Annotated in this window: 152 protein-coding genes, 1 pseudogene and 1 riboswitch (1 of these 154 cut by a window edge); of the genes and pseudogenes, 62 read left to right on the forward strand and 91 right to left on the reverse strand. The window is 61.8% G+C overall.

Features of this window, described 5'->3' with window-relative positions:
• From AC0L18_RS07845 to AC0L18_RS07875, 7 genes are all read left to right on the forward strand, one after another.
• Nucleotides 1–778, forward strand: partial view of a DUF3182 family protein gene (locus AC0L18_RS07845; RefSeq protein ID WP_473491451.1) — the 3' portion only. Its footprint begins 377 nt before the window's first position; the window shows 778 of its 1,155 coding nt (coding positions 378–1,155); its start codon lies off the left edge, out of view; its stop codon occupies nucleotides 776–778.
• A 55-nt stretch (nucleotides 779–833) separates the two neighbouring features.
• Complete coding sequence (locus AC0L18_RS07850; protein WP_473491452.1) at nucleotides 834–1,238, forward strand: SpoIIAA family protein; 405 nt, start codon at nucleotides 834–836, stop codon at nucleotides 1,236–1,238.
• Between the two features lie 20 nt (nucleotides 1,239–1,258).
• Nucleotides 1,259–1,480 carry a hypothetical protein gene (locus AC0L18_RS07855; RefSeq protein ID WP_023799490.1) on the forward strand — a complete coding sequence of 74 codons (222 nt, stop codon included), beginning with the start codon at nucleotides 1,259–1,261 and terminating at the stop codon, nucleotides 1,478–1,480.
• A gap of 118 nt (nucleotides 1,481–1,598) precedes the next feature.
• Nucleotides 1,599–1,772 carry a hypothetical protein gene (locus AC0L18_RS07860; protein WP_473491453.1) on the forward strand — a complete coding sequence of 58 codons (174 nt, stop codon included), beginning with the start codon at nucleotides 1,599–1,601 and terminating at the stop codon, nucleotides 1,770–1,772.
• Between the two features lie 188 nt (nucleotides 1,773–1,960).
• On the forward strand, nucleotides 1,961–2,488 hold the full coding sequence (locus AC0L18_RS07865) for a YciE/YciF ferroxidase family protein (RefSeq protein ID WP_023799488.1): 528 nt from the start codon (nucleotides 1,961–1,963) through the stop codon (nucleotides 2,486–2,488).
• A 269-nt stretch (nucleotides 2,489–2,757) separates the two neighbouring features.
• Nucleotides 2,758–3,309, forward strand: coding sequence for a hypothetical protein (locus AC0L18_RS07870; protein ID WP_473491454.1), 552 nt, complete (start codon nucleotides 2,758–2,760; stop codon nucleotides 3,307–3,309).
• A 142-nt stretch (nucleotides 3,310–3,451) separates the two neighbouring features.
• Complete coding sequence (locus AC0L18_RS07875; protein ID WP_128245339.1) at nucleotides 3,452–4,015, forward strand: sigma-70 family RNA polymerase sigma factor; 564 nt, start codon at nucleotides 3,452–3,454, stop codon at nucleotides 4,013–4,015.
• Here the strand turns inward: AC0L18_RS07875 and AC0L18_RS07880 are convergent, their stop codons facing one another.
• Nucleotides 4,016–4,198 carry a hypothetical protein gene (locus tag AC0L18_RS07880; protein ID WP_023801247.1) on the reverse strand — a complete coding sequence of 61 codons (183 nt, stop codon included), beginning with the start codon at nucleotides 4,196–4,198 and terminating at the stop codon, nucleotides 4,016–4,018.
• A gap of 272 nt (nucleotides 4,199–4,470) precedes the next feature.
• Here AC0L18_RS07880 and AC0L18_RS07885 point away from each other — a divergent pair, with 272 nt between their 5' ends.
• Entirely contained in the window at nucleotides 4,471–4,686 is a 216-nt protein-coding gene (locus AC0L18_RS07885; RefSeq protein ID WP_473491455.1) for a hypothetical protein, read from the forward strand.
• On the opposite strand, the gene AC0L18_RS07890 is transcribed toward AC0L18_RS07885, so the two are convergent.
• The 19 genes from AC0L18_RS07890 to AC0L18_RS07980 form a co-directional block, all read right to left on the reverse strand.
• Nucleotides 4,683–5,717, reverse strand: a complete 1,035-nt coding sequence (locus AC0L18_RS07890) for a class I SAM-dependent methyltransferase (RefSeq protein ID WP_473491457.1) — start codon at nucleotides 5,715–5,717, stop codon at nucleotides 4,683–4,685. The two genes, AC0L18_RS07885 and AC0L18_RS07890, sit on opposite strands and share 4 nt — an antisense overlap.
• Nucleotides 5,714–6,703 carry a GNAT family N-acetyltransferase gene (locus AC0L18_RS07895; protein WP_128172221.1) on the reverse strand — a complete coding sequence of 330 codons (990 nt, stop codon included), beginning with the start codon at nucleotides 6,701–6,703 and terminating at the stop codon, nucleotides 5,714–5,716. The genes AC0L18_RS07890 and AC0L18_RS07895 overlap by 4 nt, the downstream gene beginning before the upstream one ends.
• 9 nt (nucleotides 6,704–6,712) lie before the next feature.
• Entirely contained in the window at nucleotides 6,713–7,777 is a 1,065-nt protein-coding gene (locus tag AC0L18_RS07900; protein ID WP_036262374.1) for a glycosyltransferase, read from the reverse strand.
• Nucleotides 7,774–8,625, reverse strand: coding sequence for a PIG-L deacetylase family protein (locus AC0L18_RS07905; protein ID WP_473491458.1), 852 nt, complete (start codon nucleotides 8,623–8,625; stop codon nucleotides 7,774–7,776). Before AC0L18_RS07905 ends, AC0L18_RS07900 begins: the two co-directional genes overlap by 4 nt.
• 7 nt (nucleotides 8,626–8,632) lie before the next feature.
• Complete coding sequence (locus tag AC0L18_RS07910; protein ID WP_023801253.1) at nucleotides 8,633–9,565, reverse strand: glycoside hydrolase 5 family protein; 933 nt, start codon at nucleotides 9,563–9,565, stop codon at nucleotides 8,633–8,635.
• Nucleotides 9,558–10,319, reverse strand: coding sequence for a TIGR04290 family methyltransferase (locus tag AC0L18_RS07915; protein ID WP_473491460.1), 762 nt, complete (start codon nucleotides 10,317–10,319; stop codon nucleotides 9,558–9,560). Before AC0L18_RS07915 ends, AC0L18_RS07910 begins: the two co-directional genes overlap by 8 nt.
• Before the next feature lie 2 nt (nucleotides 10,320–10,321).
• Entirely contained in the window at nucleotides 10,322–11,128 is an 807-nt protein-coding gene (locus tag AC0L18_RS07920; protein WP_473491461.1) for a sugar phosphate nucleotidyltransferase, read from the reverse strand.
• Nucleotides 11,128–12,243 (reverse strand): CgeB family protein, encoded by a 1,116-nt coding sequence (locus AC0L18_RS07925; RefSeq protein ID WP_473491463.1) that lies wholly within the window; start codon nucleotides 12,241–12,243, stop codon nucleotides 11,128–11,130. Before AC0L18_RS07925 ends, AC0L18_RS07920 begins: the two co-directional genes overlap by 1 nt.
• A gap of 13 nt (nucleotides 12,244–12,256) precedes the next feature.
• Complete coding sequence (locus AC0L18_RS07930; RefSeq protein WP_473491464.1) at nucleotides 12,257–12,853, reverse strand: histidine phosphatase family protein; 597 nt, start codon at nucleotides 12,851–12,853, stop codon at nucleotides 12,257–12,259.
• A complete protein-coding gene (locus AC0L18_RS07935) occupies nucleotides 12,850–13,953 on the reverse strand; it encodes an inositol-3-phosphate synthase (protein ID WP_473491610.1) in 1,104 nt (367 codons plus the stop codon). Before AC0L18_RS07935 ends, AC0L18_RS07930 begins: the two co-directional genes overlap by 4 nt.
• Nucleotides 13,954–14,114: 161 nt before the next feature.
• Nucleotides 14,115–14,264 carry a hypothetical protein gene (locus tag AC0L18_RS07940; RefSeq protein ID WP_202363653.1) on the reverse strand — a complete coding sequence of 50 codons (150 nt, stop codon included), beginning with the start codon at nucleotides 14,262–14,264 and terminating at the stop codon, nucleotides 14,115–14,117.
• A 159-nt stretch (nucleotides 14,265–14,423) separates the two neighbouring features.
• Nucleotides 14,424–15,470, reverse strand: coding sequence for a UDP-glucuronic acid decarboxylase family protein (locus AC0L18_RS07945; protein ID WP_473491466.1), 1,047 nt, complete (start codon nucleotides 15,468–15,470; stop codon nucleotides 14,424–14,426).
• Between the two features lie 23 nt (nucleotides 15,471–15,493).
• The gene (locus tag AC0L18_RS07950; protein WP_473491467.1) at nucleotides 15,494–16,603 is read right to left on the reverse strand and encodes a CgeB family protein; all 1,110 of its coding nucleotides are present in this window, start codon (nucleotides 16,601–16,603) and stop codon (nucleotides 15,494–15,496) included.
• A complete protein-coding gene (locus tag AC0L18_RS07955) occupies nucleotides 16,600–17,694 on the reverse strand; it encodes a CgeB family protein (protein ID WP_473491468.1) in 1,095 nt (364 codons plus the stop codon). Before AC0L18_RS07955 ends, AC0L18_RS07950 begins: the two co-directional genes overlap by 4 nt.
• Complete coding sequence (locus AC0L18_RS07960; protein WP_473491469.1) at nucleotides 17,691–18,821, reverse strand: CgeB family protein; 1,131 nt, start codon at nucleotides 18,819–18,821, stop codon at nucleotides 17,691–17,693. Before AC0L18_RS07960 ends, AC0L18_RS07955 begins: the two co-directional genes overlap by 4 nt.
• A 2-nt stretch (nucleotides 18,822–18,823) precedes the next feature.
• Nucleotides 18,824–19,924 (reverse strand): glycosyltransferase family 4 protein, encoded by a 1,101-nt coding sequence (locus tag AC0L18_RS07965; RefSeq protein ID WP_473491470.1) that lies wholly within the window; start codon nucleotides 19,922–19,924, stop codon nucleotides 18,824–18,826.
• The gene (locus tag AC0L18_RS07970) at nucleotides 19,909–21,201 is read right to left on the reverse strand and encodes a TIGR04295 family B12-binding domain-containing radical SAM protein (RefSeq protein ID WP_473491471.1); all 1,293 of its coding nucleotides are present in this window, start codon (nucleotides 21,199–21,201) and stop codon (nucleotides 19,909–19,911) included. The genes AC0L18_RS07965 and AC0L18_RS07970 overlap by 16 nt, the downstream gene beginning before the upstream one ends.
• Complete coding sequence (locus tag AC0L18_RS07975) at nucleotides 21,198–22,265, reverse strand: NAD-dependent epimerase/dehydratase family protein (protein WP_473491472.1); 1,068 nt, start codon at nucleotides 22,263–22,265, stop codon at nucleotides 21,198–21,200. Before AC0L18_RS07975 ends, AC0L18_RS07970 begins: the two co-directional genes overlap by 4 nt.
• On the reverse strand, nucleotides 22,262–23,368 hold the full coding sequence (locus AC0L18_RS07980; protein ID WP_473491473.1) for an NAD-dependent epimerase/dehydratase family protein: 1,107 nt from the start codon (nucleotides 23,366–23,368) through the stop codon (nucleotides 22,262–22,264). The genes AC0L18_RS07975 and AC0L18_RS07980 overlap by 4 nt, the downstream gene beginning before the upstream one ends.
• Nucleotides 23,369–23,616: 248 nt before the next feature.
• On the opposite strand from AC0L18_RS07980, the gene AC0L18_RS07985 reads away from it, so the two are divergent.
• Nucleotides 23,617–23,886 (forward strand): hypothetical protein, encoded by a 270-nt coding sequence (locus AC0L18_RS07985; protein WP_027153502.1) that lies wholly within the window; start codon nucleotides 23,617–23,619, stop codon nucleotides 23,884–23,886.
• Nucleotides 23,887–23,998: 112 nt separating this feature from the next.
• Here the strand turns inward: AC0L18_RS07985 and AC0L18_RS07990 are convergent, their stop codons facing one another.
• Nucleotides 23,999–24,595 (reverse strand): response regulator, encoded by a 597-nt coding sequence (locus AC0L18_RS07990; protein WP_473491474.1) that lies wholly within the window; start codon nucleotides 24,593–24,595, stop codon nucleotides 23,999–24,001.
• 1 nt (nucleotide 24,596) lies between these two features.
• A complete protein-coding gene (locus AC0L18_RS07995; RefSeq protein ID WP_473491475.1) occupies nucleotides 24,597–24,794 on the reverse strand; it encodes a hypothetical protein in 198 nt (65 codons plus the stop codon).
• A 167-nt stretch (nucleotides 24,795–24,961) separates the two neighbouring features.
• Between AC0L18_RS07995 and AC0L18_RS08000 the strand changes: the two genes are divergently transcribed.
• Complete coding sequence (locus AC0L18_RS08000; protein WP_473491477.1) at nucleotides 24,962–28,060, forward strand: CheR family methyltransferase; 3,099 nt, start codon at nucleotides 24,962–24,964, stop codon at nucleotides 28,058–28,060.
• Nucleotides 28,057–28,416, forward strand: coding sequence for a response regulator (locus tag AC0L18_RS08005; RefSeq protein ID WP_473491478.1), 360 nt, complete (start codon nucleotides 28,057–28,059; stop codon nucleotides 28,414–28,416). The genes AC0L18_RS08000 and AC0L18_RS08005 overlap by 4 nt, the downstream gene beginning before the upstream one ends.
• Before the next feature lie 12 nt (nucleotides 28,417–28,428).
• Here the strand turns inward: AC0L18_RS08005 and AC0L18_RS08010 are convergent, their stop codons facing one another.
• On the reverse strand, nucleotides 28,429–28,668 hold the full coding sequence (locus AC0L18_RS08010; RefSeq protein ID WP_473491480.1) for a hypothetical protein: 240 nt from the start codon (nucleotides 28,666–28,668) through the stop codon (nucleotides 28,429–28,431).
• Between the two features lie 157 nt (nucleotides 28,669–28,825).
• On the opposite strand from AC0L18_RS08010, the gene AC0L18_RS08015 reads away from it, so the two are divergent.
• Together AC0L18_RS08015 and AC0L18_RS08020 are read left to right on the forward strand one after the other, a co-directional pair.
• Nucleotides 28,826–29,044, forward strand: coding sequence for a hypothetical protein (locus AC0L18_RS08015; protein ID WP_023801274.1), 219 nt, complete (start codon nucleotides 28,826–28,828; stop codon nucleotides 29,042–29,044).
• 1,062 nt (nucleotides 29,045–30,106) lie between these two features.
• Nucleotides 30,107–32,659 carry a caspase family protein gene (locus tag AC0L18_RS08020; protein ID WP_473491481.1) on the forward strand — a complete coding sequence of 851 codons (2,553 nt, stop codon included), beginning with the start codon at nucleotides 30,107–30,109 and terminating at the stop codon, nucleotides 32,657–32,659.
• Between the two features lie 501 nt (nucleotides 32,660–33,160).
• Here the strand turns inward: AC0L18_RS08020 and AC0L18_RS08025 are convergent.
• The 4 genes from AC0L18_RS08025 to AC0L18_RS08040 form a co-directional block, all read right to left on the reverse strand.
• On the reverse strand, nucleotides 33,161–33,733 hold the full coding sequence (locus AC0L18_RS08025; protein WP_473491482.1) for a DUF6931 family protein: 573 nt from the start codon (nucleotides 33,731–33,733) through the stop codon (nucleotides 33,161–33,163).
• A gap of 280 nt (nucleotides 33,734–34,013) precedes the next feature.
• Nucleotides 34,014–34,814 (reverse strand): alpha/beta fold hydrolase, encoded by an 801-nt coding sequence (locus AC0L18_RS08030; protein ID WP_473491483.1) that lies wholly within the window; start codon nucleotides 34,812–34,814, stop codon nucleotides 34,014–34,016.
• A gap of 495 nt (nucleotides 34,815–35,309) precedes the next feature.
• Nucleotides 35,310–37,091, reverse strand: coding sequence for a tetratricopeptide repeat protein (locus AC0L18_RS08035; protein ID WP_473491484.1), 1,782 nt, complete (start codon nucleotides 37,089–37,091; stop codon nucleotides 35,310–35,312).
• Between the two features lie 488 nt (nucleotides 37,092–37,579).
• A complete protein-coding gene (locus AC0L18_RS08040; RefSeq protein ID WP_473491485.1) occupies nucleotides 37,580–37,711 on the reverse strand; it encodes a hypothetical protein in 132 nt (43 codons plus the stop codon).
• A gap of 312 nt (nucleotides 37,712–38,023) precedes the next feature.
• Between AC0L18_RS08040 and AC0L18_RS08045 the strand changes: the two genes are divergently transcribed.
• A complete protein-coding gene (locus AC0L18_RS08045) occupies nucleotides 38,024–38,554 on the forward strand; it encodes an OmpA family protein (protein WP_473491611.1) in 531 nt (176 codons plus the stop codon).
• A gap of 54 nt (nucleotides 38,555–38,608) precedes the next feature.
• Here AC0L18_RS08045 and AC0L18_RS08050 read toward each other — a convergent pair whose 3' ends face one another.
• From AC0L18_RS08050 to tagH (AC0L18_RS08085), 8 genes are all read right to left on the reverse strand, one after another.
• Entirely contained in the window at nucleotides 38,609–40,228 is a 1,620-nt protein-coding gene (locus AC0L18_RS08050) for a caspase family protein (protein WP_473491487.1), read from the reverse strand.
• A 186-nt stretch (nucleotides 40,229–40,414) separates the two neighbouring features.
• Nucleotides 40,415–42,748, reverse strand: coding sequence for a M23 family metallopeptidase (locus AC0L18_RS08055; protein WP_473491488.1), 2,334 nt, complete (start codon nucleotides 42,746–42,748; stop codon nucleotides 40,415–40,417).
• On the reverse strand, nucleotides 42,745–43,251 hold the full coding sequence (locus tag AC0L18_RS08060; RefSeq protein WP_287244496.1) for a DUF1036 domain-containing protein: 507 nt from the start codon (nucleotides 43,249–43,251) through the stop codon (nucleotides 42,745–42,747). Before AC0L18_RS08060 ends, AC0L18_RS08055 begins: the two co-directional genes overlap by 4 nt.
• Nucleotides 43,252–43,262: 11 nt before the next feature.
• Entirely contained in the window at nucleotides 43,263–45,851 is a 2,589-nt protein-coding gene (locus AC0L18_RS08065) for a serine/threonine-protein kinase (RefSeq protein WP_473491489.1), read from the reverse strand.
• A 5-nt stretch (nucleotides 45,852–45,856) separates the two neighbouring features.
• Nucleotides 45,857–46,624 carry a PP2C family protein-serine/threonine phosphatase gene (locus AC0L18_RS08070; RefSeq protein ID WP_027154129.1) on the reverse strand — a complete coding sequence of 256 codons (768 nt, stop codon included), beginning with the start codon at nucleotides 46,622–46,624 and terminating at the stop codon, nucleotides 45,857–45,859.
• 159 nt (nucleotides 46,625–46,783) lie between these two features.
• Complete coding sequence (gene tssM / locus AC0L18_RS08075) at nucleotides 46,784–50,341, reverse strand: type VI secretion system membrane subunit TssM (RefSeq protein ID WP_473491490.1); 3,558 nt, start codon at nucleotides 50,339–50,341, stop codon at nucleotides 46,784–46,786.
• Nucleotides 50,342–50,363: 22 nt separating this feature from the next.
• Nucleotides 50,364–51,875, reverse strand: coding sequence for a type VI secretion system protein TssL, long form (gene tssL, locus AC0L18_RS08080; RefSeq protein WP_473491491.1), 1,512 nt, complete (start codon nucleotides 51,873–51,875; stop codon nucleotides 50,364–50,366).
• A gap of 1,024 nt (nucleotides 51,876–52,899) precedes the next feature.
• Nucleotides 52,900–53,973: a type VI secretion system-associated FHA domain protein TagH gene (gene tagH / locus AC0L18_RS08085; protein WP_473491493.1), complete on the reverse strand. Its 1,074-nt coding sequence runs from the start codon at nucleotides 53,971–53,973 to the stop codon at nucleotides 52,900–52,902.
• 200 nt (nucleotides 53,974–54,173) lie between these two features.
• Between tagH (AC0L18_RS08085) and AC0L18_RS08090 the strand changes: the two genes are divergently transcribed.
• Nucleotides 54,174–56,501 carry a type VI secretion system Vgr family protein gene (locus AC0L18_RS08090; RefSeq protein ID WP_473491494.1) on the forward strand — a complete coding sequence of 776 codons (2,328 nt, stop codon included), beginning with the start codon at nucleotides 54,174–54,176 and terminating at the stop codon, nucleotides 56,499–56,501.
• A 79-nt stretch (nucleotides 56,502–56,580) separates the two neighbouring features.
• Nucleotides 56,581–57,627, forward strand: coding sequence for a HEAT repeat domain-containing protein (locus tag AC0L18_RS08095; RefSeq protein WP_473491496.1), 1,047 nt, complete (start codon nucleotides 56,581–56,583; stop codon nucleotides 57,625–57,627).
• Between the two features lie 28 nt (nucleotides 57,628–57,655).
• Here the strand turns inward: AC0L18_RS08095 and AC0L18_RS08100 are convergent, their stop codons facing one another.
• The 21 genes from AC0L18_RS08100 to tssA form a co-directional block, all read right to left on the reverse strand.
• Entirely contained in the window at nucleotides 57,656–58,888 is a 1,233-nt protein-coding gene (locus AC0L18_RS08100; protein WP_473491498.1) for a TIGR02270 family protein, read from the reverse strand.
• An 8-nt stretch (nucleotides 58,889–58,896) separates the two neighbouring features.
• Nucleotides 58,897–59,349, reverse strand: coding sequence for a DUF6484 domain-containing protein (locus tag AC0L18_RS08105; RefSeq protein ID WP_473491500.1), 453 nt, complete (start codon nucleotides 59,347–59,349; stop codon nucleotides 58,897–58,899).
• Between the two features lie 74 nt (nucleotides 59,350–59,423).
• Nucleotides 59,424–60,398: a hypothetical protein gene (locus AC0L18_RS08110; protein ID WP_287355562.1), complete on the reverse strand. Its 975-nt coding sequence runs from the start codon at nucleotides 60,396–60,398 to the stop codon at nucleotides 59,424–59,426.
• Nucleotides 60,399–60,417: 19 nt separating this feature from the next.
• Nucleotides 60,418–60,852 (reverse strand): hypothetical protein, encoded by a 435-nt coding sequence (locus AC0L18_RS08115; protein WP_287355563.1) that lies wholly within the window; start codon nucleotides 60,850–60,852, stop codon nucleotides 60,418–60,420.
• 25 nt (nucleotides 60,853–60,877) lie between these two features.
• Nucleotides 60,878–61,132: a hypothetical protein gene (locus tag AC0L18_RS08120; protein WP_287355564.1), complete on the reverse strand. Its 255-nt coding sequence runs from the start codon at nucleotides 61,130–61,132 to the stop codon at nucleotides 60,878–60,880.
• Nucleotides 61,133–61,379: 247 nt separating this feature from the next.
• Nucleotides 61,380–61,769: a PAAR-like domain-containing protein gene (locus tag AC0L18_RS08125; protein ID WP_065006582.1), complete on the reverse strand. Its 390-nt coding sequence runs from the start codon at nucleotides 61,767–61,769 to the stop codon at nucleotides 61,380–61,382.
• The gene (locus tag AC0L18_RS08130) at nucleotides 61,769–62,698 is read right to left on the reverse strand and encodes a beta-ketoacyl synthase N-terminal-like domain-containing protein (protein WP_473491501.1); all 930 of its coding nucleotides are present in this window, start codon (nucleotides 62,696–62,698) and stop codon (nucleotides 61,769–61,771) included. The genes AC0L18_RS08125 and AC0L18_RS08130 overlap by 1 nt, the downstream gene beginning before the upstream one ends.
• Nucleotides 62,699–62,879: 181 nt before the next feature.
• Nucleotides 62,880–63,899, reverse strand: a complete 1,020-nt coding sequence (locus AC0L18_RS08135) for a DUF2169 family type VI secretion system accessory protein (protein WP_473491503.1) — start codon at nucleotides 63,897–63,899, stop codon at nucleotides 62,880–62,882.
• 113 nt (nucleotides 63,900–64,012) lie between these two features.
• The gene (gene tagF, locus AC0L18_RS08140; RefSeq protein ID WP_473491504.1) at nucleotides 64,013–64,546 is read right to left on the reverse strand and encodes a type VI secretion system-associated protein TagF; all 534 of its coding nucleotides are present in this window, start codon (nucleotides 64,544–64,546) and stop codon (nucleotides 64,013–64,015) included.
• Entirely contained in the window at nucleotides 64,543–68,082 is a 3,540-nt protein-coding gene (gene tssM / locus AC0L18_RS08145) for a type VI secretion system membrane subunit TssM (protein ID WP_473491506.1), read from the reverse strand. Before tssM (AC0L18_RS08145) ends, tagF begins: the two co-directional genes overlap by 4 nt.
• A 1-nt stretch (nucleotide 68,083) precedes the next feature.
• Nucleotides 68,084–69,406: a type IVB secretion system protein IcmH/DotU gene (icmH, locus tag AC0L18_RS08150; RefSeq protein ID WP_473491508.1), complete on the reverse strand. Its 1,323-nt coding sequence runs from the start codon at nucleotides 69,404–69,406 to the stop codon at nucleotides 68,084–68,086.
• A 4-nt stretch (nucleotides 69,407–69,410) separates the two neighbouring features.
• The gene (tssK, locus tag AC0L18_RS08155; protein ID WP_023801305.1) at nucleotides 69,411–70,745 is read right to left on the reverse strand and encodes a type VI secretion system baseplate subunit TssK; all 1,335 of its coding nucleotides are present in this window, start codon (nucleotides 70,743–70,745) and stop codon (nucleotides 69,411–69,413) included.
• Between the two features lie 39 nt (nucleotides 70,746–70,784).
• On the reverse strand, nucleotides 70,785–71,237 hold the full coding sequence (gene tssJ / locus AC0L18_RS08160) for a type VI secretion system lipoprotein TssJ (protein ID WP_023801306.1): 453 nt from the start codon (nucleotides 71,235–71,237) through the stop codon (nucleotides 70,785–70,787).
• A 3-nt stretch (nucleotides 71,238–71,240) separates the two neighbouring features.
• A complete protein-coding gene (tagH, locus tag AC0L18_RS08165; RefSeq protein WP_473491509.1) occupies nucleotides 71,241–72,701 on the reverse strand; it encodes a type VI secretion system-associated FHA domain protein TagH in 1,461 nt (486 codons plus the stop codon).
• On the reverse strand, nucleotides 72,698–73,783 hold the full coding sequence (tssG, locus tag AC0L18_RS08170; RefSeq protein WP_473491510.1) for a type VI secretion system baseplate subunit TssG: 1,086 nt from the start codon (nucleotides 73,781–73,783) through the stop codon (nucleotides 72,698–72,700). Before tssG ends, tagH (AC0L18_RS08165) begins: the two co-directional genes overlap by 4 nt.
• Complete coding sequence (tssF, locus tag AC0L18_RS08175) at nucleotides 73,747–75,621, reverse strand: type VI secretion system baseplate subunit TssF (protein ID WP_473491511.1); 1,875 nt, start codon at nucleotides 75,619–75,621, stop codon at nucleotides 73,747–73,749. Before tssF ends, tssG begins: the two co-directional genes overlap by 37 nt.
• A 1-nt stretch (nucleotide 75,622) precedes the next feature.
• The gene (gene tssE / locus AC0L18_RS08180) at nucleotides 75,623–76,378 is read right to left on the reverse strand and encodes a type VI secretion system baseplate subunit TssE (RefSeq protein WP_473491612.1); all 756 of its coding nucleotides are present in this window, start codon (nucleotides 76,376–76,378) and stop codon (nucleotides 75,623–75,625) included.
• Nucleotides 76,365–76,820, reverse strand: coding sequence for an Hcp family type VI secretion system effector (locus AC0L18_RS08185; RefSeq protein WP_023801311.1), 456 nt, complete (start codon nucleotides 76,818–76,820; stop codon nucleotides 76,365–76,367). Before AC0L18_RS08185 ends, tssE begins: the two co-directional genes overlap by 14 nt.
• A 50-nt stretch (nucleotides 76,821–76,870) precedes the next feature.
• Nucleotides 76,871–78,376, reverse strand: coding sequence for a type VI secretion system contractile sheath large subunit (gene tssC, locus AC0L18_RS08190; protein WP_473491512.1), 1,506 nt, complete (start codon nucleotides 78,374–78,376; stop codon nucleotides 76,871–76,873).
• Nucleotides 78,377–78,378: 2 nt separating this feature from the next.
• Nucleotides 78,379–78,918 carry a type VI secretion system contractile sheath small subunit gene (tssB, locus tag AC0L18_RS08195; protein ID WP_027154109.1) on the reverse strand — a complete coding sequence of 180 codons (540 nt, stop codon included), beginning with the start codon at nucleotides 78,916–78,918 and terminating at the stop codon, nucleotides 78,379–78,381.
• Nucleotides 78,919–78,924: 6 nt separating this feature from the next.
• On the reverse strand, nucleotides 78,925–80,118 hold the full coding sequence (tssA, locus tag AC0L18_RS08200; RefSeq protein WP_473491613.1) for a type VI secretion system protein TssA: 1,194 nt from the start codon (nucleotides 80,116–80,118) through the stop codon (nucleotides 78,925–78,927).
• A 332-nt stretch (nucleotides 80,119–80,450) separates the two neighbouring features.
• Between tssA and tssH the strand changes: the two genes are divergently transcribed.
• Nucleotides 80,451–83,216 (forward strand): type VI secretion system ATPase TssH, encoded by a 2,766-nt coding sequence (tssH, locus tag AC0L18_RS08205; RefSeq protein WP_473491514.1) that lies wholly within the window; start codon nucleotides 80,451–80,453, stop codon nucleotides 83,214–83,216.
• Between the two features lie 166 nt (nucleotides 83,217–83,382).
• Nucleotides 83,383–83,622: a hypothetical protein gene (locus AC0L18_RS08210; protein WP_023801316.1), complete on the forward strand. Its 240-nt coding sequence runs from the start codon at nucleotides 83,383–83,385 to the stop codon at nucleotides 83,620–83,622.
• Nucleotides 83,623–83,985: 363 nt separating this feature from the next.
• On the opposite strand, the gene AC0L18_RS08215 is transcribed toward AC0L18_RS08210, so the two are convergent.
• A complete protein-coding gene (locus tag AC0L18_RS08215; RefSeq protein ID WP_473491516.1) occupies nucleotides 83,986–84,909 on the reverse strand; it encodes a glycoside hydrolase family protein in 924 nt (307 codons plus the stop codon).
• Between the two features lie 408 nt (nucleotides 84,910–85,317).
• On the opposite strand from AC0L18_RS08215, the gene AC0L18_RS08220 reads away from it, so the two are divergent.
• A complete protein-coding gene (locus AC0L18_RS08220) occupies nucleotides 85,318–86,490 on the forward strand; it encodes a glycosyltransferase (RefSeq protein ID WP_473491517.1) in 1,173 nt (390 codons plus the stop codon).
• Between the two features lie 2 nt (nucleotides 86,491–86,492).
• Nucleotides 86,493–87,668, forward strand: coding sequence for a UDP-galactopyranose mutase (gene glf / locus AC0L18_RS08225; protein ID WP_473491519.1), 1,176 nt, complete (start codon nucleotides 86,493–86,495; stop codon nucleotides 87,666–87,668).
• Between the two features lie 88 nt (nucleotides 87,669–87,756).
• On the opposite strand, the gene AC0L18_RS08230 is transcribed toward glf, so the two are convergent.
• Nucleotides 87,757–88,899 carry a glycoside hydrolase family 1 protein gene (locus tag AC0L18_RS08230; RefSeq protein ID WP_473491521.1) on the reverse strand — a complete coding sequence of 381 codons (1,143 nt, stop codon included), beginning with the start codon at nucleotides 88,897–88,899 and terminating at the stop codon, nucleotides 87,757–87,759.
• Between the two features lie 257 nt (nucleotides 88,900–89,156).
• On the opposite strand from AC0L18_RS08230, the gene AC0L18_RS08235 reads away from it, so the two are divergent.
• Nucleotides 89,157–91,064, forward strand: a complete 1,908-nt coding sequence (locus tag AC0L18_RS08235; protein ID WP_473491523.1) for a glycoside hydrolase 5 family protein — start codon at nucleotides 89,157–89,159, stop codon at nucleotides 91,062–91,064.
• 1,396 nt (nucleotides 91,065–92,460) lie between these two features.
• Here AC0L18_RS08235 and AC0L18_RS08240 read toward each other — a convergent pair.
• Nucleotides 92,461–92,613, reverse strand: a complete 153-nt coding sequence (locus AC0L18_RS08240; protein ID WP_287216975.1) for a hypothetical protein — start codon at nucleotides 92,611–92,613, stop codon at nucleotides 92,461–92,463.
• A gap of 113 nt (nucleotides 92,614–92,726) precedes the next feature.
• Here AC0L18_RS08240 and AC0L18_RS08245 point away from each other — a divergent pair, with 113 nt between their 5' ends.
• The 5 genes from AC0L18_RS08245 to AC0L18_RS08265 all read left to right on the forward strand — a co-directional run bounded on the left by AC0L18_RS08245 (nucleotide 92,727) and on the right by AC0L18_RS08265 (nucleotide 96,703).
• The gene (locus tag AC0L18_RS08245; RefSeq protein ID WP_473491524.1) at nucleotides 92,727–92,903 is read left to right on the forward strand and encodes a hypothetical protein; all 177 of its coding nucleotides are present in this window, start codon (nucleotides 92,727–92,729) and stop codon (nucleotides 92,901–92,903) included.
• A 466-nt stretch (nucleotides 92,904–93,369) separates the two neighbouring features.
• Nucleotides 93,370–93,873, forward strand: a complete 504-nt coding sequence (locus tag AC0L18_RS08250; RefSeq protein ID WP_473491525.1) for a DUF2243 domain-containing protein — start codon at nucleotides 93,370–93,372, stop codon at nucleotides 93,871–93,873.
• Nucleotides 93,874–93,987: 114 nt separating this feature from the next.
• Nucleotides 93,988–95,385 carry a cytochrome B6 gene (locus tag AC0L18_RS08255; RefSeq protein ID WP_473491526.1) on the forward strand — a complete coding sequence of 466 codons (1,398 nt, stop codon included), beginning with the start codon at nucleotides 93,988–93,990 and terminating at the stop codon, nucleotides 95,383–95,385.
• Between the two features lie 46 nt (nucleotides 95,386–95,431).
• A complete protein-coding gene (locus AC0L18_RS08260; protein WP_473491528.1) occupies nucleotides 95,432–96,052 on the forward strand; it encodes a DUF4142 domain-containing protein in 621 nt (206 codons plus the stop codon).
• A gap of 156 nt (nucleotides 96,053–96,208) precedes the next feature.
• Nucleotides 96,209–96,703, forward strand: coding sequence for a hypothetical protein (locus tag AC0L18_RS08265; RefSeq protein ID WP_473491530.1), 495 nt, complete (start codon nucleotides 96,209–96,211; stop codon nucleotides 96,701–96,703).
• A 71-nt stretch (nucleotides 96,704–96,774) separates the two neighbouring features.
• On the opposite strand, the gene AC0L18_RS08270 is transcribed toward AC0L18_RS08265, so the two are convergent.
• On the reverse strand, nucleotides 96,775–97,467 hold the full coding sequence (locus tag AC0L18_RS08270; protein WP_473491531.1) for a DUF899 domain-containing protein: 693 nt from the start codon (nucleotides 97,465–97,467) through the stop codon (nucleotides 96,775–96,777).
• 2 nt (nucleotides 97,468–97,469) lie between these two features.
• A complete protein-coding gene (locus tag AC0L18_RS08275) occupies nucleotides 97,470–97,760 on the reverse strand; it encodes a hypothetical protein (protein ID WP_473491532.1) in 291 nt (96 codons plus the stop codon).
• 856 nt (nucleotides 97,761–98,616) lie between these two features.
• Here AC0L18_RS08275 and AC0L18_RS08280 point away from each other — a divergent pair.
• The 4 genes from AC0L18_RS08280 (at nucleotide 98,617) to AC0L18_RS08295 (ending at nucleotide 101,753) form a co-directional block, all read left to right on the forward strand.
• The gene (locus AC0L18_RS08280) at nucleotides 98,617–98,835 is read left to right on the forward strand and encodes a hypothetical protein (RefSeq protein ID WP_473491534.1); all 219 of its coding nucleotides are present in this window, start codon (nucleotides 98,617–98,619) and stop codon (nucleotides 98,833–98,835) included.
• Nucleotides 98,836–98,983: 148 nt separating this feature from the next.
• A complete protein-coding gene (locus tag AC0L18_RS08285) occupies nucleotides 98,984–100,270 on the forward strand; it encodes an SDR family oxidoreductase (protein ID WP_473491535.1) in 1,287 nt (428 codons plus the stop codon).
• Complete coding sequence (locus AC0L18_RS08290; protein ID WP_236388320.1) at nucleotides 100,270–100,743, forward strand: DUF2269 family protein; 474 nt, start codon at nucleotides 100,270–100,272, stop codon at nucleotides 100,741–100,743. The genes AC0L18_RS08285 and AC0L18_RS08290 overlap by 1 nt, the downstream gene beginning before the upstream one ends.
• A 59-nt stretch (nucleotides 100,744–100,802) precedes the next feature.
• Entirely contained in the window at nucleotides 100,803–101,753 is a 951-nt protein-coding gene (locus AC0L18_RS08295; protein ID WP_473491536.1) for an NAD(P)/FAD-dependent oxidoreductase, read from the forward strand.
• 71 nt (nucleotides 101,754–101,824) lie between these two features.
• Here AC0L18_RS08295 and AC0L18_RS08300 read toward each other — a convergent pair whose 3' ends face one another.
• Nucleotides 101,825–102,436, reverse strand: coding sequence for a TetR/AcrR family transcriptional regulator (locus tag AC0L18_RS08300; protein ID WP_473491537.1), 612 nt, complete (start codon nucleotides 102,434–102,436; stop codon nucleotides 101,825–101,827).
• A 258-nt stretch (nucleotides 102,437–102,694) separates the two neighbouring features.
• Here AC0L18_RS08300 and AC0L18_RS08305 point away from each other — a divergent pair, with 258 nt between their 5' ends.
• From AC0L18_RS08305 to AC0L18_RS08315, 3 genes are all read left to right on the forward strand, one after another.
• Entirely contained in the window at nucleotides 102,695–103,156 is a 462-nt protein-coding gene (locus tag AC0L18_RS08305) for a GFA family protein (protein WP_473491538.1), read from the forward strand.
• Nucleotides 103,157–103,174: 18 nt separating this feature from the next.
• Nucleotides 103,175–103,312, forward strand: a complete 138-nt coding sequence (locus AC0L18_RS08310) for a hypothetical protein (RefSeq protein ID WP_473491539.1) — start codon at nucleotides 103,175–103,177, stop codon at nucleotides 103,310–103,312.
• Between the two features lie 316 nt (nucleotides 103,313–103,628).
• The gene (locus AC0L18_RS08315; protein ID WP_473491540.1) at nucleotides 103,629–103,916 is read left to right on the forward strand and encodes a GIY-YIG nuclease family protein; all 288 of its coding nucleotides are present in this window, start codon (nucleotides 103,629–103,631) and stop codon (nucleotides 103,914–103,916) included.
• A gap of 205 nt (nucleotides 103,917–104,121) precedes the next feature.
• Here AC0L18_RS08315 and AC0L18_RS08320 read toward each other — a convergent pair whose 3' ends face one another.
• Nucleotides 104,122–104,439 (reverse strand): hypothetical protein, encoded by a 318-nt coding sequence (locus AC0L18_RS08320; RefSeq protein ID WP_473491541.1) that lies wholly within the window; start codon nucleotides 104,437–104,439, stop codon nucleotides 104,122–104,124.
• Nucleotides 104,440–104,642: 203 nt separating this feature from the next.
• On the opposite strand from AC0L18_RS08320, the gene AC0L18_RS08325 reads away from it, so the two are divergent.
• From AC0L18_RS08325 to AC0L18_RS08335, 3 genes are all read left to right on the forward strand, one after another.
• Nucleotides 104,643–105,464 (forward strand): SIR2 family NAD-dependent protein deacylase, encoded by an 822-nt coding sequence (locus tag AC0L18_RS08325; protein ID WP_473491542.1) that lies wholly within the window; start codon nucleotides 104,643–104,645, stop codon nucleotides 105,462–105,464.
• A gap of 85 nt (nucleotides 105,465–105,549) precedes the next feature.
• Nucleotides 105,550–105,798 carry a hypothetical protein gene (locus AC0L18_RS08330; protein WP_023801331.1) on the forward strand — a complete coding sequence of 83 codons (249 nt, stop codon included), beginning with the start codon at nucleotides 105,550–105,552 and terminating at the stop codon, nucleotides 105,796–105,798.
• Between the two features lie 145 nt (nucleotides 105,799–105,943).
• A complete protein-coding gene (locus tag AC0L18_RS08335) occupies nucleotides 105,944–106,258 on the forward strand; it encodes a hypothetical protein (protein ID WP_091590276.1) in 315 nt (104 codons plus the stop codon).
• 13 nt (nucleotides 106,259–106,271) lie between these two features.
• Here AC0L18_RS08335 and AC0L18_RS08340 read toward each other — a convergent pair.
• A pseudogene (locus tag AC0L18_RS08340) lies at nucleotides 106,272–106,556 on the reverse strand (thiamine pyrophosphate-dependent enzyme); the annotation flags it as partial.
• Nucleotides 106,557–107,185: 629 nt separating this feature from the next.
• Nucleotides 107,186–108,508 carry an NAD(P)/FAD-dependent oxidoreductase gene (locus AC0L18_RS08345; protein WP_473491543.1) on the reverse strand — a complete coding sequence of 441 codons (1,323 nt, stop codon included), beginning with the start codon at nucleotides 108,506–108,508 and terminating at the stop codon, nucleotides 107,186–107,188.
• A 697-nt stretch (nucleotides 108,509–109,205) separates the two neighbouring features.
• On the opposite strand from AC0L18_RS08345, the gene AC0L18_RS08350 reads away from it, so the two are divergent.
• Both AC0L18_RS08350 and AC0L18_RS08355 read left to right on the forward strand, forming a co-directional pair.
• Nucleotides 109,206–109,451, forward strand: coding sequence for a hypothetical protein (locus AC0L18_RS08350; protein ID WP_473491545.1), 246 nt, complete (start codon nucleotides 109,206–109,208; stop codon nucleotides 109,449–109,451).
• 16 nt (nucleotides 109,452–109,467) lie between these two features.
• The gene (locus AC0L18_RS08355; protein ID WP_027154083.1) at nucleotides 109,468–109,683 is read left to right on the forward strand and encodes a hypothetical protein; all 216 of its coding nucleotides are present in this window, start codon (nucleotides 109,468–109,470) and stop codon (nucleotides 109,681–109,683) included.
• A gap of 204 nt (nucleotides 109,684–109,887) precedes the next feature.
• Here AC0L18_RS08355 and AC0L18_RS08360 read toward each other — a convergent pair whose 3' ends face one another.
• Entirely contained in the window at nucleotides 109,888–110,592 is a 705-nt protein-coding gene (locus tag AC0L18_RS08360; protein WP_473491546.1) for a phosphoribosyltransferase, read from the reverse strand.
• Nucleotides 110,593–110,815: 223 nt separating this feature from the next.
• On the opposite strand from AC0L18_RS08360, the gene ku (AC0L18_RS08365) reads away from it, so the two are divergent.
• Nucleotides 110,816–111,619 carry a non-homologous end joining protein Ku gene (ku, locus tag AC0L18_RS08365; RefSeq protein ID WP_473491548.1) on the forward strand — a complete coding sequence of 268 codons (804 nt, stop codon included), beginning with the start codon at nucleotides 110,816–110,818 and terminating at the stop codon, nucleotides 111,617–111,619.
• A 40-nt stretch (nucleotides 111,620–111,659) separates the two neighbouring features.
• Complete coding sequence (locus AC0L18_RS08370) at nucleotides 111,660–112,700, forward strand: ATP-dependent DNA ligase (protein WP_473491550.1); 1,041 nt, start codon at nucleotides 111,660–111,662, stop codon at nucleotides 112,698–112,700.
• Between the two features lie 26 nt (nucleotides 112,701–112,726).
• Here the strand turns inward: AC0L18_RS08370 and ligD are convergent, their stop codons facing one another.
• The gene (gene ligD, locus AC0L18_RS08375) at nucleotides 112,727–115,276 is read right to left on the reverse strand and encodes a DNA ligase D (protein WP_473491552.1); all 2,550 of its coding nucleotides are present in this window, start codon (nucleotides 115,274–115,276) and stop codon (nucleotides 112,727–112,729) included.
• Between the two features lie 3 nt (nucleotides 115,277–115,279).
• Nucleotides 115,280–116,149 carry a non-homologous end joining protein Ku gene (ku, locus tag AC0L18_RS08380; protein ID WP_473491554.1) on the reverse strand — a complete coding sequence of 290 codons (870 nt, stop codon included), beginning with the start codon at nucleotides 116,147–116,149 and terminating at the stop codon, nucleotides 115,280–115,282.
• A gap of 177 nt (nucleotides 116,150–116,326) precedes the next feature.
• On the opposite strand from ku (AC0L18_RS08380), the gene AC0L18_RS08385 reads away from it, so the two are divergent.
• A complete protein-coding gene (locus AC0L18_RS08385; protein WP_473491555.1) occupies nucleotides 116,327–116,554 on the forward strand; it encodes a hypothetical protein in 228 nt (75 codons plus the stop codon).
• A gap of 79 nt (nucleotides 116,555–116,633) precedes the next feature.
• On the opposite strand, the gene AC0L18_RS08390 is transcribed toward AC0L18_RS08385, so the two are convergent.
• A complete protein-coding gene (locus tag AC0L18_RS08390) occupies nucleotides 116,634–116,969 on the reverse strand; it encodes a KTSC domain-containing protein (RefSeq protein WP_473491614.1) in 336 nt (111 codons plus the stop codon).
• 12 nt (nucleotides 116,970–116,981) lie between these two features.
• Between AC0L18_RS08390 and AC0L18_RS08395 the strand changes: the two genes are divergently transcribed.
• From AC0L18_RS08395 to AC0L18_RS08425, 7 genes are all read left to right on the forward strand, one after another.
• Complete coding sequence (locus AC0L18_RS08395) at nucleotides 116,982–117,644, forward strand: alpha-ketoglutarate-dependent dioxygenase AlkB (protein ID WP_473491557.1); 663 nt, start codon at nucleotides 116,982–116,984, stop codon at nucleotides 117,642–117,644.
• Between the two features lie 35 nt (nucleotides 117,645–117,679).
• Complete coding sequence (locus AC0L18_RS08400; protein WP_473491616.1) at nucleotides 117,680–118,078, forward strand: GFA family protein; 399 nt, start codon at nucleotides 117,680–117,682, stop codon at nucleotides 118,076–118,078.
• A gap of 150 nt (nucleotides 118,079–118,228) precedes the next feature.
• Entirely contained in the window at nucleotides 118,229–119,503 is a 1,275-nt protein-coding gene (locus AC0L18_RS08405) for a DUF763 domain-containing protein (RefSeq protein WP_473491559.1), read from the forward strand.
• Nucleotides 119,504–120,682: 1,179 nt separating this feature from the next.
• Nucleotides 120,683–121,444 (forward strand): Tll0287-like domain-containing protein, encoded by a 762-nt coding sequence (locus tag AC0L18_RS08410; RefSeq protein WP_473491560.1) that lies wholly within the window; start codon nucleotides 120,683–120,685, stop codon nucleotides 121,442–121,444.
• Nucleotides 121,441–124,173: a hybrid sensor histidine kinase/response regulator gene (locus tag AC0L18_RS08415; protein WP_473491562.1), complete on the forward strand. Its 2,733-nt coding sequence runs from the start codon at nucleotides 121,441–121,443 to the stop codon at nucleotides 124,171–124,173. The genes AC0L18_RS08410 and AC0L18_RS08415 overlap by 4 nt, the downstream gene beginning before the upstream one ends.
• Nucleotides 124,174–124,222: 49 nt before the next feature.
• Nucleotides 124,223–124,594, forward strand: a complete 372-nt coding sequence (locus AC0L18_RS08420) for a response regulator (RefSeq protein WP_031255744.1) — start codon at nucleotides 124,223–124,225, stop codon at nucleotides 124,592–124,594.
• A gap of 25 nt (nucleotides 124,595–124,619) precedes the next feature.
• The gene (locus AC0L18_RS08425; protein ID WP_473491564.1) at nucleotides 124,620–126,182 is read left to right on the forward strand and encodes an adenylate/guanylate cyclase domain-containing protein; all 1,563 of its coding nucleotides are present in this window, start codon (nucleotides 124,620–124,622) and stop codon (nucleotides 126,180–126,182) included.
• 511 nt (nucleotides 126,183–126,693) lie between these two features.
• On the opposite strand, the gene AC0L18_RS08430 is transcribed toward AC0L18_RS08425, so the two are convergent.
• Nucleotides 126,694–127,137, reverse strand: a complete 444-nt coding sequence (locus AC0L18_RS08430) for a PPC domain-containing DNA-binding protein (RefSeq protein ID WP_473491566.1) — start codon at nucleotides 127,135–127,137, stop codon at nucleotides 126,694–126,696.
• Between the two features lie 282 nt (nucleotides 127,138–127,419).
• On the opposite strand from AC0L18_RS08430, the gene AC0L18_RS08435 reads away from it, so the two are divergent.
• Nucleotides 127,420–128,178: a TIGR02587 family membrane protein gene (locus AC0L18_RS08435; protein WP_473491567.1), complete on the forward strand. Its 759-nt coding sequence runs from the start codon at nucleotides 127,420–127,422 to the stop codon at nucleotides 128,176–128,178.
• Complete coding sequence (locus AC0L18_RS08440; protein WP_473491568.1) at nucleotides 128,175–128,615, forward strand: TIGR02588 family protein; 441 nt, start codon at nucleotides 128,175–128,177, stop codon at nucleotides 128,613–128,615. The genes AC0L18_RS08435 and AC0L18_RS08440 overlap by 4 nt, the downstream gene beginning before the upstream one ends.
• A gap of 162 nt (nucleotides 128,616–128,777) precedes the next feature.
• Here AC0L18_RS08440 and AC0L18_RS08445 read toward each other — a convergent pair whose 3' ends face one another.
• Both AC0L18_RS08445 and AC0L18_RS08450 read right to left on the reverse strand, forming a co-directional pair.
• Entirely contained in the window at nucleotides 128,778–130,490 is a 1,713-nt protein-coding gene (locus tag AC0L18_RS08445) for an HAD family hydrolase (RefSeq protein ID WP_473491570.1), read from the reverse strand.
• 88 nt (nucleotides 130,491–130,578) lie between these two features.
• Nucleotides 130,579–131,550, reverse strand: a complete 972-nt coding sequence (locus AC0L18_RS08450; RefSeq protein ID WP_473491571.1) for an SDR family oxidoreductase — start codon at nucleotides 131,548–131,550, stop codon at nucleotides 130,579–130,581.
• A gap of 279 nt (nucleotides 131,551–131,829) precedes the next feature.
• On the opposite strand from AC0L18_RS08450, the gene AC0L18_RS08455 reads away from it, so the two are divergent.
• Nucleotides 131,830–133,362, forward strand: coding sequence for an FAD-dependent oxidoreductase (locus AC0L18_RS08455; RefSeq protein WP_473491573.1), 1,533 nt, complete (start codon nucleotides 131,830–131,832; stop codon nucleotides 133,360–133,362).
• A 39-nt stretch (nucleotides 133,363–133,401) separates the two neighbouring features.
• Here the strand turns inward: AC0L18_RS08455 and AC0L18_RS08460 are convergent, their stop codons facing one another.
• The 4 genes from AC0L18_RS08460 to AC0L18_RS08475 all read right to left on the reverse strand — a co-directional run bounded on the left by AC0L18_RS08460 (nucleotide 133,402) and on the right by AC0L18_RS08475 (nucleotide 137,176).
• Nucleotides 133,402–134,172 carry a TIGR01458 family HAD-type hydrolase gene (locus AC0L18_RS08460; protein WP_473491575.1) on the reverse strand — a complete coding sequence of 257 codons (771 nt, stop codon included), beginning with the start codon at nucleotides 134,170–134,172 and terminating at the stop codon, nucleotides 133,402–133,404.
• A gap of 97 nt (nucleotides 134,173–134,269) precedes the next feature.
• Nucleotides 134,270–135,223 (reverse strand): dihydrodipicolinate synthase family protein, encoded by a 954-nt coding sequence (locus tag AC0L18_RS08465; protein WP_473491576.1) that lies wholly within the window; start codon nucleotides 135,221–135,223, stop codon nucleotides 134,270–134,272.
• Nucleotides 135,213–136,208, reverse strand: coding sequence for a Gfo/Idh/MocA family protein (locus AC0L18_RS08470; RefSeq protein ID WP_473491577.1), 996 nt, complete (start codon nucleotides 136,206–136,208; stop codon nucleotides 135,213–135,215). Before AC0L18_RS08470 ends, AC0L18_RS08465 begins: the two co-directional genes overlap by 11 nt.
• Nucleotides 136,205–137,176: a Gfo/Idh/MocA family protein gene (locus AC0L18_RS08475; RefSeq protein ID WP_473491579.1), complete on the reverse strand. Its 972-nt coding sequence runs from the start codon at nucleotides 137,174–137,176 to the stop codon at nucleotides 136,205–136,207. The genes AC0L18_RS08470 and AC0L18_RS08475 overlap by 4 nt, the downstream gene beginning before the upstream one ends.
• A gap of 110 nt (nucleotides 137,177–137,286) precedes the next feature.
• On the opposite strand from AC0L18_RS08475, the gene AC0L18_RS08480 reads away from it, so the two are divergent.
• From AC0L18_RS08480 to AC0L18_RS08510, 7 genes are all read left to right on the forward strand, one after another.
• Complete coding sequence (locus AC0L18_RS08480; protein WP_473491581.1) at nucleotides 137,287–138,036, forward strand: FadR/GntR family transcriptional regulator; 750 nt, start codon at nucleotides 137,287–137,289, stop codon at nucleotides 138,034–138,036.
• 40 nt (nucleotides 138,037–138,076) lie between these two features.
• Nucleotides 138,077–139,663: an ABC transporter substrate-binding protein gene (locus AC0L18_RS08485; RefSeq protein WP_236371914.1), complete on the forward strand. Its 1,587-nt coding sequence runs from the start codon at nucleotides 138,077–138,079 to the stop codon at nucleotides 139,661–139,663.
• An 82-nt stretch (nucleotides 139,664–139,745) separates the two neighbouring features.
• Nucleotides 139,746–140,705 (forward strand): ABC transporter permease, encoded by a 960-nt coding sequence (locus tag AC0L18_RS08490; protein WP_473491582.1) that lies wholly within the window; start codon nucleotides 139,746–139,748, stop codon nucleotides 140,703–140,705.
• Nucleotides 140,705–141,607: an ABC transporter permease gene (locus AC0L18_RS08495; protein WP_473491584.1), complete on the forward strand. Its 903-nt coding sequence runs from the start codon at nucleotides 140,705–140,707 to the stop codon at nucleotides 141,605–141,607. Before AC0L18_RS08490 ends, AC0L18_RS08495 begins: the two co-directional genes overlap by 1 nt.
• Nucleotides 141,608–141,626: 19 nt before the next feature.
• Nucleotides 141,627–142,544 carry a dihydrodipicolinate synthase family protein gene (locus AC0L18_RS08500; protein WP_236371909.1) on the forward strand — a complete coding sequence of 306 codons (918 nt, stop codon included), beginning with the start codon at nucleotides 141,627–141,629 and terminating at the stop codon, nucleotides 142,542–142,544.
• Nucleotides 142,545–142,546: 2 nt separating this feature from the next.
• Nucleotides 142,547–143,554, forward strand: coding sequence for an ABC transporter ATP-binding protein (locus tag AC0L18_RS08505; protein WP_473491585.1), 1,008 nt, complete (start codon nucleotides 142,547–142,549; stop codon nucleotides 143,552–143,554).
• Nucleotides 143,555–143,556: 2 nt separating this feature from the next.
• Complete coding sequence (locus AC0L18_RS08510) at nucleotides 143,557–144,525, forward strand: ABC transporter ATP-binding protein (RefSeq protein ID WP_473491587.1); 969 nt, start codon at nucleotides 143,557–143,559, stop codon at nucleotides 144,523–144,525.
• Between the two features lie 91 nt (nucleotides 144,526–144,616).
• Here AC0L18_RS08510 and AC0L18_RS08515 read toward each other — a convergent pair whose 3' ends face one another.
• The 14 genes from AC0L18_RS08515 to AC0L18_RS08580 form a co-directional block, all read right to left on the reverse strand.
• Nucleotides 144,617–145,381, reverse strand: coding sequence for a hydroxymethylpyrimidine/phosphomethylpyrimidine kinase (locus AC0L18_RS08515; RefSeq protein WP_473491588.1), 765 nt, complete (start codon nucleotides 145,379–145,381; stop codon nucleotides 144,617–144,619).
• Nucleotides 145,372–145,977 carry a thiamine phosphate synthase gene (locus tag AC0L18_RS08520; RefSeq protein ID WP_473491590.1) on the reverse strand — a complete coding sequence of 202 codons (606 nt, stop codon included), beginning with the start codon at nucleotides 145,975–145,977 and terminating at the stop codon, nucleotides 145,372–145,374. Before AC0L18_RS08520 ends, AC0L18_RS08515 begins: the two co-directional genes overlap by 10 nt.
• Nucleotides 145,974–146,747, reverse strand: coding sequence for a thiazole synthase (locus AC0L18_RS08525; RefSeq protein ID WP_473491591.1), 774 nt, complete (start codon nucleotides 146,745–146,747; stop codon nucleotides 145,974–145,976). The genes AC0L18_RS08520 and AC0L18_RS08525 overlap by 4 nt, the downstream gene beginning before the upstream one ends.
• 4 nt (nucleotides 146,748–146,751) lie before the next feature.
• Nucleotides 146,752–146,949, reverse strand: a complete 198-nt coding sequence (thiS, locus tag AC0L18_RS08530; RefSeq protein ID WP_023801373.1) for a sulfur carrier protein ThiS — start codon at nucleotides 146,947–146,949, stop codon at nucleotides 146,752–146,754.
• Nucleotides 146,918–147,919, reverse strand: a complete 1,002-nt coding sequence (thiO, locus tag AC0L18_RS08535) for a glycine oxidase ThiO (protein WP_473491592.1) — start codon at nucleotides 147,917–147,919, stop codon at nucleotides 146,918–146,920. The genes thiS and thiO overlap by 32 nt, the downstream gene beginning before the upstream one ends.
• Nucleotides 147,916–149,745 (reverse strand): phosphomethylpyrimidine synthase ThiC, encoded by a 1,830-nt coding sequence (thiC, locus tag AC0L18_RS08540; protein ID WP_473491594.1) that lies wholly within the window; start codon nucleotides 149,743–149,745, stop codon nucleotides 147,916–147,918. The genes thiO and thiC overlap by 4 nt, the downstream gene beginning before the upstream one ends.
• A 101-nt stretch (nucleotides 149,746–149,846) precedes the next feature.
• Nucleotides 149,847–149,963: riboswitch (TPP riboswitch) on the reverse strand.
• A 101-nt stretch (nucleotides 149,964–150,064) separates the two neighbouring features.
• Nucleotides 150,065–151,705 (reverse strand): ABC transporter ATP-binding protein, encoded by a 1,641-nt coding sequence (locus AC0L18_RS08545; RefSeq protein ID WP_473491595.1) that lies wholly within the window; start codon nucleotides 151,703–151,705, stop codon nucleotides 150,065–150,067.
• Nucleotides 151,702–152,625, reverse strand: coding sequence for an ABC transporter permease (locus tag AC0L18_RS08550; RefSeq protein ID WP_473491597.1), 924 nt, complete (start codon nucleotides 152,623–152,625; stop codon nucleotides 151,702–151,704). Before AC0L18_RS08550 ends, AC0L18_RS08545 begins: the two co-directional genes overlap by 4 nt.
• Nucleotides 152,626–152,628: 3 nt before the next feature.
• Nucleotides 152,629–153,543: an ABC transporter permease gene (locus tag AC0L18_RS08555; protein ID WP_023801378.1), complete on the reverse strand. Its 915-nt coding sequence runs from the start codon at nucleotides 153,541–153,543 to the stop codon at nucleotides 152,629–152,631.
• A gap of 81 nt (nucleotides 153,544–153,624) precedes the next feature.
• A complete protein-coding gene (locus AC0L18_RS08560; protein WP_473491598.1) occupies nucleotides 153,625–155,133 on the reverse strand; it encodes an ABC transporter substrate-binding protein in 1,509 nt (502 codons plus the stop codon).
• Nucleotides 155,134–155,239: 106 nt separating this feature from the next.
• Nucleotides 155,240–156,145 (reverse strand): 5-dehydro-4-deoxyglucarate dehydratase, encoded by a 906-nt coding sequence (kdgD, locus tag AC0L18_RS08565; protein ID WP_473491600.1) that lies wholly within the window; start codon nucleotides 156,143–156,145, stop codon nucleotides 155,240–155,242.
• Between the two features lie 63 nt (nucleotides 156,146–156,208).
• Nucleotides 156,209–156,961, reverse strand: coding sequence for a FadR/GntR family transcriptional regulator (locus tag AC0L18_RS08570; protein WP_473491601.1), 753 nt, complete (start codon nucleotides 156,959–156,961; stop codon nucleotides 156,209–156,211).
• A 197-nt stretch (nucleotides 156,962–157,158) separates the two neighbouring features.
• Nucleotides 157,159–157,605: a thioredoxin TrxC gene (gene trxC, locus AC0L18_RS08575; protein WP_473491603.1), complete on the reverse strand. Its 447-nt coding sequence runs from the start codon at nucleotides 157,603–157,605 to the stop codon at nucleotides 157,159–157,161.
• A 38-nt stretch (nucleotides 157,606–157,643) separates the two neighbouring features.
• Nucleotides 157,644–159,206 carry a bifunctional aminoglycoside phosphotransferase/ATP-binding protein gene (locus AC0L18_RS08580; protein WP_473491604.1) on the reverse strand — a complete coding sequence of 521 codons (1,563 nt, stop codon included), beginning with the start codon at nucleotides 159,204–159,206 and terminating at the stop codon, nucleotides 157,644–157,646.
• Between the two features lie 326 nt (nucleotides 159,207–159,532).
• Here AC0L18_RS08580 and AC0L18_RS08585 point away from each other — a divergent pair, with 326 nt between their 5' ends.
• Together AC0L18_RS08585 and AC0L18_RS08590 are read left to right on the forward strand one after the other, a co-directional pair.
• The gene (locus AC0L18_RS08585; protein ID WP_473491605.1) at nucleotides 159,533–160,279 is read left to right on the forward strand and encodes a universal stress protein; all 747 of its coding nucleotides are present in this window, start codon (nucleotides 159,533–159,535) and stop codon (nucleotides 160,277–160,279) included.
• Nucleotides 160,280–160,504: 225 nt separating this feature from the next.
• Nucleotides 160,505–160,738, forward strand: a complete 234-nt coding sequence (locus tag AC0L18_RS08590) for a hypothetical protein (RefSeq protein ID WP_023801385.1) — start codon at nucleotides 160,505–160,507, stop codon at nucleotides 160,736–160,738.
• Nucleotides 160,739–160,903: 165 nt separating this feature from the next.
• Here AC0L18_RS08590 and AC0L18_RS08595 read toward each other — a convergent pair whose 3' ends face one another.
• Nucleotides 160,904–162,052, reverse strand: a complete 1,149-nt coding sequence (locus tag AC0L18_RS08595) for an aminopeptidase (RefSeq protein WP_473491607.1) — start codon at nucleotides 162,050–162,052, stop codon at nucleotides 160,904–160,906.
• A gap of 1,011 nt (nucleotides 162,053–163,063) precedes the next feature.
• On the opposite strand from AC0L18_RS08595, the gene AC0L18_RS08600 reads away from it, so the two are divergent.
• Both AC0L18_RS08600 and AC0L18_RS08605 read left to right on the forward strand, forming a co-directional pair.
• Complete coding sequence (locus AC0L18_RS08600) at nucleotides 163,064–163,510, forward strand: SRPBCC family protein (protein ID WP_128247485.1); 447 nt, start codon at nucleotides 163,064–163,066, stop codon at nucleotides 163,508–163,510.
• Between the two features lie 269 nt (nucleotides 163,511–163,779).
• Nucleotides 163,780–164,838 (forward strand): adenylate/guanylate cyclase domain-containing protein, encoded by a 1,059-nt coding sequence (locus AC0L18_RS08605; RefSeq protein WP_473491608.1) that lies wholly within the window; start codon nucleotides 163,780–163,782, stop codon nucleotides 164,836–164,838.
• Nucleotides 164,839–165,261: the final 423 nt, after the last annotated feature.

A 165,261-nucleotide genomic window follows, 5' to 3' on the forward strand; every position in this document is an offset into this window, starting at 1 on the left:
CGCCGCCGCAGTATTGCCTGGCTACACCGTGTTTTCGCGGCACGATGCGCTGCGAGCAGCGCAACGCCTGCTGAGGCATGGGCTGGCCCGGCTCAAGCCACCGCTTGCCTCGCGAGGCCAGGACCAGCACATCGTTCGCACGGTCGCTGACGTCGAGAGACTGCTCGAGCGATACCGCTCCCCCGACTTGGACGAGTACGGTCTGGTGCTCGAAGCTGACCTTCGTGACGTCGTCACTTTGAGTGTTGGCAGAACCGAGATCGACGAAATCATGGTCGCCTACTACGGCACTCAAACGACGACGACCGATAATGCGGGACAATCCGTTTATGGCGGGTCGGACCTCATTGTCGTGCGCGGCGGATGGGAAGCTCTCGAAGACCTTCAGCTTCCCCGCGCACTGGCTTCGGCAATTGCGCAGGCGAGAGCCTATGACGCGGCGATGGCTGAGTGTGCTGGATTTTTCGCCTCGCGGCGCAACTACGATATCGGCCAGGGTGTCGATTCGTCGGGTATCTGGCGATCCGGTGTGCTCGAGGCCAGCTGGCGCATTGGCGGCAGCAGCACGGCCGAGCTTGCGGCAATAAAGATCATGAAGCAGGACCCGGACATCCAACTGGTGCGTGCGTCCGCGGTCAAGACGTTCGGCAATACCAGCCGGTTGCCTGACAACGCTGACGTTCACTTTCAGGGAGAAGACCCCGATGAGGGTCCGATCACGCGCTATACCGTCGTCACGAATGCGTCCCGGGAGCCGCCAAGGAAAGCGGTGGGTTAGTGTCTAAGAACGCTTAGGACCAGGGAACATCCGTCGGCGGCTTGAGTTGTTCGGCATGATCCCGAAAACCAATCCGAAGGAGGAAAAAGTGATCGAGGTTATTTCTGCTCCTGAGAATGTCGCCGCATTTCGCGTTGCCGGTACCGTGACCGCGGAGGACTACGACAAGATCATCCCGACCATCGAAGAGAAACTGAGCGAACATGAAGGGATCGGCATTCTGGCCGACCTTACCGATCTGGAGGACATGACGGGCAACGCGTTGCGCCGCGATCTGCAGTACGGCTTGAGCAAACTTGGCGAACTTCACCGCTTCCAGCGTGCCGCAGTGGTGTCCGAAAAACAGTGGATCAAGGCAGCTACCGAAATGACGGGCGCACTGTTCCCGCAGATCGAGGCGCGGGTGTTCCCGGCGGACGAAAAGACCCAGGCTCTGGAGTGGGTAGCACGCGTTCAATAGCGGTATCGAGGGGAGCGGCCATGCCAACCATCTACAACAAACGACAGAATTCGGACGGCCTGTGGGAAGTCTATGACGACGAGAGCGAGGAAGCCGTCGTGGTTGACGGCATGCCGCTTTCTGGCCTCGATGAACTCGAAGCCAATGAGGCCATTCGAAAACTCAAGCGGGGTGAGGTGACTTCCGACAACATTCCGCCGACTGCCCAGTCTGGCTGGCCTCCGACCAAAGACGGCATATAATCAATGCAAGCGTCCTGCCCCGGCGCGAACAGGTTGCAGGGGCGACGTTTCCAGTGCATTCTTGCTGTCGTCGATGACCACACAGTATCTAAACCACCAGTTGGAATGCCCTTATTGCTTGACGATAAGGCTGAGGATTCCGGCCGACGCCGGTCCTGACGACCGGGTCTTTTGCGACGACTGTGGCGAATTCCTCGGGACCTGGGACGATCTGCTTACCGATTTTGAGAGGCAGGGCGGCCAGGATGGAGTGTTCCGTCTCGACAAGGGCCGTATCAAGCGGATCGATTGAGCCGATTGCTGGCGAAGCCATTTGCTCGCACCGCCGTCTCGCCATCGTAAGCCTTGCAGCACCTGCGCGGTCTGAGGCGAAAAATTTCCAGCGGCTCGAATCATCAGGGAACTTGTTGCCGGCCGGCGGGGTTATCGGTCGCCTTCCCAGTTAGGGAGGCTAGCTCCAAACCTCAGCGGGAGACGACCATGGCAACTGCGAAAAAAGCTGCGAAAGCGACAACCAAGGGCCTTGAGGACCTGTTCCTCGACGGGCTGAAAGATCTTTACTACGCCGAAAAGAAAATACTGAGGGCGCTGCCGAAAATGGCCAAAAGCGCGGAGTCGGAAAAAGTGACTGCTGCCTTCGAAAAACACCGCATGGAGACGGAAGTTCACGTCGACCGGCTCGAGGAGGTGTTCGAGAAATTTGGCAAGGCGGCACGCGGCAAGACCTGCCCGGCGATCGACGGCATCATTGAAGAAGGCTCCGAGATCCTCGAAGACTATGACGGTGCTCCTGCGCTCGATGCCGGACTGGTCGCAGCGGCGCAAGCCGTCGAACATTACGAGATCGCCCGGTACGGCACTCTTGTCGCCTGGGCGGAACAGATGGGAAAGGCCGATGTCGCCGCCCTTCTCAAGGCAACGCTCAAGGAAGAGGTCGCGACAGACGAAGCGCTGACCGGGTTAGGCGAGGGTGGTGTCAACCAACGTGCCCTCCAAGCCGCCGCCTGATTCCTGGTGGTGACAGGCTTGCGGAGCCCAGGCGAAGATCGCCAGGCTCCGCTCGCAGATGCAGGTAGTGCCTTGCCGTCCGGGATTCTTGAACCGGCGTGGCCGACTGGCCATTGCCAGGCTTGAATTAGCTTGAACCGGGATCTTCAAGAAGACCAATGGGTTCAAAGACATTGCGCAGATGTCAGGTGAGAGAGCCCGCTATCGTTGGCGTTCGGCATGGCGTTGAGTGGCCGAGCGACCCGTTTAGCGAGCCTGGTCGCGGGTAATTGGAACATCTGCCGACCAAAGCCGTTTATATGCTCGGCAGGCGAAAGGGGCTGCATATGTCAAAACTTCAGGCGGTGACTCCAGAGCATCTGCAGCGGCTCAAGCTTGAGGCGTCTGCTTATTTTGGTCCGAAAGTGCTCCACGAAGCATTGTTGCGTCTTTGCCAGGCTTGCGGACGCGATAGCCTTGACCGGTTCGAGAAGACCATGGTCGATAAGATCGAGGCAATGCGCGATGAGAGGGCCGATTTCGAGACAATGAAGGAATTTGCCATCGAACAGCTTTACGCCTGCGTTCGCGAGGTCAGTAGTTCGCCTGACATGAAACAGCCGCTGGAGGGAGCAGAAGCCCGAAGGACGCCTGGTCGGTCGGAAGAGCCGAAGACCCTGGAAGACCAGTTGCAGGCCGGGCTTGAGGATTCTTTTCCCGCGAGCGACCCGCCGGCGGTGGTGTCCACAGCGATATCCGGCGGGGCGAAAAAGCTGGTCGGGACTGACGAAGTCCTGAAAAAGCAGCGGGAAGAGGCGGCCAAGAACAACGACCGGTCATAGACGGCCGCCCGCCCAATCCGAGATTTTCCAGAACCTTATTTCGATGTCCGGAACGATCCAAACCTTCATGCATTTAGCTAGGTCTGCGTTCATCAACTCTTTCTTGCTGGGAGCTGGACCATTGTCCTCCAGGGGCTACCCCTTGGCCAACCAGGAAACGGATGACGTTTCCATCGTTGACCTGATACCTGCCTTGCGCGCCTTCGCCCGCACCTTCTGCCGGGTTCCCGACGATGCCGACGACCTGGTCCAGGAGACATTGACCAAAGGGCTCGCCAACATCGACAAGTTCGAGCCCGGAACGCGTATGAAGTCATGGCTCTTCACCATCATGCGCAATAGCTATTATACGCGCATCAAGGCCGCCGACAGGGAAAAGCCGGGCCTGCTTGACTGCGCCTCCGCAATCCCGATTACGGAAGCGACGCAGGAGTGGTCCGTTCAGAGCAAGGAAGTCGCCAACGCGGTCCAGAGGTTGCCGGAGCATCAGCGCGAGGTCCTGATGCTGATCGGGGTCCTTGGCGTCAGCTATGAAGAAACTGCCGAAATATGCGGTTGCGCGGTTGGAACGGTGAAAAGCCGCCTTAACCGAGCGCGTGCCAGCGTGCTGGAATACCTCGGCGAAAGTTCCTTGCAGACATTGGTGGAACGACGCAATCACCTGTCAGCAGCACAGGGAAACTTCGCAGTCGACAGGCGCCGATAGCTAGTCCTGTTTCTTTGCTTTGCATCGACGCTTCTCGACAAGCGCATTCTGCAATTGAACCGCAAGGTCGGTCAGCTGGTCGGGGACCTTTTCCTGCTCGATAGCAGTCAGCAGAGATGCAATCTTCCGGTCTATTGCCAGCCGGAGTTTCGGGCTGATGCTATCGTCGCTCGAGCGAGACATAGTGTTCTCTTAACGAATCAGTCCCTTCACCAGTGTGGTGACGGCAATCAGAGTTTGCAAGGATTCGCGCGTCCTCACAGTCAGCGCCGTCCCCTTGCACAGCCCGTCCCTTGCACAGCATTGTGTATCGAAGCTGCTGGTCTCGTCGGGGAAGCCTATGCTTTCCCCTCGGGTCCTCCCGGCGCTGTTGCCGGGTGCGCTCGACATTTCGACTCTCGTGACCTCGACTGGCCACTGGTCATGATTGGCGTTTGCGGTTGCAGCAGTCAGTCTTGGGAGAGACGATCTGCGGCGTGATACTGATCGGAGTTGATCCGATTGCCATCGAGCCGGCGTTGCTCGGTGAGCTGCTTCCCAGGCTCTGCTGGACAAAGCAAAGCCGCGTTTCCTTGACCTTGTCCTTGGCCAAATCGGTCATCGCGCCGACCGCCGGAGCCTTTATCTTGACGGCAGAGGTGATGTCTATCTTGCCGCCGGATGCCTTCTAGTCCTCCTTCGGATTGTCGGCACTCACAGGTGCCCTGTCTGTTTGGTGCGCCTGTCTCTTTGACGCCCTCGTCTCTTTGACGCCCGAACAATCATTGCGCCGTAATGTTCCCTCGGATGCCACAAGAAGAAAGGCATTGCCGTCCCACAGCCGGAACGGCTTCGCGCCGTCAGCCACGACCTGCATGCCATGGGCTTCGGCGAGGCGGTGAACATCGGCACGATCCAGCGCCGTCGATCCGCGATAGGAGTAATTCAGAAGTGCTGCCGCGCCTGACGGTTTCAGAACACGCGCAATTTCCTCGAAATACCGCTCCGCCAGGCCAGCCAGCACCAGGTAGGGGAAGCTGTCGACAGCCAGCACGCAATCGAAGCTTGCGTTGGTAAAATCGGCGAGATCGAGACCAAAGGTCGGCCGCAGATCCACATTGCGCAGCCCGGCACATCGCCGACGAGCGACCGAAATCATCTCCAGGGATATGTCGATGCCGACGATCCGGTGCGCGGCATCCGAGAGCGCGCTTTCGAAGCGGCCGATGCCACAACCAATGTCCAGTATGTCCTGGTCGGGGCCGGTGAAGCCTTGCCGCTGCAACCATGCGACGATCTCGTCGGTGGCGGCGGTGAGTTTCTCCTCGTCTCCCAGCGAAGACAGTTGAACGCTCGCCGCCTGGGAAATCGTCGCCGCGGCATCAAAGCCGGCGGCCAGCCGCCTGACGACCGCGGCGTCAGTTTCCCATTCATCGCGTTCGTGGCGGACGGCGGCACCTGTTTGGCGCAGCGTGGTGAAGATGTCAGGCCTGTGACGAAGCAGATCGGCGATCCGCTCCAGTCTGTCGCGTTTTCGCAGGTCGGCTGAACGCATCTCCAGCGCCACATCGGCCAATTCTGCGGCATCGACCCCGGTCTCGAAGCGCAGCGCCAGTCTGGCAATGATGGCGTCGACGCAGGCGCCGTCGGCCATGCACTCCTCGATCAGCATTTTTGCGGTCGATGCCGCCTGGGGCGATGGCTTTCGTCCGGTGGCGCTCATCGAGCCATGCTCCGCGTCCAGACCTTTCGCATTGTCCATTGGTCGACGGCCCCCCAGCCATACTTGTAGCTCTCCTGGCCGCGCAGAAAATCGAACTCCCGCGCCCCTTCACGAGCCGCTTCGGCAATCGCGTGACCGATCAGGATTGCGCCGGGACTTTCCTCGGCATAGGCCGGATCAAAACCGCCAAGGTAGGCGTAGGCGCGGTGGCGATGATGAAATCCGTAATAGGCGCCGACGACCGCATCGTCGATGGCAACAAGCCAGCATCGGACAAGACCCTGTGCGGCAAGCATGGGAAGCGCCTGCCGATGGAATTCTTCTGCAGCCGGATCGGCCAGGACGCCGTCGCCGCGCCCGGCCCAACGCGCGCCGTGAAGGCGGATCAGGTGATCGAAAAACGCTTTGAGATCGGCCTGCGCCGGTATGATGGAGACGCAGCCGCGCCGGCGTGCGGCATTGTGCGCGCGGCGCAACTGGCGTCTTCGCCGCGCCGGAATGCAGACCGCGAGCGCATCGTCGCCAGCGATCGGCAGCACGGGACAAGCGGCGTGGTCGACCGGTTGATCCGCCTCCAGCGCAGGGTGCGCGATAGTGAGACCGGCAGCACCGGCCGGCAGGTCCGGTAAGATCCATTGCGACCAATTGATCGCCAGAACCCGGTCGGCGATGACGGCGGCGACAGCCGCTTCGATGCCGGGGCAACACAGGACATCCAGGTAGTCGCTCAACGAAATCCCAACCGGAAGCAGTCTCGACCCGCAAGTTGCGTGTTCCAGGTAAAGCGGTGCCAATCCCACCAGATCGTCGCCTCGCCAGACGGCGATCGTCGCCAGCTCTCCGGGCGCGAATGCGCGCCACCACGGCACCAGCCAGGCGGGGCTTTGGAACGGCGTCGCTGTCCGGCTATGCGCCCACAGCTCCCGCCAGCGCGGCGCCAGCGCCTCAAAGGCGGCCGGATCGTCGATGATCTCGGAGCGGAGCATGAAAGCCGCTCACTGCACCGCCGCCAGGCGCCTGCGGCCGGCACCAAGCCCTGCCAGCGCCTGGTAGGCGTCCATGTAAGACGAAATCATTTGGTCGAGCGAAAAGCGCCGCCGCGCCTCGGCCCGGCATGTCTCGGCATTCAGGCCGGAGGCTGCGACGATGGCCTCCGCCATCTCATGGATGTCGTTGACCAGAAAGCCCGTCTTGCCGTGTTCGACCACATCCGGCAGCGCACCGTTTGGAAAGGCGACGACCGGCGTGCCGCAGGCGAGAGCCTCCATCGCGACAAGCGAGCTGGTTTCCGCGGCAAGGCTGGGAATGACCAGGCAGCGGGCGGCGTTGAGAAAGTGCCGCTTCGCGACGAAGCCGAGCGGACCGAGGAAGCGGCGGCGCTGGTCGAGGCGCGGCTGGACTTCGTCACGAAAGTACAGCGTGTGCGTTTCGTAAGGGTAGACCTTGCCGCCGATGATCAGCCGCACGCCAGCCTGTTTGGCCGCGTCCAGTGCCAGGTGGATGCCCTTTTCCGGGCAAATGCGGCTGAGCACCAGCGCGAAGTTGCGCTTGAACTGCCGACCGCTCAGCGCATCGATATCCACGCCGTTTGGAATGGGTGCCAGCAGCCTGGCACCCGGCGGCGCGGTCCTCTGTTGGGCCATCGAGACGGCGTGAAGCCATAGATCGTCGCGGACCGTGCGCAAGGCATCGGCGGGATACCAGTCGAGCGGCAGGTGCAGGCTTACCAGGGTCGGGCCATCATCAGGCAGATAGGCATCAAAATCGATGCCGTGCAGATGAACCACGTCGATCGGCCAACGGGCGCGTGCGACTTCTATCGCGGTGCGGTGAGAGCGCTGTGCGCGTTTCTTCGCCGCATCGTCGAGCACACCTGGTTCAGCAGGCGTCTCGATGAGCACGCCCGCCGCTTTCGAGCCCTGGCAACCGATCACGATGGAAGCGTGTCCCGCGCGCACGAGTGCCTGGTCGAGCATCGACAGCACCTGCTCGGCACCGCCAACCGCATCCGGGCCGACTGGCGCGAGAGGGTAGGCGACGTTCAGGACGGTGAGGGTCATGGCCGGTCGAGCCCAAGCTCCTCATGCGCAGCGGCCGCGGCGTGAAGCCAAACCGCCGGCTCGAAGCCGAGCGGCAGCGCCTCGTAATAAAGCCTGCCGCTGTTCGGCAGCGCCAGGAAATCATAGGCAGGCGCCACCCGGAAACGTTCGATGCGCGCCGTGAACGGCGCCAGCGTCCGTTGCTGTGTCCGGTGGCAGGCCAGCATGCACTGCTTCCGTTCGAAAGCCGCTTCCGTAAGGTGCAATTCGATGCGCTCGCTGCCGGAATGACTGTTGAAATCCTGAAGGACCGCACCCTCAGGCCCGGCCGAATAGAACGCCATTTCGACGATGGCCGGTGCCTGGCGTCCGTCGCGGCGCAGCAAATGGCAGGCCGCATGGACGGCAAAGGCGGTCGCGTCATGATCGGGGTGACCACCTTCATAAGGATGCGTGCAAACGAAGCTGACATCGCGCTCGGCCAAAAGGCCGGTCAGTTCCCGTGCGAGCGAGCCAAGATTTCCGGCGGCCTGCTTGTCGGGATAACCGAGGCTGATCAGGGCCGTCGACGGCAATCCCGCTGCCGCTAGCACCGCCTCCAACTCCCGATGGCGGGCCTCGGCATAGTCCTGCCACGTCTCGAAGCCGTATGCTCGCGCGTCTTCAAGGTCTCGCGGCGCGCCATCGGTGACATGAACGATGCGAGATCCGCGCAAGCCGGCAAGATGCCCGCCGATGCCGATGGTTTCGTCGTCCGGATGCGCGACAACGATCATGATCTCAGCACCGTCTGAACGGTGCGGAGCAGCACCCAGCAACAAGGCCGCGAATTCGGCAAGCGGTCCGGATCTGCCAGCTGCGTGTTGCATGACACACTCATGCTGCCGAAGCCCGCACCGCTCTGACCGGCGAGGCAGCCATGGCGGGAGCATAGCGGCGGGTCATCGTCGCGCAAAACTCCGCAAATTCCTCCGGCACCAGCGGCGGACTGGTGTGATGCGGCATCACTCCGCGGTGCTCCGGCGTGAAGCAGAAGGTGATGGTCACGTCGAAATCGGCAAGTGCTTCCATCTGCCGGTCGTACCAATCCAGCGCATTCGGCCTGAAACTGTCGGCCCAGGAAAGCCCGGTGCGCAGATTGGTGACGCCCAGCCGTTTCATCCAGGCGACGGCGTCGTCCAGCCGCGGATCTTCAAAGTGGAACCATTGCACCAGCCCCATCCCGGGTAAGTAACGCAGGAATTCTTCGAGCGCGGGTTTGGGCGTGCCATCTTCGCGGAGCAGGCCCATGTAGAAGTGGCGGTAGTAGGAGGAGCCTTCGGCCTCGCGATGACGCGTCGTTGCCCCCCATTCGCGCGGAAGATCGTAGAGGCTGTACCATTGCACGCGCGAGGCATTGCCGAGCAGCAGTTCGGCGCTCCGACGCAAACCCCAGAGCTGCACCTCCTCCGCCCCGAAGCTCGACACGCCAACTTCGCTGACCCATACGGGAAGATCGGTAACGGTCGAAATCTCGCCGATCTTCTGCGGCCATTCCTGAATCTGCCAGAGATTCCAGTCGAGTGGGAAACCATGCACACCGACGGCATCGACATGATCGAGCACCCCGTATTGCTTCATGAGCGCCATGAAATCGGCATCGATCGGCGAAATGCCGCCCAGTATCCTGGTCACGGCCGGGTTTGCCGATGCGATCGCATCGGCGGCCAGTATTGCCATGTTGGCGAAGCGACTCCAGTCGGGGTCGAGTTCGGGATCCCAATGGGATTTGTTGTTCGGCTCGTTCCAGATCATCGCAGCTTCAATCATGAAGTGGTCCTTTCGACGGGTAGACGGCGCCGCCGCAGGCCGGCTCACCGGCGGCGCCGCAGAAATAAACCTCTTGCTCCGGGTGCAGCACGATCTCGAAGCCGGCGCTGCGCAGCATCGCCTCTGTGCAGGCGCGATTGGGAATCCACCAGTTGGTCGGGTCGTCGGCATAGCGATGCTCGATGAAATGCAGCTTCGGAAACTCCGGCCGGTCGAACAGATCGTGGGTCCAGAAAGGATAATTCTCATCGAGTGCAGGCAGTTCGATGCTGCCGCGCTGCATGGACTGGAAGATCATCAGGTCGCCCGCAACGTGCTCCCGGATCAGATCGAGAGCGAGCAGCGGGTGGCGCAGGTGATAAAGCACGCCCATGAACAGGACGATGTCGAATTTCTCCCGCAGGGCGCCAACGTCGTAGACCGAAAGCTGCTGGAATTCGATGTCGCAGTCAGCGATTTCGGCGGCGAAGCGCGCCTGCGCCAGATAGGCTTCATCGAAGTCGATGCCGAGGACGCGGCCGGCGCCGCGTCGCTTCATTTCGATCGAGTAGAAGCCGGCGTTGCAGCCTATGTCGAGCACGGCCTTGCCGGACAGATCGGCAGGAATGGCGTCGGCGAACTTGCGCCATTTGATCAGCGGATAATTGCCGAGGAAATGGTCGGGGGCGGTTTCGACGCCCGCCAGTTCCATGTTGTGGAACCACGGGCCAAGGGCATCGATGCGGCGGCGGATTTCGGCGTTCGAATGCAGCATGGCTAGCCTCCTTCGCCTGGATGGCTTGGTATCTGCGCTTGCCCCGGCAGCACGAACATGAGGTTTTTCGTGTCCTCCAACGGAGTGTCGTTGTTCTCGAGCAGCCGAAGTGCGGTGCGGTAGCCGTTGAACGTGCCGACGTCGACATAGGCGGTGCCTGCCTTGACGCCGCAAGCCTCACCGCCGGCCGCCAGATAGGCGTTGATAAGGGTGCCGACATATTCGTCGCTTTGATCCCGCTCGCGCCAAAGCGCGGCAAGCTGGTGAAGTATGCGGCCCGGCATCTTGAAGGCCCCCCAGATCCAGTTCGATGCAGCGCCTTGTTGCTTGACCTGGATCTCCTTCACCCGGTCATCCCCGTCGAGAACGACGGCATCGAAGAGTTCCGGGTGATCCACCGGGAAGAGCAAAAACGACAGCCGGTCGTCCGGCAGGCGGCAAAAGCCATCTTCCGGAAACCAGATCGTGTCGGGCAGGCCGACCAGAACCGTCTCGTCCGGCGCGACCAGCGGCGCGGCGCGGAAGATCGCGTCGCAAAGACCGACGGGGTTGGGCTGCACGACAAACAATGCGGCGGCGTCGCCGTAGCCGGCGGCGTAGTATTCGAGAATGTCTGATTTTCCCGATCCGATGACGAAGCAGATCTTGTCGACACCGTTGCGCACCATGCGACGCACCAGATACTCGCTCACCGCGCAAGGACGCTCGGTCTGGCCGTCGATGCGGCTGCCGACCGGCAGGAGCTCCTTTGAGAAGCCGAGCGGTTGAATGCGGCTGCCGCGGCCGGCGGCGGGCACGATGCCCAACATCAGATTGCTTCCTTCAACGGCTCGCCCGCCGCCAAGCCCTGTCCCAAGCCCGGCAATGAATCGGACAGGAGGCGGTCCAGTTCCCTGGCGCGCTGCGCAGAGGTGTGTTCGTCCAACACCCGCTCGCGCGCCCGGCGCCGGATGGCGTCGACTTCGCTGTCAGGCAAGCCGACTGCCGCGACCACGTCGTCGGTGCTGTCCGCCAGGATGATCTCGCTGCCGGGCTGGAAAAAACTGCTCAGCCCGGGCCAGGTGTCGCTCACGATCGCCGCGCCGCAGGCTGCCGCCTCGAACAGCCTGCCCGAAGGACACCAGCCCCTCTTGGCCATCGCCTCGCGCGTCACGTTCAGCGTCAGGCGCGATGAGCAGAAGAAGGCCGGATGATCCGCAGGCGGAAGGTGCCTGACAAAGAAGATGTTTTCGCCCCACGGAAATTCATGCGGATATTGGGCGCCGCCGATGACGAAACGGCGGTCCGGCAGGCGCGCTGCCGTGCGGACCAGCAGCTTTTCGACGCCGGCCTGGCGATCGGCCGCATACGTTCCGAGATAGGACAAATCCCCGGCGAATTCAGCCCGGGGCTGGGCCGGCCGGTGTCGGTCGGGATCGACATGGCCGTAGAGAGGCAAGACTCGGCGGGCGCCCAGCAGCGTTTTCAGCGCATCGATTGCGGTTCCCCCCGTATAACTGAGGGCGAGGTCGAAATCGTGAAGGCCATCGGGCCCGTAATAGGCCGGTCGTAGACCTTGTTCTATCCGGGCGAGCGTGACGGGGGTGTCGAGATCGTAGAAAACCTTCAGCCCGCGACAGGCCTGCTGCGCCAGGCGCGATGCCTCCACGGCGTCGGGGCAATAGGACGTGACGATGACGACGTCGGATTCCCCGATAGCCTGTTCCGCGACATGGCGAATGTCCTCCCAGTCCGGATAGAGAACGACATTGCCGCCATCGAGATGGTCAAGATCGCGTGCGCCGGCATAGTACGGGGTATTGCGTTCGAAAAAGCTGACCGACCAGCCCAGGCGACCGAGCGCACGGATCAGCCCGCGCCACAGCGTCGCGTGTCCGTTTCCCCACGAGGAGGTGACGGTGAGACCGAAAATGACCATACGCATCCGGCAGTCCTCGTCAGGCGGCTTCGTTCAGTCGGATCAGCTTGGAGCCCCAGTCACCGGACACGACCGTGGTGATCGAAGCGGGGTCGATATCGAAGCGAAAACAGTCTCCCAGCGGCAAGCCGAGCACCTTGCAGACGGCGGCTTTGATCACGTCGGCATGGCTGACCAGTGCCACGGACTGGTTCTGGTAGAGTTTGCGAAGCTGCTGCATCAGCGAGACGACACGTTGCTGGACGTCCAGCATTGTCTCGCCGCCGGGCGTCCTCGCCTGCTGGCGTTGACTGTTCCACGTCAGCCAGTCGGCGTCCTGGCTCAACTCTTCGAAGGTCTTGCCCGACCACGCGCCGAAGTCGATCTCATCGAGTTCCTCGCGGATTGTAATCTTCTCGCGATTGCAGGCGATTGCGATCGGTTTTGCGGTTTCCAGTGTTCGTTCGCGCGGGCTGCAACAGATGGCCGCCAGCGGCCGCGCCGCCACGTGGCTGGCAAGGCGCGATGCTTGTGCCCTGCCGGTTTCGCCGAGGCAAACTCCAGCCATGCGTCCGGCAAGATAGTCGCCGACATTGTCGTGCGCCGCATGGCGGATCAAGAAGAACGTCGTCGTCATTCCGCGGCATCAAGCATCGGCTCGTCCCTCCCGGCGATGAAAGACAGCGTGCGCAGGCGTGCCTCGGCATCGGTGAACTGCTCGGGCGGCGACTTCATGAAATAGCTGCAAGGGCCGGTCAGCGCCCCCGCGATGCCGCGGTCAAGCGCCAGTTTGGCGCAGCGGACAGCGTCGATAACGACTCCGGCCGAGTTGGGCGAATCCCATACTTCCAGTTTGAGTTCTGCATTCAGCGGCACGCCGCCGAACGTCGTGCCTTCAACGCGGATGTAGGCCCATTTTCGATCGGTGAGCCAGGGCACATGGTCGCTGGGGCCGACATGGATGTTGCCGGCCTCCAGGGGGACGTCGAACTGGCTGGCTACGGATTGTGTCTTGGAGATTTTCTTCGATTCCAGCCGCTCGCGTTCCAGCATGTTGAGGAAATCGGTGTTGCCGCCGAAATTCAGCTGGTAGGTGCGGTCGATGCGGACGCCGCGCTCGCGGAACAGATTGGCAAGCAAGCGGTGGACGATCGTCGCGCCGACCTGGCTTTTGATATCGTCGCCGACCAGCGGCAGACCGCGCTGTTCAAAGCGCCGGCGCCATTCCGGCCGCGATGCGATAAAGACCGGTATGCAGTTGACGAAGGCGCAGCCGGCCTCGAGCGCGCACTCTGCATAAAAACGCGTGGCTTCTTCGGAGCCGACCGGCAGATATGAGACCAGTACGTCGGCGCCGCTTTCCCGAAGCAGCGCGCTGACATTCGCGACCGGCTCTTCTGCCTCCTCGATCGCATCGCGCAGATATTTGCCGATGCCGTCAAGCGTCGGTCCGCGCTCGACGCGAACGCCGGTTGCCGAAACATCGGCAAAGCGGAAGGTATTGTTGGGCGCATTGTATATGGCTTCGGCCACATCACGCCCAACTTTGCCCTTGGCGACGTCGAAAGCACAAACCACCTCGATATCGGCGACATGATAGCCGCCAAGATCAGCATGCATCAGGCCCGGTATCGGCTCATTGCCTCTGGCGTCCCGATAATATGAGAGGCCCTGGACAAGGGAGGATGCGCAATTGCCGACGCCGGCTATTCCAATCCGTACTTTTTTTGATCCCACGAAACTGCCGCCATCGCTGTTGAAGGTAAGTTCCTCGCGCCGAACTGTCAGCTGCCAGGAATGTTCCTTGCGACCTGGAAAAATCACCAACCTCTTCGGATCAAAGCTGCGCCCTGTATTTTGCGTTGCCTGGGCCGATCGAAGCCTGAGCGACGCGAGCCTCAATCGAGCGTTCGCAGCATATCCGCTTCTTTTTCCAGGATGGAGGCCACTTCCTCGCGCTCAAGATGCGTCATCATCAGGCTCACACAGCATTCGAGATAGGTGATCGAGGCACGTCTCAGAAAGGCAGCCGCTTCCCGTTCTGCCATTTGCTCGATGTCCCTGGCGGATCGTTTTCGATGCACGGGTCCGTTCTCCCTGCCGATATTCGCCCAACGGTGAGCTAGACCGGATGTTCCCACAATGAGAAAAAGTGAAGACGCCTGTCGGGAGTCTCACCATGCCCGAGGGCATAGCTCTCCCCGACTTCAGGCCGGCAGGTTTTGCAGTCGGCTTGAAACGGACCTCACGCTTGTCGCAATTGGGGAGATTCGATCCTCGTTACGGCTGGCCTCGAGCTCCATGAAATAGCTGATCGTCTGCATCAGGCCTTGCTTGAGTGGCACCTTTGGCGACCAGTCGAGAAGGGCTTTTGCACGGGAAATGTCCGGTTGCCTCCGGCGAGGATCGTCTTGCGGCAGTGGCAGGAATTTGAAGGCCGAGTTGCTGTGGGTCATATCCCTCACCAATCCGGCCAGTTGAAGAACGGTGAATTCCCCGGGATTGCCCAAATTGACCGGTTGACTCGGATTGGGATCAACATCCATGAGGCGGACCAGACCCTCGACCAGATCGGAGACGTAGCAGAACGACCTGGTCTGCAGCCCGTCGCCGAAAATCGTCAGCGGTTTCTTCTCGAGCGCCTGCATCACCAGGTTCGAGACGATCCGGCCGTCGGCAGGATCCATCCGCGGACCATAGGTGTTGAAGATGCGCGCGACCCGGATGTCGGCCGTTTCGGTTCTCAAATAGTCGAAGCACAAGGTTTCGGCGGTTCGCTTGCCCTCGTCATAGCAGGCACGAGGACCAGTGCAGTTCACGTGACCTACATAGTCTTCCGTTTGCGGGTGCTGTTCCGGATCGCCATACACTTCGCTTGTCGATGCCTGCAGGAGGCGCGCATTGTTTCGGGCGGCAAGCTCAAGCAGATTGAGGGTTCCGATCACGCAGGTCCGCGTGGTGTGAATCGGGTCAGCCTGGTAGCGCGGCGGCGATGCGGCGCACGCCAGGTTGAAAATGCGGTCGACCGGCTCAGCAAGGTCCAATGGTCGGCAAATATCCTGCTCGATCAGCCGGAAACGAGGACTGTCCAGCATCGAGACGATGTTTTCCATCCGACCGGTAAGAAAATTGTCGACACAGATCACACGGCACCCGGCCTGAAGCAGTGTCTCGCAAAGATGCGAACCGAGGAAACCCGCGCCGCCGGCGACAAGCGCCGTTCTGGTCCGTTGTGTCCTTCTTGATTGCCGCATCTCTATTTTCTCCTGTCTGCCAGTCATGCTGCACTTTCGATGTTCAGATCGAGCGCTGGACGTGCCGATCTTGGCCGCGCCAGCAGCGAAACGAATTCGCGGGCTCTCGCGGCGCTTGTATGTGCCGCCAGGATCGTTGCACGCGCTCGCTTGGCCAAAGCAAGCCTGACGCGGTCGGATTGGCTGGACAGGATATCGATCACGTCTTCGGCTTGGCCCGCCGTGTTGATCGTGGCTGTCGGAAAGAAGCTGTCCAGACCGGTCCAGCGATCGCTGATGATCGCTGTGCCACAGGCAGCCGCCTCGAAGAGGCGTACGCTGGGAGACCACCCAGCCGCTATCATGGAGCTGCGCGTGACGTTCAACGTATAGCGCTGGCGGCTGTAGAACGAGGCGTGGTCCGCCGGCGGCAGGTGCTCGATGCGATCGACGTTGCTTGGCCAGACGGTCTCGGACGGGAATTGCGAGCCGGCCACGACGAAGCGACGGTCCGGCATGCGTCTTGCCGGTTCGAGCAGGAGAGCATCCAGCGTCGCCTGCCGGTCCGAGCTGTAAGTGCCGAGATAGCCAAGGTCCCAGCAGATCGGATCGGTCGTTCTGCGATGCCGCTCCGGGTCGACGGAGCAGTAGAGCGGCTCGGCGCACCGTGCACCGAAGTCCGCCGCCAATCGGGCGAGTGTTGGCCCGCCGGTGAACGAGAAATAGACGTCGAAATACGGGATCTGCCGCCGGCATAGGTAGTCGCAATCATCCGCGGCGAACTTGGCCAGCGTGACCGGCGTGTCGATGTCGTAGAAGCAGAACTGGCCCGTGCACAGGGACGCGACGATGTCGATGACGGCTCGCCCCTCCGGAACGAACGACCCGACCACTACGACATCGGCCTGTTGCAGACAGCCGGCATAGGTCCGACGAAGATCGTTCGTCGTTTCGTAGTAGCGCAACGTGCAGAAATCCGGGTCGCGCAGATCGCGATGGTTCGCATACCACGGCACGTCGCGCTCCAGGAAGGTGACGCGATGGCCGAGCTCGTGCAGGCCCTTCAGCAACCCCCTAAAGGTCGTGGCATGGCCGTTTCCCCATGAAGAGGACAACGACAGGCCAAGAAAGACGATGTCGAGCCGCTGGGTCATTCCGCTGCCTCCACGGTGGGGCGCTCGAAATGACGCCTGAAGACAGCGTCGGCGACAGCGGCCCTTAACGCATAGGTATGCTCGGCGAGAACACGCCGAAGCGCAGATGCGCCGATCGCCCTTGCCCGCTGGGGGGTGAGGGTGCGCAAGATCTCAGTGACATCATTACCATCGCGCGCCACCAGGATCTCTTCCCCGGGGGCCAGGAACAATTCGACGCCGAGCCAGGCATCGGTGATGAGGCATGCGCCGGCACCGGCAGCCTCGAAGACGCGCGTGGCAGGCGAAAAGCCGTTGGCGGCCATGCTGTCGCGGCTGATGTTCAGCACCGCCTTGGGGGTGACGTTGAACGCATTGTGGTCCCGCGTCCCGACGTGGCCGAGCCATGCGACATTTGCCGGCAGCTGCTTGTCACCCCAACCAGATCCGCCGAGCAGGAAACGCTGATCGCCCGAACGGTTGGCCGGATCGAGGAAGAAGGCTTCGACGCGTGCTTCACGGTCCGGCAGTCGGTTGCCGAGAAAGGCGAGGTCGCAGGCGAAACGCTTGTCCTTCGCGACCGGATGGTGCGTTTCGGGATCGAGCGCGTTATAGATCGGCACGCATTCGGCAGCCCCCAGCGCACGATAGGCCCAGACGACCGGATCGCCGCCGCCATAGGTGAGGACCAGGTCGATCTCCCGCAACGCGCGGTGCAGGGGGTGATCCGGCTCGTCGCGCAATTGGCCCAGAGTGGCCGGTGCGTCGACATCCCAGAACACTGTCAGCGCATCCGTCCGGGCGTGGTCGAGTACGGTGCGCAGCAGCGCCTCGTCTTCGAAGCCGACTCCGCTGGCCTTGACGACGATATCAGCTTCGCCTGCGCTTGCTGCCACCTGCATCAGCGCATGCGGGGTCGCCTCGTAGATGACGACGTTGCACCAATCCGGTGCCTCGATATCGCGGTTCTTCTGCCGGTCGTAGACGTCCGGTTCATAGAACGTGATCTCGTAGCCAAGTTGAGAAAGAGCCTTCAGCAATCCACGGTAATAAGTCGCCGCGCCGTTCCAATAGGACGACAGCAGGCTCGATCCATAAAATGCAATCTTCATGCGACTGTCTCCTCTTTGGCGATGCGATCGATGGCTTGGCGGTTGCCGCATTCGGCGAGCACGTCGAACAGCTCGTCCGCCCGGTGCCGGCAAGTGTGTCGCCTCCCGATGGTTTCGAGGCCGGATCTCACCAGGGAGGCGGCCAGGTCAGCATCGTCCAGCACGTCGCGAAGATGGCGGCACATCTCGGAACCGTCGCGCGCGAAAAGAAAGTCGATGCCTGGCCTGAAGAGTTGTTCGACATCGGCCCAAGTCGCCGAAACGAGCGGGATGCCACAGGCGAGCGCCTCGAACATGCGGATCGTCGGGATGCCGGGCAGGGTCTCCCGATATGGGCGCCGCGGGATGTGAACGGTAACGCGGTGGGCCGCGAATGCCTTGGGCACGTCGGCATTGGCAATCCAGCCTTCGTAACTCAGGCCGGCGGCGGCAAGATCGGCGAGCGCTTCGCGTGGATAGCGCACGCCATGAACAGTGCCACGCAGGCCAAGTTCTTCGACTGGATCGATCAGGAATTCCTTGATTTCGGCACTGCGCTCGTCATCGCCCCAGTTGCCGATCCAGATCAGGTCGGCTGTCGGGTCGATCCCCGGGTGCGGCCTGAACAGGCGCTCATCCGCCGCCTCGTGCCAGGTGAAAGCACGTTTGCCCCAGCCGGCGCGCAAATAGCTTTGCCGCAACGCCTCGCCGAAAGCCAGCACGCCGTCATATTGCTCCAGCCGCAGAGCCGAGATCGCCTGCGTCGCCGAGACGGCGCGATGGTGGGTGTCATGGAACAGAAGCGTGAAACCGCCTCCATTCGCCCTGGCCCTGCCGATGCGCGCGACAAGGTCCGGGTCGGTCCATTCGTGGACGATCACCACATCGGCGTCGGCAATCCAGCCTTCATGGTCGAAGGACGCGTCGTAGGTCACCGACATCAGCTCCGGAAAATCTTTTCTGAAGCGCTCGACCGCGTAGGGCCCTTTCTCTGCCAGCAGGTTCGAACGGCTCCAGCCGTCTGCTGGCTCCAGCGCGATCGCCTGGTGCCCGCGTGCAACAAGCTCCCGCATGATGCCGCGCAGGAAATGTGCGTTGCCGTGGTTCCAGTCGGAAACGGCCGAATGAGTATAGAACAGGAACCGCATTGTCAGCGTTCCGCAACGGCCAGGGCGGCCCGATCGTAGATGTCGTGCATGGCCGCCGCTTGCCTTGCTGGTGAAAACCTGCGGGCTCGGCGTGCGGCGGCTTCGCCGAGCCGGTGCCTGTGTTGGGCGTCGTCAGAGAGACAATCGATACACCTGGCGAGATCGCCTGGATCACGGACGTCGTAGAACATGGCCGCGCCATTCCACAATTCGCGATAGGTCGGGATGTCGGCAAGCACCAGGGGTGTTGCTGATGTGGCTGCCTCCAGTGCGGCAAGGCCAAATGGTTCATAAATGGAGGGCGATACGAAGATGCCGGCCCGCGCCATCAAGCGACGCACCTCGTCGTGGCAGACCGAGCCCAGAGCAACGACATTGCTGAAATTGACGCGTTGGCCATCGCCGCCCTCGATCGGCCCGGCAGCGAAGACTGGCCATTTCGTCAGCGCTGCTGCCTGGTCCAGCGTAGCTGCGTTCTTTCCTTCGTCCCACCAGCGCGCGGCGGCGAGAACCACCGGTTCGCGTCGCTCTGCCTTTGGACCCGGCCGTGTGCCGTTGCTGACAACGCTCAGGCGGGCGATCGGCCCGTAGCAGGCCTCGAGCATGTCGGCATGGCTGCGGCTGGGCGCGATTACCGCATTGGCCCCATCGAAACCGCGTCTGTTACGGTCCTTCTGCCAGGCCCATTCGCCGTCCACAGCCTGTCCCCTGACGGCGTGGAGCCAGGTCACGACGCATGAGTGCGAGACCGTCACGACCGGGCAGGGCAGATCAAGTCCAACGGCCTGTGTCGGCGCATTGAGATGGACGAGGTCGATCGCGTGATCGCCAACGAGCGCGCGCAGTTCCTGCGGCAACATTTCCAGATCGTTCTCATTGCGGGTCATCCAGTCCGGCGGTGTCTTGAGCCACGCCAAATCAGCGAAAGCCTGTGCCTCCTTCGCCTGCTCTTCGGACGGTTCCGGACCTAGCCCGGCGAGCACGATGCTGTCGCCGCCATGAGCCAACTCCCGCGCCAGATCGAGCGCGTAGCGCCAGACGCCGCCGACGGCATCGACGGTCATCAGGATTCGCCGCGGGCGGCGGATCAGTGACTGCAACATGTCGCCTCCAAATCGGCCAGCGCTCGCGGGCGCTTCTCCTGGATGTCGCTGAAGGTCCGGAACGAGGCTAGATAATGTTCGTGGGCGCGCTCCCAGGCGAGATCGTCGGGCTCGCCCCAAAGCTCGCGATAGCTGGGCGAACTGGGATAGGGATAGAGCGGCACCGGCTCGTTAGCCCAAACGCCGCGGTCAATGAGGTGCTTGCGCCAGTGGTCGACCAGAGCCGGATCGTCCTCGACGACGCCGATCAGATTGGCTTGGACGAACGGAACGTGACGTCGTGCATCGACCAGCAAAGCGGCCAGTTCCTCGGTGTCCAGCCGGCAACGCTTTGCCAGCATGGCCCGGCCTTCCACCGTCAGGCTTTCAAGGCCGGCTTCGATCGAAACGCAGCCGGCCGCACCAAGCAATTCCAGGAGCTCCGGCTTCCAAAGATCGATGCGGGTCTGCACGCCGAACTTGACGTCGCGATCGACCAGTGCCTCCAGCAGCGCCTTCTGCGGCAGGAATATCTCGTCGATAAAATAGATGTAGCCGACGCCTTGCCCGATCAGCAGATCGATTTCAGCGATGATCGCATCGTGGCTCCTGCGGCGGTAGGCGTCGCGGAAATCCATCTTGGCGCAGAAGCTGCAATTGTAGGGGCAGCCGCGAGATGCCTCGACCTCCGCGCCGAAACCCAGCTGATTATCATCGAATCGGTGGTGATGGTGCGAATGCGCGGCTATCCAATCGGACGGCCAGCTGAGCGGCGGATGATCGACAAACGAACTGGCGTGAACGCCGCCATTGCCGACAAGTTCTCCCTGGTCGAGATGAGCGGTGTGGGGCACGGCGCTCCAATCGTGACGGCGGGCGAGTTCTGCGACGACCTCTTCGCATTCGCCGCGCACGACGACATCGACGCCCAGCTTGCGCAGCGTCGGCGCCGGCGTCGCCGAGCCGTGCGGCCCGACAGCCACTGTGCGGCCGCCCCGCCGGGCGAGGCGGTTGAGGAAGTCGGCTGGTACACGCAGCTCGGGCGGCGCGCAGCGCCAAAACAAATAGGTCGGCGCCGTGCTGACGACGGTCATGGCCGGTGCGAAAGCGGCGACGCCATCGGCAAGTGCCGCGTTGTCGAGCTTCTGGATTTGCCCGTCCAGCATCAGCACCTGATGGCCGTCGGCCTCCAGCGAGGCTTTCGAGTAGCCCAATTCCAGCGGCAGATGTGGCTGGCGGCAGCCGAAATAGATGCTGTCCTCGTAGGTCCAGAACGGATTGACCAGGGCGACTTTCATGCCACGTACCTCGCTGGTTCAGGTTCGAGGCGATGACGCCGGAGCCAGTCGGCGAGATCGCGGACGCCGTCGCGCCAGGAGACATGCGCTTTCCAGTCGAGCGTCGCTTCTAACTTGCGGGTATCGGCGACAAAGAAAGGTTGGTCGCCGGTGCGTTCCCGGTCGTAGCGGATCGCGAGGCTCCGCCCGGTCAGCTCGCCGATCTCTTCGATCAGCATGCGCAGGCTGACGGCGTTGTCCGGTCCGCCACCGAGATTGAATGCCTGGCCCTTGATGTCGTCGATCCGGGCAAGTACCCCGCGATAGGCCGCAACGGCGTCGCTGACATGAAGGATATCGCGCACCTGCTTGCCGTTGCCGTAGATCGTGATCGGCCGGCCGGAAAGCGCGCTGAGCAGAAAATGGGCGACCCAGCCTTGGTCCTCCGTGCCGAACTGGCGCGGCCCGTAAATGCAGCTCATGCGCAGGACCGCGGTCGGCAGATCGTACGACTTGGCATAATCGAGCACATATTGGTCGGCCGCGCCTTTGGAGCAGCCATAGGGGGTGCAGAAATCCAGGCCGCAGGCCTCGTCTATGCCGTTGGCGCGGATGCCGGCATCGCAGGGCACGCACCGATCGTCCTCTTCGCGCACTGTGACATCGGGCAGGCCGCCATAGACCTTGTTGGTGCTGGCGAAGATCACGGGAATGCGTCTGCCGCTGCGGCGAGCCGCTTCCAAAACGTTGAAGGTCCCGCGCAGATTGATGTCGAAATCTTCGCTTGGCTGGGCCAGGCTCGTGGTGACGGCGGTTTGCGCGGCGAGATGGAATATCGCCCTGGCATGCGCCAAAAGCGGCGCCAGCACGTCTTCGTCCCGGACATCAGCGGTTTCCACGGCAAGTTGATTGCCGTGCTTCTGCGTCAGCCAAGCCAGGTTCTGGTCGACGCCCGGGCGGCTGAGATTGTCGATGACCAGCACCGGCACCCCATCCGACAACAGGCTGTCGGCGAGGTTCGAGCCGATGAAGCCGCTCCCGCCGACGATGGCAACCGGCGCTTCACGAAAACCGTCCGGCCTCATGATACCAGTCCCCGCTCTTCGAGTTCCCGTTTCATGTCGGCGCCGCGGTCGATGGCGACCGTGTTGCGCACCCATGCGACGAACTCGTCGAGTGAATCCTCCAGCCGGTGCTGCGGCTCGAAACCGAGCAGTTCGCGCGCCTTCGAGATGTCGGCGAAGCAATTGCGGATATCGCCGGCGCGCGCCTTGCCGAGAATTTCAGGCCGATGGTCCGGCACACCCATGGCGTCGGCGAGCAGCCGGGCGACCTCGCTGATCGCATAGGCCCGTCCGCTGCCGATGTTGATGACGTGGCCGCGCGCCTGGCGTTGTTCCAGCGCCAGGCGGAACGCGCGGGCGACGTCGCGCACATGCACGAAATCGCGTTTCTGCTCGCCATCTTCGAAAATCATCGGCCGCTGGCCGTTGGCGAGGCGTGAAGCGAAATTCGCCAGAACGCCGGTGTAAGGATTTGACAGCGCCTGTCCGGCGCCGAACACGTTGAACAGGCGCAGCGCCACCGCATCGACGCCATAGGCATCGCCGAAGATCAGCACGGCGCGCTCCTGGGCATATTTCGTCAGCGCATAGATCGAGGCGAGGTCGACCGGCTTTTCCTCGTCTGTCGGCAGCGGCGACAGGCTTTCATCCGCCGCCGACAGCGGATTCCATTGGCCGCTCTTGACGTCGCTGGCCTGCCGCCGTGCATTGTCGACGCGCCGACCGCCTGGCGTGGCATAGAGACCCTCGCCGTAGACGCTCATCGACGAGGCGACGACGATCCTCTCGACCGGATGCTTGATCAGTGCCTCGAGCAGGGTGGCGGTGCCGAGGTCGTTGGCGCCGACATAGCGGGCGATCTCGTACATGGACTGGCCGACGCCGACCTCGGCGGCGAGATGAACGGTGGCGTCGACGCCCTGCAGCGCCTCGGCGACGGCGGCGCGATCGCGAACGTCGCCTGTGATCAGGTCGGCTCCTGCCGGCAGGCTGATCGCCTCGCTGCCGTGCACCTGTTCCAGCAGCGCATCGAGAATGCAGACGGCATAACCATGTTCGACGAGTTCCTGGACGACGTGGCGGCCGATGAAACCGCACCCTCCTGTAACCAGTATGCGTTTCACGACAACTCCTTACGCAGTTGGCCTTGGCGCCCCGAACTGTTTGGCAAAAGGTTTGTTCCCTCTGCTTCAACAAAGATGGTTTGGCGAGGCTGCAACCTGAGGTGAACGCATGGCGAACGAGCCTTGGGCGATGCGCTGGAACATTGCAGCTTCTTTGGTGTTAGGGGCGGTCATCCGGTCCGTGGGCGGCCCGTGGGCGCAAGCCAGGAAGCCACACGCCTGCAAGGTCTGGATCAAAGGAGGTTCCAATGTCTGAATCGAAGACAACCACCAATCATGACGAGATCCGCCAATGGGCCGAAGATCGCGGTGGCCGACCGGCGGTTGTACGAACCAGGGGCGAGGGCGGCATCTTGCGGATCGATTTTGGCGAGCCCGAGGAGAAGCTCGAACCCATCGAATGGGATGAGTTCTTCCGGATTTTCGACGAGAACGATCTGACTTTCCTTTACCAGGACGAAACCGGCTCCGGAAAAAACAGCCGGTTCAACAAATTCATCGACCGCAAGAACGGCTGAGGAAGCTGCTACTCGGCGCTGTCGGGTAGCTCTTAGGCGCGCCTCGCGTTCTGATAGAGGACTTAACTATAGATGGCTGTTTTCGCCTACTTTTCGGATTAGAAAACCAATCTCAGTGCAGCAGGCTGGTTCCGCCCGATCCGGCAATGTTTCGCATGATGCCGTTCAGCCAGTCTTCGGTCGATACACCGGGCCGCCGCCTGTCGATCTCGCCGATGGCGCGCTCCAGTGTTCGCTCGACCAGCCGATCGGAAGCACCGACGTCGCCCAGAATCAGCCGCGCCGCGAGCCTGAGCTTCGGCAGAAGTGAAAACACGTTGTCCGACAAGTTCACGGCAGGGCGACCGGCAAGGGCGGATTTTTCCGGAGGGAACAAGGCGTCGAAGACGGCGTAGCTATCCGACGATTTTCGAAGATTGCTGGCGTGGCGGAGACGTTCGGGAATGACGATGTCCTCGTCACCGCTGAAAAAGACGAAGGGAACGCCGCGGCGCATCAGTTCGTCGGCGATCGGAAACACCCGCCGGCCGTTGAGATTGACGTCGAGGATCGCGGCCTCAGCCACCTCGGTATGCATGGAGGCGTGTTCGACCGTCGCCGCAGGGCCAAGCACGACCGCGCCCATATTGCCGAAATATCGTGCAAGATCGCCGGCCAATACCCAATCGTCTTCGACAATCAGGATGCGCACTCCTCGGAGATCGCGCACCTCATCGCCCTTTCTTCGAGCGGGATTTGCAAGTGTCCGCACGGGCCTGTTCGGAATGTTCCTGCAAGGCTGCCTGCAATCGCTTCGCCAAAACAAGCATGCGCGGCGGAATGGATTCGTTTCCCGGCAAACTCAGCAGATCCTCGAAGCGCAACGACGCTTGTCTTGTCAGCTTCAGCTCAGGTGTGCGCTTTGACATTGGAGTTCCACAATAATCCCGACTTTAACGCCGTCTGCACGGACTTGTTCCGGCCCTCGCGCACGTTATATGCTGGGCGTTGCGTTCAGCCCGGACGTGGGCTTTGGGTCGATTTGGCGGCCTTGTCGTCTAGGCTGTTCAACCGAGGGCTTGCGGTGACATCTCAGGTGAAGAGATTTCCAATTGTGGGCGTCGGCGCGTCGGCCGGCGGCATTCCTGCAATGGAGGGCCTGTTCAAAGGCATCACCGGCCAGCCCGGCATGGCGTTCGTCATCGTCACCCATCTCAGCCCCGAGCGCGAAAGCCTGCTTCATGAGGTCGTCGGACGTTACACGCAACTCCCGGTTGTTGTCGTCGAGGACAGCACCACTGTCCTGTCCGACCACGTCTATGTTATGCCGCAAAACGTCGTTCTCACGATCGAGCGGGGAGTGCTGCACTTGCGGCCATCCAACGTGCTCAGCCGCGAGCGCAAGCCGATCGATATCTTTTTTAGCGCGTTGGCGGAGGATCAGGGCGAATATGCGGTTGGCGTCATTTTGTCGGGCGGCGATTCCGATGGCACGCTTGGCGCCAAGGCGATCAAGGAGCGTGGCGGACTGACGGTCGCCCAGGCTCCCGACGGCTACGGTCCGCGCAACCCGGACATGCCGAAAAGTGCGATCTCCAGCGGGCTGATCGACATTGCGGCGCCGGCGGAGGAGATCGGCGCGAAGCTCGAGGGGTTCGCCCGCAGCTTCGATATGCTGAACGGCGTTGCCGGAGACGGCGAGCACGAGACGGCAGAACTGGGTCGGCTCCGCGACGAGATCTACGGCATTCTGCAGGGCCAATCCGGCCACGATTTCTCAGGCTATAAGACCAAGACATTCCTGCGGCGCATCAAGCGGCGCATGCAAATCGGACAGCTTGATTCCATTGAAGAGTATGTTGAATGGCTGAAGAAGGACCCTCGCGAGGTGGCGAACCTTTTTCGTGACCTTTTGATCAACGTCACCGATTTTTTCCGTGATCCCGACGCGTTCAAGCTGCTCGAGGAGAAGGTCGTACCGCAGCTGTTCGAGGGCAAGACCGCCAGCGACGCCGTCAGGATCTGGGTGCCTGGCTGCGCCACCGGCGAGGAGGTGTTCTCGATCGGCATGCTGTTGCGCGAACACATGGAGACGCTTTCGGTTGTGCCACGCGTCCAGATATTTGCGACCGACATCGATGAGCCCGCGCTTGCGGTGGCGCGCGCGGCGCGTTACCCGGCGGCATTGCTGCAGGGCGTCTCGCCCGAGCGCAGGCAGCGTTTTTTCAGCAGCGACGGCGAGAGCCACGTGCTTGCCAACGAGGTCCGGGAGCTGTGCGTCTTTTCCCCCCACAGCGTCGTCCGCGACCCGCCGTTTTCACGCATGGACATGGTTTCATGCCGCAACCTGCTGATCTATTTCGGCTCGGACATCCAGAACCGGGTGATTCCGATCTTCCACTACGCGCTGAAGCCGGGCGGTTATCTTTTCCTCGGCACGTCCGAAAGCGTCGGCCAGCACGACAACCTCTTCGCCACCGTCGACAAGAAGCAGCGCATTTTTCAGGCGCGGGAACATGCCTCGCCACACATTAGGCTGCCGATGCTGATCGGCGATGGCCGTTCAGGCGCCTTCCTGCCTGAAGGAACGGGGCCGAACAAGCGAACCGCCAGCTATCCGCTTCGACAGGCGGTCGAGGCACAAGTGCTGGAGCGTTTCGCGCCGCCGCATGTCGTGGTGAATGGCGACGGTGACGTCGTCTACTATTCGGCGCGGACGGGCCGATATCTCGAAGCGCCGCAAGGCATTCCGAGCCGGCAGGTGCTGACTTTGGCCCGCTCCGGGCTAAGGCTCGACCTGCGCGCGGCATTGCGGGAAGCCGCCACGACGCGCCGCACCGTCGTGCGGGAAAATGTCGTCGTTGACGAGGACGACGAACAGGCCCTGTCGATCAAACTCACTGTCGAGCCCCTGGCGGAACGCGGCAAGGGCGAACGGCTTTATCTCGTCCTGTTCGAACCGACGGGGCCGGTGCAGGCGCGGTCCGATGTTGGGCCCGAAAACCGTAGCAGCGAAGGCACTGCCGATCTCGAGCGGGAGCTGCGCGAAACCCGGGAGCGACTGCAATCAACGATCGAGGAGTACGAAACCGCACTGGAAGAAGTGAAATCCTCGAACGAGGAACTGGTCTCCGTCAACGAGGAGGCGCAGTCGACCAATGAGGAGCTTGAGGCCTCGAAGGAGGAGATGCAGTCGCTCAACGAGGAGCTCAACACCATCAATTCGGAACTGACCAACAAGATAGAGGAGCTCGACCGCGCCAACAGCGATTTGCGGAATCTGTTCGAGAGCACGAAGATCGCAACCATTTTCCTCGATCGCAATCTGGTGGTGCGGACCTTTACTCCGCCGGCCTCGTCCTTCTTCAGCCTGCGTCCCTCCGACGTCGGCCGGCCGCTGACCGAGCTTTCGAGCCAGCTCGACTATCCCGAGCTGAAACAGCACATCGATGCTGTCTTCGAAACCGGAGAGACCCTGAACCATCATCTGGCGCGCGACAACCAGGGCCGGTTTTATATGGTTCGCATCAATCCCTATCGCGACAAGGACGACAGGATCCAGGGCGTCGTGGTCACGCTGGTCGATGTCACCATATTGGCCGAGACGGAAGAGCAAAACCGGGTGCTCATTTCGGAGCTGAACCACCGCGTCAAGAACATGCTGGCGGTGGTCGCCAGCATCGCCAACCGCACCCGTGAAAGTTCGGAATCGAAGGAAGAGTTCGCCGAAGCGCTGATCGGTCGCCTGCACGCCATGTCGCGGGCTTACGGTCTGCTGTCGAAGGAGCGCTGGAAAGAAGCTTCGATCAACGAACTGCTGCATCAGGAGCTCGAAGCTTTCAGCATTGACCGGTTCGAACTTGACGGCGCTGAAGTGAAGCTTAGCCCGCAACAGGGCCTTTCCCTCAGCATGGCCATTCATGAACTGGCGACCAACGCCGCCAAATATGGCGCGCTGTCGAAGCCCGAGGGCAGGATCGTGCTGAAATGGTCTGGCGAGGGCGATATGTTCACGCTCGCCTGGCGCGAGAGACACGGGCCGCCGGTCAGAAAACCTGAAGTTAGCGGATTCGGACTTTCCCTGCTGCAGGGTGAGATCGGCTACCGGCTTGGCGGAAACGTCGAGACCACCTTCAACCGTGACGGTCTTGAGGTCCAGATCACATTCCCGATGCTGCGCAAGGAGACGCCGTGACCGACCCGCTGCGCGTTCTGGTGGTCGAGGATGAATGGCTTATCGCCGAGGACGTCGCTGCTTGTCTGCGCGATTCGGGACATCAGGTGATCGGCCCGGCCCCTTCGGTGGCGGCGGCCCTTCGTCTTATCGGCGAAAATCCTGTCGACGTGGCGCTGCTGGATGTTCAACTGCATGGCGAAACGAGCCTGGCGATCGCAGAAGAACTAAAAATCCGCCATATTCCGTTCGCGTGCCTGACCGGCTTTGGGCCGCGCGATGTTCCATCCGCGTTCGCCAACGCTAGATTTGTTCGCAAGCCGGCAGATCAGGCGGCCATTCTCACAGCCTTGGCGGAATTGGTCCCGACGTCCTAGCTCGTTTGCCCTTCAGTCCAGCGGCTTTTCGGTCGGTCGCGGCGTGGCGCCTTGCTGGCGCGGCCGGCCGGCATTGCGGTTGGCCACCGGATTGTCCAGCGGAGCGGTCGAGGGGTTCGATGTTCCCGCGCTTTTCGGCGTTGGTGGCTTCGCTCCCGCATCCGTATCGTCAGCGTCCCGGCTTGGACGTCGCAAGCCGGCGGCATCTGCCTGCCGGATGGCCGGCTTCGATGTGGTATTCCTGTTGGTCATGGTGTCTCCTTCCTGCTGCGACGGAAACAACGGAGGCTTCGTTCACCGCTCGCAGCCCTGCGTGTCAACCGCCGGCACGGTGCGAAGTTCCACGACCTGCCGCTGGATGGGAACCATTTTCGATACTGGCTGTTCGGCTCGCAGGAAGGAGCCGGACATGGAGCGACGTAACGCCATACTTTCGCTGGTGATAGCAGCGATCATCATCGTCGGCTTTCTCATCGGCTTTTTGTATGCCGATATGGGCTGGCGCACCTCGCCACTCGAAAGAGCCCAGGAGCAAAACCAGGGTGGGAACGCCCCGGCCGACACCTCGCCTGCCGCGGGCATCGAAAAGAACCCCCAAGAGAATACCGAGATGCCGGATCAGCAATAACCGCGATCCTTCCGGCAGGAACCGGGCAAGCTGGATGGTCTTGCCAGAACCAATGGCTGTATCGCTGGTGATATCGTACTTACGGTGGCTGCTGGTACCCGGCTGCCAACGCAGCGGCCTCTTCGTCCGTCGTTGAAATCTCTCCTGCTGACGTAAGCGATTTCTGGCATTTGCGTATGGGAAGCACGGCGTGCTCAGTCTCCGGAGACGAGAGCCGGCCGATCCTGCTGCTTCTTGCCAACGCATCTTGATTGGCCCTTGCTGCGAGCCACTCCGCCCGCTCCCGCGGCAAGCCGATAAGGCAAATACCAGCGAAGTGCGCCGGCACATCCACGGTCGTATCGAACACGGCCCATGTGTTGGTCGGTTCCTGAACGGGCAAAAACCTCATAACAGCTCCTGCTAATATATAGCACGAACTTACGGACGGAGCACTGTTCAGGCATCAACCAAACGAAGGAGAGTTTGTCGTTTCGCCGCGGGGCCTCGGCAAAACCCTCAAAGTGTCAACTGGCCTTGGGAGCGCTGCTCGGGACCAGGAATCCACCCTTTAGCAACTCCAGGGCGTCGAGCGCCTCCTCATCCAGCAAATCTGTCAGAGCCACCCCCTCCGCGAAGACAACCCTGTCGTCGTCTATATCGTAGACCTCCCAAAGCCCTTCCTTGTTCCGTCGAATGGCGTGCCGATGCTCCATAAGCAGACGCTAATCGAGTCGCGGAAATGGTGGGTAGAGAAAATCAGCGGCAGGCGGACATTAGCAGTGGAAAACCTCAGCGCTCTGACCCGTGATGCATGCGCAAGTCAAGGCTATGCCGGCCACGCTCGATCCGAGGGGACCGTATCGACCACGAGCAAATAGCCAGGTTGAGAATCCGTTTGACGCTCATTGCGGACAGTCGGGCTCTGATGTAATTTAGGGATCGATCAAGTGAGGAATATACCGCTGTCGCGACGGCTTTTCTCTCTTTTCTGTCTCGGCAGATAGCATGCTCTCTAACGGACCTTGGCACTGCAAGCTGTGTTCTTGTGGTCGCCAGGTAACGACGGTTAAGGGATTTGCCATGCTCCGACGTTGCGGCTTCGTTGCGGCCTTGATGCTCGCAAGCGTCACGACTTTCGACGCTTCTGCAGTCGAACGAAGGGTCGCCTTTGTAATCGGCAACTCCGATTACCAGGAAATCTCGGCCCTCAAGAACCCGGCCAAAGATGTGGTGGACGTGTCCAACACGTTTCGAGCGGCTGGTTTTGATGTTTTCGTCGCGAGCAATCTTACAAAGCTGCAATTTGAAGATCAGTTCCGCAACTATCTTGCCGCCGTGGACGGCGCGGATGTGGCTGTCGTCTACTATTCCGGCCACGGCTTTCAGATCGGCGGCGAAAATTTCCTGATCCCTGTCGATGCCTCGTTGAAAGATGCGGCGGACGTCGAGGTCCAGGCAATCAAGCTGAACGATGTGCTGCAGCAGATGCGTTCGAAATCGAAGATCCAGGTGATCATCCTCGATGCCTGCCGCAACAATCCATTCCCTCGCAAGGACTATTGGCTCAGGGACCAGCTTCTTACTGCCAGCGGCACCGGACTTGCGCAAGTAAGAAGCTCACTGAATACGCTGATTGCTTTCGCCACCGAACCCGGCGCGGTCGCCTATGACGGCGCCGGCGACCTCAGTCCTTTCTCATCGGCGTTTTCTCGTCGCGCGCTCGCCCCGAACCAGGAGATCCGCACGGTCATGTCGGCCGTCCGCCGGGATGTGGTTGAGGTTACCAAGGGCCTGCAGGTTCCCTGGGAGAACTCGTCGCTGATCGACGAAGTCGTTCTGATGCGTCGCATCAGCCGCCCATCGCTGCCGCCGGTATTGGAGAAAGTCGTGCTGTCCGGGGCAGGCCCCATCGATCTGGACCTCCCGGAACCGGTCCAGGTCGATGGCGGGACAATAACCGTCAGCATCGAAAGACCACCCGCCTTGGGACGCCTGATGCTGGACGGCAAGGTCATCGAGGCGGGAGACCTGATCCAGGGCAAGGATCTGCCGCGTTTGCAGTTGGATGTCCCCAAGGGAACTGGCGAGCCGGAAGAGATGGATATGCTGGCCTACGCCGCACGCGACAGTTGGGGCGGCGAAGCCAAGGGCATGCTGGTGTTCCGGGTCAAGAGTGGCGAAGGAGCCGAGGGCGAACAGGTGATGGCCTCGCTCGAAGCCGAGCAGAAGCAGCAGGTGCTGCAGCGCGGCATTCATGTCACCGGTGCGGCCGAGGCGATCGAGAACCGGGACGTCGACGCCCCGGTCGGCGTCGGCGCCGTTGCCCTGAACCTCGACGTCCCGACAGACGATGCGGCGGTCAGCCTGAAAGTCACAAACTATCCGGCAACGGGGACGCTCTCCCTGCCGGATCGGACCCTGTCGCCCGAATCGAGCTTGACGGTCGGCGAAGTCGAGGGGCTGCGCTATGAACCCCAGATCGGAGCCAGCGCACCGGTCGAGATCGCCTTCGAAATTCGGGCGGACAGCGGCGCAGCCAAACCCGCCAGTATGAAACTGTCGCCAAGCGTCGATCCGTGCGACCTGGCTGCCGGCGAACCTCTCGACCTTCAAGGCGTCGTCCCCGGCCTGCTGCCAAATGAAATCGGCGCCGACGCGGTAAAGCTCTGCGAGGCTGCGGTGAAGGCGTATCCCGATGTCGCCCGCTTCCGTTATGAACTGGGACGCGCGCTGCTTGCAGCCGGCAAGGTCGACCAGGCCAGGAAAGCCATACAACAGGCCGCCGACAGGGGGCATGTGCGCGCGGTGTTCGAACTCGGCTACCTCTACGCGACGGGAACGGGCCAGGCTGTCGACCGCAAGCAGGCCAACACCTTCTACGCCGCTGCGGCCGACAAGGGCGATCCCTACGGGATGACGTCGTGGGGTCGTGCCCTGTTCCATGGCTACGGCGTCGAGCGCGACACCGGCAAGGGGCTGGATCTGCTGCTCAAGGCGGCATCGATGGGGCACACCTATGCCATGAACGATCTCGCGGCGATCTTCACCGAAGGCCGCAACGGCGTGCCCGCCGATCAGGCCCGCGCGGTTGCCTTCCTGGAGGCCGGCGTCCAGCGCCAGGACATGTATTCGATGAACTTGCTCGGTCGCAATTACCTCAGCGGCAGGGGCGTCGAAAAGGATCCGAAGGCTGCGCTGGCGCTTTTTCAGAAGGCCATCGACCTCGGCCAGCCCTATGCGCCGGGCAGTCTTGCGCGCATGTACCGTGATGGCGTTGGCGTCGAGCAGAACCTTGATGAAGCCCAACGCCTGTTTGAACTGGCAACCTCGCGCGGTGATCAGTCCGGCGCCTATGATCGCGCGGCCCTCGAGATGCAAAAGGGCGACAAGGCTGACCAGGCCGTCGCCGTGCGTTTCCTGGCATTCACAGTTGCGCTCGATCTTCGCAATGAGCTGCCTGACGCCCGGGCGACGTTGGCGCAATTCGGGGCCAAGCCGAAAGCGGCGGCGTTGAAGCAGCTGCGTGGGGAACTCAAGTCGAAGATTCCGTTGAGCGGTTCTGTCGACAAGCAACTCGTCAAGGTGGCCAGGGCGGTCTGGGAACAAGCCAATCCGCGTCGGGATTTGTTCTGATCAACAAGGAGGCAATGGTGGGCAGAAATCTGAAGCAGGCAACAATCGGGATAACTCTGTCCATCGCCTTGGCCGGGGTCATGGGCTGCACATCCTGGCCACCCCTTCAACCGACGCCGCTGGTGGCGACGCCCGAGCCGGCGCCGAAGGTCGTTCGCAGAGCCGCGGCGCCGCGGAAGGTCGTCAACCCCGCTCCCAAACAGGTGGCCGCCAGGAAAGTGGTTAGTCCGGCCGCGGACGAGCCTGCTGCCGCACGTCCCGTAATCATTCCTTCTTCGGGAGGAGGCGGGGGTGCCGGAAGTGGCGGGAGTGGCGGGAGCAGCGGAGGCGGCGGCGGCTGGGGAGGATAGCGTTGAATGGCTGCTGCAAGTAAGCCAAACAACTAGAGCATTCTGCAGCCACGTGGGGTCACTTGGCGTCGCACAATGCAGCTAAATCAGATAGCTAGAGCCTGATTCTCGTTCAATTTGGACGTATCCCGTTCGCGGACACGGCTACGGTCTAACTCGCATCCGCTGACTGGCGCAGTGCCTCTGTCTCTGCCATCTGGATACCCATTTCGACAAACGCGGAAAGAACTGAAAAGCGGTCCTCCAACGCCACACGTGCCAGTCCGGCCAAAACCCCCGCGCTCACAGCGCTGGCGGCTGGCGGCAAGGCCGATGGCGCTGGCGCCTCCATAGCTGACCCGTTGCCATGCCGTCCTACAGCCAGGGCAATCCACGCGGCCGGCGTTGTTGGCGGCATTGCCGCAGCCTCGCTCACTTCCGGGCCATGGTGAGGGCTCTCCGGTTGGCTGACCCAGTCACGAACAACCGCGAGCAATTCCTGATCCCTGCTGTCGAGCAGAACGGTGAGATGGCTCAGGCATTCATGGGCCCACCACACCGCAGCCCGCTCGGGAAGCAGATAGGCACAGAACGTAATCGCCTCCTCTGGCACCCGCCCGGCCAGCAGGGCGCGGCAAAATTCGATTGAAGGCTGTTCGGTCGGAAGTGCCACCATGTCCCTGGAAACAGCGGGGCAGGCCATGAAAAGGTCCCGTGCCGTTTTGAATCGAAGCTCATTGGCCATGGCGACACGCTCTCCCCAGGGAACAATCGACACTGAAGCCCTGGATACGGGGCGGGTCAAGTCTCCAGTCCCTAGTGGTGAAAATCTGACGGTTGATACCCAAATCGAATTGCAGCAATGGGTGGGAAGTTGCCCCACAACAGGTTTAACCTGAACGACAGGATTGCGCGCCAGGAGCCGACATTCCAGCTGAACTACTGGGCACTGGAGACGTCTCTCACCGACTGGCCGTAGGTAACCGAGAACATGCACAGGGCGCGCCCCGTGCCTGAAGTGCTTGTCAACTCTGGTCTATAAAGGTCTCGAGATCGGCTGCGACGCGTTGGGGCCGTTCCCAATTCGGACAATGTCCGGTCTCCGGGTAGCTGAGCAGTTTGGATCCTCGGATCGCGGTCACGAGGCGATCCTGATCGTTTCTGGAAAAGAGCACGTCGCGTTCGCCCCACATGAGGAGCGTCGGTGTGACACTCCGAGAAAGTTGCTCCGTGTCATCGTAAGCGAGCAAACCGTCGAGCACGCCGCGCCAACGCCAAGCCGCCAGCTTCAGGCTTTCGGCAACGATCCGTTCGAAGAACGATTCGGGCAGGGGTACGTGCGCGGTGCTCGCCTGAAAATCGCGGGCGAACTCCACCGGCACCGGGTCTGGTAGCTCCATCAGTGTGGCCTGGACCTCCCGCGTGACCGGAGTGGCGGCCGACACACCAGTGCCGATCAAGACCAAGCGTGCGACTCGTTCGGGATTTGTGATCGCGACGTGTCGCGCGACGAAACTTCCGAAAGAGTGTCCGACGATGGTGGCGCGCTCGATGGAAACAGCGTCGAGAAACGCGACGGCATCAGCGGCGAATTCGTCGATCCCGTAACCGGCATCCAGCGCTTCCGAGTCACCGAAACCTCGCTGATCCAGGACAAATGCATGAACCCGATGCGACAGCAACGGCAGAATACTGCTGAACGAGAACCAAGAGTCCGGCCACCCGTGCAGAAAGAGGATCGGATCGCCGTCAGCATTGCCCTGTTCCGCGTAGTGAATCTGTGGACCCGTCGCCAGTCGAACAGTTGCGAATCGCAGGTCTCCCATCAACCAAACTCCGCTTTCTGAGTTGAAATTGCCTGCCGGCCACACATCTTCGGGGCGTTTGCCATGTCGCTCTTTCAGCCGAGCGCAACCCGCTTACCAGCGGCAGCGCCTTCTTGAATATCTGTCACACCTTGGACCGTGCTGCTCCCATTTCGCAACATTCGCACCACTCCAACGGTTGGAAGCTGCTGCGGTCGGCAGTTCCGTCTGACGTAATCCGTTCTTGTCTCGGCAGTTTCTCTGGATCGACGCCAGAGTGTTTCGTTCGTTTCAGCAGGACACAGAGCTCGCATGTCGCGCTACCGTCGCGCAGCGGACGCGTGGTCCCTCGGCCTAACAGTCGCTCACAATCTTTGGCGTGGAGGCCGAGTATCGTATTGACTTGATGAACGGCCGCGCGCCTCGACCGGATTTTTGGCCGGCAGCCCTGCGGGAAGTGAAATCCCCCTCCGGCCGTTGACCGGAGGGAGAGAAATCCCCTGCGGGAAAGGCCCGTCACAGCCGCTCCAGCGTCAGCGTGGCGGGGTCGCCACGCCAGGCTTTGGCGAGTTCATCGGCGGCCTTGGCCTCGGCGGCGGTGTCGCGCCTGGCCTTTGCCGTTTCCTTGAGGCCGAACAGCGCCCAGGCGCTGCCGCGCGCCTTGTCGAGCGCGGCCCGGAACTCCTTCTCGGCCTCTTCCGGATGGCCGGTACGCAGCAGGGCAGCGCCCAGCGACTGCCTCACCGGATAATACCAGTAGGGCGGCTCCATGTAGGGGATCGTTTCCTCGACCTCGGCGGCCTTCCTCCAGATCGCCACGGCGCCCTCCAGGTTACCGTCGGCCTCGGCCGCGCGTGCCCGCACCGTTGCCTCAGCTACCTGCAGCACGGCCAGCGCCGGGATTCCCCAGGCGTCATGGGTCGACCAGTCGGTCTCCGCCGCGATGCGGTGAATGGCGTCGGCCTCGCCGCGCGCGGCGGCAATATCCTTCTTTGCCGCCAAGGCGGCGCCGCGCATATAATGCTGGACTGCCTTCACATAGGCTGGCGCGTCCGCCTGCACCGGCTTGGCTAGGACCATGTCTGGGTCGCCGTATTGCGCCCAGGCGAAATAAGGCGCCGCCTTGACCGGCTGCACGATCGGGATCGCAGCGGCGATCTCGTTGGTGAGCAGCGTGTCCAGCTTCTCGGCCTGGTCTAAGACCGTCGGCGCGTCACCCAGAAGCTGCGCCGAGACCATCACGAAGTGGACATTGTGAGAATAATAGCCGATCGGGTAGACACCGACCGCACCGGTATCGGCAATGTAGGTCTCGTCGACCTTTGCGGCGGCGACGTTAGATGCGAGCGAGTCGGCGTAGCGGCCGACCCGATGGTAGATGTGGCTCGGCATGTGGACGATGTGCCCGGCACCCGGCATCAGCGCGGCGAGTCGCTCGGCATAGGGCTCGGCCCGCTCCGGGCGGTCGGAAGCCTCCACCAGATGTATGTAGAGGTGAATCGCCCAGGCATGGTCGGGCTTTTTCGTCAGCACGGCTTCCAGCCGCTTCTGAGCGTCAGCTGTGCGGCCCTTCGGCTCCTTGCCGCCGGGCTGCCAATAGTCCCATGGCTGGGTGTCCATGGCCGCTTCCGCCGCGATCATGGCGAGTTCCAGATCGTGGGGATATTTGTCGGACAGGGCGGCCATGGCATCGGCGAAGGCCGCATCGAGCGCTTTGCGATCCGCGTTGGGATCGTCCGAGTAGCGGGCGGCGACGGCATCGATGAGGCCACGCTCCTTGTCGGTCGCCGCTGAGGCGAGCGACTGTGCTTTTTTCAGCGCGGCGACGGCCGGTGCGTTCGCGGCAGGGTCCATCGGCACGTTGATGTTGGGTCCGAGTACAAGTGCTTCGCCGAGGAAGCACATCGCGCAACCCGGATCGAGACGCTGCGCCTTGCGGAAGGCGCGACGCGCCTCGGCGTGGTTGAAGTTGGCGGCCTGCCTCAGGCCCTGGTCGAAAAATTTCTGCGCGTCCGGGTTCTTCGTGCTGATCGGCCAGGTGAGCGTGCCGAGGTTGTCCCAAAGCGGCGGCTCGGCATCCTCGTAGGCCTTGACCGCCTCGGCGATGGGCGATTCGAGCGGTAGCGTCGCGGCGACGCAGTGCGACATGGACAAGTCCTTCGGGAGCGGCACTCGCGTGGCGGCGGCAAGCTGAATACTGGCCGGGCCGCCGGCCGCATACGCGATGGCGCCGGCGCCGAAACCTATGACTAAGAGTGTGGTCCATCCCGCGCCAGGCAGGAACTTGCGCAATTTCATGTGAGCCTCCCATTGATTGCGGGCCGCGCCGGCGTCACGTTCTGGCGGCGCGCTCCCGCTTGCCTGGAATCTACGCCCCGGATGTTTCAGTCGTTGTTCTTGAGCGGTGCTGAAATGTTTCGATTGTATCACAATGCTCATTCCCCCTTGGGCTAGAAACCGTGCGACGTCGTGTCGGCGAGACTCTATCTTTCATGGGCGCCTCCGAGATGGACGTCCGGGCCAATACCTCTCATGTAAGTGCCTCGGTCGAGGTCTGCCTTGCCCGCGCCGGGCGCGTCACGTCCACCATCGTGCGGCAGCTCGCGCATTTCGATCGAGCCTCAGCCGGCTTTGTGCATCAACTCCTCGGCCTTATCGAGGCGCCACTTGCGGGCCCGCCTAAGGAAGGACTGGTTTACGGGGCTGTGGGGCTTCAGCGCCAACCGCTCGTTGGCGAGGGCTTCCGTCAGGCGGGTCAGGCCCGCGCGCAGCGGCCTCAGCCAGCGTCAGTCGATGACGTCGCGCTGGGCGTGGCTGCCGCCGAAGCTATTGGCGATGAACCGTGTGCTATGGAGGCGATCGGCGGCCCTCTCGTAGTCGCCACGCCAGAATGCCGCGAATCCTTCGATCAGAGGCACTGCGGTCCGTCGCCCCCATTCGGCGATATCGGATCCCTCGGCAACGCTCCGGTAAGCCGAAACAAGCCGATCGACATCGCTGTCTCGGCCGGCACCCAGACAAAATCCGCATTCGGCCGATTTGCGGTCATAGCTTGTTCTATCCTGAAGGGCAGGAAAGGGTCGTCTCGCGTCCTTTTACATGGGTACCAAGCGTCAGGTCTTCACGACTAGCAAGATGCAACTGCCCTCGACGTTTTGACAGACAACCGCTTCGCAATTTGGTATTGTCCGCAGTCGATGAAATCGATGCTCAAGACAGGAGTAACCGTTATGCGGTCGGGCAGTTTAGCCTTCGTGTTTACGGTCGCGTTTTATTCGACCCACGCTTTTGCTGATCCACTTCAGAAATCAGAAGACATCGTGAAGTTTTTTGACGCGGCGAGCGAGCTCGGCCCGCCGCGTGGAATTTGCGTCGGCACCGAAGAAGAGTGCAACAGCAAGAACAAGGCAGCGCCTGCCGAAAAAACCAGCCTCGACATGCTGATCAATTTCGGCCTTGATTCTGCGGAACTCGATGCGACTGCCCGCGCTGAACTGGACGAGTTCGCCAAGGCACTGAAGGACCGCCGACTGAGCACTTTGAACTTCGTTGTCGAGGGTCATACCGATGCAACCGGCTCGGAGCGCTACAACGAGGGGCTGTCGGAACGCAGAGCCAGATCGGTAACAACCTTCCTGACCTCCAACGGCATCGATCCTGCCCGCATCAAAGCGACAGGCCTGGGCGAAGCCAGTCCGCGCAACCCCAATCCATTCGATCCGGTAAACCGCCGGGTGGAAATGCGGATAAGGACCGAGTAGGGCCGCTCCGACCACCGAGGCACGGCCCGCGTCGACACGCCTGAAACTGGCTCGTCAGTTGTTGTTGAGCACGCCACCCACGGCCACACCGGTGCCGAAAATCAGCGCCTTGGTCAGGAAGTCGTTGTTGTCCGGCGGCGGAACATCCCGTCGAACCTCGACCTGCTGCCTGCGGGGCTTCTGTGCCACCACCGGCTTTTGTGTGCGGGCCTTCTGTGCCACCGGCTTCTTTGTGCGGGCCTGCTGCACCTGTTTCTTCGGCTGTGCTCGAGCCAGATCGGCAGCGTAGCTGGCGCGCACCGAATCCATCATTGGATCCGTCTGGATCACCAGGAACGTCAGTTGCTCGCGTGTCAAAAAGGTCGTCTGCGGCAGGCCGTTTTTCGCTTGCCAGATGCCGATTGCTTGGCGGGTTTTTGGGCCTATGTTTCCGTCAATACGGCCAAGCTCGTTGCCCAAGGCTTCGATGCGCAACTGCAGATCGATACGGCCCTGGCGATCGAGACCGATCGCGCTCTCCGTCAACTCGGTGCCCGGGGCCCGCTTCACCTCGTCCGAGACCCCAACCGAGGTGCGAACGGCTGAGCCGGAAATTGCGTTGGCCTCGTCCTCATCGACTGCCGGGAGCTGCCGATCTTCGGCCTTCGGTTCGTTCAACTGGTCAATGTTCAGCCGTGCCACCGTGGCGAAGCGGCCGCTCGGAAACTGTTCAAGATAGGCTTCGTAGAACGGAATGGAATTGCGCTTGGAAGCTTCGTCCCACAGACGCTGCTCAACCTCCCAGGAAGGAGGCTCGTTGGTCACCGGGGCAGGCGCCGGTGTCATCGCGCCGGACGCACCAGCGATCGGTTTTGTGGCAGGCGCTGCTTCCGCTTTGGACTGTCCCAGGAAGACCTCGCGTCCCAGTGATGCGTTGTGCCAAGGTCTTTGGCGACCTTGTGTCGTTTCGGTCACCTGGCCGCGCACACGCGTCAGCGCGCTCTGGATTTCAACGCCAGGTTCAGTCAGGTGTCTGGCGAGCGCCGCGGAGTAGGGACTGTTTACGCCGTTGCCGTCGAAAGCGATGGCGCCGGGGTCGGTTGCATACGCAATCAAGACTCCGCCGGTTCCCACGCCGTCCGATCTTGCTTCAATCGGCGCCAGTCCGGAGCCAAACGAGGCGGAACGGCTCTTCGGCATCGAGGCGGCCAGCGTCCTGGCCAATGGATTGTCGCGGCAGGCATCGAGGATGATGACGCCGATCGCCGGCTCGGCTGGTAACGCTGCCATGAAGTCGTCGATCTGAACGGTGCGGGTCTTGAGATGAGCGGGCGATGTCAGTTCGGCGTCTATCGGAATCAAGAAATTCTTGCCGTCGACCTGCATGCCGTGGCCGGCATAGAAAATGACGGCGAGCTCGGCATCGTAGGATTGCTCGGTAAACCGACTGATGAGGCTGTGCATGCCTGCATTGTCTTGATCGAGCCCCTCGATCACCTGGAAGCCGGCATTGCGTAGCGTGGATGCGATGAGGTGCGCATCGTTGGCGGGATTGGGCAAGGCAACGGCATGGACATATTCACTGTTGCCGATGACCAGTGCCACGCGTTTGGCATCAGGCGCGGCAGCCTCGGCTCCAAGCGACGTGATGACAAACAGGACAAACCCGCTCAGAAAGACGGCAAATGCTTTCATGGTCCAGCCCTCCGCCCCACCGGGGCGCACTATCGATGTCTGCGCATGCCAAAATGGCTCCTGGGCGTATGTGATCTCGACCACAGTTTTGGTTCACAAAGGCCCGAAAAAAGTTGGCTATAGTAGCACTTGGCAGCAGGAACGCCAATGGACTAACGGCAAACTCGCGCGCCTCGAGAAGCAGGTTCAAAGGGTATTCTGCATCGAGCCTATGAGAGCCGTGATCGCCTGCTTGTATTTTTCGAACTCGGGCGATGTCTGCCGGACTTCCGTCGTTGTCGTTGTTTGTTGGCTCACTTCAACCATCGCCGGGCTCAGCTTCCGCCCCATTTTCCTTTCGGCCCAGCTCACGACATAGCTGGCGGACTTGCCGGTGAGAAACGGGTTGGCTTGAATGACGGCCGATCCGAGCACGGCGCTCAATTGCGCCGAGCCCGGCGACGACAACACTTGATGGGCGCCTTCCATCCCCAGGAAATGACAGAGATAAAGCCGGCCGGCTGTGATCTGGTGGCCGCGTGCCCGAAGATAGGCTTCGCCTTCGCGCGCCAGATTGCTGACCATCTCGCGCGAGATGGTGGCGTCAAAACGCAGAGCGAGCAGGTCGGCGGTTGACAGTGTCCGCGCCAGCTCGGGGCGGTAGGTGTTCATCATCCGGATCCACGTCTTGGTTATGAACTGACCGGCGCCGGTCGCCGAAGAAAGTGGGTTCTTGGCGCGGGCTTTGCCGCCGCTTTCGACTTGAACGATACGCTCGGTCAGCGTTTCGACAGCGGAAGCGTCCGTCGCGATTGCCGTAACCGTGCCCAACGGATCGATCGCCTGCCCATTGCGATAGAGCTCGAAATGCAGGTGCGGCCCGGTCGAAAGACCGGTGGTGCCGATATAGCCAATGATATCGCCTGCCTTCACCTTCGCGCCGACACCACCCTTGTCCGCGAATTTCTGCATATGCGCATAGCGCGTCTCGCTGCCGTCCCCATGCGAGATCTTCACCAGGTTGCCGTAACCACTTCCATCGCCCTGAAAGACGATTTCGCCGTCGAAGGCGGCGGCTATCGGCGTGCCCAGAGGCGCCGCCCAATCCACGCCCTTGTGGATACGAACGGTTCCGAGGATTGGGTGCTTGCGTGGGCCGAAAGTCGAGGTCATGACCCCGTTGACCGGGGTGACCATGCCGTTCGCCACTGTCAACGAGCGAACCTGATCGTCGCCGCTGACGCATGCAAACTGGCGGTCGGTCTGCTGGAACACGAAACAGTCGAGGCTTTTTTCGCTACCCTGGACGCCAACATACAGCACCCGTCCGGCCGTCTCTTCCTTGCCACGCGGTTTTTGCGAATAGATCAGGACCAGACGCTGGTCTTCGCTGGCGAAGGCATCCAGATCCTGTCCTCGCGACAGATACATGATCGCTTCTCCGATCACGCCGGTCGGAACCTTGTTGCGCGCTGCTGTCGAGTAGATCGCGTCGAGCAGCCGGTATTGCCTTTTATGCGTGCCTTGCGCCTGTGCGCCCGAGTAGTTGAACAAATCTTCGCGGACCCACGGGTCGACACCGGACACAAACACACCGGCGGCATTGCGCGTCAGCGTACCGACAAATACGTTCCTGGCGTAGATCGAGACCTGCATGAGGGACATGGTTGTCGTCTCGCGCGTCGGTCTGAAACCGCGCATGGCGACGACATGACCTGGCTCAAGGCTTTCCCGATTGAAAAGCGCCTTCAGCGCCTCGCCTGCCAGCCTGGCATCCTCGGCGGAGAAATGCGCATCGAGCGCAACGCTGTCCAGGCTGCGGTCGTTGAGGATCTTTACGAAAATGTCCTCGGTAGCCTCGTATCGTTGATGTTCACTGATGACATTTGCAACGCTTGTGTTGTTTTCGATCTGGGTTTTCTGGAACGCGGGAAGGGCTGCCTCGCCTGAATCGATTGTTTCGCCCCAACCTGCTTCGGCATCATCGACACCCCCCTGCGGGTCCGAAGCAACCGGAGCCTCGTTTGGAACGGGCGGTGGCTGAACGTCGTTTTGCAACTCGTTGGATGGCGCCGGCGCGGTCTGTCGCTGCGCCTGGAAGAATGCGAAATCTTCTTGCGTGGACGGTATCGTCGTCATGAACTTTTCGCTGGCGCTAAGCATCACGTCGGACAGAATCTCGATCTGCGGAGAAACGCCGGCCTGGTCGAGTTCTGCCGGGCGCGGGATGACTTGGCTTTTTGTTGCGCCGCCGGTGTCGGGCGCAAGCGTGATCCACATCGGGTCGCCTGCGAGATCGATGATGGCAGGCACATAGACAGATGCGTCGGCCGGCACATCGTCGGTTCCCTCGACGGCATGCAACTCCTCATCCTCGTCGCCAAACGACCAATAATCCGCGGTTAGATAGAAGCCGGCAGCGATCGACAACAGGGCAACCACAGCAAGCCCGGCAAGCAGCCTGCGCCAGAGCCTGCGCCTGCGCAGGGCGGCGCGGGCCTGCTTTTTCAACTTGAAGCTTGTGTCGATACTGTGCGTCACGGATTGCTTCCGGTCAGAAAGAAGGTCCACCGCGCCTGTTCAAGCGTATCGACTTCGAGAAATCGTGCGGCGATATGGCCGCGCTGCCAGCATTCATCGATGCCGCGTATCGAGAAACGCCGCCGGTCGATGCACATTTCGGTCGACCCGGTCAGGGTCGCATGGCCAAAGACGTCCGTTGCATAGATGTAGATGTAGCGGTTCGAAAGTTCCTCGCGGATGACGTTGACGCACTGATTTGCGCCGATGGTCCACCAGCCATCGGTCTGGTCGGCATTGTCGACTTTTTGGCCGACAGCGAGATTGACGACGTCGAGCGTCTGATTGCAGACGGTGAATTCGGCGCGCGCTTCGTGAGGCGACAGGAGAGCCAGCAATGTCGCGCCCAATATGACCGCAAGTCTGATACGGCCGCTCGGGACAAGCAGGCCGCGAAGCCGGTCACGCTGATTGTTGGGCGGCACAGCGGGCAGGAAGGAAAAGCGCGAGCGGCGGTGGGCCATCGGCGTCCATGCTACCCGCCGAGCCGAAAATACTTTGCCGTTGCGGAGTACTCAGCTCGGTTGGCGTCGATCTCGTCGAGAATTTTGGGCAACAGCAGCGCGGCTGGTGTCGGCGCGGAGAACGCCGCAGCGTGAATATCCTGTGGACCCGTGATTACCATTATGATCTGCGGCACGACCTTGCCGGCCGCCTTGTCGGCTGCGCCAAGATCAATCGGAATGTTGAAGGTCGCCTTGTCCGCTTGCGCCAGGATAAGATCGTCGAGGCTGAATGCCATGCCCCTGTGGTCGATCAGCAGCACGCTGGAAATAAGGCCGCGATGCGTCACCAGCGAGCCGCCGATCGGCGAGCCGCTCGGCACCGTCGTTCGATCGAGAACAAGCTGCGGCTTGTCAGCCGGCATTTGGTCCAGAAAGCGCAGAAAGTTGGTGACTTCGCATTGAGCCGGCTCAATGAGGCGGACGCTGATGTCCGGTTCGACACGGAATCTTGCCTGGAAATCGGACAGCATTCGTTCGAACGGCTGGATCTCCGTGCCCAATCCTTCGATGGCGACGGCGGCCTCGGTTACCGACGTCAACGTCGCATAGAAACAGTCGCCGCCGTTGAAGTCCCGCACCCAGGAGACCCGTTGCACAGCGGGGTCGAGGGCATTTTTCGGCGGCAGTTTTAGGTCCGGTTTCGGCACGTTCAAGGCAACAGTGGCTTCGCCCGGCTGTTTGCCTGCCGCCGTCTCGTCCTGCTGCCGTTTTTCGTTCGCATCATCCGTCTGGCTTTCGGCCCGCGCGTGCTGGCTGGCCGGCTGATCGGGCCTCCGGCTCTCCATAATTTCGGGCCGGACCGCTGCGGGCGGCGAGGCCTTGTCGGCCGGTGGCATTGGCGCGACCTGGATGCGCGGCGGGACCGGGCTTTCCTCGGCTGGCGAAAGGACTTCGGCTGGCCGTGTCGGCTCCAACTTTTGATCCGCCGCGGCATCTGCCCGATTTTCAGCTGGCGATGGCGCCTCGGCTGCCGCCGGCTCCGAAATGTCCTCGGTTGCCGCCGGCTCCGGGGTTTCCTCGGTTGGCGAGAGGACTTCGGCGGGCCGCGTCGGCTCCAGCCTTTGATCCGCGCCGGCATCTGCCTGACTTTCAGCTGGCGGCTGCGCCTCGGCTGCCGTCGGCTCCGGGGTTGCCTCGGATGGTGAGAGGACTTCGGCGGGCCGTGCCGGCTCCAATTTATGATCCGCCGCCGCACCTGCCTGACTTTCGGCTGGCGGCGCAGTGGCTTCTGTTTGTGACTGATCGGGTGGAACTGCCTTTGCCGGCTCATCGCCCGGCGAATTTGCAGCGCTGTCCGTCGGGGCCGGTTTGGATGCATTTGGCGACAAAAACGATGTGTCGCCGGCTGTCGGCGTGGAAGGCGTCATTACGCCGCCCAGGTAAACGCCTGCACCCGACGCGACAGCCAATATCGCCAGGGCAGCGATTGTGATCGATCGGGTCTTGGTGGACTTTGCCGGGACCTTTGGCAAAACCGCCCGAGCAGGACCGGCAACTGGCGAAGGCCTTGGCTCGGACAGAAGTGCGGGCCGGACATGCGGAACGAAGCGCTGCTCACCGGCAGCCGCCGGAGGCTGACTTGCCATCTTGGGACCAGCAAGCTTGGGGCCGGGAAGCTTGGGGCCAGGCGCGGCGGTTCCCCCGGTTCGCGGCGTCCGGTCGCGCGGTGTGATCGACGTTGGCGGCCTTGTCTCCTCGTCCGTGTCGTCACGTGTCGCCCTGGCGATATCGGCCATGCTGATCGGCCGGTCTTGTGGATCCGGCTGCAGCATGGCCTCGACAATTCCACGAAAATCGGCGTCGATGTCGGAGAGGTCCGGAACGGTTCGGCGTTTTTCCACGATCTCCAACTGGGAGCCGCTCATGTCGATCGGTTTCCCGCGCAGAGCAGCGGCCAGCACCAGGCCCAGGCTGTAGATGTCGGATTGCTCGCTGACATCGCCGCTGTACAGCCCGAGTTGCTCGGGAGAAACGTAGTTGTACTTTCCCGCGAACTTTCCGCCGATCAGCGTCTCGCCGCCGACGGTCGCCGATCGCGCGATGCCAAAATCGATGATCTTTGCGCGATCGACCCGGCCTCCCGGCAGGATGATGTTATCCGGGGAGAGGTCACGGTGTATTGCTCCCGCCTGGTGCACGGCGTTCAAGCCGGAAGCCAGGCGATGGCAGAGCTTGCGCACGTCTTCCGTCGGCATCGGGCCATTTCGCATGATATCGAACAGCGATTGGCCGTCGACGAATTCCATGGCAAGGTAGGGGCGGCCGATACCGGGGTCGATCGTGAAGACGTGATATCGCACGACCGCGTCGTGTGACAAATGATTGAGGATCGTCGCTTCCTTGCGGAACAGCGACAGGATCGTCTGGTCACGGGCGAACTCGGGCAATACGATCTTGATGGCGACATGGTCGCCGGTCTGGATGTTGTGGCCACGGTAGACTTCGCCCATGCCACCGAATGCGATCCGCTCGTCCAGTTCATAGATGCCGCTGAGTTGCGTGCCTACGGCTGTGCTGGCCACGTCAGGCGATATCCGCGTCTTGTCGTCGGCGCTCATCAGCCTCAGCCTTCCGCTCTGGAAGGACCGGGATAGGCCCCATTGCGCCCGTCTCCGATCTTGACGAGCACGATCGTGACATTGTCCGTTCCCCCGCGCGCCAGCACCATCTGCAGCAGGTTTTCGCATGCCGCCTGAGGTGTCGCCGACACCGCCGCCGCCTCGATCTCGGCGTCTGTGACATGCGCTGTCAGCCCGTCGGTGCTCAACACGAATATGTCGCCCGGCATGATTTCGCCTTGCTGGAAATCAATGACGATCTCGTCGCTGACGCCGACCGCATGCGTGATGACGTTGCGGCGCGGCCAGGCGAGCGCTTCGGCTGCGCTGATCATGCCCTTGTCGAGAAGTTCCTGGACTTCGGTATGGTCCTTCGAAATCTGCGAGATCGAGCCGTTGCGGATCAGGTAGACGCGACTGTCGCCTGCCCACAGGCAGGCAAACCGCCCATCCATTGCCAGCAGGGCGGCGACAGTGGAGCCAATGGTTACTCCGCGGGATTGCGATATCCTGCGGATTTCGGCATTGGCCCGGCTCAGCCGGTCCTCGAAGCGCGCGCGCAGATCCGGTGCAGAGCTTGCAATGCCGATCGTTGCCAGATGATCGACGATGCTGGCCGAAGCGACTTCCCCGGCATCATGTCCACCCATTCCATCGGCCACCACCCACAGGCCGGTGTCCGGCTCGACCAGATAGCTGTCTTCGTTGAGCTCACGGACACAGCCTCTGTGGCTAACGCCGAAGCTTTCAAAGGGAAGGGCGACATTGTTCACTTTGCCACCAAGCGCTTCTCAAGCGTCCTCTGCGGCGCACCGTCAGGCGCTCGCTCGCGCCAGTTTGCCACAGGCTTGAACGTTAGAGTATCGAAATCAACGTCCGCCCATCTGTTGCCGATGGGCAGCCGCACCGTATTGGAAAAGCTAGAGGTCATCTCAAAACGCCTTTGGACAGCTGAACCCGGAAAGCGCAGGAAGAAAGAGCGGGATTTGGTCCGAACTGGCCTGGACCGTATAGGCGACATCGCGTCCGCCGATCACGAAGCGGGCTTGCGTGTTGCCGCCGGTGCCGGTGATATCGGCCTTGTCCAGCAGGCGCTTCAGTGCCCACGGACCGTCGAACTTGATCGCGGACTCACGGCCCGGCATTTCCGGAATGAGGCTCAGGCTCGCCGACGCGGAGGCCATGCCGCTCGGCCAGGTCACCGTGCTTGGCGCGTTGCCGGCCTGGTTGCTTTGGACGATCTGGCCATCGACGTCGAGTATCGCCGTATCGGCATCGCCATGCAGTGAAAACGGCGTAAAGGTGATACTGACCGACGGCACCGAACCACCTGAAGGAAAAAAGGCGTTGCGGATTTCCGCCGCCAGTTGGAAGCTTTTCAAGGTCGACTTCGACAGGTCGCGCCCGAAACGCGCATCCTGCTTCCAGTTCCAGTCCTGGCCGGTCATGTCGATCAGCGATGCGAGATTCTGTGCGAAGAACCGGTCCATCAGGCCGCCTGGAGCGAACAGTTTCGCGAAATCCGCCATCGCAATATCCTCCGGGCCATCGCTGGCGAAGGGATAACGGCCCTCGACCATTTCCTCGCAGGCGCGCGTCACCGTCTGGTCGAGCAGCTGGTTCAAATTGGTCTGCGAGGTTTCTGCGACGTTGCCGTCAAGCTCGTCGGCGGTCGCAGTAACCATTCGGGCGAGTTGCTTGGGCAGCCGCGAGACATTGGCGCGAAGCGTGGAAATCTGCAGCTGCAGATTCATGTTGGCGCGTTCCGTTTGCGAAGGGACATCGGCCGCCAATTGCAGACTTTGATGGATGTCGCGGAAATTCTGGGTCAGTGCATCGATGGGGCGGCGCCCAGTGGGACCGTTCACCAAAGCCTGAAATGATCTGAATTGCGCTTCGATGTTCGCCCCGGGGTTCTGGTTTTGCGCGCGAGCGGACCCCGTGCCGGCCCGGCTTTGCGATTTGCCGCTGGCGATTTGAATGCCGATGCGGGCCAATCCGCTGGCGACATCTGCAGCGTTTTGCGGCTGGGTTTGAAGCATGCCGGCTTCGGCCTCGGAGCCTGACTCTTCGCTGGAACCAGCTTCTCGCGTCAGCGCTGTTTCGTCGGCTATTGCCGTAAAAAGCTGGTCGATTGGCGAGCTTGGTGACGCGGCGGCGGAGAGCGCGATATAGTTGTCTTCCAGCATTGCCTTGAACTTCAGCCTGTCGAGAACGCCGTTCCACGCAGCGGCGAACTCCCTGCCATAGCGCTCGACAAGTTCGGGACCGAGTTTTGGCAATTCCTGGTCGATGCCGCCTTGCTCGGCGCCGCCGCCGAGAACCCACTGGTCATCGACAAGCATCTGCGCAATGCGCGAGAGTTGCCCGAGATAGAAGTCGTTGAAGCCGCCATAGGTATAGATACCGGGAACGCGAAGGCCTGACAGATCGCCACCATCGACACGTTCGAACAACAGCTGCGCTTCCGGGCCGCCTTTGACGGAGACGGAAAAATCGTCCAGCGCCGCGGCGTATACCGCCGACTTGACCAAGGCAGAGGCACGATCGGCAAGGCTCATGCGTCCGAGCGAGCGTTGGGCGGCTTCGACAAGCGGCTGGTTGAGTTCGAAAACCGGATCATAGGCGTCGTCCAGTTCAAGCATGGCCCGCAGATGCTTTTCGAGTTGCGCCCGTCCCTCGCGGTTGTTTTCACCCGGATACCGGTTCTGCTCCCAGTCCTGCTTCATCCAGGACACGATCAACTCGTCGTCGACCTTGGGCGCCTTGCCGCCAAGCATCATGTAGATCTTCAGCGGTTCGTAGAGCGCGGTGGGATCAGTTATCCTGGCCTGGATCGTCCGTTCGGCCTGAAGCAGCAGGCGCGAGCGGAACATGCGCTCCAGGGCTTGCCGGTAAGCTGTCTTTGATGCCGAAAGCAGTCTTTGCCGCTGACTGAGGCCGAATGTCTCCTGGATCGGGGTCGGCAAGTCACCGGTGTCGAACCCGGCCGGCAGTTCGCGCAACTGGTCGAGCGGGCCGATGACGTTTTCGAGGTCGACATCGGCGACCTCAGTGCTTTTGAGGAGCGGGTCCGCCGTCTCGCGATACTGGCCTGCAGCTTGCGTGGTCGAAGCGATCAGCGACCTGTTGGCTGAAAAGCTCAGGGCCAGGGTGCCGAGAGCCGCGGCAGCCATCAATGCTATTGCGCCAAGGCCGCCATACCTGGCGATCGCTGCACGCCTTTCAGCCGATTTGTCGTATGAGACCCAGCCGGATTCCGCGAAAATGACGGCGGTCAGAAGATCATGCAGGAAGAAGCTCTTGCCGGTGCCGGAAAGATGGGCGCGAGAGGCGCTGCCGAAACTGCGGCCGATTGCGCCCAGCACCTGGTCGATCGGCGTGCCCTCCTGCGTGCCTGACGAAAAATAGAGACCACGCAGGCTGACATTCACCTGGCCGCGGGCCGGATCGAAGATGCCGGCGACGAAACCGGCAATACGGCTTTTTAGTGCGTCAAATTGAGCTGGAAAGCCAAAGATGGCTATGCGCGCGACCGGATCGGCCTCTTCCTGCAGGCGGTCGGGCATTTCCTCTGCCAAGCGCTTTGCCAGTGCGTCGAATTCGGCCGGTGCCTCACCGGCCATGTTCTTGCTGCGATCGGCGGTCTGGAATGTCGCGCCCCACACTTTGCGGCGGCGCTGCTCGTCGAAGCCGCCAAAATAATCCATGAAACCCGAGACAAGGTCGGCCTTGGTGAAGAGCAGGTACACCGGGAACTGGATTTTCAGTGTTTCGTGAATTTCGCGCAGACGGCTGCGTATTTCGACGACATGGGCGTCAAGCTGCCGATCATCGAGGCTGATGAGATCGGCAAGGCTGATGGCCAGAATAACCCCGTTTATCGGTTGCCGGGTGCGGTATCCCTTGAGCAGCGACAAGAAGGCGAGCCAGCTCTTCTTGTCGCTCTGCGCATTGGAATCCTGCGTGGTGTAGCGCCCGGCGGTGTCGATCAGCACCGCCTGGTCGGTGAACCACCAGTCGCAGGATCGTGTGCCGCCAACGCCGGCCACTGGCAGGGCGTCCCCCGAACCGGCAAGCGGAAAATTCAGGCCCGAATTGACCAACGCCGTTGTCTTGCCGGCACCAGGCGGGCCGATGACGACGTACCAGGGAACCTCGTAGAGGAAATTGCGCTTGCCGCTCGACCGCTTGAGCGCAGCGATGGCTTCATTCATCCGAGTCTCGAGCACCTGCGAGTCGTCGTCCCTGTCGTCATTGCGGGCGACTATCGTCTCGAGCGCCTTTTGCGCCTTTCGCTTTTGCCAGAAACGCACTCCGTAAAACAGCGTCGCGATCGCAACGATCACGCCGATGATCGTCACGCGCAGCCAGACGGGCGCCAGCGGATGCGTGTCGGCAAAGCGGATCAATGGTCCGGCAAACCAGACGGCTGCCGCGAAACCGGCCAACGCGATCGCGCTGAATATCCGCAGCAGCCAGCGCGTCATGGGCGCTTCCAGGTGGCCGTACTCACAGCGTTTCCTCCTTGGGGATCATCAAGTCGACACGGCGATTCTGGGCGCGGCCTTCCGGCGTCGCATTGTCGGCGATCGGTTCGTCTTCACCTTTGCCGTCGACGGTGATCCGGGAAGGCTTGCTGAACCGTGGCGCCATGACAGCTGCGACGGCCTTCGCCCGGGCGATGGAAAGGTCGAAGTTGGATTTGAACTCGCTCGATTTCCGCGGCTTCACATTGTCTGTGTGGCCGACGATCATGATCGGTCCAGGCTCCGGTTCCAGCGCGGCGGCGATGTCCGCGGCGATTGGTCCAAACTCCGGTTTTATCTCGGCCCTGCCGGACGGGAACAGCAGGACATTGTTGATCTCCACGATGATGAACCTGCCCTGCGTGCCGACGCTCAGCCCACCGCGCGCGATAGTCTTGGCCAGTGCCGCATGGATGCGATCGATCTGGGAACGGGTAGGGGCGACAGGCGGAGCGACTTTCACCGGCGCAGCCGACGGCACCACGCTGGCGCGTTCGATGGCGATCGGCGTCGACGGATCGAGCGCCAGCAACCTGCCGGCAAGGGCATCGCCCTCGTTGGTAATGAAGACCCGCAAGGCGAAGAATGCCGCCGTCAGCAGCGCCGACGCAGCCGCCGCAATCACCCAGAGCGGCAACCGGGCCGACGACTGTGGGCTGGAAACTGCCAGGCTTTGCCAGTGGGGCGAGATTTCGTCGTCGGCGCGCGCCCTGAAGTAACGAAGCGTCTCGTAGACGTCGCGTCGAACGCGTTCGAGATTGTTGTCCTCGCGCGCCAGGCCTCGATACTGGCCTTCGAACCCCAGCGACAGGCAGGCGTGCATCAGTTCAAGCAAATCGTAGTGTGCCTCCGGCGCAGCCAGTATCTTGTTCAGCGCTTGGTAGAAGCCCGAGCCGGTGGGCACGACTTGAAAGAACTGTGACAGCATGCTGTGCTGCGCCCAGGCGTCTGTCTGGGGCCAAGGCAGGTTGCCGATGAGGTCGTCAGCGGTTTCGCAGAGAGCAAATTTTGCGATCCGTGCATCTTCCTCGGGAACACCGGCTTTCCCCATTGTCCGGTCGAATTTTTCGATCGCCTCGGCGACATGTTCCGCCAGCTGCTCCGCCTGCCTTTCGACAGCCATAAGCCTGAGCTGGCCAAACAGCACCAGCAAAGGAGCGGCCGCGGCGAGGATCTGATTTGCTGCGGAAAATCTGACGCTGTCCGTGGCATTCAGCAGGATGTCCTGCTGAATGCCCGGCGCCGCCGCAACGGAACCGGTTGCCGCCGCTGCGCCGGGGTCTGCCCCCTGATAAATCACGGTTCCGGATGTCCAGCCCGGCGGTGCATGCCGAGCGACTGGATCGAAAACCGTTGAATCCTTGACCGGCGAGGGACCGGGGCGCCCGCCGTCGGGAACGGGCTCCTGGGGATCGGGCGCTGATTTCTCAGCCCGGCGCGGTGCGCGAAAAACGGTCTTGCCCGCTGGGCCGAAAGGATCGTCCTTCGAGCTCATCGCCAAACGCCCGTCCACGCGGGGGTGCCGCGTGTGCGCCACATCAGGGCAAGACGGTCCCCGGCCGGGCGCAGGGACGGCAGGCGCAGGACCTGCAGGCGCTGCTGACGAGGGCAGTGTCTGGAGGAAGATCGACTATATCTTTCTAACCCGCCGTAACATGACATGTGCCGCAGACCCCCAGGTCAATCAGCCTTACCCGCTGGCGAACTGTCGAAAATGATCGTAAGCTTAGAAACGGTCGATTGGAACCGGATGCAGCGCTGCGAAGGGATTTTTCTTCGCCAACGACAGCGCCGTATCTTTGGGCTCGCCAAGGACGCCCTAGTTCCTCTGCACAGAGGACTTGGTTGAGAGCGAGCCTGAAAGGGATTGTCGACGGTCCAACTGCACAATCTCCAACGTCTGCGATTAGCCGTAGGCCACCACACCTTCGTCATCCCAAGGCGGAGCAGGAGCGAAGCGACGTCGCGGAGACCCTGGGATCCATGCCGTTACCTCGGAACGCTGCTGCGGTGCAGAACCTTTGATCGCGGAGCGAGGCGCCCCCCTCTGTCCTGCCGGACATCTCCCCCACAAGGAGGGAGATTGGCCTTCATCACTGATTTCGCCAACTGCTAGCCTTGCAAAAAGGACGCCGTCCGCGAAGCTGCCGATCTTCCCCCAAGTGGGGGAGATGTCCGGCAGGACAGAGGGGGGCGCGAAGGATCACTACAGATCAGCTTTTATCCTGGGTCCGCTGCATTCCTCGGCTGAGGTAACGGCATGGATCCCAGGGTCTGCGCGCGTCGCTTCGCTCCTTGCTTGCCCTGGGATGACGAAGTGGAGGAGTGTTTCGGCCAATCTTCCACGCTTGCGATCTGCCACTGAGATTTGCCACCGATGGAATTATTGACGTTCGCTGCCGATCGGCTCGACCTGTCAAAACTACTGTGTCGAGGAACGAGTACTTTCCAACTCTCCGCAGCCGAAGCTCAGCGCAGCAAACAGATTCGATTTCCGGGGCATCTGCCAGGTTTCCGGTCTACTTTTGCTTGTCGGCTTTGGCATAGGCTTCGCTGAAATAGGCCAGGAATATGTCCAGCATTCCGTTTTCGTGTGCTTCCTCCATGGTCCGCCATTTGGCGACGAAGGCGTCCCAGGCCAGGCCCTTCTTCGATGTGAACGACGTCGGTGGGAGTTTTTTGCTGATCGCCTCAGGCGACAAATCGTCAAGCAGCCGGGAGAGCGCAGCTTGCATGGCTGCATAGGTGGCAAATTCGTGCGTCTTGAGATCGCGGAACGCGTCCTCGACACTGTGCCTGGCATCAAGGTAGCCGGATCTGCGCCGCGCAAACATGATTTCGAGGATGTCGTCGGTTCCCGGGACGAACTTCAGGGGATTGTTGTCGGCAGCGCTGATCATCGTCCGGTGCGTGCTCCTGGCCAGTATTTTCGCAGCCGCACGAGCCTTCAGCAGCTGTGCCAGTTCCTCGACAACCGTCCGCAGCACCGCGCCGATTTCGGCGCCCACTTCATGCGGATCACGCGATTGAAGCAATTCCGGCGCGATGCCGGCTGCGATCGCGATGTCCCGCAGCACCTCGTCTTTCGTCGAAGGGAGAGGCGCGGGCGTCGAAGCGAGAGGCGCGGGCGGCGAAGCCACCGGTGCTCTCTGCCCGGGCCGTTGCTCCACCGGATCGAAGAAAGGCTGGTCTCCGAAATCCTGCGGCCGGCCGGTTGCGACAGGCATTTGTCGCTGCGTCGAACCGTGGCTGCTTCGAGGATCACTTGTCGCGGCGCGCTCGTCATCAATCGACACCAGGACGACATAGCGGCCGATCAGCAATCGGTCGCCCTGACCGAGCCGGTGAGGGCCGGCCATGCGCTGGGTCGAGCCGTTGATGAATGTGCCGTTGCGCGAGATGTCGTGCAGCCAGAACGCGCCTGCCTGGTAACGCACTTCGCAGTGTCGGGCGGAGATGAACTTGTCGGGATCGGGCAAGGTCCAGTCACAGGCTTCGCGGCCGATTTCAAAGCTGCGATCACGAGCGGAGTAGCCGGTCGACATACCGGCGGGCAGGGAGACGACATTGTTGATCTGCAGCCTGATGAACATTCAAAATCGCCGTCGATCCTGTCGGGAAACTCGCCCAGGACACCCCATTATACCAGCAATTTCTGAGCGCGGCGGCACAGAAGCGTTCAAGTCGATGATTCCACAGACGACCAGGCTGCAGCCGCCAAGGGTCCCCTTTGGTCGGTGCAAGACATGTGCTAGGCTCAGGCAGAAACGAGCGGCGGGAGGGGGCACGACCCATGCCGAACGAACGTGCTACGGTTGTGCAGACGCCGGTTGGCGCTGAGCTGTTGACCTTCACGCATCTTGTCGGGCGCGATGAGATCAGTCGTTGTTTGGCCTATACGGTCGGGTTCGTCAGCAACAGCCCCGAAATCGATCCGCTGAAGATGCTGGGCGGCGCGGTTTCGGTCGAAGGTGAATCCGATCCCAAACGCTGGTTCAGCGGCCTTGTCTCCGAGTTTCGGCTGACCCGAATCGAGGACCGTCTGGCATACTACGAAGCCGTCGTCAGGCCATGGCTCTGGTTTCTCGGCAATACCACCGACTGCCGTATTTTCCAGAACATGAGCGTCATCGAAATCGTCGAGGAGGTTTTCTCGAAGTACAGCACGGCAAAATTCGAGAAGCGCCTGCAAGGATCTTATCCGCCGCGCGAATACTGCGTCCAGTACGACGAGAGCGATCTCGATTTCGTGCAGCGGCTGCTCGAGCACGAAGGCATCCTGTATTTCTTCGAGCACGACGAGGGCAAGCACACGCTTGTGCTGGCCGATGCCATGAGCAAGCTCAAGCCGGCGCCGGGCTATGAAAAGGTGCCCTATCACTTTGAAGGGCAGGGCTCCCGGCGCGATGTCGAATACATCACCGAATGGATTCCGGGCAGCTCGGTGCGGCCGGGCGCCTATGTCCATACCGACTATGATTTCGAGAAGCCGGGCGCCGACCTGATGGCCAAATCCGCCCAGCCGTTCAGTCACAAGCTGGCCGCGGGCGAGAACTACCGCCAGCCGGGCGCGCATCTCGACGTCGGCCGCGGCGACAGCCTGGCCGCGATCCGGCGCGAGGAAATCCAGGCCGTGCACCAGCGCATTGCTGCAGTCGGCACCGTGCGCGGCCTGTATTCCGGCTGCACGTTCAAGCTGGACGGCTTCCCAAGGGAAGACCAGAACCAGGAATATCTGGTGGTCAGCGCCGAATACAGGCTGTTCGATCCGGGCTACAGAGCCCTTGCCGACGTCGAAAGCGAGAACTTCAAGGTGATCCTCGGCGTGGCGCCGACCGCCTTGGCCTATCGCCCGCCGCGAGTCACGACACGGCCGATCATGCGCGGTCCGCAGACGGCGACGGTGGTCGGCCCGTCCGGCGAGGAAATTTTTACTGACAAATATGCCAGAGTGAAGGTGCAGTTCCACTGGGACCGTCTCGGCAAGAAGGACCAGAACAGTTCCTGCTTCGTGCGGGTTTCACAGACCTGGGCCGGCAGCGGCTGGGGTTTCATCCAGATACCGCGCATCGGCCAAGAGGTGATCGTCGATTTCATCGAAGGCGACCCGGATCTGCCAATCATCACCGGCCGCGTCTACAACGCCTCGCAGATGCCGCCCTACGGACTGCCGGGCAACGCCACGCAATCCGGCTGGAAATCGGACTCCTCGAAAGGCGGCGGCGGCTACAACGAGCTGATGTTCGAGGACAAGGCCGGCTCCGAACTCGTCAATTTCCAGGCGCAGAAGGACCACAACCTTCTGATCAAGAACGACCGCACCAAGCTGGTGCAGCACGACCAGTCCGACCGCATCGACCACGACGCCAAGCACTCCGTCGGCCACAACCTCGACGAGGACGTCGGCAACAACAAGACGGTCAAGGTCGGCGTCGACCAGACCACGGATATCGGCAACAACGACACCGAGACGGTGGGGGTGAACAGGTCGCTGACGGTGGGGTCGAACGAGACGATCGGTATTGGAGCGAACTCGACGGAGACAATCGGGTCCAATCACACGCAGACCGTTGCGCTGATCCAGACCATCACGGTTGGCGCCGCGCGCATCGACAGCGTCGGCGCCGCCGAGACCAGGACCGTGGGTGCGGTGCAGACCAACACCATCGGCGCCTCGCGTTCAGTGACGGTGGGCATCGGTCAAAGCCACGATATCGGCGCGTCAGATACATGGAAGATTGGCGCAAGCCAAAATATCAGCATCGCTGCGGACCAGAATAAGAAGGTCGGCGGTGGCCAAAATTTTGAAATCGGTAAAGGCCGCAAGTTGAAGATCGGCGCGGACGACTCGACCGACGTCGGCGGCGGGCACGCCCTGAAGGTCGGCAAGGCTAGTGCCGTGGATGTTGCCGACGACGGCAGTTTCAAGATCGGCAAGGACTTTGCGATCGACGCCGGGGATTCGATTTCGCTGACGTGTGGCAGCGCCTCGATCACCATGAAGAAGGATGGAAATATCATCATCAAGGGCAAAGACATTACCGTCAACGGATCCGGCAAGATCAATATCAAGGCATCGAGCGACATCACCATGAAGGGTTCCAAAATCCACGAAAACTAGAGGAGCCTTGTTGTCGTTGATGGCCGGGTAGCGCCTTGACAACATCGTGTACCGTAAGAGAACGGCTTCTTTGCCCCAAATGATCATCCTAGAGAATATTGTAGGGCAGCATGCAGAGCAGGCGGCATCGTTGTGGGCACAAAGGGACAGTTTAGCCCTTGACGATCCTCCAGATCTGGACGCCGCAGCGGCCATAGACGACAGATTGGAAATAAGTCTCGATGGCATACGGGTCGCCAGCCGGGCGGCTTGGCCCTGTGTCCTCGCCCTCCATGAGGCGTCGCCCGGCAAGGGCGAACTCTTCGTCGTGTCTTGGACGGCTCTCGAATTCGAGAGCGCCGATCATGTTGCGCAGGCAGTTGAAATTGGTCGCAACGCGATCAACGGCCCAGGTGGCCTGCTCGGGGCGCTGGCATGGCATGCGCCTCGCCTAATTGCGCCATGGGTGCGAGCGTGGATTAATGACGCGCGTGACCCGTTCAAGCGATTCCTGGGCGTGTCGGCCTGCCTCGAACACCGGGTCGATCCAAAACAGATGCTGTCGTTGCGACTGCGCGATCCCGACACGTCAGTACGTGCGGCGAGCCTTCGGCTGGTCGCGAAGCTCGGTCGCGCCGATCTGGCGGGCGAAGTCAGGAATGCGGGTTCCGATGAGGACCAGCAGGTGCGTTTCTGGGCAGCCTGGGCTTTGAGCGAACTTGGCTCGGGCGACCTCGCTGTTCCTGAACTGAGGAGGGTAGCAGTGCGAGGCGACGGCAACGCGCTGAGCGCGCTTCGAGCTGCGGTGAAGGCGACGCCGATGAAGGAAGCGCGAAGCTGGGTAGGCTCGCTATATACCTCGCCGCAGAGCGCCTCCCTCGGGGTGAGGGCGGCGGGCATGCTTGGCGATCGATCGCTTCTCCCGTGGTTGATTGAACAGATGGGCAATCCCGCCCTTGCCGTGACCGCAGGCGCGTCGTTTCTTGAGCTGTTTCCCGAGGCGCGGCAGGAGAGCGATCTCTTTACGAATAACCCTGGCGCGGCAGGGCTTCGCTTCGAGGAATATTTTGGTGATCAGGCCGTAAGTGTCCCGCTTGCCGGCAAGGTCCTGGAATGGGGACAGCGCCAAGGACACATCAAGAATTGAGCGGCGTGCGCCAGGCGGGCCGCTTGGATCAACCAGTTGGCGCGAGCCGCTTGAGCGAACGTGCCGAACTGTTGGCCAGTGGGGCGTCCGGCGCACTTAACGCTAACTCAAGAGCAGCGCATCGCCTCTGACGCAGCGTTCCGTTTGCAAAGATCTCCGCCAGACTCGCCGCCGCCAGAGGCTTGCCCTGCAGATACCTTTTCCCCTGACCGAAGTCCGTCTGGTTGCGCCGCCACCATTCGCGAATCTTGCGGACATCGGGCCAGACCAGATCCTGGTCGCGAGCGAAATAGTCGGCTGGTGACGCATTCTCGAAATCCACGTCGGCTGGCGCCTTGATATGCATCCCTTCGCGCTCGATTGACATTCCGGTTATGGTCTCAAAACTCTCGCCGGCCAGCCGTGCGAGCTTCGGGTCGCGCATTCGTGTGGTCAGCCACGGCACGAAGATGGGGTCCCCCAGGATGCCCGACCCGGCAGCAATCAGACGTTCCTTCGAACGATCCCCACGCAGACTAAGCAGCCATTGCACGGCGCTTTGGTGATCCGTGGCGCGCAACAGAAGTTGCACGCCCTTCCAACCAATCCCGTCGACGCTGGCGTGCCTCCGCAAGATTTCCAGTGCCTCATGCCTGTCTCCCAGCAGCACGCAGGACCATGCGGCCCAAAATCGACAAGTTTCCTGTGGGTCATTTAGGGCCGCCTTGATGTCGGAGAGCAGATCGACGCGCCCAACTTCCCCGGCCAGGCGCAAGGCTCTGGCGCGCACCGCTGGACTATCGTTAAGCAACTCTGAAAGGCGCCTCGCGGGGTCGATCCGCCGGACCGAACACGCGGCCAAACCAAGCAGGCGCCGGATGGGGCGCGGATCCTCCAAAAGGGAGCGTACCCATTCCTGAATTCGATACGGCTCGACCCAACCCAGGGCCGATACGGAAGCTCGGAATAAATCTGGAGATGCCTCGGCGAGATTCAGAACGTAGCCAATCCTGTTCTCGGACAGGCTCTCGAAGGCAAGGACGGCAGCCACGAAAGTCTCGCCCGGCTCCTGATAGTGGTCGAAGGCCTTCTCGGCTACCTGCCAGCCCCACTCGCCCGCAACACGAAGACCGTCGATATGTGCCTCCAGACGGTCGTCCAGTCGGCTTAAATTCTTGAGGTACTGATCGGGAGCATCGACCGCCCTATCACGCTGCAGCCAAAGGAACGCCGCGTCTTCGGCATGTTGCTCGACGATATGCTCGATAACGCGGCGCGACATTCGAGGCTCTAGTTAAGCTGGATCGAGCCCCCCTTGATCTTGTTGGGGCCCGAGGAGCGGCTGAGGATATAGGTGCCGCGCAGAATGATTTTGCCGGTACGGGTCAGCGTTATGCTGGCCTTGCCGCAGCGAAGCACGATCTCACGTTCGGCGGAAAGATCCAGGCGCTCCCCGTCCAGTGTCACGGCGAGATCCTCTGCGGCAACCGGCTTCGGACGCAGCAGGCGGCCCAAAATGACGGCGCGGTCGGGATCGCCACCGTCGAACATCACGACCACGTCGGTCCCGAAATCCGACGCCTCGAGCATGGTTGCAGCGCGGGCAGCAACCATCCTGCTCTCGATTCCGTCCGGTACGGAGACGATCGGCTCGCCTGACTTGTTGCGTCCTATGAAGGTGCCGATGACAAGGCCATCGCTGAGACCGCTGCCTACGCGCGCGAAGTCGGGGCGATCGTTCACAGGTGCTTACCTTGTGATTACAATGATGTCTTTGACGCATGATAGCCGTGATCTGCATGCGGCGCAATTCGTCGCTATGCTATGGGGAGAACTCCAGGCGCACTGGCCTGCACCCGCAGGATGTAATTCCTCATGGTGCTATACAAAACTTGCAACGTATACTCAGGGAATTTCCAGGTTGCGTCTCCTGTGAATTCCTCGTCATAATGCTTGATCGGCTCTGCTGGGATCTTTCGAAATACAACTTCGGGCGAATCGTCGAAATGCAATCCATTCGGAAGCGCACCGGGCCAACGCGCTCCGTCGGCTTCGTATTCTCGATAGAACAGCACATGCGTCAGCGCCAGATCGCGCCCTCCCTTCATGTACCGGAAGTGGAGGAAAAGACCCAAGTGTTTTTCGAATCTTCCAACCAAGCCGCCATCGTCGACCTCCAGATTTTGTTCCAATCGCAGAGGCGAAAACAAAAGCCGGAGTCCGGGATCGGACAACTTCTTGCCAAGCGCGGCCATGATACTTGGGGTTGACGGTACCAGAGCTGCATCGTCGTAGTCGGCAGGCATTGGCGGCGGTCGAAGTTGACAAGAAACGAAACCAATGTTCGTGCCGCCATTTGCATAACCAATGATGAGCTGAAACTGTGGAAGCTCCCACGTGTCCCTGGTGTAGGAACGCCGGGTGCTCTCGTAGGCGGCCAGCCTGTCTCGCGCGGAAATCCTGCTGTCCGAAGCCACGAGGCCGGCAGGCAAAGATCCTTGGTACGGGCCGACATCATAGTGCTCGCAGTAAAAGTAGATCTGAGTGAGCAGCATCGGCTCGTTCTTGGGATCCTCTATTTCCTGCCCGAGCAGGTGCGCTCTCGCCTCGAATCCCAGTTCCACCCCAAGCTTCTTGTTCAGAAGCCAATCCTGAGCATTCAGGACTGAGCCGTCGTTTTCGTCGAGCACGAGTTCCGGCTGCCGCAAAATGGCCAGCCGCGACATCAAGGCCTGAACCTCGGTATCCGTTGACGATCTCCCAAGAAGGCTTACAGCTCCGCTGAAGTCCATGCTAGGCCGTATCCGTCCACTATTTCGGTTCATCCATGCTTAAGGTAACCTTCATGAGAGCGTCACCATCGATTTTGTAGCGAGCTTTCAGAAGAAGTTTGTCGGACACTCTCCATTGGTCCCAAGCTTCCTCCTGCTCGACCGGAGTTCCAAATCTTTCCCTCAGGCTCGGCCGAGTTGCATCTTTTGGGATATCATAAGGAGACGGCCAGGGTTCCCTTTTCACATGCATGGTCACACTGGTGAGCACGCATGTGCCGGCGCCCCCCGGAACATCCTTGAAGAGCTCGACATCCTCAAATTGAAGAGTCATTCCATCTACATCGACAGAGAGGTAGATCTCATCCCTCGGCATAACCACACGTTTTGTGACACCTGCCCGTTTTAAATTTTCGGTTAAATGCGGATCGTTATTCGTCCTTCCAAACAGGTCGACCCATTTTTGATAATCCATTACTGCCTCCATCCTGGCTCGACGGTCAGCCCTCGCACTCCTTGACCGCCTCTTTGATCATGTCTTCGAAAGGAAACTCTTTAAGTTCCTTAACCGCCGCGGCATATGCGGGTCCGCACTCGGTGTCGTCCAACGCTGCTTGTATTGCGTCGGTGTCTCGTTTTATGGCATCTTTCATGCTTTGCTTGGTTTCCGCGTCCGGCTTCATCAGCGGTTTGTTTAAACTCCCGCATGTTTCACTGTCCGCCCGGTGAACTTTGCGTGGGATTACGATGGCCATGCCCCTGCTTTCCACTTTGCCCTTTACGCACTTTGCCACGTCTGGGTCGAAAGGGCCGAAGCGTTTTACGGCGCGTGCATATAAAGTTCCCTTCGCCGGAACGTGGTCGCGCTCCCATACCCGCGACCCGTCTGCTCGACTCGCCTTGCCGCTGTTACAAAGACTTCCATAGCTGCCAACCTCGCCGCATTTGTGCATCGGCTTGTTGTCCGGACCCTGCTTATTACCGGTCGAGGTGGCGGAGTTCTTAGCTCCCATTGTTCGTCATCTGATCGCCGAGCAGTTGGATGTTCTTGCCTTCTGCTTTCACGTCCATCGAGCCGGGCGCGACGAACTCGGTCTTTCCTTGTGTAGCCGACGACACCACGCCGCCGCCGGTGCCCTGGCTCGCCACATCAGGCGACGGCGCGCTCATGTAGTAGCTTCCCTTGATGGCTATCTTCTTCCCTTCAATCTTGACCGTCGAGGTGGCATCCGACAGCCTGTCGGCGGAGCGTCCGAAATTCGGCAGCGGAACGGGCACGAACGGAGCCGGCGGTCCCGGCATCTTGCACACATTGGGCACGTCCGCCGGCGCCATGTCTATGCTGCCCTCGGTCACCGGCGTCTTGGGCGGGTTGACTCCAACGGAAACCATCAGGCAGCCTTTCTTGGCGGGTTGGCAGAAAAGTCCAGCAGCGTCACCGCGCGCTGGCCGCCTTCGGAACTGGCCCAGAGCGCCGCTCGCGAACCGTGGCTGTAGCCCTTGCTGGCGGCGGCGTGAGCCAGCGCCGCGAACAGTGGACCTGACGCTGCGCCGACATCGCCCCAGCAATCAGCAGGATGCAGATAGTGGGTCGCCTCATCTGAAAGGTGCTGAACTCGCAGGATTGTGTAGACCAACTCCTCGCTGCGGTAGCGCTGTCCATTGAGATCGCAGTAGGTGTCGGTGATCTTGCGCCGATCTGTGCCAATGACCGGCTCGAGTCCGAGGAAGGCGGAGCTCAGCCCTTCGCCCACGCAAACCTCGTCCTCGCCGTGTCGCTTGATGGTGATCGGCTCGGGCGCGGTGCTGACTGCGCTCAGCTGCGCCAGGGCCTCCAGGCCCAGTTCTGATATCAGATTGCGGCGTGCCAGCAGGCACGCGCCCGCTCCCTCTCCCGGGAAGAAGCCGTCTCGGTTCACCTCGGATTTGAGTTGCCCCGTTTCATCCATCCATTCCAGCGTTTGATAGTCGTGATAGGAATCCACGCCTGCGACCACCGCCAGATCCGTCTTGCCTTCATCGATCGCCTTGGCGGCCATACCGAACGCAAACATTCCGGCAGCATGTCCGTTGGTCAGGCATTGCACGCGCAGGGTCGCCGGGCCGAATCGTCCCATTACGGCACGACCGAGCACTTCGGCGATGCCGTCCGGTAACCCGGGCCGCGGCTCCGGCGCACAGATGATCAGGAGCGTTCTCAGGCCGTTGGCCGACAGCGCCGCGTCCTGCGGCAGTTGCAGCAGCGTCGACAACAGCAGTTCCTTCATGCGCTCTGCCAGCGGCACCTCGGGGCCGATGACCGCATCCTGCGCTAGGCGCATGGGCTCGCCATTACGGTCGACGAAGAACGGATGCTCGGAAATTGCTGAGATCCCCGCCCGCACCGCTGCGGCAGCGCTTTCGGGACGCAGGCCAACCGGAGTCCGCGCTGCAAGGCCGGCCAGCCAGACTGGCGTCCGAGGGACATATGCTGCGACGCTTGGCGTAGGCTTCGTCATTCCATCACATCAGCTTTTTCAGGCGGACAGAGGTTTGATCGAGATAGTCGATGTCCTTATTGCATACGAGCGAGCTTTGCCAAACCATAATCACGCGCGAAGTATCCGGCTCCAGGATCACGGTCGCCAGCGTGCCTTTGGTGTGAATCGTCTCGCGTTTGATGCGCGTTGAGAAGCCGAAAACGAGGCGCGGAAGATGGAAGCGTATCGGGCCGTTCGGCGAGAGATTGATGAGTTGCACCGGCTCGCCGCCCCGCAGATAGCCGGCGACCTGTTGATCCTGCGGGGCGCAGCAATAGTAGTGGGAATCGAGATCTTTCGCCCAGAGCGGGAAGCGCGTCTTCTGCCAGATCTCGTCATAAGTGCCGGCGAGTTCCCGGCGCGGCGACCAATGACAGGCCACCGCGCTGAAGCCGGCCGGCGCGGGGCGGCTAACGACCGATGAAATCAGGTTTGCCGGATACTCGATATTGGGAAGCGGCCGCCCGAGACAGCCATTCGGGTTGGAGATGAAGCCCCGCCCGGCCGGATTCCTCGCCTCCAAGCGATGATCCTTCGGATTGCTGGCAGTGCGATCCCAGCCGCCGAATGCCGCTTCATACCGGATCGGCATCTTGAGAAACGGGTCGGGGCTCGCGATGACACGTTGTCCGGCAAGGTTCACTGTCCACCAGCGATTGCCGAATACGCTCAGGCGCTTTTGAACCGAACCAACCTGGAATCCTACGTCGAGCTCTGTGATCGGTTTGCCGTTCGGTGACCAGGCGGTGCCGTTGACGAGCACGTCCGTGCAGGGTTTCACCCCGAAAAAATCGCCCTCATAGATCAAGCTTTTCTCGTAGTCGCCGTCGAGGGGCTGTCCCTGTATGAACGGCGGCACCTGGTTCTCCGAGGGCCGCGTGCTTCCGTCGGCCAGTATGTCGAAGGTAGCCTTCACGCAGACCAGCCAGATCTTGTTCGCGGCCTTGTCCTGAACCCAGCTCCCCATCGCTGGAAACCCGGTGCTGCTGCTGACTTCCCACATGGCGGCGGCGGACCCTCAAGCGGTAAATCGTTGGCTTAGGAAATTCTCGGAAACAGGATGCCGGAGCATCCGGGCGGGTTCATTCAGGGAACATTGTTCGTCATTTGATCCGGTCATATCAGCCTAGTCTCCCAACTTCCTAAGAACACCTGCTCCAGCGTCGCTTGCGGCGATTGCGGATCAACATCGAATATGTCGGAGTGCGCCGTCCACATCACCATATCGCTGATGACCTCGTCGCCTGCCTCGACAGGCGGTACCGGCAATGCGGTTAGTGCGCTATCCAGTTCGTCCGGCGTCAGCTCGCCCTGTTGAGCAGCGACCGCTTTCTCCTCGATCGTGGCGAACCATGCATCGGCGCGAGCCAGCTGAATGGACGCGTCAGGAAGCTGCGCGACGACGCTGAGAGGGAACTGCCTGCCGACCCTGTCGGCGCTCTGCAGAACAATGCCTGCCGATGCGCCGAAAGCAGCCGGGCCGGCCAGGAAGCGCAGCGCGGTGGTGCGCGGCCAGGTTTCCGAGCCGATCAGCGGAACGATGTGCTGCGCCAGCCAGCGGTCCCAGACGCGCACAAAATCCCCCGGCAGCCGCCGCGTGACGAAATCGCCGGTGGCGGGCATTTTGCCGTAAAAGCCGGGCAGGATCATATCTGCGGCGGACATGAGAATTTCTTGAACATTTGCAAATTATAGGGATTTTCGACGCTTGCCGCCTTGAGCTCGAAATCGGCGTACATGCCTTGCGTGCCCAGCCGCAGGCTGTAGACGTCGGACAGCGAGGTGCCGGTGAAGCGGCCGCTGCGCAGCAGCCTCAGCCAGGCCCAGCTGCCGGTTTCGTTCAACATGACTTCGGGCGAGCCGTCGATCGGCTGGAAGGCGAGCGAGATGACGCCGGTGCCGTCCTTGCCGGGCCAGGTCATCGGCTGCGGCCGCGTCGCGTTGTTGTAATAGACGAGGTTCTGGCCATCGAGATTGAGCGTCACGCGCGTGACGTTGGGCGACAGGTCCTTCGGTTGCAGCGTAAAACTCATCACCGGGCCGGTACCGCCTGGAAACAGATCGTCGCGGATCCGCCTGGCCTGTTCGAACGCCGCCAGGGCCGCCGCGTCGAGGCCGAAATCGGCGCGCCATTTCCATGGCTGGCTGGCGGTGTCGACATAGCTGATCAAATGGTCGTTGATGAAGGTGTCGATCATCCCGGCCGGCCCGAACAGGCGGGCGAAATCGCGGACATTGACGTCGACCGCGCTTTCGGGGCTGAACGGATAGCGGTCGTTCAGCGCCGCCTGGCAGAACGGCAGGATGTCGGCGCGCCAGATGGCGTTGAGCTCCGAGGTGACCGCCTTCTGCGTCAGGCCGCTGGTGTCGCCGGCAATGCCGCCGAGCCAGTCGTCGACCGGATCGGGCAGGATCTGGGCTTGCCTGGCGACCGCTCCCGTCAGTTCGGCCAGCCCACCCTGCTTCTTGATGGCGTCCTGCGGGTCGGGATTGGCCGTGACCGTCTGCAGCACGTTCGAAAGTGCGGTCAGCGCCACCACCGCGGCGTCGAGTGCCGGCGGCTGGCCATCGACCTCGGCGATCGCCCCCTTGAGCGGCTTGAAATGTTCGGCCACCAGAGTGCCGGTAAGGTCCACCTCGTTGGCGGACCCTGCGCGCGGCAGCAGTTTTGCCCCTGTTTTTACGATCTTTCCCAGCTTCCCCAGCTTGCCGAGCAGTTTCGAGGTGCCCTTGGCTGCCGCCTTGTTGTCGGCCGGCGCTGCTTCATCGGATCGGGTCAGCTCGGTCTCCTGAACCACCGCCGTAAGCAGGCGCTTCAGCGCGGAGTCGGCGCTCGAAAGGTCCTTGAGGTTCTCGCTGGCGACATTCAGGTCGGCCAATGGCGCGAGCCTGATATCGCGCAGGATGCTGTCCCATTGCGCGATGTAGTCTTCGTAATAGAGTTTCAGGATATCCTCGGACAGCGCCGAGACCGAGGTTTCGGAATTTTCCGAACAGCCTCCGGCAAACACCGCCCGATCGAGTGCGGCCTGGGCTGCGACATCCTCGACCCGTTCGAGAATGGCATCGTGGAAGCCAGCATAGGTGAACGCGCCCGAAATGCCGACGCGCAGCGTTTTGTCGGAACGCCGCGCAAAAACCTTGGCGCCGTTGGGACCGGCGAAATTCGCCGGGATCCATTCCTTGAGGCCGGCCACCGCCGGGTCGGCCAGCAACTGCCTGTAGGCACGCGCCGGCAGCGAAATCGTGCAAACCGTCTTCAGCGCCTCGGCGACCAACGCCTGATCCGCTGATATGTAGCTGTCGTCGACCGTCATGCGACGGATCGCGGCAAGCTGGTGCTCTTCCGCGTCGGCGGTCGGAAACGGCGCCGCCGGTGCGAATTCCGGCAAGTCGTTGACCCACCAGCTCTGGACGTAATCGGCGTCCATCTGCGACAGGCCGGTCATCATGCGATAGGTCTTTAGCGCCCCCAGCATGAAATCCGGATCGCGGATCTGCCGCCACATGGTCGCCTCGAGCAGGGCGACCATGTGCGGCTCGAGGACGTTGCGCAAAGCGTGGTCGTAAGTGTCGGCCTGCGCCCGCAGCAGCTCTGCCGACGCCGACGGCCCGAGCAGGTCCTGGGCGCTGCTCGGCGGTGCGGTACGGGCGTTTGCGACCTCGGCCATCGCATAGAGCGCGCTGTCGATGGCGGGCTGCTCCACCGATGCCGGGCTCGCGGCTGCCGCGGTCAGCGGCGCCTGCAGCGCTTCGAACTGGCCCGCCTGCGCTGCGATTGCATTGCGGTTGTCATAGTAGGACCAGGTGAACATCGCACCGGCCAGCAGGGCGGCGGCGGCACAGGCGGCCGCGGCGCCACGCCAGATCCAGGCGCGGCGGCGCTGTGCCAGCGGATCGAACGTCCCCAGGCCGGCTTCCCTGAAAATGACCTCGGTCAGCAGGTTCTTCAGGAAAAAGCTGCGTTTTTCAACACGCGGCGCCGGCATCGCCCGCCGCGGCGGAAGACCGAAGGATGACGACAGCGCCGCGGTCAGCCGGTCGATGGGCGCCCCTTCCTGGGTCGCCGACGTCAGATAGAGGCCGCGCAGCCAGGCGGCTTCCTCGTAGCGGCTTTCGCCGAACATCGCCTCGACCAGCACCTGGATCGGCTCGGACAGGCTTGTGAGCTGGGCGGGAAACCTGAAAATCTCGGCGCGGGCGGCGAGTTTGTCCTCGTCCTCCAGGCGCGGCACCAGCCGCCGCTCGAGTTGCGTCGCAAGGGTGGCGATTTCCCGTTCTATGGTCTTTGCGTCGACACGCGCATCCAGCGCGAAGGTCGTGCCCCAGACCTGCTCGCGCGAGGCCGTCGACAGGCCGCCGAAGAAAGCCTCGAAACCCTTGATCAGATCGGCCTTGGTCAGCATCAGATAGACCGGAAGGCGGATTTCGAGCCGGTCGTTGAGCTCTGCCAGGCGACGACGGATCTTGCGGCCATGCGCCTTGATGGCTTCGTCGCCCTCTGAAAGCACGTCGATCGACAGCGCGACGATCACGCCGTTTAGCGCCCGGCGGCCGCGATGCTTTTTCAAGAGGTCGAGGAAGCCCAGCCATTCCGCCGCATCGACGTCGGGCTGGCTCTCCTGCTGCACGTAGCGGCCCGCCGTGTCGATCAGAACCGCGTTTTCGGAGAAAAACCAGTCGCAGTTGCGGGTGCCGCCAACCCCCTGCAGGTCGTCGGTGAGGTCGATGGGAAAGTTCAGGCCGGACTGGCGCAAGGCCGTGGTCTTGCCGGTCGCCGGCGGCCCGACGATCACGTACCAGGGCATCTCGCGCAGGAACTTGCGTCCGCCCAGCTTGCGGCGCTTCAATTCGACCATCACCTCGGCGAACTTGGCGCCGACGGCGGCGACGTTCTCTTCGCCGGGGCTCAGCGGTTTTTCCACCACTGGCGCAGCGATTTCGGCGACGAACATGCGGTTGGCCCGGATCGCCCGGCGCTGCGCGACGATCAGCCAGATCAGCCAAAAAATGACCAGCAGCGCAATGATGACGATGCGGACATTTTCCGAGGCGAAGGGTTCGTAAGCACCGACCCTGACGATCGGGCCGAACACCCAGATAACCAGAGAAAGCAGCGCGATGCCGATCAGCGTCCACAGCCAGCGCGATGTCAGAACCGCCCAGAGGAAGCGCAGGATGAACATCTCACAGCCTCTTTTCGACCAGCACCTCGACGCGGCGGTTCAAGGCCCGTCCCGCGCGGGTGCTGTCGTCGGCCACTGGATCGGTAGCTGCACGTCCTTCGAAGCGAATGCGGTCCTGCGGCACACCGTTCTGGACCAGCATCTCGGTAATGGTTGCTGCGCGCGCTTCCGACAGCCGCTGGTTGGTGGAAAGCGGATTGGACCGTTGCAAGGGAATACTATCGGTATGGCCGACCACGGTGATGTTTCCGATGAGTTCCTGATTGGCGAGGATCACTTTGGCGATTGACCCGATCAGCGGTTCGAAGCCTTCCGTCAGTGTCGGCCGCGACGACTGGAACAGTTCGGGGTTGGAGGCTTGGATGATCAGCCTGGCCAGCGAAACGCTCTCGGTGCCGCTGAGCGCGGCTCTGAGATTGGCCGGCGCTCCGGCCTGAAACTCCGGCACCAGCGCGAAATCCACTGCCTCCGGCAGCGGCGCGTCGACCTGTGGCGATGTCCGGCTGATTTCGCCGCGCTCCGGCGGCGGCAAGGCACGAACCAGCGTCGAAAGCTCGACCGCCTGACTGCTCAGTCCCATCGACAGCCCGAGATAGATTGCAGTGGCGAGAACCGCCGCGCCGAGCCCCATCACCCAGATCGGCACGATGAAGCGTTGCGGCTCGTCGGATGCGATCACGCCTTTCCAGTTCGGCGACAGCGGCGCGCCGTCGGCATCGGCATCGCGCAGAAAGCGCGCCGCAGCAACGCGAACCGCATTGAGCGAGCGGTCGCCCGACCGGCCTGGCACACGATATTTGCCGCGGAAGCCGAGCGCCAGGCAATGATATTGCAGTTCGAGCAATTCGCGATCCCGGTTCGGGTGCCGCTCCAGTTCATCGAGACGCGTGAAGAACTGCGTGCCGGCATCGACATCGCCTCGCAGCATCACCACAAGCGGCTGGCGCGGCCATGCGCTGGCGCCGCCCCATGGCGTGTTCAGGGCCAGATCGTCGAGCAATGCCGCCACCACCCAGGCTGCCTGGTCGGCGCGCTCCAGGGAGGACCCCGCCGCCATTGCCGCGTCACGTGCCCGAACCAGCTCATCGAGCAACCGGGTGCGCAACGCTTCCGGGTTCTCCGGCGGCAGCGCGCTTTCAAGCTCGGGCGCGAACTCGAGCAGCGGCGCGAATGCGTTGACCAGCGTGTTCGGATGGGTGCGCGAGCGTTTGATTGGCACACCCGGCAGCAGTGGCGTCATCGGTCGCGGCATCGGCGCGCCGGTCAGTCGTATACGCGTGCGTTCGCGATCCTCCGACAGTCCGAAAGGATCATCCCGGCTCATCATCTCACCTGTTTACCGAATAGCAGTCGACCTGCGGCTCGCTCGGCAGCACGCCCGACACGCCGATGACGAAGCCGGGGGCATCGAGCAGCGAGGCCCAGTGCTCGCTTTTCTGATCGAGCTCAAGGCACAGCCGATCGCCATCGTAGGGGATTTCGCGCGGCTGGGAATGCAGCGGTTTCAGTGGAATGCCGGGTAGACGGGATTTCCACAGGCCCTCGAACTGATCGGCCGAACCGACGGTCGCCTGGTTGACGAAAATCTTGCGCAACGCATCTTCCGACAGCTCGGAGCCGACCCGGATGACGATCCGGCTGGCCACCAGCAGCTTCGGGTTGTCGATGCGGATTTTCCAGACGTTGGTCGAATGCCGCATGACCGGCAGTGCGCGTGATTTAGGCTCAATGTAGCGCAGGCTCAGGATGAGCGAGCGCAAGGCGTCGGCCAGCGCCGAATAGGCGGGGCCGGGGGCCATGTGATCGTAGGCCGGCAACTCGCTCAGCCGCCGCGCGCTCGACCCATAGGTCGCCATTGAACCGGCAAGACCGGCAAGCTCCAGGTAAAGCTCGGCCGGATGGAAAACATCCTGAGCCAGCATGTGCGCCAGCCGCGGACGCGCCGCATTGGCGAGATTGAGCATCAGCAGGTCTTCGACGCTGCGCCCTGGCCCGCCCATGACCATTTTGCCATGTGCCTCGGCGATCTGGTCGAGGCCGGTGACAACTTCCAGAAGCAGCTGCCGGTACCAGGCCACCGCCCCGGTGACCAGTGTCGGCGGCAGGAACGTCTCGTCCAGCGAGACGCCGCCGTCGGCTCGAACCCCTTTGATGTCGGCTATCGGCAGGGCGGTGTAGCCGCCAACCGATTTTCCCGGTGCAATCAGCAGCGCCTGCGGGCGGGCGATTTCGATTTCTTCAGGATCCGACCCGCCCTGGACGGCGTCACGCACCGAAACGATCCGCCCATGATAGCGTGCGCCCGTCGATGCGGCGTGCGCCGGATCGAAGCCGACACCGCCGGCAGGCTCGAGCGGCAGGGCGACCAGCACCGGTCCGGCGCCGGTATCGGCGGTGACCGGCAGCGGTCGCGGCGCGTCCATCAGGTCCGGGATGGAGAACGGGGTTCCATCCGGAAAGATGCCGCGTGCCGACAGGATCGAGACCTGGCCGGCATCGAGCATTGCCTGGTCCAGCGTCAGCTGCTGAAAGCCGAACGTATGCAGCTGCCCGGCCTGCAACGCGCCGCGCACGGTCGCCTCGAAAAAGCGATCCTGCTGCTGAAAATGCTGGGTCCGGAGAAACAGGCCTTCGGACCACAGCACCCTGTTTGCATCGCTCATGCCGCTACTTCCTGCATCGAGCACCCCTTGCCCTGGCCGCTAGGCGGAAATGCCGCCGCTGCCAAGCGTGACGTTGACGGTAACTGTTGATCCCGACGACACCGACTTGGTTGTACGCCAGGTCCGGCCGCCGGGCTCGCGAACGAGGGCAACGAAGCCCAGCGCAGCCGCGTCCGGCTCGACCGTGATGGTTTTGGATGCGGTCTTTCCAGGCCCGACGGAGATCTGGTCGGATCCGATGAGATCGCCTGCGAGTGCGGAGCCGGCATCCCCCTGCAGCGCGAAATAATCGGCCGAATTGAATTTACCGGTGCTGCGCAGCCGCATCACCAGGACTGTCACCGGCCGGTCGCCGCCGCCTGGTCCCGGGTTCATGCCGGCCGCGCCGGTCAGGTTGACGGTCACCGCGGATGGTTTCGGCGGACCGCTCTGGCAAGCAGCAAGCAGCCCGGTTGCGCCCAGGGCAACGATGAATTCGCGGCGATCGATCATGTTTCACTCCTCCTCATATGCATCCCGAAAATCAGCGCCGATTTCGCCCAAAAAGCTCGATTCCGCACTCTGGGCGATGTCACGATGGCGTTTCTGGTAAAGCTCCCACAGTTTTGCGCGGCGCCCGCCCGAAAGCACGGTGCCGATCGCGGAACTCGATTTGAGCTCTTTCTCGATCGCGGCCGGGTCAAAACGGTCTATCATTCGCCGCAAGGCGGACTGCACGCCTCGCCAGGCGCGCACATGATGTTGCGCGAGGTCGCGGACGGCGTCGGCGATTGCCGCTTCACCGGCCAGAAATCCGGGGCTGCGCTCCGCGATGAGGGTCACGATGGCGTCGTCAACCGTCGGCAGAAACTTGAGCGGATTGACTTCAGAGGCCCCAACCACCGTCTGGGCGACGCGAGCGTTTCCCTTTTCCTCGGCCCGCTTGCGCAGCAGCTGCATCAGGCCTTCCATCATCAGCCGATACTCGCGACCGAATTTTTCCATTTCTGCGACGCTGTCGCGTCCGGGAAAATCGGCTTCCTCGACACCCATGCCTCGCAAGAACGCGCTGCGAAGCGCCATGTTCGCCGGTTGCGCCGGGGAGGGGGTGGGTCTGGGGGCAACGGCAGCCCGTGGCGGAGCAGGGGTAGCTGCCGCGTGGCCAGGCAAATCCCAGGGATTGGCCGGCTGCGGCTCTGGGATGACGTGTTTGCGTTGACCGGCCGAGCCGTTTCTCAGATCGGGCGACGCGGCCGGCCCGAAACCGAAACCGTCGTCGAATTCGGAGGACTTTCTTGAAACGGACTGGCTTGAAACGGGCTCGCTTGCACCGGAAGGCACCGGATCGAAGCTGAATGGGTCTGCGGTGTCCGGCGCACGACGTGGTTCGGAATAGCCGGCGCCATTCGGCGCGGGTGTCGATACCGGGTCGAGGCTGAACGGGTCGTCGAAGGCAGGCGAACTGCGCTGGTTGGCGCGCTCGAACGCTCCTGGAACGGGTTGCTCGAACGGGTTCGGCAGATCGGCGGGACGCGGCCGGCGCGGCTCTTCTTCGACCGTGGCTGAAAAGAAGTCATCGCGGCCGATGCTTACCGGCGCTCGCGATGCCGGCGGTGACGGTTCGGCGAACGATTGGCTGGCCGCTGGTGCCTGAGCGACCGGCGTCTGCAGATCGACGCATACGATGTAGTCGCCCAGCCTCAGCCGCATGCCGTTCTGAAGACGGGCCGAGGTGCCAGTGCCGAGCGGGCTGTCGGAATCATTTATGAACAAACCGCTGCTTGATGTGTCGGTGACGAAATATCCATCCGGCCCGCCGGTGATCCTGCAATGGGCGCGTGAAACGAACATGTCGGGATCGTCGATCTGCCAGTCCGCGTCCGCGCTACGGCCGATCACCAGTTCACCCTCGTCCAGCCGGGTCTGCCGTACCGCCTGGGCGCGTGGCCCGTGCTCCAGCGTCAGCAGCAGACTCATGCCGCGACCTCCGCCATTTCCGGCCGCCATCCGACGATCGTCCGCAGCCGCATATCGTCAGCATCGCCCCTTTCGGCGGGCCGCGCAAGCCAGGTGGTTCGGCCGAGCTGTACCGCTCCGATACGCGGCGGCGGCACAGCTTCGCGCGCCAGCACGATCCGCAGATCGACGTCGAGCGATTCCCCGACCATGTCGCGAACCGCCTGCTTGAACATTTTCAGACGTTGGCCGCCCGGCAGGAACGTCTTGAACTCCTCATAGCCGAGTGGGCCGACGCGCAGCTCGATCCTGCTTTGGCGGCTGAAAACGCGCGGGCCGATCGTCGCTCCGCGGCCCAGCACTGCGTAAGCCTGGGTAAGCCGGGTCTGCAGCGCCGCCGGTATGGTCATCCAGGTGGCGACGAACTCCTTGATCGCGACCGGCACCTTGAACGCTTCCGCCAGGAACAGCGTCAGCCGCTCCGGGCCGTCGACCTGGCTGGCGAGCGACGCGGCCTGGCGAAGTTTTACGGCGTCGAGATCGGAATTTTGGGTGCCGGGAAGTCCGGTTCCCGCCATGGCTTCAAGCATGGCCCTGACCCGGCCGCCGACCGCACGTTCGACCTGTACCGCCGGATGCGCGTCCGCCCAGGCCCGATAGTACAGGGCGATCATCCGGTGTTGGAGAATATTGACGAAATCCACGAACGTCGTGTCGACGGTCTGTCGAGCGTCAGCGCCGGTGAACCAGCGCTGCGACAGACGATCGAGCACCCAGCGTGTCAAATGAAGCGGCATCGGGCCTTCCGGTCCCATCAGCCCAAGATTTGCAACGGTGACCCGGGCCGGTGTCCCGTCCGTCCCCGGCGTCTTGTCCTTCGCTTCGCGGAATTCAACCACGTCCTTGGCGGAAAAGCTGAGACGCACATGCTGCCCGAGCCTTGCCGGCTCGCGATCGGCGCGGCCGGAATAGCCGAACAGCCCGCCGCGTTGTTCGAGCCGGCGCAACAGTTCGAAAAAGTCGAACGTATCATCCAGCGCTTCGGCCCGGCCCGGGTCGAGCTTGCCTAGATCAGGTAGCGATTGCCGGGCGTCATCGGCCATGGCACATCCTCCTGCCTCTGCAGCAGCCGCGTGCGGGTCCGCACAAAGCCGTTTATTCCGGCGTGACGGGCAAACAGCCGTGCAAGCAAGGCCGAAAGCAGCAATGTGCTTTGCCCGGCCAGGACCGATTGGTCCACATGCAATGTCACTTCCGTGCCTCGTCCGAAGCACATCGGCCCATCGATCTGCAGCCGTTCGATGACGGAGCGCGAGTCGATGCGAACGATCGAGTGGACGTTGCGAGCCAGGCTCGGATCTCCCCGGTCGGCATAAAGATCGAGCAGTGCATGCAGCGGATCGACACCACGGCCTTCCTTGGCGAGGCTGAGGAAGTTGAGGGCCAACTGCGCCACCAGCCGCCATGCGAGATTGTCGGCTCGGGATTCGCCTTCGGCGCCGGCGGGCAGCGCCGCCGGGATAGCCGGCTGCGGCGGGCGCAAAGCACCGGTAAGCCGGACCGTTTCGACCGGATCGCCCGTCTCCAGCGTCAGGGTAGGGTTATCGTCGAGGATCGGCAGATCGCGGTTGGTGCAAAGCGCCATGATGTCGAGACGTTTCAGCGGCCGGTTCGCCGGGCTTCCGGCCGGCCGTGAAACCGAAAGGAAAACGTCGTCTCCGGTGTAAGAAGTCCGGGTCAGTCCGTCGCGCCGTTCATCTTCGGTGGCCCGGCGAGGGCGCCGTTCGGTCGAATAGACCCAGCCATTGCTGCGGTTTTGCCCCAGGCTGAAGAGTTCTGGAATTTCGGCGTCAGGACCCTCGGCATCGGCGTCCTCGACGCGGGTCACCCGATAGATTTCGAAGTCGCGCGCCCGCGTGCGGTCGGCATGCAGCACTTGCCGCGTTCTGCGCGGATCGAGCTCGATGACGTTGCAGTCACGCTCGAACAGGTTGATGATCGGCGTCGCGAAAAGTTCGAAATCCGCCGGCGTCACATCGGCAAGCTCGGGCACCGGACGCCGGAACATGAAGATGATCTCGACCCCGGCCTCGCATCGGCGCACGACCGGTTGCAGTCCTGAAACCCGCACGTAGTGAAAGCGCTCGGGCATCATGAAATATTCACGCAGCAGGCGGTAGCCTTCGAATGTCGGCCGGGTACGAGGCATCAACGCCTCGTCGTCGCTGATGCCGACCATTTCGGGATCCGGCAACCGCGACAGCGGATTGGCCTTGCCCTCGGCGCGGGCGCCAACCGCCGAGCAGGCGCCGAAAATCGCGTCGAACAGCAATGGCGCCTTGGTGCGCCCGGCAAAATGGAAATCAAGCCGGTCGAGCGCCAGTTCGCCGAGCTTGCCTTTTCCGGTCCGACCCAGCGTGATGCGCAGCGCCGCCTCGCCGCCTGCGCCGCCGATCGGTGTTATGCCGGCCGCCGCCAACCCGCTGCGATCCTGGAAATAGCTGACCGAATTGATGGTTATCGGCCATAGCGTGATTTCCTGCGCGGTGGTGAATGTGCAGCGCGTCGACAGGCCGGGTTGCAGACTGGACACCAGCCGCGTGTTCCGCTTGATGACATGGCCGGCAATCATCGACTGGACCTGCTGGCCCGGTTTCAGCACTGCCATCGCCGTTGCCGGCGCCGGGGTAACCAGATCGGGATAAAGCACATCCAGCACGCTGCGTGAAAACCGCGAACGCTCGGCGTCGACTTTCAATCGGGTGCGTGCAGCGAGGAAAGCGACGCCGTCAAGCAGCCGCTCGACATACGGATCCGGGCAGGGGACGGTATCGAGAGATAGATTGCGTGCCACCGCCGGATGCATGTCGGCAAATTCCGCCGCTAGGCCGCGGATATGGGTCAGTTCCTCCTCGTAATATTCTACGAAGACCCGATCCATCTCAGCTTTCCCTGAATTCGGTCCGCGCCAAACCGTTGTCGAGGTTGACTGTAGTGCGCAGGCGCATGCGTTCCGGCGTCGGCGTCATGATCAGCACAGCGTCTATCTCGATCTTCAGGCCCGCACTCTTGTCGCCAAGGGTCACCGCTACCTTGGTTGCGCTTTCCTTGAGACGCGGCTCGAACGTGGCAAGAACCGAGCGGATCTCGCGCGCCAGGGTATCGCGATCAAAGTCGCGCGACGAACGGCCCGAAAACGACGGCACGCCGTAGTTGACCACGCTTCGGCGCACTTCGGGAAAATCAGCCAGCGACGGCGGATTGTCTGCGGCCTGTTCGCTTTCGAAATCGGAAAGAAGCGGAACAGCTTCAAAACGCTCGGTGTTGAACAAGGCCTCGATGTCGCGCCGCACGGCCTCCCTGAGGACGCGGGCCGATACAACCACGCCACGGCTTTCGATCTCGGCGCGGTGTTGGGTCTGAAAGGCCAGGCGGTGCAGACGCCGCTTCTGATCGGGAGTCAGCTCCGCGTCGGCGTCGATCAGCCGCGCGCTGCCCGCCAGCAGCGTGTCCAGCCGGTCGGCGCCCAACTCGTCCTGCAGGGTATGGCGCAGCCCGTCGATCTCGGAGGTGACGCCCGGCAGGTCGTTGACGAGGCGGTCCCAAAGAGAGGGCTGGACCGCCTCGCGTTTTGCTCGCGAACTGCCGGTTACCTGCAGCTTGTCGGCGCCGGGCCGCCGCGCCTCACTTGCCGACATAGACATCCATTTCGATTTCGTCATCCTTGTCATAGACGAACTTGATCTTCTTGTAGGCGAAGCTGACCTCCTCCTCGATCAGGTCTTCCTCGTCCTCGGCCTGCGACATGTCGTATTCCATGATCGAAGCGTCGGTCAGGGTGACGACCAGATAATCGCTGGTCTCGCCATCGATGGTCCGGCGGGCGGAGAACACAACTTCGTCCAGCGCCTTGTTGTCGAACAGCGCCTTTTTCAGATAGGGCGATGACTTGTCATAATGCTTGGTGAACTTGATCATCCCCAGCGACACGCGACCGCGGCGTGAGAGCGAATTCGGATCGTATGGCGCGATGATCTTGTAATCGACCCCGTGGACTTCGATTTCGTCCTCATGGCCGTCTCGAACGCTTGGCCCTTTGATATCCGGAACTTTTAGAAAACCATCAATTTTCACGGGCATTGTCTTCCTCCAGCGTTTTCAAAACAAAACGGGATTATGTTGCTGCAAAATCAAGCCTTTACGGACGGAAGTTCCGACACCAGTCGAAGCGAGGCGTTGATGCCCTCCAACTGGTAATGTGGGCGCAGATAGAAGCGGGCGTTGTAGTAGCCCGGCCGCCCCTCGACGCTGTCCACCTGGACTTCGGCGGCGGCAAGCGGGCGCTTGGCGCGCGCCTTGTCGTCGGCAAAGGCCGGGTTGGCCAGCACGTATCGGTTGATCCACTCGGTCAACCAGATCTGCATGTCCGACCGCTCCTTGAACGACCCTATCTTGTCGCGCGCGATGGCTTTGAGGTAATGCGCAAACCGGGAAACCGGGAACAGATAGGGCAGGTTGGCGCTCAGCCGCTCGTTCGACTGCGCGTCGGGATCGACCAGCCGGCCGGCGCGGGTCTCGTCGTCCTGCAGCGAATGCGCACCGATAAAGGCTGCGAGATCGGTGTTCTTGCGGTGCAGGATGGGCATCAGGCCGAGCTTGGCCAGCTCCGCCTCGCGGCGGTCGTCGATGGCGACTTCCGTCGGACATTTCATCGCGATCGATCCGTCGTCGGTGGGGAAGGAGTGCACCGGCAGGTTGATGACCGTGCCGCCATTCTCGACGCCGCGGATCTGTGTGCCCCAGCCGTAGAGCTTGTGGCTGCGGTTTATGTTCACGCCCATCGGGAAGGCGGCGTTCATCCAGACATATTTGTTGTGGTCGCCCTGGACCTCCTCCTCGAAGGTGAAACCCTTCACCGGAACGGTATCCGTGCCGTAGGGCAGCCGTGCCAGGACCCGCGGCATGGTCAGGCCGATATAGCGCGAATCCTCGCTCTCGCGCAGCGATTGCCACGAGGCATAGGCCGGGTTGGAGACGATCATCTGCAGGTCCTGCGGGTTCGGCAGTTCCTGCCAGCTGTCCATGCGGAACAGCCGCGGGTCGGCGGCTGCGATGAACGGCGTGTGCGCCGAGGCGCAGACGCCCGAGATGTTGCGCAACAGGCCGACGTCACGCGGATGGTTCGAGAATTCGTAGGCGCCGATCAGGCAGCCGATCGGCTCGCCACCCAGCATCGAATACTCGTCCGTATAGACCTTCTTGAAGATCGGGCTCTGGTCCCACATCTGGCCTTCGTAGTCTTCAAGCGTGTCGGCAAGCTGAACCTTGGAAATGTTCATCACCCGGATCTTCAGCTTCTGATCCGTCTCGGTGTTGTTGACGAGATACCATAGGCCGCGCCATGTACCTTCCATTTCGCGCACTTCCGGCGCGTGCAGGATCTCGTTGACCTGCTCCGACAGCATCTTGTCGATGCCCGCGATCAGCGACTTGATCGACTTGATCGCGTTGGACGAGATGGTCGTGGTGTCGGATCGCGACTGTGCCGCCAGCGCGAGATTGCGAACGAGCTGCTGCAGCTTCTCGCTGTCGTCCTTCTTGACCTTGAAATCCTTTTCCAGGAGCCCGCTGAATTCTCCGAGATCGATGGTCTCCGCCTCGGCGGCGACGGCTGCGGTCTTTTGCTGTTCGGCCATGACTACACCTCAACCTTGTCTTCGTCCGACAATGCCTGGCTGGCGATCTTGCCAAGAAGCGGCTCGTTGTTCAGAAGCTGCGCTATGCGCTTTTCGGCGTCGACGCGGCCATCCATGAAGCCGAGCAGTTCTTCGAGCTGGCGACGCATCTTGAGGATCTCGGCCAGTTGCGGGACTTGTTCGGCAATCTTGTCCGGGGCGAAGTCGCCCATCTTGGTGAAGGTAAGATCGAGCGCCAGCTCTTCATCCCGCTCGGCGCCCTCCGCCTGGGGCAGCGTGTTCTTCACGCGGGCTTTGACGCGCGGTCCAAGCGCCTCCATGAAACGCGGGAAGCGGTTCGCGTCGGTCTCGACAAAGGAGCGGTCCAGCACCGACTTCATCGCTTCCTTGGTCTGTGAAGCGCCGGAAAGATCGGCCATCACTCCCATGACGAACGGCAATTCGATCGTCGTCGGGCTGCCATAGGTTTCCACGTCATAGGCGATCTGCACGCGCGGAGCGCGGTTCCGTTCGATGACTTTCGCTTTGCTTTCAGCTGCCATGGCTCGTTACCTTTCATCCTTCTGGGCCGTCTTCTTGGCATCGGGAACGCCGGCAAGCAGCCGGAATTCCTTCAGCCCCGACGGGGCGAGATCTTCCATCAGTTCAACGAAATCCATATGCACCATCCGGCGCACCCGGCGGGCCAGGTGCGGGATCGGGCTCGACGGTTCGGTGCGGTCATAAAAGGCGACGACGAGGTCGAGGCATTTCACGACGTCGTCGCGCGAGGAAATCCGCTCCGGCAGCCCCGTGCCCGGGTCCGCGTAACTCGCCATACTTGCCATGGTATCGGCTCCATGACCCTTTGCAGGCATTTGACCGTTTCGAGCAGGCATTTCCGGATCTGCAGTCGTGTGGGCTGGCTCGGCTGCGCCGTTCGTCGCGGTCTCGATTGCCGAATTCCGTTCGAGGGTCGACAGCAAACGCTGCAGGAACCGTTTCAATTCCGGAACAGCGGCGCCACCGCCCTGCAGACGGCCGTTGAGAGCCGTCTCGACCGCATCAAGAGCCGTGATCGCCGCATGAGCATCGGCAATCAGCGACATCATCTCCGCATTGGCTTGATCGGCCTGCGCCTTGCACCCGCCATGAACCCGGTTCAGCAGTTGACCGTGCGCGCTGGCCAGCGTTGCCTTTTCCGCCGCATTCAATCCCGAAGCCGCTTCCAGAAGCATGACCCGCTCATCGAGTGCGGCTTGTTCCAGATCGCGTCCGCTGATCGGTCCCATCGGGCGCGGCGCGAAGAAAATCATTCGCCGCAAGTCCGCCAGCAGCCCGTCCTGGCCGTTCTGGAGGTCGAGCAGGGCGTTGATGCGACGCAAGGCGGCGTCGCGTGGTGAAGCGCTCGGCCGCAGGGCCGGGTGCATGGTCTCCCAATGCTGATCGAAGCTCCGCGCAACAAGGGTCAGGCCATGCGCGAGCCCGGCGAGCCGCTGCTCATTGGCCAGCGCGCGCGTGACAATGACGAGCAGGCGCAGATCCCGGCCATGCGCACGCAATTCCTCCGCCTTGTCGAGGACGGCAGGCCAGTCGACCGGAATGGTGCTTTGCGACGAGGGCTGGTTGTGGCCGCCATGGACGACCTTGACCTGCGGCTCGGTGAGACGCTCCAGCTCATGAAAGGCTGGATCGTTGCGCAAATCCTCCCCTGACGGATTTTCACCGTCCAGCGGATTCAGCCAGAGTGCGAGATCGATCACACCATCCCCCGCGCGCGGCTCTTGGGCCGTGCCTGACCCAACGTTACCACACTGCGACACTTTACCACAATTTAGTTGATGCTCAATCTCAATACTCGCCTGCAACCGGCGCGCTGGGCTCGAAAGCGCTGGCTCGATTGTCGAACCCTGTCGGTGAATGCATCGCCGACAGGCGGGGCGTTCGATGGCGTTGCAGCCGATGGCGCCGGCGCCTGCCGGGACGGAAGAAATCGACTGAATCGAACACCCGGACGGCCCGCTCATAAACGCTCTTTGTCAAGTCGCTGCTTATGTGGCAGTTTGTTGGCTGGCAGATTGGAGGGGCAAGTTCGATGGAACAGCGCCGGTCGTCGCAGAGCTTTAAACGCAAGGAACTGGTCGGCAAGCTCAATCCCATCTGTTTGCGCGCCTTCAAGGCTGCGGCCGACACCGCCAAGCTGCGCGGCAATCCTTATGTCGAGCTCGTTCACTTCATCGAGCAGCTGGTGCTTTCAGAGCGCTCGGATGTGCAGCTGATACTGGCAGACGCCGGGGTGGATGCGAGCCGGCTCACGGCCGATATGACACGCGCCGTCGACAAGCTGCCTTACGGCGCCACTTCGATCGAGGAATTTTCCGATCATATCTTTCACGCCATCCAGGAGGCCTGGGGCTTGGCGGGGCTGGAATTCAGCGTCGACGAAGTGCGCAGTTCGCATATTCTGCTCGCCTGCCTGAAGACGCCGGTGCTGGAAGGCCTGCTGTCGAAGATCAGTGGCGAATTCGACAAGATCGATGCGCAGGCCGTCATTGCGCGGTTCGCGGACGTCATGGAGGGTTCGCTCGAAGCCGGCGCCGCGACTGCGGTTGCCGCCGCCGAGACGCCGCGGCGGGCTCCGGGCGGGGATTCGGCGCTGGCCAAATATGCCACCGACCTGACCCAGCGCGCCCGCGACGGCAAGATCGATCCGGTGGTCGGGCGCGATCCCGAGATCAGGCAGATCGTCGATATCCTGATGCGGCGCCGGCAAAACAATCCGATCCTGACCGGCGAGGCGGGGGTCGGCAAAACCGCGGTCGTCGAGGGCTTTGCCTTGCGCATTGCCGAGGGCGACGTGCCGCCGACGCTGCAGGGCGTCAGCGTGCGCATGCTCGATGTCGGCCTGATGCAGGCGGGCGCCAGCGTAAAGGGTGAATTCGAAAAACGGCTGAAGGCGGTCATTGACGAGGTGCAATCCTCGGAAACGCCGGTCATCCTCTTCATCGACGAAGCGCACACCTTGATCGGCGCCGGCGGCGCGGCAGGAACCGGTGATGCGGCCAATCTGCTGAAGCCGGCGCTGGCGCGCGGCGAGCTTCGCACGATCGCAGCAACGACCTGGGCCGAATACAAGCAGCACATCGAGAAGGACCCGGCGCTTACCCGTCGCTTCCAGGTCGTCAAGATAGAGGAGCCGTCGGAAGCGGTCGCCGTTCTCATGCTGCGTGGCGTCGCCGGTGTTCTTGAGCAGCATCACAAGGTGCAGATACTCGATGAGGCGATCGAGGCGGCGGTCAGCCTCTCCCACCGCTACATCCCGGCGCGGCAACTGCCCGACAAGGCGGTGAGCCTTCTCGACACCGCCTGCGCCCGTGTCGCCATTTCGCAGCATGCCACCCCGGCCGAGGTCGAGGACATCATGCGCCGCCGCCAGGCGCTGGAGGTCGAGCGCGCCATCATCGGCCGCGAGGCAGCGATCGGCATCGACGTGGCCGACCGGCAGGCTCGGGTCGAATCCGGGCTTGCCGAGACCGAACTCACGCTTGCTGCCGCGCAGCAACGCTGGGATCGGGAAAAGGCGCTGGTTGGCGAGATACTGGAACTGCGCGCCAGGCTGCGCGGCGAGGGTGTGCCGCTCGACGCCGTGGAGCCTTCGGGGGCGGTGGCCGAAACCGCAGGCGCCGATGTATCTGAGATCAAAGCGCCCGAACCCGATACGCCCGAACCCGATACGGAAGCAACGGCCGCTGCCGGTCCTTCTCCACCCGACCCGGCTGCCGATCTCGCGCGGCTGCGCGAGCTGATGGCCGAACTCGCAGAAGCGCAGGGCGAGACGCCGCTGATCCTGCCGTCGGTCGACCGCAACGCCGTGGCGGCGGTGGTGCAGGACTGGACCGGCATCCCGACTGGCCGGATGCTGTCGAGCCAGACCGAAAAGGCGCTGCGGCTCGCCGTCACGCTGTCCGAGCGCGTGGTCGGTCAGGATCACGCCATGGAGATGATTGCCAAGCGCGTGCAGACCAGCCGCGCCGGGCTCGGCGCGCCCGAAAAGCCGGTGGGGGTGTTTTTGCTCTGCGGTCCCTCGGGCGTCGGCAAGACCGAAACCGCGCTGGCCCTGGCCGAGACGCTCTATGGCGGCGAGCAGAACCTCATTTCGATCAACATGTCCGAGTTCCAGGAGGCGCATACGGTCTCAACCTTGAAGGGCGCGCCACCCGGATATGTCGGCTACGGCAAGGGCGGCATCCTCACCGAGGCGGTCCGGCGCAAGCCCTATTCGGTGATCCTGCTTGACGAGGTCGAGAAGGCGCATCCGGACGTGCACGAAATCTTCTTCCAGGTCTTCGACAAGGGAATGATGGACGACAGTGAAGGCCGGCGGATCGATTTCAAGAACACGCTGATCCTGCTCACCTCGAACGTTGGTTCCGAAGTCATCATGGACCGGACCAGCAGCGGCACGGTGCGGGCGGGGCTCGACGATCTCGACACAGCACTGCGCGCCCCGCTGCTGAAGGTTTTCCCAGCGGCCTTTCTTGGCCGGGTGGTGACCATCCCTTATTACCCGCTCTCGGACATGATGATCGAAGCGATCACCCGCCATCAGTTCGCCAAGATCGCCCGCCGCCTGCGCTCGAGCAACGATGCCGAGTTGGTGATCGGTGACGGTGTCATGGATCTGGTCAAAGCCCGCTGCACCGAGATCGAATCCGGCGGGCGAATGATCGACGCCATTTTGACTAACACGCTTCTGCCGGAGTTGAGCCGTGGCGTTCTGAACCGGTCGCTCGAGGGCGAAAAGATGACGAAGGTGACGGTCGGAGCCTCCGAAGGAGGTTTCACCTATTCCTTCGAATAGCTGAGCAGCAATCTGTGGTTAACCGGCGCCGTAGCACCGCTCAGGGTTGATCCGCCGCATTTTGCGCCCGAGCACCAGAGCCAATTTGGCGTGGTTTCGCGCGTCGGTTGCATCCTGGCCCCAGACACGCTACTATACCCTCTCGCGTTCCCGGGGGGGAAGGTGGATGAGCATCGTCCATAGGGTCGGTCCAGTTCTAGATCAGGCGATTGCCGCAGTCCTCAACAGGGCCGGCTATGGCGACACCGTCTCGGTCAAAGCGGCATTAAACCAGGTTCGGCAAGCTGCACCTGGTTTGGTCGCATCCAATGACGATCTGACCGAAGCTATCCTCGAAGTCGCTGCTGCTTTGGGCCTGTTGGTGGCTTTCGATGAGCACGAGCAGTATCCGCTCAATCCCGCTTAGTAATCCGATCACCGCTCGGAAGGTCTAGCGAAATAATCCGCCCCCTAAGGGAACCCTTTAGCAATCGGCGAGTTGCGTTCAGAGCTAAAGGTAACCGTCATGGCAACTCGAGAGAGCGAACGCGGCTTCCGAGAGCTGGTCCGTTCGGAAGACAATCGTCGCAGACTACGCAAGCGATTAGGACTGGACGGAGATGAAACCCTGTCGCCGAGGCTTGCCGCACTAGCTTTGAAGCTTCAGAAGGAGCTTGAGCGGCGAGAGCAAGAGCTGGCCGACGAGAACCCCCAATCGCCCTGAAGTTCGTCATGGCACCTCGTCCTCTGGACCATGATGGCAAAGCGCGACAGAGCGCGGTCGTTTCTGCTAGGCCACTCGCGAAACCGCTTGCTGATCCAGGTCGCATCTAGCCAGTCCGAAACGCCAGCGATGGTTCGTTGCCTCACGTCTGCTCTGGTAGAACAAGGTCAGTTTCCCGCCCTCGATCATCACCGTCGAATGGCCGTTTTCCCCAGGCTCACCAGGATCGAGCACGGGGCCGATCGAGACGTAGGGACCCTGGACGTCCTCGGCTATGGCGAAGAATACGCGCTGACGACTTCCGCGCGGACCGTCGGGAAGGAAGCAGGTGGCGTTGAGAAGCACGCGACCGTCAGGCAATTCGACCAGTTGGGCGCCCTCGATCCCCCATTCGTAGTCCGGATGCTCGCGCGCATTGTGATGGGGAACGTCGAGATGATCCAATATCTTGCCGAGACGTTTCCATGGCCCGAACCAGGAATCGGATTGGCTGCGCGCCAGATAGACGTCAGGCTGCGGCACCCTGGTGAATTTAGGCATGCCTGAATAGACGATGTAGCGCCTGCCGCCGATAACCGCCGGATGGGGATCGTAGATACCGTCCTCATCGGTGTCCGGCAGCGACAATATCGCCGGATTCAGCACCACCCAGTTGAAGCCATCATTGGAAACCGCATGTTCGCAACGTCCGCCCGACTTCATGAATTCGGTCTGGATAAACATATGGAAGACGCCGCATTCATGAATGACGCCGGGTGCCGCTATGCCCGATCCGGTTACGGCCAAGTCGAGCGCCTCATGCTCAGTCCACGGCCCATAAAGGTCCGGAGCCGTGGCATGTAGTATTTTCCAGCTCTCGGTCGTGACGGTGCCGCTCGAGCCGAAGACGTGCCAAAGCGTGCCGTCGAACACCGGACAAGGATCCTTCAGATCATCCACGGCCTGCGGGTGAAACAGCGGAAAGACGTCGGTTTCGAAGTTGAATTTCATCTCTTGGCTCGCTCACGGCGTGTTTGGTCGGCGGTCGCGGGCCCGTGCGCCACTCGGCCGAATCGATTCACATACCGTTAACTTATAGCTCCCCCGATTAACGCTTGTTGAACGACCAAACGTTCTCAACCGTTTTGTGGCAATGCGCCACATTTGTTGAGATCACGCGTGGCCGAGGCGCCCGCGTGGTCAGGATGGTTCGGGCATCTGTGGCTGGCCGCTCCATTCATCGGTGGATCAATCGCGCAAGTGCGGCGCCACTGCTCAGACACGCACGCAGTTCAACTCTGTGGAACAACTTACTTCAATGGAAGTTAGATGTGCGCCTACGGGCCTTAGGTCCAACGAGCCTCGATTAACATATGTTACTTCGAGTGAATAGCGCACTATAACGAAGGGATAACTTGTATGGAAATGGCGGGCGGCAAGCAAATATCACCTAACATACCCGTAAAATCGTCAATATTACTTTGCTTTTCTCACCTAAGATGGAATTTCGTACACCAACGCCCACAGCACATTCTGACGCTCGCTTCAAAACAGCAGCAGCTAATTTACTTTGAGGAACCGGTCTTCGAGGAAAGACACTACCCCTTCATGCGGGTGAATGATGAGACGCCGATGATCCGAACCGTAACCCCGGTTCTTCCGGCCGGGATCTCCGCAACAAAGGCGGACGCCATCCAGCGCAGGTTCGTCGACCAGATCCTCACCTCAGCCCCGCACGACCGGCTTACCGTATGGTATTACACGCCGATGGCGCTGCGTTTCAGCGATCATCTCCGCTGCGACGTGTGCGTCTACGACTGCATGGATGAACTCTCCGCCTTCAAGAACGCGCCGGCAGAGTTGACGCAGATGGAAAAGGCGCTGTTTCAGCGCGCCGATGTCGTGTTCACGGGCGGACTGAGCCTGTACGAGGCCAAACGATGCCTCCACAAGTCGATCTTTCCCTTCCCAAGCAGCATCGACGTGGCGCATTTTCACAAGGCAAGACAGCCCGGCGATGACCCTGTAGATCAGGTCGACATACCTCACCCGAGAGTTGGCTTCTTCGGCGTGATCGACGAGCGGCTCGACATCGAGATGATCGCGCAGGCGGCTGCGGCAATGTCCGACGTGCATTTCGTCATGCTCGGCCCGGTGGTCAAGATCGACCCGCTAAGCCTGCCGCGCGCAGCTAACTTGCATTGGCTGGGTGCCAAGTCCTACGCCGATCTGCCTCGCTATCTCAGGCACTGGAGCGCCGGTTGGATGCCCTTCGCGCTCAATGAGGCGACACGCTACATCAGCCCGACCAAAACTCCCGAGTTCCTGGCGGCCGGACTGCCGGTGGTGTCCACGGCGATTGTGGATGTCGTGCGCACCTATGGTGCGGAAGGCCTGGTCGATATCGTCGACGCCGAAGATCTCGAACCCAAGCTTCGGTCTGTTTTATCGCGCCCGCGCGACTTCCTGCTGAACAAAGTCGACGCCTACCTCGCCAACATGTCGTGGGAGCGGACGTGGGAGGCAATGGCTGCCCACATCCAGCGCGCCTATGCCATGAAGAGCATTGTGCCGTTGCGCCGGGGAGCCTGACCATGTTCGATTGGCTCATTGTCGGTGCCGGCTTCGCCGGCAGCGTGCTTGCTGAACGCATCGCATCGCAACGGCATGAAAGCGTTCTGCTCATCGACCGTCGAAATCACGTCGGCGGCAACGCTTATGACTGCTATGATGAGGCGGGAATTCTGATCCACCGCTATGGGCCGCATATATTCCACACCAACGCCCGATCGATAATCGACTATCTGTCGCAGTTCACCGAATGGAGGCCTTACGAACATCGCGTACTGGCTTCGGTCGACGGAAAACTGCTGCCGATACCGATAAATCTCGACACCATTAACCGCCTGTACGGCTTTGAATTCAATTCCGAGCAGTTGGAGGAGTTCTTCGTTTCCCGGAGGGAAACGGTCGAAGAAGTTCGCACCGCCGAAGACGTGGTTGTGAGCACGGTCGGCAGGGAACTCTACGAGAAATTCTTTCGCGGCTATACAAGGAAGCAGTGGGGTGTCGATCCGGCCCAGTTGAGCAAGTCGGTGACGGCGCGGGTTCCTACCCGAACCAACCGCGATGACCGCTACTTTGGCGACATCTTCCAGAATATGCCGGCTGGCGGGTATACACGCATGTTCCAGCGCATGCTGGACAAGCCAAAGATCAAGATCATGCTGCAAACCGACTATCGCGAAATTCGCGACACGATCCCCTTTCAGCGCATGATCTACACCGGGCCAATTGATGAATATTTCGATTGGAGCCTTGGTCGTCTGCCTTATCGATCACTGCGGTTCGAGCACGTGACGCTTGACTGCGAGCAGTTTCAACCGGTCGCGGTAGTCAATTATCCGCAGACGAAAAACTATACCCGCATCACCGAGTACAAGCATCTGACCGGCCAGCAGAACCCGAAAACCAGCCTGACCTACGAATATCCAACCGATATCGGAGATCCCTATTACCCGGTGCCACGGGCGGAAAACGAGACGCTGTACAAACGTTACGAAGCACTGGCTGCGGCGTGCCCCGACGTCTGGTTCGTTGGGCGCCTGGCGACGTACCGCTATTACAACATGGATCAGGTCGTCGGTCAGGCCTTGGCGACGTTCGCGCGAATTCAACAAAGCCTGCCGGCGAACGGCGCCGCGCAGATGCCAACGCACCGAGCGATGCTCGGTTCGTCGGGCACGGCTCGCGGCGAACATCAATACTGATCTCGGATAGCGGCAGCCAAGTCAAGTCGCGCCTTGCCGTGATCCGCCGCGAGAAGTGGCCAACGTCACGTCGCGCCTTTTTTAACGGCTACGAAGCCGCGAACAATGCGCGCTGGCGCTCCAATTCATTTGCAACCGGCTGGCGAAGGCTGCGCGAACCGTCGGCATGTATCGTCGAGAACAAGCCGACTTCCGCGTGGCGCGAATTGTCCCAGCCGGGATACGCGGTCACCGGGTAAAGGCATATGCCCTGGACCGGCGTACCAAGGCTCATCGCGTCGCGGACCTCATCGCAGACATAATGGAGCCATGCCGGCCGGCCTGACCCTTCAGCACCCGTCTCGGCGATAAACATAGGTTTCCTGTAGCGCTCAGCGACCTCGACCAACATGTCCGAAAGTGCCCGGTATTCGTGGTGACCCATTGGTATCGTTGGCCCCTGAAAGTACCATTGATTGTGCGGATAAAAGTTGAGCCCGATGACGTCGACACAGTCCTCGCTGCCGCCCAGTTCGGGCTCGGCACGGCCCGTCAGCATGTCATAGGCTTCAAACTGGCCCTGACGAACATTTTCTGCGCGCCGCTGCTCGGCGCGAGTGCGGTCGCGAGGAGCGACGTGGATTAGCGGTTCAGCCCAGATGAACCTGCAATCAGGTTCGGCATCCCGCATGGCTTTGACGCCCGCAACCGCTGCCCTCACAAGCTGCCGCTTGAACCATCCCCGCTTCTTCGGCCCCACGCGCGGGAAATAGCCGACCTCTATCGCCCATGCGAAGAACGAGATTTCATTGATGGGACATACCAGGGGAGCTGTCCCGGCAACGGAGCGGTGAACCCGGACAGCCTCAGCGGCGAATCGCACATAGGCCTCGGTGAAACCTGAGCCACCCTGGTCGACATGATCCGGCGAGCCGTAGTGAAAGATATCCCAGATGACCTGCACCTCGGCGGCCTGAGCTGCTTCGATCATCGATATCCAACCCGACCAATCGAAAACTCCTGACTCTGTTTCAATCAGGTGCCAGCGCAAGCCGTCGCGAATCGTGCGAAGCCCAAGGGCAGCACAACTGCGATAGTCGCCGAGGGCGTGCGTGTCGTGGGCGGTCGCGCGGATCAAATCGAGGCGCACTCCGTCGCCGCGCCGATGCGATGAACACTCGAAACCAGCCATGAAGAAGCTGGCAAACGCGGACCGGTACTCGCCTGGCGAACGCGCCGGATCGCCGCTCATACGCGCGACCCGTCGGTCCAGGCTCGCGCCGACGCTCCCGCCAGGCGACCGGCCATTGCCGGTCTCGACCGCCACAATTTCCTTCGGGCCTCCATCACGGTGGTCCCCTGAGCGGTAAATGCCGTGCAAGCGTAGAATGTTGAGCAAGCAAGCGTGAGGGAGCCGAGTCCAGCTGTTGTCGGTGAGCAGACGTTGACCTCAGGATGGCAGGCCGGCGCTCTGAAGCCGCGCCTCGCCAATCGTTGTCGGGCTGGATGATGGAATCCGAAGAAGGAGAAGATCGCGGGCACGACAACTATGAAACCGATGAGATGAACCGACACGCGCAATCTCCCCCACACTGCCTACCGAACTTGCCTGCGAACGTGAGGTTCCCTTCGGCTGAAGTTTTTCTGGGGAGGCGACCTGTCAACCTGGCATTTCTGCCTTGTCGACGAAGCGACGCACGACAATTCCGCTCCCTCGTCATGTCCGCAGCGGGGGCTCTCACACGGCTATCTGAACCGAGCGTGCGTTCTGCGGCCTGCAACTTCTCTGGTGATCGGGTCGACATCACCGGATCCGCGCCGCTCTTGAGGCGGGGCGCCGCTGCGTCGGGACAGGGCATCGTTGTACCGCAAAATGGGGCGAAAGGATCCAAGCCCGGCGAAACATTTTGCCACCGCGGCAGTTATACTGCTCCGCGGACGAAATTCGAGCATGCCTTGAACGATATCAGATTGGCGACACCGCTGGTCGGCGAAGTGGAAGACTCCGCGCCGAGATCGGCTGCGGGCCTGCCTTGGATCAAGGTAGCCGGTTCGTATTTCGTCACCGAGGACGGCGAGGCATGGACGCCGATCGGGCAGAATGATGCGGTAAGCTGGCCCGAACTCAATGGTCTGTTCCGGCGCGCCGATATGGCCGGCGTGGAAGATCATCTCCGTTGGCTGAAGGAAAGCGGCGTCACCTGTCTTAGGCTGATGCTGGAATATGCCCAGGTTCGCCACCGCTACTTCGAGAAGCCGCAGGGCCGCTTCGTGCCGGCGATGGTGGGACTGTGGGACGACCTCTTCCGTCTTTGCGAAAAACAGGGCTTGAGAATCCTGCTCACCCCCTTTGATACGTTCTGGCAGTGGCTGCACTGGCGCCACCATCCCTACAACCACCACAACGGAGGCGTGCTGGACCACCCGTCCCGATTCCTGGTCTGCCCCGATACCCGCCGCGCGATCAAGGCGAGGCTGGAATTCGTGGTTCGCAGATGGAGCGGCAGCGGAGCCCTCTTCGCATGGGACCTCTGGAACGAAATCCATCCCGAGCAGGCTCAGGGCAGCGCGGACGGCTTCGGCGCCTTCATCCATGATCTCAGCGATTTTGTGCGCCGCCTGGAAACGTCACTTTACGGCCGCTCTCACCCGCAGACCGTTTCGCTATTCGGACCTGAGCTTCGCTGGCGGCCGCAAATGCCGCTGGCCGCACCGATCTTCCGCCACCCCGACCTCGATTTCGCCTCCCTCCATCTCTACGAGGAGGGCACAATTGACGACCCCAGTGACACGGTGGCGCCGGCGCTTGGCATGGCGCGAATCGTCGGAGAGGCGCTTGGTGAAATTCTTGACGGCCGCCCTTTTCTCGATTCCGAGCACGGCCCGATCCACTCGTTCAAAGACAAGAAGATCACGCTCCCCGAACCTTTCGACGATGAATACTTCCGCCATTTGCAATGGGCTCACCTGGCGGCGGGGGGTGCCGGTGGCGGCATGCGGTGGCCGAACCGCTCCCCGCACGTGCTCACCCCCGGAATGCGGCGGGCGCAGCGTTCGCTGGCCGACTTCCTGCCTCTGATAGATTGGGTTTCGTTCCGGCGTGTCCATCTCGGCGACAAGATGCGGGTTTCCGGTCCAGACATCGCGCCGGTCGCCTGCGGCGACGATTCCCAGGCAGTGGTCTGGCTGGTTCGCAGCGACACGATCGGGCGAAACGGCATGCTGCGTGCCGGCACTGCGCCCATTCCTGCCGTCCTGGAGTTGCCCGGGTTGGCTCGCGGCACCTATCGCGTGATCGCCTGGGACACCGCGGCCGGCAGGCAAACAGCGGAATGGCAGGCGAATTCGGATGGCTGGCTGAAGCTTGATGTGCCGCCGTTCTCCGCAGATGTCGCACTTGCCGTCCGCCGGATTTAGGCAAGCAACTTCGCGCCGATGCCGATTTCAGTGATCTCCCAAGGCCTGGAGTCTCGTGCCGGCAATGCAGCCGGTCGCGAGGAAGGCGTATTGCAAACGACGGAGTCGTTTAGGCGGTGAGCTCGCCTAATTGTTGCGCCGTGGTTGCGACCTGAGCCACGCGTATCCAAGGCGCAGGTAGGGCAGGGAAAACATGGCCGGGCCCGAAGTTGGGGTGCCAAAGGAGAGAGGGATGGCGACCACGGCGTCGCAGCATCGGCGTTTCCGCGCCCTCCAATATTCACGGCGCAGAAGGTAAGCGCCCGGCACGCTCGAGGCCGCCCGCAACCGCAGGATTTCGGTGACCGCAGCGGCTTCCCTCGGGGTCTTCAGTCTGCGCGGGGCCTTGCGCGGTCAGCCGCCCGCAGTCTGATCTGGTCGGCCAAGTCCTTTCTTTGTAGCGAGTTTTTGCTTTTCTTTCAGCAGCCGAACGATTGCGTCGACGGGCGGCGCAAGGTCGGGCGCCGACTTGCTGTTCGAGCGCCACAAGTATCCAAAGAATGTTCTCAGTATGCGCATTGTCGTTACCTCCTGGACCACCAAACTTGGCTTGGGCGTTGTTGTTCCTGAACGACGGGCCAAGTCCAAAGGCGAACTCACCACGTGGCAAGCAGGCACGGCTGGGGACGGGGTAGGTTCTGGAACTGGTTCCTCCAGAACTCAGCCGTGGTCGCTCCCCGTTGTGGACGCTCGTCCATTCTTCCGACCTGGAATTCGGGGAGACGGTTGAGAGGCTTGGCTGAGTAGACCGAGCAGGCCCTGGCGTGGGCACAGGGCGCGGGGGTGCCGTGGCGAACACCGACAAGCTGAAGGAGTATTCTCATGCCCAGCCTCCTGCAGGAGCCCTAAACAACGGCAAAGTGGTTGAAGCGTTCTACAGGAACGGCCAGCGCTTTGGAGTGGATGTAGCCCCGTGCCGAACGAGGCGGCTGTTTTTTTGCTGTCAGGGTGGAACCCGATCTGGCGACAATAGTTCGGTGCGGCAACAAAGCCCTGTGCTGTAAGATCGGGGAGTACAATGCGGGAAAGACAAGCATTCACCGATAAAGAAAAACAAGACAGAAAGGAACGCACGTCGGATGCTGCACGGGAATTGATCGAGGTCGAGCGCGCGGCACGAGATGCAAAGACGGCTCGGCTCCGGGAACAACGACTGAGGACTGAAACGGCTCTTCCTGGGGCACCGGCACCGAAACCGAAGAGGAATTGGAAGACCAAGAAGTCGTACTAGGCACACTGCACCTGGCGCTCTCTAATTTTCCGTGGCCGTCTCAAGGCGCAGTTTAGTTGGAGTAACTGGTTTTGCTCGCGCCAACGTCGCGTAGATAGCGCGAGCTTTAGCGGGCTACCAGAATCCTTAGGTCCGCTCGCCGAACTCTCTCCCGTTTCCAGGCGTCGGACGACGATCGTCGGGTGGAATCTGGATGACCTCCGCTTCGGTGCGGCCGAACTCACGGCCAATTTGAAATGCCGCGTACAGCGCGCCAAGACTGATTAAGAATCGAAGCATTGAGATCTCCTTCGGCGGTAGAACTACATGGCCGGCAGTTAGTTCCACAGGTTACGGAACCACAACGCTCAACATTCGTTGCCACTGACCTGGGCCAAGGAGGACGCAAACAGATGGCGGTCAAGAGGACGAGCGACGCGAGCCGAGTTAAGAAGGGTGCAGAACTAGAAGTTGAGCACCTCGCGGAAGTGACAGACGTGACGCCCAAACAAGCGCGGGCATTGCTTCGCAAGCACGGCGCAGACTGGCAGCGGCTGAAGGACGAAGCTGAAGATTTGAAGAAAAGATGACTAGTGGGGTCGATCTTCGGCGCCATTCAGAAGTAGCCCCGCCTGATTGGGACCTACTTGCGCACAAGCCAGTCCGGCGCATCCGAATCGACATGCTCGTGGTCGGTCAACTCACTCACGAGTAGTTTGGCGTGTGACCGCCATCGCCTCATATTGTCAGCTAGTCAGCAGCGATCAGCCGTCGTAGCGAGCGCTTGATGTCGCCGCGCGTCCAGCCGGCGCCAAGCATTCAGTCGACGATCCGCGCCGATGTCGATTTCAGTGATCTCCTAAGGCCCGGAGTCTCGTGCCGGCGATGTAGCCTGTCGCAAGCAAGGCGTGTTGCAATCGCCGGAGTCGTTTAGGCGGTGAGCTGGCGCTTGATTGTTGCGCCGTGGTTGCGACCTGAGGCACGCGTGTTCAAGGGGCAGGTAGGGCAGGGAACACATGGCCTGGCCCGAAGTTAGGCCGCTAAAGGAGAAGGGGGATGGAGACCACGGCTTCGCAGCATCGCCGCTTTCCAGCGTCCGCAGGTATTCTGCTGGGGCTTGGCCTGGGCGGGTTCTTCGATGGAATCGTGCTGCACCAGTTGCTCCAGTGGCATCATATGGTGACCAGCGCCGGCTATCCCTCCGACAGTGTTGAGAACCTTAGGTTCAACACGCTTCTCGATGGCCTGTTCCACGCCGGCACATACATCTTCGTCGTGCTTGGTTTGGCCGTGCTCTGGCGCACCGCTCACAAATCTCATCTCTGGTGGTCGGGAAAGATGTTGCTTGGGACGATGCTCATGGGCTTCGGGATATTCAACCTGGTCGAAGGGTTGATCAATCACCAGCTTCTCGGCATCCACCATGTCAACGAAACCGTTCCGCAGGACCAGTGGATCTACTGGGACATCGGGTTCCTGGTTTGGGGTGCGTTGATGCTGATCGGCGGCCTGGCGCTGGCAAAGCGGGGCAAACGGGAGTCGCCAGGCGAGCCTCGCTAGTCTGGGCGCCGGCACTGTCCGCATACAACGAACGGTCGATCCCGGTTGCGCCGCTCGCGGCGGGAACAAATCACGCGCAGCGCGGTTCGGAGCACTTCAGCCATGGAGGGAAAAATGCGCAGAGTGTTGAATGCAGGCATTCCATGCGCTCTTGTCGTTGTTGCCGCCAGCCTCAGCGCACTGTCGGATCCACTGCCGCCCGATACAACCTACCGACCATTGCCCGCTCGTCCATTTTCCGCCGTCAAGGCTGATGACGAAGCGCAGAAGCCGCGCGTCATGGCGCGCCAGCGGGCTTTGCTGGAGGAGCGGTACGACCTGTCGGATCGCCCCATGTCAGGCACAATGATGTCGGGCGGGACAAAACCTGTCCAGGACGGCGTCCGGGTCAAGCTGGCGAATGGCCAGACCTGGCAGGGCCTGTCGGAGATGAGCCCTGGCGAGATACGTGACCGCAACCTGCTGCCCAATGGTCTTCTGCCGCTGCCCCATGTCAAACAGGCGACCGGAGGACAGGTTTTTCCGGAACAGGAAATTCGTGAGATCGGCCGGCAGGAGGGGCGCGATCTCCGACGCTTCGACGTCGATTTCGATCTTCCCGATCACCTTACGCCAGAGTTCCCGTCACCGATATTCCTGACTACCCATCCGGAACTGGGCGATGTTTCCCGGGGCGAGTTGCTGACGATCCGCAACTACTATGAAATCATGAATGGCATCATCACGCCGGTTCAGATGGAAGGGCTGCGGCTACTCCTGACGCCGTTCCCGCAGGAGGAATTCAATCAGACCGAGGACCGCAAGGTGGCGGCGCAGAGTCTGGGCGTAACCTGCCTCGATTGCCATGCCAACTTCAACACCAATGCTGCCTTTCATCTGACGCCCGATGTCAGGCCGCAGGCCGCGCGCTTCCGTCTCGACACGACTAGCCTGCGCGGTCTGTTCAACCAGCAGATCCATGGGTCGAAACGGTCGCTGCGCTCGGTCGAGGATTTTACCGAATTCGAGCAGCGCACCGCATACTTCAACGGCGATCATGTCAGCGCTACCAGGAAGGGCGTCAACCTGCCCGATCGCACAAACCAGGTGGCGATGATGGCGCAGATGCAGAACATCATCGATTTTCCGCCGGCGCCGAAGCTCGACCCGTTCGGACGGCTCGACCCCGCCTTGGCCAGCGAGCAGGAACTGGCAGGCGAGCGCGTGTTCATGGGCAAGGGCCGCTGCGCACAATGCCATGTCCCGCAAACGTCGTTCATGGACAACAACATGCACGATCTGAAGCTGGAGCGCTTCTATAAGCCGGGGCAGACCTTCAACGACATGGTGGAATTGCCGGACGGGCCGATCAAGACGTTTACGCTGCGCGGCATAAGGGACACGCCGCCCTATCTGCATGACGGCCGTCTGATGACGCTCGCCGATACGGTCGAGTTTTTCAACCTGGTGCTCGGCACCAAGCTCACCCAGGACGAAAAGAACGACCTCGTTGCCTATATGCTCGCGCTTTGACCGCGGCAGGCCGACCGATCCCGGCGCATCTTCGAAGGAGGTTCTCATGCGTGTTTTTGCAACTGTGTTGGGATTGGTGGTGCTTTCCGCATCGCCTCTCTCGGTATCGCCGCTTTTGGCCCAGATCGGAAACCCGGCCGGCATGGCTCCGGATACCAGGATGGAGGCGCCGGGACGGCCGGCGCCTCATCAGACCAACTACCAGGACCGGCTGTTCGCGCAGCTCGCCGCCGCCGGCGGCGCAGCCGAGGTCGAATTCGGCAAGCTCGCGAAAAAGTCCGGCAACTCCGCCGTCACCGCATTTGCCGGCCGGATGGTCGACGACCACTCGGCGGCGAACGCGAGACTGAAATCTCTCGCTGAGACCAATAAGATCCCGCTGCCGGAAGGGCTCGACGAGGAGCACGAGCGGCAGCGGGCCGCGCTTGAAAAGCTCGACGGGGCGAAATTTGATATGGCCTATATCAGCGGGCAGATCACCGATCACCAGAAGACGGTGCAGCTGCTTGAATGGGAGATAGGATCTGGACAGAACGCCGGCCTTCAGCATTTCGCCTCCGAGACTTTGCCGACGGTGCTCGAGCATCTGCAACTGGCGCGCGACATCAAGGCGGAACTGGCAAGCCAAGCGATCGCCGACTCCGCCGCTGCGCCGACTAAGCAGTAGCCCGCCGGCGGCAACATCACTTTTTCCTGCATTGTCCCTCGGCCAGTCTCGTCGCGTTTCCTTGCAGCGAGTGGCCGTCCACGATCTCGCGCGCAGCGGCAGTCCGGAACAATCGCGCCAGACTGCCGTTTGGCAGTATCATCGTGGGAGGAGGTGTTGCAGCGGATCGTATCAGGAGCTCTGGCGGGATTTGCGGCCACGCTGGCGATGACCATCGCCATGCGGCGCCTTCATCCGTTGCTTGACAACCGGGACCGTTATCCTTTGCCACCGCGCGAGATCGTCGAGCGCGTTGCCACCGCCGGTGACGAGCAGGGCGCGCGAACCAGCACGCTGCTTGCCCATTTCGGCTTTGGAGCCCTGACCGGCTCGATTTTCGCGCTTCTGCCCACGCGCCGTGGCAACGGCATCCTTTATGGCCTGGGCGTGTGGGCGCTCAGCTATCTCGGATGGATTCCCGCTGCCCATATCCTCGCGCCAGCCTGGCGGCACCCCTTCTACCGAAATGTTCTGATGCTGGCCGTCCATGTCGTCTGGGGCGCGACCCTCTCCAGGTCTCTGAGCGAGCTCGAAGCCGCAAGCGCCGAAGTGTTTGGTCGGCCCGCCGGCCCAAGGGCGGCGATATCGGAAATTCGTGAGGAGCCAGGCTGATGGCTCCAGGGCAGCGGCTTGTAGATGCGACGGATATATTTCTCGTTTTCCGTCCGGGCTCATTCGCGGGCCTACGCGTAGCGGTCGTGGCGGCGCACCCAGTCCATTCCCTCAGCTTCGTTGCGCCCCTTTGGCATCAGGTCGAGCATGGCGTAGGTGCCCATCATCACCTCTACACCGCGGCCGAAGGTGGTGTACGTGTGAAAGACGGTGCCAGCCTCATCCTTGTAGAAGGCGCTCAGACCAGGCCATTCCTCGCCGGTTTCCCGCCATTCGCCGTAGTTGTAGTCGATGTGCCCGGTGGCGACCTCTTCGGGCGTGAAACTGACCCGGAAATCGTAGTTGAACGGACTGCCGTTCGAGGACACCCATCGGAACTGCCAGCCCATACGTCTGCGGTAGCGCTCAATATCGGCAAGCGGCGCGCGCGAGACGGCGATCATGGTTACATCGTGATGCGCCAGATGCTTGTTCATGCCGTCGGTGTGATCAGCCATGAACGAGCAACTCGGGCAGCCTTCCTTCCATCCCGGTGCGAACATGAAATGTTGCACGAGAAGTTGCGAGCGGCCGTCGAAGAGATCGGCGAGCGCACGCGGACCATCCGGCGTGTCAAACGCGTATTCCTTGTCGATACGCACCCAGGGCAAGGCGAGCCGCTCGCGTGCGACCTTGTCGCGAAGCTGCGTGAGTTCCTTCTCCGCTCGCAGGAGGTCCCGGCGGGCGGTCAGCCAGTTATCGCGTGAAACAACAGCGTGTTGCATTGTCAGTCTCCTTGGGTTTGGGCGACGGAAGTGTTGCAGTGCTGCGAACGGGCGGAAAAGAGCTTCAGCCACGGCGATACGTGAAAGAGGCTCATCAGCAGGTACATCAGGGCCATGTCGTTGATCGGCATGAAAGGCGGGGCGGCAGAGCACATGGTCATGCTCGAGCCGACAGTAGAAATCCAGGCCATCAGTGCAAAGGTCGGTGCGGCGGCGAGCCCGAGCCAGCGGGCAAAACCGACCGCCTGCCCGAGCAACGAAGTGGCTTTCTCTTTTGCTGCAAACATCGTCATTTCCGGTCCTGCGGTCGAATTCGCCGTTTCCACGGTTTCGATAAAAGACGCTATCTCGGGCAGCCGGAGAGGTGAGAGTTACAAGTGTGACGGGATTTCAATGTGGGGCTGCAAACGGACCTGCAGCAATCGCCTACCGCAATAATCGGGAGCGCGCATTAGCCCTAATCCAACGCAATCTCACCGCGATCGGCCGACACGGAAACGAATGAGACAACTCCCGGTTGTTGGCAGGGTTGACCCGATGCGGTCATTCAGCGCGAGCGTCGCTTGCTGGAACTGCGTCAGTCGGTCGGAGGCCAATGGTGTTTTTAATGGAACGCTAATATACATGGACGCTCGATCGAGCAGCGCCTGCCAAATACCTGGGGGAACGCCATGCGAAGCCTCGTCTTCACGATGTGTATCGCCACCGCAACTGCCGCCAGCGCCCATGATTGGTACGAGGACAGGATTGACCCACTGACGAAATTCAAGTGTTGCGGTGGCTCTGATTGCCGCGCCATACCTCGGTCGTCGGTACGGTCCAGGATAGACGGTGGGTACACTTACTTGCCGCATGATTTCAACATCCCACGGGACCGTGTGCAGGAATCGCCGGACGGCCAATACCACATCTGCGAGAGTACCTACGTCGTCACTAATCAGCTGTATTGGCGTTGCTTTTTCGCACCTCGCGCAAATGTCTCTCTAATTCTCCCACATTAAGATACTGCCTGAATTCCTTGCCGCCCGGACAAGTGGAGCTGGACCAGTCCCAGCGCTTCGGCCGGAGAAGCAGCTGTTGTGATCGATCATCCGGGGAACATTTTCGTCAACCTTCTATTAAGCAGAGAAGCTGGTTTGGAGCAGATCAATGGGCATTTTTTCCGACCTTGATAAGAAATTGACGGAAAATCTCTACGCGCACGGCAACGACCTCGTCGATCCTGCTGCGGATCTTCCCGAGAGCGTCGAGGAACGGGTCGAACTCTTGATGCCGTTCGTTCAGCCCGAGGCTCGCGAGTTGGTCCGCTCGCAAATCCTTGGTCTCATTCATGAGTACATGAATGAGGATTCCGCCCCATCGCGTTAGAGACCGTGGTCATGCGGCCATCTGCAACCCTGAGCAACTCGCCGAAAGACGTGTGCTTTCGCAGCGCCGGAAAAACATCGATGATAGGGAAGAGATACGCGCCGAATAGAACGGCGGCGATCTCGTGGCTGCCGGAGATCGGGGTCCGATGAGAATTCTCGTTGTTGGGGCCACCGGCTTTATCGGCGCTTCGATCTGCGCCCGCCTCGTCTCCGAAGGACATGAGGTGGTCGGCATCGCCCGTAGCCTTCGGGCAAATGCCGCCCGTGATTACCAGACATTGGTGCTGGATATGGCAGCCGCGCTACGCCCTGAAGATTGGCTGCCGCATCTGACTGGCGTCGATGCCGTGGTGAACTGTGCCGGCGTTCTGCAGGACAGCCCGCGCGAAAAGACCGGGCAAGTCCATCGCGATGCGGCGGCGGCTCTTTTTCTCGCCTGCGCGGGGGCCGGCGTTGCCAAGGTGATCCACTTCTCGGCAATGGGAGTGGATCGGGCACAGCCTTCGTCGTTCTCGGCGACGAAATATGCCGGCGATCAGGCGCTGATGGCGCTTGACCTGGACTGGATAATCCTTCGCCCTTCCGTGGTGCTCGGCCGGCCTGTGTTTGGGGCCAGTGCATTGTTTCGCGGTCTGGCCTCGCTGCCGGTCCTGCCGTCAATGCCAGATACCGGCCGGCTGCAGGTCGTGCAGCTCGAGGATGTGGTCTCGACGGTGCTCTTCTTTCTCAATCCCGGCAGCCCGTCTCGTCTGGCGCTGGAGCTTGCCGGTCCCGAACAGCTGACCATGGATGAGGTCGTCGGTACTTTCCGCCGCTGGCTCGGCTGGGCTCCTGCGGCCAGGCTGGTCTTGCCGGGCTGGGGTGCGCGGCTTCTCTATCGCCTCGGCGATTTTGCCGCGATGCTCGGCTGGCGGCCCCCAATGCGCAGCAACGCCGCCAGGGAGATCGCACGGGGGGCGCTCGGAGATCCCTCGGACTGGATTTCCCTGACCGGCACGCGGCCACAAAGCCTGGCGCAGTTCCTCGCGCTCAATCCTGCGACGGTGCAGGAAAAATGGTTTGCCGGGCTTTATGTTACCAAGCCGGCAATCTACGTCGTGCTGCCGTTGTTCTGGATCATGACAGGGATTGTGTCGCTGACCACTGGCTACGGCAACGGCATCGGCCTCATGCAAAGCACGGGGGCTGGCATCTTGTCGGCGCCTGCCGTGATCGCCGGCGCTCTTGCCGACATCGTCGTCGGCGCACTCATAGCCTGGCGGCCAACGGCGCGAAAAGGTCTCTACGCCGGCATCGCGCTGTCGCTGTTCTATCTGGCCGTTGGCACGTTCCTGCGCCCGGACCTGTGGAACGAACCACTTGGGCCATTCCTGAAGGTCTTGCCGATCATCGTCCTTCACTTCGTTGCCTTGGCGATCCTGGAGGAGCGCTGATGCTCTATTTCGTGCTGAAGTTCCTGCACGTCATCGGTGCCAGCGTGCTGCTTGGCACCGGGGCCGGCATCGCCTTCTTCATGCTTCTCGCCCACAGGACCGGCAACGCGGCAACAATTGCGGCAGTGGCGCGCATCGTGGTGGTCGCCGACTTTCTCTTCACGGCAACTGCCGTCGTGGCGCAGCCGATAACCGGCGTCGCGCTCGCCTGGCTGGCGGGCTACTCGCTCTCCGAAGGCTGGATCGTGCTGTCCATCGCGCTCTATATCGTCACCGGTGTGTTCTGGCTACCAGTGGTATGGATGCAGATGGAAATGCGCAATCTGGCGTCCGAAGCCGCCAAAACGGGGACCCCGCTGCCGGCCCGGTATATCAGGCTTTTCCGGCTGTGGTTCGCCTTCGGCTTTCCCGCCTTTGCTGCCGTCCTCGGGATTTTCTGGCTGATGATCGCGCGGCCGACGATCGAGTGGTGACGCCTTGCCGCGACAGATGTGGTCGCTTGGATTTCGGCGCTGGAACATCTTTGCCATGAATGCGTTCGGCGCGGATGGATCAACCCGTGCGCAAACGCCGACATTCAGCCTCGTCCGCGACCGAAGCGGATGTTCTCATTGTTGGCGGTGGACCTGCGGGGCTGGCGGCGGCTGTCTATCTCGCCAGGTTCCGTCATCGGGTCGTCGTGGTCGACGCGGGTGAACCGCGCGCGAGGCTGATTGCGGAAAGCCGCAACTGCCCGGGATTTCCGGAAGGGATCAGCGGCCCCGATCTTCTGCAGCGGCTTCGTTCTCAGGCCGCCAAGTTCGGAGCGACACTGATCCAGGATCACGCGTCATCGGTCGAGCCGACCGTAGGCGGGTTCGGCGCCGAAACCAACGGCGGGCGGATCGTCGCCCGAAAGGTATTCCTGGCGACAGGTATCGTCGATGTCGTGCCTGCAATTCCGCGACTGCGCGAGGCCATCGCCAGAGGCAGCGTACGCCTTTGCCCGGTTTGTGACGGCTACGAAGTCATAGATCGTCAGGTCGCGGTCATCGGTCACGAGGCGCAGGTGCTGCGAGAGGCCCTGTTCCTCAAGCAGTTTACGCAGCATGTCACAATGCTCGCACGCTATCTTCCCGATTTTTCCGCCAGCACACGGCGCGTGGCCATGGAAGAGAACATTGCTGTTTGCGACGCATTCAAAAAGTTTGTTCCCACCGACAGCGGCTACCAGGCCATCCTCAAGGACGGCGAGGTGCGCCATTTCGACGTCATCTATCCGGCGATGGGATGCCAGGTGCGTTCCGACCTTGCGCTGGCAATGGGCGTCAAATGCTGCGACGAGGGCTATGTCATCGTCGACAAGCATCAGCGGACTTCGGTCGAGGGGGTGTATGCCATCGGCGACCTGGTCAAGGCTCTGAACCAGATCGCAGTCGCCTTCGGCCAGGCTGCGATCGCTGCGACAGATGTTCACAATGACCTGGCCCTCGGCTACGAATAAGGCCCCTGAACATTAAGGGGCACAGATACGGTAGGGGGATCGTAGGGCGGACGGGATGGCGCCAGTTAATGTCATGTTGCTGGGTTCGCCAGCCCTTCCAACAGTGTGCTCAACGCCGCATCCAAGGGGGCCGATCCCGCCTTCTCGGGCACCAGGAGTCCATCGATCGCAAGCATGGTCATGCCGTGGATGAGCCCCCAGGCGGCTGCCGCCTGACCTTCTATCGGCCGCTTGCGAATGTTCCCCGCGGCCTGGCCGCGCCGGAGGATTTCGAGGAGAACGTCGAATACCGCCAGCGCCCGCTCATTGAGATGCATTCCCACCGCTTTTCCCTCCTCCGCGCTAAACATCAGGCGGTAGAGAGCCGGGTTGTCCGTTCCGAACGCGGTGTAGGCTCGAGCTATCGGAGTAATTTCCTCGCGCAGAGTTTTCGGCGCTTCAGACTTCGCTGCCGACAGGGAATCGCGCAGTCGGTCGAACCCAATCATAGCGATCTCCGCAAGCAGCGCGGCCTTATCGGGGAAGTGCTTGTAGGGTGCCGCGTGGCTTACTCCAGCCCGGCGGGCGACTTCCCGCAGCGTGAACTGCCAGCCCTTCTCCTCCCGAAGCATATCCAACGCCGTCTCGATAACGGCACGGCGGAGATCACCGTGGTGATAGGGGCGGCTGGGTACGTCCTGCATGGCACCTCAAAGTTTCTTGTGAATACATTGTTGACAGTGGCTACTTAAGGGGCTACATCAAGGGCGTAAGTTTCTCCTGTCTACATCGGAGTGGACCATGAACGCAATCGCAAAAATCAAAGGAATCTATGAGCGGGGCCGTTGGAACCTCTCCAACCTTCTGCGCGCGCCCTTCAGACCGCCAATCGATACCATCTTCAACATGATGCTCCGGTGACCAGCATGCCGTCATCAAATCGAGCTCAGGAGCATCAGCACATGACGACCGACCCATTGTTGCCACTGCACGGCTCCTGCGAATGCGGCGCTTGCTCGTTCGAGGTGCGTACTGCCCCGAAGGGTAGATTCCGGTGCCACTGCCTGATTTGCCAGGCGTTCAACGGCAAACCGTTTGCGGACGTGGCTGCCGTTCGCGCCAAGGGTGTCGTGCTGAAAAACGCCGGCAATATTTCATTCAAGAAATACCGTCCGCCGCCGAACTTCAATCGCGGGGCCTGCCGGACCTGCGGCAAGCCGGTTGTGGAGGTTGCGGGCTTTGGGCCGTTCAAGACGATGTTCATCCCGGTCAGCAATTTCGAGCCCGGGGCCCGGCTGCCGCCGGTTCGGATGGATATATTCTATCACCGTCGTGTGCTGGACATGCCCGGCAGCCTGCCCAAGTACAGCGGCTATTACCCGAGCCTTTTGGCAGTCGGGAAAATGATCATGAGTGGCTTGTGAATTGGTGAGTCGATTTACTTGGGTGCCATCGACGTGATGGTCTCGGCGCTGTCCGGCATCTGCCTGTCGTCATGCGGCATCATCGGCTCGATCTTCGGCGAGATCGGCCAGGTTCATCACGGCGCTCACCGAACTGAACTATGCTTTTGGGCGTGACATGGCGGCGCGGGGATCCGGCCAGATCCTTACGGAAGTTACGGGGGATGGCTCACGTATATCTGTGCCCGGAAACGTACCTCGCTAGCGGACCGATCGGCAGCGAACATAGACACTCCCCGCAAACGGGCCGATCTCAGGGCAGCGCGCACTTTCGAGATTAGCCGGAGCATCCCTCCACTTCGTCATCCTAGGTCGAAGCAAGGAGCGAAGCGACGCGGCGAAGAACCTAGGATCCATTCCGTGACATCAGCCGAAGAATGCAGCGGCTCTGAATGGCACTTGTATCCGCAACGGTGGCAGTTACCCTTCCACCATGACCGGCTATGCCTATATGACCGTGAGCCAGAAGCGCGGCACGATCTACATCGGTGTCACCAACGATCTCGGACGCCGTATGCCGGAGCACAGATCCGGCCAGGGCTCGCGCTTCACCAGCCGCTACGGCGTGCAGCGTCTGGTCTGGTACGAAGAATATTTCGACATTCGTGATGCCATCCAGCGCGAGAAGTCGCTGAAGCGCTGGCCGCGCCAGTGGAAGATAGAGTTGATTGAGAAGACCAATCCGGAGTGGTTCGAGCTTTTTCGCGGGACCGGATGGTAGCATTCGGTTCTGCTCCGCTGCATTCTTCGGCGGATGTCACGGCATGGATCCTAGGTTCTGCGCCGCGTCGCTTCGCTCCTTGCTTCGACCTAGGATGACGAAGGCGTGGGTGGCTTACGGCTAATCGCAGACGTTGGAGATTGGCGGTTGCAGACCGGTCGTCAGCGGCCGTCAGTCAAAGAACCAAATCCTCTGTGCAGAGGAACTAGCGCAGCATGGCTGCCACCACGAAGGCCGCGGCCGCTACGAGAACGACTGCGGCAATCACCAGCACCGGCCAGTTCTTGCCAGGCTGAAGACCAGGCTCGCTTGCTGCCGGCCGCATCGCATCGCCGAAGCTTGCTTCATTCGTGAACTCAGGCTGTCGCCGTGGACGAGCCTCGGCGACAGGATTTGGCATACCGGCCGCTTCGGCGTCGGTCTTTTCAGGTGCCGCGGCAGGGTCGAACCCCGGGGTCTTGTCCTGTGTCGCCCCGGCCTGAATATCGCCTCTCGCTTTGGTCTGATGTCGTCGGACGGCCATCATGGTCTCTCCCCTGACACCAAACTTCGATCTGGCTCAGCGGTTCCAGTCTGCGCCGCATTTGCTGAACACACCCGATTTTCCGAACAGACCCGGTTTCTGAACAGACCCGGTTTCTGAACAGACTTGGCGCTGATCCGGCTTCTCCGGAACAGAGGGCGGCTTTCGCAGTTGTGTTTGGATCATTGCCTGGTGAGTTGGCCATGCCGTCTGCACTTGAGCAACTGGCTCAATCCGTGAAAGAGCGACGAGCGATCTTGTTCGTTGGGGCGGGTGTGTCGATGAGCGTCGGCCTGCCATCCTGGGAGACGCTCATCGAGCATATGGTGGATGAACTCGGCCTCAATCGAGACGTGGTCGACAGGCCTGAGTCCAGTTACCAGGCTCTTGCCGAATATTACCGGCTGAAGCATGGCAGTCTCGGCCCCTTGCGCAGCTGGATGGATCGCGAATGGAGCGTCTCGCGGGAAAAAGTCAACGGATCGGCGATCCACAAGCTGATCGTGTCACTCGATTTTCCGATCATCTACACCACCAACTATGATCGAAACCTTGAGGTTGCGTTCGAAGTCCACGACCGCGCGTTCGTGAAAGTGGCCAATGCCAAGGATATCCCCAAGGTGGACGGCGAGGTTACCCAGATCATCAAATACCACGGCGATTTCGACGACGACGCGTCTCTCGTCCTGGCGGAGTCCGACTATTTCGAGCGGCTGTCGTTCGAGTCGCCGTTGGATGTGAAGTTTCGCGCCGACGCACTGGGGCGCACTGTCCTGTTCATCGGCTACAGCATGTCCGACATGAACATCCGTCTGTTGCTGTATCGGCTTTGGGAAACCTGGCGCCGGTCCGGTTATGAAAAGAATCGTCCGAAATCATTCGTCTTCATGCCGCAACCGAGCGTCGTCCAGGAAGCGGTTCTCGGACGCTGGGGCATCGACATGCTGACTGAGGAGGCCGATCGGCCGCAGGATGCTCTGGTGGCATTCCTGAGCAAGCTCAGAGACGCGATAGACCAGGTTTAGTGCGTATGCGTTCGGCCGGCCGGGAACATTGTAGATCGTTGCGACGTTCATAGCTGCGAAGGGATGCTGTTTGCGGAGGCCTATGATGGGCCAGTTCCAAATGATCGATCTCGTTTCCGTCATCGACGCCTGCACCACCGACCGCGCCGCAGGGCGATTGGTGTCGATGGCCAAAGCCGTCGAAGAGTTGCGGGTGCTGACCGGTGATTTCATCTCGCCGGACGAAATCGTGGCCAACGCACTGTCGCCGGTGGCGTGGGCGCGCGGCTGCGCGGTTCTGTTCGACGAGCAGCCGGGCGCCGACATCCTGCACGCGCCATGGCAGGACGCCTGACCGGCGCAGGACGCCTGAGCGTCGCCGAAAATCGGCAGCCGCGCCGGCCGGGCGCTGCACGCATCGCATATGCGCCGGCGGGAGCGCTGGCGGCGGTACCGCAACAGGAGTGTTTAGCCACAATCCGTGAAACCGGAGAAATGCTATGAACAAAAACGAGACCCGTTACGAACATGGCGCGACAAAGTACCCGGCAAAGAAAGATGCCGACGCGTCGGATCAATTCTCGCAGGAGGCAGCCGGCAACAAGAAGCCTGCCGGCGGCATGGGCCTGACCCGGTCAAGGGACGAGGTGGAGGACAAAACCCATCAATCCGAAGGGCAGGACCCGCCCAGGCGGTCTACGCCCAGCGCAGCGACCGAAAAGACATCCGGCGCCGGTCCGTCGATCGCCGAGCGTTCCAAGGACGCCAAGGCTCCGAAGAGCGGTCGCCAGCCAGGCGCCTACACCAAGGACTGACCGGCCAGGGAGCTCAGCCCATCATCGTCTTCAGCGGCTCCCTAGCGAGGTTTGCTTCGATCTCCTTGCGGCCCGGCGTTTCCCGCAGGGCTGTGCGCATGTTCTTGCGATATTCGTTCGGCATGCGCGGCGGCAGCATAGGTTCATATGCGTCGACGACCGCCTCTATGATCACCGGGCCTTCCGCGGCAAATTGCAGGTTGCCAAGGAACATCATTTGCTCCCAGGCGATCTGGTTGAGCATGTTGTTCTTGATCACCAGAAGCTTGAGCGGAATCCTGTAACGCACGGCCGTCGAAATGTGTCGACAAGGATCTCGGCGGTGTTGGGCATGGTTGCCTCCAGTGTGTTGTCCCGGGCCAATGACCGCCCCAGACCAAGGACAACCGGGAGAAGCAGGGCGAGGGCGCTTGTAAGAAGCGGCGCCGAGATTGACGCCTCCGGCGTGGACGAGGTGCGGGGCCGCTCCGCCTGTGGAAGAGCTGGGTGAGATAAAGCCGTGCGTGCCCCGCGCAGGGGGCGAGCACCCACAGGTTTGGTTAAGACGTTGTCGACGACACCCCAGCGCCGTAGAAACCGGTCGCCCGCATGATGCCGTAGTGCAGGGCCACGGCGTTGAAGTTTGCGCTGCCACGTGTGTAGGTTGCGGCAAACATCCCGGCCGCTGGCGCGGCGTATGGGCCGAGCAATTCGCCTTACCGGCAGAAGCAGAAACGCTAGAATGAACTCCTGCGACGGTTCCAACTGCGCCAAAGACGAGCGCAATGAGCGCGGCGCTCTCCCGAGCGGATTCTGGTGCAACTCCTACCACGTTGCGCTCATGCACCCCGGAGACTTGACTGCGAGGGAACGTGGGGATTCCGCTCACCCGTCTGCTGACACTTTGACTTCGCTTGGTGCGCGTCAGGCCTGACTTCCGGCTGATCTTCAGATAGCGGCGATGTCCAGCTTCGAGCCGTCGACCAGACGCGACAGGCGGAACGGTGTAGGATCGACGCAAGGCGTGTCGTTTACGACAAGCTCTGCGGCCAGATAGCCAAGCCCCGGGCCCAAACCGAAGCCGTGGCCCGAGCAGCCCGCCGCGAGGACGAGGCCTTTCACCCCGTCCACCTGCGACACCACAGGCACTGCGTCCGGCGTGCAATCGACGAAGCCGCCCCAGGCACTATCGATCTCTATATCGCCGAGTTGGGGGAAGGTCTTCCGGACACTCTCCACCACTTGGCTTACCAGCCATTTTAAGGGTGGAGGATCCAGCACCCGATTCTGTTCGAAGATCCGATCGTCGCTGGTCAGCAGCGCCGGCATTGAATCCGGCCCCGAAAGGAACGATTGCCCGATGCCGAGCCTGACGTTCTTCAGGCGACGCAAGAATTGCGGAATGAATTCCCGGCTATACCGGATTGCCTGGGGCGTGATTTCGAGGTTCGCCTTGCCGCTGATCGCAAGCGTATAGCTGCCGTCCAGTCGGCGCGTGATCGTGCAGTAGGGTGTGGAGACCGCCTCGCCTATGTTGATTGTCGGGGTGGAACGCAGCGCGGTCTGCCGGATGCTCGCTTGGGGGAAACTGATCCCGAGCGGCCTAAGGAAGCGCGAGGACCAGGCGCCAGCGGCGCACAGCACCGCGCTGGTTCTGATGTAGCCCTTCTCCGTGTGCACGCCCGCAATCTTGCCATTGGCCAAGTCGGGCGCCCGCGCGGCGCATTCCTGGTGGATGGTGGCGCCCAGAGCTCTGGCCCCATCGGCGATAGCCGGCGCGGCGAGCGCAGGTTCGGCCTTACCATCCCGGTCCGAATAGGTCCCGCCGACCCATTTGTCGCGCGCTTCGGGGACGCGCTCGGCCACCTCCGCCCGGCTCAGCATGCGGGTGTCGACCTCGTACTCCCTGGCGACCTCGCGCCACCTTTCCCAGCCGGCGAGCACAGCCTCGTCGTGAGTGGCATAGACGAGACCGCAGCGCCGAAATCCAAGGTCCCGATTGATATCGCGCGTCAGCTCGTCCCACAGTCGCATGGAGATCACCGAGAGCGGCAGTTCGCGCCGATCGCGGTTCTGCTGGCGGCACCAACCCCAGTTTCGGCTCGATTGTTCACAGGCGACGTGGCCCTTCTCGAGCAGAGCCACAGAGAGGCCACGCTTCGCCAGGAAATAGGCGGCCGTAGAGCCGAGGATGCCGCCGCCGACGATGACGACGTCGACCTCGGCCGGGAGACGCTCATCGCTGTGAATGCGTTCGACTCGGGGCGACATGTTCCAACCAACCTCGGCTGCCAAGAATGCGGAAGCAAAGTTCCGATCAGCCCTTCATCGCATCGTGCGCTCGAAAGAATGTGCCGAAATCATCCAGGACTTCGCCAGATGTGCGGGTTTTTGATCCCTTGATCGATACGAGCTGCTCAAGCCCGACCGAGTTCCAGTTCGGCGCAGGGCGGCGTAACCTTTTCGCGAGTCCGTTGGATCGCGCTTGAGGGTCTTGAGTCTGCGAGCGAAGTTGTAGGCGGCAACGAAGTCGGCGAGGTGTTACCTGAGCTGATCGTGGCTCTCGTAGTAGAAGCGTTTGACCGTGGCGTCCTTGATCGTGCGGTCCATCCTCTTGCAGCTTTACGCGCTCGCTGCGGCGGGGCGTCAGACGTGGACCTAGGCGATCAGTCGCCGAACGACGGAGATGCTCTGATGTTCCATCGGAACACCGCGGGGAGAAAGACCGACGGATCATGGCAGATGCGGATGAGCAGCCCGGAGCAGATGAGCGAATAGACGGTTTATTCGGCCGCCATCTCGGAACGATCCCGCCGCCCTCCCATTATCGCCATAAGGACAGGCTCAGATCGTGGTGGCGCACGATTGGCGGCGAGGACCGTGGCCAACTGCAATCACCGGAAGTCGACGGTTCCGCCAGCGATCTGGGCCTCAAAAAATCGACCGCAAGGCACCTTGGAGGAAACCAATGGCTGGACGCAGCACCCATGAGCAGCAATTGCGCATCATTGAAAAGCGGGAAAACACGAAGGGCGCCGGCAAGGATTTCGACGCAGAGGCCGACCTGAAGCGATCAGCAGCGGAACGTGAAGCGCTGCGCAAGGGGTCGGAAATCAGGTCCAAGACACCCGACCTCGTTGACCCTGACGATCGCAACATCCTTCGCGGAGAAAATCAGGAGAGCGTTCATCACAAGAACCGTCCCGACCACTAAGAATTGGAGCAAGCCCATGGCAAAAGGTAGCAAGAAGCACATCGGAGCGGGTGCGCGGGGAAAGGGTTCCGGTGCAGGCGCCATGACCACCACCCCAAAGGACAAGCTCGAGGAAAACAAAGTCCTGTCCAACCGCGACAAGGCTCAGCACACGAAGCAACGCGGTCTGGATTCCAGGCAGATCGCGACTGAGCAGCGCCAGGATCACGCTGCCAATCGTTTGCGCGATTGACGGCTCAACCGCCGCTGGCGCGCGGTGGCGCGGCCCTGACCGGGGCCGCGCTTCAGGTTGGCTGCGAGCGCAAGGGGAGGGGCCGTATGGCTCAGGCCCATTCGCCACTGAAGAGCGGTTCTATCGGATGGCGCGATTTGGTCATTTTGAGTTCGCGCAGAAATATCGCCGCGCTCGACGATCTCCATCGGTTGTCGGTCCTTGCTAGCCGTGGCGTGCTCCTTCGGCAGATCGCGTCGACGATTTGCTCTCAAACTGCTCCGCCTCACGCAGCAGCCGGATCACCTCCGCGTCGGTGGTCTGCTCGAAATCCTCATAATACCGGCTCACCGCAACAAACGGCTCAGGCGTGGCGAGACAGACCACTTCGTCCACATCGGCTTTGATGAGGTCCAGCGTGTCCCGGGGTGCGACCGGGACGGCCAGGACGACATGCGCGGCGCGATCCTTTCTTAGCGCCTTGAGCACCACTCTGACCGTGCCTCCGGTCGCAATGCCGTCATCGACGACGATGACGGTCCGGCCCAGGACCGAAGCCGCAGGCCGGCTTCCGAGATAGAGGGTTCTGCGACGTTCGATTTCCAGCAGTTGCCGCCGCTTCTCTGCTTCGACGTACTCGTCTGACGGCCGGACCAAAGCCATCGCCTCCTCGTTGAGGACGAGCTGCGGATTTTCCCCGTCGACGACCGCGCCGATGCCATATTCGGAATGGCCCGGCGCGCCGATCTTGCGCACAAGCAGCACGTCGAGCCGGGCACCGAGTGCCTTCGCCACTTCGAAGCCAACCGGCACGCCGCCGCGCGGCAGCGCCAGCACCAGTAGATCGGTTGCCGCGAACCTGGCCAAATCGGCGGCAAGCTGGCGCCCCGCATCCGTTCGATCTTTGAACCTCAAGGCGTCAAAGCCCATGGTCTTCACCTCCAAGGCCGAAACCCTGGCGTGGTGCTGCTCAGGCCTCCTCCTCGCCCAAATTCAGCTTGCTGGGGAAACGGCGATTGCGGGCAAATTGTTTCATCAACCCTTGGCAAAAATTGCCGAACCATGCGATTGGCCCCCGGTTCGCAAAAAAAGCTGCTGGAACAATCGATCGCCCTGCTGCGTTCGACTGTTTTACTCCTGCCGGGGGTGCTCGATGGCGCCACGTCCTTTCTGGAAAGGCTATCTGAAGCTTTCGCTGGTGACCTGTCCGGTGGCGATGACGCCCGCTACGACCGAGAGCGAGAAGGTCCGGTTCCATACGCTCAATCGCAAGAGCGGGCATCGGGTGGTCAGCCAATATGTCGATGCCGTCAGCGGCAAGCCCGTTGCTGAAGACGACGAGGTGAAGGGCTACCAGCGCGGCGAGGACGAGTACGTCCTGCTCGAGGACGACGAGATCGAAGCGGTTGCGCTCGAGAGCACGCGCACCATCGATATCGACATGTTTGTCGATGCCGACAGCATCGGCTGGATCTGGTACGACAAGCCGCACTATCTCACCCCTGACGACCCGGTTGGGGAGGAGGCATTCTCGGTCATTCGCGACGCGATGCAATCGACGGGGACGGTCGGAATATCGCGATTGGTCATGTACCGCCGCGAACGCGCCGTCATGCTTGAACCACGAGGCAAGGGCATCGTGCTGTGGACACTGCGCTATGGCGACGAGGTTCGCGACCCCGAGGTTTATTTCGGCAAGATCGACGACGTCAAACCCGACCCGAAACTGATGGATATGGTTTCGACCCTTATCGGTGAGCGAACCAGGCAGTGGGATCCCGCCATGACTGGAGATCCCGTCCAGGCGCGGCTGCTGGAGATCATTGCCTCGAAGAAGAAGGGCAAGAAGGGTCCGGCCAAGGCGAAGGCCAAGGCCGAGCAACCGGCCAGCAACGTGATCAACATCATGGATGCGCTGCGCAAGAGCATCGGCTCGGAGGCCGGAAAGCGGAAATAAGCGCCTGGGAGCAGGCTGGGCTGGGGACAAAGGCAGCACAATGAAGGTCATACCCCGTGATCCTGCTTTCGACAGCACCCCCCGGTCCAGCGATTTCCTCCTGCCGCTCGATACGCCTCCGATGGAGGCAAAGGCGGCCGATGCGATTCCCGAAGGAGACGGATGGCAATACGAACGCAAATGGGATGGTTTTCGCTGCCTGGCATTCCGGCAGGATGATGTGGTGGAGTTGCGCGCAAAGTCAGGCAAGCCGCTCGGACGGTATTTTCCCGAACTCGTCGCGACATTGAAGGAACTGCCGTCGCGCCGTTTTGTCGTCGACGGTGAAATAGTCATCTCGGTCGACGGCAAGTTTTCGTTCGACGCACTCCAGATGCGGCTTCATCCCGCCGAGAGCAGGATCCGCAAGCTGTCCGCCGAAACCCCGGCTCGCATCGTCCTGTTCGACATGCTCTGCGATGAGCACGGAACCGTCTGGTTGGCGCGGACCCTGAAAAAACGGCGAGCGATCCTTGAGGCTTTCGTCGCTTCGGCAAACCGCAGGAACATCGTGCTTTCGCACTGCACGCGCGATGTAAAGGAAGCCCGCTCCTGGTTAGGGGATGCCGGACATGGGGCGACAGACGGCGTGGTCGCCAAGCGGCTGGACGGTCCGTACCAACCGGGGGTACGCGCGATGGTCAAGGTAAAGCGGTTGCGGTCGGCCGATTGCGTGGTCGGCGGCTTTCGCTATCTCAGCAACAGCCCGCAGGTCGGCTCTCTGTTGCTGGGTCTGTACAACCAGGCCGGCAAGCTCGATCACGTCGGGTTCACCTCGACCATTGCCAAGGATGACAGGGCCGAGCTTACCCGCAGGCTCCAAGCCATGCGCGAGCCACCCGGCTTCACCGGAAAGGCGCCGGGCGGGCCGAGCCGCTGGAGCACCGAGCGCAGCGGCGAATGGGAGCCGGTCCGGCCCGAACTGGTGGTCGAAGTGCGCTTCGATCACGTCACCGGCGACCGTTTCCGGCACGGCACCAAGTTCCTTCGGTGGCGGCCGGACAAGGCTCCGGAGCAATGCACGTTCGAGCAAATCGCCTGACTATTCCGATGCATGCGCTTCCCGTCTCAAGCCGCTTTCTTGCGCCGCTTTGCGCGGTCTTCGATTGGCGCTGCGGCCGCGTGGAAATCCTGCCAGGGATCCGACGACAGCGAGGCAAGCCGCGTTGGCGTGTTCTCGACGGTAAAATAGGCCGGTCCGATGCTGGGGCCGAGTTCGTCCCAGGCAAGCGGCATCGACACCGCTGCACCCGGTCGTGCTCTTGTCGAATAGGCTGCGACCGCGGTCGCACCACGCTGGTTGCGCAGATAATCGACAAGGATTTTCCCGCGTCGTTTCGATTTGGTGATGGTCGAGACATAGCGGTTGGGACTGTCGGCGGCCATCGAGTCGGCAATCGCCTTGGTAAAGGCTTTTACTTCTGGCCATCCGGCTTCCGGCTTCAACGGTGCCACGACGTGCAGACCCTTGCCGCCGGAGGTCTTGATGAAGGGGACAAGCCCTGCATCCTTCAGCCGGTCGCGGGTCTCGACGGCGCCTTCGATCACTGCCTCCCAGCTCACGCCCTCGCCGGGGTCGAGATCCATGATGATCGTATCCGGACGCTCCCAATCGCTCACCGTCGAGCCCCAGGGGTGGATCTCCAGCGCCGCCGACTGGACCAGACCGATGAGCCCGTCGAGATCATTGATGCTGATCAGCCGCTCGTCGGGCGGATCCTTGGGGTCGTGGACCAGCACGATGTTCGGGTTGAGCCCCTTCCAGGCATGCTTCTGGAAGAATTGCTCGCCCGAAATCCCGTTGGGACATCGCACCAGCGCCAGCGCTCGGCCGACGATGTAGGGCGACGCATAGCGCCAGACCTCGGCATAATAGTCGGCGAGACCTTCCTTGGTCACGCCCTCGTCCGGCCAGTAAAGGCGGTCGGGATGAGTAAGCTTGACGGTCCGGCGCTGAGGTTGGGGCGCTGCCTTGCTCGTCTTCGGCGTCTCGCGCACGATCTCCTTCGCCGGCTTGTCTTCGCGCAATCCGCGGAACGAGGCGTGGCGCAGATTGCCGTCGGCGGTCCACGCCCGGAACTCGACTTCGGCGACGAGATCCGGCCTGACATAGCGGACTTGCCGAGCCTCCTCGGCGCTCAGACGCTCGTCGAACGGGCTCGACGGAACGCGCATCCGCTCGAGCTTCTTGAACAGGCTCTCGGCGACGGCTGCCGTGTAGCCGGTGCCGACGCGCCCGACATGATGAAGCTTGTCGTGGTCATAGACGCCCAGGACAAGCGAACCGATCGCCTTGCGCGAGGTTGTCGAGGGGATAAAGCCGGCCACGACAAATTCCTGCCGCGCCGAGCATTTCGACTTCACCCAGTTCTTGCTGCGGCCAGCACGGTAGGGCGCATCGCGAAGCTTGGAGACAATGCCTTCCAGGCTCAGCCGACAGGCATGTCGCAGCACCAGGGCGCCATCCTCCTCAAAATGGCCGCTGTAGCTGATGATGCCGCTGTCGCTGCCGATAATCTTTTCGAGCAATTCCTTGCGCTTGATCAACGCAACGCCACGCAGATCGTAGCCGTCGAGATGGAGCAGGTCGAAAACGTAGAAGCGAAAGCGATCACTGCGGCCCTCGCTGAGATCGGCTTGCAGCGCGGAAAAATCCGATGCGCCGGCTGACGTCTCGACCACGAGTTCACCGTCGATCAGCGCCGTCCCGACAGGGATATCGGCCAGCGCCGAAACGACCGCCTTGCCGAATTTCCTCGTCCAGTCGAGACCGCTCCGCGTCAACAGTTTGACGCGGCCGGCTTCGATCCTGGCCTGCAGCCGGTAGCCGTCGAATTTGATCTCGTGCAGCCAGCGCTCGCCCGACGGCGCTGACGAGACCAGGGTCGCCAGCGTCGGCTCGACGAAATCGGGAAGCGCCGCCTTCTTGGCGCCCTTGATCCTTGACGGTTCGGGAACGCTGACGGTTCCCGAAGGCTCTTCCGCTGGAGTTTGCCTGGTGCTGCCGCGGCGGCGCTTGCGAATGCGCCCTGTCTTGGACGACCAGCCGGGCTCTTCGCCGGCGACGTCCTCGATCTTGCGGCCGGTCGCGACGGATTCCGGCCGCTCGTCCAGAATGTCGGGGTCACCTTCGGTGCGCGCGGCGTCATCGTCGCCTTTGATCAGCAGCCAGTTCTCGCGCTTCTCCCGGGGCTTTCCGGCCATACGTACAAGATGCCAGCGGCCGCCAAGCTTCTCGCCGTGAAGTTCGAAATCGAGATGACCTTTGGCATAGCCGCGATGCGCGTCGCCGATCGGCGTCCAAGTGCCTCTGTCCCAAAGGAGGACGGTGCCGCCGCCATACTCGCCCTTCGGGATTGTGCCTTCGAAGTCGCCATATTCCAGAGGATGGTCCTCGACATGGACGGCAAGGCGCTTCTCGCCGGGGATCAGGCTCGGCCCTTTTGTGACAGCCCAGCTCTTCAGGGCACCGTCCATTTCGAGACGAAAATCATAATGGAGCCGGGTGGCATCGTGCTTCTGTATGACGAAGCTGTTGCCCCTCTTGGGCGCCCTGCGGCCCTGCGGCTCCGGGGTAACGGAAAAATTGCGCTTCTTGCGGTAGGTCTCGAGCGCCATCGGTCAGCCGGCCTTCCGACGCGGCGCTGTCTGCTTCGCGTTGGCATGGCGCGCTGGCTTTGACTTTGCCGCGGGCTTTCTTGTCGAGGGCTGCTTGGTGCCAACGCCGGCACTCTGGCGCAGCGCATCCATGAGATCGACGACCTTCTCCCGCCTGGCCGGCTTCGGAACGGCGATCTTCTTGCCTTCGAGCTTTGCCTTCACAAGCTCGGCGAGCGCCGCCTCATAACGGTCGTCGAATTTGGTCGGATCGAATTTGCCTTTCTTGGTCTTGATGATGTGCTCGGCCAGTTCGAGCATCTCGCCCTCGATCTTCAAGTCGGGGATGCTGTCGAAAGCCTCCTCCGCCGAGCGCACCTCGTAGTCGAAATTCAGCGTCGTTGCGACCAGGCCTTCGTCATAGGCGCGGACGAGCAGGGTCCGGACGCGCCGAAACAGGACGGTCTGGGCGATGGCGGCGACCTTCTTCCTGCGCATGCCTTCGCGGATCAGCCCAAACGCTTCCTCCGCGTGTTTGTCAGACGGGGCCAGGTAATATGGCTTGTCGAAATACACATCGTCGACATCGGCACAGCCGATGAAGACCGAGACCGACAGCGTCTTGTCGCTCTCGGGGACAGCGGCTGCGACCTCATCGGGTTCGAGCACGACGTACTCACCCGAGCCGATCTCAAAGCCTTTGACCTGGTCGTCCTTCTCGACCGGCTTGCCGCTATCGCTGTCTACGAAGGCGCGATGCACCCTATGGCCGGTGGCTCGGTTTACCGTGTGGAAGGCGATCCGCTCGGAGGTTGAGGCAGCCGTATAGAGCGCCACCGGGCAGCTGAGTTCTCCGATTTTCAGAAAACCCTTCCAATTTGCTCTCGGCGCCAAGACGATAGCCTCACTGTCACAAGCGTTGCACAGGAAATGCAACGTGGCGGCGCCGAGATTTGTTCCTTTGGAGCCTGCTCTGCGATGATCAGAAGGGTCTTGGGCCAGCAGACAAGCCATTCCGCTGCAACCAAATTCACCACCCGTCGTTGTCGAGCAGCAAGGGAGCGGTTGGCCATGACGGGATTATCCATGAGGAGACTGTCGTTTTTGTCGGCGCTGGTGGCGACTCTGGCTCTGGCGGGTTGCAGCAACGAGGTCGAGCCGACACAGGGCAGCACCAGCAGCACTGAGCCGACCCAGAGCAACACCAACACCGTCGATCAAAATCCCGAAGTCGACAAGGACCCGACGCCGAAGACGACCACCGGCGGCGATCAACCCGGTACGCCGCCGGCGCAGTGAGGGATCGGCCGGCCGACTGGGTTCTGCGAGGGCATGCGTTCCCTTTCCGGATGAATTTCTGACGACAAGGCACCGGGTTTCATCCCGACGGGCTCTGTTCGACCAGATGGTAGCTATACCGGTCGCGAATGAAGGCGTTGAAAAACCGGCCTTTTGACCAGGCCTTGCGGAATGCCGCATAAGGTTGCGGCGGCACGTCGTTGAAATCGTAGCGATTTCCGCTTGGGACAAACCATACGGAGAGGGTCCTCGTTGCCGGGTCGTAATTGATGCTTTGGATAACAGTTGAAGGCATTTCCCAACACTCGACGCGCCTGGGCAATAACCCGCCCCGGCAATCCGGGTTCCATCGCGCGCATGTGGAGGCAATGATCCGGCCGGCCTCCAAGGCCTTGCCGCCACGGGCCGGCTTCACCAATTAGGGTTGATGCCATCGCTCAAAACCAGGCAGCCGCAATCCGCTGGCCAAGGCGACCTGTTTCGCGCGCCTGACTTTCTCGCACCCGACTTTCACGCACGTGACGACCTGCCGGAAGGATTTTGCTACCGGCCGGAGCTGATCACGGCGGAGGAAGAGGCCGAACTGGTGCGGCAGCTCAAAAGTCTCGCCTTCCAGCCTTTCGACTTTCATGGCCATCTCGCAAACCGGCGCGTCGCCGGTTTTGGCCTGCGCTACGATTTTGACCAACGCAAGGTGGTCGAGGCGCCGCCGATCCCTGCTTTTCTGATGCCGCTCAGGGACAAGGTGGCGGCATTTGCGCGGCTGCCCGCCGATGCTTTCGTGCACGTCTTGATCAACGAGTATCGGCCCGGCGCGGGTATCGGCTGGCATCGCGACAAGCCGCAGTTCGATGCCGTGGCCGGCGTTTCTCTTCTTGCGCCATGCAGCTTTCGGCTCCGCCGGAAGAACGGCACGAGATGGGCTCGCGTGACCGTCACCCTCGAGCCAAGGTCGGCTTACCTGATGAGGGGCCTGGCGCGCACCGAATGGGAGCACAGCATCCCGCCGGTTGCCGCGCACCGCTATTCGATCACCCTGCGGACCCTGCACCCGCAACGGTCGCCTCGATCAGAAGCGATAGTTCGATGACCAGAATCGAGACCGGCTCCTGTTTTTGAAAATCGATAAGTGCTGAGATGCATGGTGCGCCGTTCTGGATTTGCTCCGATCACGATGACGATTGTCGCAAGGCGATAGGCAGCCCGTTGACCGTCTGGGTCGGCTATCGGCCGGCCCAATTCAGATTGCTCACCGGCGCGCCAAAAAAATTCTCAAGGACCCGAGGCGTGCTCCGCACCTTCTGCGCCGATTGCGGGACATCCATAGCCTATCTCGACCAAGGGCTTCCCGAGGAACTTTATCTGACGATCGGCTTCTTCGACCACCCCGAACGCTTTGCGCCGCAGGCTCATGCCTATTGGGATATGAAGCTGTCGTGGGTGGAGTTTAATGACGATCTGCCGCGTGTCGGAGGATATTCAAGGCGGCGCGATCCGGCGGTCGGAAATCCGGCCGACCGGTAACCGGCAACGCCGCCGATGGGACCCGAATGGCCCAGCTGAATTGAATTGCGATCAGTTTGTAATCCAAACGGACCGGCATCATCGCTTCTTCACGCCGCTTTCTATACTATCTGTTGAGCGCAAGGCATAGGTCGGAACAGGCAGAAAAATTTGGCACAACGATCGGGAAGCGCAGACCTTCCACTTCATGGCGGACGCGTGCCGAAATGGCTCGGCGACCGTATGACGCGCCTTGGTGCCGTCATGTGCGAGGCGATCATTCACCATTACGGTCGCGAGGAACTGCTGCGCCGGCTGGCGCATCCCTTCTGGTTCCAGTCGTTTGGCGCGGTCATGGGAATGGACTGGCATTCCTCCGGCATCACGACCAGCGTCATCGGCGCCCTCAAACGTGGCTTGGCTCCGCTCTCCGGCGAACTCGGTATTCACGTGTGCGGCGGCCGCGGCGCGCATTCGCGCAAGACCCCGCATGAGCTTGCCGTCATCGGCGAGCGCGTCGGCTTCGATGGAACAGGCCTGGCAACGGCCAGCCGGCTCGTCGCCAAGGTTGACAGCGCCGCCGTCCAGGACGGCTTCGACCTTTATCTGCATGGCTTTATCGTCACCGATGACGGCGACTGGGTCGTGGTGCAGCAGGGCATGAACGGCGACAGCAAGGTGGCGCGCCGCTATCACTGGCTGTCCGAAGGCCTGAAGAGTTTCGTCGACCAGCCGCATGCCGCCATCGAAGGCGCCAACCAGGGCGAGATCGTCAACCTGACCGACCGCCGCGCCGACGCCTCGCGCAAGGGCCAGTTGAATCTCCTGCAGGATCTCGGACCGGATCGCATTCTGAGGGAGTTCGCCGCGCTCGAACGTGATGTGGCTGTCGCACCGGAGCCCGATCAGCCAATGCTGCCGCACCTGGTCATGCCGGCGCACCACGACGTTCGCGAAAGCGATGTCGTCATGCGTCGTCTTCATGGCAACATGGCTGCGGCTGCCGAGCGTGGCCCCGCCGATTTCTCCGAGCTTCTCCTGGTGCCCGGCGTCGGTGCGCGCACGGTGCGGGCGCTGGCGCTGGTCGCCGAGGTCTTGCATGGCGCGCCATGCCGGTTTTCCGATCCCGGGCGCTTCTCGCTGGCACATGGCGGCAAGGACAGGCATCCATTCCCCGTGCCGCTGAAGGTCTATGACGAGACGATCGGCGTGCTGAAGTCGGCCGTCCACAAGGCCAGGCTCGGTCGCGACGAAGAACTCGGCGCCTTGAAGCGGCTCGACGAGCAGTCGCGGCAGGTCGAACGCTATGTCACCGGCCCCAGTCTGAAGGAAATCGTTGCCGGAGAGTTCGATCAGTCGCATCTGCTCGGCGGCCGCAGCGTGTTCGGCTGGGAGACCGCACCCGAGGCGCCCGCGGATGCCAAGCAAAATAAACAAAAGGGATAATCGGCCCGGATCGCAATTCAGCGGACCAAGTGGTGAAAATCTGACGCTTGATACCCAAAACGAAATTCCGATTTCGACCCTTCTCTGCCCTTCTGTCGGATAAATTGAAGGGAAGCCTTGACCCGTTAACGACCTTCCTGACATCGCGCCTCAACGTCCGCACAGGGGGTGAATGCTGTCATTGTTGCGCAGTCGTGGAGCGACGAGCCACTGAATCACGATCTGCGAGCAGGTAACCGATCGGCCAGCGCCGTGATCACTCGGGGTCGGTTCGACTCGCCGCCGCGGGGACAATGAGACCTTGGCATGCGACATGGCAGATACTGTGGGCTGGACAAATCATGGGCCGGCCGCATTCCGACCCGACCCGGAACTCGGATTGGGACGCTTTGACAAAGCGCACGTGATTTCGTCGCGCGAGATACCAATGTCGTTAAGAATGTCATCCGGTGACCGGCTCAACCCGTCCGTTATCATCCACATAGCTTTTCGCTCGGCGCGAAGGCGGAACCATCCGCGAATGTAGCCAATGGTGCCACTATGAAAACTCGTCCACATCGAAGTCATCTTAATCATCGGCTCGAACACACGGCACGGAACGGCACTGGCGGTATTCACCGCGAGAAGGACCGGTTACGTAGCGTCTGACTCGTCTCAATTCCGAACTTATCGGTCTCGTCCGGCTGGGCGCACCGCGGCGGCAGCGACTGCAACCGCGCCGGCGAGGGTTGAAATGCTGATTGTTTTTCGTAACATAGTTCTGTTTCCTTTCAGCGATGATGGTTCATCAAGCGATCAAGATGACATGCATAGGTTGTGCCGGCCGACAACATAAGGCCAGAACCATCATCTTCTTCTACAAACAATTGCTATGCTAAGTTTACGGTGCGTGAGGTTGCGCTCGAACACAACGAATATATATTTCAAAGCTAATTTTCTAGCTTTAGCAAGCTATATTTTAACGGCAAGCTTGACAAATCCACCGCTAACCTCTCGGTGCTCCACCCAGGGTGGTCAAGAGACGTTCGGCAAAAGCGGGTTTGCGGGCCAGGGCCGCTTCGGAGCGGCGGCGGATGCTTCGTTCCTTCTCTCACCGCTTGCGCATGGGCGTTTGTCGCTACGCAATCGGCCTGCGTTGTGCTATACTTTTTGTTTGGCTTCCTTCGACGGGATGGAGAGATGTTCGCCCTGTCAACCTTGACGCGGAGAAGCATTGGCGTTGCTCTTGTCGGTTGCGCTTTCCTCGCGTCGGCTGCCATGGGAGCGGGAGATACTGAAGATGTCGCGATGGGAATCCGACTTGCGGAATTGCTTCGCGCGGGGCGAAGCGTTGTCTCCAACTATCAGACACTAATCAATGATCCAGCACTTGGCGACAAGCACCTCGACAGCGAGCGGTTTGCGAGGGAGGCCATCGCCGTTTACTCAAAAAACACCGGCCAGAACCCGTTTTCCGGCGAATTGACCAATCGCGACCGGCGTCTGCTTGAGGCCCAGATTGGGGCTATGCGGGAGGTGGTGGACGAGCAGCAAGATGACATCAACCGCGCTGGGATCGGGTTCAAAGGCTTCGTGCCGGCCGTTTTCGCGCGTCTGTTGAATGAGAAATTCGCTGCCAAGGTTGGCAACGAAGCTCTGGTGCGCGTGACAGCGCCCGAGCAACTCGTGCGCAACCGCAAATCTCTTCCGGACGCTTGGGAAGCCAGCATCATCGTAAGCGTCTTTTCAGATCCGAAGAGAGCAAAGGGCGAAGCCTACACGGATGTGACCGAGGTGGAGGGACGCCCGGCATTTCGAATGCTCCTGCCCGAATACTATACGGAGTCGTGCCTTTCCTGCCACGGCGAGCCGAAGGGCGAGATCGACATAACTGGATATCCCAAGGAGGGCGGAAAAGCCGGCGATTTGGGGGGCGCAATCAGCATCGTCTTGTTCAAATGAGCGTCCTGGAACAGACACCCCACGAGGTGGAAGCCATACCGGCGCCGTCGAAATCCCTGGGACGTCGCCTTGCCAGTCTGCCGATCGCGGCCCGCGTAGCTGCACTGACAGCGGCCGGCCTCATTAGTCTCATCGTATCTTCCATCCTTCTCACGCAGGCGCTTTATCGCAGTGCAGACCGCACCGCAGACACTAAGGCATTGTTCGATCTCGCGGCGAATGCGGCTGCGGCGCACGTGACCTTCGGCGAATTGCGATACTGGCTCACCGATTTGTCGGTCAGCTTGCTAATGAACTCCCAGCGGAATGCCGAGCAGGCGCGTGAGCGACTGCTGAACCAACTGGACGGCCTTTCGAAATCATCCCCCGATGCAGTGAGGGAAATCCGTGTCGAGATCGATGACTATGTCAAAAGGGCACTAGAGGCGGCGGACAGCTATACTCAGGATAACCGCATCATTGGAAACGCTCTCCTGGCGGAGGCGCGAACCCACAGCACGAATGTCGATGCCGCCCTTAACGAACTTGTCGAGGAAGTGAGCGCCGAGGCAGAAGCTGCTCGCAACGAGGCTGTAAGGCTAGCCCAGAAAACCGCGACTACCGCTGCCATTCTGGTGGTCATCGTGCTGTTGATTGGGTCGCTTCTTACAATCCTTGTTCTTCGCTCGATCATTGGCCCGTTACGGCGGCTGAACCGGGTCATCGGCGAACTGACGCAAGGACGCTACGATATTGAAATACCGATTGAGGGAGGCGACGAACTCGGCGCAATGTCGCGGACGCTTCGACTTTTTCGCGCGGGCGCGATTGAAAAGAAACGACTGGAAGACGAGGCGGAGCAGCAAAGACGGACGATCGGAGCGGCGCTTGAGGCAATTTCTGACGGATTTGTCCTATTCGATCCGCAGGACAGGGTCATCCTGGCCAACAGCAAATTTTGCGAATTCTTCCCTGACCATGCGCGAGCTTCTCTTCCTGGGCAAAGCTTTCAAGAAATCTTGGAGCAACGCCTGGCGGGCGGGCAAGTCGACCTTGCGGGCGCGTCGCCGGAGGAGTGGATTGCCCAGCGGTTACACATCCACAAGGACCCGGCGGGCTTCGTCTGTGAGGATCGCTTCGGCGACAGATGGGTTCGCGTAAGCAGGCGAAAAACGCCTGACGGCGGCGCGGTCGCCGTTTACACCGACATCACGGAATTGAAACAGAGACAAGACGAACTCGAGCGCGCCAAGAGCCGTGCTGAATCGACGAATGAAGCCAAGAGCCGCTTCGTCGCATCCGTCAGCCACGAACTGCGTACGCCGCTGAACGCGATTATTGGCTACAGCGAGATGCTGATCGAAGATGCGAGCGACCAGCACATGGTGGAATTCGTTCCGGAACTGGAGAAGATCGCCGCGGCTGGTCGCCATCTCCTGGCGCTCATCAACGACATCCTCGACTTGTCAAAGATCGAGGCGAACAAGATGGAAATTTTCTTGGAAACGTTCGTCGTCGCCGATTTGATGCGCGACGTCCAGGCCACAGTCGCGCCTCTGATGGCGAAAAACCGAAACGGTTTCGTACTGGACCTCGACGACGACCTCGGGAAAATGCATTCGGATCAGACGAAGTTGCGTCAGAACCTGTTTAACCTGCTCAGCAACGCCGCCAAGTTTACCGAAGGGGGTCGTGTAACACTCACGGTGCGTCGCGACAGACGACCAAGGGGCGATTGGCTGATATTCAAAGTGTCCGACACCGGGATCGGGATGACGCCGGAGCAGCAGGAACGGCTCTTCGACGCTTTCACGCAGGCGGACGCATCCACCACTCGCAACTATGGCGGAACGGGGCTTGGCCTCAGCATAACCCGGAGTTTTAGCCGAATGATCGGAGGCGTTGTAAAGGTCGAGAGCGAACTCGGAAAAGGCTCGACCTTCACAATGGAGATTCCAGCCGAGTTCAAAAAAGAATCTGGCGAGCAACACCCCTCCGAAGCTGTGCCGTTGCCGCCACGAGACAAGGCGGTTCTGATCATAGATGATGAACCAGCCGCCCGAACCGTCATCGCCAGGGCCTTGGCGGAGGCGGGATTGGCATCGTTCGAAGCAGCAAGCGGCGAGGAAGGAATAGCCGCTGCTCGAGCGCATCGCCCCGCGGCGATCATTCTCGACATCATCATGCCGCATCAGGACGGCTGGTCAGTGCTGCGATCTCTGAAGAACGATAGGGAGCTTTGCGAGATTCCTGTGATCCTTGCGACGATACTTGCAGATCGCGAACTCGGCCTCTCACTCGGGGCGGTTGAATACCTGACGAAGCCGATCGACACCGAGAAGCTGATTCAAACAATTGAGGCTTGCGGCGGTGGCAACCGCGATGTGCTTGTAATTGATGACGACCAAGCCTCCCGCGATTTCCTTCGGCGTATCCTGATCAAGAAGGATTGGCGGGTTCACGAGGCAAGCGACGGCGCGCGCGGACTTGGCCTGATGAAACGGTTGTTGCCGCGCCTGGTGGTGCTTGATCTGCTGATGCCCGAAATGGACGGGTTTCAGACATTGAGTGAGATGCAGCAGACGCCCGAACTGCAGAACATTCCGGTGGTCGTAGTTACCTCGAAAGATCTGTCGATGAACGAGCTCGAATGGCTCCGCGATAGGGCGGTTGCCGTTGTGACCAAGGGCGCGAACAGCAGGTCTCAATTGGTCAAGGCGCTCGAACGCCAGATTTCCGCGGCCGAGTAGGTTGGCCCGGCATCTCAGTTCGTTGACCCATCGTTAGAAGAGGCCGAAGATGACGAGAATCCTTCTGGTGGAAGACAACGAAATGAATCGCGACATGCTCTCGCGGCGGTTGTCGCGGCGTGGGTTCGAAGTGCTTATTGCGGAAAACGGACAATCCGGCGTGGAACTAACCATTTCGGAAAGACCGGATCTGATCCTTATGGATATGAGCCTGCCCGTGATGGACGGATGGGAGGCGACACGGCGGATCAAGGCTGATCCGGCCACCTCGGGGATCCCTATAATCGCGCTTTCTGCGCATGCTATGACCAGCGATCGGGAATTGGCGCTTGAGGCCGGCTGCGATGACTACGACAGCAAGCCGGTGGACCTGCCGAGGCTTGTCCAGAAAATCGAACAATTGCTTGCCGCAAATCCGTGAGCCGCCGAGTCGGCGGATTGGAGACATGACTGCCAACGAGTTCCAACGCCACGCAATAGCCGCCCATCTGGCGCAGCGGCTTGCTGGACCGGCACGGGCAATCTCGGGATTTCAGGAACTGCTGCTAGAACAGGTGCAGAACCATAGTCTGGTGCACATCACTCCAGATCTTGAGAGGGTCGGCGCCGCTGCCCGGCAATTGAACAGCCTCATCGACAGCTTGATCCATGGCAAAGCCGACTGTCCGGACCATGCAGGGCGCGAGATCGAGGCGAAACTGCGCCACGATTTGCGAACACCACTCAACGCGATTATCGGCTACTCCGAAATGATCCTTGAAGAAGCCGAAGAATTGCACGAACACGCATTGGACGAAGATGTCAGGGTGATGCTCGCGGCTGCGGCCGAGCTGTTGGCGCATGTCGATGCAATTGCCGGCCTATCGCGCGCCAGCGACAACGAAGCGCTGTGGACGACGGATCAGGCAGAGATCGATGCAGCAGGGCTTGAAAGGGCGCTCGGCAAGACGGAGCACGATGCATTCTCAGGACGCAGCGGTAGAATACTTGTCGTCGACGACATCGGCAGTAACCGCGATCTTCTCTCGCGCCGCTTGCTGCACGACGGTCATCAGGTAGTCACTGCCGAGTCAGGCCTGTCCGCGCTGACCCGCCTTGCGGAATATGAATTCGACCTTGTTCTGTTGGACATACTGATGCCGGACATCAACGGCATCGAGGTGCTCTCGCGATTGAAAGCTGAGCGCCGGTGGCGGCACATCCCGGTCATTATGATCTCGGGGCTGAACGAAGTCGACGCCGTGGTCCGCTGCATCGAGGCGGGAGCCGACGACTACTTGCTTAAACCATTCAATCCGGTCCTGTTGCGCGCCCGGATCAACTCCAGTCTGGAGAAAAAGCGTTGGCGCGACCGCGAGCACCAGTATCTTCAGCGGATAGAGGCGGAAAAGCGGCGGGCCGACTCGCTTCTACATGCCGTCCTGCCCGGTCAAATCGTTGCGCGGCTGCAAGGGGGCGAGGAGATCATTGCGGACCGGTTCGAGGAAGTGACCATCCTTTTTGCCGATATTGTCGGATTCTCGCCTATCGCAGCGAAATTGCCGGCATCCGACCTTATCAAGCGCCTCGACCGGATGTTCAGCATGTTCGACGCGCTGGCGGAGAAGCATTCCGTGGAGAAGATCAAGACAATCGGAGACGCGTATATGGCCGCTTGTGGTCTTCCGGAGCCGGCGGCCGATCACGCCGACAGGACCGTGGCGCTGGGAAAGTCCATGCTGGACTCGTTGAGGCTCTTGGCGTCGGGCAGCGATAGTTTTCGCGTCCGAATCGGCGTACACACCGGACCGGTGATCGCCGGTCTGATCGGCCGACATCGGTTCGTCTATGATGTCTGGGGCGAAACCGTGAACATCGCAAGCCGGCTCGAATCCCAGGGCGTAGCCGACCGCATGCAAATCTCGGAGGCAACCAGACGCGCTTTGCACGACTCTTGGGAGCTAGAACCGCGCTGCACTGTGGAACTGAGAGGCGTCGGCACGATGGAAACCTATCTCGTTCGACACTGATGTCTGATTTCCTCAAAGCGACGCGTAAGCGAGTAGCTTACGGCACCGGCGTTGAGAGGCTATCACTACCATAGGCATTCGCGAATCGAAGAGCAGATTAACCAGCGTCCGTGTCATCATCAGCATGACTGGGTTAGGCTCGGCGGACTTGGCTACCACCACCCGTCCCATCCATATCGAATTTAGGTCATGGGTTGCTGGCGAGACTGGAGGCCTATGTCGAGACGGGCTTTCTGTGCTTCCGCCGCATCTCCAAGCGGAAGTTCATCCATCTGTGATGGTCGAGAATAACGCCAGAGCTATCGCGACACGGGTGCTGATCTATGTGGCACCATACGTCCGGAACGTGTCCGAAGACGCGACCTCCATAGCGATGGCCGCGCAAGTCCGATTATGGCGCTCTCTGCTCGTTCAGGAGGCTAAACGAACTACGGCTTCCCACCCAACGCGGTTGTCTAACCTCGGGGACCAAGCGTCAGGTTTTCACCACTAGCCTGATCCGCGCTTGGCTTCAGGCATCCAGATCGATCAAGGCGATGCCGAGTTCCGGGCGCTTTCTGCGGCGCAGATGACCAGGCGTTTCCACCAAAGTGACTTCGAGTGTCGGCCGAACGATGCCATCGAGCAGATGTCCGCCCCGCGTGCTGCCGTCGCGCAATCCGAGCACCGCGTGGACATGAAGGCTGGGCCTGCCGTCGTCGCCGATCGCAACGTCGCCGATCGCGCTGAGCACCTCGCACTGTTCCAGCACCGGGATTTTCCGATAAGTTTTTTCCTCGATGTCGAACCAGCCGACAGTCGCCTTTTCGAAGGCGCCGAGCGCGGTCAGCGAGGCGCCGCCAATATCGTGATCGACAGCGAAAGATGTGAGCGCCGCGAACGCTTCCTCGCCGGGATCAAGCACCACAACGAACGTCCTTTGTCCGGCGCTTTCGGCGACGAGCTGCGATTTCATGATTTCACTCCAGACGCTGTGTGGCTTTGGGTTGTCATTCGATCGAGAGGTTGAACGGAAAGCTGGCTCGCGAGTTCCCAACAGGTTTGGCTTGGCTTTGAACATCGCAGCGCCGTTCGGCTGTGGCGAAGATGCAGCGGTCCGGAACAAGATTGTCCAGGAAACATTGTTCCCACAGGCTATCTCTGAGGAGCGGACGTGGCGCCAACCGAGATCATCGTCAGGCATGCGCTAACGCCGCGTGAGTTCTGGATTGGTCTTGGCCGTGCCTTTGCCGGAGCGTTGATCTTCGCCGCCCCGGTGCTGATGACCATGGAGGCCTGGGCGCTGGGCTTTCACCTTCACCCACTGCGGCTCGCCCTGTTCCTCGCTGTCACTTTGCCAATGCTGGTGCTGCTGCACAAGTACGGAGGCTTTCGCGACACGGTGGCGCTGCGCGACCGCATCGCCGATGCTTTTGTGGCGATACTTGTGGCCGCTGTGGCGGCTACGGCGGTGTTGTTTATTTTCGGCATCGTGACCGCCGAAATGCCGCTGCGGGAGGTGATTGGCAAAATTGCGGTGCAGATTGTCCCAGGCAGTCTCGGGGCATCCTTGGCACGCGCTCAGCTCGGCCCGAGTTTGTTGGAGGAGGAGGACATTCCCGAGCCCGGCTACACCGGAGAGCTGTTCCTGATGGTGGTCGGAGCGCTATTTCTATCGGTGAACATCGCACCGACGGAAGAGGTCGTCCTCATCGCCTACAAGATGGAGCCCTGGCAGGAAATCGCCCTGGTGGTGGTCACCCTCGCTCTCATGCACGCCTTCGTCTATGAGTTCGAATTCCGCGGCTCGCACAGTCCCGAGCCAGGCGCTGGATTCGTCAGCATCTTCTTTCGCTATGCGATCGTCGGCTATGTCCTGGTGATGCTTGTGAACCTCTACATCTTGTGGACCTTCGGCAGGACCGATGGCGTCGGCTTTTCGGAGACACTCAGTGCAGTCGTGGTTCTGTCGTTTCCTGGCGCGCTCGGGGCGGCGGTTGCGAGGCTCATTCTGTGACAAGGAACCCCGCAAAAGGCGACAAGCAACAGAGGTCCAACAACAAAGCAAAGACACGCAAACCCGGGACTTCGGTCACGGAGTGGGTCGTGGCGGGCATAAGCTCCGTAATCCTGCTTGCCGTGCTCGGTTATCTTGTCGTCGATGGCGTGAGCACGCGCGATGGGACCGCCCGGATCGTTGTGCTGCCGCTTGGCGTCGCGGTCACCGAGGGGGGCTACGTGGTCGAGTTCGCCGCTGCAAACAGGGCGGGGAAATCAGTTGCTGCTGTCGAGATCAAAGGTGAGCTCCGCAACGGCGATGAGGTCGTCGAGGATAGCAGCGCTACGCTCGACTATGTCCCACAGAATTCCCAACGGAAGGGCGCGTTGATCTTTCGTCGCGATCCCGAGGCCTATGACCTGCGCCTCTTTGCCATTGGATATACTGAACCCTGACCAGTCAAAACGCCATGGATGAAAGGGAACTCGGAGTGGATGACGCGGTCAACCGGCCACTGCTTCGCCCTGCTGTAAAAGCGACATGGCTGCAGAGAACCAACACGGCCGGTGCCTCCGAGAATGATGTGCGTGGGCGATCCTTTCGCACCCTATTCCTCTCTATTCCTCCGGGGCGGTGGCAGGAGCCGTATAACGGCGACGCACCGCATCCAGAACGTGCTTACGGCTTTCCTGCGCCGAGAGCATTTCGTCCTTTTCCGCCTCGGCGGTCTCGCGCGCCAGATCCTTGTCCCTGATCTGTCGGCGAAACCATTGGGAATAGTCGCCGGCGCGCAGGTGATGCTCCCAGGTTCTGTCGTCGATGCCCTCGGCAATCTGAGCGAAGATCATCAGGTTGTGGGCCCGGAGGTTCATCGCGTTGTCGGGACCTCTGAAATAGAAGCTGCCGGCCTCGTCGAGTTGACCTTCTGCATATTTGCGGCTGTGACGCTTGAGAGACTGGCGCGGCTCGATCGCTTTGACCATGGCAATTTTCTTGCGGGCTTGCGGCCGCCAGAACAGCACACGCTCGCCTTTTGGCGAGGGAATATCCTTTGGCGGCTTGGTGTCCGTCTCCTGACAAAAGGCCTTGATGACATTCTTGGCCTTGGGACCGAGCGCAATGACGGCAGTGACCAGACGCAGGGCGTCGGTCGAGATCGCTTCCGGATGAACGGTGATCAGGACAGTGCCCGGCAATTCCAACGATAGGATGGCGCGCGTGTCGTCGCGCCTCTTGGGCAGAAGATGATGCGCCTCGTCGATGACCAGCCAATGCGGCCGCGCCGTGCGGTAGCGGAAATTGCCAAGACCGGGGAGCAGCTCGGCAAAGAAGTCTGGCCGCTCATTGACCCGCAACGCCAGCCCGTTGACGACCACATTGGTGTCGGGCTTTTCGATCAGGTCGAGCACTTGTGCCTTTGTCGGTTCGCTTGAGCCATCGCCTACCCGGACGGCGCCTTCGAGGCCATCATAGTCGCCTTCCGGATCGAAAACGCAGAATTGAAATCCGTTCTCGACGAAGCGTTCCGTCAGCGCGGTGGCCAAGGTGGATTTGCCGATGCCGGAGCTTCCGGCGATCAGAACCGTGTCGGTCGGCGTCAGATAGACTTCGTCGCCGCCGACCGAACCGAGAAGGATGCCGTCACGGCCTTTTCGGACAAATTCCCGATCACGCTTTACCAGCTTTTCGATCAGTTCCTCGACGCCCTTTCCACGTGCGCCGCGCGTTACAAGATCCGCTGTATCCTTGACCGCCGCAAGGGCGTTCTCGACAGCGACGCTGCAGCCGCAGGCCCGCAGGAACGCGTGATCGTTTTCAGCATCGCCAATACCGACCACATTGTGTGGCGACAGCTTGAGGTCCTCAAGTGCGGCTGCCAGCCCGGCTGCCTTGTTGATGCCGGTGGGCAGCACCATCACCGCGCCCTTGTTGAAGATGATTTCCAGCTCCAGCCCGAGTTCCTTGATGACCTCAAGAACTGTTGCCTGGTGTGGTTCCCAGGTCGCGACGATCGACCGTCCGACTGAAAGCGGCTTGACGCCGCGTTTCTTCAAACTGGCGACAAATTTCGGTGCCGGTGCCGGTGAGATCGCACGTTCTTCCTCGCTGGCAGGCGTGTAGATCAACGCCCCATTTTCGGCGACGACCTTGTCGAACACGCCGAGTTCGGGAAAAACCCGCTTGAGGTCGGGCAGTTCGCGGCCAGTGACGAGGATGAGCTTGCGGCCACTTTTCTTGAACCGTTCGAGGGCTGCAAGCGTCTTTTCGACTACGATCCCATCATGCGCCAGCGTGCCGTCATAGTCCGTCGCCAAGGCAATGAAATACATCTGTCGACCACTTCATATCTGAGATCGCCGCTACCTCCGCCCCAGGCGAGAGGTCCACGATGATCGAGGCAGTGCGGGCGACACGTTCTCAGTAGCCGCCGATGATCGGCAATATCTCGCCGGTGATGTAGCTTGAACAATGCGGCGAGGCGAGGAACACATAGGCCGGCGCGATTTCCTCCGGTTGCGCCGGCCGTTTCATCGGCGTGTCTGCGCCAAATTTCGAGACGTCGCCGGCTTGCTTGTCGGAGGGGTTGAGCGGGGTCCACACCGGGCCTGGCGCCACGCAGTTCACCCGAATTCCCTTCTCGATGAGGTTTCCGGACAGCGCGCGCGTGAAGGCATGAATGCCGCCCTTGGTCATCGAATAGTCGACCAGCTGCTTCGAGCCCTCGATGCCGGTTATGGAGCCGCTGTTGATGATCGCCGAACCAGGCTTCATATGCGGAACGGCCTCCTGCGCCATGTGGAAATAGCCGTAGAGGTTGGTCTTCAGCGTCGTGTCGAAATGCTCCTCGGTCAGCTCACTAAAGTCGCTGGAATGGACCTGGAAAGCGGCGTTGTTGACCAGCACGTCGATCCGGCCAAATTCCTTCACCACCTTAGTCACAGCCTTGTGGCAGTGGTCGCGTTCGCTGACGTCGGCCTTGACCAGCGTGCAGCGCCGGCCCTCGGCTTCGACGGCCCTCTTCGTTTCTTCAGCATCCTTGTCCTCGCACAGATAGAGGATCGCCACATCGGCGCCTTCGCGCGCAAAGAGCACGGCCACGGCTCGGCCGATGCCGGAATCGCCGCCGGTGATGACGGCCACTTTGCCGTCCAGCTTTTTTGATCCGATATAGAATGGCGCGTCGTAAAGCGGCGCCGGCTCTATCGCCCATTCATGCCCTGGCTTCGGCTGGTGCTGCTCGGGAAAGGGCGGCTCGGGATATTTGCGTGCTCCGGCCTGCATGGCGCCTTGTTGCTTGCCGTTGCCCTTCGTTTTGTCCTTGGCGTCGATGCCGCGCTGGATGTGGCGTTGCTTGGCGGCCTCGCCGGCGATTTCCGATTTCATCTGCATGGCTGTCTCCTTGGCTTGGAGAACGAACAACGCATGTCCGGCGAAAAAGTTTACGCGACGGCGTCATTCCTTCGGCAGCAAATCCAAACGCCAGGAAATCGACGGCGTGTACTGCGCAACTGGCAACGAATGACGCGGCCGGACGTTTGGGCACAAGCGGTGTCCGAGAACCTGAAGGCGCGCTGGCCAAGCAGAAGGTATTCCGAGACTGGTGACCTGACGATTTCCCGCTTCTCGGCCGTACAGGCGATCTTCTGGATCGCGCCAAGGGAGAGGAAAATGGCTGAAGATCATGCCAAACCAACCGGGCCGGATCTGGTCGAGGGTATCGCGTTATCCGATCTTGCCGACGGCGGAAAGCTTCTCGGCCATTGCGGCGATGAGCCGGTGCTGCTGGTGCGCCGCGGGGCCGAGATCTTCGCCATCGGCGCGACATGCACACATTATGGCGGGCCGCTCGTCGACGGTCTTGTGGCGGAAGACACCGTCCGGTGTCCCTGGCATCACGCGTGTTTTGATTTGCGTACAGGCGAGGCCTTGCGCGCCCCTGCTTTCAGTCCACTCGCGTGCTGGTCGGTGGAACAACGTGATGATCGGATAGTCGTGGGCGAGAAACGCAAGCGGACGGTGTCCAAGCCGCGCCCTGGCGGTTCCAGCCAGGCTCCCGAAAAAATCGTCATTGTCGGTGGCGGCGCCGCAGGTTTCGCGGCGGCAGAAACACTGCGGCGCGAACATTATCAAGGCAGCATTGTCATGCTCAGCAACGACGAAGCGCCGCCGGTTGATCGGCCCAATCTTTCCAAGGACTACCTCGCCGGCAAAGCACCGGAGGATTGGATTCCGCTGCGCCGAGAAAGCTTCTATTCGAAGAACGGCATCGACCTGCGCCTCAATGCGGATGTCGCCAGCATCGATACGCGTTCTGGCGAGGTTGTGCTCGCGGACGGGGCGCGGACTGCCTACGACAGGCTACTCCTGGCGACCGGAGCCGAACCGGTTCGCCTGACCATACAAGGCGCCGACCAGCCACATGTTCACACGCTGCGCTCGTTCGCAGACTGCAAGGCGATCATCGAGCGAGCCACGACTGCGCGCCGCGCCGTCGTGCTTGGCGCCAGTTTCATTGGCCTGGAGGTTGCCGCGGCGCTGCGGTCGCGCTCGATCGAAGTTCATGTCGTGGCGCCGGAAAAACGGCCCATGGAACGGATCATGGGTCTGCAAATGGCCGACTTCATCCGCGCCCTGCATGAGGAGAATGGTGTCGTATTCCATCTCGAGGACACTGCGAGCAGCATCGACGCCAGCGAGGTGAAACTCAGCGGTGGCGGTACGTTGGCGGCGGATCTCGTCGTCGCCGGCATCGGCGTGCGACCGCGGACAGAGCTTGCCGAAACGGCGGGGCTCACCCTTGACCGCGGTGTCGTCGTAAACGCCTTTTTGGAGACGAGCGCACCAGGCATCTTCGCGGCCGGCGACATTGCGCGGTGGCCGGATCCTCACAGTGGCGAGAACATTCGGGTCGAGCATTGGGTGGTTGCCGAGCGGCAGGGGCAAACCGCGGCCCTCAACATGCTCGGCCATCGCCAGAAGTTCCTCGCCGTGCCGTTCTTCTGGAGCCAGCACTACGATGTTCCCATCAACTATGTCGGCCATGCCGTGCAATGGGACGAGATCGCGATCGATGGCGACATCGTTGCCAGGGATTGCCTGCTCCGCTTCAAGCGTGAAGGGCGCACGCTGGCTGTCGCTTCGATCTTCCGCGACATCGAAAGTCTGGGGGCCGAGGTGGAAATGGAGCGCCAGACGACCTAGCCCGGATATCTCGAGCGAAGCGCACGCTGTACGGCCGGTTCAGTCCCGGCGCGCAAGGATCCAGTCGGTCGCCGCCGCGAGATCGGCGACGGTTGCGGTCGGGCGCGGATCAAACCGTTTCTCGTCGCCGTGCCGGTATTTGCCGGTCCGCACCAGCAAGGCGCCCGACAGTCCGGCGCTTAGCGCGCCAGCTATGTCGGCCTCGGCGTCGTCGCCGACCATGATCGCCTGGTCTGGCGCACAGTCCATGCTTGCCAGCGCCGAGAGAAAGAATGCCGGCGAGGGCTTGCCGAGAACGGTTGCGCGTTTCAGCGAGGCAAATTCCAATGCCGTGACGAATGGCCCTGCATCGAGGCTGAGCTCGCCGTCGGCATCCCGAAACGTCCGGTTGGTGGCAAGGGCCAGCAATTCGGCCCCAGCGCTCAGCTCGCGGAACGCGTCATTCAATGCCGCATAGGTGAAGGCGTCTCCGGCATCGCCGACGATGACGGCGCGCTTGTCGCGATCCGGCAGTTCGCAAAAGTCCGGCGCAAGGCCGGGGTGAATCAGCAAATATGGCTCACGGCCCTTGCGAAGCAGCCATTCGCGAGCGGCGTGCGCCGGGGTGAAAACATCTGCCTTGCTAACGGTGAGCCCCATCGCCTGCAGACGTTCGAGGACCCTCTGTTTCGACGAGCGCGTGGTATTGCTTATGAAGCGTATGGCCAAGCCGGCCTGGCGCAAACGCGTGACGGCGTCGATCCCGCCTGGTATGGCGGTCTCGCCATCATAGATGACGCCTGCGAGGTCCAGCAGTACACCTCTTGTCATCGGTCCAGCATGACCACGAGTCCGCCAGGCGTCAAATCCCGAACAGGCCATGGTTGTTCCTTTGGATCAGCGGGGCAGGGCGCGCGATTAACGACCCTCACTGCCACCATGCGGGAAAGGCCGTTCGTGCGGCTTGGGCCAGCGTCGCGATCGCCTCGTCGGGGACCGAGCTGTAAGGCCAGAGCAGTCGCGGGCCAAGCGGCGCCCAGCCGCCGGCCGCGGCCATCGCTTTGTCGAGCGCCGCATCGCTGACGTCATAGCGAGCGCGAAAAGGCAGTACGTGGGTGGCGAGAAAGGCCTGGATGCGCGTCTCGACCTCGGCAGCGGCCGCCGCGTCGGTGCGGATCGTCTGCCACCACATTACCGCGCCCTTGGGGTTAAGGCAGGCGACGTTGGAGTAGCTGCCGTGCGCTCCCTGGGCAAATCCGGTCGCCAGCGTATGGCCGGGCACGAAGACCGAAAATCCCGGCAGTTCGCGGCGCATGTCGGCGTACCAGCCGGGGTCGCCGCCCGGCAGCTTGGCGCCGACCAGCGACGGCACCGCTGCACGCAGCCTGGCGATGGCTTCGAGCGTCAGGCGGCGCTTGGCATGCGGTGGATTGTAGAGCACCAGCGGCATGTCGGGCGCGGCCTCGCACAGGCCGCCGACGAAGCGCATGACCTCGCCGTCGCTGGGCGGCCACCAGTCGGGCAAGGTGAATTGCACCGCCGCCGGGCGAAGCGCCGACACCCGCATCAGCCGCTCGCGTGCGACGCGCGGATTGGACTGGCTGATGCCGATCTGGAAGGGCAGGCGCGCGCGGCCGGCAATCGCGGCCATCAGGGCGCAAAGCCGGTCGAACTCGGGCTCGGTCTGGCAGTGGAATTCGCAGGCCGTGCCATTGGAATAGATGCCGTCGACGCCTGATGCGCAGAGCCGGGCGATCGTTTCCTCCGTCGTTTCCCAGTCGATGGCCCCGCGACCGTCGATGGCCAGCATCACCGCGCCCCAGACGCCGCGCGGCACGTGTGCGGGCAAGTGGCTCAGGTGGTCGTCGAACTCAGGGCGCATCGGCGATCTCGTGCTCGCGGCGCGTTTCGTTCGACGCAAAGGCGGCCTCGATGATGGCGATGATCTTGCGGCCATAGGCGCCGTGGACCGGCACCGGCTTGTCGTCGGCAATGGCATCGCGCATCGCGCTCCATTCGCGCGCCAGCGCGGCATGCATCCAGTTCGGCTCGAACGAGCCGGGCAGGTCGGTCCAGGCCTTGTCGCGGCCAAGCATCGTGCCGCGGTCCATGTCGATGCGCAGCGTTGCCTGCTCGCAGACCAGGTCCATGGCGTAGCCGGCCGCCCCATTGCGATAGCCGACGCTCTGCACCTGGCCGAGCCCGCCGCCGGCGAAGCGCAGTCCGAGCAGGGCGGTGTCGTCGGCTTCCTGGTCATGGGACATGGCGCCAAGCATGGCGCTCACCGACACGACGTCGTCATCCATGAGCCAGACGAGGCGGTCGAGCGCATGGATGCCGGCCGTCAACAGCATGCCGCCGCCGGTGGCCTTGCGCAGATGCCAGTCGCGGCGATTGTGCTCCATCCACAGCTTGATGATCCAGCTCGATCCGACGAGCGGCCGGCCGAGCGTTCCTTGCTCAAGCATTTGCCTGGCCGCCATGCAAGGCAGCGCGAAATGCATGAGATGGGCGACCATCAGCTTGACGCCAGCGGCGGCCACGGCGGCGTTGATCGCATCGCAGGCCGCCGCCGTCGGCGCCATCGGTTTTTCCAGCATGACGTGCTTGCCGGCGTTCGCCGCGCCGATCGCCATTTCGGCATGTAGATGGTGAGGACTGGCGATGAGGACAGCGTCGACTTCCTTGTCGTCGAGCAGCTTGCGCCAGTCGGTGTAGCCGCGACCACCATGTTCGCTGGTGAAGGCGGCCAGGGCATCGTTATTCCCGCGGCACGATGCGACGAGATGCAGGCCCTGCACCTGCTTGATTGCCCTTGCATGGGCGGCGCCGAAATCGCCCGCTCCGATAATGCCTATTCCAATCATCGTCCTGCCTTTTCATACGCGGCGTCGATCAGCGACATCGCCGCAACATAGTCATCGATCGAAGTCGCCGGCGGCGCTTTTCGAACCAGCCGGTCGAGCGTGTCGCTCATGCACAGGCGGTAGCGCGTCGCCGGTAATTCGATCGGCAATTCGATGATAGCGCCATCGTCGAGGGTCGCACAGAAGGCGCGCTCGCCATAGTCGATGACGGTCGCATTCTCACTAACGATACGCCATTCAAAATCGCCGCCGGGGCGCATCGAAGCAAAAGTGTACCCGGCCTCGACGACGAACAATGCTCCGGCAGCGTCTTCCAGTACAAGCAGCGCATGGTCCTCGACCGGGGCACGGTGAATGCGGTTCTCGATCGAAACGGTTTTTAGCCTGAGTGCGCCGGTTGCCAGGCCGAGCGCGGCGTCAACGCCGTGTATGCCGAGGTTCCTCAGCGCGCCGCCGCCACCGATCGCCGGATCCATCACCCAGGCGACGCCGTCGGCGGCATAGCGCTGCGGCGGGCCATTGACCAACCGGAACTGGCAATGCGCAACCGCACCGGCGCGGCCTTGGCTGCGCAACCGTTCAAAGGCAGTGGCGGCCGGCCCAAAGCGGTTGGGCAGGGGAACGCTGACAAAGGCCTGGTGCTGCCTCGCCAACTCGCTGAGCGCGGCCAACGCTGCGGTGCTGCTGGCCGCCGGCTTTTCCAGGATCAGCGGTATGCCGGCTTCGATGACGGCACGCGCCCGCGCCGGCACCGCCGAAGGGTGTCCCATCAGCAGGATCGCGTCCGGCGGGCTGGAGAGGATTTTCGCAAAGTCGGCGATGAACGGCAAATGCTGGCGCGTCGCGAAGGCGCGCGCATGCTGCGCGTCCTCATCCCAGATGCCGGCAATCTCGGCGCCGCAAAAACGTGCAGCGTCGAGATGCATTTCGGCGTGCCAATGGCTTGAGCCGGCCAGGACGACTTTCATTCAGCGTGTAATCCTCTTGCTTGCAGGATATCCTACAAGTCGCTATGCTACAAGCATCGACCGCTTTGCGACGCGCCATCGGCCGCAATTGCAGCGGCGCTGGGAGAAAAATGCCGGAACCCAAGTTGAGCTCGGAACCCAAGTTGAACCCGGACCAAAAATCGATCGAACCGCTGGCCCGACCGCCGCTGCTTCACGTCAGCGTGCAGGAGAGCCTGAGGAAATATATCCAGAGCAACCAGCTCAAGGCGGGGGACCCCTTGCCTCCGGAGACCTTCCTGGCGCAGCGGCTCGCCGTCGGCCGCAACTCGGTGCGCGAAGCGATCAAGGCACTGGAGTCGATCGGCATTCTGGAGACGCGTCGCGGCATTGGCGTGTTCGTCAAGGAATTCTCGTTCAAGCCGTTGCTGGATAATCTGGCATACGGCCTGCAGGATTCGCTGCGCGACGTCGAGGAACTGCGCGAGATCCGCCGTGTCCTTGAAACCGGCCTGATCGCAAAAACCATCGAGATGATCAGCGCCGAAGACATCGCCGCGCTGCGCCAGCTGACCGAAAGCATGCGGCGGCGCGCCGAGCGCCAGGAGAGCTTTGCCGAAGAGGACCAGCAATTCCATCAGTTGCTGTTCCGCTGCCAGAACAATCACATGTTGAGCGCGCTGATCGACATCTTCTGGGTGGCGTTCAACAAGGCCTCGAATTTCACCAGCCTCGACAATCCGACGCCGCTGGCGACCTGGCGCGACCATCACGAGATCGTCGAGGCGGTCGCCGCCAAGGACGTCGACCGGGCGCGCGAGCGCCTCGACGACCACTACAGGGGTATTCAGCAAGTGATCGCCAAAAACCGGATTACCTGACCCAACGCCGAACTACCTGACAATGCCAAGGGAGGAAACCATGCGCATCAGAACTATAGCTCGTCATCTGGCCATCACCGGGCTGCTGCTCGGCGGCATTAGCCTTGCCACCAGCGTCCAGGCACAGGGCGCCAAGACCATCACCGGAGGCTTCGATGTCGGCCCCGGCGGCTTTCCCAAGAACTTCAATCCGTTGGCTGCGACCGGCGGCTTTACCTGGCTCAGCACCTATTTTGAACCGCTGGTCATCTACAACGCCGAACTGACCGAACTCGAAGGCGATCTGGCCAAGGACTACAAAGTCAGCGACGACAAGCTGACCTACACGTTCAACCTTGCCCAGGAGAGCTGGCACGACGGCAAGCCGTTCACGTCCAAGGACGTCAAGTTCACGCTTGAGCTCGCCAGGAACAAGGCCTCCGGCAGCCTGTTTGCCGCGCGCCTCGGCGACATCGCGTCGGTCGACGCGCCGGACGATCGCACCGTGGTCGTCAAATTGTCGAAGCCCAACGGCTCCTTCCTGTCGATTCTCTCGCAGGTGATGATCCTGCCGGAGCATGCCCTGGCCGCGATGCCGCCGGAAACGCTGGCTACGAGCACCTGGTGGTCCACGACGCCGGTCGGCACCGGCCCCTTCAAGTTCAAGCGCTATGTCAGCGATCAATATGTCGAACTGGCCGCGGATGACGACTATCGCGGCGGCAAGCCGAAGGTCGACGTGCTCATCAACCGATATTTCGAGAGCCCGGCGGCGGCCGTTGCGGCGCTGCGCGCCGGCGAAATCCAGTTCACCTATGTCGAGCCCGACGACGCGGTAACCTTCAAGAGCGACAGCAATTTCAAGGTGATCGAGGGCGCCTCCTATGTGGTCAACTACATCGGCCTCAACCAGAAGGTCGAGCTCTTTAAGGATGTTCGCGTGCGCCAGGCGATCATGTACGCGATCGATCGCAATGCCATCATCGAGAGCCTCTATGGCGGCGCGGCCAAGCCGGCGAATTGCGGCTACGTCGCGCCGCACCTGCTTCCCGAAGGCCTCGAACCCTATGCCTATGATCCGGCCAAAGCCAAGGCTCTGCTTGCCGAGGCCGGCTGGGACAAGATCAACGGCGACAAGCCGATCACCTTGCTGACCTATTACGGCTCGCCGCAAGCCGCCAACGTGATGGCTGCCATCCAGTCGATGCTGGCCGAGGTCGGGATCAATGTGGTGCCGCGCGTCGTCGATACGCCGACTTATAACGGCATCGTCTACAAGGAAGGCACGCCGGACTGGAACGCGTTTGCGATGGTCTATGCCGGCCTGCAGAACGGTCCCAATCCGGCCGGCATCAGCCCGGGTCTCAACAAGTCCCAGATTCCGCCGGCAGGCTTCAACACCATGCGCATCGAGTTCGATGATCTCAGCGCCGCGTTGGACGCTGCGCTCGCCCAGACCGATCCGGCCAAGATCGATCAATCCTGGCAGCAAGTCTGCAAGGTGATGAACAAGGATCTGCCCTGGGCGACATTATGGGTGGCCAACCGCTATGGCGTAGCCTCCAACAAGCTGCGTGACTTTGTCTGGACGCCGGCGCCGGGCGGCGGTCCCTATGCGGCTCACCCGGAACGCTGGGACATCCAGTAAAACGGCTGGCGGGCCATTCCGGCCCGCCAATGATACGGGCCGGCACGATGCCGGCTCCGCTCACCATCGCCACGGACAGCCAATGCTGAGTTTCATTGCCCGCCGCAGCGCTACAGGACTGTTGATGCTGGTCGCCCTGAGCGTCCTCATCTTCATCCTTCTGCGGCTGGCGCCCGGCGATCCGATCGATGCCTATATCAATCCGTCCAGCCCGATGTCGGCTTCCGACCTCGAAGTCCTGCGCGACCGGCTTGGGCTCGACCAGCCGCTTCCCGTGCAATACCTCGCCTGGCTTCGCGCTGCGCTCGGCGGCGACTTCGGCTATTCGATCCAGCGCAGCGGCGTTGGCGTGCTGCCGCTGGTCATGGAGCGCATCGGCCCGACCGCGCTGTTAATGGGCACCGGCCTGGCCATCGCCATCGTGCTCGGCATTTCCGCCGGCATCTTCAGCGCCGTCCGCCGCAACACGCTGCCCGACATCGCGCTGTCGGTGGTTTCCTTCGTCGGCATCTCCAGCCCGGCGTTTCTGACGGCACTTCTGGGACTGTACTTTTTCTCGGTGCTGCTGCGCTGGGCGCCATCAGGCGGCATGCAGACCGCCGGCGCGCCTTTTTCCTTAGCGGACGTGCTCGCGCACCTGGTCCTGCCCGCCTGCCTGCTGTCCATCGGACACGCCGCGCTGATCATGCGCTACATGCGCGCGTCGCTGCTGGAAGTGCTCAACCAGGACTATGTGCGGACCGCACGTGCCAAGGGCGTGCGCGAATTCTGGGTGATCATCAAGCATGCAACCCGCAATGCGCTTTTACCGGTCATCACCCTGATCGGGTCGACGGTCGGCATAGCGATCGGCGGCGCCATCTTCCTCGAAAGCGTGTTCAACTGGCCGGGCATGGGCCTGCTGCTGGTCAACGCCGTCGGCACAAGGGACTACCCGGTGATCATGGGCGCCACTCTGGTAATCGGCATCTGCGTCATTCTGGTCAATCTCCTGACCGATATCGTCTATGCCGTCGTCGACCCGCGCATCCAGGTGTCGTGATGACGATCACCGCACCAGCTCCGACAATCGACCCGACAGCCGGGCCGCAAACCAAGGGGCCGCTTCGCCGCGCGCTCGGCCGGTTCTTTGAAAATCGTGCGGCGCGCGCCGGTCTGCTTATCGTCGTCCCCATTCTGCTGGCGGTCTCGACCTATCCCCTGTGGTGGCCGTTCAGCCCCAACGCCATCGATCTCAGGGCGATCAACAAGGGGCCGTCCGCCATTCATTGGCTAGGCAGCGACGGCGTCGGCCGCGACGTCATGGCCCGGCTGCTGCAAGGCGGACGGATCTCGCTGCTGGTCGCCGTCTGCTCGGTCGCCATCTCGATCGTCATCGGCTTTCTGGTCGGCGCTGTCGCCAGCTTCGGCGGGCGCCTTGTCGACGGCACGGTGATGCGCTTCGTCGACCTCGCCATGACCCTGCCGCCGGTGATCTTCCTGCTCGTGCTCGCTTCGATCGCCGGCACCGGCATCGCGCCGACCATCCTGGTGATCTCGCTGCTCTCCTGGCCGGTGCTGTCGCGCATGGTGCGCGCCCGGCTGCTCGAGCTGCGCGAGCGTGACTTCGTCGTCGCCGCCCGTGGCATGGGGGCGGGGCTGCCGCATCTCCTGTTCCGCCACGGCCTGCCGAACTGCATCGACATTCTTGTCGTCTACGCCACGCTGCAGATCGCCAATGCCATTCTGCTCGAAGCCGGCCTTTCCTTCCTCGGCCTCGGCATCGCACCGCCCGAAGCCAGTTGGGGCAACATGCTCAATCTCGCCCGCTCCACCGTGGTGCTCGAGCAATACCCCTGGCAATGGATGTTTCCCGGCGCCGTACTCGTGCTCACCGTGCTGGCCATCAACTTCATCGGCGATGGCCTGCGCGATGCATTCGACCCTCGTTCCGATCTCAACTGACCTGAAGGTTTTTGAAAAAATGCCCCTGTTTACCGGTGTCGTGCCACCCGTCGTCACCCCACTCCATTCCGATCTCAGTGTCGATTTTGCGTCGTTCACGCGGACCATCGAAAACCTGCTCGACGGCGGCGTTCACGGCCTGTTCGTGCTCGGCTCGACCAGCGAGGTGGTCTTCCATGACGAGGCCGGCCGCCGGGCCATCATCGAGCACGCGGTCAAGGTCAACAATGGCCGCGTTCCGATCTTCGCCGGAGTCATCGACCCGACAACCGATCGCGTCATCAACCACGCCCTGATCGCCAGATCGGCCGGCGCTGACGCAGTCGTGGTCACCGCGCCGTTCTATGCCCGCACCAGCCAGCCCGAGATCGGCGATCACTTCCGCTACATCAAGGACGCAGTCGACATCCCGATCATCGCCTACGACATCCCGGTCTGCGTCCATGTCAAGCTGGAGCGCCAGACCACCGTCGGCCTTGCCAGCGAGGGCGTTATCGCCGGCATCAAGGATTCCAGCGGTGACGACGGCAATCTGCGTTATGTGCTCAAGGACATGGCCAACGACCCGAATTTTTTCGGCATGACCGGGTCCGAGATCCTGGTCGACAGCGTGCTTGCCATGGGCGCGCATGGGGTCGTGCCGGGCCTCGCCAATGTCGACCCGCACGGCTACGTCAGGCTGTGGAACCTGATGCAGGCGGGTCAGCACGCCGAGGCCCGCCTGGAGCAGGAGCGGCTGTTGAAGCTGTTCGAGATCGTCTGGATCTCGCTCGGCAGGACGAGCGCCGGCTCGGCCGGGGTCGGTGCCTTCAAGACCGCGATGAGGAGCCTCGGCATCATCGCCTCCAACACCATGGCGCGGCCGCAACGCAGCCTGAACGACGAGGAAGCCGCAAAGGTCGACATCATCCTTCGCGACGTCGGCTTGCTGCGCTGACCGTGGACGCTCCGATCCTCTCGATTTCCGGTCTGCGGGCGGTGTTCCGTATCGCCGGACGCGACATCGCCGCCGTGCAGGACGTCGACCTGGTGATAGGTTCGGGCGAGACGGTTGCGCTGGTCGGCGAGTCGGGATCGGGCAAGTCGGTCACCAGCCTGTCGATCATCGGCCTGCTGCCGAAGAAGGTCGGACGCATTGCCGAGGGCTCGATCGCGTTGCGGCGCAGGGACGGCACGGTCACCGAACTGACCGGCCTCGATCCCGAGTCGCTGCGCAAGGTGCGCGGCAACGACATCGGCATGGTGTTCCAGGAGCCGATGACCAGCCTCAATCCGGTCTACAGCATCGGCGAACAGATCGCCGAGCCGATCCGCATCCATCTCGGCAGATCGCACCGTGATGCGGCCACTGATGCCGTGCGGCTGCTGGCTCAGGTCGGAATTCCCGACCCTGGTCGGCGGGCGCGGCAATACCCGCATGAGCTGTCGGGAGGGATGCGCCAGCGCGCCACCATCGCCATGGCCTTGTCGTGCGATCCGACCTTGTTGATCGCCGACGAGCCGACCACCGCCCTCGACGTCACCATCCAGGCCCAGATTCTCGACCTGCTGGCCGCGCTGCAGGCGCAACGCGGCATGGGCATTCTGTTCGTCACGCACAATCTCGGCGTCGTTGCCGAGATCGCCGACCGGGTCGCGGTGATGTATGCCGGGCGCATCGTGGAATCGGGTCCGGTGAGCGAGGTGTTCAACCGTCCGCGTCATCCCTACACCGCCGGGCTGATGCGTTCGGTGCCGCGGCTTGGCCAAGCCACTACGCTCAAGGCAGCAGGAACGCCGCTGCCGACCATCGCCGGCAATGTTCCATCGCTTGCCTTGCTGCCCAAGGGCTGCTCTTTCGCGCCGCGTTGCGCCTTGGCTGTCGATGCCTGCCGCACTGCTGTACCGCCATTGTTCGCGGCGACGTCGACCCAGCAAAGCCGCTGTTTGCGCTGGGAGGATCTCTGACAGTGGACGCTCCCTTCCTTTCAGTCAGGAACCTGACCAAGCATTTTGCGCCGACGGCGTTCTCGCGCGGTCCTGTCGTCAGGGCGCTGGACGATATTTCCTTCGACATCGCGCGCGGCCAGGTGGTCGGCCTCGTCGGCGAATCCGGGTCTGGCAAGACCACGATCGGCCGCTCGGTGCTGCGTCTCATCGAGCCGACGACCGGCGAAATAAGGTTTGACGGCGTCGATATCACCAAGCTGAGCGCCGGGCCGCTGGCCCGCCAGCGCCGCAAGATGCAGTATATTTTCCAGGATCCGTTCGCCAGCCTGTCGCCGCGCATGAGCATCGGTCAGATCCTGACCGAAGGCCTCGATATTCAGGGCATCGGCAGCAGACGCGAGCGGCGGGCGAAGGCTGAGAAGGCGCTTGCTGCTGTTGAGTTGCCAGTCGATGCCTATGATCGCTACGCCCACGAATTTTCGGGCGGGCAGCGCCAGCGCATTGGTATCGCCCGGGCGCTTACGCTCGAACCCGAATTCATCGTCGCCGACGAGCCGGTCTCTGCCCTCGATGTCTCCATTCAGGCGCAGATCATCAATCTTTTGCGCGACCTGCAGGTCCGGCTCGGCCTAACCATGCTGTTCATTTCGCATGACCTGGCCGTCGTCGAATATATCTGCGACACGGTGATAGTTCTCTACCTCGGCCGCATCATGGAAGTCGCGCCTGCTGCCGCGCTCTATGCCCGGCCGCAGCATCCCTATACGCGCGCGCTGCTCTCGGCCATTCCGTCGCTCGACCCGCTGGCCAGGCAAGGCCGGCAGGTGCTGAAGGGCGACATTCCAAGCCCGGCAAATCCGCCGACCGGGTGTGTTTTCCGAACCCGCTGCCCGGTTGCCCTCGACGCTTGCGCCGGCATCGTCCCGCCATTACGGGCAACAACGTCCGATGGCCATTTGAAGGCCTGCATTCGCGACGACATCGCTTGAGACAAGACCCGACAACGCGATTCTCCGAAGGAAGGCGAAGAACCGGCCGCCAGCTTGCTGCCCAGAAAAGCCCCCGCCAAGCTCAACCGCCTCAATCCCGAGAGATCGATTTCCGAAGCTTCTCGAAAACCAACAGCTTGCTTTTGCGCACGCCGTCTTCAAGCAGGCTTCCGTTTGCCAGGTGCGCGGCGATGGCGCTGGCCAGCGCGCAACCCGTCCCGCGCATCGATCCGTCAAGACGCGGCGCATCGAAGCGGATGGGCTCTTGATCGGTGCGCAGCAGGACGTCCGTCGATCGACACCCCGCGGCGTGGCCGCCCTTGATCAGCAGGGCCTGCAATCCGGCGGTGAGCAATTTCTGACCTTGTTGCAATGCGCCGTCCTCGTCGATGGCCAGGTCTGAGCCGGCAAGGACAGCCAGTTCGATGAGGTTGGGTGTGACGAGACGGCAAAGCGGGATGAGTTCATGCTTCAGGACGCCGATAGCGCCTGTGTCCAGAAGCGGCCAACCCGAAGAAGAGACCAGCACCGGGTCGATGACTGCCGGTATCTGTGGGTTTTGGCGCAGCACATCCGCGACGGCGACGATGGTTTGCTCCGTCGCGAGCATGCCGATTTTGATCGCCCCGACCGCATTGGCTTGCAGCGCGGCACGCATCTGATCGGCCACCAGACCGGGTTGCAAATTGTGGATTTGCGTGACGGCTTCATGCGTCTGCACCGTCACGGTGGTAATGGCAAGGCAGGTGCGCAAGTCGAGGGCGGAGATCGTCTCAATGTCGCGGACTATGCCGGCGCCGCCGCTGGAGTCCGATCCGCCGACGACAAGCACATGCGGTTCGCGCCTCAACGCCATCGGCTCGTCTTTTCGATCCACTGGCGCGTTCGCGCTTCCGGATCGGCATCCAATGTGATGTCGGTCACTACCGCGGCGCTGTCCGCACCGGCACCGAAGACGCCTTCGATCCGGTCGGGATTGAGGCCGCCAATCGCGACCAGAGGTGTCGGCGCGATCCGGCGCTTCCATTCGCCAAGCCGTTCGAGCCCCTGCGGCGCCCATTTCATCTGTTTCAGGATGGTCGGATAGACTGGGCCGAGCGCGATATAGTCCGGTCTGGCGGCAAGGGCTGTTTCGAGTTCGAGATAGTCGTGCGTGCTGAGGCCGAGACGGAGACCCCGAGCCCTGATCCGGGTAAGGTCCGCCGCTTGCAGATCTTCCTGTCCGAGATGAATGAAATCGCAGTCCTCCTCGATCGCCAGCCGCCAGAAGTCATTGATGATGAGCTGGCATTTGTAACGGGCGCACAAGGCCTTCGCCTTGCGGATATCGGCGCGCAACTCAGCCTCGTCGAGGTTCTTGACGCGAAGCTGCACCAGCCTGACGCCGAGCGGCGCCAGCCTTTCAATCCAGGCGGCGCTGTCGACGATCAGATAAAAAGGATCGAGTTTCATTGAAAGACTGCCCGGCCGATTGTCGGCGTCGATGGGACGGCGAGGTCGCGCGGCTCGAGCAGGCCGGAGCGATAGGCCTCACGGCCGGCATCGACCGCCTTGCCGAACGCGCGCGCCATGCCGATCGGATCGGCGGCCTTGGCCACTGCCGTGTTGAGGAGCACCGCGTCGAAGCCGAGTTCCATCACGAGAGCCGCGTGAGATGGGCGGCCGAGGCCCGCATCCACGATCAGCGGGACATCCGGGAAATGGCCGCGCATCGAGCGGAGCGCGGTGATATTTACCGGTCCAAGCGCAGAACCGATCGGCGCGCACCAGGGCATGAGCACCCCGCATCCGGCTTCCAGCAATCGCTCGGCGACGACGAGATCGTCCGTCGTGTAAGGAAATACAGCAAACCCGTCGTCGCACAGGATTCGCGCGGCCTCGACCAAGCCGAAGACGTCAGGCTGCAGCGTGTCATGATTGCCGATCACCTCGAGCTTGATCCAGTTCGTGCCAAAAACCTCGCGCGCCATCTTTGCGGTCGTGACGGCTTCCTTGACGGAGTGACAACCGGCGGTGTTGGGCAGGACATGCAGCCGCAGCGATTGGATAAGCGACCAGAATTTCTCGCCACCCTTGCCGCCGGCCATTTCGCGGCGCAATGAGACGGTCACCGCGGACGCGCAGGATGCCTTGACCGCATCGGCAAGAATGGCGGGCGAGGGGTATTGTGCGGTGCCGAGAAGCAGGCGCGACGAAAGCTTGGTTCCGTAAAGCTCGATCACGTTACTAACCTCCTTGCATGGGTGAGAGGATTTCGATCCGGTCGCCGTCCTTCAGTTGGAACAGCGCCCGCTCAGTCGCGTGCACAAGGTCGCTGTTCACGGCCGTTGCAAGCCAGTTGCCTTCGTAGTCAAGCGCCGCGAGAAGCTCCGCCAGGGTGGCGGCGGTGATCTCATGCGCTTCGCCGTTGACCGTCAGTTTCATCAGCAAGTTCCACCGGTTTGTCAGAATCGAAAACAAGGTCGGCCGCCCGGCGCGCCATGGCGGGGGCCAGAAGGAAACCATGGCGGTAGAGCCCGTTGATCGCGACGGTCCTGCCATGCGCTTCGACGCGCGGCAGGTTGTCGGAAAACGCCGGGCGAATGCCGACGCCCGTCTCAACGATCGCGGCCTCGCCAAAGGCGGGATGAACCGAATAGGCGGCGTTCAGGAGCTCCATCATCGCCCGCACCGTGACCGGCTCCGTGGACAGACTCTCGACCATCGTTGCACCCGCCATGAAATGGTGGTCGGCGCGCGGCGCCAGATAGAGCGGCAAACGCGGGTGCAGCAGCCTGACCGGGCGCGACAGCGAGATGTCCGGTGTACGCAGGATCAGCATCTCGCCGCGCACGCCGCGAAGCCTTTCATCGCTGGACGCCATTCCCATGCAGTCGATCTCGCGGTCGAATCCCGTCATGTGCCGGGCGTCCACTCCGAAGCGGAACTCGACGCCGCTTCCGGCGAGTTTTTCATGCAGCGCCGCCATTGCTCGGCGTGGGTCGAGCTGGGCCTCGCCCGGAAAGAACAGCCCGCGACGGAAGCGGCCGGCGAGATCGGGTTCCAGGAGCGCGATTTCGTCTTCGTCGACCCGCCGATGACCCGACGTGCGGCTTGCAAACCGGGCGAGTTCGCCCGCATCCCGCGGCATTGCCAAAACGAGCGTTCCGGCCCGCGTGACATGACCCGGCAGGACCGCATCCCACCAGTCGGCGGCATCGCGTCCGAGATCCAGCACCGGCTGCTCGGCGCTTTCGCGCTCGCACCAGGGCGCCAGCATGCCGCCGGCCATCCATGATGCGTTGCCGCCAAGGCCATGCCGGGTCTCGGCAATGGTTACCGCAGCACCGCGGGCGGCGAGTTCGAAGGCGGCGGTGAGGCCGGCGACGCCGGCCCCTTTGACCAGCAGCCTCATGACGGCTCCGGCATCTTCGGCATGGGCGGTTCGCCGTCCACTGGCATGTAAAGATTGCCGCCCTCGCGGTACTTCGCGGCCATCGCCGCCATGCCCTCTTTCTGTGCCTCGGCCCGAATGTCGTGGGAGATGCGCATCGAGCAGAATTTCGGCCCGCACATCGAGCAGAAATGCGCCAGCTTGTGCGCCTCCTTCGGCAAGGTCTCGTCGTGGAAGGAGCGCGCGGTTTCGGGGTCGAGCGACAGGTTGAACTGGTCTTCCCAACGAAACTCGAAGCGTGCGCGGGAAAGGGCGTCATCCCTCACCTTCGCCGTCGGATGTCCCTTGGCAAGGTCGGCGGCGTGCGCGGCTATCTTGTAGGTGATGACGCCCGTCTTGACGTCGTTGCGGTCCGGGAGACCGAGATGTTCCTTGGGCGTGACATAGCAGAGCATCGCCGTGCCGTACCAGCCGATCATCGCAGCACCTATGCCTGAGGTGATGTGGTCGTAGCCGGGTGCGATGTCGGTGGTCAGCGGCCCAAGCGTGTAGAAGGGCGCCTCGCCGCAGACTTCGAGCTGCCTGTCCATATTCTCCTTGATCTTGTGCATCGGAACATGGCCCGGCCCCTCGATCATGACCTGGCAATCCTTGGCCCAGGCGACCTTTGTCAACTCGCCGAGCGTTTCCAATTCGGCGAACTGCGCCGCGTCGTTGGCGTCGGCGATCGAGCCGGGACGAAGGCCATCGCCGAGCGAGAACGACACGTCGTAAGCGCGGCAGATGTCGCAGATTTCCTCGAAATGCTCGTAGAGGAAGCTTTCGCGGTGGTGATGCAGGCACCACTTGGCCATGATGGAGCCGCCGCGCGACACGATGCCGGTGACCCGGTCGACCGTCAGCGGGATGTAGTGCAGCCGCACACCGGCATGGATGGTGAAATAGTCGACGCCCTGTTCGGCCTGTTCGATCAGCGTATCGCGGTAGATTTCCCAGGTCAGGTCCTCAGCGATCCCTCCGACCTTCTCAAGCGCCTGGTAGAGCGGCACGGTTCCGATCGGCACAGGCGAATTGCGGACGATCCATTCGCGGATGTTGTGGATGTTGCGACCGGTCGACAGGTCCATGACGGTGTCGGCTCCCCAGCGGATCGCCCAGACCATTTTTTCGACCTCTTCGGCCATCGACGAGGTGACGGCTGAATTGCCGATATTGGCATTGATCTTGACCAGGAAATTGCGGCCGATGATCATCGGCTCGCTCTCCGGGTGGTTGATGTTGGCGGGAATGATAGCCCGTCCGCGCGCTATCTCGTCGCGCACGAATTCCGGCGTGACGAAGTCCGGGATCGCCGCGCCGAAAGAGTTGCCGTCGCGCTGTATCCCGCCGCGTAAGCTCTCGCGGCCGAGATTCTCGCGAATGGCGACGAACTCCATTTCGGGGGTGATGATCCCGGCGCGCGCATAGGCAAGCTGCGTCACCGCTTTGCCCGTTTTTGCCTTTAGCGGCCGGTGGCGCACGGGAAATTCCGGCGTCAGGCGCTCACCTGACGCAAAGCCGTTGTCCTCCGGCCTGACACTGCGGGCATTGTGGAATTCGACGTCGCCGCGCACCGTCACCCATTCATGGCGAAACCTGGCGAGGCCCTTTTCGATGCTGGTTACGACAGTCGGGTCCGTATAGGGGCCGGACGGATCGTAAACGGTGACAGGCGGTTCGCCTGCCGTCGGATGGACGGCGATTTCCCGCATCGGCACCTTGATGTGCGGATAGAGGACGCCGGACTTGTGGATTTTCCGTGAGGCAGGCAGCGGTCCCGTCGACACGGCGGGGGAAATGGCATTCATCTTGAGGCTCCTTTGCTCATGCATTGGAGACCCAGTTCTGTGCCGGAAGGATGAAAAGACGCTCTGGTTGGCCTGCTTACAGGTTTTCGGGCATGGACTCCCGCAAAGCGCTTGCACCGTCCCTACGCCAGTATGAACTGGATCAGGTTCAACGGGTCACTGCGCCGCGAAAGCCAGCAGTATCTCAGCCCCTTGCCGGGACCCCCCTGGTGAATGGGTCAAATTGAGCGGGCGATCGCCATTTTGTCAAGCGCATTCGGCCCATCAGTCGGCAACGCTAGCTGGGCGCGCGCGGACAATCGAGGCCGATATCCAGGAACTATTGAGCCTGCGTAAGCCATTTGGGCTTAGGCACAGCCTGCAACAGGCTTTGCGTATAGTCGTGGCGAGGCACCCCGAACAGCGCCGCGGTTTGGCCTTCCTCGACAATCTTTCCGTCTTTCATGACCATGATCCGGTCGGCGAAATGGCGCACGATCGGCAGATCGTGGGTGATGAAAATATAGGAGAGGCCGAGCCTCGTCCTGAGGTCGGCCAAAAGTTCGATCACCTGCGCCTGGATAGAGACGTCGAGGGCCGAAACCGCCTCGTCGCAGACGATCAGTTCCGGCTCGCTGGCAAGTGCGCGCGCAATGGCGATGCGCTGTCGCTGGCCGCCGGAAAACTGGTGCGGGTAGCGCTCGGCGTGCTCTGGCAACAGCCCAACCAATTCCAGGAGCTCTGCCACGCGAGCCTTCCACCTGTCCTTCGGCAGGATATCGCGGTGGATCACCCAGGGCTCGGAAATGATCGAATAAACGCGCATGCGCGGATTCATCGATCCGTACGGATCCTGGAAGACCATCTGGACCTTGCGCCGAAACGCCATAAGGCGCGTCCCATTCATGTCGAAGATGTTCTCACCGGCAAAGACCGCGCTACCGGCGCTTGGCGCGATCAGCCCCAGCAGCATGCGCGCGACGCTCGATTTGCCGGACCCGGACTCGCCGACGATGCCGAGCGTTTCTCCTCTCCTGACCTCAAAGCTTATGTCGTCCACCGCCTTGAACGTCCGCTTGCTGCTAAAAGCTCCGGAAGCAAGCTCATAATGTTTGGTGAGATGTTCCACCTTGAGCAGCGTCTCGCCGGCGATCGCCGTCGAACGCCTGTTGGGCGCCTCCGCTGCGTTGCCGTCGGGCAGGGCGGCGATGAGGCGGCGGGTATAGGCGTGCTGCGGATTGCTGAAGACCTCCCTGGCGATGCCCGTCTCGACGACCTTGCCGCCGTTCATGACGATAATCCGGTCCGCCATGGACGCGGCGACTTCGAGGTCATGGGTGATCATGATCAACGCCATGCCGGTTTCGCGCTGGAGATCGCGCAGCAGATCGAGGATCTGCGCTTGCACGCTGACGTCCAGAGCGGTCGTCGGCTCATCGGCAATCAGGATGTCCGGTTTCAGCGCGATCGCCATGGCAATCATCACGCGCTGGCGTTGTCCGCCCGAGAACTGATGCGGATAGAAGTCGACGCGGTTTTCCGACTCCGGAATGCCGACGCGCCGAAGCAGCTCTATCGTCTTGGCGCGTGCGCCCTTGCCGGCTGCCGCACCGTGGCTCTCAAAGACCTCCTCGATCTGGCGCCCCACCGTGTAGACCGGGTTCAAATAGGCGAGCGGATCCTGAAAGATCATCGCAATCCTGCGGCCGTTGATGCTTCGGCGCGCCTCGGCGCCGAGGCCTGACAGTTCGACGCCGTCGAAGAGGCAGGAGCCGGCCGCGATATCGCCTGGCGGGCAGTCGATGAGATCCATCACCGTGCTGGTGCTGACGCTCTTTCCCGAACCGCTTTCGCCGAGGATCACCAGCGTCTCGCCACGGCTGACGTGGAAAGAGACATCGTCGACGGCGCGTACCGGTTGATCATCCGAAAGAAAATCGACGGTCAGGCCCTCGACCTTGAGAATGGTCGCGTTGCTCATCGGGCAGCTTTTCGCAATGTCTGGAGGCGCCAGCGTTGCTGCGGATCGGCAACGGTGCGCGCCCAGTTCGAGAGGATGTTGAGCGACAGCGTCGTCAGCATGATTGCAAGGCCTGGCCAGAATGCGATCCACCAGGCGGTGGCGAGATAACCGCGGCCGTTTGCCACCATCGCACCCCACGTGAAGTCCGGTGGCTGAATGCCGAGGCCAAGGAAACTCAGCGCCGATTCCGACAAAATGACGGTCGCGAAATCAATGGCTGAAATCGTCACCAATGTCGGCAGGACCAGGGGGGCGATGTGCCGGATGATGATCCGGGCCGGCTTCGCGCCCATGGCTCGCGCGGCGCTGACGAACATGCGCTCGCGCAGCTCCAGCACTTCCGCGCGCGCCGTTCTGAGGTAGATCGGCATGCGCGTGACGGCGAGAACGATCACCAGGTTGGTGATGCTTGGGCCCAGTGTGTAGAGCACGATGAGCGCCAGCAGCAGCGAGGGAAAGCTCATGACGACATCGGCCAGGCGCAGGATGAGATGACTGTACCAGCGCTCCGAATAGCCCGCTATCAGGCCCAGCGTTCCACCGACCAGCATTGACGCGAACACCGCCGCCGCGGCAATGCCGAACGTGTTCTGCGCGCCGACAATCAGCCTGGCCACGATCGGCCGGCCGAGGGTGTCGGCGCCAAGGACGTAGATCCAGCCGCTGGCCAGCGAGAACGGGGCGAGGTTGCGCTGGCGCAGCCCGAGCCGCGATGCGGCGTCGCCCACCAGCCACGGGCCAAGGACCGATGCGATGACGACGATCGCCAGGAAAATAGCAGCGGCGAGCGCAAGCCTGTCGCGCTTCAAATAGGCGAAAAGCACGCGACCGCTGCCTGGAACGGCCGCCGGCTTGATGTCGGGGGTGATGATCGTCATGGCTCAGTACCGGATGCGCGGATCGAGAACCGCGTAGAGCAGGTCGATCGCGATGTTGAGGATGAAGATGGCGGTTGCCGTCACCAGAATGGTCGACTGGACGACGGCAAAATCGCGCTGGATGATCGAATCGATCATCAGCTTGCCGATGCCGGGCCAGCCGAATATCGACTCCACGACGACGGCGCCGTTGACAAGGCTGGTCGCCAGGTCGCCGGCGACCGTGACGACGGGCAGCAGCGAGTTGCGAAGCGCATGGCCGAAGATGATCTTCTGCCGCGGCAGGCCCTTGGCCCTTGCGGTCTTGATGTATGGAGAGGCAAGCGCCGACAGCATGGTTCCGCGCACGACCTGCACCAGGAGACCGAAAGGGCGAAGCATCAGCACGAAGGTCGGCATGATCCAGTGGACCCAGGTGCCGGTGCCCGATGTCGGCAAAAGCCCGAGCCCCACGGCGAAGACAAGGATGCCGACGATGGCGACCCAGAAATCCGGCGCGCTTGCGCCGGCCAGCGAGACGAGGCTGGCGATACGGTCGAAGATGCTGCCCGGCCGCGCGGCCGCCAGCGAGCCGACAAGGATTGCCAAGGCGGTCGACAGCGTGATCGCGACGACGGCCAGCTTCAGCGTTTCCGGGAACGCCTCGAGCGCGACCTGCATCGCCGAGCGGTTCTGGCGCAGCGATTCACCGAAATCCAGCTGCAGCAGATCGCGCAGATATCCCAGAAACTGCCAATGGATCGGCTGATCGAGGCCGTTCAACCGCGCGAACGCGGCCCGAGCTTCCGCAGTCGAGTCCAGAGGCAGGTACAAGGCGGAAGGATCGCCGGTGAGCCGTGTCAGGAAAAAAACCAAGGTCAAAAGACCGATGACCGACAGGATGCTGTGCGACGCCCGGCGTCCAAGATAGGTTATCATTTCGGATGCCCTTCGGCGGATATCGACGGAGGCAACGGGTCGGGGGCGCAGGGCGACGACCGCCTGGCGCCCCCGTATCGCTCAGTCTTTGATGGCGATATTGGCCAGCGGTATTTCGCTGTTGGTGGTGATATCGGGCTTCCATTCCAGCCTGGTGCCAACCCGGGTGTAGCCGATCATGTGGAACATCGGGATGTCCGCGACCACTTCGTTGCGGGCCTTGCCGAAGATCGCCTTGAAGCTGTTGGTGCGGGCTTCGCCGGTCGCCGCCAATGCCTCGTCTATCTGCTTGTCGAATGCCGGATCGGCCAAGGTCGAGTAGCTGCCGCTCGATCGATAGAAGATCGGCACCGTGAAGGCCGCATCGCCCTTGTTGTTGTCATGCATCATCTGCAGGAGATTGGGGCCGCGCTCCGCCGGGAACGGCTTTTGCAGATAGCGCAGCCAGTCGGCGACATCGAGCATGGTCAGCTTGACGTTGAGGCCGGCGTCCTGCCACATCGTCATCATCGCCTCCATCGCTTCGGCGCCGTTCGGATAGATGCCGTTTCGCCCGATGAGCTTGATCTCGGTGTCGACCGCGACACCCGCCGCGCGCGCCTCTTCGATGAGCTTTTTCGCCTCTTCCGGATCGTACGGCCAAGGCTCGAGCGCATCGTCATGGCCGTTGATCCCGGAGACGACCATCTGCGACGCACGCTTGACGTCGTCGCCGAACAGCTGCGCAAGGCCTTCCCAGTCGATCGCCAGGTTGAGCGCCTTGCGCACGCGCAGGTCGTCGAGCGGCGGCTCGGCGGCATCGATGCGGATGGCAGTGGTTTCGGAGTTCAGGTAGGCGAAATCCGTCTCCGGATTGCTGGCGTCCTGGATGGCAATCGACGGTGTCAGGTCGGCTTCCCCGGTCTCCACCATGGCGGCTCGAATCGAGGATTCGGGTCGCCAGACATAGGTTGCCTTGGTGATCTGCGGCTTGTTGCCCCAATAGCCGTCGAACGCGTCCAGCACCACCGTCTGCGGGGAAAAGGTCGACAGCGTGAACGGGCCGGTGCCGACCGGATCGTTCACCGCCTGGTCGACCGGCGTCTTCGGCGAGACGATCATGACCACGCTCAACAGCGTCGGCATGATGGGCTCGGGCCTGTCCGACTTTATTTCGACGGTCAGCTTGTCGACCGGCGTCAGCGTCAGTTTGGCATCGCCGAATTTCGCAATGTTGCTGCAGGTAAGCTTGCCGCTGATCATCCTGGTGATGGAGAAGACGACCGCATCCGCATTGAGTTCGGTTCCGTCCTGGAATTTGACGCCCTCGCGAAGCTTGATCCGCCAGGTGGTCGGATCCACGCTGGTCCACTCCGTCGCCAGTTTCGGCTGGGGCTGTCCGCTGATCGGATCGATGACGGTCAACGATTCAACCACGTTTTGGCTGAGTATCTGGCCGACATTGGTGATGATGGTGCCGCAGGGCTCCAGATTGGCCGGCTGCTCCGGCAGGACGATACGGATCTCCTGCGCCGCTTCCTGTGCGACGGCCGATGGCGCGGCAGCGGTCATCAATACGACAGCTGCAATCGCATGAATGCTTCTGTTCATGTCACTCCTCCCTTTGAGCTTCCGTTTGGGATCTTCCGTTTTTGGCTGGCGCACGAGACGATCCTCCTCATCCCGTGCGGCCGACAATTTGCCGATCTCGCGGCGGCTAGGCGGCGATCTTCTCGATCAGTCCGCGCAGCACGTCTTTCTCCTGCGGCTTCAGATCCGTCAGCGGCGGCCGAAGCGGGCCGGGTGTCCGTCCGATGAGCTCGACGCCGGCCTTGATGATCGACACCGGATAACCTTGCTCGCGATCGCGCAAAGCCGCGAAGGGGAAGAAGAAGCTGTGCAGGATTTCTTCCATCACAGCGCGATCACCTGTCCGCATCGCCCTGTAGAAGCGCTGGGCCAATTCCGGCACGAAGTTGAAGACCGCGGAGGAATAAGTCGTCACGCCGGCGCCGTTGAAGCCCTCGGCGAACAGCTCATGCGTGGGCATGCCACCGATGTAGCAGAGCCGATCGCCGAGCTTTGCAGTGACGTGGCGGACAAGATCTATCTTGCCTGTGCCGTCCTTGAACCCGATGAGGTTTGGGCACGCGTCAGCAAGGCGGGCGACGGTGTCGGCATTGGCGACCGAGTTCGCACGGTTGTAGATGATGACGCCGAGGCCGGTGGACTGGCACACGGCTTTGACATGCCGAAAAATCCCTTCTTGCGAGGCCTCCATCAGATAGTGGGGCAGAAGCAGGAGACCGTCGGCTCCCGCAGCCTCGGCGCGGCGGGCGATTTCCGTGGCGAGCGCCGTGCCGTAGCCGCAGCCGGCGATGATCGGCACGTCTCCCGAGGCATCCTTGGCCGCGCGGGTAACGTCGGCGACCTCTTCCGGCGACAGCGAGAAGAATTCACCGGTGCCGCCGGCCGCGAACAGGGCAGCGGCACCGAACCCCGACAGCCATTCGACATGCGCGCGATAGCTTTCGAGATTGAGGCTGAAATCCTCGTTGAAATGCGTGACTGGAAACGACAGCAGCCCTGAATCGACCCGCGACTTGATTTCATCTGGCGACAAAGGAACTCATCCCACAAATTAATATGATGTCATTTAGATTCATATGATGAGTATTCAGACGAGTCAACCGCCGCTGTTGTCCTGATTTGTCGGGCGCCGGACGGTCAGGGCGCGATAGCGCTTTATCCCGGTCACCAAATGGCGGCGCATCGCCTCACGCGCCTTTTCCGGGTCGCGGGCGAGGATCGCATCGGCGATTTCCCTGTGCTCCTGCAGAATCGGATGGTCGCGATTGGGCAAGGGGTCGACGCCGCCCATCATCGTCTTGAACTTCACTCGCGGGATCATCCGCCGGCCGACATGTTCGAGGAAGGCCTTGAACCTGGCGTTGTTGGTTGCGGCGGCAATCGCCATGTGGAACTGGAAGTCGGCATCGTCCGTGGGTTGCCCTTGCGCCATGAGGTCGGCGAACCTTTCGACCTGGGCCTCGATTTCGGCCTCTTGCGCCGGCGAGCTGCGGGCGGCGGCAAGGCCGGCTGCCTCGACTTCGATGCCGATGCGCAGCTCGAGCTCTTCGATGATGTCCGAGATCTTGTTCGTTTCGTCAGTGAACAGCCTCAATCCCTCGTCGACGGGTTTCGGGCCGAGAACGAAGACGCCGGCGCCTTGCCGCGATTCCACCAGCCCATCGGCACGAAGCGCGGCGATGGCCTCCCGGACCACGGTGCGGCTGAACCCGAACCGGTCGATCAGCGCGGGTTCTGTCGGCAATTTATCGCCAGGCGCATAAAAGCCGGCTTCGATCTGGCCGCGCAGGGCGTCGGCAACCTGAGAGACGAACGACCGCCGGGACGTTCGATGTTCGGCCTGCTGCATTGATCCTCCCAACTTTGCCGGATCTGACGATCCATACTCCCAGTGCGGGCCAAAAGCGAGGTCATCATATGAAAATTCGTCGTTCGATGTCTCGAACTTCTTAAGGTCATCATATGGCTTCTGTGCTCAGGTGTCGGCCATCAGTTCGCCCGTCGTGCTGGGCACGGCGATCAGCGAAATCCACGCAGTAGCAGCTTTCAGGCTGCGGCCGGCAGGTGATCGCGGACCCACTTGACGATCTGTCCCGCCGTCATTGCGCCGGATGTGCGCGCAACCTCCCGTCCGCCGTGGAAGATGATCATGGTCGGGATGCCGCGGATGCCGAGCCTGGCTGTAACGGCCTGCTCGTTGTCGGAATTGAGCTTGATCAGTCGAACATGCGGCTCCAGTTCGCTGGCTGCCGCTTCATAGGCCGGCGCCATCATCTTGCACGGGCCGCACCATGGTGCCCATATGTCGACGACGACGGGGAGGCTGCTTCGCGTGACCTGGCGATCGAAACTCTGTGCATCGACGTCTGCCGGATGACCCGAGAACAGCCTGGAGCCGCACTTTCCGCATTTCGCGTCCCCGGCATCGCCTGCCGGCGGCAGGCGATTGACCCCGCCGCATTTGCCACAAACCACCAGTTTTTCCTGCGTCATTCCCATTTACCCGTCTTTATGCGCGTCGATCGTCGCCGTCACGATGCGGTCTTGAGTGGAGGATTCTGCGCAAAAGCGACCGCGTCCGAAACCTTGGCCAATTCTGCGGCGATATCGGCGAGCTTTCGATCGGCGTCGACCTTGCGCCAGTTGGACGGGGTAGCCTTTCGCTGCAATTGCCGCGACAAGATATCGACTGTGGCGTCAGAAGGACCGCCACTGCGCTCGCTCACCCGCTGCCAAAGAACGAGCGGATCCGCCTCCAGCCAGAATCCGGCGAAAGCAACGTCTCTGCCGTTTGCAGCTTTCTCGATGCGGTTGCGATCGGCCGGCCGGTCAAAGACGGCATCGGCGACCACCGAACCGCCTTCGGCAAGGATCAAGTCGGCGCGCCATGCCATTTCGCGGTAGACGCGGTCCGACACATCAGGTCGATAAGCCCTGTCCGGCAGCTTCGTCTCGGCTGGCACCCCATGCAGGGCTTTGCGGATGCGGTCGCTTTCGACAATGCGTGCGCCGGGCGGCGCCCCAACATGTGCGGCGAGTGCCTCGGCAACGGTCGTCTTGCCGGAACCGCTCAAGCCGCCGATGGCGATCAGCCGAGGCGGCTTTTCCTCGAGAAGTGTTCGGGCAAGCTCGAAATAGGATCTGGCCTCGGCAAGCAGCCCGCTGGAATCGTCACCGCTTTCCTCGATCTGGGTTGCGGTGACATGCGCGCGCACCGCGGCCCGCACTGCCATGAAAAACGGCAGGAGGATGAAGCCGTCCTCGTCGTCTGATTCGTCGAGATAGCGGTTCATCACCAGGTTGGCGAGTTCCGGAAAGCCGCGATGCCAGAGGTCCATCAGCAGGAAAGCCAGGTCGTAAAGCACATCGATGCTGGCGATCTGGTCGTTGAATTCGATGCAATCGAAGAGGCGGGGCTCGCCGTCGAAGAGACAGATGTTGCGCAGATGCAGGTCGCCGTGGCATCGTCGGATCTTGCCTGCCGTCTCCCGCCGGTCGAGCAACTCGCAATGACGTGCGAGGGCGGTGCGAAACATCCCGGTGAATGCCTTTATCTCGGCTTGCTCGAAAACATGGCTGGTGGCAAAGCCGGCTTCGTTGATGGCGAGCACGCCTGCCAGGTTCGAAGATCCGCTGCCCTTGTGGACCTCCGGCGCGCCGCGATGATAGCGCACGATCATGCGCGCGACATCCGTCATCAGCGCAGGCGTCAGTTCGCCGCCGACTGCCATTCGATCGAGCAGCTTCGACTGGTCGAAGCGGACCATCTCGATCGCCGCATCGACCAGATCGCCGCTTCCGTCGAAGGCCAGCTGGCCGCCGGCCTCTCGGGTGATGCGCCGCACCCCCAGATAGAGGCCGGGGGCAGTCCTGGAGTTGAGCTCGACCTCCTTCTCGCAAGCGGCGAGCCGCAGCGCCGGGGTCGAGAAGTCGACATAGGGCAGCTTGACCGCTCGCTTGATCTTGTAGGCGCGCTGGCCAACCAGGAATATCCGCGAGATATGGGTCTCGATCGCCTCGACCGGTCCGCTCTCGCCATATGCGGCAGGGTCCATCAACATCGCGGCCACGGATTGCTGATCCTCGACGATCATCGGATGCCTCTTTGTTTTGTACCCAACCTGGGGAAGCCAGCGAGCGTGGTCGCTGAAACTCCACGCCATCAGGCCCTTGCTGCCACAGCGCCTGGATATAACCAGCCAGGTCACGAATGCGTTCCGTGCTGCTGCTGCTCCGGTGTTCGGGATATTCTTGGCGTCCTCCGGCGGCCTGAAACCTGTTGGCGTCGGCCCTTGGGCATGTTGATACGGATCAAATGATGACCGGCGGCGTTCTTGACTCAGCGCTAGCAGCGCGCCGAGCCGTCTCGCTGTTGTTGCAACGACGATTGGGCTTTGGGGCAAAATCGGGAGCAGCCGCCATGGCTTTCAGGACGATACTTGCCGTTACGGGACCGCACGAGGGAGACGGTGATCTCAAGCCTGCCGCCGACCTGTGCAACGAGATCGGCGCCCATCTTGCTGTTCTGGTCGTTGCCGTAGCTGCGCCGCCACCAGTCGGGGAGTATGCCGCGGTCGTTTCAGAAGCCTGGCTCGACGAGCGTCGGGCTGTCGAGGATCTGTTGAAGAAGCGGACTGCTGACCTGTCGGCTTTTCTCGCCGGCAGCGCGCTTTCGGCCGATGTCTCCAGCGAATATCCGGAAGCCGGCTGGGCCGACGACACCATCGGCCGCCGTGCCCGCTATGCCGACATTACGGTCATTGGACCGGAGCTGCTCGCCAACAAAACGCTGAAAAGCAAAGCGATCGAAGGCGCATTGTTTTCTTCGGGAAAGCCCTTGCTGCTCATCCCCGCGGGGGCGCAGCCGACCCTGAAGCCGAAACGCGTGCTGATTGCATGGGACGCCCGTCTGGAGGCATCGCGTGCCGTCCGCGAATCCCTCGGCCTGCTGCCAGGCGCCGATGAGGTGCACCTCGTCATGGTCGATCCGGTGGAGGACGAGTACCGCCACGGGGCCGAACCCGGAGCGGACGCCGCCGCCTATCTCGCGCGGCATGGCGTGAATGTCACAGTCGACCGGCTGCCCAGCCTGGACCATTCAGTCGTCGACGTGCTTCGCCGGCACGCGCTCGACATCGCCGCCGACCTGATGGTGATGGGCGCTTAGGGTCATTCCCGGTTGCGCGAGCGCATCTTCGGTGGCGTCACCGTCTCGATGCTTGTAGACCCGTCGATGCCGATCCTTATGGCGCGTTAGCCGCCGGCGCCCGTCATTGGCATCCCTTTTAAGTCCCAAGGGACACTGTTGCCGCCCATCTAGCCGTCTCATCGGTATCGGCGGAGCCGCGAATCTGTGGTAAGTCGCCGCTCAACCAACCAAAGGACGACACCTGTGAGCGAACCGACCGTGGCCGAGGCGACCGAAAGTATCTATGCATCGCTGCGGGCGGACAATGCCGACATCGACGCGCATATCGCGACGCTTAAGGCGGCGATGACACGAGAAGGGATAAAACAGGCGGTGTTCGATCCGACCAGGCTGGCGCAGAACAACCGTTCTGGCCGCAAGCTGATGCAGGCTTATTTTCGGCAGCGCGGCGTGAGCGTGAGGTTTTCGGCCTCGTAGGGCGCACGCTGAGGCGCCACGGCCCGCCGGCAACCATTGTGGTCCAGGATCCGCCGGGGGGCTCAGGCAAGTCCGCTTTTGGCTTCTACCTTCTGTAGCCCGACTTTTGGCTTCCGACCCGCCCGACGTCAAAGTATGTGGGAAATCGGCCGCCAAATGGTCAATTCAATCACCTGCGCCGGCTGCCGAGTACATCGGTGACCGATTCGCCGCCTCTGGCCTACGGATTTGACCGGCTCGATCGCATGAATCTGCCGCTTTGAGCGCTTCAGCGCGGTAAGCCTTGTCTAACGCTCCGATCCGTCGAACCGACGCGAAGAACCGTGGATAGTCGCCCGAACACAAATCGAACAAGCGGAGAAACGTCGCCACCTGATCGCCGTAGACGGAAGTCGCGGCGAGCTTCGCGTTGTTAATCGGAGAATCGAACCAGACATCGTAGCCCTGGTATCCACGCCAGCGACTGTCGCGCATCTCTCGGTAGCGCATCCGCAGCCGTTCGATCGCGGCCATCTTCGCGGCCCGCTTCTGCTCAGAGGTAGCGCTGCCGTCATAGACATGGCTTAGCTCGTCCCGGGTCTGCGACACCAGCGCAAGAAATTGAGCTCTGCGCCTCCGGTCGGCTTTGTAACGGCGCAACTCGCCGGTATCACCAGCCGCGCGCAGCCATTTTCTCACGCCGGTTGTTTCGACGGCGACAGCGAATGCCTCGTTGAATGCGGAATCGTCCTTCACATAGACGCGTTGGTGGGCCAGCTCATGGAAAACTAGCCCCGCAAGATACGTTTCATCTTGGCTGAGCATCGTGCTTAGCAGCGGGTCACTTGACCAGCCAAGCGTGGAATATGCAGTGATGCCCGTCACATAGACGTCCAGGGCCTGTCTCTGAAGTTCGACAGCGGTTTCAAACGCAGACCTTTTGGAGAAGTATCCTCGGTACGGAACGCATCCGAACACCGGAAAGCACCATGTTCGTGGCGTCAGCGAGAATTCCGGCGCGGCGAAGACGGCCCATGTCACCGCGTCCCGACCAACGTTAACATAGCTGCGGTAGCTATTGTTGTCCGGCAGCGCTAGTTCATCTATCGCAAACTGTCGGATGGCGCTCGCCGATTCCATTCGAGCGCGTAGTGTCCCAGGAATCGAAGGATCGTCGATCAGCTCTTCGACATCCTGGCGCGCCGCCATGATCTCCACGTGACCCTTCAAGGATTGTGCGTAGTAAGAAATGCTGGTGCAACCGGCCACGCCGGACATCACGATCATCGCAGCAACCGAACGAAAAAATGCACGCATCACGGTTGCCCACGGCATTTGCTCACACGTCCGGATAGGGCAAACGTCGCAATTACGCCCGGTCCCAAACAGTGGCTCCAATTCGGTTGATATCCTGGGAAGAGGGTTTAGGTTAGACGTTCGTCTTCGGCAAGATTGTCGCAATGTGATCATTCGCTGCCAAATGCCGAATGTCCGCTATAAGCCGGACACGGCGGCATGCGAACTATCCGCCTAGGAGGTCTTTTTCTCCTGGAGCTTCCGGTCGCATCCGGCCACCGCTGTTGGTCCGCAATGCGCCGATGTCAGCCGTAGAGATGAACTTGTCTCTGCCTGGAAGCAGACATCGCCGGCGACGGCACCGGAGGTCACGGTTGCGCCAGCAGCGGACATATGCTCTGGACGCAGCGAAAGTCGCAATCCGGACCCCTTTGCGGACCTACGGAAAGCTGCTCCGAGAGCGGAGGCGTCGAGTCATGATCGCGCGTCCCGGCTCGCCAAGCACGTGAAGTCGATCGAGCGGGTCGGCGGCATCGAGTCCTGGAACCTCCAGACCATAAAAAAGGCTTTCGGACAGCCTCGAGCGCTTCTGAAGCCAGCAGATCCGCTACCGCCGAATGTACGGGCGCGGGAAGATCGACCTGCTTCAGGCCCGACTGATAGGTGCCTTCTGATGGCAAACTGCACCACAATTGCGTCAGATCCAACATTGCAGGCGATCTCACACCTCCAGATGCGCCTGCCCGAAGGCACCTCGTGGCGCAGGAGGCCAGCGTCAAACCCACAATGCCGATTGAAGCGCTTAAACGTGGGAGATGCGTCGGAGTGATGTCCAATGCGACTGACTTAGGCGACAATCAGGTCGTGTCGATCAGGAATCGCTCAAGCGGGGTGCGGATTTCTTCTCGCCAAGCTGCTTGGGCGGTGCCTTGTTGAGGGCGATCTTCCGCCTACATGCTGTCAGAAAAGACCTCCCACACTAAGACAGAAGGCGCCCGTCCATCCTCCGCCTCAGGCGGAGCAGGTACATCGCAACCGTAGGAGAGACCGATGCAAGAGTCCCTCGTCGTCCGCCGCGAGACGCACATCCCGGCGCCGCCCGCCGCGGTGTTCGCCCTCCTGACCGATCCGGAGAAGATCCTGCGCTGGATGGGAACGGAGGCTGAGGTCGAGCCGCAGCCTGGCGGGCTCTATCTCGTCAATGTCACTGGGGCTCGCTGCGCTCGCGGCTCCTTCCTCGAGGTGGTGCCGGTGCACCGCCTGGCCTACAGCTTTGGCTGGGACGGCAGCGAGGTGGTGCCGCCGGGGTCGAGCCTGATCGAGGTCGACCTGATCGAGCAGCCGGACGGAACGCTGCTGCGCCTGACCCACACCGGCCTGCCTAACGCCGAGCAATGCGCCGGCCATGCGGAAGGCTGGGCCCATTACCTCGGCCGGCTGGCCGAGGTTGCGGCCGGGCGTGAACCGGGGCCGGACCCCTGGCATGGCAGGGACTGACTCTTTCCGCTCGTCGCTCGCAGGGGTGTCGAAGGCTGCCTCGTCGAGGATTCGACCGTGAGTCTGGAGGATGGCGTCTATGTAAAGGAGTAGTTGTGCCGGCGGCAGTCCCATGGCCTCGCCCTGAATGTCACCTCTCCCTTACGTACGCCCTTAACGACGTCCCGTCCGGTCCCGTTGAGGGCGTCCTCACGTGACAACATGACAGGCAGAAGCGTCATCCCGCGGCGCGGATGACAGGCTAGTGGCCGCGGTGGCATAATCGCGGCATGGATCTGCCCGCGCCCCTCGCCTGGTTGTTGGACGAGGCCGGCTCTTCGCCCGGCTCTGACTGGTTCCTGGCCGAGCTCGGCGGCCGGCTGCTGGCCGACGGCCTGCCGTTGGCCGGGGGCGCTCTGACGGTCGCGGTGCCGCATCCGATCATCGCCCGCCGCACCTGGCTGTGGCAGGCGGAGACCGGGGCGGTGATCGAGGCGCTGGGCTTCGCCGGCGGCCCGCTCAACCAAGCCGGGCGCGACTGGCTGGCCGAGCTTGGCCCTGTGCAGGAGGACACGATCGGCCCTGAGCCGGACAGTCCGGTGCTGGGCTGGGCAGGGACCCGGCCATTCGGCCCCGCCGAGGCCGGCCGGCTGCGCCAGGCCGCGCGCTTCGCCGCAGCGCCCTTAGCCGCCCTGACCGCGCGGGCGGCGCTGGCAGCGCTGCTCGAGGCCTATCTTGGCAGGCGCAGTGCCGCCCGGGTGCAGGCCGGCGCGCTGCGCCGCGGCACCGGGGAAACCATCCGCGCCGCGCTGCTCTGTGCCGATCTGCGTGACTTCACCGCCCTGTCCGAGGCGACGGAGCCCGCAGCGATGATCACCGCCCTCGACGCTTGGTTCGACCGCGTCGCCGGGGCGGTGCATGCTTTCGGGGGCGAGGTGCTGAAGTTCATCGGCGATGGTGTGCTGGCGATTTTCCCGGTCACGGGCGCCCCGGCCGAGGCCTGCGAGGCGGCGCTGCGGGCTGTTGTCGCCGCCCGCGCCGGCATGGCCCATCTCGATGCGGTGCGGCAGACGGAGGGGCTGCCGCCGCTGCCCTTCGGCGCGGCACTGCATCTCGGTGAGATGCTGTGGGGCAATATCGGCGCGGCCGACCGGCTGGACTTCACTGCCATCGGCCCTGCGGTCAACCTGGTCAGCCGGCTCGAAGGGCTATGCAGGCCCCTTGGTCGCAGCGTGCTCATCTCGGGCGCGGTCGCGGCGGAGACGACAACGGCTTTGATCCCTTTGGGCGAGCACTTATTGCGCGGTATCTCTGATCCCTGCGCGGTCTTCACCCTGCCGGAGGATTGAGCCCCGCGGGCCGGGGTGCGGGCAAGGGTACCAGATGCGTGACTAATACAAGCGGGAGCCGGTACGTCTGTGCAGGCAATCGGCTTTGCAGCCACGAGCGGCGACGGACTGAGCTGATCATGTCGCCTCATGTGCTCCGGCCAATAGCAGCACGTAGGTTGCCTTTTCAAGCCTCCTTACCGCTCGCTCAGATTTGTCTATCTGACAACGAACGTCAGCTGTCATACATTCCGGACGTTCGCTGCGATGCCACGAACGTCCGCAGGGGGTCACGTCACGGCGTTACTCGCACCGACGTGAAGGTCAGCTATTGAAGATCCGAGGGCCAAAGCTGCCAGTCCGCTTGCGTGAAGAGTTTCGGGCGCCGGCAGGCGTACGAAAGTCCCCGAGGAAGGAACCCGCGGGCCACGGGCGATGGCTATG

The sequence above is a fragment of the Mesorhizobium sp. WSM4819 genome (assembly GCF_055811215.1).

Excerpts from the sequence above, each read along its gene's own strand:
- AC0L18_RS08495 (WP_473491584.1), top strand. The coding sequence starts at position 140,705 with ATGACGATCACCGCACCAGCTCCGACAATCGACCCGACAGCCGGGCCG.
- thiS (WP_023801373.1), bottom strand. The coding sequence starts at position 146,949 with ATGAAACTGACGGTCAACGGCGAAGCGCATGAGATCACCGCCGCCACC.
- AC0L18_RS07850 (WP_473491452.1), top strand. The coding sequence starts at position 834 with ATGATCCCGAAAACCAATCCGAAGGAGGAAAAAGTGATCGAGGTTATT.
- AC0L18_RS07945 (WP_473491466.1), bottom strand. The coding sequence starts at position 15,470 with ATGCGGCAATCAAGAAGGACACAACGGACCAGAACGGCGCTTGTCGCC.
- AC0L18_RS08480 (WP_473491581.1), top strand. The coding sequence starts at position 137,287 with ATGCCGGAACCCAAGTTGAGCTCGGAACCCAAGTTGAACCCGGACCAA.
- AC0L18_RS08245 (WP_473491524.1), top strand. The coding sequence starts at position 92,727 with ATGGCGGTCAAGAGGACGAGCGACGCGAGCCGAGTTAAGAAGGGTGCA.
- AC0L18_RS08290 (WP_236388320.1), top strand. The coding sequence starts at position 100,270 with ATGCTCTATTTCGTGCTGAAGTTCCTGCACGTCATCGGTGCCAGCGTG.
- tagF (WP_473491504.1), bottom strand. The coding sequence starts at position 64,546 with ATGATCCTGCCCGGCTTTTACGGCAAAATGCCCGCCACCGGCGATTTC.
- AC0L18_RS08095 (WP_473491496.1), top strand. The coding sequence starts at position 56,581 with ATGATCATCCTAGAGAATATTGTAGGGCAGCATGCAGAGCAGGCGGCA.
- AC0L18_RS08135 (WP_473491503.1), bottom strand. The coding sequence starts at position 63,899 with ATGTGGGAAGTCAGCAGCAGCACCGGGTTTCCAGCGATGGGGAGCTGG.
- AC0L18_RS08280 (WP_473491534.1), top strand. The coding sequence starts at position 98,617 with ATGGGCATTTTTTCCGACCTTGATAAGAAATTGACGGAAAATCTCTAC.
- AC0L18_RS08185 (WP_023801311.1), bottom strand. The coding sequence starts at position 76,820 with ATGCCCGTGAAAATTGATGGTTTTCTAAAAGTTCCGGATATCAAAGGG.
- AC0L18_RS08025 (WP_473491482.1), bottom strand. The coding sequence starts at position 33,733 with ATGGCCAATGAGCTTCGATTCAAAACGGCACGGGACCTTTTCATGGCC.
- AC0L18_RS07905 (WP_473491458.1), bottom strand. The coding sequence starts at position 8,625 with ATGCAACACGCAGCTGGCAGATCCGGACCGCTTGCCGAATTCGCGGCC.
- AC0L18_RS07910 (WP_023801253.1), bottom strand. The coding sequence starts at position 9,565 with ATGATTGAAGCTGCGATGATCTGGAACGAGCCGAACAACAAATCCCAT.
- AC0L18_RS07915 (WP_473491460.1), bottom strand. The coding sequence starts at position 10,319 with ATGCTGCATTCGAACGCCGAAATCCGCCGCCGCATCGATGCCCTTGGC.
- AC0L18_RS07960 (WP_473491469.1), bottom strand. The coding sequence starts at position 18,821 with ATGCGGTTCCTGTTCTATACTCATTCGGCCGTTTCCGACTGGAACCAC.
- AC0L18_RS08385 (WP_473491555.1), top strand. The coding sequence starts at position 116,327 with ATGACGGGATTATCCATGAGGAGACTGTCGTTTTTGTCGGCGCTGGTG.
- tssH (WP_473491514.1), top strand. The coding sequence starts at position 80,451 with ATGGAACAGCGCCGGTCGTCGCAGAGCTTTAAACGCAAGGAACTGGTC.
- AC0L18_RS07985 (WP_027153502.1), top strand. The coding sequence starts at position 23,617 with ATGTCTGAATCGAAGACAACCACCAATCATGACGAGATCCGCCAATGG.
- AC0L18_RS08275 (WP_473491532.1), bottom strand. The coding sequence starts at position 97,760 with ATGACGATGTTTGCAGCAAAAGAGAAAGCCACTTCGTTGCTCGGGCAG.
- AC0L18_RS08120 (WP_287355564.1), bottom strand. The coding sequence starts at position 61,132 with ATGGCCATCGTAATCCCACGCAAAGTTCACCGGGCGGACAGTGAAACA.
- icmH (WP_473491508.1), bottom strand. The coding sequence starts at position 69,406 with ATGAGCCGGGATGATCCTTTCGGACTGTCGGAGGATCGCGAACGCACG.
- AC0L18_RS08555 (WP_023801378.1), bottom strand. The coding sequence starts at position 153,543 with ATGATAACCTATCTTGGACGCCGGGCGTCGCACAGCATCCTGTCGGTC.
- AC0L18_RS08010 (WP_473491480.1), bottom strand. The coding sequence starts at position 28,668 with ATGACCAACAGGAATACCACATCGAAGCCGGCCATCCGGCAGGCAGAT.
- AC0L18_RS08060 (WP_287244496.1), bottom strand. The coding sequence starts at position 43,251 with ATGGCCCACCGCCGCTCGCGCTTTTCCTTCCTGCCCGCTGTGCCGCCC.
- AC0L18_RS08490 (WP_473491582.1), top strand. The coding sequence starts at position 139,746 with ATGCTGAGTTTCATTGCCCGCCGCAGCGCTACAGGACTGTTGATGCTG.
- AC0L18_RS08395 (WP_473491557.1), top strand. The coding sequence starts at position 116,982 with ATGCCATCGCTCAAAACCAGGCAGCCGCAATCCGCTGGCCAAGGCGAC.
- tssG (WP_473491510.1), bottom strand. The coding sequence starts at position 73,783 with ATGGCCGATGACGCCCGGCAATCGCTACCTGATCTAGGCAAGCTCGAC.
- AC0L18_RS07925 (WP_473491463.1), bottom strand. The coding sequence starts at position 12,243 with ATGCGTATGGTCATTTTCGGTCTCACCGTCACCTCCTCGTGGGGAAAC.
- AC0L18_RS08130 (WP_473491501.1), bottom strand. The coding sequence starts at position 62,698 with ATGCGCCTAGCGCAGGATGCGGTCATCGGCCCCGAGGTGCCGCTGGCA.
- AC0L18_RS08110 (WP_287355562.1), bottom strand. The coding sequence starts at position 60,398 with ATGGACTTCAGCGGAGCTGTAAGCCTTCTTGGGAGATCGTCAACGGAT.
- AC0L18_RS08325 (WP_473491542.1), top strand. The coding sequence starts at position 104,643 with ATGCCGTCTGCACTTGAGCAACTGGCTCAATCCGTGAAAGAGCGACGA.
- AC0L18_RS08300 (WP_473491537.1), bottom strand. The coding sequence starts at position 102,436 with ATGCAGGACGTACCCAGCCGCCCCTATCACCACGGTGATCTCCGCCGT.
- tssE (WP_473491612.1), bottom strand. The coding sequence starts at position 76,378 with ATGTCGGCAAGTGAGGCGCGGCGGCCCGGCGCCGACAAGCTGCAGGTA.
- AC0L18_RS08240 (WP_287216975.1), bottom strand. The coding sequence starts at position 92,613 with ATGCTTCGATTCTTAATCAGTCTTGGCGCGCTGTACGCGGCATTTCAA.
- tssM (WP_473491506.1), bottom strand. The coding sequence starts at position 68,082 with ATGTTCATCCTGCGCTTCCTCTGGGCGGTTCTGACATCGCGCTGGCTG.
- AC0L18_RS08215 (WP_473491516.1), bottom strand. The coding sequence starts at position 84,909 with ATGAAATTCAACTTCGAAACCGACGTCTTTCCGCTGTTTCACCCGCAG.
- AC0L18_RS08420 (WP_031255744.1), top strand. The coding sequence starts at position 124,223 with ATGACGAGAATCCTTCTGGTGGAAGACAACGAAATGAATCGCGACATG.
- AC0L18_RS08460 (WP_473491575.1), bottom strand. The coding sequence starts at position 134,172 with ATGACAAGAGGTGTACTGCTGGACCTCGCAGGCGTCATCTATGATGGC.
- AC0L18_RS08050 (WP_473491487.1), bottom strand. The coding sequence starts at position 40,228 with ATGAAAGCATTTGCCGTCTTTCTGAGCGGGTTTGTCCTGTTTGTCATC.
- AC0L18_RS08125 (WP_065006582.1), bottom strand. The coding sequence starts at position 61,769 with ATGGTTTCCGTTGGAGTCAACCCGCCCAAGACGCCGGTGACCGAGGGC.
- AC0L18_RS08305 (WP_473491538.1), top strand. The coding sequence starts at position 102,695 with ATGACGACCGACCCATTGTTGCCACTGCACGGCTCCTGCGAATGCGGC.
- AC0L18_RS08315 (WP_473491540.1), top strand. The coding sequence starts at position 103,629 with ATGACCGGCTATGCCTATATGACCGTGAGCCAGAAGCGCGGCACGATC.
- AC0L18_RS08295 (WP_473491536.1), top strand. The coding sequence starts at position 100,803 with ATGCGTTCGGCGCGGATGGATCAACCCGTGCGCAAACGCCGACATTCA.
- AC0L18_RS07880 (WP_023801247.1), bottom strand. The coding sequence starts at position 4,198 with ATGTCTCGCTCGAGCGACGATAGCATCAGCCCGAAACTCCGGCTGGCA.
- AC0L18_RS08355 (WP_027154083.1), top strand. The coding sequence starts at position 109,468 with ATGGCAAAAGGTAGCAAGAAGCACATCGGAGCGGGTGCGCGGGGAAAG.
- AC0L18_RS08210 (WP_023801316.1), top strand. The coding sequence starts at position 83,383 with ATGAGCATCGTCCATAGGGTCGGTCCAGTTCTAGATCAGGCGATTGCC.
- AC0L18_RS07955 (WP_473491468.1), bottom strand. The coding sequence starts at position 17,694 with ATGAAGATTGCATTTTATGGATCGAGCCTGCTGTCGTCCTATTGGAAC.
- glf (WP_473491519.1), top strand. The coding sequence starts at position 86,493 with ATGTTCGATTGGCTCATTGTCGGTGCCGGCTTCGCCGGCAGCGTGCTT.
- tagH (WP_473491509.1), bottom strand. The coding sequence starts at position 72,701 with ATGAGTCTGCTGCTGACGCTGGAGCACGGGCCACGCGCCCAGGCGGTA.
- tssF (WP_473491511.1), bottom strand. The coding sequence starts at position 75,621 with ATGGATCGGGTCTTCGTAGAATATTACGAGGAGGAACTGACCCATATC.
- AC0L18_RS08045 (WP_473491611.1), top strand. The coding sequence starts at position 38,024 with ATGCGGTCGGGCAGTTTAGCCTTCGTGTTTACGGTCGCGTTTTATTCG.
- AC0L18_RS08100 (WP_473491498.1), bottom strand. The coding sequence starts at position 58,888 with ATGTCGCGCCGCGTTATCGAGCATATCGTCGAGCAACATGCCGAAGAC.
- AC0L18_RS08030 (WP_473491483.1), bottom strand. The coding sequence starts at position 34,814 with ATGGGAGACCTGCGATTCGCAACTGTTCGACTGGCGACGGGTCCACAG.
- tssL (WP_473491491.1), bottom strand. The coding sequence starts at position 51,875 with ATGAGCTCGAAGGACGATCCTTTCGGCCCAGCGGGCAAGACCGTTTTT.
- AC0L18_RS07950 (WP_473491467.1), bottom strand. The coding sequence starts at position 16,603 with ATGACCCAGCGGCTCGACATCGTCTTTCTTGGCCTGTCGTTGTCCTCT.
- AC0L18_RS08545 (WP_473491595.1), bottom strand. The coding sequence starts at position 151,705 with ATGAGCAACGCGACCATTCTCAAGGTCGAGGGCCTGACCGTCGATTTT.
- AC0L18_RS08520 (WP_473491590.1), bottom strand. The coding sequence starts at position 145,977 with ATGAAACTCGATCCTTTTTATCTGATCGTCGACAGCGCCGCCTGGATT.
- AC0L18_RS08570 (WP_473491601.1), bottom strand. The coding sequence starts at position 156,961 with ATGCAGCAGGCCGAACATCGAACGTCCCGGCGGTCGTTCGTCTCTCAG.
- AC0L18_RS08250 (WP_473491525.1), top strand. The coding sequence starts at position 93,370 with ATGGAGACCACGGCTTCGCAGCATCGCCGCTTTCCAGCGTCCGCAGGT.
- AC0L18_RS08345 (WP_473491543.1), bottom strand. The coding sequence starts at position 108,508 with ATGTCGCCCCGAGTCGAACGCATTCACAGCGATGAGCGTCTCCCGGCC.
- AC0L18_RS07970 (WP_473491471.1), bottom strand. The coding sequence starts at position 21,201 with ATGAAAGTCGCCCTGGTCAATCCGTTCTGGACCTACGAGGACAGCATC.
- AC0L18_RS07895 (WP_128172221.1), bottom strand. The coding sequence starts at position 6,703 with ATGCTCCGCTCCGAGATCATCGACGATCCGGCCGCCTTTGAGGCGCTG.
- AC0L18_RS08015 (WP_023801274.1), top strand. The coding sequence starts at position 28,826 with ATGGAGCGACGTAACGCCATACTTTCGCTGGTGATAGCAGCGATCATC.
- AC0L18_RS07865 (WP_023799488.1), top strand. The coding sequence starts at position 1,961 with ATGGCAACTGCGAAAAAAGCTGCGAAAGCGACAACCAAGGGCCTTGAG.
- ku (WP_473491548.1), top strand. The coding sequence starts at position 110,816 with ATGGCGCCACGTCCTTTCTGGAAAGGCTATCTGAAGCTTTCGCTGGTG.
- AC0L18_RS08410 (WP_473491560.1), top strand. The coding sequence starts at position 120,683 with ATGTTCGCCCTGTCAACCTTGACGCGGAGAAGCATTGGCGTTGCTCTT.
- AC0L18_RS08370 (WP_473491550.1), top strand. The coding sequence starts at position 111,660 with ATGAAGGTCATACCCCGTGATCCTGCTTTCGACAGCACCCCCCGGTCC.
- AC0L18_RS08065 (WP_473491489.1), bottom strand. The coding sequence starts at position 45,851 with ATGAGCGCCGACGACAAGACGCGGATATCGCCTGACGTGGCCAGCACA.
- AC0L18_RS07930 (WP_473491464.1), bottom strand. The coding sequence starts at position 12,853 with ATGACGACGACGTTCTTCTTGATCCGCCATGCGGCGCACGACAATGTC.
- AC0L18_RS07920 (WP_473491461.1), bottom strand. The coding sequence starts at position 11,128 with ATGTTGGGCATCGTGCCCGCCGCCGGCCGCGGCAGCCGCATTCAACCG.
- AC0L18_RS07940 (WP_202363653.1), bottom strand. The coding sequence starts at position 14,264 with ATGGCAGAACGGGAAGCGGCTGCCTTTCTGAGACGTGCCTCGATCACC.
- AC0L18_RS08415 (WP_473491562.1), top strand. The coding sequence starts at position 121,441 with ATGAGCGTCCTGGAACAGACACCCCACGAGGTGGAAGCCATACCGGCG.
- AC0L18_RS08600 (WP_128247485.1), top strand. The coding sequence starts at position 163,064 with ATGCAAGAGTCCCTCGTCGTCCGCCGCGAGACGCACATCCCGGCGCCG.
- AC0L18_RS08230 (WP_473491521.1), bottom strand. The coding sequence starts at position 88,899 with ATGAGCGGCGATCCGGCGCGTTCGCCAGGCGAGTACCGGTCCGCGTTT.
- AC0L18_RS07965 (WP_473491470.1), bottom strand. The coding sequence starts at position 19,924 with ATGTTGCAGTCACTGATCCGCCGCCCGCGGCGAATCCTGATGACCGTC.
- ligD (WP_473491552.1), bottom strand. The coding sequence starts at position 115,276 with ATGGCGCTCGAGACCTACCGCAAGAAGCGCAATTTTTCCGTTACCCCG.
- AC0L18_RS08580 (WP_473491604.1), bottom strand. The coding sequence starts at position 159,206 with ATGATCGTCGAGGATCAGCAATCCGTGGCCGCGATGTTGATGGACCCT.
- AC0L18_RS08465 (WP_473491576.1), bottom strand. The coding sequence starts at position 135,223 with ATGCGCCCTGAGTTCGACGACCACCTGAGCCACTTGCCCGCACACGTG.
- AC0L18_RS08360 (WP_473491546.1), bottom strand. The coding sequence starts at position 110,592 with ATGGGCTTTGACGCCTTGAGGTTCAAAGATCGAACGGATGCGGGGCGC.
- AC0L18_RS08585 (WP_473491605.1), top strand. The coding sequence starts at position 159,533 with ATGGCTTTCAGGACGATACTTGCCGTTACGGGACCGCACGAGGGAGAC.
- AC0L18_RS08035 (WP_473491484.1), bottom strand. The coding sequence starts at position 37,091 with ATGAAATTGCGCAAGTTCCTGCCTGGCGCGGGATGGACCACACTCTTA.
- AC0L18_RS08270 (WP_473491531.1), bottom strand. The coding sequence starts at position 97,467 with ATGCAACACGCTGTTGTTTCACGCGATAACTGGCTGACCGCCCGCCGG.
- AC0L18_RS08285 (WP_473491535.1), top strand. The coding sequence starts at position 98,984 with ATGAGAATTCTCGTTGTTGGGGCCACCGGCTTTATCGGCGCTTCGATC.
- AC0L18_RS08445 (WP_473491570.1), bottom strand. The coding sequence starts at position 130,490 with ATGTATTTCATTGCCTTGGCGACGGACTATGACGGCACGCTGGCGCAT.
- AC0L18_RS08255 (WP_473491526.1), top strand. The coding sequence starts at position 93,988 with ATGCGCAGAGTGTTGAATGCAGGCATTCCATGCGCTCTTGTCGTTGTT.
- thiC (WP_473491594.1), bottom strand. The coding sequence starts at position 149,745 with ATGAATGCCATTTCCCCCGCCGTGTCGACGGGACCGCTGCCTGCCTCA.
- AC0L18_RS08090 (WP_473491494.1), top strand. The coding sequence starts at position 54,174 with ATGCCGAACGAACGTGCTACGGTTGTGCAGACGCCGGTTGGCGCTGAG.
- AC0L18_RS08115 (WP_287355563.1), bottom strand. The coding sequence starts at position 60,852 with ATGGATTATCAAAAATGGGTCGACCTGTTTGGAAGGACGAATAACGAT.
- tssC (WP_473491512.1), bottom strand. The coding sequence starts at position 78,376 with ATGGCCGAACAGCAAAAGACCGCAGCCGTCGCCGCCGAGGCGGAGACC.
- tssM (WP_473491490.1), bottom strand. The coding sequence starts at position 50,341 with ATGACGCGCTGGCTGCTGCGGATATTCAGCGCGATCGCGTTGGCCGGT.
- tagH (WP_473491493.1), bottom strand. The coding sequence starts at position 53,973 with ATGTTCATCAGGCTGCAGATCAACAATGTCGTCTCCCTGCCCGCCGGT.
- AC0L18_RS07855 (WP_023799490.1), top strand. The coding sequence starts at position 1,259 with ATGCCAACCATCTACAACAAACGACAGAATTCGGACGGCCTGTGGGAA.
- AC0L18_RS08330 (WP_023801331.1), top strand. The coding sequence starts at position 105,550 with ATGGGCCAGTTCCAAATGATCGATCTCGTTTCCGTCATCGACGCCTGC.
- AC0L18_RS08475 (WP_473491579.1), bottom strand. The coding sequence starts at position 137,176 with ATGAAAGTCGTCCTGGCCGGCTCAAGCCATTGGCACGCCGAAATGCAT.
- AC0L18_RS08595 (WP_473491607.1), bottom strand. The coding sequence starts at position 162,052 with ATGCCGTGGGCAACCGTGATGCGTGCATTTTTTCGTTCGGTTGCTGCG.
- thiO (WP_473491592.1), bottom strand. The coding sequence starts at position 147,919 with ATGAGGCTGCTGGTCAAAGGGGCCGGCGTCGCCGGCCTCACCGCCGCC.
- AC0L18_RS08560 (WP_473491598.1), bottom strand. The coding sequence starts at position 155,133 with ATGAACAGAAGCATTCATGCGATTGCAGCTGTCGTATTGATGACCGCT.
- AC0L18_RS08605 (WP_473491608.1), top strand. The coding sequence starts at position 163,780 with ATGGATCTGCCCGCGCCCCTCGCCTGGTTGTTGGACGAGGCCGGCTCT.
- AC0L18_RS08220 (WP_473491517.1), top strand. The coding sequence starts at position 85,318 with ATGGAAATGGCGGGCGGCAAGCAAATATCACCTAACATACCCGTAAAA.
- tssJ (WP_023801306.1), bottom strand. The coding sequence starts at position 71,237 with ATGATCGATCGCCGCGAATTCATCGTTGCCCTGGGCGCAACCGGGCTG.
- AC0L18_RS07975 (WP_473491472.1), bottom strand. The coding sequence starts at position 22,265 with ATGAGGCCGGACGGTTTTCGTGAAGCGCCGGTTGCCATCGTCGGCGGG.
- tssK (WP_023801305.1), bottom strand. The coding sequence starts at position 70,745 with ATGAGCGATGCAAACAGGGTGCTGTGGTCCGAAGGCCTGTTTCTCCGG.
- AC0L18_RS08335 (WP_091590276.1), top strand. The coding sequence starts at position 105,944 with ATGAACAAAAACGAGACCCGTTACGAACATGGCGCGACAAAGTACCCG.
- AC0L18_RS08450 (WP_473491571.1), bottom strand. The coding sequence starts at position 131,550 with ATGCAGATGAAATCGGAAATCGCCGGCGAGGCCGCCAAGCAACGCCAC.
- AC0L18_RS08260 (WP_473491528.1), top strand. The coding sequence starts at position 95,432 with ATGCGTGTTTTTGCAACTGTGTTGGGATTGGTGGTGCTTTCCGCATCG.
- AC0L18_RS08515 (WP_473491588.1), bottom strand. The coding sequence starts at position 145,381 with ATGGCGTTGAGGCGCGAACCGCATGTGCTTGTCGTCGGCGGATCGGAC.
- AC0L18_RS08235 (WP_473491523.1), top strand. The coding sequence starts at position 89,157 with ATGGAATCCGAAGAAGGAGAAGATCGCGGGCACGACAACTATGAAACC.
- AC0L18_RS08350 (WP_473491545.1), top strand. The coding sequence starts at position 109,206 with ATGGCTGGACGCAGCACCCATGAGCAGCAATTGCGCATCATTGAAAAG.
- AC0L18_RS07900 (WP_036262374.1), bottom strand. The coding sequence starts at position 7,777 with ATGACCCTCACCGTCCTGAACGTCGCCTACCCTCTCGCGCCAGTCGGC.
- AC0L18_RS08425 (WP_473491564.1), top strand. The coding sequence starts at position 124,620 with ATGACTGCCAACGAGTTCCAACGCCACGCAATAGCCGCCCATCTGGCG.
- AC0L18_RS08485 (WP_236371914.1), top strand. The coding sequence starts at position 138,077 with ATGCGCATCAGAACTATAGCTCGTCATCTGGCCATCACCGGGCTGCTG.
- AC0L18_RS08470 (WP_473491577.1), bottom strand. The coding sequence starts at position 136,208 with ATGATTGGAATAGGCATTATCGGAGCGGGCGATTTCGGCGCCGCCCAT.
- AC0L18_RS08320 (WP_473491541.1), bottom strand. The coding sequence starts at position 104,439 with ATGGCCGTCCGACGACATCAGACCAAAGCGAGAGGCGATATTCAGGCC.
- AC0L18_RS08550 (WP_473491597.1), bottom strand. The coding sequence starts at position 152,625 with ATGACGATCATCACCCCCGACATCAAGCCGGCGGCCGTTCCAGGCAGC.
- AC0L18_RS08430 (WP_473491566.1), bottom strand. The coding sequence starts at position 127,137 with ATGAAATCGCAGCTCGTCGCCGAAAGCGCCGGACAAAGGACGTTCGTT.
- tssB (WP_027154109.1), bottom strand. The coding sequence starts at position 78,918 with ATGGCAGCTGAAAGCAAAGCGAAAGTCATCGAACGGAACCGCGCTCCG.
- AC0L18_RS07995 (WP_473491475.1), bottom strand. The coding sequence starts at position 24,794 with ATGTCAAAGCGCACACCTGAGCTGAAGCTGACAAGACAAGCGTCGTTG.
- AC0L18_RS08455 (WP_473491573.1), top strand. The coding sequence starts at position 131,830 with ATGGCTGAAGATCATGCCAAACCAACCGGGCCGGATCTGGTCGAGGGT.
- AC0L18_RS08020 (WP_473491481.1), top strand. The coding sequence starts at position 30,107 with ATGCTCCGACGTTGCGGCTTCGTTGCGGCCTTGATGCTCGCAAGCGTC.
- trxC (WP_473491603.1), bottom strand. The coding sequence starts at position 157,605 with ATGACGCAGGAAAAACTGGTGGTTTGTGGCAAATGCGGCGGGGTCAAT.
- AC0L18_RS08500 (WP_236371909.1), top strand. The coding sequence starts at position 141,627 with ATGCCCCTGTTTACCGGTGTCGTGCCACCCGTCGTCACCCCACTCCAT.
- AC0L18_RS07890 (WP_473491457.1), bottom strand. The coding sequence starts at position 5,717 with ATGAGCGCCACCGGACGAAAGCCATCGCCCCAGGCGGCATCGACCGCA.